This is a genomic window from Bacillus sp. FSL K6-2971, assembly GCF_038006405.1.
Lineage (GTDB): Bacteria > Bacillota > Bacilli > Bacillales > Bacillaceae > Bacillus > Bacillus pumilus.
In genome coordinates this window covers 2,007,904-2,238,589 of sequence record NZ_JBBOVD010000001.1, presented here as the reverse complement: position 1 = coordinate 2,238,589, position 230,686 = coordinate 2,007,904, and the positions used below count along the sequence as shown (strand labels likewise).

Annotated in this window: 252 protein-coding genes, 1 other RNA gene and 7 pseudogenes (2 of these 260 running past the window's edge); 198 read left to right on the top strand and 62 right to left on the bottom strand. The window is 40.8% G+C overall.

Features of this window, described 5'->3' with window-relative positions:
- The 28 genes and pseudogenes from MHI33_RS11710 to MHI33_RS11575 all read left to right on the top strand — a co-directional run.
- Positions 1-898: the 3' portion of a DNA polymerase gene (locus tag MHI33_RS11710; RefSeq protein WP_340911410.1), read on the top strand. 1,397 nt of this gene lie to the left of the window's left edge; only the last 898 of its 2,295 coding nucleotides appear in the window; its start codon lies beyond the left edge, outside the window; it ends in the stop codon at positions 896-898.
- 7 nt (positions 899-905) lie between these two features.
- Entirely contained in the window at positions 906-1,586 is a 681-nt protein-coding gene (locus MHI33_RS11705) for a 3D domain-containing protein (protein ID WP_340911407.1), read from the top strand.
- A 17-nt stretch (positions 1,587-1,603) separates the two neighbouring features.
- Complete coding sequence (locus tag MHI33_RS11700; RefSeq protein WP_161792794.1) at positions 1,604-1,759, top strand: hypothetical protein; 156 nt, start codon at positions 1,604-1,606, stop codon at positions 1,757-1,759.
- 4 nt (positions 1,760-1,763) lie between these two features.
- Entirely contained in the window at positions 1,764-1,925 is a 162-nt protein-coding gene (locus MHI33_RS11695; protein ID WP_340911403.1) for a hypothetical protein, read from the top strand.
- A complete protein-coding gene (locus MHI33_RS11690) occupies positions 1,922-2,428 on the top strand; it encodes a hypothetical protein (RefSeq protein WP_340911401.1) in 507 nt (168 codons plus the stop codon). Before MHI33_RS11695 ends, MHI33_RS11690 begins: the two co-directional genes overlap by 4 nt.
- Positions 2,425-2,946 (top strand): 5' nucleotidase, NT5C type, encoded by a 522-nt coding sequence (locus MHI33_RS11685; protein ID WP_340911400.1) that lies wholly within the window; start codon positions 2,425-2,427, stop codon positions 2,944-2,946. Before MHI33_RS11690 ends, MHI33_RS11685 begins: the two co-directional genes overlap by 4 nt.
- Positions 2,947-2,991: 45 nt before the next feature.
- Positions 2,992-3,789: a DNA-methyltransferase gene (locus MHI33_RS11680; RefSeq protein WP_340911398.1), complete on the top strand. Its 798-nt coding sequence runs from the start codon at positions 2,992-2,994 to the stop codon at positions 3,787-3,789.
- A 29-nt stretch (positions 3,790-3,818) separates the two neighbouring features.
- Positions 3,819-4,028: a hypothetical protein gene (locus MHI33_RS11675; RefSeq protein ID WP_340911396.1), complete on the top strand. Its 210-nt coding sequence runs from the start codon at positions 3,819-3,821 to the stop codon at positions 4,026-4,028.
- The gene (locus MHI33_RS11670) at positions 4,025-4,396 is read left to right on the top strand and encodes a hypothetical protein (protein ID WP_340911393.1); all 372 of its coding nucleotides are present in this window, start codon (positions 4,025-4,027) and stop codon (positions 4,394-4,396) included. Before MHI33_RS11675 ends, MHI33_RS11670 begins: the two co-directional genes overlap by 4 nt.
- 14 nt (positions 4,397-4,410) lie before the next feature.
- A complete protein-coding gene (locus tag MHI33_RS11665) occupies positions 4,411-4,728 on the top strand; it encodes a hypothetical protein (RefSeq protein ID WP_340911390.1) in 318 nt (105 codons plus the stop codon).
- Between the two features lie 712 nt (positions 4,729-5,440).
- Positions 5,441-5,668: a hypothetical protein gene (locus tag MHI33_RS11660; protein WP_340911387.1), complete on the top strand. Its 228-nt coding sequence runs from the start codon at positions 5,441-5,443 to the stop codon at positions 5,666-5,668.
- Between the two features lie 156 nt (positions 5,669-5,824).
- The gene (locus MHI33_RS11655; RefSeq protein ID WP_340911384.1) at positions 5,825-6,103 is read left to right on the top strand and encodes a hypothetical protein; all 279 of its coding nucleotides are present in this window, start codon (positions 5,825-5,827) and stop codon (positions 6,101-6,103) included.
- Between the two features lie 137 nt (positions 6,104-6,240).
- Positions 6,241-6,429: a hypothetical protein gene (locus MHI33_RS11650; RefSeq protein ID WP_340911382.1), complete on the top strand. Its 189-nt coding sequence runs from the start codon at positions 6,241-6,243 to the stop codon at positions 6,427-6,429.
- A 37-nt stretch (positions 6,430-6,466) separates the two neighbouring features.
- A complete protein-coding gene (locus tag MHI33_RS11645; RefSeq protein ID WP_340911380.1) occupies positions 6,467-6,802 on the top strand; it encodes a hypothetical protein in 336 nt (111 codons plus the stop codon).
- A gap of 41 nt (positions 6,803-6,843) precedes the next feature.
- Positions 6,844-7,035: a hypothetical protein gene (locus tag MHI33_RS11640; RefSeq protein ID WP_340911378.1), complete on the top strand. Its 192-nt coding sequence runs from the start codon at positions 6,844-6,846 to the stop codon at positions 7,033-7,035.
- 34 nt (positions 7,036-7,069) lie between these two features.
- Entirely contained in the window at positions 7,070-7,282 is a 213-nt protein-coding gene (locus MHI33_RS11635) for a DUF1653 domain-containing protein (protein WP_340911376.1), read from the top strand.
- Positions 7,275-7,409, top strand: coding sequence for a hypothetical protein (locus MHI33_RS11630; RefSeq protein ID WP_340911373.1), 135 nt, complete (start codon positions 7,275-7,277; stop codon positions 7,407-7,409). Before MHI33_RS11635 ends, MHI33_RS11630 begins: the two co-directional genes overlap by 8 nt.
- 336 nt (positions 7,410-7,745) lie before the next feature.
- Entirely contained in the window at positions 7,746-8,012 is a 267-nt protein-coding gene (locus MHI33_RS11625) for a hypothetical protein (protein WP_340911371.1), read from the top strand.
- A 39-nt stretch (positions 8,013-8,051) separates the two neighbouring features.
- Complete coding sequence (locus MHI33_RS11620) at positions 8,052-8,408, top strand: antitoxin endoai (protein WP_340911368.1); 357 nt, start codon at positions 8,052-8,054, stop codon at positions 8,406-8,408.
- On the top strand, positions 8,408-8,794 hold the full coding sequence (nrdI, locus tag MHI33_RS11615) for a class Ib ribonucleoside-diphosphate reductase assembly flavoprotein NrdI (protein ID WP_340911366.1): 387 nt from the start codon (positions 8,408-8,410) through the stop codon (positions 8,792-8,794). The genes MHI33_RS11620 and nrdI overlap by 1 nt, the downstream gene beginning before the upstream one ends.
- Positions 8,772-9,494 (top strand): annotated as a pseudogene (locus MHI33_RS11610) (ribonucleotide reductase N-terminal alpha domain-containing protein); the annotation flags it as partial. The gene nrdI and the pseudogene MHI33_RS11610, both read left to right, overlap by 23 nt.
- 101 nt (positions 9,495-9,595) lie before the next feature.
- Complete coding sequence (locus MHI33_RS11605; RefSeq protein ID WP_340911363.1) at positions 9,596-10,279, top strand: HNH endonuclease; 684 nt, start codon at positions 9,596-9,598, stop codon at positions 10,277-10,279.
- 154 nt (positions 10,280-10,433) lie between these two features.
- Positions 10,434-11,813 (top strand): annotated as a pseudogene (locus MHI33_RS11600) (ribonucleoside-diphosphate reductase subunit alpha); the annotation flags it as partial.
- Between the two features lie 217 nt (positions 11,814-12,030).
- Positions 12,031-12,213 carry a hypothetical protein gene (locus MHI33_RS11595; RefSeq protein ID WP_340911360.1) on the top strand — a complete coding sequence of 61 codons (183 nt, stop codon included), beginning with the start codon at positions 12,031-12,033 and terminating at the stop codon, positions 12,211-12,213.
- Between the two features lie 180 nt (positions 12,214-12,393).
- Entirely contained in the window at positions 12,394-13,371 is a 978-nt protein-coding gene (nrdF, locus tag MHI33_RS11590; RefSeq protein ID WP_340911358.1) for a class 1b ribonucleoside-diphosphate reductase subunit beta, read from the top strand.
- A gap of 88 nt (positions 13,372-13,459) precedes the next feature.
- Complete coding sequence (locus MHI33_RS11585; RefSeq protein ID WP_340911355.1) at positions 13,460-13,591, top strand: hypothetical protein; 132 nt, start codon at positions 13,460-13,462, stop codon at positions 13,589-13,591.
- A gap of 167 nt (positions 13,592-13,758) precedes the next feature.
- On the top strand, positions 13,759-14,181 hold the full coding sequence (locus MHI33_RS11580) for a hypothetical protein (RefSeq protein WP_340911352.1): 423 nt from the start codon (positions 13,759-13,761) through the stop codon (positions 14,179-14,181).
- A 33-nt stretch (positions 14,182-14,214) separates the two neighbouring features.
- A complete protein-coding gene (locus MHI33_RS11575; RefSeq protein WP_340911349.1) occupies positions 14,215-14,643 on the top strand; it encodes a dUTP diphosphatase in 429 nt (142 codons plus the stop codon).
- A gap of 76 nt (positions 14,644-14,719) precedes the next feature.
- Here the strand turns inward: MHI33_RS11575 and MHI33_RS11570 are convergent, their stop codons facing one another.
- Positions 14,720-15,166, bottom strand: a complete 447-nt coding sequence (locus tag MHI33_RS11570) for a hypothetical protein (RefSeq protein ID WP_340911347.1) — start codon at positions 15,164-15,166, stop codon at positions 14,720-14,722.
- A 136-nt stretch (positions 15,167-15,302) separates the two neighbouring features.
- Here MHI33_RS11570 and MHI33_RS11565 point away from each other — a divergent pair, with 136 nt between their 5' ends.
- The 3 genes from MHI33_RS11565 to MHI33_RS11555 are packed head-to-tail and all read left to right on the top strand — an operon-like array spanning position 15,303 to position 15,917.
- Positions 15,303-15,482, top strand: a complete 180-nt coding sequence (locus MHI33_RS11565; RefSeq protein WP_044141675.1) for a hypothetical protein — start codon at positions 15,303-15,305, stop codon at positions 15,480-15,482.
- Positions 15,482-15,694 (top strand): hypothetical protein, encoded by a 213-nt coding sequence (locus MHI33_RS11560; RefSeq protein ID WP_340911345.1) that lies wholly within the window; start codon positions 15,482-15,484, stop codon positions 15,692-15,694. Before MHI33_RS11565 ends, MHI33_RS11560 begins: the two co-directional genes overlap by 1 nt.
- The gene (locus MHI33_RS11555; RefSeq protein WP_340911342.1) at positions 15,681-15,917 is read left to right on the top strand and encodes a hypothetical protein; all 237 of its coding nucleotides are present in this window, start codon (positions 15,681-15,683) and stop codon (positions 15,915-15,917) included. Before MHI33_RS11560 ends, MHI33_RS11555 begins: the two co-directional genes overlap by 14 nt.
- Before the next feature lie 16 nt (positions 15,918-15,933).
- Here MHI33_RS11555 and MHI33_RS11550 read toward each other — a convergent pair whose 3' ends face one another.
- Positions 15,934-16,524 (bottom strand): DUF1643 domain-containing protein, encoded by a 591-nt coding sequence (locus MHI33_RS11550; RefSeq protein WP_335374477.1) that lies wholly within the window; start codon positions 16,522-16,524, stop codon positions 15,934-15,936.
- Positions 16,525-16,569: 45 nt separating this feature from the next.
- Here MHI33_RS11550 and MHI33_RS11545 point away from each other — a divergent pair, with 45 nt between their 5' ends.
- The 8 genes from MHI33_RS11545 to MHI33_RS11510 all read left to right on the top strand — a co-directional run bounded on the left by MHI33_RS11545 (position 16,570) and on the right by MHI33_RS11510 (position 20,773).
- Positions 16,570-17,382, top strand: a complete 813-nt coding sequence (locus tag MHI33_RS11545; protein ID WP_438498467.1) for a thymidylate synthase — start codon at positions 16,570-16,572, stop codon at positions 17,380-17,382.
- A 111-nt stretch (positions 17,383-17,493) separates the two neighbouring features.
- Positions 17,494-18,309, top strand: a complete 816-nt coding sequence (locus tag MHI33_RS11540) for a hypothetical protein (RefSeq protein WP_340911332.1) — start codon at positions 17,494-17,496, stop codon at positions 18,307-18,309.
- Positions 18,310-18,451: 142 nt separating this feature from the next.
- Positions 18,452-18,862 (top strand): YopX family protein, encoded by a 411-nt coding sequence (locus MHI33_RS11535; RefSeq protein ID WP_340911330.1) that lies wholly within the window; start codon positions 18,452-18,454, stop codon positions 18,860-18,862.
- A gap of 62 nt (positions 18,863-18,924) precedes the next feature.
- On the top strand, positions 18,925-19,110 hold the full coding sequence (locus MHI33_RS11530; protein WP_340911328.1) for a hypothetical protein: 186 nt from the start codon (positions 18,925-18,927) through the stop codon (positions 19,108-19,110).
- A 14-nt stretch (positions 19,111-19,124) separates the two neighbouring features.
- Positions 19,125-19,376 carry a hypothetical protein gene (locus MHI33_RS11525; RefSeq protein WP_340911325.1) on the top strand — a complete coding sequence of 84 codons (252 nt, stop codon included), beginning with the start codon at positions 19,125-19,127 and terminating at the stop codon, positions 19,374-19,376.
- Positions 19,377-19,672: 296 nt separating this feature from the next.
- Positions 19,673-19,987: a hypothetical protein gene (locus MHI33_RS11520; RefSeq protein WP_340911323.1), complete on the top strand. Its 315-nt coding sequence runs from the start codon at positions 19,673-19,675 to the stop codon at positions 19,985-19,987.
- A 62-nt stretch (positions 19,988-20,049) separates the two neighbouring features.
- On the top strand, positions 20,050-20,592 hold the full coding sequence (locus MHI33_RS11515) for a hypothetical protein (protein WP_340911321.1): 543 nt from the start codon (positions 20,050-20,052) through the stop codon (positions 20,590-20,592).
- Between the two features lie 40 nt (positions 20,593-20,632).
- The gene (locus tag MHI33_RS11510; RefSeq protein ID WP_340911319.1) at positions 20,633-20,773 is read left to right on the top strand and encodes a hypothetical protein; all 141 of its coding nucleotides are present in this window, start codon (positions 20,633-20,635) and stop codon (positions 20,771-20,773) included.
- Between the two features lie 55 nt (positions 20,774-20,828).
- Here MHI33_RS11510 and MHI33_RS11505 read toward each other — a convergent pair whose 3' ends face one another.
- Entirely contained in the window at positions 20,829-21,521 is a 693-nt protein-coding gene (locus tag MHI33_RS11505; protein WP_340911316.1) for a hypothetical protein, read from the bottom strand.
- 313 nt (positions 21,522-21,834) lie between these two features.
- Here MHI33_RS11505 and MHI33_RS11500 point away from each other — a divergent pair, with 313 nt between their 5' ends.
- Genes MHI33_RS11500 through MHI33_RS11435 form a run of 14 tightly spaced genes read left to right on the top strand, consistent with a single transcriptional unit; the run spans position 21,835 to position 26,795 of the window.
- Positions 21,835-22,158, top strand: a complete 324-nt coding sequence (locus tag MHI33_RS11500; protein ID WP_340911314.1) for a hypothetical protein — start codon at positions 21,835-21,837, stop codon at positions 22,156-22,158.
- On the top strand, positions 22,151-22,627 hold the full coding sequence (locus MHI33_RS11495) for a hypothetical protein (RefSeq protein WP_340911312.1): 477 nt from the start codon (positions 22,151-22,153) through the stop codon (positions 22,625-22,627). The genes MHI33_RS11500 and MHI33_RS11495 overlap by 8 nt, the downstream gene beginning before the upstream one ends.
- Positions 22,624-22,758: a hypothetical protein gene (locus tag MHI33_RS11490; protein ID WP_340911310.1), complete on the top strand. Its 135-nt coding sequence runs from the start codon at positions 22,624-22,626 to the stop codon at positions 22,756-22,758. Before MHI33_RS11495 ends, MHI33_RS11490 begins: the two co-directional genes overlap by 4 nt.
- A 27-nt stretch (positions 22,759-22,785) precedes the next feature.
- A complete protein-coding gene (locus MHI33_RS11485; RefSeq protein WP_340911308.1) occupies positions 22,786-23,088 on the top strand; it encodes a hypothetical protein in 303 nt (100 codons plus the stop codon).
- A gap of 33 nt (positions 23,089-23,121) precedes the next feature.
- The gene (locus tag MHI33_RS11480; protein ID WP_340911305.1) at positions 23,122-23,640 is read left to right on the top strand and encodes a hypothetical protein; all 519 of its coding nucleotides are present in this window, start codon (positions 23,122-23,124) and stop codon (positions 23,638-23,640) included.
- Positions 23,641-23,856, top strand: coding sequence for a hypothetical protein (locus tag MHI33_RS11475; protein ID WP_340911303.1), 216 nt, complete (start codon positions 23,641-23,643; stop codon positions 23,854-23,856).
- Positions 23,856-24,236 carry a hypothetical protein gene (locus MHI33_RS11470; RefSeq protein ID WP_340911301.1) on the top strand — a complete coding sequence of 127 codons (381 nt, stop codon included), beginning with the start codon at positions 23,856-23,858 and terminating at the stop codon, positions 24,234-24,236. Before MHI33_RS11475 ends, MHI33_RS11470 begins: the two co-directional genes overlap by 1 nt.
- 60 nt (positions 24,237-24,296) lie before the next feature.
- Complete coding sequence (locus MHI33_RS11465) at positions 24,297-24,467, top strand: hypothetical protein (protein ID WP_340911298.1); 171 nt, start codon at positions 24,297-24,299, stop codon at positions 24,465-24,467.
- 32 nt (positions 24,468-24,499) lie between these two features.
- The gene (locus tag MHI33_RS11460) at positions 24,500-24,976 is read left to right on the top strand and encodes a macro domain-containing protein (protein WP_340911296.1); all 477 of its coding nucleotides are present in this window, start codon (positions 24,500-24,502) and stop codon (positions 24,974-24,976) included.
- Positions 24,977-24,988: 12 nt separating this feature from the next.
- Positions 24,989-25,426: a group I intron-associated PD-(D/E)XK endonuclease gene (locus tag MHI33_RS11455; RefSeq protein WP_340911294.1), complete on the top strand. Its 438-nt coding sequence runs from the start codon at positions 24,989-24,991 to the stop codon at positions 25,424-25,426.
- Positions 25,427-25,479: 53 nt separating this feature from the next.
- The gene (locus tag MHI33_RS11450; RefSeq protein ID WP_340911292.1) at positions 25,480-25,656 is read left to right on the top strand and encodes a hypothetical protein; all 177 of its coding nucleotides are present in this window, start codon (positions 25,480-25,482) and stop codon (positions 25,654-25,656) included.
- On the top strand, positions 25,644-26,207 hold the full coding sequence (locus tag MHI33_RS11445) for a thymidine kinase (RefSeq protein ID WP_340913831.1): 564 nt from the start codon (positions 25,644-25,646) through the stop codon (positions 26,205-26,207). Before MHI33_RS11450 ends, MHI33_RS11445 begins: the two co-directional genes overlap by 13 nt.
- Before the next feature lie 14 nt (positions 26,208-26,221).
- Entirely contained in the window at positions 26,222-26,407 is a 186-nt protein-coding gene (locus tag MHI33_RS11440) for a hypothetical protein (protein ID WP_217012469.1), read from the top strand.
- Complete coding sequence (locus tag MHI33_RS11435; protein ID WP_340911288.1) at positions 26,400-26,795, top strand: hypothetical protein; 396 nt, start codon at positions 26,400-26,402, stop codon at positions 26,793-26,795. The genes MHI33_RS11440 and MHI33_RS11435 overlap by 8 nt, the downstream gene beginning before the upstream one ends.
- Before the next feature lie 27 nt (positions 26,796-26,822).
- Here the strand turns inward: MHI33_RS11435 and MHI33_RS11430 are convergent, their stop codons facing one another.
- Entirely contained in the window at positions 26,823-27,092 is a 270-nt protein-coding gene (locus MHI33_RS11430) for a hypothetical protein (protein ID WP_340911286.1), read from the bottom strand.
- A 76-nt stretch (positions 27,093-27,168) separates the two neighbouring features.
- Here MHI33_RS11430 and MHI33_RS11425 point away from each other — a divergent pair, with 76 nt between their 5' ends.
- The 3 genes and pseudogenes from MHI33_RS11425 to MHI33_RS11415 all read left to right on the top strand — a co-directional run.
- Positions 27,169-27,699 (top strand): Holliday junction resolvase RecU, encoded by a 531-nt coding sequence (locus MHI33_RS11425; RefSeq protein ID WP_445661778.1) that lies wholly within the window; start codon positions 27,169-27,171, stop codon positions 27,697-27,699.
- Between the two features lie 91 nt (positions 27,700-27,790).
- On the top strand, positions 27,791-29,278 hold the full coding sequence (locus MHI33_RS11420) for a recombinase family protein (protein ID WP_340911283.1): 1,488 nt from the start codon (positions 27,791-27,793) through the stop codon (positions 29,276-29,278).
- Positions 29,279-29,310: 32 nt separating this feature from the next.
- A pseudogene (locus MHI33_RS11415) lies at positions 29,311-30,243 on the top strand (nucleobase:cation symporter-2 family protein); the annotation flags it as partial.
- A 62-nt stretch (positions 30,244-30,305) separates the two neighbouring features.
- Here MHI33_RS11415 and MHI33_RS11410 read toward each other — a convergent pair.
- Positions 30,306-31,160 (bottom strand): polysaccharide deacetylase family protein, encoded by an 855-nt coding sequence (locus MHI33_RS11410; protein ID WP_065098225.1) that lies wholly within the window; start codon positions 31,158-31,160, stop codon positions 30,306-30,308.
- A gap of 352 nt (positions 31,161-31,512) precedes the next feature.
- Between MHI33_RS11410 and MHI33_RS11405 the strand changes: the two are divergent.
- The 7 genes and pseudogenes from MHI33_RS11405 to MHI33_RS11375 form a co-directional block, all read left to right on the top strand.
- A pseudogene (locus MHI33_RS11405) lies at positions 31,513-31,794 on the top strand (IS5/IS1182 family transposase); the annotation flags it as partial.
- Positions 31,795-32,108: 314 nt separating this feature from the next.
- A complete protein-coding gene (locus tag MHI33_RS11400) occupies positions 32,109-33,209 on the top strand; it encodes a type III polyketide synthase (protein WP_340911279.1) in 1,101 nt (366 codons plus the stop codon).
- Positions 33,206-33,715, top strand: coding sequence for an isoprenylcysteine carboxyl methyltransferase family protein (locus tag MHI33_RS11395; protein ID WP_065098222.1), 510 nt, complete (start codon positions 33,206-33,208; stop codon positions 33,713-33,715). The genes MHI33_RS11400 and MHI33_RS11395 overlap by 4 nt, the downstream gene beginning before the upstream one ends.
- Before the next feature lie 64 nt (positions 33,716-33,779).
- The gene (fbpC, locus tag MHI33_RS11390) at positions 33,780-33,887 is read left to right on the top strand and encodes a Fur-regulated basic protein FbpC (protein WP_306172627.1); all 108 of its coding nucleotides are present in this window, start codon (positions 33,780-33,782) and stop codon (positions 33,885-33,887) included.
- Between the two features lie 133 nt (positions 33,888-34,020).
- Positions 34,021-37,620: a dynamin family protein gene (locus tag MHI33_RS11385; RefSeq protein ID WP_340911276.1), complete on the top strand. Its 3,600-nt coding sequence runs from the start codon at positions 34,021-34,023 to the stop codon at positions 37,618-37,620.
- Positions 37,621-37,661: 41 nt separating this feature from the next.
- Positions 37,662-37,925 (top strand): YpbS family protein, encoded by a 264-nt coding sequence (locus MHI33_RS11380; RefSeq protein ID WP_106067081.1) that lies wholly within the window; start codon positions 37,662-37,664, stop codon positions 37,923-37,925.
- Positions 37,926-38,200: 275 nt separating this feature from the next.
- Complete coding sequence (locus MHI33_RS11375; RefSeq protein ID WP_044141154.1) at positions 38,201-39,088, top strand: 5'-3' exonuclease; 888 nt, start codon at positions 38,201-38,203, stop codon at positions 39,086-39,088.
- Between the two features lie 138 nt (positions 39,089-39,226).
- On the opposite strand, the gene MHI33_RS11370 is transcribed toward MHI33_RS11375, so the two are convergent.
- The 3 genes from MHI33_RS11370 to MHI33_RS11360 are packed head-to-tail and all read right to left on the bottom strand — an operon-like array spanning position 39,227 to position 40,483.
- Entirely contained in the window at positions 39,227-39,352 is a 126-nt protein-coding gene (locus MHI33_RS11370; protein WP_003215584.1) for a hypothetical protein, read from the bottom strand.
- A 44-nt stretch (positions 39,353-39,396) separates the two neighbouring features.
- On the bottom strand, positions 39,397-39,792 hold the full coding sequence (locus tag MHI33_RS11365) for a reverse transcriptase-like protein (RefSeq protein WP_044141157.1): 396 nt from the start codon (positions 39,790-39,792) through the stop codon (positions 39,397-39,399).
- A 1-nt stretch (position 39,793) separates the two neighbouring features.
- Positions 39,794-40,483 (bottom strand): queuosine precursor transporter, encoded by a 690-nt coding sequence (locus MHI33_RS11360; RefSeq protein WP_003215661.1) that lies wholly within the window; start codon positions 40,481-40,483, stop codon positions 39,794-39,796.
- A gap of 94 nt (positions 40,484-40,577) precedes the next feature.
- On the opposite strand from MHI33_RS11360, the gene MHI33_RS11355 reads away from it, so the two are divergent.
- The 3 genes from MHI33_RS11355 (at position 40,578) to MHI33_RS11345 (ending at position 41,785) form a co-directional block, all read left to right on the top strand.
- Positions 40,578-41,249, top strand: coding sequence for a ribonuclease H family protein (locus MHI33_RS11355; RefSeq protein WP_126741482.1), 672 nt, complete (start codon positions 40,578-40,580; stop codon positions 41,247-41,249).
- 1 nt (position 41,250) lies between these two features.
- The gene (locus MHI33_RS11350) at positions 41,251-41,433 is read left to right on the top strand and encodes a zinc-finger domain-containing protein (RefSeq protein ID WP_003215998.1); all 183 of its coding nucleotides are present in this window, start codon (positions 41,251-41,253) and stop codon (positions 41,431-41,433) included.
- 169 nt (positions 41,434-41,602) lie between these two features.
- Entirely contained in the window at positions 41,603-41,785 is a 183-nt protein-coding gene (locus MHI33_RS11345) for a hypothetical protein (RefSeq protein WP_003215507.1), read from the top strand.
- Positions 41,786-41,830: 45 nt separating this feature from the next.
- Here MHI33_RS11345 and cspD read toward each other — a convergent pair whose 3' ends face one another.
- Entirely contained in the window at positions 41,831-42,031 is a 201-nt protein-coding gene (gene cspD / locus MHI33_RS11340) for a cold-shock protein CspD (protein WP_003215784.1), read from the bottom strand.
- 259 nt (positions 42,032-42,290) lie between these two features.
- Here cspD and MHI33_RS11335 point away from each other — a divergent pair, with 259 nt between their 5' ends.
- Complete coding sequence (locus tag MHI33_RS11335; protein ID WP_044141159.1) at positions 42,291-42,992, top strand: AIM24 family protein; 702 nt, start codon at positions 42,291-42,293, stop codon at positions 42,990-42,992.
- Positions 42,993-43,026: 34 nt separating this feature from the next.
- Here MHI33_RS11335 and MHI33_RS11330 read toward each other — a convergent pair whose 3' ends face one another.
- Both MHI33_RS11330 and metA read right to left on the bottom strand, forming a co-directional pair.
- Entirely contained in the window at positions 43,027-44,178 is a 1,152-nt protein-coding gene (locus tag MHI33_RS11330) for a diglucosyl diacylglycerol synthase (RefSeq protein ID WP_044141160.1), read from the bottom strand.
- A gap of 228 nt (positions 44,179-44,406) precedes the next feature.
- Positions 44,407-45,315, bottom strand: a complete 909-nt coding sequence (gene metA, locus MHI33_RS11325; RefSeq protein ID WP_113768498.1) for a homoserine O-acetyltransferase MetA — start codon at positions 45,313-45,315, stop codon at positions 44,407-44,409.
- Between the two features lie 138 nt (positions 45,316-45,453).
- Here metA and MHI33_RS11320 point away from each other — a divergent pair, with 138 nt between their 5' ends.
- The 12 genes from MHI33_RS11320 to MHI33_RS11265 all read left to right on the top strand — a co-directional run bounded on the left by MHI33_RS11320 (position 45,454) and on the right by MHI33_RS11265 (position 56,265).
- Positions 45,454-47,136, top strand: a complete 1,683-nt coding sequence (locus MHI33_RS11320) for a formate--tetrahydrofolate ligase (protein ID WP_265208213.1) — start codon at positions 45,454-45,456, stop codon at positions 47,134-47,136.
- A gap of 74 nt (positions 47,137-47,210) precedes the next feature.
- Positions 47,211-47,693: a glutathione peroxidase gene (locus MHI33_RS11315; protein ID WP_003216059.1), complete on the top strand. Its 483-nt coding sequence runs from the start codon at positions 47,211-47,213 to the stop codon at positions 47,691-47,693.
- A 13-nt stretch (positions 47,694-47,706) separates the two neighbouring features.
- Entirely contained in the window at positions 47,707-48,318 is a 612-nt protein-coding gene (locus tag MHI33_RS11310) for an HD domain-containing protein (protein ID WP_283923781.1), read from the top strand.
- Positions 48,319-48,348: 30 nt separating this feature from the next.
- Positions 48,349-49,485, top strand: a complete 1,137-nt coding sequence (locus tag MHI33_RS11305; RefSeq protein WP_265208216.1) for a conserved virulence factor C family protein — start codon at positions 48,349-48,351, stop codon at positions 49,483-49,485.
- Between the two features lie 306 nt (positions 49,486-49,791).
- Entirely contained in the window at positions 49,792-51,468 is a 1,677-nt protein-coding gene (ilvD, locus tag MHI33_RS11300) for a dihydroxy-acid dehydratase (RefSeq protein WP_044141166.1), read from the top strand.
- Positions 51,469-51,550: 82 nt separating this feature from the next.
- Entirely contained in the window at positions 51,551-51,985 is a 435-nt protein-coding gene (locus MHI33_RS11295) for a BrxA/BrxB family bacilliredoxin (RefSeq protein WP_003215999.1), read from the top strand.
- A gap of 66 nt (positions 51,986-52,051) precedes the next feature.
- Positions 52,052-52,840, top strand: a complete 789-nt coding sequence (locus MHI33_RS11290) for a class I SAM-dependent methyltransferase (RefSeq protein ID WP_106065466.1) — start codon at positions 52,052-52,054, stop codon at positions 52,838-52,840.
- Positions 52,841-53,074: 234 nt separating this feature from the next.
- Entirely contained in the window at positions 53,075-53,692 is a 618-nt protein-coding gene (locus tag MHI33_RS11285; RefSeq protein WP_044141170.1) for a YpjP family protein, read from the top strand.
- Positions 53,693-53,710: 18 nt separating this feature from the next.
- The gene (locus MHI33_RS11280; protein ID WP_044141171.1) at positions 53,711-54,238 is read left to right on the top strand and encodes a phosphatidylglycerophosphatase A family protein; all 528 of its coding nucleotides are present in this window, start codon (positions 53,711-53,713) and stop codon (positions 54,236-54,238) included.
- Positions 54,239-54,345: 107 nt separating this feature from the next.
- Positions 54,346-55,140, top strand: coding sequence for a thymidylate synthase (locus MHI33_RS11275; RefSeq protein WP_340911262.1), 795 nt, complete (start codon positions 54,346-54,348; stop codon positions 55,138-55,140).
- A complete protein-coding gene (folA, locus tag MHI33_RS11270; protein ID WP_044141173.1) occupies positions 55,137-55,622 on the top strand; it encodes a type 3 dihydrofolate reductase in 486 nt (161 codons plus the stop codon). Before MHI33_RS11275 ends, folA begins: the two co-directional genes overlap by 4 nt.
- 19 nt (positions 55,623-55,641) lie before the next feature.
- On the top strand, positions 55,642-56,265 hold the full coding sequence (locus tag MHI33_RS11265; RefSeq protein WP_340911260.1) for a lysophospholipid acyltransferase family protein: 624 nt from the start codon (positions 55,642-55,644) through the stop codon (positions 56,263-56,265).
- A gap of 35 nt (positions 56,266-56,300) precedes the next feature.
- On the opposite strand, the gene trhA is transcribed toward MHI33_RS11265, so the two are convergent.
- Both trhA and MHI33_RS11255 read right to left on the bottom strand, forming a co-directional pair.
- Positions 56,301-56,939 carry a PAQR family membrane homeostasis protein TrhA gene (trhA, locus tag MHI33_RS11260; protein WP_044141175.1) on the bottom strand — a complete coding sequence of 213 codons (639 nt, stop codon included), beginning with the start codon at positions 56,937-56,939 and terminating at the stop codon, positions 56,301-56,303.
- Between the two features lie 14 nt (positions 56,940-56,953).
- Complete coding sequence (locus MHI33_RS11255) at positions 56,954-57,922, bottom strand: sigma 54-interacting transcriptional regulator (RefSeq protein ID WP_340911258.1); 969 nt, start codon at positions 57,920-57,922, stop codon at positions 56,954-56,956.
- Between the two features lie 181 nt (positions 57,923-58,103).
- On the opposite strand from MHI33_RS11255, the gene ilvA reads away from it, so the two are divergent.
- The 7 genes from ilvA (at position 58,104) to ypmT (ending at position 62,932) form a co-directional block, all read left to right on the top strand.
- The gene (gene ilvA / locus MHI33_RS11250) at positions 58,104-59,372 is read left to right on the top strand and encodes a threonine ammonia-lyase IlvA (RefSeq protein WP_065098427.1); all 1,269 of its coding nucleotides are present in this window, start codon (positions 58,104-58,106) and stop codon (positions 59,370-59,372) included.
- A gap of 36 nt (positions 59,373-59,408) precedes the next feature.
- Positions 59,409-59,660 carry a YpmP family protein gene (locus tag MHI33_RS11245; protein ID WP_003215729.1) on the top strand — a complete coding sequence of 84 codons (252 nt, stop codon included), beginning with the start codon at positions 59,409-59,411 and terminating at the stop codon, positions 59,658-59,660.
- 187 nt (positions 59,661-59,847) lie between these two features.
- Entirely contained in the window at positions 59,848-60,690 is an 843-nt protein-coding gene (locus MHI33_RS11240) for a DegV family protein (protein WP_003215944.1), read from the top strand.
- 24 nt (positions 60,691-60,714) lie between these two features.
- Entirely contained in the window at positions 60,715-61,305 is a 591-nt protein-coding gene (locus MHI33_RS11235; RefSeq protein WP_340911255.1) for an SCO family protein, read from the top strand.
- A 69-nt stretch (positions 61,306-61,374) separates the two neighbouring features.
- Positions 61,375-62,136: an SGNH/GDSL hydrolase family protein gene (locus tag MHI33_RS11230; RefSeq protein ID WP_340911252.1), complete on the top strand. Its 762-nt coding sequence runs from the start codon at positions 61,375-61,377 to the stop codon at positions 62,134-62,136.
- Between the two features lie 9 nt (positions 62,137-62,145).
- A complete protein-coding gene (locus MHI33_RS11225) occupies positions 62,146-62,712 on the top strand; it encodes a YpmS family protein (RefSeq protein ID WP_113768492.1) in 567 nt (188 codons plus the stop codon).
- A gap of 22 nt (positions 62,713-62,734) precedes the next feature.
- On the top strand, positions 62,735-62,932 hold the full coding sequence (gene ypmT / locus MHI33_RS11220; protein WP_044141182.1) for a protein YpmT: 198 nt from the start codon (positions 62,735-62,737) through the stop codon (positions 62,930-62,932).
- 31 nt (positions 62,933-62,963) lie between these two features.
- Here the strand turns inward: ypmT and MHI33_RS11215 are convergent, their stop codons facing one another.
- From MHI33_RS11215 to MHI33_RS11205, 3 genes are all read right to left on the bottom strand, one after another.
- Positions 62,964-63,629, bottom strand: coding sequence for a DUF4397 domain-containing protein (locus MHI33_RS11215; RefSeq protein ID WP_065098208.1), 666 nt, complete (start codon positions 63,627-63,629; stop codon positions 62,964-62,966).
- 119 nt (positions 63,630-63,748) lie between these two features.
- On the bottom strand, positions 63,749-64,009 hold the full coding sequence (locus tag MHI33_RS11210; protein WP_044141184.1) for a hypothetical protein: 261 nt from the start codon (positions 64,007-64,009) through the stop codon (positions 63,749-63,751).
- Between the two features lie 54 nt (positions 64,010-64,063).
- Entirely contained in the window at positions 64,064-64,477 is a 414-nt protein-coding gene (locus MHI33_RS11205) for a MarR family transcriptional regulator (protein ID WP_370339267.1), read from the bottom strand.
- Positions 64,478-64,632: 155 nt separating this feature from the next.
- Here MHI33_RS11205 and msrA point away from each other — a divergent pair, with 155 nt between their 5' ends.
- Together msrA and msrB are read left to right on the top strand one after the other, a co-directional pair.
- Positions 64,633-65,169 carry a peptide-methionine (S)-S-oxide reductase MsrA gene (gene msrA / locus MHI33_RS11200; protein WP_340911245.1) on the top strand — a complete coding sequence of 179 codons (537 nt, stop codon included), beginning with the start codon at positions 64,633-64,635 and terminating at the stop codon, positions 65,167-65,169.
- The gene (gene msrB, locus MHI33_RS11195) at positions 65,166-65,597 is read left to right on the top strand and encodes a peptide-methionine (R)-S-oxide reductase MsrB (protein ID WP_340911242.1); all 432 of its coding nucleotides are present in this window, start codon (positions 65,166-65,168) and stop codon (positions 65,595-65,597) included. The genes msrA and msrB overlap by 4 nt, the downstream gene beginning before the upstream one ends.
- A gap of 51 nt (positions 65,598-65,648) precedes the next feature.
- Here msrB and MHI33_RS11190 read toward each other — a convergent pair whose 3' ends face one another.
- Positions 65,649-66,677, bottom strand: coding sequence for an SDR family NAD(P)-dependent oxidoreductase (locus MHI33_RS11190; protein ID WP_113768491.1), 1,029 nt, complete (start codon positions 66,675-66,677; stop codon positions 65,649-65,651).
- Between the two features lie 243 nt (positions 66,678-66,920).
- On the opposite strand from MHI33_RS11190, the gene MHI33_RS11185 reads away from it, so the two are divergent.
- A complete protein-coding gene (locus tag MHI33_RS11185; RefSeq protein ID WP_113768490.1) occupies positions 66,921-67,643 on the top strand; it encodes an acylneuraminate cytidylyltransferase family protein in 723 nt (240 codons plus the stop codon).
- Between the two features lie 28 nt (positions 67,644-67,671).
- On the opposite strand, the gene MHI33_RS11180 is transcribed toward MHI33_RS11185, so the two are convergent.
- Positions 67,672-68,634, bottom strand: a complete 963-nt coding sequence (locus MHI33_RS11180) for a CgeB family protein (protein WP_340911236.1) — start codon at positions 68,632-68,634, stop codon at positions 67,672-67,674.
- Between the two features lie 15 nt (positions 68,635-68,649).
- Positions 68,650-69,051 carry a hypothetical protein gene (locus MHI33_RS11175; protein WP_065098203.1) on the bottom strand — a complete coding sequence of 134 codons (402 nt, stop codon included), beginning with the start codon at positions 69,049-69,051 and terminating at the stop codon, positions 68,650-68,652.
- Positions 69,052-69,258: 207 nt separating this feature from the next.
- Between MHI33_RS11175 and cgeC the strand changes: the two genes are divergently transcribed.
- The 7 genes from cgeC (at position 69,259) to MHI33_RS11140 (ending at position 75,358) form a co-directional block, all read left to right on the top strand.
- Positions 69,259-69,579: a spore maturation protein CgeC gene (cgeC, locus tag MHI33_RS11170; RefSeq protein WP_065098202.1), complete on the top strand. Its 321-nt coding sequence runs from the start codon at positions 69,259-69,261 to the stop codon at positions 69,577-69,579.
- Positions 69,580-69,596: 17 nt separating this feature from the next.
- Positions 69,597-70,892, top strand: a complete 1,296-nt coding sequence (locus MHI33_RS11165) for a glycosyltransferase family A protein (protein WP_340911233.1) — start codon at positions 69,597-69,599, stop codon at positions 70,890-70,892.
- Between the two features lie 158 nt (positions 70,893-71,050).
- Positions 71,051-72,427: a sigma-54 interaction domain-containing protein gene (locus tag MHI33_RS11160; RefSeq protein WP_340911230.1), complete on the top strand. Its 1,377-nt coding sequence runs from the start codon at positions 71,051-71,053 to the stop codon at positions 72,425-72,427.
- 117 nt (positions 72,428-72,544) lie between these two features.
- A complete protein-coding gene (ablA, locus tag MHI33_RS11155) occupies positions 72,545-73,945 on the top strand; it encodes a lysine 2,3-aminomutase (RefSeq protein WP_340911227.1) in 1,401 nt (466 codons plus the stop codon).
- A gap of 2 nt (positions 73,946-73,947) precedes the next feature.
- Entirely contained in the window at positions 73,948-74,229 is a 282-nt protein-coding gene (locus tag MHI33_RS11150; protein ID WP_340911224.1) for a YokU family protein, read from the top strand.
- 79 nt (positions 74,230-74,308) lie between these two features.
- Positions 74,309-74,533 (top strand): YozE family protein, encoded by a 225-nt coding sequence (locus MHI33_RS11145; RefSeq protein ID WP_044141194.1) that lies wholly within the window; start codon positions 74,309-74,311, stop codon positions 74,531-74,533.
- A 144-nt stretch (positions 74,534-74,677) separates the two neighbouring features.
- Positions 74,678-75,358, top strand: coding sequence for a hypothetical protein (locus tag MHI33_RS11140; RefSeq protein ID WP_012010279.1), 681 nt, complete (start codon positions 74,678-74,680; stop codon positions 75,356-75,358).
- Here MHI33_RS11140 and MHI33_RS11135 read toward each other — a convergent pair.
- A complete protein-coding gene (locus MHI33_RS11135; protein ID WP_272947504.1) occupies positions 75,355-75,489 on the bottom strand; it encodes a hypothetical protein in 135 nt (44 codons plus the stop codon). The two genes, MHI33_RS11140 and MHI33_RS11135, sit on opposite strands and share 4 nt — an antisense overlap.
- A 119-nt stretch (positions 75,490-75,608) precedes the next feature.
- On the opposite strand from MHI33_RS11135, the gene MHI33_RS11130 reads away from it, so the two are divergent.
- The 5 genes from MHI33_RS11130 (at position 75,609) to MHI33_RS11110 (ending at position 78,517) form a co-directional block, all read left to right on the top strand.
- A complete protein-coding gene (locus tag MHI33_RS11130; RefSeq protein ID WP_003216084.1) occupies positions 75,609-75,779 on the top strand; it encodes a YozD family protein in 171 nt (56 codons plus the stop codon).
- Positions 75,780-75,829: 50 nt separating this feature from the next.
- Entirely contained in the window at positions 75,830-76,438 is a 609-nt protein-coding gene (locus tag MHI33_RS11125; RefSeq protein WP_106065449.1) for a phosphatase PAP2 family protein, read from the top strand.
- Between the two features lie 54 nt (positions 76,439-76,492).
- Entirely contained in the window at positions 76,493-76,810 is a 318-nt protein-coding gene (locus MHI33_RS11120) for a YodL domain-containing protein (RefSeq protein ID WP_044141196.1), read from the top strand.
- A gap of 112 nt (positions 76,811-76,922) precedes the next feature.
- A complete protein-coding gene (gene deoD / locus MHI33_RS11115; protein ID WP_340911218.1) occupies positions 76,923-77,618 on the top strand; it encodes a purine-nucleoside phosphorylase in 696 nt (231 codons plus the stop codon).
- A 68-nt stretch (positions 77,619-77,686) separates the two neighbouring features.
- On the top strand, positions 77,687-78,517 hold the full coding sequence (locus MHI33_RS11110) for a M15 family metallopeptidase (protein ID WP_340911216.1): 831 nt from the start codon (positions 77,687-77,689) through the stop codon (positions 78,515-78,517).
- A 50-nt stretch (positions 78,518-78,567) separates the two neighbouring features.
- Here MHI33_RS11110 and MHI33_RS11105 read toward each other — a convergent pair whose 3' ends face one another.
- Together MHI33_RS11105 and MHI33_RS11100 are read right to left on the bottom strand one after the other, a co-directional pair.
- A complete protein-coding gene (locus MHI33_RS11105) occupies positions 78,568-78,819 on the bottom strand; it encodes a hypothetical protein (RefSeq protein WP_003216113.1) in 252 nt (83 codons plus the stop codon).
- Positions 78,820-78,911: 92 nt separating this feature from the next.
- Complete coding sequence (locus MHI33_RS11100; RefSeq protein WP_278175195.1) at positions 78,912-79,610, bottom strand: class I SAM-dependent methyltransferase; 699 nt, start codon at positions 79,608-79,610, stop codon at positions 78,912-78,914.
- A gap of 151 nt (positions 79,611-79,761) precedes the next feature.
- Here MHI33_RS11100 and MHI33_RS11095 point away from each other — a divergent pair, with 151 nt between their 5' ends.
- Positions 79,762-81,147, top strand: a complete 1,386-nt coding sequence (locus tag MHI33_RS11095; protein ID WP_340911210.1) for a S41 family peptidase — start codon at positions 79,762-79,764, stop codon at positions 81,145-81,147.
- Between the two features lie 40 nt (positions 81,148-81,187).
- On the opposite strand, the gene MHI33_RS11090 is transcribed toward MHI33_RS11095, so the two are convergent.
- The 3 genes from MHI33_RS11090 to MHI33_RS11080 all read right to left on the bottom strand — a co-directional run bounded on the left by MHI33_RS11090 (position 81,188) and on the right by MHI33_RS11080 (position 83,738).
- Positions 81,188-82,681, bottom strand: a complete 1,494-nt coding sequence (locus MHI33_RS11090; protein ID WP_340911208.1) for a sodium:solute symporter family protein — start codon at positions 82,679-82,681, stop codon at positions 81,188-81,190.
- Positions 82,681-82,884, bottom strand: coding sequence for a DUF3311 domain-containing protein (locus MHI33_RS11085; RefSeq protein ID WP_340911205.1), 204 nt, complete (start codon positions 82,882-82,884; stop codon positions 82,681-82,683). The genes MHI33_RS11090 and MHI33_RS11085 overlap by 1 nt, the downstream gene beginning before the upstream one ends.
- 236 nt (positions 82,885-83,120) lie before the next feature.
- Positions 83,121-83,738 carry a nitroreductase family protein gene (locus MHI33_RS11080; RefSeq protein WP_058014891.1) on the bottom strand — a complete coding sequence of 206 codons (618 nt, stop codon included), beginning with the start codon at positions 83,736-83,738 and terminating at the stop codon, positions 83,121-83,123.
- A gap of 139 nt (positions 83,739-83,877) precedes the next feature.
- On the opposite strand from MHI33_RS11080, the gene MHI33_RS11075 reads away from it, so the two are divergent.
- Together MHI33_RS11075 and MHI33_RS11070 are read left to right on the top strand one after the other, a co-directional pair.
- Complete coding sequence (locus tag MHI33_RS11075) at positions 83,878-84,210, top strand: winged helix-turn-helix transcriptional regulator (protein ID WP_044141203.1); 333 nt, start codon at positions 83,878-83,880, stop codon at positions 84,208-84,210.
- Between the two features lie 75 nt (positions 84,211-84,285).
- On the top strand, positions 84,286-84,504 hold the full coding sequence (locus tag MHI33_RS11070) for a hypothetical protein (protein ID WP_003215921.1): 219 nt from the start codon (positions 84,286-84,288) through the stop codon (positions 84,502-84,504).
- 40 nt (positions 84,505-84,544) lie between these two features.
- Here the strand turns inward: MHI33_RS11070 and MHI33_RS11065 are convergent, their stop codons facing one another.
- Complete coding sequence (locus MHI33_RS11065; RefSeq protein WP_003216069.1) at positions 84,545-85,018, bottom strand: Hsp20/alpha crystallin family protein; 474 nt, start codon at positions 85,016-85,018, stop codon at positions 84,545-84,547.
- Between the two features lie 95 nt (positions 85,019-85,113).
- On the opposite strand from MHI33_RS11065, the gene rarD reads away from it, so the two are divergent.
- The 4 genes from rarD to bshB2 all read left to right on the top strand — a co-directional run bounded on the left by rarD (position 85,114) and on the right by bshB2 (position 87,410).
- Positions 85,114-86,019: an EamA family transporter RarD gene (rarD, locus tag MHI33_RS11060; protein ID WP_080773006.1), complete on the top strand. Its 906-nt coding sequence runs from the start codon at positions 85,114-85,116 to the stop codon at positions 86,017-86,019.
- Between the two features lie 78 nt (positions 86,020-86,097).
- Positions 86,098-86,379: a hypothetical protein gene (locus MHI33_RS11055; RefSeq protein WP_003215525.1), complete on the top strand. Its 282-nt coding sequence runs from the start codon at positions 86,098-86,100 to the stop codon at positions 86,377-86,379.
- On the top strand, positions 86,376-86,726 hold the full coding sequence (locus MHI33_RS11050; protein WP_044141206.1) for a YojF family protein: 351 nt from the start codon (positions 86,376-86,378) through the stop codon (positions 86,724-86,726). Before MHI33_RS11055 ends, MHI33_RS11050 begins: the two co-directional genes overlap by 4 nt.
- An 18-nt stretch (positions 86,727-86,744) precedes the next feature.
- Positions 86,745-87,410, top strand: a complete 666-nt coding sequence (gene bshB2 / locus MHI33_RS11045) for a bacillithiol biosynthesis deacetylase BshB2 (RefSeq protein ID WP_012010261.1) — start codon at positions 86,745-86,747, stop codon at positions 87,408-87,410.
- A gap of 245 nt (positions 87,411-87,655) precedes the next feature.
- Here the strand turns inward: bshB2 and MHI33_RS11040 are convergent, their stop codons facing one another.
- A complete protein-coding gene (locus tag MHI33_RS11040) occupies positions 87,656-89,017 on the bottom strand; it encodes an MATE family efflux transporter (RefSeq protein WP_340911198.1) in 1,362 nt (453 codons plus the stop codon).
- Between the two features lie 58 nt (positions 89,018-89,075).
- Positions 89,076-89,201, bottom strand: coding sequence for a hypothetical protein (locus MHI33_RS11035; RefSeq protein WP_258395179.1), 126 nt, complete (start codon positions 89,199-89,201; stop codon positions 89,076-89,078).
- Between the two features lie 78 nt (positions 89,202-89,279).
- Here MHI33_RS11035 and cdaS point away from each other — a divergent pair, with 78 nt between their 5' ends.
- From cdaS to odhB, 7 genes are all read left to right on the top strand, one after another.
- Positions 89,280-89,906, top strand: coding sequence for a sporulation-specific diadenylate cyclase CdaS (gene cdaS, locus MHI33_RS11030; RefSeq protein ID WP_217013101.1), 627 nt, complete (start codon positions 89,280-89,282; stop codon positions 89,904-89,906).
- Between the two features lie 404 nt (positions 89,907-90,310).
- Positions 90,311-91,606 (top strand): C40 family peptidase, encoded by a 1,296-nt coding sequence (locus tag MHI33_RS11025; RefSeq protein WP_133254341.1) that lies wholly within the window; start codon positions 90,311-90,313, stop codon positions 91,604-91,606.
- A gap of 75 nt (positions 91,607-91,681) precedes the next feature.
- Positions 91,682-92,260 carry a superoxide dismutase family protein gene (locus MHI33_RS11020; RefSeq protein WP_217013100.1) on the top strand — a complete coding sequence of 193 codons (579 nt, stop codon included), beginning with the start codon at positions 91,682-91,684 and terminating at the stop codon, positions 92,258-92,260.
- A gap of 89 nt (positions 92,261-92,349) precedes the next feature.
- Complete coding sequence (locus MHI33_RS11015) at positions 92,350-93,228, top strand: ATP-binding protein (protein WP_003215912.1); 879 nt, start codon at positions 92,350-92,352, stop codon at positions 93,226-93,228.
- Positions 93,229-93,239: 11 nt separating this feature from the next.
- The gene (locus MHI33_RS11010) at positions 93,240-95,156 is read left to right on the top strand and encodes a vWA domain-containing protein (RefSeq protein WP_340911189.1); all 1,917 of its coding nucleotides are present in this window, start codon (positions 93,240-93,242) and stop codon (positions 95,154-95,156) included.
- A 224-nt stretch (positions 95,157-95,380) separates the two neighbouring features.
- Entirely contained in the window at positions 95,381-98,215 is a 2,835-nt protein-coding gene (gene sucA / locus MHI33_RS11005) for a 2-oxoglutarate dehydrogenase E1 component (protein ID WP_340911186.1), read from the top strand.
- A 14-nt stretch (positions 98,216-98,229) separates the two neighbouring features.
- Positions 98,230-99,486, top strand: a complete 1,257-nt coding sequence (odhB, locus tag MHI33_RS11000; protein ID WP_044141304.1) for a 2-oxoglutarate dehydrogenase complex dihydrolipoyllysine-residue succinyltransferase — start codon at positions 98,230-98,232, stop codon at positions 99,484-99,486.
- 34 nt (positions 99,487-99,520) lie between these two features.
- On the opposite strand, the gene MHI33_RS10995 is transcribed toward odhB, so the two are convergent.
- The 4 genes from MHI33_RS10995 to MHI33_RS10980 form a co-directional block, all read right to left on the bottom strand.
- Positions 99,521-100,471: a bile acid:sodium symporter family protein gene (locus tag MHI33_RS10995; protein ID WP_106067071.1), complete on the bottom strand. Its 951-nt coding sequence runs from the start codon at positions 100,469-100,471 to the stop codon at positions 99,521-99,523.
- A 146-nt stretch (positions 100,472-100,617) separates the two neighbouring features.
- Positions 100,618-101,439, bottom strand: a complete 822-nt coding sequence (locus tag MHI33_RS10990) for a superoxide dismutase (RefSeq protein WP_065098192.1) — start codon at positions 101,437-101,439, stop codon at positions 100,618-100,620.
- Positions 101,432-103,306, bottom strand: coding sequence for a terpene cyclase/mutase family protein (locus MHI33_RS10985; RefSeq protein WP_113768480.1), 1,875 nt, complete (start codon positions 103,304-103,306; stop codon positions 101,432-101,434). Before MHI33_RS10985 ends, MHI33_RS10990 begins: the two co-directional genes overlap by 8 nt.
- Positions 103,307-103,408: 102 nt before the next feature.
- Positions 103,409-104,893, bottom strand: a complete 1,485-nt coding sequence (locus MHI33_RS10980) for an aldehyde dehydrogenase family protein (RefSeq protein WP_340911178.1) — start codon at positions 104,891-104,893, stop codon at positions 103,409-103,411.
- A 213-nt stretch (positions 104,894-105,106) separates the two neighbouring features.
- Between MHI33_RS10980 and MHI33_RS10975 the strand changes: the two genes are divergently transcribed.
- The 8 genes from MHI33_RS10975 to MHI33_RS10940 all read left to right on the top strand — a co-directional run bounded on the left by MHI33_RS10975 (position 105,107) and on the right by MHI33_RS10940 (position 110,989).
- Entirely contained in the window at positions 105,107-105,319 is a 213-nt protein-coding gene (locus MHI33_RS10975) for a DUF6501 family protein (RefSeq protein ID WP_003215772.1), read from the top strand.
- A 49-nt stretch (positions 105,320-105,368) separates the two neighbouring features.
- Entirely contained in the window at positions 105,369-105,506 is a 138-nt protein-coding gene (locus MHI33_RS10970) for a DUF4025 domain-containing protein (protein ID WP_340911175.1), read from the top strand.
- A gap of 449 nt (positions 105,507-105,955) precedes the next feature.
- Entirely contained in the window at positions 105,956-106,294 is a 339-nt protein-coding gene (locus MHI33_RS10965) for a PH domain-containing protein (RefSeq protein WP_024422682.1), read from the top strand.
- Positions 106,295-106,468: 174 nt separating this feature from the next.
- Positions 106,469-107,116 carry an SDR family oxidoreductase gene (locus MHI33_RS10960; RefSeq protein ID WP_065098189.1) on the top strand — a complete coding sequence of 216 codons (648 nt, stop codon included), beginning with the start codon at positions 106,469-106,471 and terminating at the stop codon, positions 107,114-107,116.
- 91 nt (positions 107,117-107,207) lie between these two features.
- Entirely contained in the window at positions 107,208-107,708 is a 501-nt protein-coding gene (locus MHI33_RS10955; protein WP_065098188.1) for a TraR/DksA family transcriptional regulator, read from the top strand.
- Between the two features lie 132 nt (positions 107,709-107,840).
- Positions 107,841-108,026: non-coding RNA, 6S RNA (ssrS, locus tag MHI33_RS10950), on the top strand.
- 133 nt (positions 108,027-108,159) lie between these two features.
- Positions 108,160-109,941, top strand: coding sequence for a DNA helicase RecQ (gene recQ, locus MHI33_RS10945; protein WP_065098187.1), 1,782 nt, complete (start codon positions 108,160-108,162; stop codon positions 109,939-109,941).
- A gap of 256 nt (positions 109,942-110,197) precedes the next feature.
- Positions 110,198-110,989: a LysM peptidoglycan-binding and 3D domain-containing protein gene (locus tag MHI33_RS10940; RefSeq protein ID WP_003216022.1), complete on the top strand. Its 792-nt coding sequence runs from the start codon at positions 110,198-110,200 to the stop codon at positions 110,987-110,989.
- A 151-nt stretch (positions 110,990-111,140) separates the two neighbouring features.
- On the opposite strand, the gene MHI33_RS10935 is transcribed toward MHI33_RS10940, so the two are convergent.
- Entirely contained in the window at positions 111,141-111,647 is a 507-nt protein-coding gene (locus MHI33_RS10935; RefSeq protein WP_340911169.1) for a hypothetical protein, read from the bottom strand.
- 204 nt (positions 111,648-111,851) lie between these two features.
- On the opposite strand from MHI33_RS10935, the gene MHI33_RS10930 reads away from it, so the two are divergent.
- From MHI33_RS10930 to prpB, 4 genes are all read left to right on the top strand, one after another.
- Positions 111,852-112,391: a DUF420 domain-containing protein gene (locus tag MHI33_RS10930; protein ID WP_044141297.1), complete on the top strand. Its 540-nt coding sequence runs from the start codon at positions 111,852-111,854 to the stop codon at positions 112,389-112,391.
- A 168-nt stretch (positions 112,392-112,559) separates the two neighbouring features.
- Positions 112,560-113,702 carry a citrate synthase gene (mmgD, locus tag MHI33_RS10925; RefSeq protein WP_340911166.1) on the top strand — a complete coding sequence of 381 codons (1,143 nt, stop codon included), beginning with the start codon at positions 112,560-112,562 and terminating at the stop codon, positions 113,700-113,702.
- Between the two features lie 2 nt (positions 113,703-113,704).
- Positions 113,705-115,141 carry a bifunctional 2-methylcitrate dehydratase/aconitate hydratase gene (locus MHI33_RS10920; protein ID WP_044141295.1) on the top strand — a complete coding sequence of 479 codons (1,437 nt, stop codon included), beginning with the start codon at positions 113,705-113,707 and terminating at the stop codon, positions 115,139-115,141.
- Positions 115,142-115,153: 12 nt separating this feature from the next.
- Complete coding sequence (gene prpB / locus MHI33_RS10915) at positions 115,154-116,071, top strand: methylisocitrate lyase (RefSeq protein WP_185108868.1); 918 nt, start codon at positions 115,154-115,156, stop codon at positions 116,069-116,071.
- A 234-nt stretch (positions 116,072-116,305) separates the two neighbouring features.
- On the opposite strand, the gene MHI33_RS10910 is transcribed toward prpB, so the two are convergent.
- Together MHI33_RS10910 and MHI33_RS10905 are read right to left on the bottom strand one after the other, a co-directional pair.
- Positions 116,306-116,968, bottom strand: a complete 663-nt coding sequence (locus tag MHI33_RS10910) for a lysozyme family protein (protein ID WP_044141293.1) — start codon at positions 116,966-116,968, stop codon at positions 116,306-116,308.
- 97 nt (positions 116,969-117,065) lie between these two features.
- Positions 117,066-118,391 carry an APC family permease gene (locus MHI33_RS10905; RefSeq protein WP_044141292.1) on the bottom strand — a complete coding sequence of 442 codons (1,326 nt, stop codon included), beginning with the start codon at positions 118,389-118,391 and terminating at the stop codon, positions 117,066-117,068.
- A gap of 186 nt (positions 118,392-118,577) precedes the next feature.
- Here MHI33_RS10905 and czrA point away from each other — a divergent pair, with 186 nt between their 5' ends.
- Positions 118,578-118,907: a Zn(II)-responsive metalloregulatory transcriptional repressor CzrA gene (gene czrA, locus MHI33_RS10900; protein ID WP_007500691.1), complete on the top strand. Its 330-nt coding sequence runs from the start codon at positions 118,578-118,580 to the stop codon at positions 118,905-118,907.
- 34 nt (positions 118,908-118,941) lie between these two features.
- On the opposite strand, the gene MHI33_RS10895 is transcribed toward czrA, so the two are convergent.
- Positions 118,942-119,466 carry a mother cell-specific membrane sporulation protein gene (locus tag MHI33_RS10895; RefSeq protein WP_111912793.1) on the bottom strand — a complete coding sequence of 175 codons (525 nt, stop codon included), beginning with the start codon at positions 119,464-119,466 and terminating at the stop codon, positions 118,942-118,944.
- Positions 119,467-119,584: 118 nt separating this feature from the next.
- On the opposite strand from MHI33_RS10895, the gene MHI33_RS10890 reads away from it, so the two are divergent.
- The 7 genes from MHI33_RS10890 to MHI33_RS10860 all read left to right on the top strand — a co-directional run bounded on the left by MHI33_RS10890 (position 119,585) and on the right by MHI33_RS10860 (position 125,598).
- On the top strand, positions 119,585-120,517 hold the full coding sequence (locus tag MHI33_RS10890) for a helix-turn-helix transcriptional regulator (RefSeq protein ID WP_340911158.1): 933 nt from the start codon (positions 119,585-119,587) through the stop codon (positions 120,515-120,517).
- A 54-nt stretch (positions 120,518-120,571) separates the two neighbouring features.
- Complete coding sequence (locus MHI33_RS10885; RefSeq protein ID WP_050943935.1) at positions 120,572-121,045, top strand: GyrI-like domain-containing protein; 474 nt, start codon at positions 120,572-120,574, stop codon at positions 121,043-121,045.
- 37 nt (positions 121,046-121,082) lie between these two features.
- Positions 121,083-121,802 (top strand): MBL fold metallo-hydrolase, encoded by a 720-nt coding sequence (locus MHI33_RS10880; protein WP_044141288.1) that lies wholly within the window; start codon positions 121,083-121,085, stop codon positions 121,800-121,802.
- 3 nt (positions 121,803-121,805) lie between these two features.
- Complete coding sequence (locus MHI33_RS10875) at positions 121,806-122,378, top strand: TetR/AcrR family transcriptional regulator (RefSeq protein WP_340911155.1); 573 nt, start codon at positions 121,806-121,808, stop codon at positions 122,376-122,378.
- A gap of 146 nt (positions 122,379-122,524) precedes the next feature.
- Positions 122,525-123,406 (top strand): hypothetical protein, encoded by an 882-nt coding sequence (locus MHI33_RS10870; protein WP_340911151.1) that lies wholly within the window; start codon positions 122,525-122,527, stop codon positions 123,404-123,406.
- Positions 123,369-123,974: a DUF4166 domain-containing protein gene (locus tag MHI33_RS10865; protein WP_340911149.1), complete on the top strand. Its 606-nt coding sequence runs from the start codon at positions 123,369-123,371 to the stop codon at positions 123,972-123,974. The genes MHI33_RS10870 and MHI33_RS10865 overlap by 38 nt, the downstream gene beginning before the upstream one ends.
- Positions 123,967-125,598 carry a YndJ family protein gene (locus tag MHI33_RS10860; protein WP_340911146.1) on the top strand — a complete coding sequence of 544 codons (1,632 nt, stop codon included), beginning with the start codon at positions 123,967-123,969 and terminating at the stop codon, positions 125,596-125,598. The genes MHI33_RS10865 and MHI33_RS10860 overlap by 8 nt, the downstream gene beginning before the upstream one ends.
- On the opposite strand, the gene MHI33_RS10855 is transcribed toward MHI33_RS10860, so the two are convergent.
- Positions 125,588-126,067: a site-2 protease family protein gene (locus tag MHI33_RS10855; RefSeq protein WP_003216048.1), complete on the bottom strand. Its 480-nt coding sequence runs from the start codon at positions 126,065-126,067 to the stop codon at positions 125,588-125,590. The genes MHI33_RS10860 and MHI33_RS10855 overlap by 11 nt on opposite strands.
- A 231-nt stretch (positions 126,068-126,298) precedes the next feature.
- On the opposite strand from MHI33_RS10855, the gene csaA reads away from it, so the two are divergent.
- The 3 genes from csaA to MHI33_RS10840 all read left to right on the top strand — a co-directional run bounded on the left by csaA (position 126,299) and on the right by MHI33_RS10840 (position 130,167).
- Positions 126,299-126,631, top strand: coding sequence for a chaperone CsaA (gene csaA / locus MHI33_RS10850; RefSeq protein WP_340911142.1), 333 nt, complete (start codon positions 126,299-126,301; stop codon positions 126,629-126,631).
- A gap of 513 nt (positions 126,632-127,144) precedes the next feature.
- Positions 127,145-128,536: an MFS transporter gene (locus tag MHI33_RS10845; protein WP_340911139.1), complete on the top strand. Its 1,392-nt coding sequence runs from the start codon at positions 127,145-127,147 to the stop codon at positions 128,534-128,536.
- Between the two features lie 23 nt (positions 128,537-128,559).
- Positions 128,560-130,167, top strand: a complete 1,608-nt coding sequence (locus MHI33_RS10840) for a glycoside hydrolase family 43 protein (RefSeq protein ID WP_044141281.1) — start codon at positions 128,560-128,562, stop codon at positions 130,165-130,167.
- Between the two features lie 44 nt (positions 130,168-130,211).
- On the opposite strand, the gene xylR is transcribed toward MHI33_RS10840, so the two are convergent.
- Positions 130,212-131,372, bottom strand: coding sequence for a transcriptional repressor XylR (gene xylR / locus MHI33_RS10835; RefSeq protein WP_340911136.1), 1,161 nt, complete (start codon positions 131,370-131,372; stop codon positions 130,212-130,214).
- 213 nt (positions 131,373-131,585) lie between these two features.
- Between xylR and xylA the strand changes: the two genes are divergently transcribed.
- The 3 genes from xylA to MHI33_RS10820 all read left to right on the top strand — a co-directional run bounded on the left by xylA (position 131,586) and on the right by MHI33_RS10820 (position 135,235).
- Entirely contained in the window at positions 131,586-132,923 is a 1,338-nt protein-coding gene (xylA, locus tag MHI33_RS10830; protein WP_340911132.1) for a xylose isomerase, read from the top strand.
- 35 nt (positions 132,924-132,958) lie between these two features.
- A complete protein-coding gene (xylB, locus tag MHI33_RS10825) occupies positions 132,959-134,458 on the top strand; it encodes a xylulokinase (protein ID WP_340911130.1) in 1,500 nt (499 codons plus the stop codon).
- 90 nt (positions 134,459-134,548) lie between these two features.
- Positions 134,549-135,235, top strand: a complete 687-nt coding sequence (locus MHI33_RS10820; protein ID WP_126741847.1) for a glycoside hydrolase family 11 protein — start codon at positions 134,549-134,551, stop codon at positions 135,233-135,235.
- Positions 135,236-135,284: 49 nt separating this feature from the next.
- Here the strand turns inward: MHI33_RS10820 and MHI33_RS10815 are convergent, their stop codons facing one another.
- Positions 135,285-137,321, bottom strand: coding sequence for a molybdopterin oxidoreductase family protein (locus MHI33_RS10815; RefSeq protein WP_340911127.1), 2,037 nt, complete (start codon positions 137,319-137,321; stop codon positions 135,285-135,287).
- A 130-nt stretch (positions 137,322-137,451) separates the two neighbouring features.
- On the bottom strand, positions 137,452-138,648 hold the full coding sequence (locus MHI33_RS10810; protein WP_126741850.1) for a cytochrome P450: 1,197 nt from the start codon (positions 138,646-138,648) through the stop codon (positions 137,452-137,454).
- Positions 138,649-139,118: 470 nt separating this feature from the next.
- Here MHI33_RS10810 and proC point away from each other — a divergent pair, with 470 nt between their 5' ends.
- The 3 genes from proC to MHI33_RS10795 are packed head-to-tail and all read left to right on the top strand — an operon-like array spanning position 139,119 to position 142,349.
- Positions 139,119-139,916, top strand: coding sequence for a pyrroline-5-carboxylate reductase (proC, locus tag MHI33_RS10805; protein WP_419762306.1), 798 nt, complete (start codon positions 139,119-139,121; stop codon positions 139,914-139,916).
- Between the two features lie 27 nt (positions 139,917-139,943).
- Positions 139,944-141,062, top strand: coding sequence for a glutamate 5-kinase (gene proB / locus MHI33_RS10800; protein WP_044141275.1), 1,119 nt, complete (start codon positions 139,944-139,946; stop codon positions 141,060-141,062).
- An 18-nt stretch (positions 141,063-141,080) separates the two neighbouring features.
- Positions 141,081-142,349 carry a glutamate-5-semialdehyde dehydrogenase gene (locus tag MHI33_RS10795; protein ID WP_340911123.1) on the top strand — a complete coding sequence of 423 codons (1,269 nt, stop codon included), beginning with the start codon at positions 141,081-141,083 and terminating at the stop codon, positions 142,347-142,349.
- A gap of 58 nt (positions 142,350-142,407) precedes the next feature.
- Here the strand turns inward: MHI33_RS10795 and MHI33_RS10790 are convergent, their stop codons facing one another.
- Entirely contained in the window at positions 142,408-142,977 is a 570-nt protein-coding gene (locus MHI33_RS10790; protein WP_065098426.1) for a GNAT family N-acetyltransferase, read from the bottom strand.
- An 86-nt stretch (positions 142,978-143,063) separates the two neighbouring features.
- On the opposite strand from MHI33_RS10790, the gene MHI33_RS10785 reads away from it, so the two are divergent.
- On the top strand, positions 143,064-143,885 hold the full coding sequence (locus tag MHI33_RS10785; RefSeq protein WP_340911119.1) for a MerR family transcriptional regulator: 822 nt from the start codon (positions 143,064-143,066) through the stop codon (positions 143,883-143,885).
- A gap of 47 nt (positions 143,886-143,932) precedes the next feature.
- Here MHI33_RS10785 and MHI33_RS10780 read toward each other — a convergent pair whose 3' ends face one another.
- The 3 genes from MHI33_RS10780 to MHI33_RS10770 all read right to left on the bottom strand — a co-directional run bounded on the left by MHI33_RS10780 (position 143,933) and on the right by MHI33_RS10770 (position 148,489).
- The gene (locus tag MHI33_RS10780) at positions 143,933-145,762 is read right to left on the bottom strand and encodes an ABC transporter ATP-binding protein (RefSeq protein ID WP_065098167.1); all 1,830 of its coding nucleotides are present in this window, start codon (positions 145,760-145,762) and stop codon (positions 143,933-143,935) included.
- Positions 145,759-147,492, bottom strand: a complete 1,734-nt coding sequence (locus MHI33_RS10775) for an ABC transporter ATP-binding protein (protein WP_003215709.1) — start codon at positions 147,490-147,492, stop codon at positions 145,759-145,761. Before MHI33_RS10775 ends, MHI33_RS10780 begins: the two co-directional genes overlap by 4 nt.
- Positions 147,493-147,586: 94 nt before the next feature.
- On the bottom strand, positions 147,587-148,489 hold the full coding sequence (locus tag MHI33_RS10770) for a LysR family transcriptional regulator (protein ID WP_044141269.1): 903 nt from the start codon (positions 148,487-148,489) through the stop codon (positions 147,587-147,589).
- A 153-nt stretch (positions 148,490-148,642) separates the two neighbouring features.
- On the opposite strand from MHI33_RS10770, the gene gltB reads away from it, so the two are divergent.
- The 3 genes from gltB to MHI33_RS10755 all read left to right on the top strand — a co-directional run bounded on the left by gltB (position 148,643) and on the right by MHI33_RS10755 (position 155,759).
- On the top strand, positions 148,643-153,214 hold the full coding sequence (gene gltB / locus MHI33_RS10765; protein ID WP_044141268.1) for a glutamate synthase large subunit: 4,572 nt from the start codon (positions 148,643-148,645) through the stop codon (positions 153,212-153,214).
- Positions 153,215-153,230: 16 nt separating this feature from the next.
- The gene (gene gltD, locus MHI33_RS10760; protein ID WP_126741854.1) at positions 153,231-154,715 is read left to right on the top strand and encodes a glutamate synthase small subunit; all 1,485 of its coding nucleotides are present in this window, start codon (positions 153,231-153,233) and stop codon (positions 154,713-154,715) included.
- Positions 154,716-155,063: 348 nt separating this feature from the next.
- A complete protein-coding gene (locus MHI33_RS10755) occupies positions 155,064-155,759 on the top strand; it encodes a DUF421 domain-containing protein (protein WP_044141266.1) in 696 nt (231 codons plus the stop codon).
- 43 nt (positions 155,760-155,802) lie between these two features.
- Here the strand turns inward: MHI33_RS10755 and MHI33_RS10750 are convergent.
- Positions 155,803-156,953, bottom strand: a protein-coding gene (locus MHI33_RS10750) for an IS3 family transposase (protein WP_340909408.1) whose coding sequence is annotated in 2 segments (ribosomal slippage) — positions 155,803-156,680 and positions 156,680-156,953 — 1,152 coding nt in all. Because the reading frame shifts where the segments join, the coding sequence is not laid out codon by codon here.
- Positions 156,954-157,140: 187 nt separating this feature from the next.
- Here MHI33_RS10750 and MHI33_RS10745 point away from each other — a divergent pair.
- The 4 genes and pseudogenes from MHI33_RS10745 (at position 157,141) to MHI33_RS10730 (ending at position 161,747) form a co-directional block, all read left to right on the top strand.
- Positions 157,141-158,121, top strand: coding sequence for a pectinesterase family protein (locus tag MHI33_RS10745; RefSeq protein ID WP_113768460.1), 981 nt, complete (start codon positions 157,141-157,143; stop codon positions 158,119-158,121).
- 127 nt (positions 158,122-158,248) lie between these two features.
- On the top strand, positions 158,249-159,733 hold the full coding sequence (gene dacB, locus MHI33_RS10740) for a D-alanyl-D-alanine carboxypeptidase/D-alanyl-D-alanine endopeptidase (RefSeq protein WP_340911110.1): 1,485 nt from the start codon (positions 158,249-158,251) through the stop codon (positions 159,731-159,733).
- 19 nt (positions 159,734-159,752) lie between these two features.
- A complete protein-coding gene (locus MHI33_RS10735) occupies positions 159,753-161,120 on the top strand; it encodes an MATE family efflux transporter (protein WP_065098161.1) in 1,368 nt (455 codons plus the stop codon).
- 64 nt (positions 161,121-161,184) lie between these two features.
- Positions 161,185-161,747: pseudogene (locus MHI33_RS10730) on the top strand (CatB-related O-acetyltransferase).
- A gap of 171 nt (positions 161,748-161,918) precedes the next feature.
- Here the strand turns inward: MHI33_RS10730 and MHI33_RS22065 are convergent.
- The 3 genes and pseudogenes from MHI33_RS22065 to MHI33_RS22055 form a co-directional block, all read right to left on the bottom strand.
- Positions 161,919-162,311 (bottom strand): BclA C-terminal domain-containing protein, encoded by a 393-nt coding sequence (locus tag MHI33_RS22065; protein WP_278179452.1) that lies wholly within the window; start codon positions 162,309-162,311, stop codon positions 161,919-161,921.
- Between the two features lie 875 nt (positions 162,312-163,186).
- Positions 163,187-164,144: pseudogene (locus MHI33_RS22060) on the bottom strand (hypothetical protein); the annotation flags it as partial.
- Positions 164,145-164,404: 260 nt separating this feature from the next.
- Positions 164,405-166,882, bottom strand: a complete 2,478-nt coding sequence (locus MHI33_RS22055) for a beta strand repeat-containing protein (protein ID WP_445661777.1) — start codon at positions 166,880-166,882, stop codon at positions 164,405-164,407.
- A gap of 174 nt (positions 166,883-167,056) precedes the next feature.
- On the opposite strand from MHI33_RS22055, the gene MHI33_RS10720 reads away from it, so the two are divergent.
- Positions 167,057-168,076 carry an LLM class flavin-dependent oxidoreductase gene (locus MHI33_RS10720; RefSeq protein WP_340911106.1) on the top strand — a complete coding sequence of 340 codons (1,020 nt, stop codon included), beginning with the start codon at positions 167,057-167,059 and terminating at the stop codon, positions 168,074-168,076.
- A 38-nt stretch (positions 168,077-168,114) separates the two neighbouring features.
- Here MHI33_RS10720 and MHI33_RS10715 read toward each other — a convergent pair whose 3' ends face one another.
- The gene (locus MHI33_RS10715; protein WP_044141318.1) at positions 168,115-168,735 is read right to left on the bottom strand and encodes an acetate uptake transporter; all 621 of its coding nucleotides are present in this window, start codon (positions 168,733-168,735) and stop codon (positions 168,115-168,117) included.
- 143 nt (positions 168,736-168,878) lie between these two features.
- Between MHI33_RS10715 and MHI33_RS10710 the strand changes: the two genes are divergently transcribed.
- The gene (locus MHI33_RS10710; RefSeq protein ID WP_340911103.1) at positions 168,879-169,700 is read left to right on the top strand and encodes a uroporphyrinogen-III synthase; all 822 of its coding nucleotides are present in this window, start codon (positions 168,879-168,881) and stop codon (positions 169,698-169,700) included.
- A gap of 40 nt (positions 169,701-169,740) precedes the next feature.
- Here MHI33_RS10710 and MHI33_RS10705 read toward each other — a convergent pair whose 3' ends face one another.
- A complete protein-coding gene (locus MHI33_RS10705; RefSeq protein ID WP_003211157.1) occupies positions 169,741-170,343 on the bottom strand; it encodes a DedA family protein in 603 nt (200 codons plus the stop codon).
- 290 nt (positions 170,344-170,633) lie between these two features.
- Between MHI33_RS10705 and MHI33_RS10700 the strand changes: the two genes are divergently transcribed.
- The 3 genes from MHI33_RS10700 (at position 170,634) to MHI33_RS10690 (ending at position 171,873) form a co-directional block, all read left to right on the top strand.
- On the top strand, positions 170,634-170,864 hold the full coding sequence (locus MHI33_RS10700) for an excisionase family DNA-binding protein (RefSeq protein ID WP_003212354.1): 231 nt from the start codon (positions 170,634-170,636) through the stop codon (positions 170,862-170,864).
- Positions 170,865-170,884: 20 nt separating this feature from the next.
- Positions 170,885-171,187, top strand: coding sequence for a hypothetical protein (locus MHI33_RS10695; RefSeq protein WP_340911100.1), 303 nt, complete (start codon positions 170,885-170,887; stop codon positions 171,185-171,187).
- Between the two features lie 134 nt (positions 171,188-171,321).
- A complete protein-coding gene (locus MHI33_RS10690) occupies positions 171,322-171,873 on the top strand; it encodes a hypothetical protein (protein WP_340911097.1) in 552 nt (183 codons plus the stop codon).
- Positions 171,874-171,885: 12 nt separating this feature from the next.
- Here MHI33_RS10690 and MHI33_RS10685 read toward each other — a convergent pair whose 3' ends face one another.
- From MHI33_RS10685 to MHI33_RS10660, 6 genes are all read right to left on the bottom strand, one after another.
- Positions 171,886-172,986, bottom strand: a complete 1,101-nt coding sequence (locus MHI33_RS10685; protein ID WP_065098156.1) for a Ger(x)C family spore germination protein — start codon at positions 172,984-172,986, stop codon at positions 171,886-171,888.
- Positions 172,983-174,083 (bottom strand): GerAB/ArcD/ProY family transporter, encoded by a 1,101-nt coding sequence (locus MHI33_RS10680; RefSeq protein ID WP_065098155.1) that lies wholly within the window; start codon positions 174,081-174,083, stop codon positions 172,983-172,985. Before MHI33_RS10680 ends, MHI33_RS10685 begins: the two co-directional genes overlap by 4 nt.
- Positions 174,084-174,095: 12 nt before the next feature.
- Entirely contained in the window at positions 174,096-175,583 is a 1,488-nt protein-coding gene (locus tag MHI33_RS10675; protein ID WP_185108766.1) for a spore germination protein, read from the bottom strand.
- 74 nt (positions 175,584-175,657) lie between these two features.
- A complete protein-coding gene (locus MHI33_RS10670) occupies positions 175,658-177,001 on the bottom strand; it encodes a (Fe-S)-binding protein (protein ID WP_044141326.1) in 1,344 nt (447 codons plus the stop codon).
- Entirely contained in the window at positions 176,998-178,407 is a 1,410-nt protein-coding gene (gene glcD, locus MHI33_RS10665; RefSeq protein ID WP_340911091.1) for a glycolate oxidase subunit GlcD, read from the bottom strand. The genes MHI33_RS10670 and glcD overlap by 4 nt, the downstream gene beginning before the upstream one ends.
- A 77-nt stretch (positions 178,408-178,484) precedes the next feature.
- Complete coding sequence (locus MHI33_RS10660) at positions 178,485-179,618, bottom strand: CdaR family transcriptional regulator (protein ID WP_326848235.1); 1,134 nt, start codon at positions 179,616-179,618, stop codon at positions 178,485-178,487.
- Positions 179,619-179,743: 125 nt separating this feature from the next.
- On the opposite strand from MHI33_RS10660, the gene MHI33_RS10655 reads away from it, so the two are divergent.
- Positions 179,744-180,322 (top strand): branched-chain amino acid aminotransferase, encoded by a 579-nt coding sequence (locus MHI33_RS10655; protein WP_268454884.1) that lies wholly within the window; start codon positions 179,744-179,746, stop codon positions 180,320-180,322.
- 20 nt (positions 180,323-180,342) lie between these two features.
- On the opposite strand, the gene MHI33_RS10650 is transcribed toward MHI33_RS10655, so the two are convergent.
- Complete coding sequence (locus tag MHI33_RS10650) at positions 180,343-181,104, bottom strand: DeoR/GlpR family DNA-binding transcription regulator (RefSeq protein ID WP_268454883.1); 762 nt, start codon at positions 181,102-181,104, stop codon at positions 180,343-180,345.
- Between the two features lie 122 nt (positions 181,105-181,226).
- Between MHI33_RS10650 and MHI33_RS10645 the strand changes: the two genes are divergently transcribed.
- The 10 genes from MHI33_RS10645 (at position 181,227) to MHI33_RS10600 (ending at position 193,342) form a co-directional block, all read left to right on the top strand.
- Positions 181,227-182,033 carry a tyrosine-protein phosphatase gene (locus MHI33_RS10645; RefSeq protein WP_340911085.1) on the top strand — a complete coding sequence of 269 codons (807 nt, stop codon included), beginning with the start codon at positions 181,227-181,229 and terminating at the stop codon, positions 182,031-182,033.
- 24 nt (positions 182,034-182,057) lie between these two features.
- Positions 182,058-183,596 carry a glycoside hydrolase family 10 protein gene (locus MHI33_RS10640; RefSeq protein ID WP_268454880.1) on the top strand — a complete coding sequence of 513 codons (1,539 nt, stop codon included), beginning with the start codon at positions 182,058-182,060 and terminating at the stop codon, positions 183,594-183,596.
- Between the two features lie 143 nt (positions 183,597-183,739).
- On the top strand, positions 183,740-184,882 hold the full coding sequence (locus MHI33_RS10635; protein ID WP_044141333.1) for an acyl-CoA dehydrogenase family protein: 1,143 nt from the start codon (positions 183,740-183,742) through the stop codon (positions 184,880-184,882).
- 42 nt (positions 184,883-184,924) lie between these two features.
- On the top strand, positions 184,925-186,562 hold the full coding sequence (locus MHI33_RS10630) for an AMP-binding protein (RefSeq protein WP_340911078.1): 1,638 nt from the start codon (positions 184,925-184,927) through the stop codon (positions 186,560-186,562).
- Between the two features lie 8 nt (positions 186,563-186,570).
- Complete coding sequence (locus MHI33_RS10625) at positions 186,571-187,920, top strand: acetyl-CoA carboxylase biotin carboxylase subunit (RefSeq protein WP_340911075.1); 1,350 nt, start codon at positions 186,571-186,573, stop codon at positions 187,918-187,920.
- A complete protein-coding gene (locus MHI33_RS10620; protein ID WP_034322699.1) occupies positions 187,917-188,132 on the top strand; it encodes an acetyl-CoA carboxylase biotin carboxyl carrier protein subunit in 216 nt (71 codons plus the stop codon). Before MHI33_RS10625 ends, MHI33_RS10620 begins: the two co-directional genes overlap by 4 nt.
- An 11-nt stretch (positions 188,133-188,143) precedes the next feature.
- Complete coding sequence (locus MHI33_RS10615) at positions 188,144-189,052, top strand: hydroxymethylglutaryl-CoA lyase (RefSeq protein WP_106065391.1); 909 nt, start codon at positions 188,144-188,146, stop codon at positions 189,050-189,052.
- A 14-nt stretch (positions 189,053-189,066) separates the two neighbouring features.
- Positions 189,067-189,849 (top strand): enoyl-CoA hydratase, encoded by a 783-nt coding sequence (locus MHI33_RS10610; RefSeq protein ID WP_111913530.1) that lies wholly within the window; start codon positions 189,067-189,069, stop codon positions 189,847-189,849.
- Between the two features lie 18 nt (positions 189,850-189,867).
- Positions 189,868-191,391, top strand: coding sequence for an acyl-CoA carboxylase subunit beta (locus MHI33_RS10605; RefSeq protein ID WP_080773012.1), 1,524 nt, complete (start codon positions 189,868-189,870; stop codon positions 191,389-191,391).
- Between the two features lie 13 nt (positions 191,392-191,404).
- Complete coding sequence (locus tag MHI33_RS10600) at positions 191,405-193,342, top strand: AMP-binding protein (RefSeq protein ID WP_340911065.1); 1,938 nt, start codon at positions 191,405-191,407, stop codon at positions 193,340-193,342.
- A gap of 109 nt (positions 193,343-193,451) precedes the next feature.
- Here the strand turns inward: MHI33_RS10600 and cysI are convergent, their stop codons facing one another.
- Entirely contained in the window at positions 193,452-195,170 is a 1,719-nt protein-coding gene (gene cysI, locus MHI33_RS10595; RefSeq protein WP_340911062.1) for an assimilatory sulfite reductase (NADPH) hemoprotein subunit, read from the bottom strand.
- Between the two features lie 37 nt (positions 195,171-195,207).
- On the bottom strand, positions 195,208-197,028 hold the full coding sequence (locus MHI33_RS10590; protein WP_283923753.1) for an assimilatory sulfite reductase (NADPH) flavoprotein subunit: 1,821 nt from the start codon (positions 197,026-197,028) through the stop codon (positions 195,208-195,210).
- Between the two features lie 274 nt (positions 197,029-197,302).
- On the opposite strand from MHI33_RS10590, the gene MHI33_RS10585 reads away from it, so the two are divergent.
- The gene (locus MHI33_RS10585) at positions 197,303-197,710 is read left to right on the top strand and encodes a DUF3221 domain-containing protein (protein WP_223252893.1); all 408 of its coding nucleotides are present in this window, start codon (positions 197,303-197,305) and stop codon (positions 197,708-197,710) included.
- Between the two features lie 93 nt (positions 197,711-197,803).
- Here the strand turns inward: MHI33_RS10585 and MHI33_RS10580 are convergent, their stop codons facing one another.
- The gene (locus tag MHI33_RS10580; protein WP_283923752.1) at positions 197,804-199,231 is read right to left on the bottom strand and encodes an aldehyde dehydrogenase family protein; all 1,428 of its coding nucleotides are present in this window, start codon (positions 199,229-199,231) and stop codon (positions 197,804-197,806) included.
- 211 nt (positions 199,232-199,442) lie between these two features.
- Here MHI33_RS10580 and MHI33_RS10575 point away from each other — a divergent pair, with 211 nt between their 5' ends.
- From MHI33_RS10575 to MHI33_RS10565, 3 genes are read left to right on the top strand one after another with little or no spacing between them, the layout of a single operon-like run.
- Entirely contained in the window at positions 199,443-199,868 is a 426-nt protein-coding gene (locus MHI33_RS10575) for a DMT family transporter (protein WP_012010174.1), read from the top strand.
- A 13-nt stretch (positions 199,869-199,881) separates the two neighbouring features.
- Positions 199,882-200,562 carry a Crp/Fnr family transcriptional regulator gene (locus MHI33_RS10570; RefSeq protein WP_283923751.1) on the top strand — a complete coding sequence of 227 codons (681 nt, stop codon included), beginning with the start codon at positions 199,882-199,884 and terminating at the stop codon, positions 200,560-200,562.
- Positions 200,563-200,583: 21 nt separating this feature from the next.
- The gene (locus tag MHI33_RS10565) at positions 200,584-201,069 is read left to right on the top strand and encodes a DMT family transporter (RefSeq protein ID WP_044141344.1); all 486 of its coding nucleotides are present in this window, start codon (positions 200,584-200,586) and stop codon (positions 201,067-201,069) included.
- Between the two features lie 10 nt (positions 201,070-201,079).
- On the opposite strand, the gene MHI33_RS10560 is transcribed toward MHI33_RS10565, so the two are convergent.
- On the bottom strand, positions 201,080-202,486 hold the full coding sequence (locus tag MHI33_RS10560) for a phospholipase D-like domain-containing protein (protein WP_340911056.1): 1,407 nt from the start codon (positions 202,484-202,486) through the stop codon (positions 201,080-201,082).
- Positions 202,487-202,645: 159 nt separating this feature from the next.
- Here MHI33_RS10560 and MHI33_RS10555 point away from each other — a divergent pair, with 159 nt between their 5' ends.
- The 5 genes from MHI33_RS10555 to MHI33_RS10535 all read left to right on the top strand — a co-directional run bounded on the left by MHI33_RS10555 (position 202,646) and on the right by MHI33_RS10535 (position 207,244).
- Positions 202,646-203,422: a MurR/RpiR family transcriptional regulator gene (locus tag MHI33_RS10555; RefSeq protein WP_003211946.1), complete on the top strand. Its 777-nt coding sequence runs from the start codon at positions 202,646-202,648 to the stop codon at positions 203,420-203,422.
- 130 nt (positions 203,423-203,552) lie between these two features.
- On the top strand, positions 203,553-204,467 hold the full coding sequence (gene pfkB / locus MHI33_RS10550) for a 1-phosphofructokinase (protein WP_044141346.1): 915 nt from the start codon (positions 203,553-203,555) through the stop codon (positions 204,465-204,467).
- 12 nt (positions 204,468-204,479) lie between these two features.
- Positions 204,480-205,898 (top strand): PTS fructose transporter subunit IIC, encoded by a 1,419-nt coding sequence (locus MHI33_RS10545; protein ID WP_340911051.1) that lies wholly within the window; start codon positions 204,480-204,482, stop codon positions 205,896-205,898.
- Between the two features lie 15 nt (positions 205,899-205,913).
- A complete protein-coding gene (locus MHI33_RS10540; RefSeq protein WP_044141347.1) occupies positions 205,914-206,372 on the top strand; it encodes a PTS sugar transporter subunit IIA in 459 nt (152 codons plus the stop codon).
- Positions 206,373-206,374: 2 nt separating this feature from the next.
- Positions 206,375-207,244 carry a class II fructose-bisphosphate aldolase gene (locus tag MHI33_RS10535; protein ID WP_044141348.1) on the top strand — a complete coding sequence of 290 codons (870 nt, stop codon included), beginning with the start codon at positions 206,375-206,377 and terminating at the stop codon, positions 207,242-207,244.
- A gap of 39 nt (positions 207,245-207,283) precedes the next feature.
- Here MHI33_RS10535 and MHI33_RS10530 read toward each other — a convergent pair whose 3' ends face one another.
- Complete coding sequence (locus tag MHI33_RS10530; RefSeq protein ID WP_340911048.1) at positions 207,284-208,801, bottom strand: MDR family MFS transporter; 1,518 nt, start codon at positions 208,799-208,801, stop codon at positions 207,284-207,286.
- A gap of 169 nt (positions 208,802-208,970) precedes the next feature.
- Here MHI33_RS10530 and MHI33_RS10525 point away from each other — a divergent pair, with 169 nt between their 5' ends.
- The 21 genes and pseudogenes from MHI33_RS10525 to MHI33_RS10430 all read left to right on the top strand — a co-directional run.
- Entirely contained in the window at positions 208,971-209,390 is a 420-nt protein-coding gene (locus tag MHI33_RS10525; protein WP_255290864.1) for a MarR family winged helix-turn-helix transcriptional regulator, read from the top strand.
- A gap of 279 nt (positions 209,391-209,669) precedes the next feature.
- The gene (locus MHI33_RS10520) at positions 209,670-210,143 is read left to right on the top strand and encodes a GNAT family N-acetyltransferase (protein WP_044141350.1); all 474 of its coding nucleotides are present in this window, start codon (positions 209,670-209,672) and stop codon (positions 210,141-210,143) included.
- Between the two features lie 454 nt (positions 210,144-210,597).
- Positions 210,598-212,217, top strand: a complete 1,620-nt coding sequence (locus MHI33_RS10515) for a T7SS effector LXG polymorphic toxin (RefSeq protein WP_445661789.1) — start codon at positions 210,598-210,600, stop codon at positions 212,215-212,217.
- A gap of 15 nt (positions 212,218-212,232) precedes the next feature.
- Positions 212,233-212,688 carry a hypothetical protein gene (locus MHI33_RS10510; RefSeq protein WP_340911043.1) on the top strand — a complete coding sequence of 152 codons (456 nt, stop codon included), beginning with the start codon at positions 212,233-212,235 and terminating at the stop codon, positions 212,686-212,688.
- Between the two features lie 164 nt (positions 212,689-212,852).
- Complete coding sequence (locus MHI33_RS10505; RefSeq protein WP_340913822.1) at positions 212,853-213,152, top strand: contact-dependent growth inhibition system immunity protein; 300 nt, start codon at positions 212,853-212,855, stop codon at positions 213,150-213,152.
- 215 nt (positions 213,153-213,367) lie between these two features.
- Positions 213,368-213,997, top strand: a complete 630-nt coding sequence (locus MHI33_RS10500) for a hypothetical protein (RefSeq protein ID WP_340911040.1) — start codon at positions 213,368-213,370, stop codon at positions 213,995-213,997.
- Between the two features lie 42 nt (positions 213,998-214,039).
- Positions 214,040-214,936, top strand: coding sequence for a hypothetical protein (locus MHI33_RS10495; protein ID WP_340911037.1), 897 nt, complete (start codon positions 214,040-214,042; stop codon positions 214,934-214,936).
- A 97-nt stretch (positions 214,937-215,033) separates the two neighbouring features.
- Complete coding sequence (locus MHI33_RS22050) at positions 215,034-215,321, top strand: XkdF-like putative serine protease domain-containing protein (protein WP_445661776.1); 288 nt, start codon at positions 215,034-215,036, stop codon at positions 215,319-215,321.
- Positions 215,322-215,706: 385 nt separating this feature from the next.
- Positions 215,707-215,799 (top strand): annotated as a pseudogene (locus tag MHI33_RS22045) (hypothetical protein); the annotation flags it as partial.
- A gap of 309 nt (positions 215,800-216,108) precedes the next feature.
- Positions 216,109-217,463 (top strand): IS1182 family transposase gene (locus MHI33_RS10485; RefSeq protein WP_340911035.1). Its coding sequence is split into 2 segments (ribosomal slippage): positions 216,109-216,537 and positions 216,540-217,463, totalling 1,353 coding nucleotides; the frame shifts between segments, so codons are not numbered across the junction.
- Positions 217,464-217,700: 237 nt separating this feature from the next.
- Entirely contained in the window at positions 217,701-219,773 is a 2,073-nt protein-coding gene (locus tag MHI33_RS10480) for a BglG family transcription antiterminator (protein WP_340913819.1), read from the top strand.
- A gap of 15 nt (positions 219,774-219,788) precedes the next feature.
- Positions 219,789-220,055, top strand: a complete 267-nt coding sequence (locus MHI33_RS10475) for a PTS sugar transporter subunit IIB (protein WP_050944853.1) — start codon at positions 219,789-219,791, stop codon at positions 220,053-220,055.
- 25 nt (positions 220,056-220,080) lie between these two features.
- Positions 220,081-221,343 carry a PTS ascorbate transporter subunit IIC gene (locus tag MHI33_RS10470; RefSeq protein ID WP_065097404.1) on the top strand — a complete coding sequence of 421 codons (1,263 nt, stop codon included), beginning with the start codon at positions 220,081-220,083 and terminating at the stop codon, positions 221,341-221,343.
- Between the two features lie 17 nt (positions 221,344-221,360).
- Positions 221,361-222,053, top strand: a complete 693-nt coding sequence (gene alsE / locus MHI33_RS10465; protein ID WP_217012472.1) for a D-allulose 6-phosphate 3-epimerase — start codon at positions 221,361-221,363, stop codon at positions 222,051-222,053.
- Positions 222,054-222,234: 181 nt separating this feature from the next.
- The gene (locus MHI33_RS10460; RefSeq protein WP_044141354.1) at positions 222,235-223,275 is read left to right on the top strand and encodes a LacI family DNA-binding transcriptional regulator; all 1,041 of its coding nucleotides are present in this window, start codon (positions 222,235-222,237) and stop codon (positions 223,273-223,275) included.
- 217 nt (positions 223,276-223,492) lie between these two features.
- Positions 223,493-224,749, top strand: coding sequence for an ABC transporter substrate-binding protein (locus MHI33_RS10455; RefSeq protein WP_044141355.1), 1,257 nt, complete (start codon positions 223,493-223,495; stop codon positions 224,747-224,749).
- 30 nt (positions 224,750-224,779) lie between these two features.
- Positions 224,780-225,712: a carbohydrate ABC transporter permease gene (locus tag MHI33_RS10450; protein ID WP_044141356.1), complete on the top strand. Its 933-nt coding sequence runs from the start codon at positions 224,780-224,782 to the stop codon at positions 225,710-225,712.
- Entirely contained in the window at positions 225,712-226,542 is an 831-nt protein-coding gene (locus MHI33_RS10445) for a carbohydrate ABC transporter permease (RefSeq protein ID WP_044141357.1), read from the top strand. Before MHI33_RS10450 ends, MHI33_RS10445 begins: the two co-directional genes overlap by 1 nt.
- Positions 226,543-226,573: 31 nt before the next feature.
- On the top strand, positions 226,574-227,914 hold the full coding sequence (locus MHI33_RS10440) for an alpha-glucosidase/alpha-galactosidase (protein WP_340911025.1): 1,341 nt from the start codon (positions 226,574-226,576) through the stop codon (positions 227,912-227,914).
- 336 nt (positions 227,915-228,250) lie between these two features.
- Positions 228,251-229,711 (top strand): CoA-acylating methylmalonate-semialdehyde dehydrogenase, encoded by a 1,461-nt coding sequence (locus MHI33_RS10435; RefSeq protein WP_111911633.1) that lies wholly within the window; start codon positions 228,251-228,253, stop codon positions 229,709-229,711.
- Positions 229,712-229,932: 221 nt separating this feature from the next.
- Positions 229,933-230,686, top strand: the 5' end (the start) of a protein-coding gene (locus MHI33_RS10430) for a glycoside hydrolase family 43 protein (RefSeq protein ID WP_044141360.1). The gene runs 782 nt beyond the window's last position; the window shows 754 of its 1,536 coding nt (coding positions 1-754); the start codon lies at positions 229,933-229,935; its stop codon lies beyond the right edge, outside the window.

The following is a 230,686-nucleotide window of genomic DNA, read 5'->3' as shown; positions in this document are numbered from 1 at the left end:
AGGGGATTATGATCAAATTGCATACTTTGACTTATCGCAAATAGAATTACGAGCCCAAGCAAACTATACGGTTCTACTAAATAGACCTGATTTAAACCTTTGTAGAGCTTATATGCCTTTTAAATGCAGTCACTATTTAACAGGCGAAGAGTATAGTTTTACAAGAAAAGAGGACAGGATAAGATGGTCTGAAAAGAAAGAAGACGGTAGCTCTGTATGGCTTTTAGAGGACGGGGTAAGTTGGACTCCTACTGATGTTCATAGCGAGACATCTCACAATACGCTCATCGCATTAGCGTTTGAGTGCGTAGAGAAATATAAACAATACATACATAAGTCAGATTCTCCAGTTGATGAAAAATCATTTAAAAAGTTTTGGAGATACATAGGGAAAATGTTTAATTTTATGAGGAACTATGGCGGAGGAGCAGCCAAGGCTTCTGAAGCTCTGGAAGTTTCTATGGAAATTGCAAATGCGTTAGTATCAGGGTGGTCAAACACATTCCCTGAGGTATCTCATTACCAAAAGCAAGTTGCTAAAAAGGTACAGAAGGATAAGCATGCCACCAACATGTATGGACGTGTTTACTTTCTGAGTAATAGAGAAAAGGCATATAAGGTTGGAAACTATCTTGTGCAAGGTTCATGCGCTGATATGTTAAAAGCATATGTAATAAAGATAGGGGAATTTTTAAGAAAAAATAATTGCAAATCATTGCCACTAGCTAATATTCATGACGAATTACAATTTCTAATTTATAAAGGAGAGGAATGGATTTTCCCTCACATTAAGAGAATTATGGAAGATGTAGAATGGATGCAGGTACCTGTAGTTGTGGATCTAGAAATCACTAATACAACTTGGGCAGATAAGAAAGAAGTAGAATGTATTGCATAAAGGAGTGATGAGAATTATCAAAAAACTTGTAGACAAAACTACAAATAACATATATTATAAAGTTAACTCGAAGGTCTTGATAATTTTAACAGGGTGGCTACTAACATTCTCGTTTATTAAGATGGAAATGAGTTTAATTAGAGACAGACCGAATGAAAAGGTAAGCAGGACAAGGTTGGTTGAGGATTTGCCAATGAGGCATATCGAGCTTCATGCTCCCTTGCCTAAACAAGAAAGCAAAAAAGAAACAATTAAGAAGTTACAAAAGAAATATCTGAAGGTTAAAGTTGAACCAGTTCCAGAGAAAGTGAAAAATGTAAAAAAGAAGAAAGGAGATAAAAATGTCCAAGAAGCAAAGAATGCGGTGGAACAAAAGAGTCAAACACGCAAAATGGTTGTTACAGCTTACACCAATGGATACGAAAGCACAGGAAAGCATCCAGGGCAATCTGAATATGGTACAACTGCAAGCGGTGTAACTACAAGGCACGGTGTTACAATTGCTTGCCCACCATATATGGAATTTGGAACAAAACTATACATAGAAAATGTCGGCTTAAGAGTATGTCAGGATAGAGGTGGAGACATAAAAGGAAATAGATTGGATGTCTTCATTGAAAATCTTCAAAAGGCTAGAGAGTTTGGGAGAAAAACATTGATTGTCAAAGAAATCAAAAATAATACATAAAGAAGAGAGTGACTTGATTGAGCAAGCTTACTTTAGGACAAAGAGTTCTTACTTTATACGGGGAAGGCACAGTAGTGGAAGTACATAAGAACAATCAATATGGAGTTGCTGATGATGAATATAACTTGGTGGAGATTTACGACAGAGATGAATTAGCTCAATTAAGGGGGTGAAGTCATGTTTGAGGTAAAAGACATTGTTACAGTCAATCACAATAAAGAAGTTGCAAAAGTAGTGACAGTTAACGCAAGATATTCGCAAATCGAAGTTCAGTATAGTGACGGCTCATATGAAGTTATGGGGTTTCACAAAGTAACAAAACAGGAGGATGATAAATGATAATCATTTTAGAAGGATGTGATTGCTGCTACAAATCGACAGTGGCAAAGCAGTTGTCAAAAAAGTTAGATTACAAGGTACAACGGGGTTCATCATTTGAATTAGCAAATAGAAGTCAAGATAGCCTATTTGATTATTGCTTTGGGCTAACAGAACACGACAACTTGATCATTGATAGATACATATATTCCAACCTTGTTTATGCAACCAAATTCCCTGGTAATACAAAGCTCACACATGGGCAAGTAAGCAATATCGAGAACAAATTACTGAGTAAGGCCAAGTTAATCTATCTGTATGCAAGACCTGAAGTAATTAAAGAAAGGATTCTTAGCAGAGGAGATGATCAGGTTAACACGAAAGACATTGAACCAATTGTGGAACTCTATAATGAAGTGATACCAAAGTCAAAATTACATACATATTCGTTTGATACAGAGATTTATGACAGCGATGAAATTGTTGAGGACATTATCTACTTGGTCAGTGAGGAAGGCTCATGAAAAGAAAAGTAATTGCAATTGATATGGATGATGTACTAGCAGATTTCTTACCAGCTTGGGTAAAAGCAATAAACGAACATGATGATCCTACTTTAAAATGTGAAAACATAAAGTCTTGGAACATCCTAGATTATGTGAATACAAACAATGATGTGTTTAGGCATTTAACGTATGACTTTTTTAACGGTTTATCAGTTAAGAAAGACAGTCAGAGAGTTGTTAAGAATTTATGTGATTTCTACGAGGTGTTTGTTGTTACTACTGCAACAGCACATCCAGAATCATTAAAAGCTAAATTAGAATGGCTGCAGGAACACTTTCCATTTATATCATATGACCATGTTGTTCTATGTGGAAATAAAAAGATAATCAAAGCTGATTACATGATTGATGATGGAATACATAATTTAGAGACATTTGAAGGTGTGGGCATAGTGTTTGATGCTCCTCATAATGAAAATGATAACAGATTTGTCCGTGTTAAGAATTGGCCAGAAATTGGATTTAAATTGCTTTAAAATATCTCTTTTAAAGAGAATATTTGAAAAAGAGGGAGAGATTAAGTGAAAGTTAGTGAGCGGAACATTACTATACAGAAAAATAGAATTTATCAAATGGATTGCCTAGAGGGTATGAAGCTAATTCCTGACAAATCAATTGACATGATTTTATGTGACTTACCTTATGGGACAACTAAATGTAAATGGGGTGAAATTATTCCATTTAAGCCATTGTGGGATCAATATGAACGAATTATTAAAGATAATGGTGCAATTGTATTAACAGCAGCACAACCTTTTACAAGTTCTTTGGTATCAAGCAATTTGAAACTGTTCAGATATTCTTTGGTATGGGAAAAGAGTAAGAGCAGCGGATTTCTTAACGCTAAAAGAATGCCGTTGAGATCCCATGAAGAAATTCTAGTATTCTATAAAAAATTGCCTACATATAATCCCCAGAAAACAACTGGGCATAAACCAGCTAATACATATACAAAACATACAAACGATGGAACAAATTACGGTAAAACTAAGCAAGGAATTGCAGGTGGTGGCCAAACTGATAGATACCCAACCAGCGTTTGGAAGATTCCTGTAATGAATAATGATGATCCAAGAAAATTTCACCCAACACAAAAACCGATTGAGTTATATGAAAGAATTATCAAAACATTTTCAAACCAAAATCAACTAGTATTAGACAATTGCAGTGGAGCGGGTACTATTGCTATTGCTTGTATTAACACAGGTAGAAATTACATAGGTTTTGAGTGGAATGAAGAATGCCCAGAGCAATATTATAACCCCTCAGTACAGTGGATTAAGAACCACATTGATATGAATCGTAATACAATAACATAAATTACATACATTGGATAGGAAGGTGAAATATGAACAAATACGAACATATGATTTCAGAGTTTAAAAAAAGTATTGAAGATTATAGGAAAGCACTAGCTGAAGGGAAAAACGTTAATCCGAAAAAGTACATTGAGTTCTTGGCAAAAGAAATTGAAGCGATGAATTCGATGAGTAATACATATCAAGAAGGCATTAATTTAATTATTGAAGACATGAAAAAACTTGGTATAGGAAAATGAAGAGTATCCTAGAACAAGTCAATTCATTGAAGGTCATACATATTGATTTAAGAAACCATGCGATTTACGTTAAACAAAATGAGCAAGTTAACAAAATACTGCATACGTTGGTTAAGGAAATGACTGTAGAAGAATACATACATAGCTTTAGTAAAGATGATTTAATCGATCTAATACCTGCTGTAATTGGTACTGGTCTAGCAGATGGATATAAACAAGAGGAAGGCTTTGTATCTAAGACAAAACAGTTCTACATGCAGCAGTGTTACGAGTTGAACAATAGAATTGAACACCTTGAGAATATGATTGTGTCACTTGGCGGGCATCCTAAAATGCAAATTGTTGATAAGAATAATCTAATCCACTAGAGAGGAAGAAAGGAATGAAATTTAAAATTGGACAGAGTGTTCTGATTTCATCAAGAGGTGTTGTTGGTAAAGTTGTTAAGGCAACACGCCATGTATCAATTGAAAAAGGCAAAGAATTGTGGGTAATCAAATATAAGGTTGAAGTGAATGGGCTTATGTACGCCCAAGAGTTTGATGAATCATTACTTACATATGAAGATAAAGAATTTAGAAAGATTAAAACTGCTGAGGTAAATTCACTCATTGATCTAGCATTAGACACAACAGATCGAAAATGGTTTGGCGAATTAGTTCAACAAAGAAAAACTTTAGAAGAAGGGTTAGTGGAGTAGATAGAGAATTATTTTAGAGTATTATGGAACGGAACAAGAGTTCCAAAGAAGTTTGATACCAAAGTAAAAGCAGAAGTGTTTGTTAGACGCAGGAAAGGATTCACCTGTGAGATACAAGAACGTACATACGATAATAAGTTTATAGACAGTTGGACGTACCATATTCCATTGCATTAAGGCGGTGAAACAATTCTGAGAGAACGAGAAAAAGCGAGAATAGTAGATGAATTGGAGGTCGTACATAGCAATCTGGATTATATACATACGACTTTGGAAGAAGCAGCTTCAATTGACCATGAAACATGGAAATTAATTGAGCCTAGGATTACTAAGTCATGGGTATTATTAGAGGAAATAAAGAAGAACATAGGATCACAATAAATTAAAAATAACATACAAAAAGTATTGAACAAAATACAAATTACATATATAATCAATGTAACACCTAAGGAGAAACAATGGACTACATATGCGAGATTTGTAACGAAGGGGTTGAGAAATACCCCTTATGTTTAAGATTAACAGAAGAAAATGCAAAAAGCATGGAAGACAGAATTGAGTTCAATTGCTGCAGTAAATGCGCTGATGATTTGGGAAAGAGTATTCGTGAGAAATGTGAGGGGATGAATGTAAAGAAAACCTTAAAAGCACTTGGGATTGATCATATTAAGCCATATAAAGATTAAAACTAACGGAAAAGGGAGAGAGTTGAATGTCAAAAGTTAAATTTACAGGAAAAGTGGGAACTAAGAGAATGAATTTTATGAAAGAAGGTTGTAAGGAACTGCACTCTGCATACTACACAACTGTTGAAACCACCTGCGGGCAAAAACTTACCGTAAAGGATGCGGAAGCTCCTTTTGGATTAATGGAGGGCTCTACTCGTTCTGAAGCAATTAAAAAAGGAAAACAGTTTTTAGAACAAGTGGGTTTAACATAAAAACAAATTTTTAAAAAGCGTGCAAACTGTGAATTGGAATGTTTGTACTTGCTATCCTGGGAGAAGTATTTAAATAAAATTCAAGTTTTATAGAGAATGAAAGAGGTGAAAAACATGCCAGTTAAATTATATGGATTTGGACATGGAGCATGAAGAATGAAGTTTAATATTTTAGAAGAAGATAAGATGAGAAAACTTGGATTTACTGATCATGCCAAAACACGTTGGTATTTATGTAAACGACTGAAGGATAATATTACTTTCAATCTAATAATCTCAAAGAAGTCTTCACAGGGAGTTATTGATATCTTAGATGAACTTTGTCTTCAACCTTATCCATACGAGACAATGCAAAATGAAGCGTCTACGATTGTTAAGAAAGGTGTAGATGAAGTCATTGACAAGCTTAAAAAGGCAGGTGTGATAGTTGAGTAAGTTTGATAAGAAATTCTGGTTAACATTAATTAAATGGTCATTAGCTGCATTCTTAGCAGGATACCTGGTTGGTTTTCTGCTGCCTACTACAGTTTTATCAAAATAAAATACAAATTACATACATTTAGGGGGTTGGAATGAATAATAAATACTGGTTAATCAATATTGAAGACATGGATAAGTATACATCTGACGATCAAAAGCAGCAACTTGGTCAAATACTCCAAGATATTGTAGAGGGAAGAAAGAATGATGGTAAAAAAGACCGTTGTAACTTATGGGAGACCAAACAAACCTTATTTAAAGGTGGGGAATTATTTAATTAAAAGTTTTATTTTATACAACAAAGAAGGGACTAATTAGTTGGAGAAGAATACGATATTCATTTTGGACATATATAGTCAGGCATATCATTTAGTTAACGAGTACATGCTCAGTGACTTTTGTAGTAATTTCAATGCGCCTTTAGATAGTTACTTAGCTTTTCGCTTGAGGGACAGAATTGAATTTGATGACATGGAATTAAACGGTGAGCAAATATATTATGTATTTAAAATAGGGGATGATGGAATAAGTAACGCAGATGTTTTTCATAAAGAATTGCCCCAACAATATATTGCACAAATAAAAGAAAATAATTTAAAACTGATTGTCTTTCCAAAAATAATGACATTGGACTTGAAAAAATATACATCATGAAATAAAAGGATGATTTCAATGAGAAAAGGAGGAAATTCTAAATGGCCTATGACGAATATAAAGGAAAGCTAAGTAAACCCAAAGTAAGTGATGTAATTAAAGCGCTACAAGATCAACTTGATTTTTTCGGAGATACACCAGTTAGCTTTTGGATTGATGGGGAAGAAACAAGTGACGAGATTCAACTAGATCCATATAAAAATGCACTTGTGTTAAATATAGAGGAAGCATAAGGAGGAGAATCAAATAGAAACATTTGATCATATCATGTGTGACTTTAAACACTATAAGGGTGGAACCTATAAGCTCGTTGGAGAAGTCATTCATACAGAAACAGAAGAAGAGCTTGCTGTTTACCACGATATGGACGGTACTCTATGGGCAAGACCTAAAGAGATGTTCTTCGGAAAAGTAGTTGTTGATGGAAAAGAGATAGACAGGTTCACAAAAATAAAAAAAGAGGATGATGAAAATGAATAAAAAATTCGGGCTTTATTGTATGGGAACACTCGTTAATACTTATGATGACGCTCTTGAGGCTCACAATGATGCTGTATATGCTCAAGAAGAAAGTGGAGTTCCACATGAAGTGAGAGAAATTAAGTAACTGGTAAGGCGATATAAAGGTATGAAGATGACTTTAGTCATCTCCCAACCCAAATATCTCAAAACAGCTTTACTTTCTTTTAGCCTTTGCTTGAGAGAGAACTGATCCAGCTAAACTCTTAGCTGTCTTACTTGAAGATTTAGAATTAAGTACTTTAGAAGCTTTAGTTGCAAGCTTTGAAGATGAAACTCTTCTGCTGCTAGACTTTGCCAAGGAAATCACCGCCTATCGTGGGAAAGTATGTTCTATTTAACTAAATATAGTATACAGTAATCTTGATAGAATACAAGATGTTGATTTGATTTTAAATTTAATTATAAAAATGGAGGAATATATATGAAATTTTTTGAAGTGAGTAACCCTTATTATGCATTAATTAAAGCAAATACAAAAGAAAAGGCTATGGAACTTTATACAAAGGATTCTGCTGCTGATGAAGGGGATTTAGCTAATGAATTGACTGAAGTTGGTGCGCTTTATGCTGCTATGAGATATGGGAGAGCACCAGGAGAAGACAAAAATTTGGTGTCACTTAAAGAGGTGCTAGAAGATATGACTAACGATGAAGAAATGGTATTGCTTACTGATGGAGATTTACTATAAAATCACAGTTTCATATAAATAAAAATTGGGGGAAATACAATGGGAGCTGTAAAGAAATTAAAAAAGCCATATGTACATAGCAGACATCTGGTAGATCTTGAAGTAGTTGAAACAGCGTCAACTATTCATAATCCAGACGGTACATCGTACACCGTAGAACCTGGAGATGTCCTATCAGTTAATGAATTTGGGGAAAAGAATCTTGTGCCAGAAAATCATTTACCGTATTACTTTGAGGTGGAGAAGCTTGAGGATACCAGTTTCTATGATCGAATGGCTAGGGGCTATGAAGATATGGGGCAGATTAATCTAGAAGAAGCGAATGCGGGTCATAATGCAACTAACCGTGCAGAAATGTTAACAGCTCAATTGTTAGCAGGTAAAAATAATCTTTAATGTTAATCACATATGATACTTTGACAGGAAACGTTCAACGATTCGTTGATAAAATTACAAATAACAAGTATTTAAACGTCAAGGAAATAACTGAGGATACGATGATAACTGAACCATTCATACATATTACATACACAATCGGTTTTGGCGAGGTGCCCAAGTTGACTCAGATATTCATACATAATAACAAAGAAAAACTAAGAGGAATTTGTTCAAGTGGTAATAAGAATTGGGGCAATAATTTTGGACTAGCTGCAGATAAAATAGCAAACCAATACAGAGTTCCAATTTTGCTCAAGTTCGAATTAGCTGGCACAGATTCTGATGTAGCTAAGTTTTTACAGGAGGTTAAATTTATTGACAATCAGCGCAAACAATATTCCTAAGTGGATTCAATTAAATAACGAGATCATGATTCAGAAGGAAGGAAAGTTTCAATTTGAAAAAGACAAGGAAGCTGTAAAGAGCTACTTTATTGATTATGTGAATCAGAATATGGTTTTCTTTCATGATCTTGAGGAGAAATTGGATTATTTAAAGGAACATGATTATTACGAAGAAGAATTTTTAAGTCTATACAGCAAAGAGGATATCAAAAAGGTATTCAAGTTTGCTTACAGTTTTAAGTTTAGATTCCCATCATTCATGAGTGCGTTTAAGTTTTACAACGACTATGCACTTAAGACCAACGATAAAATGAAAATCTTAGAACGATATGAAGATCGTATCTCAATTGTTGCTTTGTTTTTGGCAAAGGGAAATACTGATAAAGCTCTAAGATATGTTGAATCCATGATTAAGCAAGAGTATCAGCCAGCCACTCCTACATTTATGAATGCTGGGAGAAAACGTAGAGGTGAAATGGTTAGCTGCTTCTTAATTGAAGTCGGAGATAGCTTGAATGACATCTCTAGAGCGATTGATATTTCCATGCAGCTTTCAAAATTAGGCGGTGGAGTAGCACTCAATTTAAGTAAGATTAGAGCTAAAGGAGAGTCAATTAAAGACATTGATAACTCTACTAAAGGTGTAGTAGGTGTTATGAAACTTTTAGATAATGCCTTCAGATATGCAGATCAGATGGGTTAAATTGGCCCCTTTCGTCAGTAATGGCGTTTGAAAAACCTCTTTAATTCATGGGAACTCCTTCTTGGCGATTGGGGTACAAAAGTCAAAGGAGGACAATCATGAGCGAAGCAAGACAACCGCATAACAAATTAGAAGTTGATGAAGATTTTATTCGCAAGCATTACCACTCTATGACTGCAAAAGAAATCGGCAATAGTCTGGGTGTATCTAGAGAGACAATTAATCACAGAGTAATAGCTATGGGCTTAAGGAAAACTCAGTTGCCGTATATTCCTGAGGAAGGAGAGATTTGCAAACCCCTTAAAGAATATGCAGGGTATGGAATTACTAATAAAAGTCGAGTGGTTAAACTAAAGAATAATACAGTTCTTAAGACTAAAATAGATTCAGATGGTTACGTCAAAGCAACAATGTTTGTAGATGGTATTCGTAAAGAAAAAAGAGTGCATAGGCTAGTGGCAGAATACTTCATTGATAACCCTAAGAATTTGCCCGTTGTAAACCATTTAGATGGTAATAAAGCTAATCCAGATATATCTAACTTGGAATGGGTAACTGTAAAGGGAAATGCTGAACATGCATCCAAGCACGGTTTGCTAAGAAAGGGAGAAGACAGCCCTAACGCAAAAATAACAAATGCACAAGCAAAAGAGATACTTCATCAATATAAACAGGGCATTACCATTAAAGAACTGAAAAAATTACATACATACGCTAGCGAATCAATCATTACAAAAATTTGTTATAGACACAGGTGGAAACACTTGGATCAAACGTCTTGAACGTGCAACGACTAGCCGAAAGGCGTAGGCTGCAAGCGATTGGCAGTCGAAACAGGAGGCATCCTTAATAGGATGAAGATATAGTCTAATCTTCGTGGTAACACGGAGCAGTCAATTGACGGGGTGTGAATAGCGAACATACCTGAATAGTCTGCAAAGACAAGGGAGCGGAGCAACATATTTAACAGTATTTCATCCTGATATTAATGATTTCTTAGATACGAAAAAAATATCAGCAGATGAAGATGTAAGAGCTAAAACGTTATCCATTGGAGTAGTTGTTCCAGATAAATTTATCGAGCTTGCTAGAGAAGATAAAGATTACTATATGTTCTATCCTCATACGGTCTATAAAGAATACGGGCAACATTTAGACGAGATGAATATCAATGAAATGTATGATGAGCTTGTAGAAAACCCAAATGTAAGAAAAACTAAGGGGAGTGCTCGAAAACTTCTTGAGAAACTGGCCATCCTTAGATACGAATCAGGTTATCCATATATTATGTTCCAAGATAATGTAAACAAGGTTCATGCGAATAACCATATTTCTCAGGTTAAATTTTCCAATCTTTGTAGCGAGGTGCTTGAGTCCTCTAAAGTATCAAAGTATACAGACTACGATCAAGAAGATGAAATTGGTTTGGATATTTCATGTAATCTAGGCTCAATGAACATCCTGAATGTCATGAATAATCAATCAATCGAGAAGACAGTTAGAACAGCAGTAGACGCTCTTACAAGGATCACTGATGCAACTAATATTGTTAATGCTCCAGCAGTTAATAAGGCAAACAAAACAATGAAATCAATTGGATTGGGACAGATGAATCTACATGGATATCTTGCTCAAAATGGTATCCCCTATGAATCAGAAGCAGCGATTGATTTTGCTAATACATATTTTATGATGGTCAATTTTTATTCTCTGAAGCGTTCAATGGAAATCGCTAAGGAAACTGGAGAAACATATTACATGTTTGAAGGATCTACGTATAAATCAGGAAGTTTTTTTGATAAGTATCTAAACATTGATTATTCACCGAAGCTTGAGAAGGTAGCGAAACTGTTTAAGGAGCAGCATATCCCTTCAATTGAAGATTGGAAACAATTAAAGAGTGATGTACAGACATATGGACTCTATCACAGTTACAGACAAGCTGTAGCACCTACTGGAAGCATCTCATATGTACAGTCATCTACCGCAGGTGTAATGCCTATCATGGAGAGAATTGAGGAAAGAACCTACGGAAACAGTAAGACTTATTATCCTATGCCTGGACTGTCTCCGAACAATTGGTTCTTATATAAAGAAGCTTATGACATGGATATGTTCAAGGTTATTGACTTAATTTCAACTATTCAAACCCATGTTGACCAAGGAATCTCATTTACATTATTCCTCAAAGACACTATGACAACACGAGATTTGAATAGAATTGATTTGTACGCACATCACAAAGGAATCAAGACTCTTTACTATGCAAGAACTAAGGATACAACACAAGAGGGTTGCCTTAGCTGCGTTGTTTAATTCTTCTTCTTAGTTTTTTGAAGAAATACTTTATTAATATCCTAAGAAGTTTTTCTAGTAGCCAACTGAATAAATCTTCAAACGGTAAATAGTTAGTCATTGCTTCGATTGAATTTAATAATAAATCTAGCATTTTTTATCACCTCATATTGTTTGTGTAATCAATATAAGGATCCAATTACTGGCTTTAACATTTATTCGTAAAAGGAGTAACAGAATGAGATATGCGTGCTTTCTAAACGGTGAGCTGTACGGAAGAGGCGACCTTGAATATATGAACGATCTTTTCCGTGATTGGGTCGTCTATTGCGAAATGTATGGAAAAGATGATGTAACTTTCAGAGTAACCACGGTTGAGAAGATGCGTGAAATAGTGGGGGAGGCAGATAAATGCGTCTAGTCCTTTTAAAGATTGTATTCATAGTATTTTGCATTCCACTTTGTGTTTTTAATCTTCTCTCTTATTGGGACGAAATGTCTAGGAATGGCATATCAGTTAGCAAAGGCGCTCTAAAACAAGAGTTTAGTGATTTTTGGATAGAACTTTGGGGATTTTTACGCAAATAAGGAGGACGATAAATTGACAAATTACACAGCTGCAGATTGGTCAAAACACGAAGACGATTTTACACAAATGTTTTACAACCAAAATGTGAAGCAGTTCTGGCTTCCTGAAGAGATCTCCTTACAAGGTGATTTGTTAGCGTGGAATATGCTTAAAGCTAATGAACAGGATACATATATGAAAGTTTTAGGTGGTTTAACATTACTTGATACTGAACAAGGAAACACAGGAATGCCTTCTATTTCAGAACATGTGAAAGGTCATCAAAGAAAAGCAGTTTTAAGTTTCATGGGCATGATGGAGAATGCAGTACACGCAAAGTCATACTCCAATATTTTCTTAACTTTAGCACCAACAGAAAAAATCAGAGAAGTGTTCGAATGGGTTAAAAATAATAAACATCTGCAAAAAAAGGCACTTATCATTGTCGACATCTACAACAATATTAAAAAGGATGATGACTTTTCCCTCTTTAAAGCAATGGTTGCTTCTGTATTTCTAGAGAGCTTCTTGTTCTATAGTGGATTCTATTACCCACTCTATTTTTATGGTCAAGGTAAACTTATGAACTCAGGAGAAATTATTAACCTCATTATTAGAGACGAAGCGATTCATGGTGCATACATCGGTATGCTTGCACAAGAAATTTACAACGAACAAGATGTGACAACACAGAAAGAATTCTATAATTTTGCAGTAGATTTATTGCAAGAATTATATGCCAATGAAGTTGAGTACACCTTTGATGTATATGATGCAGTAGGATTGACTGCAGATGTGAAAAAGTTTATTAGGTATAACGGAAATAAAGCATTAAACACTCTTGGATTTGATGGAATGTTTGACGTGGAAGAGATCAACCCAATTGTATTGAACGGACTCGATACAAAAACAAAGTCACATGACTTCTTTTCAGGTAAGGGGAATGGGTATAAGAAAGCAACAGTCGAATCACTTAAAGATGAGGATTTTGTCTTTGGAAATTTGAATTAATAAAAGAATCTAATTGGGGTCAAAAAAGCTGTATTCGATCTGTATGAAATGGTAATTTTATTGAAATATGAGAGGGGGTTGAAATGTTGTGGGAGGAGCTATTATCTTTCTACTTGGATGGTTTCTAGGAGGCGTTCAAGGAATTGCTACAGCTGTGAATGCAACGATGGAAAGAAAATCTAAAGAGAAGAATGAGCGTAAAAAGTATGAGGAGTTGTAAAAGAAGTATGAATCAGAAGAAAACTCATGAAGAACTAAAGAATCAACTCACAGCCATTGAAAAAGAAATAAGCAATCTAGGGACTATTAAGAATGAGATCAGAAAGCAATTAAACGCTGTATGTCCTCATGAAAATATATATTTGGTTGAGTCTTGGGGAAGTATGGATGACGAGATTAAATACAAGTGCCGCAATTGCTATGGATATATTACAAAAGAAGTCAGTAATGGATAGGTGGCTAATCGATGATTTAATCAATGAGAATATAGACTATCTAGCAGAAAACATGTTTTATACAGAGACAATAATGAACAGTCTGGGTATAGAGAGAGAAACTACATTTGAGAGATTATTTTATTTAGTTTCTCAATCTAAACTCGATGCTTTCTTAGTGTGGGAACAAAAAGACGGAAGCCAAGAAAAGCTAATTGCACTAAGTGAAGGCAGGAAATTCGATTTGAATGATTTTGGTGGAGAAGGACATCCACCATTGGATGAACTCTATGTAAAATTTAAAGTCAATAAAGAATATAAGGAATTCGGGGATGAGTGGAGAAAACGTAAAAAGATTCGAAATAAGAAAAGATAAATAACAAATATCACAAAGGAATGACACAGCATAATGCAAATTAAAATCAAATATCTAGACGAGACACTAACAAGAATCAGTAAAATCGAAAAAGGAGATTGGATTGATCTTCGTGCAGCAGAAGATGTTGTAATGGGAAAAGAAGAATTTAAACTTATTCCATTAGGAGTTGCGATGGAGCTACCAGAAGGATATGAAGCACACGTTGTCCCACGGGGAAGCACTTTTAAACACTTTGGGATCATTCAAACAAACTCCAAAGGAGTTATTGATGAATCATTCAAAGGAGACAATGATTTCTGGTTCTTCCCAGCTTACGCTCTACGAGACACAGAAATTAAGAAAGGTGAGCGTATCTGTCAATTTAGAATCATTGAGAAAATGCCAGAGGTTGAATTAATTGAAGTAGATCATCTAGGTAACGATGATCGTGGAGGACATGGATCAACGGGTACTAAATAAGAGTAACACTTGGCTGCGTGCATGGTGTGATTTCTGAAGATTTTATACTGTGGGGTATCACAGCCAAGTGATTTGTTTAGTTTGGTTCTACAACTGAATGAATATACGCAAAGTTGGGATGAAGTTCGTCTTTCGTGTATCCTGTGTAATCTTTATTTTGTAGGTCATAGGCTTGTATGCGTAACGGGTCACCGAAGTTATTTGTACCTGATCCTCCAAGGTCTCCAGCTTCAGTATAGATAATAATTTTTGCAGGCTCCTGCTTAGAAAAAAGAGAGATGAAATTTTGAGTGAATTTGTTTAATCCCTTGACCTCTCCTGTGATGATTTTGTCAATCTCAGCAACAATTTCATTAACTGAGTTTACGGCACTGGTACTAAAGTACGATCTATCATCGTATATATGAAGTATTTTCTTTTCTGGTTCATAGAGATAGTTAAAGTGACTTTTCTCGTCAAAACCTGCTTCGTAGATAGTACCTTCAATATTGTTCTTCTCAGTGATAACTCTTGCAACTTTCATCTGATCTACCGCCTTTTTATGAATAGTATTAATAATTTGATTATATCAAATGAACGAAATTAAAGGTAATGATATCCATCGGAACAACAGGATTTCCAATAAAAGAAGACTTTTATAATGAAAGGACATGTTATACATGATTGATAGAATCTCAAAAATTGAATCAATGGAAGCTGTAGGAACATGGACTCTGGCCACACGTGGAGAAAAACAAAGTAAGAAAAACTTTAAAAAAGATATAAAAAAGCGAAGACGTGTGATCGAAAAAAGAATGGCAGAATCGGTGATAAATGAATATAAAAAGGAAGAGTTTTAATGGCAAACAAACTAGAGGAACTAGTGAAATTAGAGAACAGAACAATATGTGTTTGTATTATAGTATCAGTGTTTTTTGCACTACTACCTTGTTTAAAGGTTGTTCACTATGCTTTGACAATCCCTTCTGCAATAATTTTGATGAGTTTTGCAGCAGAATTAAGTCTAAGGAAATATTTAAGGAAAAGAGTGAGGGAGCTTGATAAAAGTTGATGCGATATATAATTCATTAGCGAAAATCGAGAAACAGAAGCAATTATATGAACTCATGGATGATCCTGAGATGAAAATGAAAACATTAGATAACATGATTAAAGAATTTGATTCAATTGGGGATGGGGCATTAGAGGGTATTAAAAATGCTACCGCTTTGTTGAAGAAAATAGGTAGCGATGATGTTGCGGAGAGAATTGAGAAACTTACAGAAATAAACTAAGAGAGGAAGACCTCTCTTATATGAGTGTGTATCGTCTAAAATCATTGTAGTTGTAGAGTGGATGAGAAGGCATTCCAGTAATATTAGTTCTGTAGCAAAGTAGTATTTCTGAATAACTGCTAAGGATACTTTTTATAAACTCTAAGTTGCTACAATATATTCGCAAGTTGCTTTTATTTAGTTTGGTTGGACGATTCCCCCATCCGCAAATAACTTTGCCTCCGCTTTTCACGCTTGACTCGATTGACCTTTTAATTACTCTGAGGTTTTCCTCTGTAATTGTATTTAGTTGGGCTTCATTGATTTTAGACATAACTTTGCCCAGCTTTTTCGAATCTGTTTCATAAAAGGGAAAGATGTTTACAACATCAACTATACCAGCACCGTCATTGTGTGCATCTTTTATTACTTTATTTACTGTTCTGTCAGACTTGTCATATACGGCAGCACTAGGATTCATCAAAAGAAAAGTATACTTAATATCATTTGATTTATGTGTGCTTACGCTTAGAAGGTTCCTTTTCCATAGGTTGCTTTGAACTTGGACATTATCGCTAATAATTGTATGTTGATAAAATTGTTTATCAAAATTGACTTGAGCATACACTGCTAAATCGCCCCCTTTTACTTTAATTATACAATATGGAGGTTTATATTGGAAAAAGAATATTTGAAATTATTACAAAAAATCTATACATTTGGTCATGACTCAGGAGACAGAACGGAAACGGGCATGAGAAGCCTTTTCGGAGAGACAATGGAGTTTAATTTGTCTGAAGGGTTTCCATTGGTTACAACTAAGAAAATGTTTACTAGAGGTGTCTTTGGTGAGCTGCTATGGTTTTTAAGCGGTTCAACTTCAAATAAAGAATTAGAAGAGAAGTATGGGATCAAGTTTTGGAAGGAATGGGCGGATGAAGCTGGGCAGCTACCAAATATCTATGGTAAGCAGTGGACTAGGTGGGAAGATGGCCGAGGAAACATTTTTAATCAAATTAAGTATGTGATTGATCAGATTAAAAACAACCCAACAGGCAGACGTATTTTATTCACTGGATGGAACGCTCCAGAGATGCAATGGGAAGATACTGCCTTGCCATGTTGTCACAGTACCGTTGTTCAATTCTATGTAGAAGGTGATTATCTTCATATGTATCACTATCAACGTTCAGGAGACATGTTTCTAGGTGTGCCAGTTAACATCGCCTCATATGCAACACTATTGACCATGATTGCACAACAATGTGATCTAAAGCCAGGTATCATGAAACATACAATCGGTGTAGCTCATATTTATCACAATCATCTGGATCAAGTTAAAGAACAACTGGCCAGATCTCCATATCAGGCACCAAAGCTTAATGTTAAACGGAAGCCTGTATCAATTTTTGAGTATACTCTAGAAGACTTTGAAGTTGTTGATTATAATCATCATCCGTTAATCAAAGGGGATGTGGCAGTTTAATTAAAACCTGTTGCTAAATTTAAATTAAATATTGATATGCATAGTAAAAAAGTCTATAATGCTCTTGGTAACATTTAACTTTAGAGGCTTAAATTATGTGGAGGAATAGAAATGAATATTAAGAGCAAAAAGGCTATTATGTCAATGATCATTTTGATAGTTATTGTTTTTTTAACTGGATGTGGTACTGCAAGCAGCACAAAAGAGGAGCCTGAGGAAAGCAAGTCTAAACCAAAAGAAGAAAAAGTTAAGACTGTGTTAATGAGTGATATGCTGACCAAACATAAAGTATGGTTAAGAACTAGTTCAAATCCTGGAAGATCGAGTATCGTGGAAACTATCATTGTGATCAAGGGGGATAAATTAATAAGATACCTTCCAGACCAGCGACAGAATAATATTACAATAGAGCATTTAATAAATCTTACTGATGAAGAAATCATTAATTTATTTGAAAAAGCAGAAGGATTTAAATATGTTGGTAAATACAAATTGGGTATCATACTAGATCAATTGGGTCAAACAACTGAACGTTTGAAATTAACAGTTAATCAAAAAACAATGACTAGAACTGAGCATTTAAGTGCATTTGGTTATGGTAACCTGAATAGAGAAAAGCACATTAATGATGTTAAGTCGGGTAAGAAAAAGATTTTCACTGATGCTCAACTAGCTAATTCGGATATAATTAAACATGAAATTAAAGGAGATTACAGTGTAACAACCAACCCAGCAAATGATGAATATTCAATAAATATATTTGATTCTTTTATCAAACGAACAATCTTCGATACAACATTTATAGGAGTGACTGTAGGCACGAAAACAGTTTTAATAACACGTACAGATGAACCTGATACCAACTTGAACCTAGATACACCAGATAATAAAGGCAAAAAGGTAATAATTGAGGGGATTACAAAGTAGGGGAACGCGTCAAAGCGTTCTTTTTCTTATTATAAAAATACAAATAACATATAATTTATATTGACTAAAGAACAAATAACATATATATTAAGGATAAGCCTATGAGGTTTATCTTTTTTATTTAAAGGGAGGTAGTAAGAGAATGAGAGAAATCAAGTTTAGAGGTAGTCCGATTGAAGATTATGATGATCTCAATTGGTTTGAGGGAGGCATCTACATAAACCAAGATGACCGACTTGCGTATATTAACACTGATTATAGCGGAGTTGTACCAGTTCATTGGGATTCTGTGGGTCAATACACAGGATTGAAGGACTGTAACGGCGTTGAGATTTATGAGGGCGATATTACTCTTGATCCAATTAAGAATATCAAAGGAGTCATTTGCTATGACTGTCATCAAGCGAGATATAAGTTCGTTCCTTTAGATTTGTATCACGCTAACGCACGGAACGGCGGATGGACAGGGTTGGAACTAAACGTAAACAGAAGACTTCCAGAAGTCGTAGGCAACATCTACGAAGACCGAGAGTTGCTAACAGAAGAACAATGAAAATTGGCAAAACTAAACTATATAAAATCTGAATTTTAATGAGATTTCAAAGGAGGCATTGAATGAAAAATGCTGATGTAATTATCGATAGAGCAGAATTTCTTTTATTGCTAGATAAGTTCATTGAACGAGAAAATAGAATATTAGAACGAGCTATAAAGTGTCACAATGTTAATAGAGCAAATATCTTTGAGCATGGAAAAAACTTATTGGAAGAGTTAAAAGATATGATTGAAAACTTTAAGTGAAAGGAGAGTACATAATGACTTTTAAAGGAACATGTGATGTAGAAACCCATGATCAATACACTATTGAATTTGATGAGAGTGTATTAAATGAAGAATGGATGCAGCAATTTAGAGAAACGTTTTATGACTTCGCAACATTAACAGAACATGCAGAGCATATCGCTCAATTCAGAGCGAGAAACGGTTCAAAATTCATTGAGGGGTATGGAATTCCTTTAGAAAATGGTGAAGCTCCTAGGTGGGGCAGATATGAAAGATGTAAATAAGGCCATTAATATTATTGATGGGAATGCAAGCATGGATGTGTATTATTATTAAAAAGGAGGGGTTCGCCTTGTTTTGGTTCAAGAAAAAAGAAAAACAGGAGCGAAAGTGTTTCCATAGTTATTCTTTAGTCGATTACTATAGCTACTTTTCCGAATCTTTAGATCTTGAAAATGAGTACGAAATAAGATGCAAACACTGCTTTAATAAAAGAAATGTAGATGAGTACACTTTAAATAAACTAAAAGAGCTTAAGCTTATGGAGGTGTAGATTATAACGACTGAATCAAACGAAAATTTGATTGAATTAGAGAAAAGTAAATACAAACTTAAATTGGACATCCTAGAGAAAAAAAGAGACCTGCTGCATATTAAAACAAATCAAAATCCGTTAGCACTAGAGCGACTGTTTGAATTAAGTGAAGTGTTGCAGCTGACAGAGGAAGCTGAGTGGGTAATTTCATCAATGGCCATGAAGGCAGTAAGAATCAACAAAGAGTTTCTAAAGCTATTCGATTTCAAAGGCGATGCCAAAGCTTACATAAACAAAGAAGAGTTTAACAGGCTACATGAAGAGTTTGTCAGAATTAAATTCGAACAAAACAACATTTAGCTGTTAAATTTATATGAATCAACTCTATACTGGTTATGTAGCAATTTATGGAGGCTGATACTATGAATGGAAGAGAGCAAGCTGAAGAGAAGATTATTGAGTTTTTAAACTCTGAAGAAAGGGTTGCAATTGTCACTGGTACTCATATGCATCAAAAGATAGACCTAGTTATGAATGTGTTATGCGATCACTTGGTTTCTGAGAATATCCTTTTCAGAACTTACACACTAGAAAATGCTTCAAGATTTTTGAAGGCATCAAAAAAACTTAAAACAGGTGTAGCGTATCGTGGAGGTCTTAATAACATTTATATAGACACCTTGAAAGAAAGAACATGGGGTAAACATGGTGATCCAATTCATACTGCGGTTGTCTATCCACTTAAACCAATGAGTTCTGAAAAGTTAAGAACAGAAGCTTTATCTAACTTGCTTGATCGTGTGAAAGTTAAGAAACTCATATTGGTAAGTAATCAAGATGCATTGGATCTCACGTGGGCTGCATCAATTAATACTAAGATTGTTTATGACTCCCTAGAGGATGATCCAGAATATCATCAAAGAGTAATAGATGATATTGCTAGTAAAGGGTTTAAACGACTATAGGGGGCTTTTGCCCCTTAGTAAAATGCAAAGGAGATGAAATATGAGCTACATTAGGTATGAAGAATTCTTAAAAAATGTGGTTATGGAGTTAGTAAGCAACAGTCAAATTATTTTTAACGAAATTGATACAGAAGATGCGCTAAGAGTTGGTGAGCAATTTGAAAATGAATTAAAACGTTGATTTTAAAGAGAGCTCTAATCTAAGGCAGAAAAACAGCAAATGAGCTCTTAAAAACTCACTTACTGTTTGATATATCACGCATTTTAATCATTCTCAATAAGTCATTGTCACTTAAATTCATCATTTTTGAAACACCTAGTATTTGTATTTCTACATGAAGATCATAAAATGCTCTGTCAATGGAAGTAAAAAAGAAGTGTTTTGAATACTCAGGTGTTAGAACATATGCTTTGAAATTGCCAATCTTATTAATTTTCATCTGCGCTGTAAGTCGTTTATTACCATCAACACAGATGAAAGAAATTTTTTCTCCAAAAGTCCTTACAACAATAGGAAGACGTTTATCATTGATTTTATCTACATCAAACTCAGTTTTAGGATCAATGAAAACTTCATCAATGTTAAAGATTTCTTTTGCAACATTATTGTTTTCCACCAATCCCAGAAGCTTATCTACATCATATTGATAAATATAATCTCCAACAGGTGTTATAAAGGTAGATTGAAAAGTTTCCACATCCCTTTTTTCTGCAGCCTGTCTTTCTAGTAGTGGATTTTGAGGTGGATTTAAACGAGAAAGCTCTAAAAGTTCTTTGTCTTTAGTATCAAACTCATCACACCAATTTGATACCCATGATTTATAAAAAGATAAATCTCCTAATGTTGACTTAATTGCAGGGCTTTCAAGATATGCTTGAAAATCAAAATTATAATAGTTGGTTTTTCCATTTGTGAAATATGCAGGCATTGTTAATTCCTTTCAAGTTTTTCTAAATTATATCACAAATTCAAAAAAAAGGAGAGGTGTGCATATGATTGTTTACACCGTATTCGGACTGTATCCAATTCTTAGAAGAGAATTGAATAATCATTTTAAAAGGTTAGGATTCAAAGACTTAAAGGAAAAAAGATGGTTCTTATGCAAGGTTCTCGGATACTCGCCGTACTTTAGTGAAATGACAATCAATGAATTAAAAATAGTAATAGAAGAGCTTAATAAATATAAGGATATTTCAGATATTAAATTATAAATAACATATATATATGAGGGTGTTATTTTAATGGATAGAAAAGTTTTAGAAGCATTAATTCAAATATATCAAAATGATTTTATGAGCGGCTATCGTGGAGATGACAAAGATGAATTAAGAGTTGTTTTCCTTGAATTAATCGTACATACAACAAGATATGTTAATGATTTTCGTTATTGCAACAAAGAGAATTGTCCATGTAGCCCTGAACACGACCTTAAAAAATGGATCGACACCTACCACGAAGAAATCTTCTTGAAAATGATTGGAGATTTTGCACTTAGTGATTATCCATCGAAAAAGGTGAAACAGTTTTTACTTCAATTTAAAACAAAGGAGAATCTAAATGAATAAAGATGATGATCTTAAAATAAAGAGTTTCTTTGAGGAAAGAAAAAGAAGAGAGGAAATGGAAAAAGATTTCATCATTCATCAAGGTTGTGCTGCTTTTGAAGAAATCCTTAAAGAGGTTAAGGAAAGAGGATCTCTAAATGAAGCTGATATGTATTACGGAATTCCTACACCTCAACTAAGCTTCTCAGAGGTTGAATTAGGTTACATGCTAACTTCAATGATGGAATATGCGACAAATCATGTGGGGAATCCGGTTGATGAAGAAAGTAAATTCGAAAATAAACTGGCATTCTTTGAGCATAAAAAAGAGATACTTCAAATCTATGAAGTCCGTGGTCAGGGAACTGACAGCTGGTTTGAAGAACCTAATGAAGAGACAATTAATAAATTGAATAACACAGCTTATGGCGTTTACTTGATTCAGTTTGATGATTTTATTAACTATTATAAAAATAAGGTGATTAAATGAAAGGATTAGAAGTTGAAGGAACATTATTAAAAGAAGACGGCACGCAGTTTACATATGATGAGTTTATTAGATTGATTGAGGCAAATGGTATTGAGTTTAAAGGTAGTGCATCTATGCAGCTTAATAAATGATCAAAATACTAATAAGGATGGTGGGTTATGACTGTTATTTGCACAGATGGGACAAAATTCGTCGGCAGATTCAAACCAGGTCAAACGTGGATCAAGGGAAGATTCAAAAGAACGCTTGTCGATGTTTCTAATGACAGAGTTAGATATAGCTTAGTTAATAAAAAAGAACGTGAAACTTCTTTAGATCGCTTTGTGAACTGGGTTTTCAGTGGAGCTAAACTCGATGTAGGGAAAAGGATTATTTCTTGCTCTAATTGTGAAGGAGATTTAGAAATCAAGCAGCATATTAACAAATGTGAGTGTGGACAGAGAGTAAAAGTTCTTCATTAAAAGACGAATTACATATATAAAGGAGAATGAAAAATGACTAATTATTATTACAAAGTGGAACAAGCATCTAACTTACATAGAGATCTTGAATACACGTTCTTTATCAAAGGACAATTTATGCAAAATAGGAACGAGGAAATTTCAAGTTTAGTTGGGATCGAAGACTTAGCGAGTAAAGCAACATATGATTTTCATGGAGGTCTTTTAATAAATGAAGCATATGCTGATGAAATCGATGATAAGCATTTTATCAAAAAAGAACAAGAATTAGATGGGCGTATTTTCAAACAGTTTAAGAAAAGTTCAAGCTACTTTAAGAAGTGGGATGGATTTATTAAAGAAAATAACCTGACTCACGTTATTAGAATGCAAAGCTTAAATTTCTTAGTATTTGTATATGGCCTAACTGGTGCCATTGAGTTTATTACTCACAACGATACATTCTATTTAGAAGCAAAAACTGAGCAGGAAAACAAGTCTTTGATTCCTATTACTGAAAGAGAATTACTTGAAATGAAATTAGAGATGTCAAAGGGAAAGGAAGCGAGTTAATTGGATTTAAAACACTTTAAAAAACTTACATCAAATTTATCTGCATTTACGGCTGAAGAAGTAGATGATTTTAAATACATGACGAGTGATGAACTTAACAGTTATCAACATGAATTAGAAAATGATACAGGTAACTTATCTGGCTGGGATCACTTAAGAGCATTTTATACATTAAAAAGTATTATCGATGAAGTTAAAGCAGAGGAGAATAATTAATGACTGACCAAGAAAGAGTTATCAAAAATGTACTTGCTTTTACAGAAAGAAATGAAGAAGAACAAATGTTTAATAGCGTTAAATCCTACATCGATAAAATCAAGCGCCAACGTGACCGTTTAAGAATGGAGTTAAAAAAATATAAGTCCGATGAAAAGATCAAAGAACTTGAAAATGAAATTGAGGAGTTAAGAGCAAAGAGTGTATTTATTTTTAGTGAAAATGAAAAGAAAGAAGAAATTCAATTTAAGAAAGAGCATCATATATGCGACTCAAACATTTACTACTATTTTGATGGAACAGAGGTCGGGGTAGCTGTTGGATTAAAATGCAGTAAATGTGGTTTTGCTAAGGACATTACAGACTATTCTGCATGGTAAATCATACATAGTTTTCTAAATAAAATCGGTCTTTTAACTGAATTGAAAAGGGGTTAATCTGTGGAGGATTTAAATAAAAGACAGTCCATCAATTTCAAAAATGGAAGTAAATTGGTTATTCTGAGAACAGAGCAAAAAGATAAAGTTATAAGGGGACGGGGATATACATTTTCTCTATCAGCTGAGATTAAACAAAATGATTACACTGAGAAAGACTTTGACGTTACATAATTCAATCACAATGATTAAAGGAGAAATTTAAAATGATCAGGGTAATAGAAGGCAACATTTTAGATACAACAAAAGACATCGTCTGTCACCAAGTGAACTGTAAGGGTGTCATGGGAGCAGGATTGGCCAAACAGATCAAAAGCAAATACCCAAATGTGTACAAAGATTATAAGCGTTTGTGTGACGATGAAAAGATTAAAAGTAGAAAAAATGGATTACTAGGGGCTACTCAATTTATCGATGTAAGTAAGAGTAAAACAATCGCAAATTTGTTTGCACAAAAGAACTATGGTGTGAAATCAAGGCAAACAGATTATGAAGCTATGGAACTTTGTTTGAAAAGTTTAAAACATGTGGTCAGTGATGATTATAGTAAATACAAAGACTGTTCTATTGCAATACCGTATGGAATTGGCTGCGGTTTAGCGGGTGGAGATTGGGAAATTGTTAGTCGAATGATTGAAGATATTCTAGTTGATTGCGATGTAACTTTATACAAATTTAAATAAAGGGGAGAATTAATGACTAAATTAATTGATCAAAAAAGAAAAACAGGGGATTGCGGAGAGTTCTTGGTTTTGTATGATTTAACTAAGAAAGGGTTTGAATTATTTTCGCCTATGAACAATGGAAGCTTAATTGATCTTGTAGCAATCAAAGATGGGCGATCTTTTAAAATTCAAGTTAAAGCGTCCTGTAAGATTAACAACGAAAAATTAGAGTTTGATATTAGAAGGTCAAACAGTGTTTATTCTGAGGATAGTTTTGATGTATTGGCTTTAGTAGATACAGTAAATAATAAAGTTGCGTATATGAAATGGGCTGATATGTTTGATCGCAGCACTATTAAAATGAGGACGAATGGATACAATAAACCTGCGTGTGCACCAGGTAACTATTTTGATGATTATCTTAGTTTTCCATATGAAATACATAATGAATTAACCGTATTAAATTAATACATATACATAAGAAATATTTGAATATTAAACAATGAAAGGAGAAATTATATATGACCATTAGAATTCCATTTAAACAAGATGCATTAAAACAAGCATATCTATCTCAAGTTGGTGGGACAATTTCTTTTCAAAAGGGTAAGACTCCAGTATTTTCGTTTAATAGTGAAGAAGATTATAAGAGATATAGACAACTTATTCTTGGAGGAGGTGAGGAATCATATCAGTAGGATCATTAACAATTGATGTAGGAAGTATGTTCGCTGAGAAATCAACAGCACTGCAGCGACATGGCAAACGATATATGTTAGCTGGAAAGAAAGTAGTGTTTATGAAACCATCCATAGATAACAGATACTCAGAAGACTCAATCATTACTCACGATGGGAAGAAAGTTGATGCAGTGAATATACAAATTACAAACAAAGGCGAGATGGATATACCATTTTATTTATTAAATGAAGCTGATGTTGTTTGTATCGATGAAGTTCAATTTTTTCCAAGTCAAATGATTAATCACATTGAACGATTAATTGAACAAGGTAAGAAAGTGTTTGCTGCTGGATTAGACATGGATAGGTACGGTAAGCCATTTGGAATTGTACCGTACTTAATGGCCAAAGCAGATCATGTGACTAAACATCATGCAGTTTGTGCTTTCTGTGGCGAGGATGCATGGGTGTCCCTTGAAGTTTCTAATGACTCAGATACACAAGTTAAAGTTGGAAATGATTATAAGCCAGCATGTAGACAATGTGCATACGAAAGGGGAGTTAAATAATAGAAGAAAATAGTTTGATTAAACTGCACAACAAAATGAAAAAGCAAATGGATTCAATTGAAGAAGCGATACATAACAATGACTTTTCAAAGGTAAATCGATTAGGTATCAGTCTTAGCAATAATAATGAAGAATTAATGCAAGAAGCAAGAGACTTGTCTAACAATAAAAAAGGGAGATACGTAAATACATATGCTTAACTTACATAACTTAAAAGGCGCTTATCAATTAAAAAATCAAGGAGGTGATTTTGCTTATTTTTATAATGAGAAGTCAAACAATCTAATTGTAATTAATAATATTGATGATGAAGAAATTAGAGATGTTACAGACGGTACATCACAGGATGCTTACATGTACTTAACAAATAAGCTTAATATTGAAACGAATTTAACTGTCATTTGGTATAAAACTGAATTTGATTCAAGTGATTATATCCTTATTGAAGGGGTCAATGGTAAAGAGATGTGTCAGTTAGATTTGATTGAGTTGGAGAATACAGTTTTAGGAGATCAATATAAGTTTGATAAGAAGTATGTAAAACTTATTGAAGGAGAAGCAATCGAATTAAAATTTTTAGAATTTTAAACCCCTGTCTAATGACAAGGGTAATCATCAAGAAGCTTTAAAGTTTTTTATTAAAGTATTCACTTCTTCAACTATATCTGGGTATTGGTTGTTATCAACGAATGAGTATTCAACTTCATTAGTTTTAGCATTAGCTTTAAATACAAGTTCAACGCTTTTAGATTCGATTTCATTGTAAACAACATAATGCTTTTCGAATAAATGATTATTCGACATATCTACATGAAATTTAACTGTAAAGCCTTTTGATTTAAGATATTCAGTAAGTTCGTTGTGTTGGTTGATGAGCTCAGTCAATTGGAACACTCTCCTAGATATTGATAATCATAGAATACCCCATTTAGTTATTAAACACAAAGAAAGGATTGGTTTATTGAGCACAAACTTGGGAAAAGTTTTTGAAGCAAATATTCAACAATCAGCAAAAGATCAGGGTTTGTTTTTTTATCGAATTAAAGATGTAAATCCAATGGCTTTGAAACGAAATTTCGGAATATCGAAAAATAAATATGATTGTATTCTTTTCGCTAAGGGGCATTTGTTTCCACTAGAATTAAAGTCTACAAAAAGTAAGTCCGTATCCTTTTCAGAGAGTATGATCAAGTCACAGCAAATAAAACATCTTAAAGAAGCTGCAGAATGTGAAGGAGTTATACCTGGTTTCCTGTTTAACTTTAGAGAGCCTGAAAACCGAGTTTTCTTTGTACATATTAAAGACTTTCTTACATATAAGAATATCGCTGAAAAGCAATTAGAGCACACATACATAAGCAAGGTGAACAAGTCCAGCATACCTATTAGCATCTGTAAAGAGATTGGAACAGAGGTAAGTTGGATGAAGAAGAAAGTTAATTATACATACTACATAAATAAGATGTGCGAGAATTTAATTTCAAGGAGGTGATGCATATTATTGACAGGGATCAGGATAAGTCTCTGTCTTTATTTTTGTTATAATATTTACAACTAATAATAAAAATGTGTGGTGATTAAATATGAACATTGATGAAAATTCAAAAGTGGCAGTCTATTCAAGAAAATCAAGAGAAGACCCAGACACAGAAGATACTTTACTGAAACATAGGGATCAACTAAAAGCACTCTTAAATAGATACAGTTTTACAGATGTAGAGTGGTTCGAAGAAGTTGTCTCTTCTGATTCTATTGATAATAGGCCTATTTTTTCTAGATTGTTGCCTAGAATCAGATCAGGTGAATTTGATGTTGTATGTGTAATTGCGAACGATAGACTTTCCAGGGGATCACAGATAGATTCAGGACGTATCATGGAAGCCTTTAAAGAAAGCAACACTCTACTCATAACTCCTCAAAAAATATATAATATGTCCAATGAGAGTGATGAAATGCTCTCAGAGTTCGAATTGGTTATTGCTAGAAATGAATATAGAGCTATTAAGAGAAGGCTGTTAAATGGTCGAAAAGGTGCTGTCAAAGAGGGAAGACCGCATTCTGGATCTGTTCCATACGGGTTTAAATGGGACAAGAATGACAAGAAAGCAAAGGTTGATGAAGAAAAAATAAAAATTTATCGTATGATGATTGATTGGTTTCTTAATGAAGAAATGTCTTCCATGGCAATTGCAGATAGACTGAATCAATTGGAAATCCCGCCTCCTTCTAGTAGAGGGAAAATGTGGTATGGAGAAGTGGTAACCTATCTTTTGATAAATGATTTTCATAGAGGATTTGTCTGGTATGGAAAAGATGAACAGAACAAAGGTATTCATCAGCCAACCAAAACAGAGGAAGAGCATATAAAAATTGTAGAACGACTATCAAAACTAAGGACATATCCAGAGGCTGGAAGACGTTTGAACATGAACACTAACAGACTTTCAGGAATAGTTAGATGTCCTTATTGTTTGAAAGTTCAAAGTATAGATCAGCCAAAAGGAAGACAAAAACACGTAAGAAAGTGTCTCAGAAGATCGACAGCTCGTGAACCAATGTGTGATACAACAAAAGGGATAAATGAAGACATTTTATACCGAGCGATACTACAAGAAATGAAACAGTATAGCTCTGAATTATTCAAAAGGAATGAGAATACTAAAACTGACGAACAAGCTACTTTTTCGGGGCAGTTAATTGAATTAAAAGAAAAAGCGATTAAAAAACTGAGAGGAAGAATTGATCGGTTAAAAGAACTCTACTTAGACGGTGATTTAGACAAAAATGAGTACAAAGAAAAATTAGAAAAAGCACAAGAAAATTTAATAAAATCTGAAAAAGAGCTCGGTGAATTATACTCATCAATGGAGTATCAAAAAGTAAAGGCGTTAGAAAAAAGAACCTACCTTTGGCAAGAGACGGATGTTCAGACATTATTAGAATCAGATCAGGGAATGTCAGATTCAGAGATCAATAAAATACTCAAGAAACTTATTAGTCATATCTCGTATAAAGTGAAAGATGAGGATGGACAACAGCCTGAGTTGAGTGTAAGAGTCTTTTATAATTAAGGTGTATTTCCCGTTGTACTCAAGCTATGCCTGTCGTCACTATTATTGGCATTACCCTTATTCCAGTAGCGATGAACAATATGGCAGGAGGAGAAGGAAGTGCTGATTATGGTTCTTTTGAAAATCTAGGTCTCGCCTTCCTTGTGCTGTTTATCATTGTGCTGCTTTATCGATTCACAAAAGGCTTTATGAAGGCGATCGCCATTTTAATTGGTATTCTCCTTGGGACAGCCGTCGCTGCATTTATGGGGAAAGTGGAAACAGCTGAGGTGGCGAACGCACAAGTTTTCCGCATGATTGAACCATTTTATTTTGGCATGCCTACCTTTGAATTTGCGCCCATTATGACGATGACGTTAGTAGCAATTGTGTCACTAGTTGAATCAACAGGTGTTTATTTCGCACTAGGTGATTTAACAAACCGCTCATTAAAAGAGAAAGACTTAGCGAAAGGCTATCGGGCAGAAGGGATTGCTGTGTTATTAGGTGGTATCTTTAATGCTTTTCCTTACACAGCCTACTCGCAAAACGTTGGGTTGATCCAGTTGACAGGGGTCAAGAAAAATCAAGTCATCGTTGTGACAGGCGCATTGCTCATGTTATTTGGACTTTTTCCTAAAATTGCTGCATTTACGACGATTATTCCAAAGTCAGTTCTTGGCGGCGCAATGGTTGCCATGTTTGGGATGGTCATTGCCTACGGTATTAAAATGCTCTCGCGTGTGGATTTTGCCAAACAGGAAAACCTACTGATTGTTGCTTGCTCAGTTGGGATCGGCTTAGGTGTCACCGTGGTGCCGCAAATGTTTGAGCATCTGCCAGAATCAATCAAATTATTAACAAGTAATGGCATCGTGGCCGGCAGCTTTACCGCTATTTTCCTTCATATTATTTATCACATGATTCCTTTTAAAAAAGAAACCGGGCAGGACCTGATGGAAGAGCCTAAGAAATCTGTTGTGTAAATACTTCTCTTGGAGCTGAAAGCCCGCATCTTTTGGATACGGGCTTGTTGTGATTAGCGCTATTAATGTTGTACCGGCTGCATTGTTTCGGTTATGACTGCAAATGTATAGCCCCTTGCTTTTAGCTGTGTAATCAGGCTATCTAAATAGTTTGTGGTAGAGGGTTGATCATGCATTAAAATAACTTTTGGTTCCCATGGTTTATTTTTCTCAAACATTTGCAGTTGATTCAATACCTCTGGAACATATTGTGAGTTTTTATATCTCCAGTCAAGGCTATCAATCGTCCAATCCCAGTAAATAAAGCCATTTTGGTTTAAACGTACTTTTTGATGATATGTTAAATTTGGAACACTGCCATAGGGTGTTCTCACAAGACGGGTGTAAACGCCTGTAACAGAAGCAAGAATGCGCTGAGCTTCTCTCATTTCATTTGCGGGAGACTCACTGTTCTGATAAAAGCGGTTTATATCATGCGTCATGCCATGAAGCCCTAATTGATGTCCTTCTTGATAAAGTCTTTTCACAGCTGCTTGGTGTGCTTGGATTTGCGGTCCAAGCATGAAGAATGTCGCCTTCACGTGATGTGCTTTTAATACATTTAACAGCTGATTTGATGTAGCAGAAGGACCATCATCAAATGTTAAAAAGACCGTTTTATTCGTTGTCTGTTGGTTTGGATTGGTCTTAAAATGTGTATCCAATGTTCTTGTAGAATGATCTTTTGCTTTCAGACTGATGCTTGTGTCTCGGAAGTCACTGTTGGCAACAATTTTTGCTTGCCCATGTGTCGCCTGCAAATGGGGTTTAGACATATCCCAGATAAAAAAGAGAAACAGTGTAAGAAGCACTAAACCAATTATCTTCGAGAGAAGTATCGTGTTGTAGGGTGTCTGTTTTTTGGACACCTTTTTCATTACAATCACTCCAGTCAATTAAATTTTGTGCCGAATCATGTAGTAGATTCTATCTTTTTTCACTGTTTTTCATGGTGTTCATATTGATTAAGTATACAGGAAAAAAACGCCTTTTTATATATAATAATCAAATAAATTAACATTTTATGGTTATTGATTTGTATTGATCAGAAAAAAAGGTGATCCATTCATGTTTAAATGAAATAATTCCGAAACGTTGATATTTATACGCTAAGATAGCATCAGATTTAACCATTAATGCGAAGCGAAGGGAGATTCCGTATGAAAGTGTTGTATAATGACGATTTCATTGAAAAAAAAGATGCTCATGTGGATATTGGAGATAGAGGCTATCAATCGCGAAAAACATGGAGAAAAGCTCTTACCCTTACAAAATAAAGAAGAAACAAAAGAGATCAAAGTCAGTACAACTAAATCAGAGATTGGCTACTATGTAAAAGGTGAACGTGAAAAGTCATTTGCTTATTCCTTTCATACAGCTTGTGATTCAAAAGGATTTATTTTTGGATCACTGGTCACAGGTGGAAATGTTCATGATACTCGTATGTTAGATTCACTCGTAAAACAGGTGACAGAGAAAATCGGAAAACTAAATGTAGACACGGTAGATGCTGAATGTCCAGCGTACCCCTTTATAATTATGTGAAAACCCCACTTTTACTTGAAGTAAAGGTGGGGTTTGTCTACGGTCTGCACTTCTCTTTTAGAGGTGTTTTTTTGCATAAAAAAAGCAGGTTCGCTTGGCTTGGAACGAACCTGTGAAGGAGGAAAACTACATCATGTTTTCACCTATATTATCCAATATTTATCAATTGTCGTCAAGACAAAAAGTTAGCCGGAGGAAAATGTTTTGACTGAATTGTGACGATTTGGCATGTATATCCTTTTTTCGATAGGGGATATTAACCGAAAAAAGAGGTGAAGCCGATGGCGTATATTCTTTCAGTTGGAACGAGTCACCCGAAGCATCACGTGGATCAGAAAACCGCTGCCGAATTTGCAAGGTCTCAATTTAAACGATCGTTTAAAGATATTGACCGCCTGCTGAGAGCTTTTCAAAATGGAGAAATTGAGAGCAGACAATTTGTTCAGCCCATTGAATGGTATCAGACGCACCACTCTTTTGAAGAGAAAAACAATATCTATTTGGAAAAGGCATTGACTCATGCAAAGGAAGCGATCATACATTGTCTTCAAGAGCAGGCGTTTCTAAAAAAATCAGTCCCTTTTGAAGAGATTGATGCATTGTTTTTTATTTCAAGTACCGGCTTATCAACCCCAAGCCTTGATGCAAAGCTCATGAACGTCCTTCCTTTTTCTCCTTATACGAAACGAGTACCGATCTGGGGCTTAGGGTGTGGGGGCGGTGCGGCAGGGCTGTCTCGGGCTTATGAATACATAAGGGCATTTCCAGAAGCAAAGGTACTTGTCGTTGCCTGTGAGCTGTGCAGTTTAACTTTTCAGCCGCAAGATCAATCAAAAAGCAATTTAATTGGCACCTCCTTGTTTGGAGACGGGACGGCAGCGGTTCTTTTAGCTGGAGAAAAAGCTGCTCTTGAATATGCCCATTTAAAAACGGTCCCTAAAGTATTAAGCACGCAATCCGTCACGATGAAAGATTCTGAGGATGTGATGGGCTGGGACTTTACAAGTGACGGCTTTCGGGTTATTTTCTCCCGCGACATTCCGTCTATGATTTCCGGCTGGTTAAAAGAGCAGGTGGATCAATTTTTAGAGGAGCATGGATATTCAACTAAAGACTTGTCCGTTTTTCTAGCCCATCCTGGAGGAAAAAAAGTGATTGATGCCTATGTTGAGAGTCTATCTTTACGAGAGGATCAGCTGTTTTCTTCAAAAGAAGTACTCAAACAACACGGAAATATGTCCTCTGCCACAGTTTTGTATGTCATCAAGCATTTCCTAAAACATCAATCAGCTGAAGCGGGGGAGATGGGCCTTTGCGGTGCGCTTGGTCCGGGCTTTTCCTCAGAGCTGCTGCTTATGAAGTGGGAGGAGGTCTTGTCATGATCATTTGGCTTGTCATCGGTTTCTTCGTTTGTCAGAGGCTCATTGAAATGCTTGTGGCCAAAAGAAATGAAAAGAAAGTAAAAGCAATAGGTGCCATAGAATTTGGTGCTGGTCATTATCCCTATATGGTCGCTATGCATATGGCTTTTTTTCTTTCACTTATAGTTGAGATAAGGCTTTTACATAAAGGGCCATCCCAGTATTTTCTTGTACTGCTCCTTATCCTGATGGCTACACAGCTCATTCGGTACTGGGCATTGTGCTCCCTTGGGACGTACTGGAATACGAAAATTTTAGTCGTGCCAAACGCAACGATTGTAAAAAAAGGTCCGTATCGCTGGTTGAAACACCCTAACTATGTAGTCGTGGCGATTGAGCTTTTGCTGATCCCGCTATTGTTTGAAGCGTATGTGACTGCCATTTTGTTTACATGTTTAAATGCATGGATGATGACTGTAAGAATTCAAACAGAGGAGAAAGCATTAAATCAGTATTTGCTAAATTAATATTGAAAATCATTATCAATTGTGCTACACTTTCATTAATGATAAGCATTCTCAATCATGAAGAATGGACGGTGATCACATGACAATGATATTCTTACTCGGTACGGTGTGTGTATATAGCCTATTAATTGGCTTCGTATTAAAAGGTGTGTCCAAAAAATCTGCTTCCTGATTTCAGTCAATTGCGACTGATCGGGCAGCAGATTTTTTTTATTTCCTCAGATGAGAAGAAAATTCTCTTTATTTTGTGTAAAATGGTATCACATACATAACTGACTTTTCTAAAAACAAAGGGGTTTATCGTCATGAAAGACTTGTCTATTCGAGATTCGCTCGTTCAAACTACAGGAGCTTTATATCAAAGCTTTCTCAAAAGGGATGATCATGAGCGCGCTGCCAAACTTGCATCGATTATCAAAAAGGAAGCAGAAGAAGAAGTATATATCGCATTTACCGGTCACTATTCTGCTGGAAAGTCATCACTTGTGAATCATCTGCTTCATGATCACATTTTGCCAACGAGCCCAATCCCTACAAGTGCAAACTTGGTCGTCGTGAGGAAAGGCGAAAGTGAAGTGCAGCTTCACACCTCTGATGGCCGTTTTGCAAAAATGAACGGCTCTTATGATAAAGAAGCAGTACAGCGTTTCTGTAAGGATGGAGAACAGATTGAGATGGTGGAAATTAGCGGTGACTATAGAGGTCTTGAAGAAAAGGTGGCACTGATTGATACGCCAGGAATTGATTCAACGGATCATGCCCACTTTATGTCTGCTGCGTCTATTCTTCATCAAGCAGATGCTCTTTTTTATGTCGTTCACTACAACCATGTTCATTCTGAAGAAAACATTCGTTTCATTCGCTCCATTAAAGAAAAAGTGCCAAATCTTTATTTCATCGTGAATCAAGTGGACCGGCATGATGAGCATGAGACAGCATTTGAAGACTACAAAAATCAAGTGGTTGACATGCTCCTTAAAGAAGGCATTGAAGAAGATCATCTATACTTTACATCTGTAACCGATGAGACGCATCCAAGAAATGAAATGATTCGTTTAATCAAAAAACTGCAAGAATTACAGACGTTGCCGAAAGCATCACTTCGGGCTTATACGGAGCAGAAAATTGAGCATGTCTTAAAAGAACACATTGACTCGTTAAAAGAAGACCTGCAAGGTGAGGAGCTTGGGTCACAGCTCCAAGAAAAAAGAAAAGAAGTAAATGAATTGGAAGCGAAAAATCACTTCATTGAAAATGGAGCCAAACAGTTAGAAGAAGAAGTATCTACTGAAGTCGAGAGCATTTTGAAAAATGCCAACCTAACGCCATTTAAAATGAGAGAACTCGCAAGCGACTATATTGAATCAAAAGCATCTGGCTTTAAAGTGGGACTGCTTTTTGCTAAAAATAAAACTGAGCAGGAAAAAGAAAAACGTGCAACTGACTTCTTAACAGATGTCAAAGCGAGAATGAAGGCAGAAGTGGACTGGCATATTGCTGAGCTACTAAAAAAAGAAGTCAAGAAACATCAACTTGGTGAAGAGTTATTAAATCAAGTGATGGCGTTTGAAACACCTGTACAAGAATCACTTCTTGAAAGTGTGATTCATCATGGAGCAACGTTCTCCAATGAATACGTACTGCAATATGCAAAAGATGCTGGCGAAGCCTTGAGAAGACAGGCTAAGCAGCAAGCGATGCCACTGATTGAACAAATGGTGGAGTCGCTGAAAGCCAAGCTTATGGAAGATAAAGCAGAGCAGCAAGTCAAATGGGTTCAGTCTGCAAAAGAGCTCCAAACGCTCGAGCAATGCACCAGAAAAAATGAACAAATGAAGCGAGATATTCAGCATGTATGGGATATTTGGCAAAATGGAACGGATGAACAGATCGAAGAAGATTGGTTTTATGCGAAAAAGAGACAAATGCAGCATGACCAGCTAAAGCAGGATCAAGCGACCATTCATCCTGAAGAGAGCGACCAAGAAAAACCGAACAAGCAGATTGATCAACCTCAAATGCGTCAGTCACAGCATGTCTCGACGGCACAGTCGATTGACCAGTTTGAACAGCTTTCTCAGATTTTATTGCCATTAGATGCGCTCCAATCTCAAAGAAAGTCCTTTGAAAAACGAACAAAACGGCTGCAAGCGAAAGAATTCACACTCGCTTTATTTGGGGCTTTTAGTTCGGGGAAATCTTCCTTTGCAAATGCCCTCGTCGGGAGAAAGGTGCTGCCATCCTCTCCCACACCAACAACGGCAACCATTAACAAGCTGACGCGGCCGACGGAAGATCACCCGCATGAAAGTGTCAAAGTGGTATTCAAAACAGAACAGGATATATTAGAGGAGCTCAATCAGATTCTAGGATTTCCGATCTCAGAAGAAAAAGGGGAGACGTTTACATCCAAGCTCAAACGAACGCTCAAAAAAAGACAGCTTGAACAAGATCACCGCGTCATTGTAGAACATTTTTTACAAGCACATATCCGTTTCCTTGATCACATTACTAAGCAAACGCCGCTTCATGTCACCCTTCAAGAACTGAGGCCATATGTGGCGGTAGAAGCTGTTTCTTGTGTGGTGAAGGAAGTGACGGTTTATTTGAGTACACCTCTAACAGATAAAGGGCTGACTATTGTTGATACGCCAGGCGCTAGCAGTATGAATAAGCGTCATACAGAGATCGCTTTTCAATATATGAAGGACGCAGATGCGCTTCTTTATTTAACTTACTACCAGCACTCTTTTTCGAAGGCAGATCGGTCATTTTTACGTAAGCTTGGGCTTGTAAAAGATTCATTTAGCATGGATAAAATGTTCTTTATTATCAATGCAGCTGATCTCGCAAAGGATCAAGCAGAGCTAGACACCGTCTTTGACTATGTAAAAAATGAGCTCACAAAAGAAGGCATAAGAAACCCAAACCTTCATCATGTGTCCAGTAAGGAAGAGATCGAAGGAAAGGGAGAGACAGCTTATAATCAATACGCAAAGCTTAGAAAGCAGCTCGACTATTTTATAGAGGAAGAATTAACGAAAGATGCGATCGAGCTGTTGTATTTTGAAGCACGTACGTTATGTAGAACAGTCGACAAACTGCATGCGACGCTGCATCAGTCAGAAGATGAGAAGCAAGAGGAAAAGAAAAAGATAAACGCATCCTATGAAGAAATTCTTGATCAAATGAGTCATATTAAACAATCTAAGCTAGTGACAGAAAGCGTGAAAAAGGACTTACATGAACAGCTCTATCATATTGTGCAGCGCCTATCACTATTTGCGAATGATCTGTTAAAGACAGCCTTTTATCCTGGAATATCTCAAGGGAATTTCGGACAGCAATTGAAAAAAGCACTTGAGAAGGCACTAAAGGATTATGAATTTGAATTTGTACAGGAGTTAAAGGCACTTGATATCCGGATGGAATCGTTTATTCATCAATACTTCCAAGAGGAGTGGGAGAAAGGATTGCAGGCGGCATGTGCAGAAGACCATTACTTTTCTCTCTCTTTGTCGCCGCCAGAAGAGAAAAATGCTGAGCTGAAACAAATTGAAGTCGAAGCTGAACTAACGCCATTCGAACCGCTCTTAAAGAAACAAAAATCAGCGAAAGTTTTCTTTGAACAGAATGGAAAGGCTGCGTTTATTGAAGCGATTCGAGATATTCTTCATCAGTTAACCACGAAATGGGCTGATAAAGAAAAAGAAGAATTACTGAGCAGGTACGACATGATGGTGAAGACGTTTACGGAAAGATATGAAACAGAAGCGCTCGAGCAGCTAAGTGAACAAAAACAAACATTTATCACGAGCCTAACGACAGATGCCAAAGAGCAGGCGGTTATTGAACAAGTTTATGAACAAACAACCGAATGGAAGAACCAGTTGAAAACCATTTGATTCATGGTAGACTAAATAAAAAAGAAAGCAGTTGATAGAAAATGACGAGCGTACACGAAGAGATTTCAGCACACTCACAAAAGCAGCATGCTCATATTCAGTCCTTTCTTGAGCTTGAACAGAAAAGAGAACAAGCAATAGAGACGGCTGTCGTCAAATGTGAGCAAAACGAGCCATTTACAACAGACGAGATCAACGCCATTACGTCGAAGATGAATGAGCTTGCACGAGGCGGTATTGTTCCGCTGCGTAAGCTTGTGACGAATGATATGGTCAGGGAGTATGTAGAGCGGAAACAGAAGTAAAGAGTAACTTTCTCTTTTTTGGTCATCTTAATGAATGTACCGAGAAAGGGGAATGATCATGAAAAAAAAGCAACAGACAAAGCAGCAGGATGAGCGTGACCCTAAACAAAAAGACATGCCGTCCTATGCAGAAGCAGAGTCGAAAAAAATGCAATACGGTCAAAAGTAAATGGGCTGCCTCTTCTTTTCTAAAAGAAGAAGGCGCCTTTTTTATGTCTAGTTTTGCGTTCTGTGATAGAATAGGAGTATTGTTTTGAAAAAGGGAGTTTATAAGAATGAATAAACACGTACTGCTTGTAGATGGAATGGCGCTTTTGTTCAGATCGTTTTATGCAACGGCTGTCCATCGCAATTTTATGATAAATGACCACGGTGTGCCGACAAATGGAGTCAATGGCTATTTGAAGCACTTATTAACAGCTGTACAGACATTTGAGCCAACTCATATTGTGTGCTGCTGGGATATGGGAAGCCAAACCTATCGAAACGAATTGTTTCAAGATTATAAAGCGAATCGAGGAGAGGCGCCTGTCGAGCTCATTCCGCAATTCGATTTAGCAAAAGAGGCTACAGAAGAACTAGGAATTGTGAACATTGGTTTAAAGGGCTTTGAAGCAGACGATTGTATTGGTACACTTGCTGCGCTTTACGAAAAAGAAGCACGCGTGACTGTCCTAACTGGTGACAAAGATTTGCTGCAAATTTTGAATGAACAAGTGACTGTTGCCTTGATGCAAAAAGGAATTGGCAATTATAAGCATTATACAAAAGCCTTATTTGAAGAGGAAATGGGAATCTCGCCAAAGGCACTCATCGATATGAAAGCACTCATGGGAGATGCAAGTGATAATTATCCAGGTGTCAAAGGAATCGGAGAAAAAACTGCTTTAAAATTTATTCAAACATATAAAACGATTGACGGTTTGTTAGAAAATGTCCATGAACTAACGGCTGCACAGCAAAAAAAAATGCAAGCAGGATTAGAAGATTTGAAGCTTTCTCGTCTATTGGCAGAGATTAAATGTGATGTCCCGCTCAGCTGTCCAATGGATGAGACGAAAATGAACATTAATCAAGAACGTGCTGCTGCTATGCTGAGGCACCATCAAATCAAAGGAATCGAACCGATGATGAATCGTTTAAGTACAATAGAGATTAGCTAAAGCCGATCTCTTTAGCGTGTAGACAAACCCTCGCATTCGGTGTCAGGTCTGCGCTTCGGTGCTCACGAATGTTCAATTCGCTCCGCTCCGGTACTCGGCCTTCCTAGACTGCAAAGGTTTTCTATCACGCTGACAGGTTCATCTTTTTGTATTGCTTTTCTTCGCTCTATTTTCCAGCTGAGATAGTGGCTGTTTATCTTTTGTTTGCGCATCACCTTGTGGGGTTGTCCCATTTGTGACACGACCTTTATTTTCTTTATCCAATCAGTATCACCTCACACACATTAGCATAACCGAAAAAAAGCGATTCATCCTTTAGATAGGTGAATCGCTTTTCTAGCGAGCTGATCTGCTACTTGATTTTCCTTACTCGGAATCCATTTAATAAAAAATAAATCAAACTGGCTTTGAAGCTCGATCATCTCTTTGATAAAGTGCTGAAAGGCTGGATTTTTAGCAAATCCTGCATTCGCTGCCCGGTCAACTACTTGTGAATCTGTTCGAAATGAAACGGTACGCAATCCTTTTTCTACGCATATTTTCATCCCCTCGATCAGAGCAGAAAATTCTGCTTCGTGATTGCTCATGGGTTCAAGAGGAATGGAAAAGGTTTCAGCCTTTCCATCATATTTGATGAAAATGCCGATGCCAGAGGGACCTGGATTCCCTGCACTGGCACCGTCAATGTATATTTCTGCAGGCACATCATTTCACCCTTTCATCAAGCGGAACCATTTTTTTCGCTGCATACGCGTAAGGTGTTGCAATTGCAGCGACGATAAATTTAATGACATATGTCGTGATGAAGATTTCTATCCATACATGAAATGGATACGTGCCAAGAAAGGCAATGGTCGTGAAAATCAATGTATCAAGAAGCTGGCTAATCATCGTACTTCCGGCATTGCGAACCCAGAGCGCGCCATCGGAAGGAAATATCCGGCGAATAAACGAATATACATAAACATCTAGCATTTGACTGATGATATAAGCAGCGAGACTGCCAAGTGCAACCCTTGGCATAAAGCCAAATATGGTTTCCAGCGATGATTGTGAGATATCAGATGGAGCGGGATGGAAAAGCAATGCTTCCTGCATGACAACAGTTAGTGTTAAAAGGGTGGCAAAACCAATCCAGACAGCTTTTCTCGCTTCATTTTGTCCATATTTTTCATTCAATACGTCCGTTGCAAAGAACACACTGCCATATAAAATATTTCCAAGTGTTGCCGTTAAGCCGAATAATTCAACGGTTTTGACAACTTGTAAATTTGCGGCAACCGTCGCAAAGCCAATCCAGACAAAAAGGCCCATCTTGCCAAATCCTTTATAAAATAGAAGAACAATGATAAAATTAATGATCGCAAATAAGATCCAAATACCTTCATTAAACAAGTGACATGAACTTCCTTTCTCATTGTAAAATGTAACTTTTTGATTATAGCATAACGTATGTTTACCTTAAAAGCACGGGAAGGCGATGTGATCGATGAAATTAAGAGCACACTACACAATGAAAGTGAAATCAATTGGGTCCGTTGCTTTTTACCAAGAAGATTGGTTGGAGCTAAAAGAGGCCTTGAGGTTAGCAAAACATATCGACAAAAAAGAACCCCAGTCTCTTCTGTCATTTGAAGATGAAAAAGGGGCTATGTGGTCTATAAAAGAGCTTGAAAAGCTAAATGAAGAATTAAAGCTTGAACCGGATCAGCTTCAAGTCTATTTTGATGCAAGTTTTCACAAAGAAACAGGCGACTCTGGTCTTGGGATTGTCATCTACTATAAGCTAGGAAAAGACGCTTATCGATTGAGAAAAAATCAGTCTTTCCAAGGGAGCACCAATAATGAAGCAGAGTATGCGGCTTTATTTGAGGCAGTGAAAGCTTTAAAAGACCTGGGGGCAAGCAGAAATTCTGTCACGATTAGAGGAGATTCACTTGTTGTCATGAATCAGTTAAAAGGGGAGTGGCCTTGTTATGATGATGTACATAACAAATGGCTTGATCAAATTGAAGCGGCTTTAAAAGAGCTGAAGCTGACGCCAACCTATGAAGCCATCGATCGGAAACAAAATGCAGAAGCGGATCAGCTTGCAAGACAGATTCTTGCAGACGTCCCAATCGAAAGTACATTGAAATTAGAAGCAGACGGAGCTGAATAATGTGGATAAAAAAACAGCAGTACAAGAATTGACCGATCTTCAAGACACGTATTGTTCAGATTGTTTGATTAAGAAGCATTTTCGAAAAGAATTTGGCAAAAAATACGCCCATTCCTTTTGTATACAGCAATGCACCGTTGGAGAGAAGATAAAAGAATATGGTCAGACTCTGCTCAAAAAATAAACGGACGCACCGGTTTTCCCTGCTCAAACATTCGCTCTTGAAAAAAAACGGATAGAATGTGTAAAAAAAGAACATATTCCGAAAAATGAGCCGATATAACTATAGAAAGTTTTGGTTGAGTTACTTTTTGACTAAGTGGCGGATATTAGAGGAAAAGGGGAAGGCTGGTATGAATAATAAGGAGTTCGAAACGGTATTACATCGAACATTTCAAGAGGTGTACAGCGATCTAGAGCAACTTGTAGATGTAGCAAAGAAGGGAAGACCTTTTCTCGAAAAAGATATCTCTGAAATTGAACAACGACTGAAGCAAAATATTTTAGCAATTGAAATTCAGCTGAAAATCAAATAAGAGAGGCATAAGCCTCTCTTTATTTTGCATCATTGATTTGGTTGATTAGATTTTTGTTACGTTTGCAGCTTGAGGTCCACGATTACCTTCAACGATTTCAAAAGAAACTTCTTGTCCTTCTTCTAAAGACTTGTAACCGTCACCTTCGATAGCTGTGAAGTGAACGAATACATCGTCTCCGCCTTCAACTTCAATGAAGCCGAAACCTTTTTCATTATTGAACCATTTTACTTTACCGTTTTGCATATTGCTTTTTCCTCCTAGTACTGTAGCATACCTTTTGGCATACTAAAAAAAATTTTCATCACCTAACGACTTTGCAGTTGTTAAATGATGGTTCCACTATACACCATCAAAAGTAAAGCGTCAAGCGGGAGAGCCAAATTTTGAGCAGAATGTTTGATTTTTTTTGACAAATAACAATAATAGCTAAACCGTCCCCATTTTCTGAAACTTTATGCACAGTTTGTCCGTATATAAAAAAAATATAGAAAGAGGTGCTATCATGAATCGTTATACACTCGAAGAATTTGTTCAGAATACGCAGCAGGAAGATAAGGGAGAAGGGGTCTTCGAACTTGAAACACCAAGACTTTTAGAAATTAATTTGACTGATACCATTTGGGCAAAAACAGGTTCCATGGTTTCGTACCGAGGCAAAATCAAATTTGAACGTGAGGGCGTGTTTGAACATGGCGTCTCAAAGATGTTCAAAAAAATGCTGTCAGGAGAAGGCACTTCACTCATGAAGGCAACAGGTGATGGAAAATTATATGTGGCAGATCAAGGCAAAAAAATCTCAATTCTTCGTTTGGCTCAAGGCGAATCCATTTTTGTGAATGGGAATGATTTGCTCGCATTTGAGCCTTCAGTCCGCTGGGATATCAAATTGATGAAAAAAGTATCGGGGATGATTGCAGGCGGATTATTTAATGTCAAATTAGAAGGACCAGGCCTTGCTGCGATTACGAGTCATTATGAGCCGCTCACATTGATTGTTCAGCCGGGTGACTCTGTCTATACAGATCCAAATGCGACAGTTGCATGGTCAGGGGATTTAAAAACTGAATTTGTAACAGATGTTTCATTCAAAACCTTTATTGGCAGAGGAAGCGGAGAGTCTATTCAAATGAAATTTAGCGGAAGCGGATTTGTTGTCGTGCAGCCGTTTGAAGAAGTGTACACAACAAATGGAAATCAAGGATAAAGAAAAAAGGTGTCCGTCAATGACGGACACCTTTTTATGATAATGCGCGAGCATACGTTTTGTTATTCGTGATGAGATCTGATTGCTCAACGATATCTTCCAAAATGGTTTGAGAAGAATGCTTTGAGTGAAGATTTTTCATGTTTTGTTTCATGGTTTCTAACTTTTCTTCATCTTGAAGCAAGTTGGTCACAGATTCTAAAATGTCTTCATGTCTGTTGATGACGATGGCTGCACCATAATCTTCAAAGAAATGAGCATTTTCCTTTTCTTGTCCAGGGACAGGCTTGTAAAGAATGACTGGGACGCCGATTGCAGTTGCTTCTGTTAAAGTAATGCCACCTGGTTTTGTGATCATACAATCTGTTACTCTGAACAATTCATCAATTTGTTCCACATATCCAAGCGCCTTCAATTGATCTGGATGTGCTTGTTCAAGATCGCTTAGTGATTGTTTCAGCGCTGCGTTCTTTCCGCATACAACAACAATTTGTACTTCACTGTCTAGAAGCAACGCTTCACATAATTCCTTGACATTTTTCAGTACACCATGAGCACCGGCCATAATCAGAAGAACTTTTTTGTTTGATGATAATCCATATTTTTTATAAATCTTCGATTTTGGCACGTCTGCTTCAAATTGTGGTCTAATAGGAATGCCTGTCACTTTGACATCGCTTGGATGTGTGCCGATTTCCACTAATTTTTGTTTCACATAATCGGTTGCAACATAGTACCGGTCGATGTTTTCATGTACCCAAATCTTATGAAGACAGAAATCTGTCATGACATTAAATGTCGGGATGACTTTTCCTGTTTTGTTCCGGTATTCAGGAACAACAATCATCGGGAATGTAATAATAATGATATCCGGATTGTGTAATTGAATAAGTTCATCAAGACGCTTATTTCCCATTTTTAAATAAATGTTAAATTTGCGTTTATTGTAAATTTTATCTACACCGTAATAAAACAAGCGATAAAATTGTTTCCCAATGGAAAAGCTCTTCAAGTATAAATATTGAGTCACTTCCGACACAATGGGATTTGATTCTTGATACAAATTAGAAACTACAACATGCTCAAAGCCTTGAGATTTGCACTCATCATACAGTGTTTTAGCCACCTGCATATGTCCATTTCCATAATTTGCGGTCAAGATTAATATTTTTTTATTGGTATTCAAGAATATTCACCTCAAATGTAATCAACAACAACAAAACTTCGTACGAAAACTATTAATCTCATAGGTCTACATATACATAAAGATAACATATAAACAGCGAGAGCATATCATTCGTTACGAAAGAATTAAACTAATTTTAAAAAACAACAAGACTAAATTGATAATGGAAGACAGAGCCATTTGTATTTTAACACATTTTGGCCATTTATCATCAGACTACAGTCTATTTTATTCCCAAACGTATGGTGTTTCTTGATAAACATAATAATTGAGCCAATTCATAAACAGTAAAGTGGCATGGGCTTTCCATCGATTCACTGGGACTAATATGTCACCATCTTCTATAAAATAGTGGACAGGTTTTTGGACTGTATCATCCTTCAACAAATCTCTTTCATATTCCTGCTTCAATGTGTCCGTATCATATTCAGGGTGTCCAGTTAAAAATACTTGTTTATCATCATCTGAAACAATTAAACAAACACCCGCTTCTTCAGAGACACTCAATACTTTTAAATTCGGCGTGTTTTTTAATTGTTCTGTATTAATATCTGTATGCCTCGAATGTGGGACATAGTATACTTCATCGAAACCTCTGACTAATCTTTCTTTTTTCTCTTTCACAAGATGCTCAAATACACCAAATTTTTTCTCAGCAAGCTTGATTTTCTCAATACCATAATGGTGATATAGGCCTGCCTGTGCACCCCAGCAAATGTGAAGAGTAGACGTCACATTCGTTTTACTCCAGTCCAAGATGTCCTGCAGCTCTTTCCAATAGGAAACTTCTTCAAAAGCTAAATGCTCAATTGGTGCGCCGGTGATGATCATTCCATCAAATTTCTTATGGCGAATCGATTCAAAGGTCGTATAAAATTCATCTAGATGCTCTCTCGACGTATTCTTCGGTGTATGCGTACTTGGAATCAAAAACGTAAAGTACACTTGCAAAGGAGAATTTCCGAGCATTCTTAGCAGCTGCGTTTCAGTTTGTATTTTTTTTGGCATTAAATTTAAGATCACGATATTCAAAGGACGGATATCTTGCTTGAATGCCCTTGTCTCATCCATGACGAAAATGTTTTCGCTCTCTAGTATTTGTTTTGCCGGCAGATGAACTGGTATGTTAATAGGCAACTCGCCACCCCCTGAATCAAAGCTAATTTCACTTCATTATAGGAACTTTCTGGCGATATTTCAATGTTTCAATTATGTTACAATGAAAAACAGAGCAAAAACAAAGCTGTTTCTCGAAAAAAAGGAGGCCGTTTATTTATGATCACAAAGCATTTGTCAGATATTGACATCGCCCAAAAGGCAAAGCTGAGACCTATTCAAGACATCGCAGCAAAGCTGCAAATACATGACGAAGAATTAGAATGCTATGGTTTCACAAAAGCGAAAATATCTTTGACTATTTTTGACCGTTTAAAAGAACAAAAAGAAGGACATGTGATCCTTGTCACATCGATCAATCCAACGCCAGCAGGTGAAGGGAAGTCCACCGTCACAGTCGGGCTCGGTCAAGCCTTCGAAAAAATAGGGAAAAAAGCAATCATTGCAATGCGAGAGCCTTCATTAGGTCCTACAATGGGCATAAAAGGCGGTGCAGCAGGTGGAGGATATTCACAGGTGCTACCAATGGAAGAAATCAATCTTCATTTCACAGGAGATTTTCATGCCATTACTTCTGCTCATAATGCCTTATCTGCGTTCATTGATAACCATATCCATCACGGAAATGAACTTGGCATCGACGCGCGCCGCATTGTATGGAAGCGAGTGCTTGATTTAAACGATCGTGCTTTAAGACAGGTCGTTGTCGGACTTGGTGGACAGGTAAATGGGTATCCTAGAGAAGACGGGTTTGACATCACGGTTGCCTCCGAAATGATGGCCATCCTTTGTTTAGCAGAAGACTTAACCGACTTGAAAAAACGTCTTTCTTCTATTGTTGTTGCCTATAATCAAGATGGGGAGCCAGTCACTGTTGGTGCACTTGGATATGAAGGTGTTCTGACGTTACTTTTAAAAGACGCACTCAAACCGAATCTTGTACAAACGATTGAAGGAACTCCGGCCCTCGTTCATGGCGGTCCTTTTGCCAATATTGCGCATGGATGTAATAGTTTAATTGCAACTAAAATGGCGGCGAAATTAGCCGACTATGTCGTAACAGAAGCTGGATTTGGAGCAGATCTTGGAGCGGAAAAGTTCCTGCACATTAAAACAAGAGCTGGTGATTTCAAGCCTGGTGCAGTTGTCATTGTGGCGACTGTCAGAGCATTAAAGATGCATGGCGGAATGAAGAAAGCAGAACTCAAAGAAGAGAATGCACAAGCCGTATTAAAAGGTATACATAATTTAGAAAAGCATATTGAAACTGTGCAAGCCTTCGGTCTTCCGTACATTATCGCAATAAACAGGTTTATCACTGATACAAAAGAAGAGATTCAAGCGATAGAAGATTGGTGCCTTGCACATGACCATCCAGTCAAAGCTGTGAATGTATGGGAAGAAGGTGGCGAAGGCGGGACAGCACTTGCCGAAGAACTCGCAACACTTATTGAAAAGAAGAAGAACAGCTTTTCCTATTTGTATGAAGAGCATGATTCCATCGAAGAAAAATTATCTAAGGTTGCCAAAGTGGTTTACGGAGCAGACGGGGTCACACTCACTTCAAAAGCAAGAAAGCAGCTGGTAGCCATCGAGGAAAACGGCTGGGGGCATTTACCGGTGTGTATGGCAAAAACGCAATATTCACTTTCGGATGATCCAGCTTTAATTGGGAGACCAAAAGGTTTTACCATTACGATTCGTGAGTTAAAACCATCTGTAGGAGCAGGATTTATTGTTGCTTTAACCGGAAGCATTCTGACAATGCCAGGATTACCTAAAAAACCAGCGGCGCTCGAGATGGATTTATTAGAAGACGGCAGTGTGACAGGACTCTTTTAACCGGAAGCATAAAAAGCGATTTTATAAAAGAAGCATGTTACGATAGGGAAAAGTGAATCCTAGGAGGCTATGAGATGTCAATTTATGATATTCAGGTCAAGACCATTAACGGTCAAGAAAAATCAATGGCAGATTACAAAGGAAAAGTACTCATTATTGTCAATACAGCAAGCAAATGTGGACTAACTCCTCAATTTAAACAACTGCAGGAGCTATATGATCAATATCATGAAAAGGGCCTTGAAATTTTAGGATTTCCATGTAACCAATTTATGAACCAAGAACCAGAAGGAGAAGAAGCCATTCAAGAATTCTGTTCTTTGAATTATGGGGTGACCTTCCCTATGTTTGCGAAAGTAGATGTCAATGGTGACAACGCGCACCCGCTCTTTAAACATTTAACAAGTCATGCAAAAGGTGTACTTGGCACGAAAACAGTGAAATGGAATTTCACAAAATTTATCGTGGATCAAAACGGAGAAGTCACTGAGCGGTTCTCTCCGAAAACATCACCAAAAGAATTAGAAAGCTCCATCATCGCTCTTTTGGACAAATAAGGTGCTTACCGTCATGCAGAAAAAACAATTGGAGGCAGCTGCCTCCTTTGTTTCAGATCGGCTGAAATATGAACCGACTGGACACGATGCGGCTCATATTGATCGTGTGCGGCAGCTTGCCCGCCAGATTGCAAATCAAGAAGGCGGCTCTCTTTTTGTGATTGAAATGGCAGCGATTGTTCATGATATCATTGATGAAAAACTGTCGAGTGAATGGAAGCTTTCACCACAGCAGCTTGAGCATCAGCTCCTTTTTTGGGAAGTTAATACGCGAGATATTCGTTATATCATGGACATCATTACAACGATGTCTTTTCGTCATCGACATAAGCAGAATAGACCAATAACGTTAGAAGGGGCCATTGTTCAAGACGCAGATCGGCTCGATGCGATAGGAGCAACCGGTATTGCGAGGGTGTTTACTTATGCAGGCGCAAAAGGGGAACCCCACTATTCAAAGGACACGCAGCAGGGCTCCGTGCTAAAACATATGGAAGAAAAACTGCTCAAATTAAAAGACTTAATGAACACTCATGCAGGAAAGCAGCTTGCTGAGGATCGGCACGATTTGATGAGCCTATTTATCAAGACATGGAAAGAAGAATGCGGCCTTACAGATGAGTAGGGTCTTTATGTGTGTAAGGAGGATGTATAGATGAAAATAACAGCGATAGAACCGACGCCAAGTCCAAATACGATGAAGGTCATTTTGACAGAAGCACTTGCCGGCGGTAAAAGCAACAACTACAAAAAGGATCAAAAAGACGAAGCGCCAGAGATGATTAAGCGTATTTTGAACATTGAAGGTGTAAAAGGTGTTTATCATGTCGCAGACTTCTTAGCGGTTGAGCGTAATGCAAAGTTTGACTGGCAGGGCATCTTGCAGCAGGTCAGAGAAGCCTTTGGTCAAGAAACAGAAGGCCTTCAGGAAGGATCGCAGTCTGGCGGTGACACATTTGGCGAAGTCAAAGTGTTTGTCCAAATGTTTAATGGGATTCCGATGCAAGTCAAATTAACAGACGGTGAAAGAGAAGAGCGATTCGGCATGCCTGAACGCTTCCAAGCAGCCATTTTAAAGCTCAGAAGCAGTTCAGACAATGTCGTATTTGAACGTGTGTGGAAAGAACATGGCGTTCGTTTTGGCGACTTTGCAGATATCGGTCAGGAAGTGACAGAAGAGCTGCAGGCAGCCTATGATGATGAGCGTTTAGCTCGCTTAACAGAAGCGGTCAAAGAAGGGCAAGAAGCTGTAGATCGACAGGTGAACCGTAAGGCATATGACGTGACAGAAGAAATGCTGCGTGAGGAAGATTGGAAAAAGCGCTTTGCCCATCTAGAGCAAATGCAACCAGAGCAAAAGGATATACCTGTTTTAATGAAAGCAATGGAGGACCCTAAAACATCGATTCGCAGACAAGCCGTTGTGAATGCTGGAATGATTGAAGATCCTGCTATTCTGCCTATTTTATATAAAGGGCTTAAAGATAAAACAGTGACGGTCCGCAGAACCGCTGGAGACTGCATTTCAGACCTTGGTGACTCGAGCGCTATAGAAGCAATGATCGAATCATTAAAGGACCCAAGTAAACTTGTTCGCTGGCGTGCAGCGATGTTTCTTTACGAAGAAGGTGACGAAACAGCACTTGACGCATTAAAAGAAGCTGAGCAAGACCCAGAATTTGAAGTCAGCCTTCAAGTGAAAATGGCGATTGAGCGCATTGAGCACGGAGAAGAAGCGAAAGGCTCTGTATGGAAGCAAATGACAGAAAGTAGAAAAAATGCATCAGAATGATGAGACTTATGAACAAGCTGCCAATGATAGGCAGCTTGTTTTTCTAAAATCATAGACAGAAAAATTTTTTTAGAAAAATTATTTTGAATATTGTTGAAATATACGAAAAAACTCTATATAGTAGTACCAATATAGAATATTGGAGGTCAGATTTTATGACACGAACCTTGCTGAGCGCTAGATTCAGCAGCCATGTTGGTCATCGGTCATTCATCGGTGGCTAAATAAACAGAAAATTTGTAAAATAAAATCAACTCAAAATCATACAGTCAACAAGACTTGTAGTATAGGAGGCTTTTTAAACAGATGGCAGAACTTCGTAGTAATATGATTAAACAAGGAATTGACAGAGCACCTCACCGAAGCTTACTAAGAGCAGCGGGGGTAAAGGATGAGGACTTCGGCAAGCCATTTATTGCTGTATGTAATTCCTATATTGATATTGTCCCAGGTCATGTCCATCTTCAGGAATTCGGAAAGATTGTGAAAGAAGCCATTCGTGAAGCTGGCGGGGTCCCATTTGAATTTAATACGATTGGGGTCGATGATGGAATTGCAATGGGTCATATCGGGATGAGATATTCACTACCAAGCCGTGAAATCATTGCTGACTCTGTCGAAACCGTTGTATCTGCTCACTGGTTTGATGGAATGGTTTGTATTCCTAACTGCGATAAAATTACACCGGGGATGATGATGGCAGCAATGCGTGTCAATATTCCGACGGTCTTTGTCAGCGGTGGACCGATGGAAGCGGGTAGAACAAGTGATGGCAGAAAGATTTCTCTTTCTTCTGTATTTGAAGGCGTCGGTGCTTACCAGTCAGGTAAAATTAACGAAGAGGAATTAAATGAATTAGAACAGTTTGGCTGTCCGACCTGCGGATCTTGTTCAGGTATGTTTACAGCAAACTCAATGAACTGTTTAGCAGAGGCACTTGGAATTGCTCTTCCTGGAAATGGAACGATTTTGGCGACATCACCAGAGCGAAGAGAATTTGCGAAAAAGTCAGCAAAACAACTAATGGAGCTCATTAAAAAGGATATTAAACCACGTGATATTGTGACTGAAAAAGCAATTGATAACGCATTTGCATTAGATATGGCACTTGGTGGTTCAACGAATACAGTTCTTCACACACTGGCGATCGCAAATGAAGCAGGTGTTGAATATTCACTTGAACGTATCAATGAAGTAGCAGAGCGTGTGCCTCATTTATCAAAACTTGCTCCAGCTTCGGATGTTTATATTGAGGATTTACATGAAGCAGGCGGCGTCACAGCTGCGCTAAATGAATTGTCCAAAAAAGAAGGTGCACTTCATTTAGATACAATGACCGTCACAGCGAAAACACTTGGTGAGAACATTGCAGGTCATGAGGTCAAAGACTATAACGTCATTTATCCAATCGATAAGCCATTTACTGAAAAGGGCGGTTTAGCCGTTTTATTTGGAAACCTTGCGCCTGATGGAGCCATCATTAAAACGGGCGGGGTACAAGATGGGATCACACGTCACGAAGGACCTGCAATCGTATTTGAATCCCAAGAAGAAGCTCTTGAAGGAATCATTAATAGAAAAGTAGAAGCAGGACATGTTGTCATCATTCGCTATGAAGGACCTAAAGGCGGACCTGGTATGCCAGAAATGCTTGCTCCTACTTCACAAATTGTCGGGATGGGACTTGGACCAAAGGTTGCTTTAATTACGGACGGACGTTTTTCCGGCGCTTCTCGTGGCTTGTCTATCGGACACGTCTCTCCTGAAGCAGCTGAGGGCGGCCCGCTTGCCTTTGTTGAAAATGGTGACCATGTCGTCGTCGATATTGAGCAGCGCATTTTAAGCGTAGAGGTTCCAGAGGAAGAATGGGAAAAACGAAAAGCGAACTGGAAAGGCTTTGAGCCAAAAGTGAAAACGGGCTATCTTGCCAGATATTCAAAACTTGTGACCTCAGCCAATACAGGCGGAATCATGAAAATTTAATCTGAAATAGAACATTTGAAAATTGGCTCTCTCTATAGTATCCTTTATTCACAACATAAGGATTTTAGAGGGGGCTTTTTTTATGTCAATGGCATATGAAGAATATATGCGCCAGCTCGTTGTGCCAATGCGCCAAGAGTTGACAAGTGCAGGATTCCAAGAACTAACGACGGAAGAAGAAGTAGAACAAACGATGCAAGAAGCTGAAGGAACAACATTTGTTGTTGTTAATTCTGTATGCGGCTGTGCTGCCGGCTTAGCACGCCCAGCAGCGACTCAAGCTGTGATGAAGGCAGAAAAAGCGCCCGACAAAATCGTCACAGTATTTGCTGGGCAGGACCGGGAAGCAACAGCAAAAATGAGAGAATACTTCACTGGTGAAGAGCCATCATCTCCTTCTATGGCCCTTTTAAAAGGAAATGAACTCGTTCATTTTATCCCACGTGACGAAATTGAAGGTCATGAAATGGAAGATATCATGAAAAATGTCTTAACTGCATTTGAAAAACATTGCTAATACACGTGTTGAAATGCCCTGGAACTAGATCAGGGCATTTTTTCTTGATCATGATGGAGGAACGATATGCTCATTACAACAAGCTTTAGAGCAAATGAACAAACGATTGGAACAGCAAAGGCACTTGCAGAGGATTTACATGGTGAGTATGTAGAAAGACGCAAACAATCTGTCAAACAGCTTGCGATAAAACGAGGAGATGTCCTTGTTGTCGGGAAAGAAAGATTTGAATGGTATCAGCCAAATGGTGAAAAGTTCTTCTTTCATCCAAGCTCAGCGATGTTCAGGGTGAAGCGGCTCTTGCGCGAAGAAAAGGATCCCTTAATTGAAGCAGCACAGCTAAAGCCGGGCGATTCCTTTTTAGATTGCACACTGGGCTTAGGGTCTGATGCGATAACTGCAAGCTGTGCGATAGGCAGGAATGGAAGGGTCGTCGGTATTGAAAAGAATCCCATTACGGCATTACTTGTGCGAGAAGGACTGAATACATGGGAGACGGGGATAGAGGAAGCTGATGAAGCGATGAAACGGATTTCTGTTATTAGTGGAGACAGTATCGAGCAACTAAAGAAGTATCCTGACTGTTCATTTGATATCGTCTATTTTGATCCGATGTTTGAGGAAACGATTCAAGAATCTACAAGTATAGCGCCGCTGCGTCATGCGGCAGAGCACGACTTTGATCACGAAGCAGCCGTGCAAGAAGCATTAAGGGTGGCAAGAAAAAGAGTGGTGTTAAAAGATCATTGGAAAAGCACACGATTTACAGCGGACTGTTACCAATTTCATGTCATCAAACGAAAAACAGCCCAATTTCATTATGGATATATCGAGAAAGAAAAAAGCCCTCTCTAAGGGCTTTTAATCCGTAATCTCCATATAGACAAAATAAAACAGTGTCAGCAAGGAAGCTGTGACGAAAAAGCCTTCAAGCATACCTATTCCTCCCAAATTTTAGTTGCCTGTACTGTCATTGTAAACGTTTTATTATAAAAAAGAAAGTCTCAAATCAGTGACCAAATTGAATGACTGAAAATTCATTATATGCTAGAATAGCAGTATGATAACTTATGGAAGGAATTAGATATCATGAAGATGTGGATGAGAAAAACGCTTGTTGCGCTCTTTACAATTGCAACTTTTGGTTTGGTCTCTCCTCCGTCGGCTTTGATGACAGACAAGCCATCTGAACTTTCTTCACCTGATAAAACGCCTTATACAGCAGTTTATGATACATCAGATGAATTGCGCAGCTGGGAACGATCGCAAGAGGCAAGCAAAGAGCAGGTAGACCCCTTTGAGCAATATAAGGAAGAGGTTCTATCAAGTGCAGAAAATCAATCCTTTCTCAAATTCGGCCGTAAAATCACACCTGTCATTGAAGACGAGTACAGAGAAGAGATTCAACCGAAAATTGAACAAGTGTTAACCGATGTTTTAACAAATTTCAAAGATGACGAAAAATTTCAAGATGTTGTGTTAACTGATCAGCCTTCAAGCGGAAATGGCGAAAAAATCTTTCATATCTACAACCGGAAGACTGGAGAAGATTTGCTCCGTTTTCATGTGAGAAGAGATCAGCCGCCACACAGCGGATATTGGTTTAACTTTCACTATCATACAGCAGAAGATGGATTCCAGACGCATCATGAACTCGGTAATATTTACTGGGACAAAAACACCCCGCCGAGCTGGATGAGCCACTAGAAGGAGATGTCATGCCAATTGAAAAAGTATACAATGAACGAAATGGTGCAGATTACAAAACGAATGTTAAACGAACGCGGAGTGAAAATTGAAGATATTGCACACATTGTGCTAAAGCTTCAAGAAAAATATCATCCAAACCTTCCACTTAGTGTCTGTATTGAAAATGTTGAAAAAGTGTTGAATAAAAGGGAAATTGTCCATGCTGTTTTAACAGGACTTGCCCTTGATCAGCTGGCTGAAAAAAAGCTGTTGCCAGAACCTTTGCAGCACTTAGTTGAAACAGATGAGCCGCTATATGGAATTGATGAGATTATTCCGCTTTCCATTGTCAATGTATATGGATCAATCGGTTTGACCAACTTCGGTTATTTAGATAAAGAGAAATTTGGTATTATCAGGGAATTAGATGAAGGTCGTCCAGGTGAAGTGCATACCTTCCTTGATGATCTTGTCGCCGCGCTTGCCGCAGCAGCAGCTAGCCGTATTGCTCACTCACACCAAGATATTAAGGACGAAGAGCAGGATCGAGTGAATCAAGTATAAAAGAAAAACATGTCTGCTCATTATTATGCAGGCATGTTTTTTTGGTGTTTAAACAAAAGCAGAAATAAGGTAAACTACAACAAGAACATAAATAAAGGATGAAAAAAATGAAACAATACAAAGAGTTATGCCGTCATGTATTACAGCACGGGGATGAAAAAGGTGACAGAACGGGAACAGGCACAATCAGCACGTTCGGTTACCAGATGAGATTTGATTTGCAGGAAGGATTTCCGCTGTTAACAACAAAGAAATTGCACCTGAAATCAATTATTCATGAGTTACTGTGGTTTTTAAAAGGTGATACAAATGTCAAATATCTTCAGGAAAATGGTGTCCGTATTTGGAACGAATGGGCAGATGAAAATGGCGAACTGGGCCGTGTATACGGAGCGCAGTGGCGATCTTGGGCTAGCGGGGACGGTGAGACTGTGGATCAGATCACAAAGCTGATCCACGATATCGAGCATAATCCGAATTCAAGAAGACTGATCGTCAGCGCTTGGAACCCGGCTGAAATTGATCAAATGGCACTGCCACCATGTCATTGTCTGTTTCAATTTTACGTATCAAACGGGAAGCTTTCTTGCCAGCTTTATCAAAGATCGGCAGATATCTTTTTAGGCGTGCCATTTAATATTGCTTCATATGCTCTTCTCACGATGATGATTGCCAAAGTCACAAATCTTGAGCCAGGAGAGTTTGTTCATACGCTAGGAGATGCACATATTTATCAGAATCATCTTCCGCAGGTGAACATGCAGCTAGAGCGCGAGGAACGCACGCTTCCGCAGCTTCGCATCATAAGAGATGTGAAGAGCATCTTTGATTTCACGTTCGGTGATTTTGTACTTGAGAACTATGATCCGCATCCGCATATCAAAGGAGAAGTCAGTGTATGATTTCGATGATTGTGGCGACAGGAAAAGACAGAGTCATTGGTCAAGATAATCAAATGCCTTGGCATTTACCAGCTGATTTAGCGTATTTTAAGAAGGTCACAGGCGGTCATACGATTGTCATGGGCAGAAAAACGTTTGAATCAATTGGACGAGCGCTGCCTAACCGTCGAAATATCGTTTTGACAACAAGTTCTTCTTTTGAAGCAGAAGGATGCGAGGTTGTCCATTCCATTGCCGATATTTTGGCAATTGGGGAAAGCGAGACAGAGTTATTTATCATCGGCGGGTCTAAGCTGTATGAAGAAATGATGCCATATGCGGATCGTCTATATATCACGCATATTCACCATGCGTTTGAAGGAGACCGCTACTTTCCTGATTACAATGAAAACGAATGGACGGTTGTATCACGCGAAAAAGGCCATCGTGACGAAAAGAACCCCTACAATTATGAATTTGTCGTATATGACAAAAAAGGATAAATGAGTAGGAGGAGTACGGTTGTTTCGTTATTGGGTTTTAACGATTTATGTTGTTGTATCCTTTTGTAAAAGTTTGAGGCATTTGCATGCCCATGAATTAACTGATCCACGCATTTCCTATACGAAACGAATGCATCTCATTCATGAGCATGCAAAAAGGTTTGCCCGGGGATGTATTGACCAGTCAGGATCAGTCATGACCATTCACCAGCAAAAGAAGCTGCCAGATGGACCCGTTATTTATATCACACAGGCACTGAATCCAGTCACGACGACATTATTGATTGGTCACCTTGAGAAGCCATTTGCTTTCATGGCAAAGCCGAATCTTTTTCGATATCCGATTTTAAAACAATGGCTGAAGAAGATGGCGGTTATGCATCAGAATCAATCTGATGATGCCTTGTTAGAAGAAGCAAAGGAAAGAATCTTATCGGGGCAGAGTGTATTGCTTTCAGAAGCACATCGTCACATGGCAGAGGCACTTGCTGAAGATTGTGATTGTCCGCTTGTACCGATTGAAACAAGTGGAACGGATCGTCTATTAGCTGGAAAAGTCATGAAAAGGCTGCGGCCTGTTAACGTTGATATTCATATTAGAGGACCTGTCATGATGAGCGATTACGCCCAAAAGCGCGCATAAAAAAACCAGCATCCATTTTCGGATGCTGGTTTTTTTCATGCAGCAGGAATGTTCACACAATAGAAGAGAATGCAGAAGAATATCGACGCACTTCCGCCGAGCACAAAGCTGTGCCAAATCGCATGATGATAAGGGATTTTACGCCAAATATAAAAGATGGTTCCGACCGAATACAAAAGACCGCCTAATAGTAAGAGGCCAAATCCTGCGCCCGTTAATTGAATGTAAAGTGGTTTAATGGCAATGATAATCATCCAGCCCATTAATAAATAAACGAGGGTGGACACAATGATAAACCGTTTGACGAAAAAGATTTTAAAGACAATCCCGCCAGCAGCAAGAGCCCATACAATCGCAAGAAGCGTATAGCCGAGTGCGCCTTTTAATGGTCCTAGTAAAAAGGGCGTATAGGTACCAGCAATCAATACATAAATAGCCGAGTGGTCGAGGATTTCAAATACATCTTTTGTTTTTTTGTGCCGAATGCTATGAAGCAAGGTCGAGCTTAAATAAAGCAGCAACATGGACGCGCCAAATATCGAAAAGCTGATGATCTCTGTGACAGTGCCGTATTGAACAGCGAATAACACGAGAAAAACAATGGCTGGTATGGATAAAATAACGCCAATGCCATGTGTAATGGCGTTGGCAATTTCTTCTTTTACAGTAAACAATGGATGTCCTCCTTTTATTGAACCGGTATATAACCATCAAGTGACTTCAGGAATGAAAGACCTTCAAGTGTAATCTTCGTGCCGGCCCTGCCTTTTCCTTTCGTCACGTATGCTTTTTTCTCAAGATCATCTAATCGGCTCCTCACCTGCTGAGGGGTCAGCGGAATGTCGCCTTGTTTGCTTAATTCAGATAAGATGCGTCTGCTGGCTGCTTCACCTTTCTCATTGAGAGATTTAATGGCTTCTAGCAGGAAAACAAACTCTTGTTTTTCCATTAGTGTGAGCTGATGATCTTCCTTTTTTCCTTTTACCTCCGGCGAAAGAGGGGTTAACACAAAAGGCGGCAGGTGGTGTAAAAATACCGTTTGCCCCTCGAGAATGACTGCAGCATAATGAACGATATTTTTGAGTTCCTGTACGTTTCCTTCAAACGGATACTCCTGCAAGGTTTCCCAAACACTTGGATCAATATCAGGCGCCATGCTCAGCTCCTGAAAGAAAGCAGTTGTTAACACAGGAATGTCAGTTTTTCGATCTGCTAATGAAGGTAAAGGCAAATGGAAAACATTTAAGCGATAAAACAGCTCAGGTAAAAAGGTAGATGAAACCCTCAATGCCTCTATTGATAAAGACGAAGTGGTAATGATTTTTGTTGCAGGAGAGATTTCCAGAAAACGAATGACCTGATGCTGCATAGGAATACTTAATGCGGCGATTTCGTCTAAATAAAGGATTTGACGGGTCTTTTCCGTGAAGGCTTTCTGCAAGGTATCTTCATCTAAAATGGGGCAATATAGATGTTTCAGTGAAGCGTTTAGAGCCGATGCATGAGCAATTTCATGGGCAAATCGTGTTTTGCCTGTGCCAATGTCTCCTGTGATCAAGACCGGCTGCTCGTGCTTTGTGAATTGCTTTGCCAGGTGAATGGCACGCTTCATTTCTTGATGTTCTCCATATATAGACGTAAACGAATGTGTGGTCATCGGGTGGTTCCTTTCTTTATGGTTCTTATTGGTTCAATTGTAACACCCAATAAAACCAAATGTACAGAAAAACGAAAAAGTTTATGAAATTTATACTTGATCCATGATCTATCGGTTTATTTTTTGAATATTCATGTTATAATGACAAATTAAATAAGGTTAAAGAGAAAGGATCTTGTACATGAAACCGTTGCTCAAAGAAAACACGCTAATTCAAGTGAAAGATATTTTAAAGGCCCATCAAAATTTGAAGGATGTTGTCATTCATACACCTCTTCAAAAAAATGAGCGACTTTCTGAACGATATGAATGTAATGTCTACTTAAAAAGAGAGGATCTGCAAGTAGTTCGTTCCTTTAAATTAAGAGGCGCTTTTAATAAAATGAGTCAGCTTCCAAAAAATAAACTAGAAAACGGCATTGTCTGCGCAAGTGCAGGAAATCACGCACAAGGTGTTGCCTATTCTTGTAAATATCTAGGCATCCACGGGAAAATCTTTATGCCTGCTACGACACCAAGACAAAAAGTATCTCAAGTGGAGCTTTTCGGCAAAGAATATGTTGAAATTATCTTAACCGGAGATACGTTTGATGATTCATATCATGAAGCAGTTAAATGCGGAGATGAAGAGAAGCGCGAGTTTATCCATCCGTTTGATGATTTGGATGTGATGGCAGGACAAGGAACGACTGCTGTAGAAATATTAAATGATATCGAAGTGGAGCCTCACTTTTTATTTGCAAGTGTTGGAGGTGGAGGTCTGTTATCTGGAGTTGGTACATATATCAAAAATATCGCCCCAGAAACCGAAATCATTGCCGTCGAACCGCTTGGCGCAGCTTCACTCCATGCTTCCCATGAAAAGGGCAAGGTTGTGACACTTGATTCCATTGATAAGTTTGTAGACGGAGCAGCGGTTCAGCGGATTGGCGAAAAGACGTTTACATCGCTACAGTCTGTTGTCGATAAAATTAGTCTTGTACCTGAAGGAAAAGTATGTACAACCATTTTAGAGCTTTATAATCAATGTGCGATTGTAGCAGAGCCGGCAGGCGCACTTCCGATCGCTGCGCTGGATGCCCATCGCGAGGAGATTAAAGGGAAAAATGTTGTCTGTATTGTCAGTGGAGGAAATAATGATATTGGCAGAATGCAGGAAATCAAAGAACGGTCGATGATCTATGAAGGGCTTCAACATTATTTCATTGTCAATTTTCCGCAAAGAGCAGGTGCACTTCGAGAATTTTTAGATGAAGTATTAGGGCCAAATGATGATATCTCCCGCTTTGAATATACGAAAAAGAATAACCGAAGCAAAGGACCCGCGCTTGTTGGCATCGAATTGAAAGAAAGAGATGACTATGCGGCGCTCATTGAACGGATGAATAAAAAAGGATTCCATTATGTTGAAGTGAATAAAGATCAAGATTTATTCCACCTATTTATTTAGGCGTAACAGAACATTGGAAAAGAGGATTGATCGTTTGTGCTGCTCAAAACAATATGTTTTAGACGGATGGATGGAGCTCAGATCAAGGTAACAGAAGTTCCTGTACTAAAGGGAGATGAGCCGTATCGTTTCATGCTCACCTTTAGACTTGAAGCTTTCTTGAAAAAAGTCTATGTATCTAAAGGAAAGAGAGCTGTGTACTCTTTCAGAGAGGATGTGAAACGTAACGTCAAGTGGAGCACATATGAGCAGATCTATCAGGAGCCTACACTGAAACACAATGCGTAAAAAGGAATCTTTGTCAAAGGGAGTGAGCGGCTGTTTTAAAATGGCTGCTGCTCAGCTTGGCAAGGATTTTTTTCATGAAAAGAAGAAAATGTGACAATTTCCAAAACGTCATGACAGTTGTTTTCAAGTAAGCACGAAATAAGGTAATATCATAAGTAAAGACTAAGACAGCAAGGATGAGACGATAGTGAAACAAATTAAAATTGTAACAGATTCAACTGTGGACCTTCCGCAAGAAAAAATCAATGATCTTTCCATTCACGTGATTCCGCTCAATATCTCCATTTCTGGGGTTGATTATATTGACCGAGTAAATATACAGCCAGATGAATTTATTGAAAAAATGGAGGCTGCTGAGGAATTGCCGAAAACGTCTCAACCTGCGATCGGTCAATTCGTCGAATTATATGAAAGGCTGACGGCAGATGGAAGCGAAGTCATTAGTATCCATTTAACGGGTGGGATGAGTGGTACGGTTCAAACTGCTGAAAGCGCTTCGAAAATGGTAGACGGAAACATCACGGTGATTGATTCAAACTTTATTTCATATGGATTAGGGTTTCAAGTCACCAAAGCAGCTGAACTTGCACAAAATGGTGCAAGCCGTGAAGACATCATCAAAGAAATGGATAAAATCCGACTTGGAACAAAGCTATTTGTCACAATTGATACATTAGAAAATCTCGTGAAAGGTGGAAGAATTGGAAGAGGGAAGGCGCTGATCGGCTCACTTCTACACATCAAACCAATTGCCAGCTTAACAGACGGGGTATACACGCCAGAAGCGAATGTGCGAAGCTATTCTGCTCTTGTCCGCTATTTAACCAAACAGTATGTACAGGCGGTGAAAGGAAAAACAGTTCAAGCCATTGGGATAGCGCATGCAGATGCATTAGAACTCGCTGAAAAGCTTAAATCAGCGCTGCTTGATCATACACCTGAAGCACCTGTTGACATCGCCTACACAACACCGATTATTTCGTGTCACACTGGAAAAGGCGCAATAGGCTTTACTTTTTATACCGATTGACTTGAAAAAGGGGATGGACGTACCATGCTTAAAAAAAGGGGAGCCTCACTTGGTGCGCTTATTATCATAAGCGTGCTTCTTTTAGTCTCATGTTCAAATGGACAAATCAAAGATGCGTTAAATTATCAAATACAGCCGTTTGAATATGAAAATCAGGATGGACAAAAGGTGTCATTGGATGATTTGAAGGGGAAAGTATGGGTGGCAGATTTTATTTTCACAAGCTGTGAAACGATCTGTCCGCCGATGACTGCGCATATGACAGAGCTGCAAAAACGGTTAAAAGAAGAAAAATTGGATGCGCATATCATTTCCTTTAGCGTGGACCCGGAGGTAGATTCACCGAAAAAGCTAAAAGAATTTGCAAAAGCATATCCTTTATCCTTTAAAAATTGGGATTTCCTCACTGGCTATTCACAGTCTGCGATCGAAAAATTCGCAATGAAAAGCTTTAAAACCATTGTGAAGAAACCTGAAGATGAAGACCAAGTGATCCATCAGTCATTGTTTTTCCTAGTTGATCAAGAAGGGAAAGTGATGAAAAATTATGATGGTGTACAAAACACACCATATGATGACATCATCAAGGACATCAAAACGCTGATCCGAAGCTAGCATAAAGATGTTCAAATGAGCAAAAACATGATACACTTTTTTAATCAGAAAAAGGAGGGACATCATCGTTTGATGGCTCGTTTGATTTTGATTGTGATGTCTCTAGCTTTTGTTCTTTCTGCATGTTCCGCGCAAGAGGCTGGCATAAAGGATAAACTAGAAGACACACAAGACGTAAAAGAACATATTACCATCGCAGCGGTTGGAGATTCTTTAACAGAAGGAATCGGAGATCAACAAAAAAAAGGATATGCAGGCATGACTCGTGACAAGTTAGAAGCGGTGGACGGCGTGCAATCTGTCACATTAAAAAACTATGCCATTAAAGGCAGTAGAACGGTAGATTTATTAAAAAGATTAAAAGAAAAAAAGGTGCAAGACGGCCTGAAAGATGCTGACTATATTTTCTTTACGATCGGCGGCAATGACTTAATGCATGTCGTTCGTCAAAATGTGCTCAATTTGACGTTTGCTCCTTTTCAAAAAGAGCAGGGGCCTTTTGAGGAGCGCTTTAAAACCATTCTTGCTCAACTGAGAGAACATAATGACCATGCGAAGATCATGTATGTAAGCATGTATAATCCTTTTAAATTCAGTCTCACTGAGCTAAGAGATATTGATGAAGTCGTCAAAGACTGGAATGCCGTCGCCAAAAAAGAACTGAAAAAAGACGGCAACGCTGATATGATCAATGTGGCCGATTTATTTGAAGAAGATTCTGATGAAAAATTACTGGCAGATGATGATTTCCACCCAAACCAAAAGGGGTACTCTCTTATGGCAAATCGTTTATTCTCCAAAGTGAAAAAAGAAGGACTGCCGAAGGAATAGGGTGAACGTATGAAAAAGTGGAAAAGCTTATTTTTTATTTTACTTGCAATCAATCTATTGATTGTACTTGCCTGCGGTATTTTGATGTTGCTACCAGGCGGTCAATCCGCTTCAACTAAAGAATTGAAAAGCGAGTATTCTTTTGATATATCTAGCTCAAAGGAATCACTCACTAGCTTTATCAATGATTACTTGAAAAATCAAGGGTCTAGTGATATGCCAGACTTTCATGTGGCAATCGATCAAGATGTGAAAGTAACAGGCGCCATTAAAGCTTTCTCTTCGACGATTGATGCAAACGTCTCATTTACGCCAACTGTCGAAGATAATGGTGATGTGCTTTTGAAAGTGGATGGCCTTTCAATTGGACAATTGAGCATTCCGATTAGTTTTGTTCTAAGCTACATGGGTCAGTTCTATGAACTGCCAGAATTCGTTCATGTGAAACCGGATCAAAAAACGGTTGAAGTGCGCCTTTCAGAAATGCCGCTGACGAATGATATGTATGTAAAAGCAAACAAAATTGATCTACAGAACGATGAAATTGAGTTCTCATATTATCATCCAAAGCAATAGAAAGTGAGTCAGGAGTGAAATCATGAAGCGAGTCTATCAATATTTTAGTTTACTGTCGTTTTTATTTGCTGCGTATTTTGGCATGACAGCTGCCACTGATTTAAGAGCAGAAAATATCGATCAGTTTTACTTAAATATTGCCTATTGTGCATTATTTCTAGGTATCATGATTCTTGCTTTTGATTTTCAAAAGCAAGAAAAAGCTGAAGATGTCTCGTAAAGAGCCTTTCCTTTATGGAAAAGGCTCTTTTTTATATTTGCTGAGACAAGACCACCTTCGCCATAAGCTCTGGCTCTCCATTAGCAAATCCATGAAGCAGAATGAGGTATGCGCGATTGGCTTGCAGATGAACTTTTGGGATATCAAGCAGTATACTTTGAGTGCCGGCGGCTTTCAATTCAAAATGATATTTATTCGGGGAGAAATGATGAATGTGAGTGCTGTTTACATAGTGAAGCTCCTTAGCTAACACCCCTTGATCACGTTCATATATATCAATGGAAGGAAGGTCTGGAGAAAGGTGGACAAATGTAAGGGCTGACAGATCCTCATGTTGAATCAGAGGGTCTTGCCGCTCTGTCAGCAGCGCAAAACCTGCATGCGCACCTGTGATACATAGGGTATAAATCTCGTCACGTTTAATCATCATACGAGAATGAAGAACTCTTTGTTTTGTAGCTAGCTTGAACACTTCTATCTCATACATCCCCTCATCCCACTCCATATAAGCTGTTAACTGGCTGTAAGGCATTTTTTTCAAAACCTCATTCCGGTTCACATAAACAGCGAGCTCACTAAGATCTGGGGCAGCGTGAAAGAGCCGAACAAAGGCTTTGGATGAAGGGCTGCTTTGAGGGTGCTCGAAGCCCGCAGCGAGTGGACGGTATGGATGGTTATGATAAAAGAGCTGCTGCATGTATCAATCCCTACTTTCTTATGCGATGGTGTTTTTTGTAGCGTATGCATGAAAAAGACGATCTGTATAGGCAAAAGAAGCATAGAAAAAAGCCTGACGTTTTCCGTCAGGCCCGCATGTTAAGAAGGAGAAGAATATTGATGATATTCAGCTAGCTTAATGAACGTTTTTTCATCCTCAATGAGACCACAAACACCGCACTGGACCTTTATTTGAGGACCTTGATAGCTCATGTGAAAAGGAGAAAGCTGCTCTCCATCGTATCTTTCGACAACTTCTCCGGTCGCAGGGTCCAGCTTCACAGGTTCTGAAAGCTGCTCAATCAGATTAAAGCGCGTTCTGTTCGTTTTACAGTTTGGACAAAGATAAGGGCTTGTCATGGTTCATTCCACCTCTTTTTATCCGTAGCATGTCCAATGCGCTAAATTCTATGCTTAATCCTTTTGACTTTTATCCAGCTTTTTAAATAATTTAATCATTGTTTTTAGTTCCTCGTCGTCGAATGACTCAAATCGCTCCATAAAGTATTCTGTTTTCTTTTTCTCAAAATGCTCAGTAATTTCCTTACCCTTATCGGTTAAGTGGATTTTAATGATGCGGCGATCCTCTTTAGAACGGATACGGGTGATCCAGCCTTTTTCTACGAGTGTGTCGGTCACAGCTGTGATATGGCTTGCTGACACCCCTAGAATGGACGCAAATTCCGTTACTTTTTTTGCACCTTGCTCACGAAGCAGATTTAAAATAAGAAATTCATTCCGAGATAATTCGTTTTCGAGCAGGCTGTTAATCTCATAACGGATCTGCTTAAATACGGTTCTCAGTAAAGTATCCATTTCATACATCATTTTTTTTCTTTGTTCCAATCATCAAACCCCCATTATATTGTAAAATACGACAAAATGTTTTCTTATATTTTAGGTATACAAGTCGTATCATTTTCATTATTTTTCATCATGTTATAATATGATGATACCATTTTTTAAATGAAGGGGGCACTAATATGTCTGAAAAACAAGAATTAGCCACATTTGCAGGAGGCTGCTTCTGGTGTATGGTTAAACCTTTTGATGAACAGCCGGGCATTATCAAAGTTGAATCAGGGTATACTGGCGGACATACAGTGAATCCGACCTATGAAGAAGTATGTACAAATACAACGGGACATAGAGAAGCGGTTCAAATCACGTTTGATCCAGACGTTTTCCCGTATGAAAAGCTATTAGAACTGTATTGGCAGCAAATAGACCCAACAGATGATGGCGGGCAATTTGGTGATAGAGGAGAGTCCTACCGCACAGGTATTTATGTTCATCATGACGAGCAGAGAAAGCTTGCAGAGGCATCGAAAGAGAAACTGAACGAAAGCGGCACTTTCCAAAAGCCAATTGTGACAGAAATTTTAGATGTTGCTCCTTTTTATCCCGCAGAGGAATATCATCAGCATTATTATAAAAAGAACAAAATGCACTACGAACGATATCATGTCGGTTCTGGCAGAGCGGGTTTTATTGAGTCCCATTGGAGTGATAAATCATGACAAACGATAAAGAAAAACGACTAAAAGAATTAAACCGAATGCAGTACGAAGTCACACAAAATAATGGCACTGAGCCGCCATTTCAAAATGAATTCTGGGATCATAAAGAAGAAGGCATTTATGTAGATATCATTTCAGGCAAGCCGCTTTTTTCTTCTTTAGATAAGTTTGATGCCCATTGCGGCTGGCCGAGTTTTACAAAGCCGCTTGAAGATGAGGAAGTAGCGGAGAAGGTGGATAAGAGCCATGGGATGGTGCGGACAGAGGTGCGCAGCAAGACAGCAGATTCTCATCTAGGGCATGTCTTTCCTGATGGACCAGGAACAAATGGTCTTCGGTATTGTATTAACTCAGCCGCTTTGAAGTTTATCCCAAAAGATGATCTTGAAAAAGAAGGCTATGGGGATTTGAAACATCTATTTAATTGATCTATTGAAAAATCGTCACATGGAAAGCATCTGCTTCCGTGTGACGATTTTTTATTTTTTATGATGCGTGTGATGTAATTGTTCAATGATGCGGAATAGCTTTTCTTTTGTAATGAGAGGCGCTTCATTGGATGTGTAATTAGTTAAGTCGACTTTTTGAAAGTCAGCGTGCAGTTTTGGTCGTGGTAAAATGGCATAAAATTGTTCATGCTCAAATAGTGCATCTGCTTCGTGCGGAAATGTAAGCTCTTCGTGAAGCTTTTCTCCAGGTCTTTTCCCGACAACGAGAACTTCCGGAGATGTGACATTGATTTGAGTAGCATATTCATGAAACGCTTTTAAGAGATCAGCAAGCTGTAATGACTCCATCTTGAGAATGAACGTTTCGCCGCCTTTCATCATGATGGCTGCTTGAAGTGTGAGGGAGACAGCCTCTTCGATGGACATAAAAAAACGTGTCATATGAGGATCAGTTACGGTCAAAGGTTTTTCATTTAACAACTGCTGAAGCATGATGGGAATGACGGAACCTCTTGAGCCAAGCACATTGCCAAAACGCACAGAGCAAAACATTGTTTTTTGGTTCGCAATACTTTCGTTTGCTTGGAAAAATAGTTTTTCTGAAATCAATTTTGTTGCACCCATGGCATTTGTCGGAGAAACTGCTTTGTCAGTGGAGATGTTGACAACATGACTGACTTCATGTTCAATTGCGGCTTCAATGATGTGCTGCCCGCCGATAATATTTGTTTGTACGGCTTCAAACGGATTGTCTTCACAAGTGGGTACTTGTTTTAAGGCGGCTGCATGGAAGATGATATCAACGCCTTTGACGAGCTGTCTCACGCGGCTTGCATCTCGTACATCGCCTAAAGCGAAGGCAACTTCTGGGTGATCCCCATACTCATTTTTCATCATGTATTGTTTGCTGTCATCTTTGCTAAAGACGATAATCTTCTTTGGAGAGCATGATGTTAATTTTTTTACAATTTGACGGCCGATCGAACCTGTACCACCTGTGACTAATATCGTTTTGTCACGAAAAAAAGCCTTCAAACTCGTTTCTATTTTTTTGGACATATCTAATCCCCCAACTCTCATTTCTCTACTTTGCATCATATGTGAAAGAGTGGTATCCGTTTGAGGAAAAGAACCACTTTCTATCTAAATTAGGTGAACACATTATAACCATCTGCTTGACGTTTTAATAGAATATGGAGAGATAAGAGAATAAGTAGAAAAATGAGAGACCTGAACACTTCAGTACTGCGATCAGCTCGGAAGATAATGAAGAGAGCTGTGCGCGAGGGGAGAAGGGAATACATGTATAGGGGAAATCGTATTTTAGCCTTGATACCAGCTTTTAGAAGCAGGCGCGATCAGCATGATGAACACATTCGCGTATTGGCGGAGCGGCCGCTCATCTATTGGACCATTCAGCCGTTACTGCAAATGATTGAGTTAGACGAAATCATCGTCTCTACAGAGGATGTCAATACACAAATCATTTCTTCTCACTACGGGGCTCGTGTGATTGAACTGCCAGACAGTCATGTAACAGAACAAACATCATCACTCATAGCGGTGAAACACGCGCTTGCTTATTTAGAGCGTGAGGGGAAGACCTTTGATATTGTTCTATATTTGCATCCTTCGTCTCCTTTAAGAGAGCCGGAAGATATTGAGAAATGCTTGCAGCTTCTAGTAGAAGGGAGCTATGACTGCATGGCATCTTTTACAGAGGCGCTAGAAAACCCAAATGAAACATGGACACTGCATGAGAATAATGAAGCCACTTTATATAAGGACAATCATTACTTTTTCATGCCAAAGCATGAGCAGCCATATACGTATGGTCGTTTAAATGGAGCAGTGTATGCTTTTCATGTTCCATATGCAAAAGAATGCATTCATTCCTTTTTAGAGGGATCTGTTGGAGCGTATATCATGGATCCCGAAAAATCACTCGTGGTGAAACAGGAGGAAGACCTTGAGAAAGCGGAGAAAGTCTTATTGGCTCGCCGAGATGCGGAGGGTTATGTATAAGATGAATTTCAACGAGAAAAGCGCCCAGTCATAGGGCGCTTTTTACGATTTCATAAAGTCTGTGTGGAAATGACTCAAATGTATTCCAGGAAACGACTTGTTCGTAATTGTTTCGTGCGATTGCTTTTCTTTTCTCAGCATTTGATCCATAATATTCAACCTGTTCCAGCAAATCGTCCTCATCTTTATAAAAAGCGAAGCTTGAAAAAATTTGAGGTGGTTGTAGATCCGTCAATTGAAAGCTTCCAGCTGCAGCGATATCAAACGCTCTATTGTTCAGGCTTACATTTTGAATCATGGCTTTGTTTTTGTTATAGGCAAATTGAGCCGGTCTGTGCGGATTAAGAACAATCGCTGATTGCAGATAGATGTCCGCCATTTGTTGAGGGCTTAGCCAATTGGTCATTAATGTGAGATCTCGATCATGCCTTCGTGACTTATTTAAATGACGATGCCATTCCTTACCTGCAACGAGAATCCGCCATTTTTTCTGTTGTAAGAGTGTATCAATGGCTTTCATGCGATTGGGATAAGGGTAGCCAATGAGTGTAATGTCATAGCTGCACATCTCTTCAGGCGATTCGTTTTTTTGAAAAATACTTGTATTTGTCGGAATGGGAAAGTAGTAGGCGTCAACTATGCCCAATTGCTTGTAAAATGGCAAAGCTCCTTCATCAATTGTTAATATGAGCCGCGCATCACGCGTGCAAGCAGCTGACACATCTGTATAAAAAGGATCTTCTGTCATCCACAAAACGATCGGGATCTTTTCTTGTTTGAATTGATGAAGCACTTCGCTCGGAACATGATCACCGATCATCATCAAAACAAAATCCGGAGAAAATGTCCGGATTTTGTGCATGTGAGCGGGTAGAGTTTCTCGGTCGATCTTTACACATGAAAAGGGGGAATCAATGAAGCTCTCTTCTACCCATTGATCAAACATGTGATAGATTCCGCCGTAGCCAGAGCTGATATAAAGAAGCTTCATGATGACCCTCTCACATTAAGATGTGAACGTAACACTTTCAACTTTATCTACATCTAATAAAGTCGTTGCAGAGCCTGTTGGTGTAACTGAGCTTTCTTGTGTAACAAATACAACACCCGTTAAAGCATTGAATGCTACGAATTGAACTGGCCCGATTAAATCTCCTGAGTCAGTGACAATGCTAATGACGGTTCCTGGTGCAAGTCTTGCAAAAATCCATCTTGCTGGCTGAGATACATCGAGTGTTGTAGCAGAATCTGAAGGTGATGCCTCGGCTGCCACTTCACTTAATAAATCATTTAATTTTTCTTCCATTTGTACTCCTCCTTCTTCAAGATTAACTGTTAATGTACGAGTAAGCGGTTTGAAAAACACTTTCAATAGTTCTTTTTTTAATTCGGCACGCTTGTCGCTCATTTTTTTCCCATCCTTTCTTCATCAATTCAAACTCACCCCTATGTATATGCCGTTCATTTTTTTTGGTATAAGCAGAGCGCTGATTCCTTGTTCTTTTTATCATTTAATCACTTCACACATTTTTAAAAATGTTTTCAAATGCTGAGGCTAAATGAAGTGAATCTCATACTCTAGTAAAGATTAAATGCGAAGAGAGAGGGATTATGAATGGAATTTGATCAATTATTAAATGGTTGGAACGAAGAATTACTAGAAACAGAAGGAGTACTTGAAGTCATCTTGATTTTACTTCTTCTTCGTCTTTTAGAAGAAAGTGAGGAAGAGAGTGTGTCAGATATTAAAGAATTACTTCGTCCGTGGCTTGAACTTGGCATTCCAGTGCCACGCGTTCATTTAGTCAATGGAGATGTCCTTCAAAACGTAGTTGTTGTGCAGCTCTTTGATACAGTAGCGGTCTTTAAAAACGCGACAAATCAGCTGAGAGTGAATGTACCTTACGTGAACATCGTCAGCTGGGGGGCTTTTTAATCTAACTAAAAAGGATAATGATCATGAAAGTATCGGTGATTTTAACAAGCTACAATAAACCTGATTTCATTGATCGTGTGCTAAAGAGTATGGTGGAACAAACGTATTCGAATTGGGAGCTTCTGATTATGGATGATGGCTCAGAACAAGGCACCATCCAAAAGATCCAGCCCTATTTAGACGATGAGCGCATTCATCTGTATTCACGCACGGTTCATCCTGCAAAACGGCTGTTAACCGTACGGTATGCGACGCTTATTAATGAAGCGCTAACCCGTATAACAGGTGAGCTCATTTGTTATTTAACAGATGATACTGTGTATCATCAAGATCGTTTGCAGAAAATGGTGGATGTTTTTCAGTCGAAGCCTCATATCGATATCGTGTATTCCTCGCAGCGGGTCGTGCATGTTAATAAGCAATTAGTAGAGACGATGAGTTTTGTGCGTGAAGCAGACCAAATATTGGAGCATGCGTCCTTTCAAGTGGACCATTGTTCGGTCATGCACAGAAGGCGTTTGCTTCCGCTCATTCATGAAAAATACGAACAATATTGGGCTGATGAGCCTAAATACTGGCATCATGCAGATTCTGTTTTTTGGATGAGGCTAAATGATTTTGCTGCTTTTTTTCCATTAAGAGATGTACTTGATACAACGTATAAAACGCCTCATTCCTTTCATCATTTGTTTTCGAGTATGCCGTATGATCTCATTGACGGAACGGTGATTGAAAAGGAAGGGGGTTACTACCAAATCGCAGGCGGGAATCTTCATGAAATTGAAAGGTGCTGGGTGAACGAAAAAAACAGGCGTGCCATTCGGGTTCCGTCGTTATGTGCAATGAAATATGAGATGAAAGACATGCTGGTAGTACCTAATTATACAGTTGTCACGGCAGATCATGGGAAAACGTTTTATTATATTGAAGGTCAGAAAAAAAGGCGGTTTGCTTCAAAGCGTGACGTGCAATATTTTCAGTTTCATCCTAAGGATATCTATACGATTTCAAATGAACGGCTTCAGATGTATGAAGAGGGCGGCATGATTCAAGTGTCACCAGTATTTAATCCGCCAAACAGGCGGCTCTTTAAATGGAAACAAGATGTCTATTTACTGATGCATCATACTTTTTGCCGTATTGACCCTGGGGTTGTAAAGCGATTTGCTTTTTATCATCAGCCAATTAATTTATACCCTTCCCAATTTACGTTATTCGAGGAAGGAAAGTCGATCGTGCCGCTGTATATGGAATCGCTGCAAGAATTCGATATGTCTCTTTTTCAAACATCAGGGCGAAAGCACTCCTCATAAGAGGGGTGCTTTTTTGACGCTATTGACAAAAAAAGCAGGAAGTTGCAAGGAAAAAGCGAAACATGAAAGGACAGGAGAACGTGTGATGAAGATGATCAAGCCGCTGAAAATCCGGCAATAGATGCCGGTTTTTCGGCACTGAAAGTGAGGGGGAAAGAATGGGGAAGATTGTCGAAAGAGCGGACTGGTTTGAATTAATTTTAGAAGCCATTGATGAAGCCATCCATGTTGTAGATGATCAAGGAATGACGATCTTTTACAATCATAATGCCGCTAAGTTTGACTGTTTACAAAAAGAAGAGGTGATTGGCAAGTACATCCTTGATGTGTATCCCTCTTTAACAGAAAAAACAAGTACACTCATGCATGTTTTGAGAACAGGGAAGCCCATTTATCATTCACTGCAAACCTATTTGAATAAAAACGGCGAAAGAATTGAGACCGTCAACACGACATTGCCTATTATTGAAGAGAGCCAGTTAATAGGTGCGGTCGAAGTCGCAAAAGATGTATCGAAGCTGTCAGCCCTTTCAAATCGTTTAGATCAAAAAAAACGATTACACGATGCGGCTGGGGCTGAACAAATGCATGATTTTTCTTCATTTTTAACAAATGATCCACTCTTAAAAGAAATGCTTGAAAAGGCAAAAAAAGCTGCTGCCTATCCGTCATCAGTTGTTGTCTACGGGGAAACAGGGACAGGGAAAGAAGTGCTCGTTCAAGCCATCGTTCATGAATCTGACCGGAAAAATCAAGTGTTCATTCCGCAAAACTGTGCAGCACTCCCAGAATCGCTACTTGAGAGCCTATTATTCGGATCTGTCAAAGGGAGCTATACAGGCGCAATTGATCGCAAGGGGCTCTTTGAATTGGCTGATGGAGGCACGCTTTTTCTTGATGAACTGCAAGCGATGCCACTCACGCTGCAGACGAAATTATTACGTGTGTTAGAAGATGGCGTGGTGCGCCGCATTGGGGATGCAAAAGCGATTCAAGTAGATGTAAGACTCATTACTGCACTCAATATGGACCCATTTGAAGCGGTGAAAAAGCAAATTTTAAGAGAAGACTTATTTTATAGACTGCATGTATCATCTTTTCAAATCCCGCCGCTTCGTGAGAGAAAGCAAGACATCCCGCTGCTTTCCCGCCATTTCATTCAAACCTATCATCAGCAGTTTTCAAAAAACGTCAAACGCCTTTCTGAAGAAACAAAGCAATTGTTTATGGCTCACCACTGGCCAGGAAACGTTCGAGAATTAAAACATACCATTGAGCATGCCGTATTGATGATACCAAAGGAAGCGGAAGACATCACACCTTCATACCTTCCTGCTCATTTACGTACGCAGAATCTTGAGGAGGAAACACTCGATGCCTCCTTAAAAAGTCAGGTTTCTTCATTTGAACAAACACTTATTCAAGAAGCTTTAAACAAGCATCATGGCAATATTAAAAAAACCGCCGCCGCTTTAAAAATCCCTCGACAAACACTGCAATATAAACTGAAGAAATATGCAGATGCCGAAATATAGGCATCACCATCCATTGAATACCACGGGTAAAGCTCCTTTTATAAAGAATAGGGGCATTTTCCCATGTTGGCACATAACTTGCATAGTATAAGGTGAATGCTGATAGGGGGAATGGATATGAATCAAAAACTATATGAACCGGCGCGTCATTGGAAGGACATTGAGCTTTGGAAAGATGTACCTGAGGAAAAATGGAACGACTGGATTTGGCAGCTGACGCATACCGTGAAAACGCTTGAAGATTTAGAGAAAGTCGTAAACTTAACAGAAGAGGAAAGAGAAGGGGTGAAGATTTCCACCAAAACCATTCCACTCAACATTACACCCTACTATGCCTCATTGATGAATCCAGACGATCCAAGATGTCCAGTACGTATGCAATCTGTGCCAATTGCTGAGGAGCTTCATAAAACAAAATATGACCTGGAAGACCCGCTGCATGAAGATGAAGACTCACCTGTCCCGGGGTTAACGCATCGGTACCCAGATCGTGTGCTCTTTCTTGTAACAAATCAGTGCTCCATGTACTGTCGCTATTGTACGAGAAGACGTTTTTCCGGCCAGATCGGTATGGGCGTGCCAAAAAAGCAGTTAGATGCTGCCATTGGATATATTAGAGAAACACCTGAGGTGCGGGATGTGTTAATTTCCGGCGGAGATGGACTCTTAATCAATGATCAAGTGCTTGAATACATTTTGAAAAACTTACGAGACATTCCGCATGTTGAAATCATTCGCATAGGCACACGCGCGCCGGTCGTCTTTCCGCAGCGCATTACAGATGAGCTGTGCGAGATTTTGAAAAAATATCATCCGGTTTGGCTGAATACCCATTTCAATACAAGCATTGAAATTACGAAAGAAGCAAAAGAAGCGTGCGAACGACTTGTAAATGCCGGCGTTCCTGTTGGTAATCAGGCCGTCATCCTCGCAGGTATTAACGACAGTGTGCCGATTATGAAGAAGCTGATGCACGATCTCGTGATGATACGGGTCAGACCTTATTATATTTATCAGTGTGATTTATCTGAGGGAATTGGCCATTTTAGAACACCAGTATCAAAAGGTCTTGAAATCATTGAAGGCTTAAGAGGGCATACGAGCGGCTATGCCGTGCCAAGCTTTGTTGTGGATGCACCAGGAGGCGGAGGAAAGATCGCCCTGCAGCCCAATTATTTATTATCGCAAAGCCCTGACAAAGTCGTCCTTCGTAACTTTGAAGGTGTCATCACCTCTTACCCTGAACCAGAGCATTACGTCACAGGCCAGGCAGATGCGTATTTTAATGAAATTTATGAAGAGAAACAAGATCCCGCAATTGGTATTACCGCACTTTTTGAGGATGAAGCGAAATCGTTTACGCCAGAGAATTTAAGCCGGATGAAACGAAGAGAAGCATATGAGACAAATCCTGAGCATGACACACTCAAAAACAAACGTGAAAAACGAGATGAATTAAAAGAGAAAAAATATCAAGCGCAGCTCAAAAAAGATCAAACTGTAAAGGAGGAGAAATAACCTTGCTGACATGTGATTGGTGTGAGGAAAACAAAGCAAACGCAGAGCAGACAATCGTCTATTGGGAACTGATCACTGGCACACAATCCATTGAAATCATCGAAACACCGTCCATTTCCTGCACGCACTGCGGTATGACATATCAAAAGGATGAGACGGTCAAAGAGATAGAGGATCAATTAATTTTAGTGGATCAGACAAAACTTCCAGAAAAAATTTCATACGAAGAATTAATGAGCATGAAGCGGTTATTAAAGCGAAATTACTTTGACTTTTCATCATAAGTTGTACCTCCGCCTATACAAGTCATCAAATTGCTGTATAATATAACAACAAAATAGAGTGTCGCGGAGGGAAAAACAGGTGAAGTCGTTTTACCATTATTTAATGAAGTACAGACATCCAAAACCGAAAGATGAAATCAGCCATTTTGCAAATGCTGCTTATGAGGATCACAGCTTCCCGAAAGCGTCCACTGATTATCATGAGCTGTGTGCCTATTTAGAATTAAACGGCGATTATTTAAGCTCAATGACAACATTTGACGAAGCGTTTGAGCAATATGATGTAGAAGTCAAAAAAAAATAACACACAACCGCTTTTTCCAGATGGGAGAAGCGGTTTTTTGATGAGAAATAAAATGGCGTTTTGCATGGTGTGGTTGCCCATGCAGAATTCCTTGCGCCGGCATACGATACGTTAAGACCAAAAGTCGGGCAAGGGGGAGACAGAATGAAGGCGAAAGCACCAAAATATCAAGTAGGGGATATTGTCGTCGTTGTCATGTACGGCACAGTCGGAACGATTACAAAAGTCCATCAAATTGACCAGCACTATTTGTATGAGGTCAATCATAATGAGGTGCTTTATTTTGAAACATCACTTCAGCTTTACGATGAGTACGACGGGGTGATTGTGGATACAGAAAAGCTGGACATTGAATATGAGTTCCTCATTGGCGATGTTGTATATGTAAAAGATTACGGAAAAGAGCTATTTAAAATTATTGGCCATCGGACTGAAATATGGCGATACCTTGATGACGGCTGGGAAGATGTCATTTACGAACTCACAAGGCTAAAGGACGGAGAGTGGCTGGAAACAGAAGAGGAAGACTTAACGCTTGTCCTGAGGAAATATGAAATGGACCAGTTCGTGCATCAGCTTCTTTTTGTGCATTACGTCGGTGAAACCTCAAAAGAAATGGAAGAAGATATGGTGCAAACGGCTCTATTACAATTAGAAGAGAAACAAGAAAGCGAAGCATCACTAGAATTTCTCGCTGTATCTATAGTGGATGAGCTTCTTGATATTTATAATGACTATAAAATTCTCTACGAATTTTTCGAAGATCCAGAATACAAGGACATGATGGATTTTATATTGGAAAGTTTACACGAGCATTTTGGTTAAAGAAAGACTTGTCCTAACACGAATAAAAAATAAGGCACACAGAAAAAAACAATCACATAAAACCATCCCCTCAAGATACGGCCCATCACCTGATCAAACGTTTCTCCATCTAATATGCTGAACCATTTCATTGCCTCAAACCCCTTTTCTTTTTGTTTATTGCATTTATATGTATGGAATGAGCCATTATGACAAACTGTAATAAAAAACAGGCGTCGTTCATACATCATAAAAAAGGAGGCGGAATGTCATGAAAGAAGCAGATTTGGTGATCGATACAGAGGAAATTGCGGAATTCTTCTACATGGAGCTGGTCAAAAGAGGGTACATACCTGCTGAGCTGGAAACGTTTGAGCTGGCTGACATTACGTTTGAATATATGCTGAAAAAAACAATGATAGTTGAAGAAGAGGCGTGGTAGGCACTATACTTTGAAGAGATTCTGAAGAGAGAGGGAGGAGAATCTTTCACGTGTACATCCTATTTCTTTTGATTTTATTTGGCGCCATAGCTGCGCTCATGGTATCTGGAGCTGGTCAAGCATTGGACAACCAGATCATCTTATGGTTTGAGAGCATCAGACTCCCTTTTTTAAATGATGTCATGCTGACTTTGACGGACTTTGGCATTAGTGCGCTTCTCGTGCCCATCATGCTCATTTTTAGTGTCGTCCTATTCATGTATAAGCGCTATTACTCTATCATGATGCTTTTTCTATTATATCTCACAGAAAAAACCATCAATCATGAACTAAAGGGGCTGTTTGCTAGAGAACGCCCGGCCTTTGATCATCTTGTCAATGAAACGTATTACAGCTTTCCGAGCGGACATTCGATGAATGCAGCCACAATCTATCCATTTATAGCTTATCTATTCGTTGAACTGATTCCATGGCTGAAAGAAAGACAAAAAATCGTCTACTTGATCACAGGGATCTGTGTTCTTATGATTGGGATCAGCAGAATGTATATCGGCGTTCATTTTTTGACAGATGTTGCAGGCGGTTTTGCGATAGGACTTGCTTTATTTCTCATTTGTAAAAAGATTGACGGAAAATTGTCTGTCATTCGACAAAAATAGAAGAAGGAAATTGACAGATCCCAGCCAATTTTATATAAAAGGGGAGGGATTTGAATGCAATTGACGTTGAGATTTTTTCAAAAGAAACCTTCAGCATTTCACTTAACCATTTATCAGACACCTGAATATGGCGCTGCAAGCGGGCATCAGCCTGTGTACCGGACAAAGATTGGCGGCAGAACACACCTGGATGTTCTGGAAAAAGCATTCTCGACATTTAATGTACATGATACAGTCCCTAGTGATTACAATGCACGGTTTATGACAACAGGCGATATTGTTGTGATTGATGATAAGAAAAAAGGAAAGTGCTATTATCAGCTTTTTCCGGCAGGATGGAAACGCAGTGAGCGACTGTTGACGATGAGTTAAATAGAGATTTTCGATGCCAGCTTGAGCTTCAGCTGGTATTTTCTTTTTTGGGCTCAATCGTTTATACTAAATAGGACAAATCACATAGTAAACGTAAGTGGAGGCTAAAAAAATGAGTGTACATATTGGAGCAGAAAAAGGACAAATTGCAGAAACGGTATTGCTGCCAGGCGATCCGCTTCGTGCGAAATATATTGCAGATACATATTTAGAAGATGTCGAATGCTATAACGAAGTGCGCGGAATGTATGGTTATACTGGGACCTACAAAGGAAAGCGCGTTTCTGTACAAGGGACCGGAATGGGCGTACCTTCTATTTCGATTTATGTGAATGAACTCATTCAAAGCTATGATGTTCAAAACTTAATCCGCGTCGGATCTTGCGGGGCTATCAAAAGGGATGTCAACGTACGTGATGTCATTTTAGCTCAGACATCTTCAACAGATTCACAAATGAATCGTGTGACGTTTGGACCGATTGATTACGCACCTTGCGCTGATTTTGGACTGCTTAAGAAAGCATACGACACAGCAGAAGCAAAAAATGTCGCTGTACGTGTCGGTAATGTATTTACAGCAGACCAATTTTACAATGAAAAACCACTTGAGCTCATGGCTCAATACGGAATTCTAGCAATTGAAATGGAAACAACCGCTCTATATTCGCTTGCAGCAAAATTTGATCGAAAAGCGTTATCCATTCTGACAGTGAGTGATCATGTTCTCACAGGAGAAGAAACAACGGCTGAAGAGCGTCAAACGACATTTGACGAAATGATCTTAATTGCGCTAGACTCTGTTTTATAATAGTATAAAGGGTGTGCTACGATGTAGCGCATCTTTATTTTTTTAGAAGAGCAAAAGGAAGGTATGTCATGAAGAAAAGCTATAAAATACTCTCAATCGCATCGATTCTTGGTTTGACAGCCGCACTATCGAGCTGCCAGTTGCTGGATCAAAAAAGCGGTACATCTGAATCGAACAAAACAAACGAACAAAAGAGCGCAGCAAATTCATCTACCCAGCAAAACTCAAACAATACAGCAGATTCATCGGATCAAGAGCTGACGTTAAAGAGTGAATATTTCAATGACATCAAAGTGGTAAGCGGGCTGAAAACCATTCAAAATCCTGCAAACGTGCTAGCACTTGTCAATAAAGAATACGCATTACCAGGAACCTATAAACCTTCTGATCTCGTTGTACCAAAAGTAGAATTCTCTTTTTCAGAGGATATTGAAAAACGATATATTCGTAAAGAAGCAGCGGAAGCACTTGAGACATTATTCAAAGATGCGAAAAAGAAAAACTTCGAGCTGGCTGCCGTATCTGGCTATCGCTCCTATGACCGTCAAAAGGTCATTTTTGATAGTGAAGTCAAGTTAAAAGGCAAAGACAAAGCGCAAGAAGCAGTAGCTTTACCAGGCGAAAGTGAGCACCAAACAGGCCTTGCGATGGACATTTCCTCAAAAAGTGCCGGTTTTGACATCTCTGAAAAGTTTGGTGAAACACCTGATGGCAAATGGGTGGCTAAAAACGCCTATAAATATGGTTTTATCATTCGTTATCCAAAAGGAAAAGAAGACATTACAAAATATGAATATGAACCGTGGCATCTGCGCTATGTTGGAAAAGAAGCAGCAAAAGCGATGCATGATCACGATTTAACATTTGAAGAGTACATGAACAAAGTGAAGAAAATTTAATCAAAGTAAAAGGCCTCCCAGCTATTCGGGGGGCCTTCTTTATTCTTCTTTTAAAAAAAGAACAATCCTGCTAATGCGAAACCTGTAATGAAACCAAGCCCGATGCCATAAGCGGCACCCCAGCCGTAATACCCTCCGTAATAACCAAAGCCAAAGCCGCCGCGAGAACCGCCGACTGGACGAATATACACTTTGCGGTTTGTCACCCGCTCAATGCGTCCGACATGTACTCTGCCATTACGATCTGTGATTCTAGCGACTTTCCCCATATGCTGCTGACAAAGCTTTTGATAGCGCTCCATATTTTTCCTCCTTATGACAAACTCTATTCACTCTTATCCTATGCGAGAGACCTCATAGAGTTTGGACAAAACATATAGGAGATTCGCTCATTTTATACGGTACATTCAAATAGAATGTGGCTTAGCTGCTTTCGGTGCGCTTGAATCAGATCGTAGTGTGTTTGCATCGTTTCGTAAAGAGAAGGCGGGATATATTCAGATAATTCCATTTCCGTCGGCTCCTCTTGTACCATGTGTTCATCAAATGAGAGAATGCGAACGTCATGAAATCCTGCTGCTTTTAGCTGCTCCTTCCATTCTTCAAGTGAAAAGAGTGCGTGAAACCCATAAAAATCTCGAACGGCGGCAAGCTCCTTCTGTGTAAGGGGAGCTTTTAATACCGCTTCATTTGCAATCATTTGACTTCCAGGGGAAAGCACGCGTTTGATCTCAGCAAGTGCAACAGGAAGGTTGGTGAAGCTCAAAACAGATTCACTGATCAGAAGAGTGAACGCTTCATCTGGAAATGGCAGCTGTTCAATCGATGCTTGCAATGCGCGGATCGGCAGTTCTTCTCGCTCAAATCGCAAATTGGCCTTTTCAATCATCAAAGGGTGTGTATCAATCGCCTCTACCTGATAACCGATATTGCCTAAATATGCCGCCGTTTGTCCTGTCCCGCATCCCGCATCCAGTATGCGTGCATCCGGCGTCAATTTTATATGCTCAAGCATCGTTTTTGTTAGCTCAATTCCACCAGGATGGGCACTAGATACGCCAAAATAGGCAAGCATTTCTACATAATCACTCATAAAATCCCTTCTTTCCTTATCAAGTTCCTCTTTAAAGATTATGCAATGTAAGGTCAAATGGCTTATCTTTTCAAAGAGAACTTCGATCCTTTGGTTGACGGATGATGCATCGTCCTTGATAATAATGAAAGGAGATAAAGGTGGTGTTTTTTTGAAAAAACAATTTAAGATCGTCATCGCTATTTTGGTGACAGCGGCACTGTCCTCAGCGATTACATTTGTGATCACAAAACAAGGGACTGTCAATGTCTCAGGAGATGAGAAGTTTAGTAAACTCATGGCTGCGTATACGAAAGTAAAAGATGAGTATTACGAAAAAACGGATGATCAAAAACTAGTAGATGGTGCGATTCAAGGAATGATCGCATCACTTGATGATCCATACTCTACATATATGGATCAGGAGGAAGCCGAAGGATTTAACAACACCATTTCTTCATCATTTGAAGGAATTGGTGCACAAGTAGAAGAGAAGGATGGACAAATTTTAATTGTCGCACCGATAAAAGGCTCTCCTGCTGAAAAAGCCGGGTTGAAACCTCATGATCGTATTTTAAAGGTGGATGGAAAAAGCACAAAAGGCATGTCGGTCAATCAAGCAGTCTCTCTCATCAGAGGGAAAAAAGGAACGGATGTCAAGCTGCACCTTAACCGCCAAGGAGTGGGAAATGTTGATGTGACCATCACAAGAGACACCATTCCAGTTGAAACAGTGTATGCAAAACTCACAAAAGACAAAATAGGAGAAATCCAAATTACGTCCTTTGCTGAAACAACGTCAAAAGAGTTAGATAAAGCCATTGATGACCTCGAGAAAAAAGGGGCAAAAGGGTTTGTCATTGACCTGAGAGATAATCCAGGCGGCATCATGACAGAAGCGATTGAAATGAGTAATGACTTTATCGATAAAGGGAAAGTCATCATGCAAGTTGAAGAAAAAGGAAAAAAAGAAGAGTACAAGGCTGAAAAAGAACGTAAAGTTCATCAGCCGGCAGTTGTCCTTGTAAATGGCGGCTCAGCCAGCGCTGCAGAAATCATGGCGGCGGCTCTGCACCAATCTTCAGGTATTAAAATTATTGGTGAAAAGACATTTGGTAAAGGAACTGTTCAAAATGCGCAAAGCTATAATGATGGTTCTAGTGTCAAGTTAACCATTGCCAAGTGGCTAACGCCGAATGGTTCGTGGATTCATAAAAAAGGAATTGAACCACAGGTTAAAGCATCGCTCCCAAGTTATGCAAAGCTGCCATACTTAAGCCCGAAAAAAACGTATCAGTTGAATGACAATGGAGATGAAGTCAAAGCGGCTCAAAAAATGTTTCAAGCGCTTGACTACAAAGCAAAAGCAAATGGTGAGTACGATCAAGCCTTCCAGACGATCGTCAAAAGCTTCCAAACAGACAACGATCTGAAAGCAGACGGAATTCTGACGGGAGATACAACGACAGTACTGATGACAAAGATCCAAAATAAGCTAAAGAACAATGATACTCAAATGAAAAAAGCGATTGAAGTCTTGAAAAAAGAAATGAAATAAAGAAAGAGCAGCCCTCTTAGGGGGGCTGCTCTTTTTATATTTACGCGTTGTTTCCAATCGCTTCTTTTTTGTCTTGATCTTTTTCAAATAGATCATTCATGACAGAATTGGATGTGACCTTCTTTTGGAAGAATGGATTTAAGATTAGGATGACCACAACGTTTGCTAGTAAACCAAGAAAACCTTCATAAAGACCGAACGTGACTTGTGAGATATTGGCTGTAAAGGTGACGATGATGCCAACAACTAACCCCACAATCGTTGCTTCTCTCGATTGTTTTTTCCAGAACAAGCTGATCGCAATGGCAGGGAAAATTTGAACCATTCCTGAAACACCAATGAGCTGAAGTGTCACAAGTGCTGTTGGGAAGAGCATTCCGAATAGTAGAGCTAGCCCGATGACGATAAACACCATTGAACGAGTGATCATGGTCAATCTTTTAGGGGATACATTCGGATGAATTAAATCACGATATAAATTATTGGCAAATAAATTCGATGCACCAATGGCCATGATCGAGCATGGAATAAGGGAAGCGAGTGCAATCGTTGAATAAGCAAGCCCCTGCATCACACCGCCATATGACGTTTGAATTAAATGAAGAAGTGCAAATCTTGGATTCGTATCTTCAGGTAAAACTAAAAAGGCAATAAACCCAAGGAAGATGACCAAAATCAATACGATGTTATAAAGAGGCAAAAACATACTGTTTTTACGGATAGCATCTGCACTTTTGGCTGTGAAAACCCCTGTTGCCGCATGTGCCCACATAAACAAAGCAAGGGCAGAAACGCCTGAAGCGGTAATGAACCATAAAATGCCTTTAGGACCCCCGTCAGGAATTGTCAGAAGTTGTGGCGCTTCCTTAGCTAACGTATTCATCATCGGAGTCCAGCCGTTAAAATGAATGATTGGCAGTGAAACCACCATAAACAGCATGATGACCCAAACGAGAATATCCTTAATAATGGCTGTATATGTAGGGCCTTTAATCCCGCTGAAAAATGTATAAAGTGCAACTAAAATAAATGAAATAATAACAACTGCATTCACATTAATATAACTAGTTCCAGCGACAGTTAACGTATCTTGAATCCCGCTCAGTTGAAGACAAATATAAGGAATGAGCATAAGCACTCCAATAATTGCAATGAGACTGGATAACAGCTTGCTGTCAAAGCGCTCACGTGCATAATCAGCGAGCGTTGTGAGATTGTGATTTTTCGCCACCGTCCATAGCTTTGGTAAGAAGAAATAAGCAATAAAATACGCTAGAACTGAATATGGGATAGCGAAAAAAGCGACACTTCCAGCTGTATAGGCTGTACTAGTGAGCCCTAAAAAGGTATAAGCTGTATATAAATCTGCACCAACGAGGAACCAGACGAGCAGCCCGCCAAATTTTCTCCCGCCGACAGACCATTCCTCTACTGACTGTCTGGATGATTTATCACGGCCAGCGGCAAATCCAATGACCACGACGATGAAAATGATACTTGCTGTAATCAATAAAGCTGTCAAATTTCCTTGCATTAGTCAGTTCCTCCATTTGAATGTTGCATCCGGTAAATGATGAATGTACAGACTGGTGTGAGAACAATCCATAGTAAGAGCCAGAAGTGAAAAAAAGGCAGGCCTATCACAAATGGATGGATACGATTCGTAAAGGGCAGCAGTGCGAGCTGTCCGATGAATGGAATCGCTATAAGTAGTGCGAGTAACAATTTTTTATTCATGATTTCCTCCTGAGTTTTTTGTAATTTCATAATAATAGCAGTTGTCAGATTAGATCACAAGACCATTTTCAGAAAAAACAATCATTTTGGAAAATATCATACTAATATAACATTTCATTCTTAAAAAGGAGAAAAAGTGGAGATGGAAAGGGGTAAAGCGAAAAGAAAATATGCAGAAATAATATTTAAACCAAATAAAAAAAGCCCCAGCATGAAAGCTGAGGCCTTGCTATTTTTTAAAGAAAATCAGATACTTCTTCGATGTCGAAACGATTGCTTTTATGAGCTTCTTTCGCTGCTTTACCAACTGAAATCAGCATGACTGGCTCATAACGGCCGCTTACATTGAATTCTTTGATGAAGGCTTCTTTACTGAAACCACCCATTGCACATGTATCATAGCCCATTGCTTTTGCAGCAATCATTAATTGCATAGCAGCTAATGAAGCATTTGAATACGCAGCTTCACGTGCATACTGCTCGCTTTGGTATGCGCCATTGATTTGAGTCATCAATGTTTCTTTGATGTCCTCAGTAATGAACCCTTGTTCTGCCAGCTCACCATAGATTTTTTCTCCATTTTGATTGGCTTCAAGATCACCTAGTACAGCAATAACAGCTGATGCTTGTGAGATTTGCTTTTGGTTATAAGCGATTGGAAGTAACTTCGCTTTGGATTCAGCACTGTGGAAAACAGTAAAATGCCAATGCTGAAGGTTCCACGCAGATGGTGCTTTTGTTGTGATATCAAGTAGCTCTGTTAGCTCTTCTTTTGTCATTTCATGAGTTGTATCATACTCTTTTACTGAAGCTCTTTGTTTTAAAATGTCAATCGTTTTTTGATCAGTCGCCATATGGATATTTCCTCCCGTTTTTGCAAATAGTATGGTACAATAACTAAAAAAGTGAGAAACTTACTTATTGTAACTAGAGATATTTTAAATTGTATACCGTTAGTTTGTCAAACAATCATGAAAAGAAAGGCTGAAATTTATGGAATTTCAATTATGTCCACACATTCAGCAAGCTTTTTTACTGCTAGGCAAAAGGTGGAATGGTCTCATTATTCATGTATTGCTTGATGGTCCAAAGCGATTCAAAGACATGACGGACATTATCCCATCTATCAGTCAAAAAATGCTCGCAGAGCGTTTAAAGGAACTTGAGCAAGAAGGGATTATAAAGCGAACTGTATTGCCTGAAACGCCTGTTAAGGTCATTTATTGTTTAACTGAAAAAGGAAATGCGCTAAATGATGTGTTTCATGAGGTATCTAGGTGGGCAGGGGAATATACAGAATCTCATGAAAAAAAGGAACAAGCCTAGTTTCAGGTTTGCCCAAACGTTTTGACTCCTGATGAATATGCTGATCTTAGGCACATGACAAAGGAGGAGAAATGCATGTACCCTCATACTCCGTATTTCCGAGGCGGCGCCCCTGGCATTCCGCCATATGAATCCAGAGTCCCTTTGTTTTTTGGTTTTGGCGCTCCTTTAGTCGGCGGACTGCTTGGCGGATTTTTAGGAAGTGCGATTTTTAATTATCCCCGTCCCTATTACCCACCACCACCACCGCCTGTTCCACCACCTTATGGCGGAGGATATCCACCATACTATTAAGAAAAAAGAGTAAGCCTGCTTCTATATGAAAGCAGGCTTTTTATAATGGAATATCGATTTCAGAAATCCCCGGATCATCATGCTTTAAAAACATAATCTCCAAAATACCGTCCTGATACGAAGCCTTCGTTCCTTTTCTTTTGACAGCAGCAGGGAGGACGACTTTCTTCTGCGTGCCTTCCTCAGGAAAATGATCAATAAACAGCAGGTTGGCTGTATGTTTGATTTTTACTTTTTCTGTGCTCGGCCGAGCTAGCTCAATCTTAACGAACACGTGATCAGTGGTTTCGAACACTTCCACTTCGGGTTCTTTTTCTTTTTTGACGTCTGTTTCTCTCGTTTTTTGATGTTGAGAGAGTGGGTCCTGAAAAGGGAACTGAGCAGGATAATTGGATCCGAATACACTTTCCATCACTTGATTGACGTACTGCTCGACGTCTTTAGGGTCTGAATTCTTTAAGGCTTCTTTTGAAAATTGCTTTTGAAAAGGGAATAATCGGTTCCAGTCAAACATGCAAATCATCCTTTCTAAATGCCCTGAATTAGTATATGCCCATTCGCTTGAGTGCGTGCTATAATATACGATAGGTTTAGAAAGGAATGGTTAGATTGAACGAACAACAGCAATCAAAAGGTGTTCTCTACACGGCAGCATCTTTTACATTGTGGGGATTATTCCCGTTATATTGGAAACTGATGGAACATATTTCGTCAGGCGAAATTTTAGCGCACAGAATTTTATGGTCATTTGTTTTTATGTGCGGTATTCTTCTGTATTTAAAACAAGTCCGGCCGGCGATGCAGACAGTGAAGGGTCTCATGCTCGATGGTAAAGCACTTTTTTCATTACTACTATCTGCTATTTTAATATCGGTTAACTGGTATGTGTACATTTGGGCAGTCAACCATCATCTTATGCTAGAAGCTAGTTTAGGGTATTATATTAATCCGCTTGTCTCTGTTTTACTAGGGATCATTTTCTTGAAAGAGCGGCTCAATAAATTACAAACCGTTGCGATTCTAATTGCCGCCGCTGGGGTGATTCTTTCTACGATTCAGTATGGTTCATTTCCTGTCGTTGCAATATTACTTGCCTTTAGCTTCGGTTTTTATGGATTGATTAAAAAAAGAATGAGCTTCACGAGTGCCATTGGTTTGACAATTGAAACGCTGCTTCTAGCCCCGGCAGCTCTTGTGTACTTATTGTTCTTCTTAAAAGAACCTGTGGTGACAATGAATCCTAACAGCTTCGGATCGCTTGGTCTCTTATTCTTTGCAGGGGTCTTTACTGCGGTGCCGCTTCTTTTATTCTCTGAAGGGGCAAAAAGAATTCCTCTTTATCAAGTGGGCATTTTGCAATACATTGCACCAACAATTACGCTGTTTTTGGGGTTGTTTGTGTATCACGAGCATTTATCTTCAGCTAAAATCGTGACGTTTCTTTGTATCTGGGTGGCGATTTTATTGTTTACGACCTCTCAATTACGCATGAAAAAAACAGCGAATTCTCATTAAGTCCTACGAGCAGTTTGCTTTTTTTTGAAGGCGGATCATGTCATAATAAGTTGTTACCAAAACTGTAGAGGTGATTACATGTCATCAGCCAATGAGCTTACAGCTGCTTATCAATCTTTATGGAAAAATCGTCAGCTTGATGTCGATGATATGTCTTCTTTACACGAGGCAATATGTGATGATTTAAGCGATGCGCGCACTCATCCGAGGGCGAGAAAATCATTTCATCAAAAATATGTACTCGCTGTAGAGAGAATATTAGAAAGTGGGCTTCGGCATGATCATCAGCTGCAACTGATCAGCTTACATACAAAAAAGCTGCGCGAATTAATTCAAAATGAAGGAAGGAACCACTCATGAAACCAATTCAAACGGAAGATGTCACAGCACATCTTGAATCGTTTTTAAATCGTCCAGTCTTCGTTCATCTTGAAACGACCACTGGTTCTTATTCAGCTCATGTAAATGAACAAAATATGACGGTCGTTGCCTATATCCGCAATGCGAAAGTCGTCTATTCACAGGCGAAAATAAAAGGACAAGGTCCGTACCGTGTTGGAATGAAAACAGAAGATGGCTGGATTTATGCAGAAGGATTAACCGATTATGAGTTTGATGACCATGGCCGCCTGCTGTTAGCAGGGCACTTGCCAGACGGGAAACTAGCGATCTCATTACAAATTAGCGAAACACCATTTCAGGTGTAGAAGAAAGGGTGACGAGTCATGAATGAACATGTACTAGTGATGCTGCCTCACCCAGATGATGAATCGTTTGGGGTTGCAGGTCTCATTGCACAAAGCAGAAAACGCGGCATCCCAGTCACGTATGCATGCGGGACACTTGGGGAAATGGGCAGAAATATGGGTAGCCCAACATATGCTAACCGTGAAACACTTCCTGAGTTAAGAAAACAGGAATTAATCAATGCCTGCAAAGAAATGGATATCACAGACTTACGTATGCTTGGACTTCGTGATAAAACATTGGAATTTGAAGACGACGAGTATTTAGCTGATGTGATGGAAACCATCATTGATGAAGTCAAACCTACACTGATTGTGACGTTTTATCCTGGACACGGTGTACACCCTGATCATGATGCGACAGGGGAAGCAGTTATTCGCGCTCTTTACCGTAAGAAAAAAGAAGACCGTCCTGTCACATACTGCATGGCCATTACGAAAAATAGAGAAGAAGTGCTGGGTAATGCAGACATTACGATCGACATTACAGATGTAGCAGATATCAAATTAAATGCACTGAGAGCACATAGAACGCAAACAGAAGGCATGCTGAGAGAGCTTGAACAGAAGCTGAAAAACAAAGAACCTGTCGTCCAAAAATGGTTCGATGAAGAAATTTTCTGGACGTACCAATGGAATGACTAAATAAAAAAAGCAGCTGACATTGATCAGCTGCTCAAATTGTTGACAACGGGCTAAAATGATCTTGATTTTAGCCCTTTGTCTTCTTTTCAGCTTGATAGAAAACCTTTGAAGTCTAGGAAGGGCGAGCACCGGAACGGAGCGAATTTGACATTCGTGAGTACCGGCGCGCAGAGCTGACAACGAATGCGAAGGTTTGTCTACTCGCTGGGCAGCTGACATCGATCAGCTGTTTTTTTGTGTCGTATTTAGTGATTGGGCGCTTGTTGAAGCAATCGTTTTTCAATCAATCTGAGACGGATAAAGAGGACAATGGCACCAGCGGCAAGTCCGGCAATGAGACCAATCCAATACCCAAATGCCCCATACGAGGTATAGGTGCCAATCAGATAACCGGAAGGAAGGCCGATCACCCAGTATGAAACAAATGCGGCAATGAGCGTATAGTTGACATCTTTATAGCCGCGCAGCGCCCCTTGAATGGGTGCAGCAATGGCATCTGACAGCTGGAAAAAGATCGCATAAATCAAAAATTGCTGTGTCAACTGTAAAACAGCCGATTCAGCTGTGTATAAACCAGCAATCTCTGGTCTAAATAATAAAATGAGTGCTGCCGTACACAAGGAGAATAATACCGCCGTTCCAATTCCGATATAGCTATAGCTTTGCGCGTCTTTATAACGCTTGGCACCAGCTTCAAACCCAACGACAATCGTTAAAGCCATCGAGATACTGAGCGGTAAAATATATAAGATAGAAGCAAAGTTCATTGCAGCCTGGTGACTTGCAATCGTCACAGTATCAAAGTGACCCATTAATAGTGTGACTGCTGCAAAGATACTCGTTTCAAAAAAGATCGCAAACCCGATAGGAAGACCGATTTTCAGTATTTGTCCCATACGGGAGATATTGATTCGAGGCAGTTTTTGAAACAAACGAAATGAGGCAAATGGTTCTGCTTTCATGACAATACAAATACTCATGATGAAAATCGCCCAATATGTCATCGCAGAAGCAAGACCAGCTCCCGCGCCGCCAAGCTTTGGGAAGCCGAAATTCCCAAAAATAAATACATAGTTTAAAACAAAGTTAATAGGAAGTGCTGTTAACGTGATGAACATCGTTACACGTGTTTTCCCTAATGCATCAATAAATGACCTGAGCACCGAATAACCAAACAGCGGGATGATACCAAAAGCAAGAAAACTTAAGAAATGCCGCGCAATATCTTCTACGGATTGCTCAAGTCCAAGTCCCCCTAATACGTAAGGGATGCTAATTGTTCCAATAGCAATCACACAGATACTTAAAAGAAAGGATAAATAAAGCGCCTGAAAGACAGCCTTGGGAACATCCTTTTTATGCCCTGCGCCCATCAGTTGAGCGACAATTGGCGTAACGGCCATTAATATACCAGCAAGCCCTGTATAAACGGGTGTCCAAATACTTGAACCGATCGCAACACCCGCAAGGTCTTCTGCACTCACTTTTCCAGACATCACAGTGTCTAAAAACGTAATAAGCGAAAGACCCGCTTGAGTGATTAAAATCGGAATTAAAATGGTTAAAAATAGTGTCACCTTGGCTCGAATGCTATTTGTTTCTCTCATCATAAGTTCCTCTCTGAACAGAAATAACGAGAGGATTATATCATGCTATGTAAAAAAATCAATTCTCTGTCGGATTATTTTTCTTAGTTGGCTTCGTTTTTTTAAACATTTGGGCATAAATAAAGGAAAGACTGACAACACCTAAAATGCTGCAAGCATATTGAATCACTTTCTGAATGGTCATATTAAGTCACCTCCATAACAATAGAATGCGCATAACTTGTTATTTTATGACAACGAAAAGGAGGAGGGAAAAGGTCCAATGATCAATCGTACGAATGAAGAAGTCCAATTTAAAGTGGGCATGAGAACACACTTGATGAAAATCATGAAGGATGCAAGTGACATTATCGATTCCCTTGATGAGATTGAGCAATGTCTACTTTGTGATCTCGAATCATTACATGATGAGTTTAATGAAATGCATGCAGAGGCTTCCTCGTTTTATTTGCAATCGTATATGGAAGAATTCACACCTGGATTTGCGCAATTTTCGTTAGCCATTGAGAACTTATCAAAACAAAAGCACGGGGCACTGATTGTGATTCAAAGGCGGGATGAGGTCGAGGATTTTATTCAAAAAGGGACAAATCTTCATGCGAAAATTAGTGCTTCATTAATAGAAAGTATTTTCTACCCAGGAAATCCACTTCATGATGGTGCTCTTTTAGTCAAAGAAAATACACTTGTATCTGCGGCAAATGTGCTGCCGCTTACTTCAAAAAAAGTCAGTCCTTCTGTCGGGACAAGACACAGGGCTGCGATCGGACTCTCTGGTATGACCGATGCACTTGTTCTCGTCGTTTCAGAGGAAACGGGAAAAATGTCATTTGCGAAAGAAGGAATCCTTTATCCGCTCACTGTAAAAGAACCTGAAATAAGGAAATAAAAATGAATCGCTGCATTCTTCATTCGGAAGAATGCTTTTTTCATTCAAGGAGAAAAAACAGGCAATTGAGTAAAAAGTCATTTGATACAGAAAAATTTGTCATGTAGAATAGAACTATGAAACTAGCAGCGTGCTTGTTTTGACAAATTTCTAAACGTCAACTTAAAAATTCCTTAAAAAATGTTTATAAATAAAGCAAACTGCCGATAGAAACGATATGGCTTTGTTTTAGCATTTTGAGTTGACTGCTTTAGCCTATTTGTTATTGCCCAACGTCTACATGTCTAGTAATATAATAGAAATAAAGATAAAATAGTGCAAGAGAAGCAGAAACATTAAATGCCAAACTTAAAACTAGTACATAAGTCTTATTGAATGAAATCATGAAAGGCGGAGATTCATCTATGAAGAAAAAAGTAGTAACCGGCCTCACAGTTTCAGCGATCGCTGGCTCAGCTGTGTTTGCTGCACCGGCAGAAGCACAGACGATCAAGGTGAAAAGCGGTGACTCACTTTGGAAGATTGCCGAACAGTACAATACAAGTATTTCGGAGCTTCAATCTCTTAATCAACTAAAAACGACGATGATTTTTGCAGGACAAAGCTTGAAAATTCCTGGCGCAAAAAGCAAAAAATCTAGCTCGTCAACTGGATCAAAAGCAACGAAATCAAATGCTTCAACGACATCAAGCTACACTGTAAAGCTTGGAGATTCTTTATGGCTCATTGCAAAAAATCATAAAATGTCAGTCGCAAGTTTGAAAAGTCTAAACAGCTTAAACAGTGACTTAATTCGTCCTGGACAAAAGCTAAAGGTATCTGGAAGCACGAAGACAAGCGGGGGCCAGTCATCAAACTCCTCTTCAAATTCCAGCACAAACAATAAGACAACGAACTCAAATAGTTCATCATCAAGTACATACAAGGTCAAATTAGGGGATTCTCTCTGGAAAATTGCGAATTCGCTCAATATGTCGATTGGTGAAATCAAAACATTGAATGGGATAAAATCTGATATGATTTATCCAAATCAAGTATTGAAAGTAAAAGGGACGGCTGCATCAAAACCAAGTCAGCCGAAAGCACCTGCTAAACCAAGCAACCCGCCTTCAAACGGGAAAGCGACATCTTATACTGTAAAATCAGGCGATTCTTTATGGAAAATTGCGAATCAATTTAAAGTGCAGGTTCAATCCATCCGTACAGCTAACAGCTTAAAAAGTGATGTGCTTAGAATTGGACAAGTTCTCAAAATTAATGGTGCAGCTTCAGGGTCGAATGGTTCTACGTCTAACGGTTCGACAACGCCGGTCAATAATAACAAAAATGATGTGCCGATGAATGCAAAAATCACGACGATGATCCAAGAAGGGAAAAAGCTGACAGGCATTCCTTACAGATGGGGCGGCAATACACCATCTGGATTTGACTGCAGCGGCTTTGTTTATTACCTCATTAATAAAGTTTCGTCTGTATCCAGATTAAGCACAGCAGGCTACTGGAGTATGATGAAACCTGTGAGCACACCTCAAGTTGGCGATTTTGTTTATTTCACAACGTACAAAGCGGGTCCATCTCATATGGGGCTATACCTTGGCGGAGGAGATTTCCTTCATGCAAGTGACAGCGGTGTGGGGATCTCGAACTTAAGCAACTCATATTGGAAAAAAGCCTACTTAGGTGCAAAACGTTTCTTCTAAAAAAGCCGATTTTCGGCTTTTTTTGTTTGCCTATTGATCAGGTTGTCCATACTGATATCAAAAGGGGGCAGTCATATGAAAAAGTCAATGTGGTTGATCATGATGTGTCTGGTCTTTGTCGCAACAGCATGTCATGCACCGCCGAAAAAAGAAACGACAGAAGAAACCATTGAAGTTGCAGCACCTAAACAATCACCAGTTACCACGTCACTCATCAATGAAAACGGCCAAAAAATAGGAAGTATCGAAGTAAGACACTCCTCAGAAAACGGGCTGGATTTACATGTGAAAGCGAAAAATCTGCCGCCAGGTCCTCATGGCTTCCATATTCATGAAACAGGAAAATGTGAAGCGCCAGATTTTGAAACGGCAGGGGCTCACTTTAATCCAACACACCGGGAGCATGGCTTTGATAACCCAAAAGGCCACCATGCTGGAGATATGCCTAATTTAGAAGTTGGGGCAGATGGACAAATTGATGTTGTTGTGAATGTACCAGATGTGACGTTAAAGGGAGGATCGAACCAATTAATCGATCAAAATGGGCGTAGCTTTATCATTCATGCAGAAGCAGATGATTACTTAAGCAACCCTTCTGGAAACTCAGGGAAACGCATCGCATGCGGAGCGATCACAAAAGAAATGGTAAAATAACAGATGTCTAGCCTTTATGTATTGAGTGCATAAAGGTTTTTTTAGTATACTTGGTGAGGAAAATGATCGAAGAGAGGAATTAATCACACATGTTTAACGAACAATCACTCCCAGAAGAAATTCAAGCAATGATTGAAGCAAAAGCAAAAGGACTAGAAGAAGAATTCCGTCCGCTTATTGGAACAGGCGGCTATGAATCACAGGATACGTCTATCATACAAGATGCGATGATTGCACTAGCACTCGGCAAAAACGTTCTTTTAAAAGGGCCGACCGGTTCAGGTAAAACAAAACTAGCAGAAACTTTATCTGCTTTCTTTCAGCAGCCGATGCACAGTGTGAACTGCTCGGTTGATCTTGATGCAGAAAGCTTGATTGGCTATAAAACCATTCACAATGATGGTCAAGTTGCTTCTATTGAATTTATTGAAGGACCCGTAACGAAAGCAATGAAAAAAGGCCATCTTTTATATATTGATGAAATCAACATGGCAAAGCCAGAAACTCTGCCTATTTTAAACGGTGTACTCGACTACAGAAAAATGATGACAAATCCATTTACAGGAGAGGTCGTTCGAGCAGATGAAGGCTTTGGCGTGATAGCGGCAATCAACGAAGGCTATGTCGGCACAGTGCCTCTAAATGAAGCGTTAAAAAACCGTTTTGTTGTCATTGACGTTCCATATATCGGCGGCGGCATCTTAAAGGATGTACTGCAATCTCAATCTGTATTAAAGGATGAACGTTTAATCGATCAATTCGTGCAGCTCTCATCAGACCTCATTACACAGGCGCACAACGGGCAGGTAAGTGAAGAAGCAGCATCCATTCGCGCACTCCTAGACACATGTGATCTTGCGCAATACATCCCGCCACTCCGTGCAGTTGAACGAGGGATTGTTGAAAAACTAGAAGATGACCGGGAAAAAGCAGCGGTAAGAAATATTGCCCAAACATTATTCGAGTGAGGTTCTGAGTTTTGAAATTCATCAAATTTAATGACAGCAGAATCGATTCATTTTTATTTATGGAATTAACGGATTTAGCCAAAACGTTAGCAAAAAGTGATGATGTCGAGCTTGAATACGGGGTGCAGTCCTACTATGATCCTTTTGAAAAGAAAATTTTCATCAGTCATTTTTGGGATGACCGTAAACAAGAAGACATGACAGCCGGACTGAAAAGTGATGTATTCCTCCGTGCAGTAGGAACCGTTTATAGTGATCTGACTGTCTTTCAGGAAATCATTCGCTATGCTCATACAATGTCCATTCCTGGCCTGTGTAAACAATTGTTTATGCTCTTTGAAGATATCCGGATTGAAGAGCAGATTAAACGAGACCGCCCAGGAACAAAAAAGGTATTTAAACGAAGAAGAGAACTGTACCGGCGTCATTTTAAGACGCAATTAACGATTAACCAAGAGCGGAGCATTTTAACGGATGCACTCTATTGTGCAATGTATGTGAAGCTGACAGCGGATTCACCGCTAGAAGAAATTCCGCCTCTTCACGAGCGGATCAACCCAATGATTCCATTTATTGAATCAAGTCTTGAGCGTGTATATGAAGCGCGTTCAACCGGAGATATCGCGGTCATCGTCAAAGAATTAATGGAAGGCTTTGATGAGCTTCTTGATAAAGATATGCTGAATACGTACTTTTTCTTCCCAGAATTGGACTATGAAAAAGCGGCAAAAGAACCGCTGTTTCATGACTTAAAAAGAAAACCTAAATTAAGTGAAGACATCAAAGTCGACCGGGAAAAAGAGGGCGATGAAGACATCCACCAAGAGTATATGGAAGTGTGGCATCGAGAAACAGAAGCGCCGTCAAAAAGCTTCCTTCAATTTGATTTAGAGCACGGCGGGAAAAGTGATCTAGGGAAGGATGCAGCAAGAGAAGGCGATGACGGAGATCAAGCACTTGGCACTGTCCAAGGCTCTGCCAAGCAGACTCACCGAAAAGATTATTCAAAGCTTGAGGCGCTGGAAGAGGCTGAAGGCGAGGAAAGCGGAGCGGATGCTCATGAGAATGGAAAAGAGAACAAATATGCGTTTCCAGTCATGATGTCACCAGATCCTCCCGCGCCAGAACAAATCGATGTATACAAGCAGCACGCCAAGGAGATTGAGCCTTATCAGAAACGGTTAAAACAGATGATTCAAAAAACGCTCGAACATAAAAAAATATGGCCAAAAACGGATCTTCATGCAGGACGTCTGAGTAAAAAGCTCATTCGTTATTTTACAGAGTCGAATCCGCGTCTTTTCTATAAAAAACAGGCACCTTCTTCGGAGATTGATGCTGTTTTCACTTTATTAGTGGATTGTTCTGCCAGCATGTTTGACAAGATGGACGAGACGAAAAAAGGCATTGTTCTATTTCATGAAGCCTTAAAGTCCGTTCAAGTCCCACATCAAATTGTGGGGTTTTGGGAAGATACAAACGATGCATCAGAAACAAGTCAGCCGAACTATTTTAACACAGTCGTGTCGTTCAAAGATTCTTTATTTGATGCAGGTCCTTCCATTATGTCACTTGAACCAGAAGAGGATAACCGGGATGGCTATGCAATTCGCCAAATGACAAAAATGATATTAAAACGAAGAGAAGAGCAAAAGTTTCTCATTGTTTTTTCCGACGGAGAGCCAGCTGCATTCAGCTACGAACAAAATGGGATCGTCGATACACATGAAGCAGTTCTTGAGGCGAGGAAAAAAGGCATTGAAGTAATCAATGTGTTTTTATCCAATTCACCGATCGAAGAAGCACAGATGAAAACCATTCAAGATATGTATGGCAAGTTCAGCATTTTTGTACCAGATGTCGATACATTGCCAGATGTTTTATATCCGTTACTGAAGAAATTACTGCATAAAAGCATTGGGGCATAAGGTTTTGCCCCTTTCTTCAAAATATTTTTCGGAATGATTTAAATTTTTTGTTTTTCTGTGAATTTTTTATCTTTAATTGAACAAAGAATGTAGAAAGTAATCCGAAACAGTGGTAGAATATTATTGGAAGCGTTTTATTACATAAATTTGGTCATTGTGTTCTGGAAGTTATATCGAGATAGTGTTCAATCACTTGATGATCAAAGTTGGGGGTAGTGTTCAAAATGTTTCAAAATGATGTGAAACAACCGTTGAGTTGGGAAGAATTTCATGGTCCGAACCTCGGCTATGTGCTCGAGCTCTACGATCAGTATGTCCAGGATCCTACTAGTGTTGATGAAGATCTAAGAGGCATATTTGATGAACTTGGTGCACCACCGAGTGAAATGAAGGAGGAAATTGGGAAAAAAGAAAATAGCGTAGTTACTTCTGAACAAATCCAAAAGATAGCATCAGTCGTTAAACTGGCAGAAGACATCAGAACGTATGGCCATTTAAATGCTTCCGTCAATCCTCTTCGCAAAGAAAAGGAATTACAAGAGCTGTTTCCTTTAAAGGAATACGGTTTAACAGAAGAAGACGTCAAGAATATTCCAATATCTATTATTAGTCCTGACGCACCAAAACACATTTCAAACGGCATAGAAGCCATTAACCATTTGAGAAATACGTATAAGCGTACCATTTCATTTGAGTTTGATCACGTACATGATTTCGAAGAACGGAACTGGCTCTCAAAATCAATCGAGTCTGGTGAACTATTTAAGAAAAAACCAGCCGATAAACTAGTTTCTGTATTCAAGAGATTAACAGAAGTTGAGCAGTTCGAACAGTTTCTTCATAAAACATTTGTTGGGCAAAAGCGCTTCTCAATAGAAGGATTAGACGCACTTGTCCCAGTACTTGATGAAATTATTTCAGAGTCTGTTACACAAGGGACTTCAAATATTAACATTGGAATGGCACACAGAGGCCGTTTAAATGTATTAGCACATGTGTTAGGAAAACCATATGAGATTATTTTCTCAGAATTCCAGCATGCGCCAAATAAAGAGCTTGTTCCATCAGAAGGCTCTATTGGCATCAGCTACGGGTGGACAGGTGATGTAAAGTACCATCTTGGAGCAGATCGTCAAATTAAAGACGAAGATACAAAGAGTGCGAGAGTCACGCTTGCTAATAACCCAAGTCACTTGGAATTCATTGATCCAATCATTGAAGGAAGCACACGTGCTGCTCAGGAATTACGTACTCAAAAGGGCTATCCAGTACAAGACGTTGAAAAGGCATTAGCCATCTTAATTCATGGTGATGCGGCATTTCCTGGGGAAGGAATTGTGGCAGAAACATTAAATTTAAGTCAACTTGTAGGCTATCAAGTTGGTGGAACCATCCATATCATTGCAAACAATATGATCGGGTTCACAACGGAAAGCAATGAATCTCGTTCGACGAAATATGCAAGTGACCTTGCAAAAGGGTTTGAGATTCCAATTGTTCACGTCAATGCAGATGATCCGGAAGCATGTTTAGCGGCTGTTCAATTAGCTGTAGAATACCGCAAACGCTTTAAGAAGGATTTCTTAATTGACTTGATTGGTTACCGCAGATACGGTCATAACGAAATGGATGAGCCTTCTACAACTCAGCCAATGCTATATGATGCAGTCAGAAAGCATAAAACGGTCAAGAATATCTTTGCAGATAAACTTGTCACAGAAGGTCTTCTGACAAAAGAACAACGAGAAGAAATCGAGCAGGCTGTAGCGACAAGAATAGAAGAAGCCTATCAAAAGGTGCCTTCAAAGAAAGAGCATACGATTCAAGAAATTGAACTGCCAGAACCAGTATCAAATGGCTTCCCAGCAGTGGATACATCCGTAGAGTTTGATGTATTACGAAAGCTGAATGAAGAATTGATCAGCTGGCCGGACGATTTCCAAGTATTTGGTAAGCTTAAACGGATCCTTGAAAAACGTGCAAAAGTGTTTACAGATGACCGTAAAGTAGAATGGTCACTTGGGGAAGCACTTGCATTTGCATCTATATTAAAAGACGGTACGCCAATTCGAATGACTGGACAGGATTCAGAGCGCGGTACTTTTGCTCAAAGAAACCTTGTTCTTCACGACAGTCAAACTGGAGATGAATTTATTGCTCTTCATGAGCTGAGTGATGCAAACGCATCATTTACTGTTCATAATAGTCCACTGTCAGAGGGCTCAGTCATCGGGTTTGAATATGGTTATAATGTCTATTCTCCTGAAACGTTAGTCATTTGGGAGGCTCAATTTGGAGACTTCGCAAATGCGGCTCAAGTGTATTTCGATCAATTTATTTCAGCTGGACGCGCAAAATGGGGACAAAAATCAGGTCTAGTGATGCTCTTGCCTCATGGATATGAAGGACAAGGTCCTGAGCATTCAAGTGGCAGAACAGAGCGATTCCTGCAATCAGCTGCTGAGAATAACTGGACAGTGGCGAACTTGACTAGTGCAGCGCAATACTTCCACATTCTTAGAAGACAGGCGAAAATGCTGCTTCGTGAAGAGATTCGTCCGCTTGTCATCATGACACCGAAGAGTTTGCTTCGTAACCCGAACACATTGTCTGAAGTCCAGGAATTAACGGATGGACAGTTCCAACCAGTTCTTGAACAACCAGGCCTTGTGCATGATCACGAAAAAGTAACTCGACTCGTGCTATCTAGCGGGAAGGTATCAATCGATATTAGTGATCGTTTTACTCAAATGGAAGAGCCGAAAGATTGGCTTCACATTGCGAGAGTGGAACAACTATATCCATTCCCAGCCAAAGACATTAAAGCGATTTTATCAAAACTAACAAACTTAGAAGAAATCGTATGGGCGCAAGAAGAGCCACAAAATATGGGGGCTTGGGGATACATTGAGCCATATTTACGTGAAATTGCGCCTGAAAAAGTAAAAGTACGTTACATCGGCCGAAGAAGACGTTCAAGTACGGCTGAGGGTGATCCAACTGTGCATAAAAAAGAACAAGAACGAATTGTATCTGATAGCTTGACTCGCAAAAACTAAGGGGGAAATGAAAAATGGCGGAAATTAAAGTACCTGAATTAGCGGAATCGATCTCGGAAGGAACGATAGCTCAATGGCTAAAGCAGCCGGGCGATTATGTGGAGCAGGGAGAGTACCTGTTAGAACTTGAAACAGATAAAGTCAATGTCGAACTGACAGCAGAAGAATCTGGTGTACTCAAAGAAGTGCTGAAAGATTCTGGTGACACTGTACAAGTTGGAGAAGTCATCGGAACAATTGCAGCGGGTGAAGCTGGCGGAAGCGAGTCCGCAGCTCCAGCACCTGAGCAAGAGTCTGCACCAGCTCCGAAAGATGAATCGGCAGCTGCTCAAAAAGAAGAAGCAGTGAAAGAAGAGCCGAAATCTGGTAATGGCAGAACTATCGCTTCTCCTGCAGCTAGAAAACTAGCGAGAGAGAAGGGACTAGACTTATCTGAAATTCCAACCGTAGATCCGCTGGGCAGGGTACGAAAGCAGGATGTCGCTTCTTATCAAAAGAATGAAGCACCTGCAAGTGCACCAAAAGCCGCGCCAAAAGCAAATGCTGCGGTGCAAAATGAACAACCAGGAAAGCCAATTGAACGTGAGAGAATGTCGCGCCGCAGACAAACGATTGCAAAACGTTTAGTTGAGGTTCAGCAAACGGCTGCAATGCTGACGACATTTAATGAAGTAGATATGACGGCTGTGATGGACTTAAGAAAACGCCGTAAAGATGCCTTCCTTGAACAAAATGATGTAAAGCTTGGCTTCATGTCTTTCTTCACAAAAGCAGTTGTAGCAGCACTGAAGAAATATCCGCTGCTTAACGCAGAAATTCAAGGTGATGAGCTCGTCTTGAAGAAATTTTATGACATCGGCATCGCTGTTGCTGCTAACGAAGGACTTGTCGTACCGGTTGTCCGTGATGCAGACAGATTGTCGTTTGCAGGGATTGAAAAGGAAATTGGTCATCTTGCGAAAAAAGCACGAGATAATAAATTATCTCTAAATGAGCTGCAAGGTGGATCATTCACGATCACAAACGGCGGAACATTCGGTTCACTGCTTTCGACACCAATTTTAAACAGCCCTCAAGTTGGAATTTTAGGGATGCACAAAATTCAGCTTCGACCTGTGGCAATTGATGAAGAACGTTTTGAGAACCGACCGATGATGTATTTAGCTCTTTCTTACGACCACCGGATTGTCGATGGTAAAGAAGCAGTTGGATTCCTTGTCACGATTAAAAACTTACTTGAAGATCCAGAGCAGCTATTGCTTGAAGGATAATCTTCAATTTGAAAAGCTAGCACCCATTAAGGTGCTAGCTTTTTTTCTTTTCATTTTCAGCATTTCCTCTCTTTGACCAATACGTCGCAAGCCAGGAACCAGATAAATTATGCCACACACTAAAAATGGCACTTGGTACGGCTGCAAGTGGCGAGAAGTGTGCTGTCGCTAGAGCTGCACCAAGTCCAGAGTTTTGCATGCCTACTTCAATCGAGATGGCTCTTCGAGAAGGGATATCCATTTTGCACCACTTTGCAATAAGGTAACCAAATAAAAGACCAAGTCCATTATGTAAGATCACAACGGCCAATATCAGCAGCCCAGATTGAAGAATCTGCTCTTTATTTGCACTAACAACCGCTGCAATGATCACTACAATTCCGGCGACAGATACAAGCGGCAGTGCTTGAACCGCATAGGTCACTTGTTTTTTGAAAAACAATTTAACGATAACGCCTAAGATAATTGGGATCAACACAACTTGTACAATTGACAAAAATAGCGCTTCTGGCGATACAGGTAACCATGATCTTGCAAAGAGTAAAATAAAGACAGGTGTTAAAAATGGAGCAAGAAGGGTCGATAAGGTGGTGACGGCTACAGATAATGCCGTATTTCCTTTCGCCAAAAAGGTCATCACATTGGATGCTGTACCGCCTGGGCAGCAGCCCACAAGAATAACGCCTACTGCAATTTCAGAAGGAAGCTGTAATCCGTAAGCTAATAGAAAGGCGATAAGCGGCATGAGTGTGTATTGCGCTAGAACCCCAATCAGCACATAGAGAGGTTTTCGAAACAGCTCTTTAAAATCTTCAGCAGACAGGGTAAGCCCCATCCCAAACATAATAATACCGAGTAAAAAAGGAATATAAGGTCCAATCTTAGAAAATTCGGCAGGAAAGGCAAATCCAAGACACGCAAATAAAATGACCCAAATCGCAAAGGTTCTTCCTGCAAAGTGACTAATGGTTAATAAAATCTTCATTCATTGCTTCAGCTCTCTTTCCTCACATATCTTTCTTATTTTAAATGAATTTTCTGAAAAAACAACCCGTTCTTTTAGTTTTGATAATAATATTATGTAAACTATAAATACTCCATATAAGCAAATGCCTACATGGAGTAGCGTTTTTAAAAAGGGGCCCATTTCACTTGCTGAGCTTGCTTAAGACGTGCTTCTGGCTCACGCCAGTCAACGACATTCCACCAACGATCTACATATGTCGCTTTTTCATTAAGATATTGCAGATAGTAGGCGTGCTCCCATACGTCAAGAGTTAGAAGAGGGATTACATCCCATTGTGATAAAAATTGATGGCGTTCTGCTTGTAAAATCTCTAATCGCTGAGATCTTGGTGCCCATACGAGAATGGCCCATCCAACACCTTCAACTTGTTTGGCTGCAGCTGAAAATTGGGATTTGAATGCATCATAGCTTTCAAACGACTGTTCAATAAGACGAAGCATTTGCCCAGTGGGCTTTTGTTTCCCTGAAGGACTCATAGAAAACCAAAAAATGCAATGTAAATAGTGTCCCGCACCATTGAAGGCAAGCTCCCGTTCCCAATGCTTGATCATTTTAAAATCATTGGTTCTTCTTGCTCTTTTTAAGGCAAGCTCAGCTTGGTTCAGACCATCAACATATGATTGATGATGCTTCTGGTGATGCAAATACATAATCTCTTTTGAAATAAACGGTTCTAATGCATCATAGCGGTACGGGAGAGGGGGTAATTGATGGCCGCCAACTGCAACATCTCGCATTGCATCTTGTGGGATTATATCCTCTGCAATACTTTCAGCCAATTCGTACCACTCTTCTTCACTGGAATGTTCATCATTCATGATGAACGATAAATGTTCTGCTTTCTGACGGATGTTTTCATCTTGAACTGCACCTTGAATGGAGCTAAGCCAATCTTTAAGCTGCATGCGATATTCTTCCTTATTCATTTTTACGCCTCATTTCTTCTAAAAATGTGGAACAAGCCACCATTGGAAAGACAAATGGATAGCTATGATAGGTGATATAAAATTGCTTTGGAAGACCAATGCCTACTGGATAGTGCAAGGCTTCACTCGAGTGCTGATGTTGAATCAAAAATGAGATGGCTTTTAAAATCACTTTGTCATCTGGCTGCACATATTGTAAAAGTGCCTCAGCAGCCCAAGCCGTTTGAACTACTGTCCCAAATGGAAGCGGGACGTACCTTTTAACCTCTGCACTTTTACACGATTCTCCGAAGCTGCCATCTTCTAATTGAATTGTTTTTAAAAATCGACATGCTTTTTGAACAGCAGGATGCGATGAGGAGATGCCAGCAGCCTTTAGTCCTGTTAACGCAGCCCAAGTACCATAAATATAGCAAACGCCCCATCTGCCGAACCACGATCCGTTTTTCTCTTGATGATCAAGCAGCCATTTCACACAATGATCTTTTTGCCTTTGCATGAGTGGTGACTTGTTGTTCTCTTCAAGAGCGATAAGATGGAGCACACGACCTGTAATATCAGGAGTAGAAGGATCAATGGCCGCATCCTCAGCAGATTCGAGCGGGAGATGACGAAGCAAGAAGTGATTTTGATTTTTTTCAAAAGCTGAAAAGCCGCCATCCCGGTTTTGCATGGAAAGAAGCCAATCAAATCCTCGTTTCCACTGAACGGGAGCGTAAGTTTGAGGAATGGCTTTTAACACAATTTGCGTATCATCACAATCTGGGTTATTTGTGTTCAAATCTGAAAAACCAAAGCCTCCCGGAGCCGCATGCCGGTTATGGATCGCCCAATCTGCTTTCTTCATTTGCTGCCGGTTCAGTAAGTACGTAAAAGACTTTTTGATAACTGGATCATCTTGTGTTCTGCCTGCTCGCTGAGAAGCATAACTGACAAGCGCTGTATCCCAAACAGTGGATGTAGAATTCTCAGCATATTTCCTGCACCCACAGTCAGTGACTAGCTGTTTCATCCCTTTGACTGCTTTTAAAATGAGATGATGGCCCGGAGAGTATCCAAGACTCATGAGTGCATAGACCATAAAAATACTGGCACTTAAATAGCTGTACAGCGTGCCATCTTTTTCAAGGCGGTCAAACATATACCCCTTCGCTGCCTCATACCCGAAAAAGTCGAGCCGGCTGTCGAGTGCAGTATACGACCGCATGTATGCTAGAAAGTGGTGAGTGGAACGTTCTTCTCTTGCCATAAACCAGTCAAAAGGATTTTTAGACATGTTTGCATCAAGATGTGCTAAGTTTGGAAACTGTTCATGAGAGGTATATCGTTTGTTGAGTGCGATCATCATTGGGACAAAATGAATTCTTGCATATGCACTAAGATGATAGAAGTGAAGCGGGAAGTATGTAGGGATGAGTAAAAATGAAAGTGGTGCATAGAAGTATGGCCAAGGGTGCATGCCATTGACAGCAAGCATCCACTTTGTCATAAAATGAACGTTCTTCAAGCCGTCATTTGATCGAATAAAATGTGCTGCTTTTTCCATATGCGGCTCATCTTGTTGATACCTGCCTGACACGAGCATTCCACAATAGCCTTGCACAGTCGCGGTTACATGTCCCGCCTGATCATGATACAAAGAAAAAGAACCATCCTCATTTTGCTTTTCGCGTATAGCTTCTGCCAATTGATGAACGAGTGCCTGATCCGAATCGCCGACAGCCTTTAACAGCATAATCAAAAAAGCATTTGTCATCATTGGCCCTTCAAAGCAGAAGACAAAAGCACCATCTTCTCGTTGTCTGCTCTGCAGTTGCATGTGCAATTCATCAATATATTCGTTTACTTTTGTTTTAAAATCTTGCATATTCGGCCATGCTCCTTTCCTTTATTACTATATTCAGGAGCCTGCCTGTCACATGCAATCACAAAAAAGCCGATGACATAGTCACCGGCTTTATAGGCGTCATTAGTCTTGGAGATTAATCCACACACTTTTGACTTCTGTATAGTTGTTAAGAGCGTATGATCCCATTTCTCTGCCTAAACCTGATTGCTTATATCCTCCAAACGGGGAGGCAGCATCAAAGACGTTATAGCAGTTGACCCAAATCGTGCCTGCTTCAAGACGTGAAGCAATATCATGGGCATGCTTTAAGTTTTCTGTCCAAAGTCCTGCGGCTAATCCATAGTCAGACTGGTTGGCTCTTTCGACCACTTCATCAATGGAATCGTAAGGAATCGCAGATAGGACAGGTCCAAAGATTTCTTCTTTTGCGATGGTCATGTCATCTTCTACATCTTTAAAAACAGTAGGGGAGACAAAATAACCAGCCTCATAAGGGCAATCGCCACCGACAACGGCTGTTGCACCTTCTGATTTACCTTTTTCAATATAGCCTAACACGCGCTCGTGCTGTTCTTTACTTACGAGAGGTCCGATTTGCGTATCTTGATGAAGACCGGCTCCTTGTTTGAGGGATGTCGCATATTCAGCCATTTGATCGACAACCTCATCATATTGACTCCGGTGAACAAAGACCCTCGAACCTGCAGAGCATACCTGACCTTGGTTAAACATGACGCCGTTTAAAGCACCTGGAATGGCTTTCTTTAAATCTGCATCTGGTAAAATAATGTTTGGTGATTTTCCGCCAAGTTCTAATGTGACCCTCTTAATGGATTTGGCTGCTTTCTCCATGATGAGTTTCCCAACACTTGTTGACCCCGTGAAGGCAAGCTTATTCACATCAGGGTGATCGGTTAACGCATTCCCGGCTGTTTCGCCAAATCCAGGTACGATGTTAATCACACCTTCTGGGAAGCCGGCTTTATCCACTAATTCAGCTAAATAAAGCGCAGAGAGGGGTGTTTGTTCTGCTGGTTTTAACACGATGGTGCAGCCTGTCGCAAGTGCAGCACCCATTTTCCACATGGCCATAAGCAGCGGGAAGTTCCAAGGTATGATTTGTCCAACAACGCCAACAGGCTCATGACGGGTATAATTAAAGTATCCTTGGCTGACAGGAATGGTTTGCCCACTTATTTTGGTTGTCCAGCCCGCATAATAGCGCATATGCTCGATTGCGAGAGGGATATCTGCATTTGTTGTTTCATTAATTGGTTTTCCGTTATCTAAAGTTTCAAGCTGAGCGAGCTCTTCTAGGTTTTCTTCCATTAAATCAGCAAGCTTAAACATGAGGCGGGCGCGTTCGGCGGCAGACATGGAGCGCCAAGGACCATGAAAGGCTTTTTTGGCTGCTTTTACTGCCTCATCAATGTCTTTTGCACCTGCTTCATATACATCAATAAGGGTTTCACCTGTGGCTGGGTTAGGAGTTGAAAAGGTTTTGTTATCGTGACTTGTGACAAACTGACCATTAATGTAGAGTTTTTTCGTCCCTTGGAGAAAAGATTCGAGTTTTGAACTAATTTGAAGTGTTGTAGAGCTCATAAATAAACAAACCTCCTTAAAGATATGGATTGTTCTGCGAGTTCTAGGTGAAAAAGCGGACCTGAAGCAAATGATCTAGTATACGCACATGGATGTAAACGTATACATTCATCATATTACACCACATGTACGAAAGCAATCCATAACACTCATTGCATTTCATGAAAAATTGGCTACAATAAATGTATAGATGAAAAAAGGAGTTTTTAAATCATGATCCATCAAAACTGGCAAACGGCTCAAACGTTAAAACAAGTAAAATGTATACATACGAATGCGAAAAAATATATGGTCGACCGTGCACTAACGGTTGGAAGCACATATGAAGTGAAAAATGAAACAGAAGAATTCCTGTTTGTCGTTGATAATACAGGTAAAGTAGGCGGGTATTATAAAGAGTATTTCGAAGACTTTTCTGCTGAATGATTTTGGTGATCATCACTCATACTAAGAAAAACAGTAAAGGGTGATGATGATGAAAAAGCAGCAAACAGATGAGCAGAATCAACAAAATGCTTGGCATGATAACGAAGATGCTGATATGGCAATTACGCTTGAGCAGATTTCCGATGTATATGCCGAGGGAACCATTGAAACACCAAAAGACGAATAGTCCAGATTGTTGACAAAGTGCTAAAATGATTTTTATTTTAGCACTTTGTCTTTTTTTTCAGCGTGACATGAAAACCTTTGCAGCCCTAGGAAGGACGAGTACCGGCGCGGAGCGAATTTGACATTCGTGAGCACCGGCTCGCAGGACTGACAAAGAATGCGAGGGTTTGTCTACACGCTGACAGTGATTTGAAAAAATCACTGTTTTTTTATTGGTCACAATTCAACCATTTTTCTCAAAAAGAACTGAAACTTTTTTCCTGCTTTAACTGTCTAAATAAGTAGAGGAAAGAGCATCGAATCAAAAAGAAAAAGTTAAATGAAATTTAATCTATTCGTAATGGAATAACGACTATTTATAGCGTATTCTATAAGTGAGAACAAAACGTACCCACAGAGCGTGTGGCCGTTTTTTCATAAAGGAATTTGATGGAGGAAGAGGGGGTTTACGTGGGTATTTTTTCTGTCAGTAAACAAAATGATAAGAAATTCGAATCCTTACTAATTGAAGGGGAAAGAATTGAAGCTGTTTACAGACTGCGTCACGACCAAATTTGTTTCACCAATAAACGACTGATCTTTGGCGATAACCGCGTATTTTCTAAGAAGAAAGTCAGGGTCTCCTTGCCGTATCGATCAATTGAAAGTTTTGCCATTCAAGAAGCTGGCGTGTTTGATCAGGACACAGGTATGCTGCTTGTCACAAGCTCAAAAGTATTTGAACTCGATTTTTCAAAAGAGACGGATTTGAGTGATGTGCAAGCCATTTTGACAAAACATCTTTGCTGATCAACCTTGCGATTACATAGATCACATGCACTTTTCTCATTCTACTTTTTTTTATAGATCGCACATTGCCTGAGCCCTTCCCCATATTTGCTGGGAGGGGCTTTTTTTGTTTAGGTGTTTGAATGATAGCAAAAAAGGATAAAGATGAAACAGATACAGAAAGGAGAATGAACAATGAAAGTATTAGTTGCTGGAGCAAATGGACATACAGGCAGGCTCGTCATTCGTTATTTAAAAGAAAAAGGACATGAACCTTTTGCTCTCATTCGAGATGAAAAACAAGCGGATGCGCTAAAAGAACTTGGTGCAGCACCTGTCATCGGTGATCTTGAAAAGGATGTGACAGATGCTGTGAAACAAGCAGATGCTGTCATCTTTGCAGCTGGTTCAGGCTCAAAAACAGGTGCAGATAAGACGATTGCAGTGGATCAAGAAGGTGCAAAACGTCTTGTTGACACAGCGAAAAAAGAAAACATTCAGCATTTTGTGATGCTAAGTTCCTATAATGCCGATGATCCAAACCAGGGAAAAGGGCAAGGAAGTATGGAAATTTATTATGAAGCGAAAAGAAAAGCAGATGAACATTTAAAACAGTCTGGGCTTTCCTACACCATTGTCCGTCCAGGTGCTTTGCTGCATGAGGAAAAGACAGGAAAGATCGAAGCAGCGGAGCATATTCAAGATGATCAAAACATTGAGATTTCAAGAGAGGACGTAGCCGCTGTACTTGTGGAAAGCTTAACAGAATCCAATGTGAAAAATAAATCCTTTGACTTAATTAAAGGGGATAAACCAGTAGAAGAAGCACTTCGCACCCTGTAAGAGAAGAAAGCTGCTGCCAAAAAGGCGGCGGCTTTTTTGATGTTTTCATTTCGTTTGCAGCGGGAAGGTAATAAGAAAGGAGTGATTGACCGTGGGCTTAACGAAAGAACAAAAAGCTGATTTATACGAAAGATTGAATCAATTAAAGGAAGATGTAAAAGGGTCAAAAAAGAAAGAAGAATCTATGCTAAGTGAATCCAGCGAGATTTCAAATGGTGTTGGAAACCATATCGCTGATCATGGGAGCATCTATTTAGACCGCATGACCGAACAAACACTGGACCAAGTTGATGGCCAGCTTGAAGACGAAATTGATGCAGCACTGAAACGAATGGAAGACGGAACATATGGGGTTTGTGAGAAAACAGGGAAAGACATTCCATATGAACGTTTAAAAGCAGTCCCATATACACGTTATTCAATTGATGCGAAGAAAAATGAAGAAACCACTCAAGACCCAAACGAGTTTGACCGTAATTTCTCTGATCAAATGCGTGATTTAACAAATAGACAAACAATGGATCAGATGCATTCAGATACGTATGAACGATTAGAGGAAGAGCAGGATGTTGACATAGACGATGAAAAATAGGGAAATAAGTGTAAGTTACATTTTTTTAGAATAATTTTTTCTTATGTGTACAACGACAAAACTTTTGTATACACGAGTCTTTTATAGAAAAAAGATCTCTTGAAATTTAATAAACTTTCGTGTAATATAGTTTAAAGGCTGCGATGCGCGTAATGTTAATTAAGTTTTAACCTTTAAGCTGTAATAGGGAGTTTTATATTGAAGCCGGAATGTCATGCCTCTTTAGAGAGGAAGACAGGAACGTTTCTGCAAACACCCACTTTGAGGAGTGGTGGTTTAAAACTTTCTTACTTAGATTACGGCATCCGCAGCTTTTCCTAGGATGATTCAAGCCATTTTCCATTTCGGAAAATGGCTTTTTATTTTGTAAAAAGACGAAATTCAACTGATCGCCTGTAGAGACAAGAATCTATGTTAAAATGGACAAAACAAATGACAGAGAGGGAATTGGATGTTAGAACAAGCAGAAGCACTCCTGAAACAATATTATGGCTTTGATGCCTTTAGAAAAGGACAGAAACAAGCCATTGAAGCGATTGTAAATAAACAAAAGGATACCGTCTGCATTATGCCGACAGGCGGAGGGAAGTCAGTTTGCTATCAGATCCCTGCACTAATGATGGAAGGTACAACGATCGTGGTATCTCCGCTTATTTCTTTAATGAAGGATCAGGTTGATGCGTTAAATGAGATGGGCATCCGTTCTTCCTTTTTAAACAGCACTCTGTCCGCAGCTGAAATGAATGAAAGGCTGAAAAAATGCGAAAAAGGGGAATATGAACTGCTTTATATCACACCTGAACGCTTACAAAATGAACGTTTTTTTCAGCTGTTAGATCGGTTAACGATTCCTTTAATTGCGATTGATGAGGCGCACTGTATATCCGAGTGGGGACATGATTTTAGGCCAAGTTATCGCTTCATTCAAGAATGCTTGAACAAGCTGTCAAAAAGACCGGTGATTGTCGCATTAACAGCTACAGCGACGAAAAAGGTCCATCAAGATATATGTGAACAGCTTGGTATCAACGAAGAAGAAACCATCTTTACTGGGTTTGCTAGAGAAAATTTGTCCTTTCAAGTGATCAAAGGAGAAAACAGTGAACGTTTCATCACACAATATATGAAGAAAAACAGTCTTGAGTCTGGCATTATTTATACCGCCACTCGTAAAGAAGCGGATAACATTTATCATCGACTAAAAAAACAAAAGATCAAAGCTGGTGTTTATCATGGTGGATTGGATGATCATACGAGAGAAGAGCAGCAAAACCTCTTTTTAAATGATGATATCCAGGTGATGGTCGCCACATCAGCATTTGGCATGGGAATCAATAAGTCGAATGTACGTTTTGTGATCCATCATCAAATTCCAAGGGATATTGAAAGCTACTATCAAGAAGCTGGTCGTGCCGGCAGAGATGGGCTTGAAAGTGAATGCATCTTACTGTTTTCACCTCAAGGTGTAAGAGTGCAGCGCTTTCTCATTGAGCAGTCAATAGAAGATGAGACACGCTACCAGCATGAGCTGCTTAAATTAAGGCAAATGGTGGATTACTGTCATACTGAGCAATGTCTGCAGCAATTTGTGATGGATTATTTTGATCAAACAGCTAGTTCGCCTTGCGGTAAATGCAGCAACTGCCTTGATGAAAGAGAGCGTGAAGAGGTCACAAGAGAAGCACAGATGGTGTTATCTTGTACAGTGAGAATGAATGAGCGATTTGGTAAAATGATGATCGCCCAAGTATTGGCAGGCTCTAAAAATAAAAAAGTGCTAGAGCTAGGTTTCGATCGTCTCCCTACATATTCTTTAATGAAACAACATTCGGCTCAGCAAATCAGTGACTTCATTGAATTTTTAATTACAGAAGAGTATTTGCACATGTCTGAAGGTGCTTACCCAACACTTAAGGTGACCCATAAAGGGAAGAAAGTGTTAGTTGGACAAGAGACAGTGTATAAAAAGCAGGCGATCAAAGCAGAGGCCATTCAAGAAAATGATGCATTATTTGAGCGATTGAGAGCGTTGAGAATGAAGCTAGCTAGAGAGCAAGGTGTCCCGCCGTTTGTTGTTTTTTCTGATCAAACATTGAAGGAAATGTCAGCTGTAGAGCCTAAAACAGATGATGAATTACTCCAAATTAAGGGGATTGGCGCTCAAAAAAGAGAGAAATATGGAGATGTTTTTCTAGAAGAAATTCGTTTATTTATAGAAAAAGAGAAAAAATAAAGAGTTTGAAGAAGAAAAATAAATTTTTTTCGCTGTACTTGGACGCGTTTTCATCAGGTCATTTTCAATCCTTGTAAAACCTTGATATGGCGGGGAATCAAGCCGTTTTGTGGTCTGATTTACCAATGGAGAGAGATGTTTCATGTAAAGGAACTGTAATCTAAAACATATCGTTTTGTTATTGAATTGACATTTACATATGTTACGATAGCACTCGTTAGCCGCCATAAAAAGCTAACAAGGGAGGATTTACTTTATGAAGAAGACTATTATGTCCTTGGTTGCTGTTGCAGCAATCTCAACAACAGCATTTGGAGCGCAGCAAGCTTCTGCAAAGGAAATCACTGTACAGAAAGGTGATACACTTTGGGGAATCTCACAAAAAAATGATGTGTCTCTAAAGGACCTAAAGGGTTGGAACAATTTATCTACTGATATGATCTATGTAGGTGATAAATTGACAATCTCTTCAAAAGAGAAAACTCAGGAGCAGTATAAAGTCCAGAAGGGGGACAGCCTCTGGAAAATCGCTCAAAAATTCAATGTGTCAATTAGCGATATTAAGTCTTGGAATAACTTAAACTCAGATATAATTATGGTTGGTTCAACACTAAGTGTTGCTGGCCAAAGCTCGGCTCCGGTAAGCTCAGAACCTGTTCAAAAACAGGAACCTGTCCAAAAAGAGCAAACAACGAAAAAAGCTGCTCCTAAAAAGGAAACAGCTAAAGCAGAATCATCTTCTGCTAGTCAGAGTGTACAAAAAGAAATGACTGTTACGGCTACGGCTTATACAGCAAATGATGGTGGCATCTCAGGTATCACTGCAACAGGGGTAAACTTAAACAAAAACCCAAATGCAAAAGTAATTGCAGTAGATCCTAATGTCATTCCATTAGGAAGTAAGGTTTATGTTGAAGGCTACGGTGAAGCCATCGCAGCAGATACTGGCGGCGCAATTAAAGGTAACAAAATTGATGTACATGTACCAAGCAAATCCCAAGCGAAAAATTGGGGCGTAAAATCAGTCAAAGTAAAAGTACTTAACTAGTAAACAATTGTTTTTTGGAAGAAAGCATCAGGTGGCGGCCTGATGCTTTTATTATACCTTTTTTTGGTCAGAAATACACATATTTTTCTGAAAAATTTGCATTTTCGACAAAAAGCAGCGCATATCTTATGATACACGCTGGTTTTTGTCGTTAGCTGTCCACCCAATAAATTTCTCCGCTTTGTTCTTTCCAATTGATCTGGACATCAAATTGATGCTTTTCATAAAAATGAATCAAGCGATCCACGTGATCCCAGTCTCTTTTGACGAGGTCGCCAGTAATCACTGGGATGTTCTGATCTCTTGCGATTTCTTTTAAATGCTTCATGCAGATGGAGCCATACCCATTATCTGGCGGACCTTTAATATCGGCAATATGAATCTTTCCTTCTTCAGGATATTCCGCAATTAAGGAAAAATCAGATTGTCCGCGAAAAGCTTTTTCACAATCGCTGAGCATAATTTTACATGTATCTGCACTTTCAATGGCAGAGACGATCAGCCACTCATCTTCTTTCGCTTGATCGATGCCAATGATTTTTGCTTTTTTCGAAATATCTTTCATCTTTTCTTGCATTCGATACATTTGGAACTGCAATTGCTGTAATTCTTGCTCTAACGTCTTCACATCTTTGGCTGTTTCCTGTAAGATTGACAAGTCCATTACTCCTTTCCTATCAGCAATGATAAAAATCACATAAATTCCAATTTTAAAGGAAGTGGATGGATCTTTCAAGCCGTTAGAACGCCTGCAACCTGCAAGTTTGTCTAAAATTCGACGAAGACAGCGAATTCATTGACTTTATAGAGAAATTTAAATAACATACTCTTAGTCGGAACTAATAAAGAGAGGTTTTCAAACATGAACGAACAGAATCAGAAACCGAAAAATTTCACTGGTGTTGTGATCATTTTAACAATTGCCATCAACGGATTAATCGCTTTATTATTTTTAATGCCAAAATCAGATAAATTTAGCCATCTGGATATTACATTTTTGCCGTTACTTAATGCCGTGATGAACAGCTTTACGTTTATCTTTTTACTTTCAGCACTCATCATGATTAAACAAAAGAACATTAAAGCGCATCGACGATTTATCTTTGCTGCATTTTCAACGACACTTGTCTTTTTAATTTCGTATGTGACCTATCACTCAATGGCAGCTGATACCCATTTCGGAGGAGAAGGGATCATCCGTCCAATTTACTTCTTTATTTTAATCACACATATCGTCTTATCAGCTGTCATTGTACCGCTTGCCCTGATTACGCTGTTTAGAGGTGCACAGATGCAAGTCGAGCGTCACCGTAAAATTGCTCGCTGGACAATGCCGCTATGGCTTTATGTCAGTCTCACTGGCGTCATTGTGTATATGATGATTTCTCCATACTACAGCTAACGTATGTCCAACTGGACATACGTTCTTTTATTTACAAGATGCAGTGCTTTGGATAAAATGGGAATTGGGTATCCGACTTGCACGGTATCTTCCCATCTATAGACTCACATCATTTCTGGCCGTTTGCTCGTTTGGAGAACAACAATTGAACGAAACGGGGGTTATATGATGACTGAACAACTGCAGTATAAACCGGGGCTTGAAGACATTGTGGCAAGCGAAACGTCTATCTCATACTTAGATGTGCAGCAAGAAGAGATTGTAATTCGCGGGTATGACCTCATCGAGTTGGCACAAAAAAAGACCTATTTAGAAACAGCCTATCTGCTTATTTATGGAAGATTGCCAGATGCGATGGAATATCACCAATTTCAGCAAGACATTTCCTCACAAACTAACTTACATCCAACCATTCAAACCATTTTAACAAAGCTGCCAAAAACCACCCATCCGATGGATGCCATGAGAACATGCCTATCTGCTCTTAGTGGGTACGATGATGCATTACAAGATCGATCAGAAGCATGCCAGCAAAAGCGTGCTGTTCGATTACTCGGCCAGCTGCCGGCCATTGTCGCTGGAAGCTATCATATTCTCACAAAAGACGCCGCTATTTCTCCAGATCAGACCAAATCCTACACTGAAACCTTTTTAACCATGCTAACAGGACGTACGCCAACCCAAGACGAAATCACCGCTTTTGACCAAACACTCACATTATATAGTGAACATGAGCTGCCTAATTCAACGTTTGCCGCTAGAGTCATCGCATCCACACATTCTGATATGTATGGTGCTTTTACTGGAGCAATTTCTTCATTAAAAGGTGACTTGCACGGAGGAGCGAATGAAGCTGTCATGCATATGCTTCTCGAAGGGAAAACAACGGAAGGCTTCCTTGCGCTGATTGAGCGGAAATTAGCAGCAAAGGAAAAAATGATGGGCTTTGGCCATAGGGTATACATGAGAAAAATGGACCCAAGAGCCGCTCTTTTAAAACGATCATTGAAAACGCTTACGGAATCAAAGGGAGATACAGCGCTTTATGACATGTGTGTAGCAGGAGAGGCATACATGAAAGAGAAGAAAAACCTCTATCCGAACCTTGATTATTACGCCGCACCTATTTATTACGAGCTCGGGATTCCAATTTCACTTTATACACCGATTTTCTTTGCTGCAAGGGCAAGTGGATTAGCTGCTCATGTCATTGAACAGCATTTGCATAATCGCATTTTCAGACCGAGAGTCCGTTATTTAGGGCCAAGAGGATTAAAAGTTTCAGATGATGATGGAAAAATGGGGGAATGAACATGAATAAAACAGCAGTCGCCAATCAAACGGATCAGCTATTAGAAGAAATCGCAGCCTATGCAGTAGACGGGGAAATTACGAGTAAAGAAGCCATTGAAACGGCACGCTATGTGCTCATAGACACACTTGGCTGCGGAATGCTGGCGCTCAATTTTCCTGAATGTACGAAGCATCTTGGACCGATTGTACCTGGAACAGTTGTACCTAATGGAGCAAGAGTTCCAGGTACTTCCTTTGTGCTAGATCCTGTTCAAGCGGCTTTTGATATAGGCTGTATGATTCGCTGGTTAGATTATAATGACACGTGGCTTGCAGAGGAGTGGGGACATCCGTCAGATAACTTAGGCGGAATATTAGCTGTAAGTGATTACATCAGCAGAACACGGCTTGCAAACGGAGAAGAGCCGCTTTCGATGAATGACGTACTACATGCGATCGTCAAAGCACATGAAATTCAAGGCGTGCTGGCTTTAGAAAATTGTCTGAATCGCAATGGCTTGGATCATGTGCTATTTGTCAAAGTAGCAACAAGTGCTGTTGTATGTGCATTGCTTGGTGGAACAAAGGAAGACGTGCAGCATGTTTTATCGCAAGCGTTTGTTGATAATTCACCGCTTAGAACATACCGTCATGCCCCGAACACAGGATCAAGGAAATCATGGGCAGCGGGTGATGCAACAAGCCGCGGGGTGAGACTCGCAATGATGACACTCAAAGGGGAAATGGGCTATCAAACGCCGCTTAGTGCAGAGAAGTGGGGCTTTGAAGATGTTCTGATGAAAGGGAAATCTCTCACACTTGCTCAGCCGCTAGGATCATACGTCATCGAAAATGTGCTTTTCAAAATTGCTTATCCTGCTGAGTTTCATGCCCAAACGGCTGCAGAGGCTGCTATGATCCTGCATGACGCTGTAAAAGGTCGATTAGATGACATTGACCGAGTAGAGATTACAACACATGAATCAGCGATTCGGATTATCGATAAGAAGGGACCGCTGTATAATCCAGCAGACCGCGATCATTGCTTGCAATATATTACTGCGATTGGATTGATCTATGGTGAGCTCACAGCTGACCATTATGAAGAAGAAACAGCGCAAAATCCGGTCATTGATCGTCTCCGGGATCAAATGGTCATCAAAGAAGATAAACAATATACAGCGGATTATTTAGATCCGAAAAAGAGATCCATTGCAAACAGTGTGCAGATCTTCTTTAAAGACGGGACGATGACAGACCGAATCGAAATTGAATATCCACTTGGTCATCGCAGAAGAAGGCAGGAAGGGATTCCTCTGCTTGAAAAGAAATGGCTCTATCATTTGAAGACGAGATTTCCACAAAAACAAGTGGATCAAATTGTTTCACTCTGTCAAAATCCAAATCAATTAAAAACAACAACCGTACCAGCATTTATGGACCTATTCGTCATATAAGGGGGAACTAGTGTGTGGATCGTGAATGATGAATCAAGTCAAGCAGAATTAGCCTCAGCCTTTCAAGAACAAATGCACAAATCAGCTTTATTTCAAATTCCAGGCGTTCACGATGGAATGTCTGCGCTCTATGCAAAAAAAATGGGCTTCCAAGGGCTCTATTTATCCGGAGCCGCTTTTTGTGCCAGCAAAGGATTGCCTGATCTCGGCATGATCCATTCAACGGAAATGGCTGAAAAAGCGAAGGAAATCATTCGAGCTTCTCAGCTGCCGCTTTTGGTCGATATGGATACTGGCTATGGCGGTGTATTGAATGCTGCAAGGGCGGCAAAGGAAATGGTAGAAAGTAAGGTGGCAGCTGTTCAAATTGAAGATCAGCAAATGCCAAAAAAATGCGGACATTTAAACGGAAAATCGCTCGTTCCAGTAGAAGAAATGGTCGCAAAAATCAAAGCCATCAAACAAGCGGCACCAACGCTTTTGGTGATTGCGAGAACCGATGCAAGGTCCGTAAATGGGATGGAGGATGTCATCCGCAGGGCCAATCTTTACGTAGAAGCAGGAGCTGACGCTATTTTTCCTGAGGCACTCATCACAGCAGAGGACTTCACGCATGCGTCAAACAATATTAAAGGACCGCTTCTTGCAAATATGACGGAGTTTGGTAAGACGCCTTATTATCATGCAGACGAATTTTCTGTATTTGGCTTTCAAATGGTCATTTACCCTGTGTCATCACTCAGAGTCGCTGCAAAAGCGTATGAGCGTTTATTTACAGAAATCATGGAGAAGGGGACGCAGCAAGGAATGCTAAAGGACATGCAAACGAGACAAGAGCTGTATGAAACGATTCATTATGATGAATATGAGGAAATGGATCAGCATTTGGCGAAAACGATCCTGCCGGAAATCGGAAAAGAACAGCGATAAAATGAAAAGCACTTCCATTTAGGAAGTGCTTCAGCATGTAGACAAACCCTCGCATTCGTTGTCAGGTCTGCGCTCCGGTGCTCACGAATGTCAAATTCGCTCCGCTCCGGTACTCGTCCTTCCTAGACTTCAAAGGTTTTCAAGTCACGCTGAAAAGAAGACAAAGTGCTAAAATAAACATCATTTTAGCACTTTGTCAACAATCTAAGCACTTCCATTTAGGAAGTGCTTTTTTTACGATGATGGTGAGGATGACGAAGCCAATTTCATCTTTTCTTCAACTGTTTTCGTTTTTTCTTTAACTTTTTCAGCATATGTGAAGTCACCGAAGCAATATGGGTAGCGGAAGTTATCTTTGTTGCCTCCGCACGTATAGACTTCTGGGTTTCGTTTCACTTGCTTTTTAGAGTATTGCTTTGCCAATTTCTCGGAATGTTTTCCCCCGTTTTTTGCAACAAAATCAATATAGCCAATTCCCATATTATAGCTTTGGATAATGGTTTCCAAATCAACGCCTTTTTTCTTCCCATGCTTGTACATAGTAGAAAAATGATGGACTCCTTGTCTAATGCTTTTCTGAGGGTCATTGATTTCATTTCGTTTCAAACCAAGAGATTCAGAGGACTGCATTGGATCTCCGCCTCTGCCTTTTGATTCTTGATACATCATACCGAGGATTAACGCGGTATATTGATCTAAATCTTGATCTCTTAACTCTGTTTCTACAAGCGGTTTGAAATCATCCAATCTCGACAAAACAATTGATTCCGTATCAATCGGCAGCTTTTTTAACTCCTTTTGATTAAAGGACATGACAATGGCTACTAATACGAAAACAAACAGAAAAATCGTGAAGCAGCCTGAAATGGCAAAACATCCTGTTTTTTTCTTTTTCAAGGTCAGTTCACCCCTGTTTTGCCCCGCTTTTAAAAGGGAAGTACAGCCTTTTTATTATGCCATATCCTGCACAAGATACCAAGTGAAAACCTTTTAATCAATCGTACCCAAATGTAAATTCGGGTCTTGTTTTCAGTCTGTAGCAGAAATAAACAAAACCGATAATTAGCCAAAGCAAACCAATGATTAATGCATTTGTACTGATGCTCGTTAACAGCCATATACAAAAGGCCGTCCCGCACAGAGGAATCACTGCGTATCTCAATGTATTGAGTACACCTCTTTGTTTTTGTCTAATGAAATAGTACGCAAAAACAGATAAGTTCACTAATGTGAATCCAATCAACGCGCCGAAGCTGATAAAGGAATAAATGACTTCAAGTTCGCCAACGACTGCGGTTAAGGAGAAAGCGCCAATTAATAAAATATTAAAAACAGGGGTTTTTAATCTCGGATGAATATATCCGAAGAAACGCTTCGGTAACGACTCATCTCTACCCATTGCATATAATAGCCTTGCTGCACTTGCATGTGACGATAAGGAAGAAGAGATAACAGCGACCATTGTGCCAGCTAAAAAGAACGAGTGGAGAAAGGCACCGCCCACAAATTCCGCAATTTCAAGTGAGGCCGCATCGGGATGCTTGAACTGCTGAAAATTTGGAAATACTTGCTGCAAAAAATAAGACGTCAAGGTAAACAGTACGCCTCCAATGGCGACGGTTAAAAAGATGGCAAGTGGGATCGTCTTTTTTGGCTTAATGGTTTCCTCAGAAAGGGTCGAAATCGCATCAAATCCTAGAAACGAAAAACATAAAATGGTTGCTCCTGAAAAAATAAGCGCTGGATCTAAGCTCGCCGAATAAAAAGGCCGGGCGGACAATAATTCTCCGCTGCCTGCATTTTGCGTGAGCCCATACATAATAAACCCAACAAAAGTGACGGCGACAATGACCTGAAAGGTCACAAATAGTGCCGTGATGTTGGCTGTAAGCCGGATACCGATTACATTGACAGTCGTTATGGCGATAGCAAGTATGATGATCCAAATGTAATGAGGTACATCAGGAAAGGCTGCGGTTAAATAAGCACTTCCAATCGCAAAATTCACCATAGGCAAAAATAAATAATCCAGTAAAAGTGTCCAGCCTACAAGAAAGCCAACATGAGGATGTATACTTTTTTGCGCGTATGTATAAGCAGATCCTGCTTTTGGAAAAGCCTTCACCATATTCCCATAGCTAAGCGCTGTCAATAGTAATGCAAGTAACGTAAATATATAAGCTGTAGCAACGTGTCCTTTCGTCAGTTGAGCCACAATGCCGTATGAATCAAATACGACAAGTGGATCCATATAAGCAAGCCCGATCACAACAAGTGGAAAGACAGTCAGGCTGCGTTTTAGTCTTGGCTCTTCAGTCAATTTGCCTATCAGCTCCTCTAAAAAAATGAATAAATAATGCTCATTTTAAAAAGAATGCTACCAAGTGTCAATGCTATTTGAGTAAATCTTTTTTCTAAAGTGTGCTCTCTTTGCACGCCGGACGTTTTGGTATATGATGATACATAGAATAAGTCGTGATTTGACGGACAAGAAAGGTGAAGAAAAATGAAGGAAGAACTGAATACAAATCAAGAACAGGAAAGGATGGAGCTGGATGAAGAAAGTCTATTTCTTGTCTCCCAAACCTTTAAAGCTTTATCTGATCCGACACGTATTCGAATTCTGCACCTGCTGTCTCAAGGTGAACACTCGGTAAATGATATAGCAGAAACACTGAATCTCATGCAATCAACCGTTTCTCATCAGCTGCGCTTTTTAAAAAACCTTCGTCTCGTGAAATCTAGACGAGCAGGGACCTCGATTTTTTACAGCCCTGAAGATCAGCATGTGATGGAAGTGCTTGAACAGATGATTCACCATGCACAGCACGATTGATAAAAAACCTTCCTACTTTCATATAGGAAGGTTTTTATGCATGATGCACATGAGTTGATCTTTTATTTGCTTTCATCATGTGATAAGAAAAAACAATATAGTAAGCAGCTAGCAGAAAAAAGCTGAGCATGGTCAAGGCATCATCACTCACTATATGCTGATACAATTCAATGACATCGATCTTTGTCATTGAATGTTTTGTCAGTTCAACCAATTTAAAGGCAAATCTAGATAAAAACAAACATAAAATGAAGCTTTCAATCCATTTACTCGTTTTCATATACAGCCGGCCATTTTCTTCTTTCATGCGAATCGTCTGATAGGCATGAACAGCGAGGCTGCTTCCAAAAAGCATACCAATAGCGGCATAGATGATGATACTATGATTTTGCCATCCTTCTGATAGGAGAATAAGGGCAGAAAGTCCAAAGAGATACATTCTCAACAAAAGCCTGATAGGGCGTACAAGCTGATAGCGTCTCATTCGATTCATTCGAATGATCATGCAGATCAATATGATGATCCCAATCATGAACAACTGCCACACGTTATGTGTCATGATGCAACCTCCTCCTGCACGTGCAGGGATGTAAACGAATGCTGGCTGTTACTTATCTTTACCATTCTTTCTTTTTTTATCAAATCAAAACCTACATTTATGAAAAAGAGGAAAAGTCATGAAAATTGATCGCATTTTGTCTATTGTGATGCTGCTCATTAGCAAGAAGCAAGTTCAAGCGAAAGAGCTTGCTGAACTTCATGAAGTGAGCGTGAGAACCATTTATCGTGATATTGATACCATCAATCAAGCTGGGATTCCTGTTGTGACAACGCAAGGAGTAGGAGGGGGCATTTCACTTGTTGAGGACTATCGTTTAGAGAAAAAATTATTTACTGATGATGACATCGAGGTCATTTTAACAGCCCTCGAAAGCATGACGAGTGCCTATTCCTTTAAAGAAAGCGAACATGTACTGAAAAAAATCAAATCGCTTATTCCCACGCATACGTGTGAAAACGAAAAGCAGCATCATGTCTTCATTGATTTAAGCTCCTGGGGAAAAGACAGCCAGGCAGAAAAGAAGCTTCAGCTCATTCATACAGCTGCGTCAGCGCACCAATACATTCAGTTTACTTACCGCAATGCGAAAGGTGAAACACTTCCACGCAAAGTGGAGCCTTATACGCTCGTTTTAAAAGGGAGGCATTGGTATTTGTATGCGTTCTGTTGTGTAAAAAAAGCTTTTCGTCTGTTCAAGCTAACTAGAATGACGGGTCTTGTCACCATTTCAGGTTATTTTCAACCGAAAAGAATCAAAAACGAAGAAAAGCCTTGGAATGATTCTTGGCAAGAACAACCGTCGGTCAGCTCTGTCACGCTCAGGTTAACGGAAGCATCAGTGGGGAAAGTGAAGGAATGGGTAGATGAGAACGAATTGAATGTTTGTTCAGACGGCACTTACCTTGCCACCATTACCGTACCTCTTGATGATTGGTTAAATAGTTTCCTATTCCATTTAGGTCCAGATGTTGACATTCTTTCCCCGAAGCATGTCAAAGAAGCGTTTGACATTCAGTTGAAACAATTTCTCAAACGAATAGAAACTTGACACAATGTTGTCAGGTTTCTTTTTATATGATAGAAAAAAAGGAGATGAGAATGTATGTACGATATCGTGACATTAGAGAAACAATGGATGAAAGGGTTGTCTGTTCGAACAACAAACGAAATGGAGCAAACAAAAGAGCGGAAGATTGCTCCACTCTGGCAACAATTTTTTGCGCAGCAGCTTCACGGAGGGCAAGCGCCCGTCATAGGATTATATTCAGATTATGAAAAAGATGAGCATGGCTCTTATTTATTTACTGCTGGGCAATTCGTGGATCAGCAGGTAGAACATGTCATAGAGGTTCCTTCATCGACCTACGCAAAATTCCGAACGAGAAAGGGACCTATTGAAGAGGTTGTGTTGGAGACATGGCAGCAGATTTGGGCGTGGGATGAGCGCCATTACCGCACATATACAGGCGACTTTGAATGGTATGATGAAAGATCTATAGATCCAAAAGAAGCGCAAATTGATATTTATATTGCGGTTGATGAAGAAATGCTTGCTAAAACTAATATCATTAGTTAATATAAAACTAACAACATTAGTTTTAGGAGGACATATGATGAGATTGACAACTTTTGATCGCCTGCACCAGCTCACATTGATGCCGCGTCTATTTCCGGTAAATTGCTATGTATTTGAGGAAGAAAATGGACTGATATTAATTGATGCTGCTTTAAAAATGGCAGCAAGCTCGATCATTGAATTTGCGCACAAAAAAGACAAGCCAATCGACAAGATTATTCTCACTCATAGTCATATGGATCATATCGGTGCACTAGATGAAGTGAAAAAGGCTTTTCCAGAGGCAGTCGTTTATTTATCAAAACGCGATGCCCTCCTTTTTGAAGGTGATTTTTCCTTGCTTCCTGGTGAACCTCAGCAAAAAATTAAAGGCAGTTTTTCAAAAGACATTCACACAAAACCAGATGTGCTTGTCGAAGAAGGGGACGAGATTGGGTCACTTAAAGTCATCTCAACACCAGGACATACACCTGGAAGCATTTCTTTATACGATGAAAGGTCAGGGATTGTCATTGCAGGAGATGCACTTGTGACAAAAGGCGGTTTATTCGTAACGGGTGAGTTTCGCTTGACCTTCCCGTTCCCGGCTTTTGCCACTTGGGATGCAGAAACAGCACTCAAAAGTGCCGAAAAATTGCTGGCACTTCCCTTATCTTGTCTTGCAGTAGGACATGGTGATCTTATCATGGAACCTCATGCCAAGCTTCAAGCTGCCATAACAAAAAGGCAGCATCAGTTAAAGAAAGGGAGGCAGTAAACCGTGTCTCCAAGAATGGGTATCACGCAAGAAAAAATCATCGATACAGCAGCCGCATTTGTTGATGAAGAGGGCTTTTCTGCATTGACCATTGCTACATTGTCTAAAAAGCTGAACATCAGACCACCTTCTATTTATAATCATGTATCTGGTCTTCTTGAAATTCAGGCGGCACTCGCAGAAAAAGGGCTGTCCATGCTACGTGAAGAAGGTATACACGTAACAGAGGGATTGGATAAAGAAGAAACTGTGTTAGCCTTTGCCAAACAGTATGTTCAATTTGTCCGCGAACATCCAGGCCTTTATGAAGCGGCCTTTTCACATATGGAGGAGAAAAAAGTAAGAAGTGAGGCAGAGCGCCTTGTTGAATTTGTCCAATCCATCATGGCCCGTTTTGGTGTCAAAGAAGAAGAGATGACACATGTGGTCAGAGGACTAAGAAGCTTATTGCACGGCTTCGGTGATATTTCAAACAAAAATGGATTTCAACGAAAAGAACAGCTTGAAGACAGTGTGAGCTATGCGGTCAAGCTTTATATCTCAGGTGTGTTGCAAAAAGAAGATCTGTCTCATTGACAGGTCTTTTTTTGGTAGTGAACCGATATGTTAAAGAAGCGACCATCTTGAACCAATTTTTGACAAAAAAGAATAAAGATTTGACAGTTTTGTGAAACATGGTATGCTTGTTATGTGAAATAATTCACATAGAGGAGTAGAGGCAGATGAAAAGAAAGCCTGTTTATGTGGAAACAACCATTCATGCACCGATAGAGAAAGTATGGGAATATACGCAAAATCCAAAACTTCATGAACAATGGGATTTGCGCTTTTCAACCATTTCATTAAATGAACCTCAAAATGAACAGCCCCAATCCTTTTTGTATGAAAAGCATCTTGGGTTTGGTTTCAGTGTCACAGGGACAGGAGCTTATCGAACAAGAATGATGGATGAACGGAATGAGCGGGCATCCTCACTTCATTTCAAATCGTCACACCCATTGTCTTTTATCAAAGAAGGTAGTGGCTACTGGAAGTATATGAAAACAAGCGACCACATTGTGTTTCAAACTCAATTTGATTACAAAACGAAAGAAGGAAAAGGATGGACATGGGCAGACCGGATTCTTTTTCGCCCAATGATCGGGTTTATGACAGCCTTTAGTTTTGGTGCATTAAAGACGTGGCTTGAAAAGGGAACGCATCCTCGGTTATTACTAGAGAGAACACTTGCTCATTACGGGATTTGTTTGCTGTTTGCCATCGTCTGGCTATGTCAAGCGGTCATTCCTTTTTCACATTCGGCTTTTGATCATAGCATGAGTTTTCGATTGTTTTATGCGCTTTTAGGCATATCATGGCTAATTCCCATACTATCAAAGAAATATCTCTACATTTTACAAAGTATGTTTCTTCTCATTATGCTTTGTATAGGGATCCTATCCCCGCAAACGACGCTTCATGAGCCGCTTGTGATGAGTGCATTTTTCATTTTGTCGATTGCAGGTATGATCAACCTAAAAGATTGTGTAGATGTATTTTCTATCAAACGAAAAAGGGGAGGTAGACATGGTCGTTCATCGTCATCAAGTAAAGGATTACGATAAACTGCATCCAAAGCTAAAAGAGAGATACAACCGCGCGTTTTCTGCTGAAGGTACTATGGAGGAAATAGGCGGCGGGTCAAGACTCATTCGATTGATCTTCAGAATGGGTCCACTGTTTCGTTGTTTTTTCCCCGAGAGAGGGAAAAACATTCCTTTCCAAATTGTCAACGAGCCTTTTGTGACAAATAAGGGGGAGGAAGGGATGCACTGGTATCGAACGTTTTATTTCCCAAAGAAGGAGCGGCACTTTGATGCTGATATGATCATTGATCAGAAGAGTCATACAGTACTAGACTACTTTGGAAAGCCTAGATTTCTTGTGTCAGAGCTTCATTTTACAGTAACAAAGCATGGTTTCTTGCACATCCAATCCGGCCGGCAGAAGTTTTTGATGTTCGGCAAGGAATGTCCGCTGCCTTCATGGCTTTATGGTGTGTCAGATGTAACGGAAGGCTACGATGAGCATGCAGGTGAATATACCATTGATGTCCACGTGAAAAATCGACTGTTTGGTACTCTTTTTACATATAAAGGCCGTTTTACAGAAAGGGTGTCTCATGATGAATAAGTGGCATTTGATATCCAGTCTGATCTTCATGTCTTGTTTTATCGCCACCCGTTTAATGACAGGCCGGGTAGCAGAATTTTTTGTTCTCATGGCAATTCTATTTTTTCTTCCCGCTGCCTTACATTTTTTTGAGAAAGAAGGGAAGAAACACAAGCCAGAGAGGCTGATCGGCTTTTTAATGAAAGCCTTTCCACTAGCAGCTCTTTGTGCAACCGCTGCTTTTATCTATCATTCTGCTTGGTTTGCATCGGGATGGCTTTTATATACAATCTTATTAGCGTTATTTGGCTTTTGTCGTTTACTGAAAAGAGGAATCTTTCCGCTTCATGAGCTCATGATTGATGGCGCATGGATGTATCTCGCTTTAGGCGGTCTGTGGTTTTGGCTGTACACAGCAGATATACAGGTGATGACATTTTCGCCGATCATTGTTCTTTTGACCGCTATTCATTTTCATTACTCGGCTTTTTTTATCCCGCTTTTTTATGGATTATTAGGAAGGCAGCAAGCAAAAGAGACAGCTTTATACAAAGCGGTGGGCTGGGTGATTTTGCTGTCGCCTGTGATGATTGCTGTTGGGATTAGCTTTTCCCGTCTATTTGATACGTTCAGCGTCATTCTTTATGTGATGGCCCTCTACATATATGGCATCCTTTGTATGAAAACAAGATTTCGGTCGACTTTGGCAAAAGGACTTGTTGTGTTTTCTAGCTTAGTTTTAATGGGGACGATCGTGTTATCACTTCTTTATTCCGCTGGTATGCTGATGCGTGTGACCTACATCAGCATTGATCAGATGATTTGGTTTCATGGCAGTATCAATGCTTTTTTTGTGATTTTGCCGGGTTTGATTGGCTGGCTGATTGAAGGGCCGAAGGATCAATTAAAGCAGAAGAACTTTCCGATTTCAAAAGTGCATGGCCGGTTTCAAATGATCTCTTTTCAAGAGGAAAGCGTGCATAACCCTGAGAAGCTGGGTTTAGTCGATTCGCTTGATGAATTAAATGGAACGACGTTTTCAGCTGATAGGGTCTCACCTGTGATTCGCAGATTTTATGAAGACCCTATGGCTTTTACATTAAAAGCAGCCGTCAGCTTTCATTGGTGGGTAAGGCCGTTCGTCTTTTTACTTCAGCCACTGTTTAAGAAAATAGGTCAGCTATATTTGGGGTTATCTTGTCATCCATATGAGATGAAGGGACGTCTGACTAGATTTCAACATCCGAAGGAAGAAAGGGAAAATGTTCGGGCTTGGATACGTCACAATGTAAAAGGAGAGCAAGTCTTTTTTGCTCTTTATGCTCTTCATTACGATGCAGCTGCGGGTTATATGAATATTGCGCTGCCACTTCCGTATTCTCAGCTGACAGCTATTTTAAAGCCTTTTAATGAGAAAGAAGATTTTCTATTAAAAAGCACATGTCCAAAAGGCAGTAGCGGTGACGAAGGATTGTATTTGCATACGCCTTTTATCACCATGAAACTGCCAATGGAAGAAAGCTTTCATATGAAGCCGGAGACGGATCAAAGTCTCACAGCGGTACATCAAATGAAGCTGTTCAGTATTCCTTTTTTAACGATTCATTATCATATTGACAGTGAAAGTCATCATGTTAGTCAATGATGTCACATGGTTCACCGTGCCGAATGATGTTCACAATCGCTTGCCCATCACTCGGATGATGATCTGCATACTGGACTGGCAGCAGTGCAAAAAATACATAGTAGACTGAGAAATAAGCAAATTGATAGAAAAATTGGTGCTCTGGCAGGAAATCATTGGCGATCATTGTATTCAGTATGAGAACACTGAGCAGGTTGCATAATGAACCGCCTAAGTAGACAAGAATGTGCGACAATCGGTTATTTTTCCTCATTTCTTCATAGTGGCAAAATGCATCTAGAAAATAGATTCGTCTAATTTCAACGACGCCTACTTTCAACACTTTTTTCCCTCTGCCAAGCGCAAAGGAAACCTTTGCCCCAAACATCCACGCGACCACAATATGGCCAAGCTGATGCAGGATGGCAACAATAGGAAGAATGACAAAAAACGACCAGCAAAACGTCCACATATCTGATAGTGTAAACAAGTGTGAACCCTCCCCAATATATTTGGGAGGAAGCAGTAGGATTATTTGCCATTTTACTGAATTCATTTTCAGGATGCAAACATTTAATACATGACAATAAATTTATTATGTAAACTATAAAGGCGATTTTAGCGCTGTATAGGATTTTTGAACCTCCTCTATGACAAAATGAATGTGCTACAATGGATAATCAATAGATGACGTTACCTTTTACGAAGGGGAGAGAGTCAGATGGCAGATATTGAACAGTTTTTGGCGTTAGATATTCGCGTTGGGACGATCATAGAAGTAGAATTTTTTGCAGAGGCAAGAGTGCCTGCGTTGAAGCTCAAGATTGATTTTGGTGAAGAAATTGGTGTGAAGCAATCTAGTGCTCAGCTGACAAAGCGTTATACTGCGGAGAATCTTATCGGCAAACAAATCGTAGCGGTCGTTAATTTCCCGCCAAGAAGAATTGCTGGGTTCAAATCAGAAGTGCTTGTCTTAGGAGGCATGCCGTCAAAAGAAGATGTGGTGTTGTTAGCGACAGATGAACCGGTTGAGAATGGAATAAAAATAGGGTAAGAAAAAAGACATCTTCCTAAGAAGATGTCTTTTGCGTATTGAGGCGGAATAACCACACGCCACATTCGTGTGTGTCTCAAAGAGACATGTTACCCGACTTACACAATTCAGCTCATCGCTTGATTAATATAGCATGGGATGAGCTTGAATGCAACCTTTAAATGAATTCTTTCAGATTTTCTTATCATTTCAAAAGACGAATGACAAGAAATCGATTATTCGGATTATTTTTTCAAAATATATTGAAAAGTCAGATCAGATTTTATAAAATGAATTCATCTTAGTTTGTTTGGTCAATAAACTAAGATGAATTTCAAGTATTGATCCTTATATTGAAGGAGATGATTCTGTCATTCGACTGTTTTGCTGCGCATTTGGGCTAAGCTGAAAGGAAGAGATGTTCAGCTACATTTTTATAACAAATTGAAAGCGCTTTATATTCCCTGTATTGATTGCTGTTGCCCTCCGTCATCTGTTCGTTAGAAGAGGCTAAGTGAAGAAGGGAGAAAGCTCATGGTTAGTGAGAATTTAAAGAAGATTCGTATGTCTGAAAAAGTGGGATATGCTTCAGGGGATTTCGCATGTAATTTGATTTACGCAACTGTCTCTACGTATCTATTATTTTTCTATACAGATGTGTATGGTTTATCAGCGGCAGCAGCAGGGACGATGTTTTTGGTTGTTCGCGCCATCGATGCGCTTGCAGATCCATTTATTGGTGCAATGGTGGACCGGACGAACAGCCGTTTTGGTAGATTCAGACCTTATTTGTTATTCGGTGCGTTTCCTTTTGTCGTACTTGCCATTCTTTGCTTTACAACACCTGATTTTTCCGAAATGGGTAAACTCATTTATGCCTACATCACGTATGTTGGTTTATCGCTTACATACACATTCATCAACGTTCCTTATGGTGCTTTAACTTCTGCAATGACAAGAAATAACCAAGAAGTTGTCAGTATTACGTCCGTTCGTATGGTGTTTGCCAATCTAGGCGGTCTAGTTGTGGCTTTTTTTGTACCTTTTCTTGCGACCTTTTTAAGTGATACGACAGGAAATACAGCACTTGGCTGGCAGATGACGATGGCTTTTCTCGGCGTTCTTGGCGGCGCATTACTGATTTTCTGTTTTAAAAGCACGAATGAACGTGTCACGCTTCAAAAGCCAGAGGAAAAGATTAAATTCAGTGATATCTTTGTCCAGTTACGAGTGAATCGCCCGCTTGTTGTATTAAGCATTTTCTTTATTATTATTTTTGGTGTGAACTCAATCAGCAACTCTGTTGGGATCTATTATGTGACGTATAACCTTGGCAGAGAAGATTTAGTGAAATGGTACGGACTCATTGGCAGTCTGCCAGCTTTAATGGTGCTGCCGTTTATTCCGAAGCTGCACAAGCTGTTAGGAAAGAAAAAGCTGCTGAATTATTCTTTATCGCTGAATATCGTAGGTCTTCTTGCCTTACTTGTGATACCGCCGAGTCAAATCACTTTAATACTGATTTTCAGGCTTGTTGCTGCTGCGGGGAGTATTACAGCCGGTGCTTACATGTGGGCGCTCATTCCTGAGACTGTTGAATATGGCGAATATAAAACTGGAAAAAGGATGGGCGGACTGATCTACGCAGTCATTGGATTTTTCTTTAAATTTGGGATGGCATTAGGCGGGATTGTTCCGGGGCTTGTACTCGATCGATTTGGCTATGTTGCAAACCAAGTGCAGACGCCAGAAGCATTGCTTGGCATTTTAATCACGGTAACAGTGATTCCTGTATGCTTACTGATTTTAGCGATGATTGATATTAATTTTTATAACCTAGATGAAGAAGAGCACCAAAAAGTCGTGAGGGAGCTTGAGAATAGGGATCAAGTATATATCGATCATATGGACGATTTTAAAATGTAGGTCGTGAAAGAGGAGGAAGTTGAATGAAAATTACCAATCCAGTACTCAAAGGATTTAACCCAGATCCAAGTATTTGCCGTGTAGGAGAAGATTATTACATGGCGGTCTCTACATTTGAATGGTTTCCAGGGGTGCAAATTTATCATTCGAAGGATCTCGTCCATTGGCGGCTTGCTGCGCGTCCTTTGCAAAAAACGTCGCAGCTGGACATGAAAGGGAATCCTGATTCTGGCGGAGTATGGGCACCGTGCCTAAGCTATGCAGATGGTCAGTTTTGGCTCATTTATTCAGATATTAAAGTAGTGGATGGTCCATTTAAAGATGGTCATAATTATTTGGTTACGGCAAGTGAAGTTGACGGTGATTGGAGTGAACCGGTTAAGCTTAATAGCGCTGGCTTTGATCCCTCTTTATTTCATGACCAAAGCGGGAAGAAATACGTCTTAAATATGCTGTGGGACCATAGGGAAAAGCACCATTCCTTTGCGGGTATTGCTCTGCAGGAATATAGCGTGACGGAAAAGAAACTCATTGGTCAGCGGAAGGTCATTTTTAAAGGCACACCGATTAAATTGACAGAAGCACCGCATCTTTATCACATCGGTGATTACTATTATTTATTAACAGCAGAAGGAGGCACCAGGTACGAGCATGCGGCAACAATTGCCCGTTCCCCGCAGATTGAAGGGCCTTATGAGGTTCATCCTGATAACCCAATTTTAAGTGCTTTTCACACGCCTGAACATCCGCTTCAAAAATGTGGGCATGCTTCCATTGTTCAAACGCACACAAATGAGTGGTATCTCGCTCATCTGACTGGCCGCCCTATTCAATCAAGCAAGGAATCTATTTTTCAGCAAAGAGGGTGGTGTCCTTTAGGAAGAGAAACAGCGATTCAAAAGCTTGAATGGAAGGATGGCTGGCCGTATGTTGTGGGCGGAAAAGAAGGAACGCTGGAGGTTGAAGCGCCAGCGATCAACGAAAAGGTTTTTGCTCCTACCTACCATACAGTCGATGAGTTTAAAGAATCAACGTTAAATAGACACTTCCAAACATTAAGAATTCCTTTTACTGAACAGATCGGTTCATTAACGGAAAAACCTCAGCATTTAAGGTTATACGGTCAGGAATCTCTAACATCTAAGTTTACTCAAGCTTTCGTTGCAAGGCGCTGGCAAAGCTTTTATTTTGAAGCAGAGACAGCTGTGTTGTTCTTTCCAGAGAATTTTCAGCAAGCCGCTGGTCTTGTGAATTATTACAATACGGAAAATTGGACAGCGCTTCAGGTGACATATGACGAGGAACTTGGCCGCATTCTTGAATTATCTGCCTGTCAAAACCTTTCCTTTTCTCAGCCATTGACACAAAAAATCGTCATTCCAGAGGAGGTCACCTATGTGTATTTAAAAGTGACCGTTCAGAAAGAAACATATACCTATTCTTATTCTTTTGATCAAAAAGACTGGAAGGAAATTGATGTGATATTTGAATCTAGCCATCTATCTGATGACTTCATTCGAGGAGGAGGATTTTTTACAGGGGCATTTGTCGGCATGCAGTGCCAGGATACAAGTGGTGAGCGTCTTCCTGCTGATTTCAACTATTTCCGTTATGAGGAAACAGATAAATAAAAAAGACAACACGGTAAGAGCTGTCTTTTTTATCTATGAATCTGTCATGGAGAGAGGGTGGCATCTTGCAGAAAAGCTTCAATGACGAGAGATGTCATCCCTAATACCGGTGCGTTGTGTCCTAATGACGAAGGAAGCAGCTCGACATGTGAACTGAATAGAGTGTCTATCCTTGAGGATACCTCCTCTTGAATCACACGTAGAACCGTTGGCTGCGCTTCAATCACTTTGTTTCGTAAAATAATCGCTTGCGGGTTAAAGGTATGCAGGACGTTTGTGAGGCCGACTCCAAGATAAAAACCAAAGTTGCGCAAGGTATTGAGCGTTTTCATGTCATTTAACATTGCCAGCTGTTCCACATCTTGGTGAGAGATGGGTTGATCATTTGTTTGAAGGGACTGAAACAAGGCTTTCTCAGATGCATACAGCTCCCAACATCCACGGTTTCCGCAGCTGCAAGTTGGTCCATTAAAGTCGATGGTCATATGTCCCATTTCACCAGAAAATCCGTATGCACCTCTGTATAAATGATGATTGATAATGATCCCGATTCCAATGCCAGTGCCGATGCTGGCATAGATCAAATGATCATAAAGTTTAGCGGCACCAAAGATTTTTTCACCATATGCACCAGCATTTGCTTCATTTTCAATGAAAACGGGTACTTGGAATGCGTCTTGGAGCGTTGTTTTTAGGTCAACATTTTTCCATTTAGAATGCGGCGTAAACACGATTTGTTGATCGGCATCCACTAGCCCGGGTATACATAGGCCAATACCTATGAGCCCATATGGGGAAGAGGGGATTTGTGCCATCAACTGCTGGATTAATTCAGTTAATATGCGTATGGTCACATCAGGAGCGCTTGATGGGAGCCTGATCTGCTCTTCTTGAAGGATGGACCCTTCAAGGTCGGTTAAAATGCCATTGACATAATCAACGCCGACATCAATCCCGATGGAGCAGCCAGCACGTTTATTAAACATCAGTAAAACCGGTCTTCTCCCGCCGCTAGACTCACCTTGGCCGATCTCATAGACGAGTTGCTCTTTCATTAATGTACTCACTTGAGAGGAAACAGTCGATTTATTTAACCCAGTGCGTTCAGATAATTTGGCTCTAGAAATTGGCGCATGCTGGAGAATTTCTTTTAATAATAGCTTTTGATTTATTTTTTTCACAAAGTTCTGATCAGCGATATCCATGTTATCCACTCCATTTGTTTCGTCTTTAGATTAAGTGAAGAAAAAAGCTGTTTTTCTTCGCCTGTCATCTGTAAGAAGGATGATTTTAACTTTATTATAACGAAAATATTTCTAAAAAACTAAAAAATGTGGAAAATTCAAAGTGAATTGATCATCAATTGAACATTAGTTTGTTGAATCAACTTACAAAGATATTCATAGGAGGAATAAAAGATGGCCAACTCAAATATGAAAACGTTACACAGCTTAGAAGGGATCGGAAAAATACAATTTGAAGGAAAACAATCAAAAAACCCACTCGCTTTTAAACACTATGATCCAAGCGAAGTGATTGGCGGAAAAACTATGAAAGATCATTTGCGCTTCTCAGTCGCTTATTGGCATACATTGACTGCTGATGGAACAGACATGTTTGGAACTGGTACGATGCAGAGGGCCTGGGACTCCTATAGCGGGATGGATTTAGCAAAAGCTAGATTGGAAGTAGCCTTTCAACTGTTTGATCTATTGGATGTTCCGTATTTTTCCTTCCATGACCGTGACATTGCACCGGAGGGAGATACGCTTCAAGAGACCAATCAGCAATTAGACATCATTTTAGAAAGAATGAAAGAATACATGCGTGATAGCGGAGTCAAGCTGCTGTGGAATACGGCCAATATGTTCAAGCATCCTAGGTTTGTACACGGCGCAGCGACATCTTGTCATGCAGATGTCTTTGCTTATGCAGCCGCACAGGTGAAAAAAGGCATCGAAACAGCTAAAGAACTTGGCGCAGAAAATTACGTTTTCTGGGGAGGACGAGAAGGATACGATACTCTGCTGAATACTGATATGAAAAGAGAGCTTGACCACATGGCGTCATTCTTGCATATGGCTGTTGATTATGCAAAGGAGATTGGATACACTGGCCAATTTTTAATTGAGCCTAAGCCAAAGGAGCCAACCACTCATCAATACGATGCAGATGCAGCGACATCTATTGCCTTTTTAAAGCAATACGGACTAGATTCATATTTCAAATTGAATATCGAGGCCAATCATGCGACGCTTGCTGGTCATACGTTTGAGCATGAATTACGCGTCTCAAGGATACATGGATTGCTCGGTTCTGTGGATGCGAACCAAGGGAATACGCTGCTTGGCTGGGACACTGATGAATTTCCAACCGATTTATATGCCACAACTCTTGCCATGTATGAAATTTTGCAAAATGGCGGACTAGGAACTGGCGGTCTCAATTTTGATGCAAAAGTGAGAAGAGCTTCTTTTGAGCTTGAAGATATTTTGTATGCCCATATTGCGGGTATGGATGCATTCGCAAAAGGACTGAGGGTCGCTCATAGACTCATAGAAGATCGTGTGTTTGAAGATGTGATCAAGCACCGGTATCGCAGTTTTTCTGAAGGGATTGGCCGTGACATTTCAGAAGGAAAGGCAAACTTTCATACATTAGAAGAGTATGCGCTCAAACACCCTTTAATCAGAAACGAATCGGGAAGAGAGGAACAGTTGAAAGCCCGATTAAATCAATACTTGTTAGAAGATTGATTGAAGAAGCGGACCTGTTTTGAAGGAGTGAAGACATGAAGTATGTGATGGGAATTGATCTTGGAACGAGCGGAGTCAAAGCCATATTAGTCGATGAGGATGGAAAGGTGTGCGGCGAGACCACTAAGCCTTACCGCCTCATTCAAGATAAACCTGGATATTGTGAACAGAACCCAGAGGATTGGGTTAAGCAGACAGTGGCTGCGATGAAAGAACTGATGGCAAGACAGCCTGTCCTTTCAAAGAAAGTAGAGGGCATCAGCTTTTCTGGACAGATGCATGGTCTGGTTCTTTTAAATGAATCCCGCAAGGTGCTCCGCCCTGCGATTTTATGGAATGATACACGAACGACTGCGCAATGTACACGCATCACAAAAAAGCTGGGGAAACAGCTGCAAAAGATCACGAAAAATCAGGCGTTAGAAGGATTTACACTGCCAAAATTATTATGGGTAAAGGAACATGAACCAGAAATTGATCAACAAATCGACATGTTTTTACTCCCAAAAGATTATGTCAGATTTCGTTTAACAGGTACTGTTCATATCGATTATTCTGATGCGGCTGGCACATTGCTGTTAAATATTGGAGAGCAAGCGTGGAGTAAAGAAATTTGTCAGGCATTTGATATTCCTCCTCATATTTGTCCGCCGCTTATCTCATCAGAGGAAGAGGTTGGTACACTATTTCCGCACATTGCACGTGAGACGGGGATCGAAGAGGGGGCAAAAGTCTTTGCTGGCGGGGCAGACAATGCTTGCGGAGCAATTGGTGCTGGTATTTTATCCTCTGGCCGCACGTTATGCAGCATTGGTACATCTGGCGTCATTCTCTCTTACGAAGAGGATCATGAAAGAGAGCTTAAAGGAAACTTGCATTTGTTCCATCATGCAAAAAAAGACGCTTTCTACACAATGGGTGTCACCCTTTCAGCAGGATATAGCCTTAATTGGGTAAAACATTTACTGGCTCCAGAGGAATCGTTCCAATCACTTTTAGAGGGTGCAGTTGATGTCGCGCCAGGAGCGAATGGATTGCTCTTCACGCCATATTTAGTAGGGGAGAGAACACCTCATGCGGATTCTACCATTCGTGGAAGCTTGATTGGTTTAGACAGCCGACATGAAAGGGCGCATGTCGTCAGGGCTGTGCTAGAAGGGATTACCTTCTCGTTAAATGAATCTATTTCCTTATTCCGGCAAGCAGGAAAACACATAGATTCTATTGTGTCCATTGGGGGCGGTGCAAGAAGCCGGACATGGCTTCAAATGCAAGCAGACATTTTTCAGGCTGAGGTCATCCAGTTAGACAATGAACAAGGGCCTGCTTTAGGTGCAGCTATGCTGGCCGCCGTTGGTTGCGGCTGGTATCCATCGCTTGAGACATGTGCAGATCAGTTTATTCATCAAGCTGCTGTCTATGAACCAGAGCAGCAACATGCAAGTATATATGCTGATCTATTTCATCTGTATCAAAAGATCTATACACAAACAAGAGACATCCATGCCGGGTTAGAACAATACCGTTCCGTCTAGCAGAGAATGGTGACATGAAAGGAGGTGATGAGCTCGCTTCATCTTAGAGAAGGCAGAACAATTTTAATGAAAAAAGGAGAGGGATGGAAAATGAATTTGAAAAGATTGAGGCTATTGTTTGTGATGTGTATTGGATTTGTGCTGACACTGACTGCTGTACCAGCTTATGCGAAAACGATTTATAATAATGAAGTAGGTACACATAGCGGGTATGATTACGAATTATGGAAGGATCATGGAAACACCTCGATGACACTTAATAACGGCGGGGCATTTAGTGCAGGCTGGAACAATATTAATAATGCTTTATTTAGAAAAGGAAAGAAGTTTGATTCCACTAAAACTCATCATCAGCTTGGCAACATCTCTATCAATTACAACGCAAACTTTAACCCAGGTGGGAATTCCTACTTATGTGTCTATGGCTGGACACAATCTCCACTAGCAGAATACTACATTGTTGATTCATGGGGCACCTATCGCCCAACAGGAACGTATAAAGGATCATTTTATGCAGATGGGGGCACGTATGACATTTATGAGTCGACCCGTGTCAATCAGCCTTCTATTATTGGAATTGCGACCTTCAAGCAATATTGGAGTGTACGTCAATCGAAACGTACGAGTGGAACGGTATCTGTCAGTGCACATTTCAAAAAATGGGAAAGCTTAGGGATGCCAATGGGCAAAATGTATGAAACGGCATTTACTGTAGAAGGCTATCAAAGCAACGGAAGTGCGAATGTAACGACCAACCAGTTGTTTATTGGTCAATAGAAAGCATTAAAAAGCCAGCAGCTTTTGCTGGCTTTTCTTCTGTCTATGATCATTTTTCAACTTCCACTCTGCCAGAAAAGAACGTCGCACCGCCGCCCATATCTGCTAGCCGATCAGGTGTTAGTCCGTTGACTAGTTGTTTTTTGCCTTTTTGATCTGCCCATAATCCTTGACTGACCACAACACCAGGTAATACATTGTGACCGACTGACACGACAAGCTCGCATTCTCCTCGGTCATTCAGCACACGCACCATGTCACCATCTTCAATCTCTCTTGCCTTTGCATCAACTTCATTCATGTGAAGCTTAGGAAACTTCTCGAGCTTTTGATGCTTTTCATGAAGTGAGAAGGTCGAGTTAAGGAAATTATGATTCGGTCCCGGTATAAAGGTAAGCGGATATTCGCTTTCCTGATAAAGGAGCACGTAGGTTGGCAGTGCTGGATATCCGTCTTTTTTCATTTGTTCAGAATAAAGCTCAATTTTGCCGCTCGGGGTAGAGAGCTTTAAGTCTTGGAAAGGTCCTCGTTTTGCTTTGATCCATTTCTTTTCTTTTAATGCCTCGTATGAAATGTCCTCATAATGCGGATTTTCTGGATGATGAAGGGCTTGTTCCATGAGTTCCGCATCTGTCTCGCGGAAGGCTTCATCTTCAAAGCCCATCGCATGGGCTAACAAGCGGAACACTTCCGTATTGGATTTGCTTTCTCCATAGCGTTCAATCACTGGCTCTTGAATTTGAATATAATGGTGCCAGTATGATGTATAGAAATCCTCATTTTCAAAAGCGGATGTTGCCGGCAGGACAATGTCTGCATACTTAGCTGTCTCTGTCAGAAATAGATCATGAACGACTGTAAATAAGTCATCTCTCAGCAAACCTTCTCTTACTTTATTTGCTTCAGGCGCGACAACGGCTGGGTTAGACGAGTAAACAAAGAGTGAATCAATGGAAGGCGCTGCATTTGTCAGCACACTGCCCAGCTGATTCATATTAAATGATCTAGGCATGCGTTCTTTTAATAAATCCGGCCGCTGAAGAGCTGTTTCATTATAGCTGAGAAAAGAAGAGTTTGATTTCATCGCACCGCCGCCCTTGTGGAGCCACTGACCAGTTAGGGCAGGGAGGCAGGAAATGGTTCGAATACTCATTCCGCCATTATCATGGTGCTGCAAACCATTGCCAATACGAATAAGAGATGGCGATGTTTCTGCGTACATTCTTGCAAGTGTAAGGATATCCTCTTTAGAAACCCCCGTGATGCCCTCAACAGTGTCTGGATCATACTGCTTCACATGCTCACGCAGCTCCTTATGACCGGTTGTATAAGATTCTAAAAAGGCTTCATCTGTCAGTCCTTCTTTAAAAAGGACATACATGATGCCAAGGGCAAGTGCACTGTCAGTACCAGGTCGAAGCGGAATGAACCAATCTGCCATCCGTCCAGTTTGGTTCTTGTGAACATCAATCACGACAATCTTTGCTCCTTGCTTTCGCGCTTTTTGTGCAAGGGTGATTTGGTGCATATTGGTCGACACGGCATTGATGCCCCAAAAGATGAATAGTTTCGTATGAATGGTCTCTTCTGGATCTGTCCCAATGCTTGCACCCATTGTATATTTATAGCCAGTCGTTCCTGCTGACTGACAGATGGTCCTGTCTAATTGACTTGAACCAAGACGATAGAAAAAGCGGCGGTCCATGCCTTCTGCATTCAGATTGCCCATATTCCCATAAAAACTGTAAGGCAGAATACTTTCTGGACCTTTTTCTTCAATCAGTTTTGTCCATTTTTGCCGAATAGTTTCAATGGCTTCTTCCCACGTAATCTGGGCAAATTGTCCATCGCCTTTTCGACCAACACGCTTCAAAGGAGTGGTCAGTCGCTTTTCATCATATAAACGGGCTGTGACATTCCGCACTTTGTTACATATGTTGCCTTGGGTGACGGGGTGGTCTGGATCTCCCTGCACTTTTACGATCTTTCCATTTTCTTTATGTATCAAAAGACCGCACTGATCCGGGCAATCTAACGAACAAACTGATTTGAATATTCCGTCTTTCATTGCTGTATAATCGGTCATGAATTTTTGGCTCCTTTTCTGAAATCCGTTATCACTTTATATGGACTTTATTTTAGCATGTTCGGAGGTGGAAGGTAAGAAAGAGATGATGAATTGAAGAAAATGAAAAAAAGCCCCTCAAAAGGGACTTTTAAAAACGGGTGACCTGTACAGGAAATTCTTTTACCCCAAAAACAAATGTGCTTTGAATAGGTTTTAGCTGATCTGCCGCACAGGTGATGTCTTGAAACGTCTGGAGTAAAACCTCAAGGGCAATGTTGCTCTCAAGGCGGGCAAGCGGTGCACCGAGACAAAAATGAATGCCAAAGCCAAAGCTCATATGTGGGTTTGATTTCCGGTCAAGACGGAACGTATCTGGATCGTCAAATTTCTGTTCATCGCGATTTGCTGAAGCGACCCAACTAATGAGATAGTCTCCTTTTTTAATTTTTGAGCCTGCAATCTCAACATCCTCGGCCGCGATTCGCCCAATGGCTTGAACAGGCGGGTAATAGCGTAACGTTTCCTCGGTCAATTGAGGAATAAGAGAGGGGGCTTGCCGTACTGCTTCGGCAATATGCGGCTGCTCTGTTAGCAGTCTTACTGCATTTGTAATCAAATTGGTCGTTGTCTCATTACCAGCAACAAGTAATAGAATACAAAAACCAAGTAGTTCATTCTCGGTTAAATGCTCACCATCGATTTCTGCTTGAATAAGAAGTGAGATCAGGTCATCAGCAGGGGATTCTTTTCGTTTTTGGATCAAGTGAGCAAAATAAGTGGACAGCTCTTCCTCTGCGCGTTTCTGCATATCGACTACTGCTTGAATGGCTTCTTTTGATTCATCCTTTGCACCTGCTACTAGGGCATCAGAATGTTTCTTAATGAACGCTCTATCCTTTACCTCTGCGCCGAGAAGCTCAGCAATAATCATGACAGGCAGGGGAGCTGCTAGATCTTCCGCGATATCAAACGTACGCTGATCTTTGACTTGTTGCAGCAGGTCATGTGTCAGGTCTTTAATGTTATCTTCTAATTGTTTAATCGCTTTTGGCGTGAATGCTTTATTGACGAGTGCTCTCATTTTTGTATGCTTTGGTGGGTCCATCGTTAAAATACTCGTTTTTGTCGTGCTTCTTCCTCGCTGTGATGAGAACACTTTTGGCTGCTTCAGAACAGACTGGATATCCGCATATCGAAAGAGATCCCAGCACTTTCTTGTTTCATCATATCTAATATCACTCTGCGCACGTAGCTCATTGTAAATAGGGAACGGGAAAAGAAGGTCATCGGTCGAACGGATTTCTTTCATTGGAATGACATTGATATAGTTTTCTTTCACTTTCATTATGAACGCTCCTTTTTCACTTAGTTTCCCTTTCACGGTATCACCCGTAAAATATCATTTCAACGGACATGTTTTCTAAAATATGTCAATAGTCTAATCGGAAGATTCAAGCACATTCGTCATATAGGAAAATAGAAATCCATTAGAAATGATAGCGCTTTCTATAAAATAGAATTGAAGTCACCGAAACCAAAAATAAAATGGGGAATTCAGTCGAACGAAAGGGTACTATGATGCAAATACATATAGTTCTTTAGATCTAAATTTTGTTTTGCAAAAGCGCAGTCAGTATACATACAGCAAGCGGTTGAACGCGTATTCGGGACTTTTGAAAAGCGCTGGCTCTTTCTTGACACGATTTCTCATCATGTTACGATAACTTACGTGCGAAAAACACGAACAAAAAGCGAACAAGGGAGAGGATCAATATCATTGATCAAAAGAAAGTTGCTTTCATTGGAGCAGGTTCTATGGCGGAAGGAATGATTGCAGGGATTGTACGATCAGGACAAATGCCGCTAGGCCAAATTTACGCAACAAACAGACAAAATCAACTTCGATTGAATGAACTAACGACACGTTACGGAATACAAACAGCCACAATGGATTCTTTTCCTTTTGAAGAAATGGATATGTTGATCCTGGCCATGAAGCCAAAGGATGCTGAAACAGCACTTGAATCGTTAAAACCTCATATTCAGAGAGACCAGCTGATCATGTCTGTCCTTGCAGGCGTGAAGCAATCGTATATTGAAGATATGCTGCATGAAGGGCAGCCCGTGATGAGGGTCATGCCGAATACGTCAAGTACGATCGGGGCTTCAGCGACCGCTTTATGTGCTGGACGTTATGTGAAAGACGACCATATCAGCATGAGTCAGGCTCTTTTATCTGAAATGGGCGAAGTGTATACCATTCAGGAAGAGCAAATGGATATTTTTACTGGAATTGCCGGAAGCGGACCAGCCTATTTTTATTTCTTAATGGAAAGAATCGAAGAAGCAGGAGAAGAAGCAGGTTTATCTAAGGAATTGTCTCGCCAAATTGGCGCGCAGACACTTCTCGGCGCTGCGAAAATGCTGCAAGAAACAGAGGAAAACCCTTCTACTCTGAGAGAGAAAATTACGTCACCAAATGGAACAACAGCTGCAGGACTGAATGCATTAGATGATTTTGGCGGAGGAGAAGCAATCAAGCAGGCCGTCAAACATGCTACCAATCGATCAAAAGAGATCAGCAAACAGCAAAAACAAAAAGTATCTATATAAATAGAGCTCAGGTACAGGAGTGATAAGGTGTACGCAGATAAAGAGAGAAAACGAATTGTTGTAAAAATCGGAAGCAGCTCTCTTACTAGCTTTCAAGGAGAGATTAGTTTAAAAAAACTAGAAAACCTCGTCAATCAAATTGTGAAACTCAAAGATGAAGGGCACGAAGTCATTTTGGTTTCATCTGGTGCGGTTGCAGCTGGCTACCGAAAACTAGGATTTATCGATAGACCCAAAACACTGCCGGAAAAACAGGCATCTGCCTCAATCGGGCAAGGCCTTTTAATGGAATCATATTCTACTTTATTTTTATCACACGGTTATATTGCCTCACAGCTTTTAATCACAAGAAGTGATTTTTCAGATGAAACGCGCTATCAAAATGTGCGCAACACGATGAATGTGTTATTAGATCGAGGCATTATTCCGATTATCAATGAAAATGATACGGTGACGATTAACCGCTTGAAGTTCGGAGATAACGATACATTGTCTGCAAAAGTAGCTGGACTCATTGATGCGGATTTCCTTGCCATTTTATCTGATATTGATGGCTTGTATGAAGATAACCCGCATACAAACCCAAATGCGAAGCGAATTCTTGAAGTCACAGACATCACAGAAGACATCGAAGCAGCGGCTGGAGATGCAGGCAGCAGTGTGGGCACAGGCGGAATGAAATCAAAGCTCGATGCGTTTAAAATTTCAATGGCCGCTGGTATCAATGGCTTTTTAGGAAAAGCGGATACGCCTCACATTTTAGACAAAGCCATTAATGGAACAGAGGACGGCACTTATTTTACTGCTGATGAAAATTTAGCACCGCTGAATTACAAGAAGCAGTGGATTGCCTTTCATTCTGGACCAAAAGGCGAGATCGTCATTCGTGAGAAAACACAGGAACTCCTCATGCACCGTGAGAGGAGCCTCGATTCCGATGGCATTGTCAATGTGAAGGGTTCATTTAAAAAAAGGGATGTCGTCCGTATTTTAGATCAAGATGAAAGAGAAATCGGACTGGGCATTGTGAATTATTCGTCAGATGAACTCATCCAAAAGCGTGACTTCTTGCAGGATGAAGTAGTGCATGTCGTCGATCTTGAAGCATTTGTTTGTCATTTAGATCTATCGATACCAGTTTGCTAACCAAAAGGGAGGAATTCCATGACACTGACAGCTGAAGTTGTCACATCGGTCAAAGAAAAAGCAAAAAAAGCAAAGTACGTTTCAAAAAAACTAGGTTTACTTCATACAGAGGATAAAAACGAGGCACTGCTGAAACTAGCAGAAGCGTTAGTACAAAATAGCACGTTCATCTTGCAAGAGAATCAAAAGGATATAGATGCCGGGAAGGAAAAGGGCTTTTCAGAGGCACTCTTGGATCGTTTAATGTTAAATGAAGAAAGAATTCATGAGTTTGCCGAAAGCTTGCGGCTTGTGACGAGATTAACAGATCCTGTTGGAGAAATATTGGATGAATGGACTCTTGAAAATGGCTTGTATGTGAAAAGCCGAAGAGTACCGCTCGGCGTGATCGGGATGATCTATGAAGCGAGACCGAACGTCACTGTCGATGCAGCAGGGCTTGCCCTCAAGGCAGGCAACGCAGTGATTTTAAAAGGCGGTTCCTCCGCTATTTCTTCCAACAAAGCCATTGTGAGTGTGATTCATGAAGCATTGGATCAAACAAAGATCCCGCGTGATGCGGTGCAATTGATAGAACAAACAGACCGTTCATCGGTTCAAGCGATGCTTCATCTAAAAGAATGGATTGATGTCTTAATTCCGCGAGGCGGAGCTTCTTTAATTAAAACAGTGGTTGAACAATCTACCATTCCCGTCCTTGAAACAGGAACAGGAAACTGTCATGTCTTTATTGATCAAACAGCCAATGTGAAAAAAGCCATTGAGATTGTCATCAATGCAAAAACGAATCGTCCAGCTGTATGTAATGCACTTGAGACGCTAATCATCCATCGCGATTGGCTGAAAGAAAATGCGGCATCGCTGAATGAAGCCCTGCTAGAGCACCATGTCACCGTACATGGCGACGAGGCTGCACTGCCTCATTTTTCAAACGCCATTCCTGCTGTGGAAGTGGACTGGACAGATGAGTATTTAAGTCTTGATCTTGCCGTAAAGGTAGTCGATTCCATCGAGGAAGCGATCCACCATATTGAAAAGTACGGTACAAAACATTCAGAAGCCATCGTGACAGAGGATGAAGAGCAAGCACTCATGTTTTTAAACGAAGTCGATGCGGCGGCGGTTTATCATAACGCATCTACTCGGTTTACAGACGGCGGTGCACTTGGATACGGGGCTGAAATTGGTATCTCCACTCAAAAACTGCACGCCAGAGGTCCAATGGGGCTTCCAGCACTCACAACAACGAAGTTACTTCTGTCTGGAGACGGTCAGATTAGAAGCTAGATGAGATTCAAAAAACACTACCTTTTTTCATGGGGTAGTGTTTTTTTGATGCAGATATTTATTGGCTAGAGCAGGTTTTCTTCATCACTTTCTCAAACTTAAAAAATTCAAATTCCTCAGGTGCAGTATGCTGATTTTCTTGATCAGTTTCATGAGGTGCGTTCGGATCTGGATGTTTCATATGATAAAACTCCACAATTTGAAAGCCGCACTTATTGACATAGAAATGAATGTTGCGTTTTTCAAAATACGGAGTCACAACTTCCCAAACAATCGTTTCTGGATATTGCGCCTCGATGGCTTTCCATGCTGCCTGACCAATGCCTTTTCCGTGTGAGGATGAAGAGATGTATAATAAGTCAACTGAGTTGTGGTGGGTCTCGTGGTTGATTTTAATGACAACGCCGCCTGCTTTTTCGCCATTTAGCATAATATGATAAACAATGTGTTCATTCGAATGAAAAGATTCATCAATCACTTCACCTGGAGGAATCGGTCCATCATGCGCATCGCCAAATGCATCGATCACGCCAGCTGTAAAAGCTTTCTGCAGCTCTTTTTTCATTGAAGGGAAGTCCTCTTTTTTTGCCAGTTCTAATGTCACTTCATGTTGAGTGATGTTGTTCATGTTTTTATCCTTTCCAAGCGTAGTAGTGTTCTGCATGTTATCATAAAGGGTGGAGTAACTCCATAGTCAAGAGAGGAGCCTTAATGATGATGAATGATGTGCAAAAAACATTTTTCACTGGAGAATTTGCCAAGCTATTTGATGTAAAGAAAGATACCTTGTTTTATTACGATAAAATTGATTTATTTAAGCCAGCTCGTGTTCATGAAAATGGGTACCGTTACTATACACTTGAGCAATTTGATCATTTTATAGCGATTCAATCCCTTCGAGCTGTGCAATTTCCGATAAAAGAGTTAAAACAATATTTCACTGAGCCTTCCCGAGAAAGGCTCCAAAGCCTAGCAGCAGAACAAATAGACAAGGTCAAACAAGAGATTGAAAAACTTCAAGATATCCAGTCTTTTCTTATGCGGGTCATGGAGACGACGCATGAACTATCATCTGTAAAAATAGGGGAGGTGCTGTTTCAAGAGCTCCCAGAAGAACCAGTTGTATTAAGTGCATCGAACCCGATTGACATGAATACATCCGTAGAAGAAATATCTCGAATTGTTGGACATTTTCTAAAGGAAATTGGCATAAAAGGGGCTGCGGCAAATGGTGCTGTCTTAAAAAAGGAGCAGTTTCTTCAGCGCCACTATCATCAGTCAGATCAGCTGTTTTGCCGAATGGAAGCGCCGGGAGCAGTTAAAAAACCTGCGGGCCTTTATGCGGTGATGTATGATCAAGGATCATATGAAGAGATTGAATCTGCTTATTCGCGCTTGTTAGATGTAATCGAGAAAGAGGACATGATGCTGGATGGAGATGTCTTTGAGGAGTATTTGCTTCATTCACTCTTGTCTAAAAATGAAGCAGAGTATATAACGAAACTCAGTGTAAAAGTGAAAAAGCGTTTAGATTAACCAAAAAAGGATAGACCGCATGGATGCGTGTCTATCCTTTTTTATATTTAACCGACTTGATTCTCCGTAAATTGGCTCATATATAAGTCTGCATAGAAACCATTTTGTTTTAAGAGTTCTCTGTGCGTTCCTTTTTCAATGATGGTGCCATCTTTCATGACTAGAATAAGGTCGGCATCCTTAATCGTCGACAGTCTGTGTGCAATGACGAAGCTCGTTCGGCCTTTCATCAATTCATTCATCGCTTTTTGAATGTGCATCTCTGTCCGTGTATCCACACTGCTCGTCGCTTCATCTAATATTAAGATTTTTGGATCAGATAAAATCGCACGGGCGATGGTTAACAGCTGGCGCTGACCTTGGGATAGATTGCCGGCATCTTCTGTTAAGAGTGTGTCATATCCGTCTGGAAGCGTGCGGATGAAGTCATCAGCATAAGCATGTTTGGCGGCTTTGATGACATCCTCTTTTGAGACGTTCTGCCTGCCATAGGCAATATTATCATGAATCGTCCCTTCAAAAAGCCACGTATCCTGAAGAACCATTGCAAATAAGTCGCGTACTTGCTGACGGCTGAGATCAGTTGTTTTGACGCCGCCGATACGGATCGAGCCTTGATCTAATTCATAGAAACGCATTAAAAGATTGATGATGGTTGTTTTTCCAGCGCCTGTTGGCCCGACAATCGCAACCGTTTGACCTTCTTTGACATCTAAAGTCAAATCTTTAATAATTGGATGGTCTTTTTCATATCCGAATTGAACTTGTTCAAAGCTCACATCACCTGAAAGTGATTCAAGATCAATTGCTGCATCTTCCTCGGGACTTTCTTCTTTCTCATCCAGGATTTCAAACACCCTTTCAGCAGAAGCAATCGCTGATTGAACCAAGTTGGCGACGCTTGATGCTTGCACGAGCGGTTGAGACATTTGCTGCGTGTATTGGATAAACGCCTGCACATCTCCGACACGAATATTCCCGTTAATCACAAGAATACCGCCGGCTACACTGACTGCTACATAGCCAAGGTTCCCGATAAACGTCATCAATGGCATCATTAAACCGGATATGAACTGCGCTTTCCTCGATGATTCATACAGCTGTTCGTTTAATTGATCAAATGTATCGATCGCTTTCTTTTCGTAGCCATACGCACGAACCGTTTGATGCCCTGTGAACATTTCATTAATATGTCCATTGATCATCCCCAGCTCTTTTTGCTGCGCTTTAAAATGCTTTTGAGAAAATGACGTAATGCCGCGAATCGCAAACAGGCTGAGCGGCAGTGTTAAACAAACAAGCAAGGTCAACAGCGGACTAATCAATAGCATCATGACGACAATCCCAATGACCGTAATGACAGATGTAATCACTTGGGTGAGTGCCTGCTGAAGCGAAGTATTAATATTATCGATATCATTCATTACACGGCTCAGCGTGTCCCCGTGGGTTGTTTTATCAAAATACCGAAGGGGGAGACGTGTGAGCTTGTCATTTGCTTCTTGCCGTAATTCAGCAATGGTCTGTTGGGAGACACCCGCCATGACATATTGCTGTACGAATGAAAAGAGGGCAGCAACGACGTATAGCACGACAAGCAGCAATAAGATTCGTGAAATGACATCAAATTGTACAGCTGTTCCTTGTGTAAAGCTGTCAAACAGGGAAGAGGTGGCATCCCCTAGCAGCTTTGGACTAATGACGTTAAAGACGGTTGAACCGACTGCTGCAATGAAGACAATGATCAATTGAATCTTTCTTGGTTTTAAATAGCCAATCAAACGAAGCAGTGTTTTCTTAAATTCCTTTGGTTTTGCGACAGGTCCTCTAGGGTGGCCGCCTTTATGGCCCATGCCGGAAGACATTTTTTTACTCATCCTCGCTCCACCTCCTGACCTTCCTGTGATGCAACAATCTCTTGATAGACAAGGTTGTCCTTCAGTAATTGTTCATGTGTTCCGATACCTGCGATTTTCCCATCATCTAGTACGATGATTTTATCACTATGCTTCACTGTGCTGATTCTTTGCGCCACAATGATGAGGGCTGCATGCGCTTTTTCCGCTTCTAATGATGCCCGAAGCTTCGCATCTGTTTTGTAATCAAGTGCTGAGAAACTATCGTCAAACAGATAGAATGACGGCTTTCTCACTAGCGCTCTTGCAATAGAAAGACGCTGCTTTTGACCGCCAGATAGATTCGATCCGCCCTGGTCAATTTCCGCATTGATTCCGCCATCTTTTTGCAAAACAAATTCTTCTGCCTGCGCCGTGCGCAGCGCCTGCCAGACGTCTTCATCGCTTGCATTCTGCCTGCCGAAGCGTACATTATCGGCAATGGTTCCACTAAATAAAACCGCTTTTTGAGAAACGTAGCCCATCTGCCCTCTTAGTTTCTCCTGAGGCAGCTTTCTAATGTCTACACCATCTAGTGTAATCCGGCCTTCAGTTGCTTCATAGAAGCGCGTCATTAGCTGGAGAAGAGTGGTTTTCCCTGAACCTGTACTTCCGATAATAGCTGTCGTTTCGCCAGTTTTGGCTTCAAACGAAATGTTTTGAACTGCCGGCTTTTCAGCATTTGAGTAATAAAATGACACATCCTCAAAGCGAATGGATTGTGCGGGCGCGTGCAGGTCAGTAACCGTTCCTTTATTGTCTTGAATTTTCGGTTCCATGTTTAACACTTCATTCATCCGTTTAGCTGATGCTTGTGCTCTTGGGACCATAATAAAACTCATCGACAGCATAATCAGTGCCATTAAAATCATCATCGCATATTGGATAAAGGCAATAAGATTCCCTACTTCCATCTCTCCGGCATCAATTCGGTTTGCACCTAGCCAGACAATGCCGATATTTGTGAAGTTCATGATGATGAGCATAAATGGAAACAAGTAAGCCATTAAACGGTTGACTCTCAGACCAGTATCCTTGTAGGATGTGTTGGCTTCTTGAAAACGCTCCTTTTCATCATCTACACGGTTAAAAGCACGAATGACCCGGATGCCTGAAAGAGATTCTCGCATAATTAAATTCAGCCGATCTGTTTTTTTCTGAAGCTGACCGAATAAAGGAATGGCTTTTCTCGACACCAAGTAGATAAATCCGCCAAGAAGGGGAAGAGCAGCTAGAAAGATGAGAGACAGGACAGCATCTCGGGATACAGCCAAAATAATTCCGCCCACAAGCATGAGTGGTGCTCTCGTCATCATTTGTAAGATCATGATCGTGACATCTTGGACTTGTTTCACATCATTTGTTGATCTTGTAATAAAGGAAGACGTCCCGATCCTTTGAAATTCTTCTAGTGAAAATTGTTCGACATGCACAAACAGCTGTCTTCTCATATCACGCCCGAAGCCAAGTGCAGTCTTTGATGACAAGTAAGACTTCCAGATCGTGAGTAAGATGGCAAGTAAAGAACAAGCCACCATCCAGCCGCCAACCTTCCATATGTAAGCAATATCTCCTTGGACGATCCCGACATCGACGATATCTGCCGTAAGCGTCGGTAAATACAGCTGGAGCATACTGCTTAAAAAGGTGAGGATCACAATGGACACAACGGATAGCCGATACGGCTTTAAAAACGATAAAATTGATTTCATACGAATACCTTTCTTCCATATAGTGTGTTGTTCTGTAACCCATCATATACAAAGAGGGATTATTTCCACAAATGAAATGTCTTGTTTTAATGAATTATTTATATTGTTCAATTTTAGAAAAGAAATCCTTCACGAACACATAAAAATCATGAGCAGAAGGTGACATTTCTCGTGATTTAGAAGCAATAATTCCAACAGTTCTTCTCACTTGCGGAAAATCGATCGGAATCTTCGCTGTAAAGCGCGGTGTGGTTTCATAAAAGGCACTTTCGGGTAATAAGGTAACGCCCATACCCGCTGATACGAGACCTTTAATGGCGTCTAAATCTTCTCCTTCAGATGAAATGGTTGGCTCATAGCCTGCCTGCTTACAAGCATCAACCGCAATTTGTCTCAGCACATAACCTTCTGGAAATAACACGAAATGATCTTTTCTTAAATCACTTAAATGAATACTCCTTTGTCCGCTAAAGGGGTGACTGACAGGCAGCAAGGCATAAATGCTTTCTGAAAACAAAATATTTCCTTCTATTTGAGGATCGTTTGTCGGTACAGGTCCTAAAAAGGCGAGATCAATATCTCGATTTTTTACAGCTTCAATGAGAAATTTATAGGATCCTTGACGAAGTAAAAAATCGACCTCTGGGTATTCCTGCTTAAAGGCGGAAATAACAGAAGGTAGCACTTGGCTTGCTAGGCTAGTAGGAAAGCCGATATTGACGGTTCCTTTGTGCGGATCTAAATATTCATCAATTTGCTCTTTCGCATAATCAATGGCTTTTAGTGCCGTTCTGACATGATCTAAAAATTGTCTGCCGATCTTCGTTAATTTGATATTTCGTCCTTCTCGTTCGAATAAGGCCACTCCAAGTTCTTCTTCTAAATTCGCAATCTGCCGGCTGATCGCAGATTGGGCAACATGTAAGTTTTCAGCCGCTTCTGACACGTGTTCACGGTCTGCGACTTCTACAAAATAACGCAACTGACGAAGCTCCATTTTTACACTTCACACCCATCTATCTCAAAAAGAGATTGTTTTCATCTAAATTATATATTGTTTATATTAATTTGAAAACTTAAAATAAGTTACAGAGTTTGTGAGATTTTATAACTGTGAAAAAACGGATCTTTTAAACGGGGGAGAGAAACGATGACTTATAATCAACTACCACAACCACAAGGTCTCTACCGTCCTGAATTTGAACATGATGCATGTGGGATCGGACTGTACGCTCATTTAAAAGGGGAAGCGACACACAGCATCGTCAAAAAGGGATTACAAATGCTGTGCCAGCTTGATCACCGCGGCGGGCAAGGCAGTGATCCGTATACAGGTGATGGTGCCGGCTTAATGGTACAACTACCAGACGCTTTCTTTAGAAAAAGCTGCAAAGACTTTGCACTTCCTGAAAAGGGCCGTTACGGGGTAGGAATGGTCTTCTTTTCAAAAGAGGATGACGAGAAAACGCGCCAAGCCATCGAGCAAAAAATCAACGAGTTCATTAAACAAGAAGGTCAAACATTAATTGGCTGGAGAACAGTTCCTATTGATGCAGGGAAAATTGGTACTGTCGCAGCGAAGAGCTGTCCGGTTGTGAGGCAAGTCTTTATCGGGGCAAATGACAAGATCACAGATCGTTTGTCATTTGAAAGAAAATTATATGTCATTCGTAAACAGGCTGAGAACTGGGGGACAGCAGAGGAAAAACAATTTTACTTTGTCAGCCTGTCGAGTCAAACCATTGTATACAAGGGGCTTTTAACATCAGATCAAGTCGATGCTTTTTATCTTGATCTTCAGGATGAAACATTTGTTTCTGCATTTTCACTTGTTCATTCACGATTTAGTACAAATACATTTCCTACATGGGAAAGAGCCCATCCAAACCGCTATTTGATTCACAACGGTGAAATTAACACATTAAGAGGAAACATCAATTGGATGAGAGCAAGAGAACAACAATTCGTATCTGAAGCTTTCGGAGACGATTTAGACAAGATTTTGCCAGTGCTGAATGCAGACGGAAGTGATTCATCCATTCTAGACAATGCCTTTGAATTCTTTGTGCTTGCAGGCCGTACACCTGCTCATACAGCCATGATGCTGATTCCAGAGCCATGGACTGAAAACACGCACATGTCGAAAGAAAAACGGGCATTTTATGAATACCATAGTTCTCTCATGGAACCGTGGGATGGGCCAACAGCTATTTCCTTTACTGATGGTAAACAAATCGGAGCCATCTTAGACCGAAACGGATTAAGACCGGCAAGATACTATGTCACAAATGATGATCATATCATTTTCTCTTCTGAGGTCGGTGTGATCGACACAAATGAAGAGGATGTGAAGTATAAAGATCGTCTTGAGCCAGGTAAAATGCTCTTAATTGATTTAGAAGAAGGGCGAATTATTTCTGACGAAGAAGTGAAATCGACGATTGCCAATGAACTTCCTTATCAAAAATGGCTTGATGAAGAAATGGTGCACGTCAATCGCTCGGAAGAAAATTCAGAAAATTCTAGTATAATGGATGATTTATTGACGCGCCAGCGTGCCTTCCATTATACGTACGAGGACATTCAAAAGTATTTAATTCCTTTACTAGAAGAAGGCAAGGACCCAATCGGTTCAATGGGAAGCGACACTCCGCTTGCTGTGTTATCAGATCGTGCGCAGTCTCTGTTTTCTTACTTCAAGCAGCTGTTTGCACAAGTGACGAACCCGCCGATTGACGCCATTCGTGAGCAGCTTGTGACATCTACGATGACGTGGTTAGGTGCTGAAGGAGATATTTTACATCCGAATGAATATTCATGCCGACGAATTAAACTGTATACACCCGTCTTAACAAGCGGACAGTTTAACGGTTTGAGAACAATTGTTCATAATGCCTTTAAAAGCAAAACGATTCATACTCTTTTCACCGATGATTTAAAGCGCGGGCTGGATGCGATGTTTGAAGAGGCGGAAAAAGCGATCCGTGAAGGTGTATCTTTATTAATTCTTTCCGATCGTGAAATGACGGAAGAAAAAGTGCCGATTCCACCACTTCTGGCGCTAAGTGCACTGCATCAGCATCTTGTGCGTCAAGGCTTACGGACAAAGGTGAGTCTGATCGTTGAATCTGGAGAAGTCAGAGAGGTTCATCATTTTGCCGCACTGATTGGCTATGGAGCAGATGCGATCCATCCTTACCTTGTCTATGAAACGTACAAACAGTTGATTGCAGAAGAAGCGATCTCTTTCAGCTTTGATGAAGCAGTCACAAAGTTTGGTAAAAGCGTAACCGAAGGTGTCGTCAAAGTCATGTCTAAAGTGGGAATCTCCACTGTGCAAAGCTACAGAGGAGCGCAAATCTTTGAAGCCGTCGGCATTAGTGAAGACGTCATTCAGGCGTATTTCACGGGAACAGCTTCTCAGCTTGGCGGGATTGACCTTGAGACCATTGCACATGAAGCAAAACTTCGTCATGAAGCAGGGTATCAGGCAGCGACTGACCAAACACTCGAATCAGGAAGTGACTTCCAGTGGAGAAAAAATGGTGAGCACCATGCCTTTAATCCAAAAACGATCCATACGCTTCAGTGGGCATGCCGCAATGAAGATTACGATCTATTTAAGCAATATACAAAGGCAGCGGACGAAGAAAGAATCGGCTTCCTTCGAAATTTATTTGCTTTCCAGCCAAAACAAAAACCAGTTCGTTTGGAAGACGTTGAATCTGCTGAATCCATCGTGCGCCGATTCAAGACAGGCGCCATGTCATTTGGATCTTTAAGTAAAGAAGCGCACGAAGCACTTGCCATTGCCATGAACCGAATTGGCGGTAAAAGTAACAGCGGAGAAGGCGGAGAAGATCCTGCTCGCTTTACAGTTGATGAGCGCGGCGATGATCGCAGAAGTGCGATTAAACAAATTGCTTCTGGACGCTTTGGCGTAAAGAGTCATTATTTAGTCAATGCAGATGAACTGCAAATTAAAATGGCACAAGGGGCAAAGCCGGGAGAAGGCGGACAGCTGCCAGGAAATAAAGTATACCCTTGGGTCGCCGATGTACGCGGATCTACACCAGGCGTCGGATTGATTTCACCACCGCCGCATCATGATATTTATTCCATCGAGGATTTAGCGCAGCTGATCCATGATTTGAAAAACGCGAACCGTGATGCCCGCATCAGTGTCAAGCTTGTGTCTAAAGCAGGTGTTGGTACGATTGCAGCAGGTGTTGCAAAAGGGACGGCGGATGTCATTGTCATCAGTGGATACGACGGCGGTACAGGAGCTTCGCCGAAAACGAGTATTAAACACACAGGACTTCCTTGGGAACTCGGTTTGGCAGAGGCGCATCAAACCCTTGTGTTAAACGGCCTTCGCGAAAGAGTCGTTCTTGAAACGGACGGAAAGTTAATGACTGGCCGCGACGTGGTCATGGCTGCGATTTTAGGAGCAGAAGAATACGGCTTTGCGACAGCTCCACTTGTCGTATTGGGCTGTGTGATGATGAGAGCATGTCATTTAGATACTTGCCCAGTCGGCGTTGCTACACAGAATCCAGAGCTTCGCAAAAAATTCATGGGGAATCCTGACCACATTGTGAATTTCATGATGTTTATTGCTGAGGAAGTAAGAGAAATCTTAGCGGAACTTGGCTTTACATCAATGGATGAATTAATTGGACGCACGGATGTTCTAGGAGTTAGCGAACGAGCAAAAGCTCACTGGAAAGCAGGCCAGCTAGACCTTGAAACACTGCTTTATCAGCCAGAAGGAGCTCGTACATTCAGAACACCGCAAAATCATAAAATTGATGAATCACTGGATATGAATGAAATCCTCCCTTATGTACAGGAAGCGCTGAATCATCAAACGCCGGTTGATCTATCATTGAATATTCGCAATATCAACCGTGTGGCCGGAACCATTACTGGAAGTGAAGTGTCTAAGCGCTACGGGGAAGAAGGCTTGCCAGAGGATACGATCACACTAAGGTTCACTGGTTCCGCAGGACAAAGCTTCGGTGCTTTTGTGCCAAAGGGCATGTCTCTCTATTTAACAGGTGATTCAAATGACTATATCGGCAAAGGACTCTCTGGAGGCAAAATTGCAGTCAAAACATCTGATCACTTTGTACAAAATGGACATGAAAATGTGATTGTCGGAAACGTCGCATTCTACGGAGCGACAAGCGGAAAAGCCTTTATTAACGGGCGTGCAGGTGAGCGCTTTGCCGTTCGTAATTCAGGCGTGCAGGTGGTTGTTGAAGGAATCGGTGATCATGGATGTGAATATATGACTGGCGGACGTGTCGTCATTTTAGGAGACGTCGGGAAAAACTTTGGCGCAGGCATGTCTGGCGGCGTAGCTTATGTCCATACATCCGATGCGAAACAGTTCAAAAGAATGTGCAACATGGAAATGATCATGTTTGAAAAACTCACAGATCACGATGAAGAGCAAGAAGTGAAACAGCTGATTCAAGAGCACCTTCACTATACAAACAGCGCAAAAGCTTCGGCACTTTTAGAAAACTGGGCGCAAGAAAAGGATCAATTCATCAAGGTCATTCCGAGAAATTACAAAATGATGCTTCAAAGCATTGAAGAACAAAAACAAGCGGGCCTTAGTCATGAGGAAGCGGTCATGTATGCCTTTGAAGCAAACACGAAACCGAAAAATCAAGAAACGGCAAACGGGCAAAAAGCAGCCCTCGCTCATTAAGAAAGGGGAGAGGACAATGGGCAAAGCAACAGGTTTTATGGATTATAAAAGAGAAAAGCCAAATGAACGTGACCCTCTCACTCGTCAAAATGACTGGAAAGAATATTCAGCCCCTTATACAGATGACGTATTGAAGAAGCAGGGCGCTAGATGTATGGATTGCGGCACACCATTTTGTCAAATTGGGATGGAGATCAAAGGCGGCGTGTCAGGCTGCCCGATCTACAATTTAATTCCAGAATGGAACGACCTTGTGTATCGCGGGAGATGGAAAGAAGCGCTCGAAAGACTGCAAAAAACAAATAATTTCCCTGAATTTACTGGGAGAGTATGTCCAGCGCCTTGCGAAGGGTCATGTACAGTCGCCATCAATGATCCAGCTGTTTCAATTAAAAATATCGAACGCACGATCATTGATAAAGGCTTTGAAAATGGATGGATCACACCGAGAATTCCTTCAAGCCGTACAGGCAGGAAAATTGCCATTGTCGGCTCAGGACCAGCAGGACTTGCAAGTGCTGATCAATTAAACCAAGCAGGTCACGCCGTCACAGTGTTCGAACGGTCTGATCGCCTTGGCGGACTGCTAACATACGGCATTCCAAACATGAAACTGGACAAAGAAATAGTGGAGCGAAGAGTCAAACTGTTGAGACAAGAAGGCATTGATTTTGTAACGAACACAGAAATCGGCGTGGATGTCACTGCCGATGAACTGAAAGAACAGTTTGATGCGGTCATCCTGTGTACAGGTGCACAAAAGCAGCGTGACCTGTTGATTGAAGGCCGGGAAGCTAAAGGGATTCACCTTGCGATGGATTATTTAACCCTCGCAACAAAAAGCATGCTGGATTCAGGATTTAAAGACAAAAACTTTATTGATGCAAAAGGAAGAGACGTGATTGTCATTGGCGGAGGAGATACAGGTGCGGATTGCGTTGCAACTGCCCTTCGCCAAAAAGCAAAAAGTGTTGTTCAGTTCGGGAAGCATCCGAAGCTTCCGGATACACGTGTAGGGGATAACATGTGGCCTGAACAGCCTTACGTCTTCTCACTCGATTATGCTTATGAAGAAGCACAAGCTAAATTCGGGGAAGATCCGCGTCAATATTCCATTCAAACCACAAAAATTGTGGCAGATAAAAATGGAAAATTAAAAGAGCTTCATACGATTCAAATGGAAAAGGTGAAAAACGAACATGGGAAGTTTGAATTTCATGAGATTCCAGGGACAGAAAAAGTATGGCCGGCTCAGCTAGTCTTTATTGCAATTGGTTTTGAGGGAACTGAACAGCCACTCGTGAAACACTTTGGCGTGGACAGCAAAAACAATCGCATTGACGCAAAGTATGGGGAGTATACAACAAATGTAGAAGGCGTATTTGCAGCGGGAGATGCAAGACGCGGGCAAAGCTTGATTGTCTGGGCAATAAATGAAGGCAGACAAGTGGCGCACGAGGTAGACCGTTATTTAATGGGGAGTTCGGTTCTGCCAAAATAGGTCAAACAAAGGGTGTTTATGATATAGAAAAGCCATGATCCAATAGTGATCATGGCTTTTTATGATTCAGATATGGTTTGATTTACCATCACTTTTTTTCGCTCTAGTGGAGATGCAGCTAAAAGAACGAACTAAAGGCAGCTTGCTGGCTGAAGGAAGGGTGAGCTGATTGGAAAATCTATCTTTCATCAGGTAACGTTCAAGCACTAGATCACGGGTATGTCAAAACGTGTGACATATTGGTTAGGAAGACGACGTTTTGATTTTACTGCCTTTGTATAACCGGTTTAGATCCTTCCTTTCATGTACATGCTGTAGATAAATGCAGTAAGAAAGGAAGGTAAGCTTGTGCCGTTTTTTAACATTTTGATTGAACTGTTTATCGGGTTTTTCGCCTTATTTTCTATTACAAAATTATTAGGAAAAACACAATTCGCACAAATCACGCCATTTGATTTTATTTCTGCGCTGATTTTAGGGGAAATGGTCGGAAACGCCATTTTTGACCCAGAAGTCAAGATTCAGCATATTTTGTTTGCTGTTGCGGTATGGGGCATTCTCATCTATACAGTTGAATGGTTTTCACAGCGCTTTAAAGGTATTCGAGCCTTTTTAGAAGGAAGACCGACACTTGTCATTGATCAAGGGAAGATTCACTACAATCGCTTGAAGAAAAATATGCTTGATCTCAATCAACTGCAGACACTGATTCGTGCGAAGGGTCATTTTGCCTTGAATGAAATTGAATATGCCATTTTGGAAACAGATGGATCGGTGAGCGTTCTTCCGAAAATGAAATACGCAACAGCCACCGCAGAAGATGTGAACGTGAAGGGAAAAGAAGTCAAATTGCCTAGAACGTTTATTATTGATGGTGAAATTTTAAAAAAAGATTTACAAGAAGCTGGCTTCGATGAAACATGGCTGAGTGAGCAATTAAAAAAGCAGCACATTTCTTCTTATCGAGACGTTCTATTTTGTGAATGGATTGAAAATGAAGGGATTTATGCAATGAAATATGAAAAGTCTAAAAAACATCCATAACATGGGACTGACCCCCGTTTTTGAGACAGGGATCAAAACACCTTTATACAGCCAATTGCCGATAGTTTATCGGTGATTGGTTGTTTAGTTTCGTTTGAATACGAATGTTGTTATAATAATAAATGTATTCTTTGACAGTGCGTTCTACGATGCTGGTCGTAGTGCGGTCAATCCTGTTAAGATAGAACGTTTCAGACTTTAGTGAGGAATGAAACGATTCGATGGAGGCATTATCAGCGGGCGTCCCTTTACGGGACATGCTCATGGTAATGCCTTTTATATGAACAGCTTTCTGATACTCGTAAGATGTATACACAGAACCTTGATCGCTATGTAACACGCAATTCTCAGGCAGTGCTGGGAGCTGATTAAGTGTGTTTAAGATAAAGTCTGTGTCCTGCTTATCACCAATCGTAAAAGCAATCACTTCTCCATTATATAAATCCAATATACTGGAAAGGTACAATTGTTTCTGTCCATAAGGCAAATACGTGATGTCCGTTACTAGTTTTTCAAGAGGGCGATCAGACTGAAAGTTCCGATCCAGTATATTACTGGCCACGGCATAGGGCTGCCCATTCTTCTTACGCTTTTTCATTTTAACCCGGCATTGCCACTGGTTTTTCTGCATGATACGTTGAACAGTTTTATGGTTAATACGCATTCTCCTTTTTAGTATGGCTGTGATTTTTCGATAACCATATCGATATTTGTGCTTTCGGCACAACGTGCCGACCTGTTTCTCTAGTTGTCTTTTAGATTGATTCTGAGTCAGATCCTTTTTCCATCTATAATACGAAGTACGTAAGATGCCTAAATGGACACAGATGTCCTGTACCGTCATCGTTTTGCACAATTCTTCTACCAGTTTGATTGACGTTTCCTTATCAACTTCCTTTCCAATTCGTTGTACTTTTTTAAAACTTCATTCTGTTGACTCAAATAGCGATTTTCTGCCTGCAGTCTCTCTAATTCGGAAGAGTACTCGGGACCCTTTCCGTAGGTATATTGTTTTCCAACAGGCTGTTCGAACCGGTGTGTATCCCCAGCTTTATGCCACCTCACCCATGTCTGAACCTGCGTCTTATTCTTGATATTCAATTTCTGCATGATCTCTTTCATAGGTACGCCTGCCAATCTCATTTCTACAGCCTTCTGTTTGACTTCAACCGGATAACTCACTCTTGTCCCCATAGAAAAAACACCTCCATGTTTTATTTCGGATCACAACGATCCATTTTCAAACTTGAAGGTGTTTTTTATTTGTCTCATCTTATGGGGTCAGTTCCCATCTATAAGTGGGTGTTTTTTTGTGCGTATCATGAATAGGATCAAAAAGAATGTTTGAATGAAAACGTTCACAAAGAGGAGGAGATGTACGATGAAGTATGGAAAGGTATGGCTTGTAGTCGTCTTGTCTTTATTAATATTGAACTCAGCTTCACTTCAAGCAGCCGGACATCAGAATCAAACAAATCGCGTCCTTGTGGTCGATCAAAAGGGAAATGGCTCGTTTCGAACCGTTCAGTCTGCCATTGATAAGATTCCAGTGAACAATCAACAGCGCGTAACGATCTATATTAAAAATGGTGTGTATAAAGAAAAAATCCTGCTTCCGCAAAATAAACCTTACGTGTCCTTTATCGGGGAAGACCAACACAAGACGATTCTGACGTATAATGATACAAATGCAAGTACTGGTAGCACAACAAATAGCTCAAGCACAATGATTCGTGCGAACGACTTTTACGCAGAAAATATCACCTTTCAAAATACGGCCGGCAGACATGCTGGTCAGGCGGTTGCACTATACGTGTCCGGTGACCGGGCTGCGTTCAAACAAATACGGGTCTTAGGCTATCAAGATACGCTTTATGCTACAGGTACAGGCCGGCAATATTATGAAAACTGCTATATCGAAGGCACGGTCGATTTTATTTTTGGATCAGCTACAGCCGTGTTTAAAAGAGCTGAAATAAAAAGTCTTGGAAATGGGTATATTACTGCAGCATCCACAACAGAAGCTCAAAAGTATGGATATGTATTCATCGATTCTACGCTCAAAAAGGGGACGGCTGCTGTTCAATCAGTTTATTTAGGACGTCCGTGGCGGCCTCATTCTGCTGTGACATTCCTCTATACAAAAATGGATGATCATATAAAGGCAGATGGATGGCATAACTGGGATAACCGTGATAACGAAAGAACAGCTAGATATAAAGAATACGGATCGACAGGGGCAGGAAGCAATTCGACAAACCGCGTAAAATGGTCCAGCATTTTAACGAAAAACGAAGCAAGTCAAATCACAGTGCAAGCTGTTCTTAGCGGAACCGATGGCTGGAATCCAGAAAAAAGGTAAAGAGCTTGTCAGTTTTCGTCAAAGAAAGCTGACTTTTCTGTTTAAAAAACCTTTGAGAACAAACGTTCTTTTGTGTATAATGAACATATTCTTCTAAAATTAGCTGCGACAAAAAAGGAGGGATTGGGTGAAGCGTTTTTCACAGATCTTGTTTTTACAAATATGCATCCTGTCGATTTTATTTCTCCCTTTTTCGGCAAAAGATGATCAACTTACAGCTCGTGACGACTCACTGCCGTGGGTGACAGCTTTAGATGAATTTATACGAACAGTACCTGATTTAGAGGGCGCGATCTCCGGCATTAGCGTCCGCGATACTTCTGACTCCTCTCTTCTTTATGAACATCAAGCCGATATTCGTCTTACTCCTGCTTCTAATATGAAACTGCTCACATCAGCCATCGCTCTTGATATACTAGGAGAAACACACACATTCCCGACAGACATCTGGATAGATGGTTCTATTCAAAAGAAAACGTTACATGGCAACCTTTATCTTCGCGGCACTGGAGATCCGACTTTATTAGAAGAGGATTTTGCAAAACTTGCCAAACAAGTCAAAAAGGCTGGAATACATACAGTTCGCGGGCAGCTTGTGGCAGATGACACTTGGTTTGATGACACGAGATATTCCATTGATCTGCCGTGGAGTGATGAGGATCAATACTACGGCGCACAAATATCTGCTCTCACAGCTTCGCCGAATCAAGATTATGATGCAGGAACCGTGATTCTCGAAGTAAAGCCAGGCAAAAAAGCAGGGCAAAAAGCGACCTATGACATGATTCCGAAGACTTCTGTCCCTCAAGTTATCAATCAAGTAAAAACCGTGCCAGAAGGAGGGGAAAAGAAGATTTCTTTTAAGCGCTCTCACGGCACAAACAAGATTACATTGACTGGAACCATTCCACTTAAAGCAAGTTCATCTAGACAATGGGTAGCATTATGGGAGCCGACGACCTATGCTTTAGACTTAATGAAACGAGCGCTAAAAGCTGAAGGGATTCAGGTGAAAGGACCACTCAAAACAAAACACGTTCCTAAAAAGGCTAAGAAAATCGCTTCCCATTCATCTATGCCTTTATCAGAGCTGCTTGTTCCCATGATGAAATTAAGCAACAACACTCATGCAGAAATTCTGCTAAAGGAGCTTGGCAAGCAGGTGAAGAACAAAGGAAGTTTTGAAGATGGGCTGGACGTGATGAATGAACGACTTCCTGTTTTTGGCATGGATCCATCACTTACTGTGTTAAGAGATGGATCAGGCATATCACCTATTAATCTTGTCTCTGCAAACCAATTCACTTTATTTTTGACAAACATTCAACAGGAAAAATGGTTTAAGACCTATGAACATGCGCTTCCGTTAGCAGGGGCAAGTGACCGAATGGTCGGAGGGATGTTAAGGAACAGATTAAAAGAACCTGCTACACTAGAAAAAGTTCGTGCAAAAACAGGTTCATTAACTACGGTCAGTACACTTTCTGGATATATTGACACAAAGAGCGGAAAGACGGTCGCTTTTTCCATTTTATTAAATCATCTTGTTGATGACGAGAAAGGGAAAGAGATAGAAGACCACATTGTCAGCATTTTAGCTGAGAATCTTTAGATAGAGAAGGAGAACCATCATGACGTTAGATAACAATCAATCTTTAGTAAAAACCATGTCCATTTTTCTCGTCCCGCTTTTGCTTAGCAATATTTTGCAATCAATCGGACAACTTGTATCCATCGTCCTTGTCGGCAGATGGATTGGAGAGGATGCAGTAGCTGCCATTTCTGCATTCTTTCCGCTTTTCTTTTTACTCGTTTCTTTTTCCATCGGAATTGGATCGGGGAGTTCAATCCTTATTGGACAAGCGTATGGAGCAAAAAATGAACAAAGATTAAAAGAAATTATTGGCACAACACTTTCATTCACTTTTTTGATCGGACTTTCTTTAGCAATCATTGGAGGTTTTTTTGCAACAGATATCTTAAATCTCATGGGAACACCTGCGAATATCGTGGAGGAAAGTGCGGCTTATGCCAGAATTCTATTCATCTCAATGCCGATCTTATTTCTTTATTTTGTTTACACGACTTTCCTGCGAGGGACAGGGGATTCAAAAACGCCTTTTTATTTCTTAATGATTAGTACGGCAACGAATATTTTAATGCTGCCCATTTTATTATTTGGCTGGCTAGGGCTGCCGGCATTTGGTTTATACGGCGCTGCGTATGCTTCTGTGATATCAACAATTGTGACATTTATCATTCTACAAATCTACTTATATAAAACAAAACACCCGCTTCGCATCGATGCATCGGTTAGAAAGCATTTTTTAATGAAAGGGGATCTACTAAAAACGTTATTAAAGCTCAGCATTCCATCGAGCATTAATATGATCCTTATTTCTTTATCAGAAATTGCTGTTATTTCCTTTGTCAATGATTATGGATCACAGGCGACTGCTGCCTATGGTGTTGTCAATCAAGTTGTGAGCTATGTGCAGATGCCGGCAGTAAGTCTTGGCATCGCGGTCTCTATCTTTGCAGCACAATTCATCGGCGCAGGGAATATCAACCGATTGAAAGATGTAATAAAAATCGGGTTAGGGCTCAATTTTGCCATAGGCGGATTCATTATTATCATTGTTTATCTCTTCGCACCGCAGATTTTATCTATCTTTTTAACAGATTCTAAGACGATCGACATTGCCTATAGTTTAGTCGTCATTACATTATGGAGCTATCTTATTTTTGGAACAGCCCAAATTGTTGCAGCCACGATGAGAGCAAGCGGAACAGTTTTATGGCCAACAATCTTTAGTATTTGCTCGATTTGGCTTGTAGAAGTGCCAGTCGCTTATGTGCTATCGCACTACACAACCCTTGGCATCAAGGGCATCTGGATTGGCTATCCTGCGGCTTTCTTTGTGAACTTACTCCTTCAATACGGCTACTATCAGCTCGTATGGAAGAAAAAACAGATTGTAGCGCTAGTGCAATCATAATGTAAAAGTGTGAAGCAGCATATACATACGAAGATCTATCACTTTTAAGGAGGTATGATTTTCTATGTATTTGAATCAAAGAAATGAACTGAGCTTGTACAATATCGGTGATTTTTCTTATGCCGGACCAGATTTCCAAGTGCTAACGTGGGGGGAAGGAACGACATTAAACATCGGAAAGTTTTGTTCCATCGCAAACGAAGTCAAAATTTTCCTTGGCGGTGAACACCGTACAGATTGGGTCACAACGTATCCGTTTAATCAAATTTTCAAGGAAGCTTCTCACATTAAAGGACATCCCAAATCAAAGGGAGATGTTCACATAGGGCACGACGTATGGATTGGGTATGGCGCGACGATTATGTCAGGAGTATGTATAGGAAATGGGGCAGTGATTGGTGTGCAAATAGTGTCATCACAAAAGATGTGCCGCCATATGCAATTGCCGCAGGAAACCCTCAGAAGCTAATGAAATATCGTTTTTCTTCTAACACAATTGAAAAACTCCAATCATTGGAATGGTGGAATCTAGAGTTTTCAAGCATACAGTCCATTTTTCAGCTCTTACAATCAAATGATATCGAAACCTGTATAAACGCAATAGAAGAAATAAAAATGAAAGGCTAAAGTAGCTTTTCCAGATTGTTGACAAAGGGCTGAAATGATCTTTATTTTAGCCCTTTGTCTTCTTTTCAATGTAATAGAAAACTAAGAAGGACGAGCACCGAAGCGCAAGACTGACAGCGAATGCGAGAGGTAGTATACGTCCTGAAAAAGCCCGAGATGGGCTTTTTGTATTTATTCCAATCGTATGATGGTTAATGCCGCTCCTACCGATCCTCCGCCAAGTAATACAACTGCTGCGATCAATCCGAATATTTGGAGAGAAAGTTGGTTACCTGCTACAAGTGTTGTGATGAGAGATACGTTGTAGCTAGACGCAGATAAAGCGGGCGTTAAAATAGATCCAGGAATGGCAGAACCGTTGTTAATCACCCTTGTTCCAGCAAGAAGTCCTGCACTTGCATTGACTTGATACGTGATGAAATACCGACCTGAGACAGGTACAGTAAACACCGTATTTCCACCACCTACTGTAAATCCATCTAAACTTTGATTATTGGGTAAAGAAACTGACGTTCCACCTAATACAACTAGTACTGTACTTCCCGATGTATTGGACGCGTACATCGAATTAGCAGTTAAACTGGTACCTGTTGCACCCGTAGGGCCAGTTGCACCAGTGATACCCGTTGCGCCAGTAATACCTGTAGCTCCAGTAATACCCGTTGCGCCAGTAATACCAGTTGCACCAGTAGTACCCGTTGCGCCAGTAATACCTGTGGCTCCAGTAATACCTGTTGCGCCAGTAATACCTGTAGCTCCAGTAATACCCGTTGCGCCAGTGATACCTGTTGCGCCAGTAATACCTGTAGCTCCAGTGACACCCGTGGCTCCAGTAGGTCCGGTTTCTCCAGTAATACCCGTTGCGCCAGTAATACCTGTCGCACCAGTAATACCCGTTGCGCCAGTAATACCAGTTGCACCAGTGATACCTGTTGCGCCAGTGATACCCGTGGTTCCAGTAATACCTGTAGCTCCAGTGACACCCGTTGCGCCAGTAGGTCCGGTTTCTCCAGTAATACCCGTTGCGCCAGTAATACCTGTGGCTCCAGTAGGTCCGGTTTCTCCAGTAATACCCGTTGCGCCAGTAATACCTGTGGCTCCAGTAATACCTGTAGCTCCAGTGATACCGGTTGCGCCAGTAATACCCGTTGCGCCAGTGATACCTGTGGCTCCAGTAGGTCCGGTTTCTCCAGTAATACCCGTTGCACCAGTGATACCTGTAGCTCCAGTGACACCCGTGGCTCCAGTAGGTCCGGTTTCTCCAGTAATACCCGTTGCGCCAGTGATACCCGTTGTACCAGTGATACCCGTTGCACCAGTAATACCTGTGGCTCCAGTAATAGGTCCGGTTTCTCCAGTGGTACCCGTTGCACCAGTAATACCCGTTGCGCCAGTAATAGTTGCACCAGCGATATAGCTCCAGTGACACCCGTGGCTCCAGTAAGGCCGGTTTCTCCAGTAATACCCGTTGCGCCAGTGACACCCGTGGCTCCAGTAAGGCCGGTTTCTCCAGTAATACCCGTTGCGCCAGTAATACCTGTGGCTCCAGTAATACCTGTCGGTCCAGTAGGTCCGGTTTCTCCAGTGGTACCCGTTGCACCAGTAATACCCGTTGCGCCAGTAATACCTGTTGCTCCAGTAATACCAGTCCGGTTTCTCCAGTGGTACCCGTTGCGCCAGTGATACCAGTTGCGCCAGTGATACCGGTTGCGCCAGTAATACCCGTTGCACCAGTGATACCGGTTGCGCCAGTAATACCAGTTGCACCAGTAATACCCGTTGCGCCAGTAATACCAGTTGCACCAGTAGGTCCGGTTGCGCCAGTGATACCCGTGGTTCCAGTAATACCTGTAGCTCCAGTAATACCGGTTGCGCCAGTAATACCTGTAGCTCCAGTGATACCCGTCGAACCAGTAGGACCTGTTGGTCCCGTGCTGCCTGTAGCACCAGTAATACCAGTTGCGCCAGTGATACCCGTGGTTCCAGTAATACCTGTAGCTCCAGTGACACCCGTTGCTCCAGTAGGTCCGGTTTCTCCAGTAATACCCGTTGCGCCAGTAATACCTGTCGCACCAGTGATACCCGTTGCGCCAGTAATACCAGTTGCACCAGTAATACCTGTGGCTCCAGTAGGTCCGGTTGCGCCAGTAATACCTGTCGCACCAGTGATACCCGTTGCGCCAGTAATACCTGTCGCACCAGTAATACCAGTTGCACCAGTAATACCTGTGGCTCCAGTAGGTCCGGTTTCTCCAGTAATACCCGTTGCACCAGTAATACCTGTGGCTCCATACCTGTAGCTCCAGTGATACCGGTTGCGCCAGTAATACCCGTTGCGCCAGTGATACCTGTGGCTCCAGTAGGTCCGGTTTCTCCAGTAATACCCGTTGCAGTGATACCAGTGCTCCATACCCGTGGCTCCAGTGTTTCTCCAGTAATACCCGTTGCGCCAGTGATCCGTTGTGATACGTTGCCCAGTAATACCTGTGGCTCCAGTAATACCTGTCTCCAGTAGGTCCGGTTTCTCCAGTAATACCCGTTGCGCCAGTGATACCCGTTGGCTCCAGTACCAGTGATACCCGTTGCACCAGTAATACCTGTGGCTCCAGTAATACCGGTTTCTCCAGTAATACCCGTTGCGCCGCCGGTAATACCAGTTACCGGCTCCAGTAATACCGTTGCGCCAGTAATACCCGTTGCGCCAGTGATATACCTGTCGGCTCCAGTAGGTCCGGTTTCTCCAGTAATACCCGTTGCACCAGTGATACCTGTAGCTCCAGTCCGTGGCTCCAGTAAGGCCGGTTTCTGCAGTAATACCCGTTGCGCCAGTGACACCCGTGGCCAGTAAGGCCGGTTTCTCCAGTAATACCCGTTGCACCAGTAATACCTGTGGCTCCAGTAGGTCCGGTTTCTCCAGTAATACCCGTTGCGCCAGTAATACCTGTGGCTCCAGTAATACCTGTAGCTCCAGTGATACCGGTTGCGCCAGTGATACCTGTGGCTCCAGTAGGTCCGGTTTCTCCAGTAATACCCGTTGCACCAGTGATACCTGTAGCTCCAGTGACACCCGTGGCTCCAGTAGGTCCGGTTTCTCCAGTAATACCCGTTGCGCCAGTGATACCCGTTGTACCAGTGATACCCGTTGCACCAGTAATACCTGTGGCTCCAGTAATACCTGTCGGTCCAGTAGGTCCGGTTTCTCCAGTGGTACCCGTTGCACCAGTAATACCCGTTGCGCCAGTAATACCCGTTGCACCAGCGATACCTGTAGCTCCAGTGACACCCGTGGCTCCAGTAAGGCCGGTTGCGCCAGTAATACCCGTTGCGCCAGTGACACCCGTGGCTCCAGTAAGGCCGGTTTCTCCAGTAATACCCGTTGCGCCAGTAATACCTGTGGCTCCAGTAATACCTGTCGGTCCAGTAGGTCCGGTTTCTCCAGTGGTACCCGTTGCACCAGTAATACCCGTTGCACCAGCGATACCTGTAGCTCCAGTGATACCCGTTGCGCCAGTAATACCAGTTGCACCAGTAGTACCCGTTGCGCCAGTAATACCTGTGGCTCCAGTAATACCTGTCGGTCCAGTAGGTCCGGTTTCTCCAGTGGTACCCGTTGCGCCAGTAATACCCGTTGCACCAGCGATACCTGTAGCTCCAGTGACACCCGTGGCTCCAGTAAGGCCGGTTTCTCCAGTAATACCCGTTGCGCCAGTGACACCCGTGGCTCCAGTAAGGCCGGTTTCTCCAGTAATACCCGTTGCACCAGTAATACCTGTGGCTCCAGTAGGTCCGGTTTCTCCAGTAATACCCGTTGCGCCAGTAATACCTGTGGCTCCAGTAATACCTGTAGCTCCAGTGATACCGGTTGCGCCAGTAATACCCGTTGCGCCAGTGATACCTGTGGCTCCAGTAGGTCCGGTTTCTCCAGTAATACCCGTTGCACCAGTGATACCTGTAGCTCCAGTGACACCCGTGGCTCCAGTAGGTCCGGTTTCTCCAGTAATACCCGTTGCGCCAGTGATACCCGTTGTACCAGTGATACCCGTTGTACCAGTGATACCCGTTGCACCAGTAATACCTGTGGCTCCAGTAATACCTGTCGGTCCAGTAGGTCCGGTTTCTCCAGTGGTACCCGTTGCACCAGTAATACCCGTTGCGCCAGTAATACCCGTTGCACCAGCGATACCTGTAGCTCCAGTGACACCCGTGGCTCCAGTAAGGCCGGTTTCTCCAGTAATACCCGTTGCGCCAGTGACACCCGTGGCTCCAGTAAGGCCGGTTTCTCCAGTAATACCCGTTGCGCCAGTAATACCTGTGGCTCCAGTAATACCTGTCGGTCCAGTAGGTCCGGTTTCTCCAGTGGTACCCGTTGCGCCAGTAATACCAGTTGCACCAGTAGTACCCGTTGCGCCAGTAATACCTGTGGCTCCAGTAATACCTGTCGGTCCAGTAGGTCCGGTTTCTCCAGTGGTACCCGTTGCGCCAGTGATACCAGTTGCGCCAGTGATACCGGTTGCGCCAGTAATACCCGTTGCACCAGTGATACCGGTTGCGCCAGTAATACCCGTTGCACCAGTAATACCCGTTGCACCAGTAATACCCGTTGCGCCAGTAATACCAGTTGCACCAGTAGGTCCGGTTGCGCCAGTGATACCCGTGGTTCCAGTAATACCTGTAGCTCCAGTGACACCCGTTGCTCCAGTAGGTCCGGTTTCTCCAGTAATACCCGTTGCGCCAGTAATACCTGTCGCACCAGTGATACCCGTTGCGCCAGTAATACCAGTTGCACCAGTAATACCTGTGGCTCCAGTAGGTCCGGTTTCTCCAGTGGTACCTGTAGTTCCAGTAGGACCTGTTGGTCCCGTGCTGCCTGTCGCACCAGTGGCACCCGTAGGACCAGATGGGCCTGCTGGACCTCTTCTTCCAATCGTATGCCTTGGCCTTGGGTCATTTTCTCCTTTTGCAATGTGACAAGGGTGATTAACTTGAGGAACGCTTTGTTTTGGGTGTTTTTGTTTAACAAATGGACAGTCTCTTTTTTGAGGACGGTCATGACGTGATCTTTTGTAATGAGGCTGTTCATGATATTTACCGCAAAAGGGACATTTGTGATCGAATTGATTGTACAAATTGCCCATCTCCTAAAATTGATATTTCATTCTATGAGCAAATTTTTAAATTGGAAGTAAAACCTAGAAAATCATCATTTCGAAAATCATCGAATCAAATCATTTAAATGTTTGATGATTTTATGTTATGGTGTTGAAAGTATGGAACTAGTATGATTTTTGACAGAAATGGGGACATCATTTATGAGTCAATCAGTTTTACAGCGCACAGCTTATTCCGTTTTAAATTTATCCTCTGTAACAGAAGGCGGCACCATTAAGGAATCTTTTGAACATAGTATGGATTTAGCAAAAAAGGCGGAGAAGTGGGGTTATCATAGATACTGGCTGGCAGAACACCATAATATGGAAGGTGTTGCGAGTTCTGCAACGTCCGTTTTAATTGGGTATATTGCTGGCGGAACCGAAAAAATTCGAGTAGGATCTGGCGGAATTATGCTGCCAAACCACTCTTCACTTGTCATTGCTGAACAATTTGGGACACTTGAGACATTATATCCGGGGAGAATTGATTTAGGTCTTGGCAGAGCACCAGGGACAGATCAGTTAACGGCAAGGGCGCTTAGACGTAATCTTCATAATGGAGAAGATTTCCCTGAGCAGCTAGAAGAACTTCGGCAATATTTTAAACCAACCGGACAAGTCAAAAAACATGTAAGAGCCGTTCCGGGAGAGGGTCTAAACATCCCGATTTGGCTGCTTGGTTCAAGCGGTTTTAGCGCAAGACTTGCAGGAGAACTTGGATTGCCATTTGCCTTTGCGGCACATTTTTCACCTAAAAATACAATTCCTGCTTTAGAGTTGTATAGACAGTCATTTAGACCTTCTGATGTGTTAAAAGAGCCTTATGCCATGGTGGGGGTGACAGCTTTTGCTGCAGATCAAACAGAGCGGGCTGAATATTTGGCAACCTCTCATTATCAGCGGTTTTTGAGTCTCATTCGAAATACTCCAGGAAAACTCAAAGCGCCTGTCGACAGTATGGACGGCCTTTGGAGTCCATATGAAAAAGCGATGGTGGATGAACAATTAAGTTCGACAATGATCGGGGATAAAGAAAAGGTGAAAAAAGAATTGGAAGCCTTTATTGAAACCACTCAAGCAGACGAAGTGATGATTAATTCGGATATGTTTGACCATCAAGAAAGAATGCGTTCATATGAAATCATCGGCGAGATCTTCCAAGAAGCACAAGAAAAATAAACATAAAAAAGAACTGCACAAAGCAGTTCTTTTTTTACTTATGCTTTTGTAAAAATACGAAATGGTTGTCCAATTGGCAGTACAGTACGGCCAAAATGAGTATTGAGCACAACTGCTGCTGAACCATAAAATGAAAGTAGGGAAATGATCAATTCTGCAATGCCGGCAATGGTATGAGTCACGTCGTACATCACACCAAATGAGCTTAGGGAAAGACCAAGGAATAAGAAATCAATAAAGACGAAAATCAAAAATAATACTTTATGTGTTTCCATTGCACCAATCGTCATAAACAAGCTGAAAATTAAATACCCGATAAACGCAAAACCTAGTTGTTTTGGATCTGCTGCTCCCGCAAGCGTTTTCCCAAAAACGCCCGCTTGAATGAGCCAAGTCGTTCCAACGCCCATCCAAAAAAGACCGAATGCGCCAAAGGCAGTGGCTCCAAAAATATTGTGGTGCTTTGAATCTTGTATGGACGCGATCAGCTGCGCGATGCCTCCAAGGAAGATAGCCCAAGGTAAAATAAGGGAAGTGCCATCTGTAATTCCTAGTTTTTGTGAGGACGCAACGAGCGTCACCATTGCTAAACCAAACAAACCAAGTGGTGTTGGGTCTGCAATTGATAATCGATAAGCTTGAACATTCTGTTTTTCCATAATGACCTCCTACAATTTGCACTTACAAAAGATACTCGAATTAGACCGAAACGTCAAGCTCTTTTTTAGTAGACACTTGCAACGTCTTCCAAATAAATCTATATTTAATACATATCAAATGTGATAGAAAAAGAGGGATAAAATTGAGTAAAGGCTTAGCTGGAAAAACGATTGCCATTTGTGGAACGAGAAAAACAGAAGAAATGCGTACACTTGTCGAAAAACAAGGGGGACAAGCCGTTATTCGTTCTCTTCAAGGAACCGTATTTTTAGCCAAAGAGGAGTTAAAGCCAGGCATTGAAACCTTTGTGAAAAAAGGCGCCGATTGGGTGATTTTAACAACGGGTATCGGGACTGATACATTAATTGAGAGTGCAGAAGAGCTTCATTTAGGGGAAGCATTTATGCACATTCTATCAAATGCACAGATTGCTTCAAGAGGATACAAAACCTATGCTGCACTCAAAAAACGCGGAATTCAGCCAGACGTGTCTGATGAAGATGGAACGGTGCGTGACCTAATCTCAAAGCTTGAAGGCAAAGAGTTTCAAGACAAACGTGTCATGGTGCAGCTGCACGGAGAAAACGCTCCGGCTCTCATGAAGTTTTTACATGACAAAGGGGCAGATGTATTGCAGCTTTTACCTTATCAGCACACACCACCTGAACCAGAAGCTGCAGAAACATTACTTCAAGAAATGAAAGATGGAAAAGTCCACGCCGTCTGTTTTACAACCGCTGTTCAGGTGCACGCCTTTTTCACACTAGCGGCAAAATGGGGAAAAAAAGAAGAACTCCAAGCGCTATTTGAGCATCACGTACTGGCAGTAGCTGTTGGAAAAGTCACAGCTGAAGCTTTAAAAGAAGAGGGAATTGACCGGATTCTTGCCCCGTCACTTGAGAGAATGGGTGCAATGATTATGGAATTATCCCAATATATGAAAAAACAATCCTTACACTCATAGAAAAAACGCCTTTCACTAGATCAGTGGAAGGCGTGTTTCATTAGATTGTCCTTTTTCGGTTCGTACGAATTTTTTTAAAGACGAAATAGAGAACGATCAGGCCGATCGCAATGGCCATAATAGGGGTTGTATAAGCGTGAGCAACACTTTGAATGTGATCCCATTTTGTCCCGAGCTGCATGCCGAGATAAATAAACAAGATAGACCAAGGGATGGCAGCTAATCCCGTCAAGAGAACAAATTTCAAAAAAGGCATTTTGGCAATACCCGCTGGAATGGAGATGGCATGGCGCACAACAGGAATAAAGCGTGCTGTAAACACTACACCGGTGCCATATCGATCAAACCAGCGCTCTGCAGTGGCGATATGATGCTCATGGATGAATAAGTATTTTCCGTACTTTGTTAAAAAAGGTCTTCCGCCATAAAGACCGATCCAGTATATAAAACACTGTGCGAGCGTACCTCCGATGACGCCAGCGATAACAGCTCCAACAAAACCGATTGTTCCTGTCGACACCATATATCCGCCATAAGCAAGAACAATTTCACTCGGAATGATTTCAATCATCAGACCTAGTGCTACACCTACATAACCAAGGCTTGTCAGCCAAGTTAAAATTTCATTAAACAAGGTTCCCATTCATTTCACTCTGCCTTTAAATACGAATTTTCTTCAAGCATCCTTATAAAAGCCTATGCTTGTTTTGCTTTTCTCATGAGTCTGCTTTCCGCTTACCTCTCTGAAGGTCAAACCGAAAAACGCCCATCAAGCAAACTTTATCATACCATATTTGCTCGCACCTAGACGATCTACTTGCTGAACACTTGTTATCATGATATCAGGAAAGAAAATATGAACAGGCGGCTTCCGTTTTTTTCAACAGATCATGATATAATTTGTTAGATGAAACGAACGGGTGGTGCATAAACATGTATTTAACAATCGAAGAAACAGCTGAATACTTAGAAGTATCAGAGGCGTATATTGAGAAATTAATTCAGCAAAAAAAGATCCGCTTTGTATTTGACGGAGAATCATATCTCATTTATCAAGGACAGTTTCAAACGCATATGAAGCAGCTTGAACAATACAAGGAGCTCGTCCAAGAGATTTTAAATGAACCGATTCCTGAAGATATAGATGTAAAGGACGAAGATTAGATTCAAAGGAAGTGAATGGAGTGGAAAAAGTCGTCTTATGTGAAGCCTGTCAAAAAAACGCAATGGATGTGGTAGAAGATACTGATGAACCGAAACAACCTTATCAATTATGTCAGCCGTGTCACAAGAGACTACTCAACAATTCTTTACGACCGATTGAATGGTATAACTTAGCCGTTCTCCATTCTCCTAAACAATTTTTACTGCATGATGACTTTTATGGAGAGGATGGACAGGCTTTCCAATCAGAGGATGATGTCATCGTCACCAAAGAAGATAAAGCCCCCACATTACAAGACGTGCGGCAAGATTTGGCTCTTTAATAAACTTCTCAATTACTAGGTGGTTTCTTGAGGATGATGTCATTGATGCGCTGAAACAGCATGATCAGCAAAGGACCTTAGACTCTGTTCAAAGCCAGTTTGATGAGACTCAGCATATCGAAGTGAAATCACGCATGTTAGAAATTGTGGCTGATGTTTTAGGTACATCTGCCGCTGGGTGGGTAAGGGAACTGGTGAATCAGGCTGACGAAGAATTTCTTTATCCACTTTCATGGGCAGCGGCCAGCAGTTTGCCAGAAGATGAAGGTTTACAACATGTAATAGAAAAATTGAAATCGATCAGTGAAAAAGAATTACCGACAGCTGCTTTTATCTGTCTGTACCGTTTCCACTCTAACAAAGTATTAAATTGGATGGAGGTCACTTGCACTCATTTTCACGTTCATTGGGGAAGGCTGGCAGCCTTAAGCTGTCCAACCTGGGATAGAATGAAAACATGGCTAGACAAAGGAAGACCTTTCAGTTTAATTGCCCTTGAAACAATGACACACTGTGCTAAAGGGAATAGACCGGTCCTTGTGGAACAATGTTCACCTAAGATCCTTCACACAGATAAAAGTGAAGTAGAGAACACTTTAAATGACTATCTTCAAAAAGATGGCGTTCCAAGAGTCAAAACGAACGTGTCTACCATATTGAACAATAAAGAAGATATTTTTGAATAATTTTCAATTCCTTTATTGACTGACACCAGTTTGCACAATTTTCATATGGCATTTAACTTGTACATCCGCATCAGGATAGATTTCCTGCCATTTTTCTGGTGTCATGGATTTGTCTTTTGATCGATACCTTAAGCCTAGCCCAAGCGGATCAATATGTTGCTTTTTAAAGGACTGAACAAGGTCTTGTCCTTGCTGAACGACACGTTTTTCTACTTCTTTTTCGACTTGGTCCAATATATTCGGTTTATCAATTTTCTTGGACTTCATGAATTCTTTTAATTCGCCCTTCAGCTTGATATCAATCGTGATATGAGGCTTTTTTGTTAGGTTATTCGTTGGTTTGACCTGGTAGGACACATGTGATTTGATATTTTCAATGACGACATGGGTCTTTTCTTGATCAGCCAATTGAAACTCGTAGATACCATTTTTATGATTTTCAATCATCGCTTTAAATGTGAACGTGTCTTCTCCAGGGATATGACCGACCATTTTTTCCTGATCAAACAGAGCAACTCCTGTGACTTTAATGGCATTGCTCGTTTTCTTGATGTAAGGCAGGTAAGCATCGACTCCTTTTGCCAGCATCTGATTCATGAAAATATGCTGATTAGTGACAGGTTGATTGCCATTTCGCATATTTTGGGACAACAGATCAGAGAGATACACACCTATATTTAAGTTCGTTTGATTCATTTTTGTATATAATAAGTCTTCAACTTCTCCGCCTACAATCGCAAACACTTGGCGTGAACCAATGATAGGATCACGATAAATGTAATTCATTAAATCGATCATTCCGACTTCCTTTGCTAATTTTTCACTCACTAAAATAACCAGCACTTGACCCATGACGACTGGAAAAGGTGATTTTTCTGATACGAGAAACTGAATATTACTAATGGTATTTGACCTTGCGCTTAATATTTGATAACTTCCTTGTTCCTCACTTTTAAAGACAGGAAAGACAAAGAAGCCCTTCATTTCTCCATCTTCGATTAAATCAAATCCTGCCGCCTGAGAGATATTTAATTCATCTAAAAGGCGAGGCTGTGCACAGCTAGTTAAGAATAGACTAAACAACATGAGACCCGTGAGTATATAACGTTTCATGCTCGTTTTTTCACCCACCTTTTTTTCAGCATCAGTCCAATAACCATACAGACAATCAAGCCATATACAAGAAAGTATCCGCTATATTCCACCCATTGGTTAAAGGTTTCAAAAGAAGTTGCCCCCGTAAAAAATGAAAACATGACCAGAATGAGGATGCTGAGCCCGATGAACGTGACGCGCTGGCTTGTATGAAGCACTTGTTTTGCCATTCGGCTCGCAGCCCATAGTGGAATCGCGATATTCGGAATGATTAAAAGCAGCCAAAGAGACACTTCGATAAATTCAAAGCGCTGGATAAACGGGAGCTTCACAATACTTGTTAACGTTAACGTCGGCCATTTTGTTAATTTAAGCTGAGCACTTGAGTAATACGCAATGGAGACGAGAAAGACGAGTAAATTTAAGCATGTCGTAAATAATGCCCCCATGTGAGCAAATTTTTGAGACGTCTGCGCATGTTTAATAAAGGGATAATAGACAAGCAGTGTGCCAAAACCAAACATGGATAATGAAGCATCTTTGACTCCCATCAACAGCTGCGAAAAAGTATGATCAAACATCGGGAACATGAAACGAATGTGACTATATTTCATGGCATAAAAACAAATAAACGTCATCCAATACGTCAGTACAATACTAAAAAATGCCCATCCAGCAATCGTTCTAAACCCGCCGGTATGAATGTAATACACGAGCAGCAGAAGTACAGACGCAAACAATAGACCAGGAATTTCTTTAAACAGCCATACATGGATCACATCCATATAGTGGACGAGAACGGTCAACGACAAAGAAGCAAAATATAAGATATAGAGAATGTTGAATAATTGCCCAACCCACTTGCCAAATACATATTGCGTGATATCACCAAATTCATCCGAAGGGGCCTTTTTAAACATCATGTACATAAGAAAGATCATGACATTGACACTGAAGCCAGAAATCAGAATGGCGATCCATCCATCATTATTCATAGAACGAACAAGGTTTGTTTGAAAGTTTAAAATGCCGACACCAACTTGATTGGCATTAACGAGAAAAAACACAAAAAAAGGGGAAACTTGAAATTTCTCTTTTACAGAAGAAGAACTCATGCTTTCACTTCCTTATTCATAAAAATCATTTTTCCCCTTACGGCCTTGCTTAGGCTTTTGTCGATGGATGGTTTCATTTTCCGGGCGTAAATTTTCCGGTCTTTTATTCAAAAATCGAAGCTGAGGACGAATCAAGCTGCCTTTTAAATCAGCTAGACGCAATGGGAAAATAGGCTCTAGATACGGACGTCCAATAGACGTTAATTTCATTAAATGGGTGAGAAGGAATGATCCCATCACTGCAATACCTAATGCGCCCCACACCTGTGCCGCAAGTAGAAATGGAAATCGCAGCAGCCGAATGGCACTGCCCATTTTGTATATAGGGGTGACAAATGAGGCAAGAGCAGAAAGGGCAACAATAATGAGTAAAATATTACTTGTTAATCCTGCTGCCACAGCAGCCTGTCCAATGACAATCCCTCCAACAATCCCGAGCGTTTGACCGACTTTAGCTGGAAGCCTTGAACCTGCTTCTCTTAGTAATTCAATCGAAACCTCTAAAAACAGAGCCTCAATGATTGGAGGAAATGGAACAAGATAGCGGGAGGACACAATGGTTTCTAATAAGTCTTTTGGAATTAGCTCATAATGAAACGTTAAAACGGCTACATATAAAGGTGTCGCAAAAATGGAAAATATCACAGCAAATATGCGTAACAGTCTAAAGCAAGAAGCCGCAATCCACGACATATTGTAGTCTTCCATAGTGGAAAAATACTCAAGTAAAATCGTCGGGGCAAGTAAGACATGAGGCGAGCCATCCACTAATATGGCAATTTTCCCTTCTGATAAACCTGAAGAGACGCGGTCGGGTCTTTCTGTATTTAAAAACAACGGAAAGATCGTATTGGACACATCATAAAGCATCTGTGCAAGGTAATTTGCATCTAAAATTTGATCAAAATCAATGTCTTCAATACGCTGGAGAACGGTTTCAATGTTTGCCGGATTAGCAATCTCTTCAATATATAACACCGCTACTTTTGTTTGCGAAAGCGTGCCAACCATCTTTTCTGACACTTTCAGGTTCGGTGTCGGCAGCCGCCGTCTGACCAAATTTAAATTGGTATCCAAAACCTCCACAAATGCTTCCTGTGCACTAATAATGCCAAATTCTATCTCGGGCGGACCTACTTGTCTGCCTTTCTTTTCTTCAATCGGGATCAGAAGCGCTTTACCCCAGTCCGTTTCAAGACGAATGGCCATATTCCCTTGATGAAGCGCTTTTTCCACTTCCTGAAGATCGGTCGTGATGACAGACTGTTCAATGGGAATTCGTTCTTTCAGCTCCTCAAGAGTGGGGGTGAGATGTAATTCTTTCATGCAGGGCAAAATTTGTTCATGGAGTAGATGCCCATTAATTAAAGAACGAAAAAAAGAAATTCGATAAAAAAAACCTTCACTTCGTGACAACTCGTTTGTAAAATCAGAGGAACGTGACAATGCCTCAAATACTGAATTTGGGTCCTTTTGATGTTGGTTGTTTTTCTTCAGCACTTGAACCATCTCCTTCCGCAATTTGCCTCTATTATCCAACCAATTGCCGGAAGATATGCATGAAAAAAAAGCGTTCAGCTTGATGTGCTGGACGCTTCTTTTCCATATTGAACCGCTTCTAATAATAAATCTACGAGATGAACAGCACGCATGCTGTTCGATTGTCCTGAACGTTTGATACCTGCTGCCATTTGCAGCTGGCAGCCTGGATTGGACGTGACAATAGCAGCCGCAGCTGTTTGACTAGCTTCTGTCATTTTATGATCTAAAATTTGCATCGACATTTGTGGCTGCAAGATATTATAAATTCCGGCGGATCCGCAGCAGCGGTCGGCATCCTTCATTTCTTTAAATGATACCCCTTGAATTGCTTTCATGAGCACCCTTGGCGCTTGCTGTACACCCATTCCGTTCCGCAAATGACAGGAATCTTGATAGGTGATGACTTGCTCTGGCAAAGCAAGCGGCGTACGGCCGTGAAATTCCAGCTCCACGAGAATGTCTGATATATCCGTGATTTTCTGTGAGAAGGCTTCACCTCGCTTTTGAAAAGACGGATCATTCTTTAGTAAATGATCATAATCACTTAAAAAGGCACCACATCCGCCCGCATTCATGACAATGGCATCTGCCTCAATCTCCTCAAATGCTTCAATATTCCGCCTTGCTAGCTCTTTCGCTTGCTCTTTTTCTCCACTATGACCATGAAGTGCACCGCAGCACGTCTGAACAGGAGGGACGACAACGTCACAGCCGGCCAGTTGCAAAAGCTGGATGGTCGCTTCGTTTGTGCTGGAAAAAACGGTATCCATTAAACAGCCAGTAAAAAAGGCGACACGTTTTCTTGCTGTGCCAATGGCTTTGTATTCTAACGCACGGCTTTTTTGTTGACGCGGCACCTTTGGAAGAGCCTCTTCCATCAGCTGTAAATGCGGCGGAAGTACCTTTAGCATGCCAGACTTGCGGGCGGCCGTTTGCAGACCAGAGGTTTGATAAAATCGCAGTAGTCCAGCCGCTTGACGCATCCGGCTTTGGGAAGGAAAGAGTCCTTTAAACACAACACGTCTCACAAATTTGACAGGAAGGGATTGTTTTTTGTGCTGCTGAATGATGTCTCTTGCATCCTCAAGTAAACGTCCATATTTGACGCCTGAGGGGCAGACCGGTTCACATGCACGGCAGCCAAGACAAAGGTTCAATGAATGTTCGACATCTTCATCAGGCTCAATCACGCCGTCTCTTACAGCCTTCATTAAAGCAATTCGGCCGCGGGGCGAGTGTGTTTCTTGTTGACCCGATTCAATATAAGTAGGGCAGGAAGGAAGGCAAAAGCCGCAGCGCATGCAATTGAGCAGCTCCTTTTCATCCATTTGCTGTTGAAATGTTTGCTGAATCTTTGTTTGTTTAGAGGAATTCATGAGATCACCACTCGCTTCCTTGCTGCTTTTCCAAACACCTTATCAGGATTCATGATATTTGCCGGATCTAGCGCTTGTTTGATCGCTTTCATTGCAGCGATTCCTTCTTTTTTGACCTTTAGCTCCAAATAGGGGGCTTTCATTAGACCCACACCATGCTCACCCGTAATGGTGCCGCCGAGGGAGACTGCTTTTTCAAAAATGGCCTGAAAGGCTTCTTCAACCCGCTTCATTTCTTCTTCATTTCTTGCATCAGTTGCACAAGTAGGATGCAGATTTCCGTCACCTGCATGACCAAATGTACAGATTTTCACGTCGTACTCTCTCGCAATGTCTTCGATCGCGCGCACCATGTTCGCAATTTCAGATCGGGGAACTGTGGCATCTTCTAAAATCGTCGTAGGGCTTAAACGGGCGAGGGCAGATAAAGCGGCTCGCCTCGCTGTTAAAAGGGCACTTGCTTCTTCTTCAGAGTGTGCGATATTCACTTCTTTTGCACCGTGCTGCTGACAAACCTTTGCAATGCTTTGCATATCACGGGAAACAGCCTCAGGATTGCCGTCCTGTTCAATTAATAGCACCGCTTGAACGTCAGTCGGCAGGCCGATTTTGGCGAAGTCTTCGACGACTTCTAGTGTCGGCTGATCCATAAATTCTAATGTGGCGGGGATGATCCGCTCTGCAATAATCGCCGAAACTGATGCAGCTGCTTCCTCAAGGCTTTCATATAAGCAAAGCATCGTTTGTTTGGTTTCTGGAAGCGGTAAAAGCTTCAGCGTCGCTTCTGTAACAATGCCGAGTGTTCCTTCTGATCCAACGAATAAGCGGGTCATATCATACCCTGCCACGTCCTTTGCGAGCTTACCGCCCGTTTTGATGATGTCACCGTTTGGAAGAACCACTTCAAGTCCAAGTACATAATCACTCGTCACACCATATTTTAACCCCCGGAGCCCACCTGAATTTTCATTAATATTGCCGCCTAACGTCGAAATTTTCATCGAGCTTGGATCTGGTGGATAGAAAAGGCCTCTTGCCTCTACTTGGTGAATGAGTTCCTGTGTGATCAAACCAGGCTGGACCGTTGCGGTCAGGTTTTCTTCGTCTATTTCGATGAATTGGTTCATTCTTGTAAACAACATCACAAGTCCCCCTTGTGTAGGACAGGTTCCTGCACAAAGGTTCGTTCCGGATCCTCTTGGCACAATTGGCACCTTATATGAGGCGCAGAGCCGAACAATTTGCTGGATCTCCTCAGCCGTCCGCGGGCTTACGATAACATCTGGCATATGCTGAAAATTAGGCGTTGCATCATAAGAGTAGGCAAGCCGATCGGCTTTACTGCCCTGTACATGAGACGCACCGACAATCTTTTTTAATTGACTAAAAAATTCAGAATTTAACATACGCATTCACTCCTACTGATTAGACATACCGTTTCTTTCAGTATAAAAAAAGAATCGCCTCATGCCTATGGACGATTCTACAAAATATTGGGCTTCTCGCCTCGTTTATTTGGATGATGATCTAATAGCATCAAGGCTAAATAAAAGAGCATCGCATCTTGCATGCGTTTCGGATCAAGTGTTGTTAAATCTTGGATACGTTTTAGCCTGTAATGCAGTGTATTGATATGTACGTGCATCGCTTCCGCAGTATATTTCAATGAGCAATCTGACGTCATGAGTACACGCAATGTTTTCACTAGCTCAGGGTAGGGGAGAAGCGGGACAATCGTTCGATCAAGGAACACTTCTTTTGTTTCCTGACTCACTTCTTCTATAAAAAGTTCAAGTGTTAAATCTTCATCAAACACAATCGGTGTATCTGCATTCGCCATTTTTAAGGCACGAAAGGCTTGATGAAATGATTGCTTCATCATCTGTCCAGCTGCAGGTTTTCCCGCACCTATCAAAACCTTTGACTTAGGACGTGCGGTGAGCGCAGCATGGATGTGAAAAAGACGCTGCCGCAAAGTATCACGATCATTTGCCGAAGTTTGCAGCATGAGCAAAAAGCGGGCATGTCCCCAGCGGACGATCATTTCCTGATTGGTGAGATGCAGCATTTCCTTCACTTTTTTATATTGATCCTGCTTCACAAATGATTCATCGTGACAATCAATGAGGACGACCACACGCTGCTTATTGACATCAAGCTGAAGCCGCGCTGCTTTTTCAGTGAGATCGATGGCTGTCTCTGGCAGGTGAAGCCAGTCGAACACAAACGCTTCAAGCTGCCGTTCATCGGTTTCCGTTTCTAGAAAAAATTCATGTTCTTGAATGAGCAATTCGGTCATTTTTCGTAATATTTCGCCAAATGGAGAGACATGGACGGGATTTCCTGTCATCCCAATCACACCAATGACCTCTTGCTTAAAATAAATAGGCAGATTGATGCCAGCTTTGACCCCTTTCATTCGTTGCTCATCATCCTTTGTGAGGATTCGTTTTTGTCCTTCAAAGGATGTCAAATATGCCCCTTCATGAAATTGACCAATGCGCGCTGGATCTGTTGCCGCTATGATGGTGCCGTTTGTTTGTGTAATGATGATTTCCTCAGTCAGCACCTTTTTGACCTCGTCTACGATTTTTTCTGCCAATGTCATTGTGAGCAAAACGTACCCCTCCGAGATGTATCTTTTGACACTATCATACCATCATATGCTGAGTCATATCTTTCTTTTCATGAGTTATGCTAAAATAATACACGCACGTGAAGGAGAAGAAAGGAGACATAGCCATGTCGCTACAAAATCGCTTACAAGATCTATTGAAAGAAGGACAAGCGCTGACAGACTTTGAATATGACGAAGCGGCGCGCTACAATTGGCCTTTAGAGGGTGCAAGAATAAAGGAAGAGGCACGCTTTATCGATGTATATTTAGAGCGTGTAGACAAAGAATCCGAGGACATGATTCAATCAGAGGGCGCCTCATTTCTAAACACACCGCTTACATATGTAAAACAACATCAAAAAGAATTCATTTATATCGAATCAAAGTGGTTTGATGTGGTGAGAGTCGATGGATTAGCCATTGAATGGGACGAAGTATTTCAAACGTATACCGTGTTATTCGGCTTCAAACGTCCTAAAAAAGACACTGGCATTCTAAAGGACATGCTGGCTTCATTAAATGGTGCGCAGCTTCAATTTAATGGGCAAGACGGCTTATTCGATGTGAATTTACAGCTTCTTGAGCTTGAGGACATCTATGAAGATATGCCTTTCATTGAAGTCGTCTTAGCCGTGTACCGCTTTTTATTCCGCTTGATCATGCAGCTTGAAATGAATGAATCAAAAAACGGCTCAAATTCCTGAGCCGTTTTTTTGTGATCCATCTATTTTGATGAAGGCGTGACAAACTGTACATCATGCTCTTTTCCATATTGAAGATAGTCTTCACTTGGCTGTTTATTCGTCACGACGACATCAAGATCTTGCAAATGACAAAATGTGGTCAAAGCGTAATGATTAAATTTACTATCATCCACTAATAAAAACGTTTTGGCACTTTTTTCAACAACCGTCTTTTTAATATCCGTTTCAAGCGGGGACGAATTCGTGACGCCGTGATCAATGGATAAACCAGTTGATGCGATAAAGGCTTTATTGACATTGTAAGCTTTCAAACGCTCTACACTTTGATAGCCAACGAAAGAATTCGTTTTTCTCTCAAGCATCCCGCCGGTGGAAAAGATAGTGAGATTCTCATAAGGCATCGCCTGTGTAATAAAATCTACATTATTGGTCACAACAGTCACCTGTTTCTCAGTCAAATAGGGAAGCATCTCAAGTGTTGTTGTACCAGAATCAACAAAAATCATATCCCCATTCTCCACAAAAGCAGCAGCCGTTTGACCAATCAATTGCTTTTTATTCAGCTGACGGGTCTTTCGCTCCTGATATACTACTAATGTTGAATGATTCACAGCCACTCCGCCATATACTTTTTTGAGCTCGCCGGACTCGACCAAAGCTTGTACATCTCGGCGTATCGTGTTTTTTGAAACGCCAAAATGCGCCACAAGCTCATCCAGTGAGGCAGATTCCCGGTCAAACACATACTCTTTGATTTGCTGAATCCGTTTTGTTTTGATCATGCTACATATCTCCAATCCAACCGTATGTCCTTTTTCCATTATACCAAATGGCTTTTCTTTTCCCCATCTCGATAAAAGCGTATGATAGAGAAAAGAACGTAACGGAAAGGACTTTCACTTCTATGAATCAATCAAACAACCCATTTTCAAAGCTTGCGAATTTTAGAGAAGTAGGGGGACTTCACACAACAGATGAAATGGTGATCAGGGAGGGGATGATTTATCGATCCGCAGATTTGTCTCGCCTGACAAAACAAGATATCGAGACATTTTCAACCCTTGGCGTTCAAACCGTTTGCGATCTCCGTACAGCCTCAGAACGCAAATCACATCCGCCAAAAATCAAGGAACCTGACAAAATCGTCCATATCCCCATGCATCCTGACAGTAAGATGCCAAGTAAATGGACCATGTTTCGTATGCTGGTAGCAGAAGGGAAATCTTTCACTTTCACACCGATTATGAAAGATTTATATCAAAGCATGCTCACAGAGCGTAAAGAAGAAATTCAGCAGCTGTTCACTCTGCTTTCAGATAAAAGCAATTACCCGCTGATGCTTCACTGCACAAGCGGTAAGGACCGGACAGGCTTTTTATCTGCCCTCATTCAATTAGCAGCAGGTGTACCGGTATCTGCCGTTTTAAGTGAATACATGCGCTCTAACGAAGGGGTGAAAATGCTTGTCAGAAGGCAGCAGCGATTTGTCCGCTTGATGAGTTTATACCGGGTGTCAAAAAAGCAAATTCAGCCGCTTCTCGGTGTGCAGCAAGATTATCTGGAAGATGTGCTAAACGAGATGATGGAGACATACGGGAGTGCACAGCGGTATTTAATCGAGGCTTGCGACATACCTGAAGCCCAGCTCAAGGAAATGAAAAACATCTTGCTGACACCATCTGCTGGCATTCGATCTCAAAAAGCGGAATAAACTGATGATGAGGTGATGCAAAAAATGGTGAAAAAGATCAGTATGACGTGTCTAACAATAATTTTGATGTTTGTATTCTTATTGATTCCTTCTAGCAGTCTAGCTCGTCCAATGCCAAAAGGGAAGCTTGAAAGCACAAGAGAGATGCGCGCGGTATGGATCGCATCGGTTTATAATTTAGATTGGCCTTCAAAGAAAGGACTGCCTGTCAAAGAGCAGAAAGAAGAGTTTATTCATTTGTTAGATGAGATCAAAGCGATGAATATGAATGCCGTGATCATGCAAATTAAACCGACAGCAGATGCCTTTTATCCTTCGGCATACGGTCCGTGGTCCGAATATTTAACCGGCACGCAAGGGAAAGATCCTGGGTATGACCCGCTTGAGTTCATGATCGAAGAAGCTCATAAACGCGGCCTCGAATTTCACGCTTGGTTTAACCCGTATCGTATCACAATGAATCATACAGACCTCAGCCGTTTATCAGCCGATCACCCAGCAAAAAAGCATCCTGATTGGACCATTGCATACGGAAATCAGCTTTATTACAATCCAGGCATTCCTAAAGCTCAGGAGTTCATTGTCGGCGGTATAGAAGAAGTCGTGAAAAACTACGATATTGATGCAGTGCATATGGATGATTATTTTTACCCGAATAAAATAGCTGGTGTGCCGTTCCCAGATCAAGAAACGTATGAAACATATGGAAAAAAGGCATTTACGCATATAGAGGATTGGCGAAGAGATAATGTGAACCAATTGGTCAAGCAAATCAACGACACCGTGAAGAAAGTAAAGCCGTATGTGAAATTTGGTATTAGCCCATTTGGAGTATGGCGCAACATCCAGGATGACCCAACTGGTTCAAACACGACCGCAGGGATGACCAATTACGATGATTTGTATGCTGATACAAGAGAGTGGATTCAGCAGCACGATATCGATTATGTTACCCCGCAAATTTACTGGAGCATCGGTTTTCAGGCAGCCGCCTATGATGTGCTCACGAAATGGTGGTCAAATGAAGTGAAGGGAGAGCCTGTTCACCTGTACATTGGTCAGGCAACGTATAAAATCAATCAAAACAGTGATCCTGCTTGGTCTGATCCTGAAGAATACTTTCGGCAGATCCAGCTGAACAGACAGTCGCCTCTTGTGCAGGGAAGCATGCACTTTAGCCTAAAAGATATCAACCGTAACCCTTTGAATGTCAAAAATCGATTGATAGAAGACGCCTACCGTAAACCGGCTCTCATTCCAGAAATGCCTTGGCTTCATCAGAAAGCGCCAAAAAAACCAATCATTCAATCTATTAAAAAAACAGCAGATGGTGCGGCTTTACAGATCAAAAATGATCCGCACTCTACCGCATCCTATTATGCGGTCTATCGCTTGACGACGAAAGGAACATATGAATTGCTTCAAACTGTTAGAAAAGAAACCGGCACGCTGACATCTGTCAAAGATCTTTCAGTTCATCAGAATAAGAGTGATACTTACAAAGTAACGGCTCTCAATCGACTACATCACGAAAGCAAGCCTTCTACAAAAAGAGTGAGATAACGAAAAAGCATGAATGAGGATTTTCTTCGTTCATGCTTTTTTTCTATTATTTTTGTTTTAATTTTCTGAATTCACCCAAGCTTGGCATGAAGCAGCCACTTGATTAATAAATATGATAGAAAAGAGCCAAAGGGGGAAATATGATGGATTTTGAATTAACGAAAGAACAGCAAATGATCCGCCAGATGGTCAAAGAATTCGCCAAGGAAGAAATTGCACCACTCGCTCAAACCATTGATGAACAAGCTGTATTCCCAGCCCAAACTTTTCAAAAAATGGGGGAGCTCGGCTTGATGGGCATTCCTTTTCCAGAGAAATACGGAGGCTCAGGAGGAGATACAATCTCATATGCGCTCGCTGTAGAAGAAATCGGAAAACAGTGTGCCAGTACAGGTCTTAGCTATGCCGCGGCCGTTTCCTTAGGCGCAAGCCCGCTTTATTACTTCGGTACAGAGGAACAAAAAATGGATCACCTCGTCCCGCTGGCATCTGGAACAGCACTCGGTTCTTTTGGATTAACGGAGCCAAATGCAGGATCAGATGCTAAAGGGACGAAAACAAAAGCGGTCAAAGACGGACAAGAATATGTGATTAGCGGGGAGAAATGCTGGATCACAAATGCCAATTTTGCCAGAACCATTATCGTCACAGCGGTCACGGATCATGATGAGCACGGCCAGCCGATCATCTCCGCCTTCATTGTAGAAAAAGGGCAAAAAGGACTGACCATTACAAATCCATACGACAAAATGGGGGTGCGCGGTTCAGATACAGCTGAAATCATTTTAGACAACGTACGTGTACCAGCGCATCATATATTAGGAGACCCAGCCAAAGGCTTCAAGCAATTTTTATATACATTAGACGGGGGACGCATATCCATTGCTGCCTTATCAGTTGGCATCGCGCAGGCTGCACTTGATGCCTCACTATCCTATGCTAAGGAAAGGAAGCAATTTGGGCAGACTCTTTCTTCCTTTCAAGCCATTCAGTTTAAGCTGGCAGATATGGCGATGCAAATAGAACTCGCTAGACAAATGGTGTGGAAAGCGGCCTGGCTGAAAGATCATGGCAAGCCATTTACAAAAGAAGCTGCCTACGCCAAGCTTTTCGCTTCAGAAATGGCGACAAAAGCAAGTCTTGATGCTGTCCAAATTCACGGAGGAACAGGCTATATGAAAGAGTGCGGGGTAGAACGGCTTGTGAGAGATGCCAAGCTCATGGAAATCGGAGAAGGCACCTCTGAAATTCAGCGTTTAGTCATCGCAAGACAATTGTTAGCTTAAACCTGTTATGAAAACGCTTACTAATGATGGAGGAGGAAAATCATGATGTCGATTCATCCGCAAACGATTGGCTCCCTATTAAAAGAGAAAAAGGAGCAGCACCCAGCACATGAAGCCATTGTGTATCCAGAACGTTCATTACGTTATTCATACGAAGCGTTTTTTAGCGAGGTCAAAGAAACAGGAAAAGGTCTTATGGCATTAGGCGTTCAAAAAGGAGATCATATCGCCATCATGGCACCCAATGTACCTGAATGGCTCATGCTGCAATTCGCCTGCGCCTCCATTGGAGCCGTTCTTGTCACCGTGAATACGAACTTTCAATCACAAGAACTCGCATACTTACTAAAGCACTCTGATAGCAGCATGCTGTTTATCGTTGATGGGTTTAAAGAGACATCATATGTCAGGATGCTTGAAGACCTCATCCCAGAGCTTCAAACTGCTCATCAGGGCGAAATCACTTCAACAGCATTTCCATATTTAAAAAGTGTCGTCTATATTGGCGAGCGCACGCCAAAGGGCATGCGCAGCTGGGACAGTATTCAAGCTGCTGCCAAAAGAACGGAGGATGATGAATGGGAGAAACGAATGGAGAAGCTGACGCCTGATGACGTCATTAATATGCAATATACGTCAGGGACTACCGGCTACCCAAAAGGCGTCATGCTCAGCCATACAAACATCGTCTGCAATGCCAGTCAAATCGCAGATTGCATGAAGCTCACCCGTGAAGACCGCATGTGTATCCCCGTTCCGTTTTTTCATTGCTTTGGGTCTGTTCTTGGCGTACTTGCTTGTCTCACAAAAGGTGGCACGATCATTCCAATTGAATCTTTCCACCCAGAGCGAGTCCTTCAAACAGTGGAAAAAGAGAAGTGCACGGTTCTTCACGGCGTCCCGACAATGTTCATTGCAGAGCTTGATCATCCGAATTTCCACAAGTACAATCTGTCTTCATTACGCACCGGCATTATGGCAGGATCTCTCTGCCCATCCCATGTGATGAAAGCCGTCATTGAACAAATGGGTCTGAAGGAGCTCACGATTGCCTATGGCCAGACCGAAAGCTCACCTGTCATTACCCAAACGAGAACGGATGATTCATTTGAAAGGCGGGTTCAAACAGTCGGCCAGGCGCTTCCTCACATCGAAGTGAAAATCACCGCCCCAGGTACCCCATATGAAGTACCAAGAGGAGAACAAGGCGAGCTGTGCACGAGAGGCTATCACGTGATGAAAGGCTACTATAAAAATGAAGAAGCCACAAATGAAGTCATTGATGAGGACGGGTGGCTTCATACAGGAGATTTAGCGGAGATGGATGAGGATGGCTATGTGAAAATCACAGGACGGCTGAAAGATATGATCATTAGAGGCGGAGAAAATGTTTATCCAAAAGAGATTGAAGACGTTCTTTACACGCATCCAGCCATTCTTGATGCACAGGTCGTCGGTATTCCTGACGAGACTTACGGAGAAGAAGCCGCCGCATTCATTCGGCTCAAACAAGGTTGCGCGGTGACGATTGAGACATTAACCAGCTACTGTCAGTCACAAATGGCACGCTACAAAATTCCGAAATATTTTTTCATCACAGACGAGTATCCGATGACCGCCTCAGGGAAGATTCAAAAATTTCGTCTGAAAAAACAGGCGCTTGATCTAATAAAGGAGTGAGGGCAGCGATGTTCAAAAAAGTATTGATTGCCAATCGAGGCGAAATTGCTCGTCGAATTATTCGGACTTGTAAAAGGCTCGGGATCAACACCGTGGCTGTTTATTCAGAGGCAGATCAGCATGCGCTTCATGTACAAGAAGCAGACAGCGCCTATCTGATTGGAGGTGCAAAAGTATCTGAAAGCTATTTAAACATGGAAGTGATCATTGAGGTAGCCAAGCAGACAAATACAGACGCCATCCACCCTGGGTATGGCCTTTTATCAGAAAATGCCGCCTTTGCTGAACGGTGCCGCAGCGAAGGAATCGCTTTTATTGGTCCATCTGCACAGGTCATTCAGCGCATGGGGAATAAAATTGAAGCGAGAAAAACGATAGATCATACGGGAATCCCCATTGTACCTGGCGTTTCAGCACCTCTCCATGACGCAGAAGAAGGAGTCAGTAAAGCGCAGTCACTCGGTTATCCGATCATGCTCAAGGCATCCAGCGGAGGCGGAGGTATCGGCATGCAGCTTGTCCGAAATGATGAGGAGCTGCGTAAAGCTTTTGAGGGAAATCAAAAAAGAGCGCAAAGTTTTTTTAACGACGGGACGCTTTATATGGAAAAGGTCATTGAAGACGCGCGGCACATTGAAATCCAGGTCCTCTTTGATTCATTCGGCCACGGGGTTCACTTATTTGAGCGCGACTGTTCACTCCAGAGAAGACACCAGAAAATCATCGAAGAAGCACCAGCTGCCTGTCTCGATGAATCCGTAAGACAAGAGATGGGACGGGTGGCGGTGAAAGCAGCCAAAGCCATCGGTTATGAAAATGCAGGGACAATTGAATGTTTAGTCGATCAAAATCAACAATTTTACTTTCTAGAGATGAACACGAGATTACAAGTAGAGCACCCTGTCACAGAAGAAATTACAGGTATTGATCTTGTCGAGGAGCAACTGAAAATCGCTGCATCAGAGCCGCTTTCCTTCAATCAGGAGGACATTCATCAAATCGGGCATGCCATCGAGGTCAGAATCTATGCGGAGGATCCCGTCACCTTTTATCCGTCACCAGGAACAATCACTCGGCTGTCTATACCAGAAGCTCCCTATATACGCCATGAATCAAGTGTGACAAACGGGAGCGTCATTACCCCATATTACGATCCAATGATTGCGAAGATGGTCGTTTACGGTGATACACGAAAACTTGCAATAGAACGATTAAACGCTGCGTTACAAGCATATGAAATAGAAGGGGTCAAAACCAACTTACCGCTTTTGAGGGAAATGGCTGGATCATCTGCTTTCTTACGTGGCAGCATCACAACCGATTTTCTCATGAAAAAAAGGGAGGGGAACCGTTCATGAAAACGGTCACGATACAAATGGCGGGAAACTTATGGAAGCTTCTTGTGAAACAAGGCGATGAAGTGCAAAAAGGGCAGGAGGTCGCTATCTTGGAATCAATGAAAATGGAGATTCCAATAGTGGCAGAAGAGGCAGGTGTCATCAGCAAAGTGTATAAAGCAGAGGGAGAATTTGTCGATGAAGGGGAGGTTCTTTTAGAGCTGACAGAATAGGAGGGAGCGAGATGGCATTACCAAAACGTGTACTTATTAGGGAGGTCGGCCCGCGGGACGGATTGCAAAATGAATCCACTTGGCTGGACACAAGTGAGAAGCAAAGATGGATTGAACTGCTCACAGCAGCCCGGCTCCCTTATATTGAAGTCACCTCATTTGTTCATCCTAAATGGGTCCCAGCCTTAAAAGATGCCAAAGAATTAGCCCAATCCTTACACAAAAAAGGCGACATCACCTATGCAGCACTCATTCCTAACGAAAAAGGCTTAGCTCACTTTTTTGAAGCAAATCTTGACACAGGCGCTATGTTTATCTCTTCGAGTGAAACGCATAACAAAAAGAATATGAATCAATCCATCCACGAAACACTTCCTGTCATCAAACAAATGACAGCTGATTTAAAAGCAGCCGGAAAACACACACGCGCATATATTTCCACCGTGTTTGGCTGCCCTTATGAACATCAAGTGCCAATGGATCAAGTATTGCGGTTAACGGATATACTGCTCTCTTATGGCATTGATGAAATATCACTCGGCGACACCATTGGAGAAGCCCATCCGCTTCAAGTAGAAAGGCGCTTAGACATTTTACTTGAACGTTTTCCTGCTGATAAAATCGCTCTTCATTTTCATGATACGAAAGGGATGGGTCTTGCCAATATTTATACGGCATTAAAAGCGGGAATCACCACATTTGACGCCTCTAGCGGCGGGCTAGGCGGCTGTCCATATGCGCCTGGCTCTAGCGGAAATGTCGCGACAGAAGATGTAGTGCATATGCTTCAAAAACTAGGAATCGAAACCAATATCGATTTTCCAGCATTGATAAAAGCGGCAGAATGGATCGAAACAAAAGTAAATCGAACCCTGCCTAGTCATTGTTTACGTGCTTTTCACTCTCATACTACTTCATAAAGGATGAATGTGACATGACATCATTGGTCAATTTTACGATACAAGATGAACAGATTGGGATCATGACCTTAAACAGACCAGAACAAGCAAATTCCCTATCTGCTGCGATGCTTGAGGAGATCAATCAACTCATTCAAGAAATCAAACATGATGAAAGCATCCGCTGCCTGCTCATGACAGGAGCTGGTTCTAACGTTTTTTGCGCAGGTGCTGATTTAAAAGAGCGACGATTGATGACAGAAGAAGAAGCAAAAGCGGCAGTTCTGTCAATTCAGCAAACCTTTACAGAAATTGAATCCCTTCCTGTACCTGTTATTGCCGTCATGAATGGACACGCACTTGGCGGAGGACTTGAGCTCGCGCTAGCTTGTGATATTCGCATCGCACGAGCCGGAGCAAGACTCGGTCTGCCAGAAACAGGACTAGCTATCATACCAGGGGCAGGAGGGACGCAGCGGCTTCCGCGTGTCGTCGGACTTGGTAAAGCAAAAGAACTGATTTTTACAGGTGCTTCATTACAAGCTGAAGAAGCCATTCAAATTGGACTAATTGAGCACCTCTCTTTAGCAGATTCCCTTATGAATGACGCCATTTCCCTCGCAAAACAAATCGCCAAAAACGGCCCAATTGCTTTAAAAGAAGCGAAACGAGCGATTCAAATGAGTCTTGATCACGATCTGCGTACAGGTTTGATGAAGGAATACGAAGCCTATGTACGGCTCATTGATACAGAAGATCGAATGGAGGGCCTTCAAGCTTTCCAAGAAAAACGAACGCCTCAATACAGAGGCAACTAGCAAGAAAGGGGAATGGGCATGATTGAAGAATACGAAGTGAAAAAACAGCGGATTGTCAAAGGAGGAGCGGAACGATACCATCAAAAAAACAAAGAAAAAGGAAAATTGTTCGTCCGTGACCGGCTCCAGTTGCTATTAGATCAGGATTCGTTCATTGAGGATGCGATGTTTGCCGAGTGTAAAGATGAGCATTTACCAGCAGATGGTGTTGTCACAGGGACAGGGCGGATGAATGGGCAAACCGTATGCGTTATGGCAAATGATTCTACTGTCAAAGCTGGATCATGGGGCGTCAAAACGGTAGAAAAAATCATTAGAATCCAAGAAACAGCGGAAAAGCTCAACTGCCCGATGCTGTATTTAGTCGACTCTGCGGGTGCAAGAATCACCGATCAAATTGCAATGTTTCCAGGCAGAAGGGGAGCGGGACGCATTTTTTATAACCAGGTGAAGCTGTCTGGACGTATCCCGCAAGTTTGTTTACTATTTGGTCCTTCTGCGGCAGGAGGTGCTTACATTCCTGCTTTTTGTGACATCGTTGTGATGGTCGAAGGGAATGCCTCGATGTATTTAGGCTCTCCGAGAATGGCCGAAATGGTGATTGGAGAAAAAGTAACACTTGAAGAAATGGGCGGAGCAAACATGCACTGCAGCATATCAGGATGTGGTGATATTTTAGCCAAAACCGAGGAAGAAGCGATTCAAATCGCTCGCGACTATTTAACCTACATGCCTGCCAACTATACAGAGAAACCAAAACCGGCAGCCGCAAAAGCACCTAAAGCATCTGAGATGACCATCCAAGGCCTTATTCCTAAAGGGCAAAATACCCCTTTTGATATGTATCAGCTCATTGATTTACTCATTGATGAAGGATCATTTTTTGAAATCAAAAAACTGTTTGCCGCAGAGCTCATCACAGGCTTTGGCCGAATGAACGGGCAGCCTGTCGGTCTTATTGCTAACCAGCCGAGGGTAAAAGGCGGGGTGCTGTTCCATGACTCAGCTGATAAAGCCGCTAAGTTTATTCAGCTATGTGACGCCTTTCATATCCCGCTCCTTTTCCTTGCGGATATACCGGGATTTATGATCGGAACAAAAGTGGAACAAGCTGGTATTATCAGACACGGGGCGAAAATGATCTCCGCTATGTCAGAGGCAACCGTTCCGAAAATATCAGTCATTGTGCGTAAAGCATACGGTGCAGGTTTATATGCAATGGCAGGACCAGCGTTTGAACCAGACTGCTGTCTCGCTCTTCCATCGGCACAAATTGCTGTCATGGGGCCAGAAGCGGCTGTAAATGCTGTCTATGCAAATAAGATTACTGAATTGCCTGTTGAAGAGAGAGCTGCATTTATCCATGAGAAACGCAAGGAATATCAAGAAGATATGAATATATATGAGCTTGCTTCTGAAATGATTGTCGACGGCGTCATCCCGTTCGACCACTTGCGAGACGAGCTTTGTCATCGCTTCCAAGCCTATTCCTCAAAAGAGATGACATTTACAAGACGAAAACATCCGGTCTATCCGGTCTAAAGGGGGCATCCTCATGATGAACCTGAAACCAGCATGGATACCGGAAGAGCAAATGATCAAACAGACACGTCTTTACAAATGGATGCACTCACTTGGTTTTTCTACTTATGATGCATTCTATAAAGCTAGTATCGAGCGTACCGATTGGTTTTGGAGAGAAGCTGAAAAGGCGGTCGGTATCAAGTGGAAGATGCCGTACGAAGCCGCATTAGGTCAAGATTCACTCATGTGGCCGAACTGGTATAAAGGCGGTCAACTCAACATAACCGAAACGGCCGTGGACAAATGGGCAGAGAACGAAGAAGCGCAGCATCAGCCAGCCGTGATTTGGAAAAACGAGATGGGCGAAGAGAGGAAATGGACGTATCTCGATCTTCAGGAAAAGGTGAATCGCCTCGCTGCTGGCTTTTTGAAGAATGGGCTTCAAAAAGGAGATGTGGCAGTCATTTATATGCCGATGCTTCCTGAAACGGTCGCTGTCATGCTAGCCTTTGCGAAAATTGGCGTTATCTTTAGCCCCGTCTTCTCCGGGTATGGAAGCGAGCCTCTTGCCGTACGTATTCGTGCGTCAGGTGCAGCCATTGTCGTCACAGGCTCAGGCATGACGCGCCGCGGGAAGAAGATCAATATGCGGGAATGTGCAGCAGAAGCCATAGGCAAAACCACGACCGTCAAAACCGTCATTGTACACACCTCCTCTGATACTGAATATGAAGGAGATATCAGGCTAAATGATTTGTTAAAAGAAGAGCCGATAAGTGAAACGACCTATCTCTCAAATGAAGAGCCTCTCATGATCTTATACACTTCTGGAACGACTGGTACGCCAAAAGGAGCAGTCCATACACACGCAGGATTCCCTGTAAAAGCCGCTTTTGATGCCGGTCTTTGTATGGACGTCGCAAAAGGAGACCGCTTGTTTTGGCTCACAGACATGGGCTGGATGATGGGGCCATTTCTCGTCTTTGGGGGCTTGATCAATGGAGCTGCGATTGTTTTATATGACGGCGCACCCGATTATCCAGATGAACAGCACCTCTGGTCATTCATTCACGAGCAAAAGGTCACCCACTTTGGGCTTTCTCCTACGTTTGTTCGATCTGCGATGCAGCAAAATCTTGCAGGTATAAAGTTGCCGCATGTCAAAGCCATCATTTCTACAGGTGAGCCGTGGAATGAAGCACCATGGCAATGGCTTTTTGACAAAATTGGTCATAAGCATATTCCAATTCTAAACTATTCGGGAGGAACAGAAGTCTCAGGCGGAATTGTAGGAAGTACGCTGCTTCGCCCAATTAAGCCAGTCCTTTTTAATGCGGCGATTTTAGGAATGGCAGCTGATGTATATAATGAAGCAGGTCAGAGCGTCATAAATGAAGTAGGAGAGCTCGTTGTGAAAAAGCCATGGGTTGGCATGACATGTGGGTTTTGGAAAGATCCTAAGCGTTATGAAGATACGTATTTCAAACGATTTGATGGGGTATGGACACATGGGGATTGGGTGGTGCAATCAGAGAATGGCACGTTTCATATCACTGGCAGATCAGATGATGTCATTAATACAGCAGGAAAACGAGTCGGTCCAGCAGAAATTGAATCCATTCTTGTCGGACACCCAGCTGTACACGAGGCAGCAGTGATTGGGGTAAAGGATGAGGTGAAGGGGGAGGCACTCGTGTGCTTCATCGTGACCAGCCCGCAGTCTTGTGACGAAACAAAACTGATTCAAGAGCTCAAATCACATGTTGGTTCACATGCAGGAAAAGCGCTCACGCCAAAGGAAATTCATCTTATTTCAGCTTTACCGAAAACAAGAAACGGAAAAATCGTCCGGCGTTTATTAAAAGGAGCTTATGAACAGCAGCCTTCACCAGATCTTTCTTCTTTAGACAATCCTCATGTGTACAAAAGCATTTGCGAGTACTTGAAACGGAAACAGAACAGCATGTAAACAAGCCCTTGCATCGGTGTTCAGGTCTGCGTGCCGGTACTCGTTCTTCCTAGGGCTGCAAAGATTTTCTATCACACTGAAAAAAGACAGGAGAGTGTCCTGTCTTTTTCTATTGCACATGAAAATTCGTGCCATCTGTTGTTTCTTTGACAATCCCTGCCCGAACGACAAAATCACCGAAATGTTCTTGGTCTTCTCGTTCTTTTGCATAGCGGGGGAGAAGAGAGCCAAGCTCGTTTAAAATCTCTTCCTCACCAACATTTTCACGGTACAGCTTACTTAATCTGCTGCCATCAAACGCAGCGCCAAGATACATGTTGTATTTGCCAGGTGATTTCCCGATAAAGCCAATTTCACCTAGAGCATGACGGGCACATCCATTTGGACAACCAGTCATACGAATCGTGATTTCTTTATCACTTAAGCCGTTTTCTTCGACAATCTCTTCAATTTTGTCAATCAAGCGTGGGAGGTAGCGTTCTGCTTCTGCCATCGCTAAGCCGCATGTTGGAAGAGAAACACAGGCCATTGAACTGCGGCGGAGTGCAGAGTGCTGCTGACCATCTGATAAGCCGAACTCCTGAATGAGCTGCTCGATTTGTTTCTTTTTATGAGAAGTGACATTTCCAATGATCAAATTTTGATTCGCTGTTAAGCGGAAGTCACCTGAATGAATCTTTGCGATTTCACGAATACCTGTCATCAGCTGATAATCATCATAATCTATGATGCGTCCGCCTTCTACAAACATCGTATAATGCCATCTGCCATTGATGCCTTTTACCCAGCCATAGCGGTCACCGTTATGATCAAAGTGATAACCTCTTGCGTCTAAAAGGGCAAACCCGAGGCGGCGTTCCAGCTCTTCTTTTACATTCTCAAGACCAAGGCGGTCCACTGTATATTTAAAACGGGCATTTTTTCGCACCGAACGGTTTCCATAGTCACGCTGAATGGTAATCACTTGTTTCGCAATCTCTACAACTTGTTCCGGTGTACAAAAGCCAATCACTTTTGCAAGCTGAGGATAGGTCGCTGTATCACCATGAGTCATGCCCATTCCGCCGCCAATTGCGACATTAAAGCCGATCAATTGCTCATTTTCGATGATCGCAATGAAGCCTAAATCCTGCGAAAAGACATCAATATCATTAGCAGGAGGGACCGCCACACCAATTTTGAATTTCCTTGGTAAATAAAGCGGGCCATACATCGGTTCAACTTCCGTATCTGGCGTTGCTGCAACCTTTTCCTCATCAAGCCAAATTTCGTGATACGCCCTTGTTTGCGGGAGCAGGTCATCACTTAATTTTTTCGCCAGCTCGTAGACATCATGGTGCACTTCTGATTGATAGGGGTTTGATGTACACATGACATTCCGGTTCACGTCGCCGCAAGCAGCAATTGTATCAAGCATAGTAGAATGAATGTCTTGTATGGTTTTTTTCATGTTCCATTTTAAAATACCGTGAAGCTGAAAAGTTTCACGAGTAGTCAGCTTTAACGTACCGTTTCCGTATGTGTGAGCAAGCTCATCCATCACAAGCCACTGCTTAGATGTGGCGATTCCGCCAGGCAGGCGTACGCGCAGCATAAATTGATAGGCTGGCTCAAGTTTTTGTTTCTGCCGTTCATTTCTGAGGTCTCGATCATCCTGTAAATAGCTGCCGTGATGCTTCATCAGGCGATTGTCATCATCAGGAATTCCCGCTGAAATCGGATCAAGCATTACTTCTTTTAACGTACCCCGTAAATAATCACTTTTTTCTTTGATTTCTTCTACGTCGCTCGGAGGTCCATCCGGCGCTGTTAATGCTGTCTTCACCATGTAAGTAAAAGCTCCTTTCTTTCAAGCATCAAGTCCATTAATATACGTCGCGCTGATAGCGTTTTTGCTGCTGCAAGTTAGCTAGATAGCTTTCTGCTTTCTCTTTGCTCATCGCTCCTTCTTCTTGGATAATCGATAGAAGGGTATGATGAACATCATGCGCCATATGCTTTTCATCTCCGCAAACATATACATAGGCACCTTGCTCCAGCCATTCGAATAATTCTTTACTTTGCTTCTTCATTTGATGCTGAACATATACTTTTTCCTCTGAATCTCTTGAAAAGGCCACATCCATTTTCGTTAAGACGCCATCTTTTAACCACTTTTGCCATTCGGTTTGATATAAGAAGTCCGTCACAAAGTGCTGATCGCCGAAGAATAACCACGATTTTCCGCTTGCACCGATTTCTTCTCGTTCCTGCATAAACGAACGGAAAGGGGCGATACCTGTACCTGGTCCCACCATAATGATCGGTGCATCAGGGTTTTCAGGAAGCTTAAAGTTTTGATTGTGCTGAATATAAACAGGCAGCGTATCACCTGGTTCTAAGCGCTCTGCGCATAGAATGGAGCAGACACCTTGACGTTCTCTCCCGTGCGCATCATATCTCACAGCACCGATCGTCAAGTGAACTTCTTCTTCATTCGCTTTCAGACTGCTTGCAATCGAATAAAGGCGGGCAGGAATTTTTCTTAAAATCGCAGTAAAGTCTGCGGCTGTTCCTTCAAAAGGACCGAAGTCGCGTGCAGCATCGACTAAATCTCTTCCTGCTAAATACGCTTTTAACTTTTCTTCATTTCCTTCTTCAAAAAGGGCATGGAGTGCTTCATTTTTCGTCAAGTCCGCCAACTTTTGAAGAAGGGGTTTTGTTAATACTGTAATCTCAAAATGTGAGGTAAGTGCTTCTTTTAAAGGAAGAGTGTCACCGTTTTTATGAACAGTTACGGCTTCTTCCACGCTCCATCCACATGTCGTGATCAGTTCATCAACAAGCGCAGGATCATTTGTTGGATAAATTCCAAGGCTGTCACCTGGTTCATAAACAAGTCCTGATCCTTCTAGTGAAAGCTCCAAATGGCGGGTCTCTTTGTTAGAGCCGCGGCCATTTAGATTGATATTTTCAAGAACTTCCGCATAAAAAGGATTCGTTCTTGAGTATTCAGAAGCTGCTGTTTGGCTGTATGCTCCTGCTGAATCTTGCGGGAATGCTGCGGCTTCTCCTTCGCTAAGTGACGATGCCACCCCTTGAAGCCATTCAGAAAACGGCTCATCATAATCAAGGTCACAATCCACTCGATCTGTCAGGCGCGTTCCGCCAAGTTCTTTGAAGCGCTCATCAAATTCTTTTCCAGTCTGACAGAAGAATTCGTAGGAGCTGTCGCCTAGCGAAAGAACAGAAAAGTTTAAATGATCAAGCTTTGGCGCACGTCTACCATGGACATATTCATGGAAAGAAAGGGCATTATCAGGCGGATCTCCCTCGCCATGTGTGCTGACGATCATCAGTAAATTGTGTATTTTTTTCAGATTATTTGGTTTAAAATCTGACATAGAAGAGAGCGTCACTTGAAAACCTTTCTCCTCAAGATGCTGCGCTGTCTTTTTCGCTAATCCTTCAGAATTGCCTGTTTGTGAGCCATAAAGGACGGTCACATCTTTACTGACAGGCTGCGCAGGTGCTGCGGCAGAAGGAGAAGGGGCTAGAGTAGCTGTTTCTGATCCGGCTAGAGCTGCTTGTGCTGATAAATAACCGGTAAGCCAAATTTTTTGTTGATCTGTTAAAGTCGGAAGCAGCTGATTGAGCAAGTCTGCCTGCTGCTGACTAAACGGACTGTTTAATACATGAAGTTGCAACGATATCCACCTCACAAGGAATATAAACATAGATTAATTCGATAGGAATTATATATATAGGTTCAATTTGAACTTTACCGAAAGTTTGCCATTAAGTAAAATATATAATATTGATTGTCATGATTAAGATTTCTAATACCTTTACAAGATGAATGAGCTTGAGGGTAAATTATCTTAAATGTATAAAGTATCTTAAGAAAATGCGCTGTAATATAAGCCGCTTTGATCTAAGAATGCTAGACTTGAAGAAGCATTGAAGGGGCGTATAAAGTTGATGCAATTTAAATTTAAAAAAATAATAAGTGTTCGATTTGTCATCGTGATTTTTTTCATTTTATTAGGAGGGTGCCACTCTACAACAAAGGACAATATAAAGAATCCACACAATCAAAATAAAATAGCAACGCCTTTTTCAAAAAAAGGCATAGTGCTATATAAAGGGGAGACTGGTTTACTTCTTATTAACAATAAAACTCCTATAAAACGCGATTATTCATTAGATACTCCTCTTCTTGTCGATAAATATAAACACGATCTCATCATAATGGATTTAACGAAAGTTGATACTAAAGAGCTGTCACAGGGGCAAACGATTGAGATTTGGTTTGATGAGTTACAAGAATCGTTTCCTCCAAAAGCAACAGTCGAAAAATACAACATCCTTATGGATAAGAATAAATAAGGGAGTAGTAAGCAGTTCTTAAAATTCGAAATGGGTTCTTATTAATTAAATAAAAAGGGGAGAAAAACCCTAGAGTTTTTCTCCCTTCTCAATTTATGCCGTTGGAAGTCCCATCACAGCTTTCACTTCTAAATATTCCTCGATGCCGAAGTCTCCCCATTCTCTTCCGATACCTGATTGCTTAAAACCGCCAAATGGGGCAAAGTAATCTGTTTCGGCATTGTTAATGGTGATTTGGCCAGCGCGAATATGTTCAGCGACATATTTTAATGTTTTTTCATCTTTTCCAACAACATACCCGGCAAGACCATACACTGTATCATTGGCGATCTCAAGGGCATGATCGAGATTCTGATACGTGATGACACTCATGACTGGTCCAAAGATTTCTTCTTGTGCAATGGTCATGTCATTTTTCACATTGGTGAAAATGGTATGCTTGGCGAAATATCCTTTATCGATTCCGTCTGGCTTTCCAGTTCCCCCAGCAAGAAGGGTAGCACCTTCTTCGATTCCTTTTTCAATATAAGATTGCACGGTATCCCATTGTTTTTTAGATACAAGCGGGCCTGTAGCATGATCTTCTCTTGGATCACCAACTGTAAACTTCGGCAGGGCATTCAGCAGCGCTTTTTCAAACTTGTCTTTCATTGATTCTGGAACAAGCACACGCGTAGCTGCAGAACACACTTGCCCTGTATTCATCGCAATATGCTGAATGGCAGTTTCAGCAGCCACATCCACATCTGCATCATCTAAGACGATAAGAGGGGATTTCCCGCCAAGCTCAAGAGCCACTTTCTTCACATTGTCCGCTGCGTTTTCCATAATTTTAGAGCCAACAGCACCTGATCCAGTAAATGAAACAAAGTCAATATCAGGATGTGAGCTAATGCCGTCACCAATCACGTCACCCGTTCCGTTTACTAAGTTGAAGACTCCTTTTGGTACACCAGCTTCATCAATAATTTCTGCAAGAATCATCGCAGCAAAAGGTGTAATTTCCGCTGGCTTTAAGACAACTGGTGAGCCTGCCGCAATAGCACCTGCGATTTTAAGAGATGTTTGATTCGTCGGGAAGTTCCACGGTGTAATCAATCCACTGACACCTATCGCTTCTTTTATAATGGTATGTCCGCCGCGGTCCTCGGTAAATGTATAAGATTTAAGTGCTTCCGCTGCTTTAGAAAAATGTTCATAGCCCATTTTGTAATGAACTTCTTCTGATACTTTTAGCGGTGCACCGAGCTCTTGTGTCATCACTTCTACAAGTTCATCCTTGCGTTTTTCGTAGCCGCGCACAATGTTTTCCAGCATCTTCACTCGTTCATTTCGAGATGTTTTTGAGAAAGAAGGGAAGGCGGCACGAGCTGCTTTCACTGCCTTATCTAAATCTTCTTTTGTTCCTAAGCTAATGGTGCCAATGACTTCCTCTGTCGCAGGGTTGATGACCTCCGTCGTTTCGTTTCCTGTTGATGCAACCCATTCACCGTTAATAAAATGTTTCTCTTGATTTCTCATTCTGACATGTCTCCTTTTTGTATGTGATTCATTCAATATTCTGTTTTCAGCTGATATAAAACTGTACCCACTGTGAAAAATCTAAAACGAACAAACTGCAAAAGAAAAAGATTCTGATATAATACGCAAAGTGGGACATATGTCCTTTTCAACCGGCAGGCATGTATCATTTAATGAAACTAGACTGAAAAAAGAAGGAGCTTTTGAACGAATGAAAGGTGTTATTTTCGCTTTATTAGGAGGCGCTTGTATTACACTACAAGGCGTAGCCAACGCAAGAATTAGCCAGGATATCGGTACATGGCAGGCAGCCACCATCACGCAGCTGACCGGCTTTATCATCTCGCTCGTCATTTTACTCATCGTACGAGACGGACACTTCAGGGAATATCGAAAGGTGCAGCCACTTTATTTAATAGGCGGCGCATTTGCAGCGATTATTATTTTTAATGAAGTCACCGCGATTCAAATCATCGGTGTGACACTCACTATCGCAGCGTTACTCATTGCACAGCTTGCTTTTACCTTTGCAATTGATGCAAAAGGATGGTTTGGTGTACAGAAGAAGAAAATGAAATGGCCACATTACGCAGGAATTTTATTGATGGTCACAGGTGTGATCATTTTAAAACTATAAAGGAGGGCGTCAGATGGAGGAGCTTCAAGATGAATCTCTTTTTGCCTCATATATGAAAGCACATCAATTAGAAAGTGTCTTTCATCAAAAGCTCATATCACACGTAAGTTTGTGGCGCTATGAGCAAGGGGAGCTCGTTTGTTCAAAAGGGGATAAGAGGGAGTACCTGTACTTGTTAGTGAAAGGAAAATTAAAGATTTTCACGACAACAAAAGAAGGGAAAACCTTTATTCTTAGCTTTAAACATCCCCTTGAAGCGATTGGAGATATTGAATACGTTCAGCAGACTGACATGGTCAATACAGTCGAAGCTGTCACAGAAGTACATATGTTAAGAGTTTCTCATCAAGCGCTCATACGCCATGCGAAGGATGACCCACACGTGTTAACCTTTCTGCTAAAAGGCATCACAAACAAATTTTATACAAAATCAAACGATTTGAGTTTCCACCTGTTATATCCTGTGGAGGTCAGGCTTGCAAGCTACCTATTGTCTGTTATCACAGATGACGACAGCGCGAGCGCCCTTCGTCTCACTGATGCGGCAAGCTTAATCGGTACGAGCTACCGTCATATTAACCGAGTCATTCAGCAATTCAGTGAAAAAGGATTGATAGAAAGGCAGAGAGGAAAGATTACGATTTGTGACCGCAAAGGGCTCCTAGAAATAGCAGAGCACAACATTTATGAATAGAAGAAATGAAGGGATTTATATATGATCATAGGAATAGTATTAGCCATCACGGCTGGCGCACTCGTCAGCTTACAAACCATTTTTAACAGTAAGGTCAATGAGCAGACAGGCTCTTGGTCAACGACAACCCTCGTTCTTGGAATGGGCTTTATTGCTTCTCTCCTGATGGGGCTCTTACTAGAGGGGACTGGCATGTTTCGATTAAGACATATGGAAGCCTGGTACTGGATCAGCGGGGCCATTGGGGTAGGAGTGGTCATTTGTCTTGTTCAGAGTATCAAACGTCTTGGACCGACTTATGGCATCTCGATTGTCCTCACGTCACAGCTGGGCTGCGCGCTTTTGTTTGATTCGCTTGGCTGGCTTGGGTTAGAAAAAGTAGAATTCTCTTTGACAAAACTATTAGGTGTTATTGTGATTGTAGCTGGGATCTTGGTGTTTAAATTGACCAAATTGGAGTCGGCAGAAACAGATCAATCGCAAGAAAAAGGGCTGCCACAAGAGTAGCTGCCCTACTTTATATCAATCGCCGCCATAAAACCGTTATCGCGGATAATCCATTTAAAAGGAGCCTTTTCATCAAAGGCTTTTTTTTCTGTCCATAAGCGCTCGCATGAAGGACTGTTCGATCTTTAGCTACGAGATAACTGTAGGCGATTTTTCGTTCAATTGCCTGTGTAAGTGATAACGCAAACGGGGCACTGTCAATAACCAAAATTGACTCTGTGTTTAAAAAACTAGACCTCGCATCTAAGTTATATGTCCCAATAATACTCAAGTAATCATCAATCACCATTGATTTCGCATGAATGGAATACGGGCCTTCATATTCATACAAGTGAACGCCTGTTTTCATCAGTTCCTTTTTTGTGCTTAAATACCCTGCAAAGGCCAACGGATTTGGCGTCGCTGTAAGAGAATTCGTAACAACTGTCGTCTGGATCTCACTAGGTAAGGGAGTGAGTCCGGCTTTCATTGGGCGTGTTGGGATGACATATGGCGTCTGTATGAGCACAGAACGCTTTGCCCGGTGCGCAAGATCGTTCAGCTTTTTCAACACAAGCGGCCGCTTATTAAAGCGTTCCACAGGATTTGTGAAAAAGGCAATCTGTTTCACAGAAATGGTATCTGCTGCCCAGTTAAAGGATGACATCACAAAAGGTTCTTTCGTGCGCATGGCTTCTTGATAGGATCTGAGCAGCTGTTTTCTTAGCTTTAACCCTTTTTTCGCTTTTGCCTTGGAAAACACAGCTTTTGTTCTTTTCGTAAAATCATGATTCCATAAATAAACGAAATATTGCTCCATTTCATCTAACACTTTTCCCTTTTTCGCGTTATATAGCAGCACATCACGGTCAAAAGCAAAGTCTTTGGGCGGCTGGTCTGCAAAGTATTTATCACCGATATTTCTTCCGCCCATTACAGCCACTCGGCCATCTGCTAGTAGCAGCTTATCGTGTAGCCGATTATGCCACGTCCATGGCTTAAACAAACGAAAGGGCTCATAAAAACGAATCGACATGTTCGGATGATTTGCTACCGCATACCGCAAATGCTTCAGCGGCCCGCGCAAACTGTGGCAGATGCCATCTAACAACAGCTGCACTTTCACACCTCGATCAGCTGCTTCAATTAAAGCACCTAGTATCCATTCGGCTGTTTTTCCCTTTTGAATGGAGTAGTAACTGAGGCGGATCATCTTCTTTGCCTCACGAATCATTTGGAGCCTCACCTGACCAGATTCAAACCCGTCGTCAAGAAGCATCACTTGATTTGTCCCCTGATCGCCTCCTGAGATAGAAGAGGCTTTATAAATGCAATGTTCTTTGCATGTTTTTCGAACCGGTAAATAAAACAAGACAAATGCGGTCAAAAATACATAGACGACATAAAGAAGGATGAAATAAAACAAAAGATGAAGCATCATGATCAGCTCCTTTCACACAGACACAACTTTTCCTTAGTGTATGTCAAAAATGAAATTTCAGTCATTTTGGCTTACCAACAAAATACATGACAAAAGAATCATCTTGTTTTTATTGGGCATTTAATTATAGTATGAAATGAGTAAGGGGGAATCAAATTGAATGAACCACTATTTAACATTCCAAGCGAAGTGTATCAAACGCTAAGTGAAACAGAACGTTATTTACTCCATTATATTCACCAGCATTTAGAGGATATCTCCACCTTATCCATCGTCACATTGAGTGAAAGAGCCAATGTGTCGACAGCCACAATTGTCAGACTGATGAAAAAAATTGGCTACAACGGCTATACATCCTTTAAATATCGATTGAAACAAGAAAAGAAAATGACTGATGCAAGCGATCAGCTTAAAAACATTGATGAAGACATTAAACTAGCGATTCGGAAAAATGAAGAAGAGGTTTTAAAGACGATCCAGCTGCAAAGTATTGGGCAAATTGAAGATGCCGTTCAAAAAATACATAATGCCGACAAAATTTATATTTTCGGTAGAGGTTTCTCAGAAATGATTGCCAAAGAAATGACCATTAAATTACAGCTCATCGGAAAAACATGCGAAGTACATGACGATCCGAATATCATTCGGCTGAAATCGAGAGACATCAGTAAAAACGAACTTGCGATCTTTGTTTCATTAAATGGCGAAACAGCAGAGCTCGTTGAAGCGTGTCAAAATCTTAGCATGAAGCAAGTCACGACCATTACCGTCACAACGAGAATAGATTCTACATTAAGCAAAATATCAGATATGACTCTAGTCGGATATAAAGGCGAACAATCTTTCTTCCCAGATTATGAGGTCAGATCGCGTTTGTCTCTTCATGTCATTGCCCGCATTTTACTAGATGCCTACGTGATTCGAATGAAATAATCAATAAAGAAGCCTTCGAGACTTTGATCTAGAAGGCTTTTTGTCATGAAAACCTTTACACAATCTGAAAACATTTTCACTCCAGCGTATGAGATACTTTCTTTAGAGAAAAGAAAGAAGGTGAAACCAATTGATTTATACCTGCACCTTAAATCCTGCTATTGACCTATATATTGCATTAAAAGAAATGAAGGCAAATGCAGTCAACCGCACCGAAGATGAAGATTATCAGCCGAATGGCAAGGGAGTCAATGTCTCCATTATGCTAAAGAAATATGGATTCACCAGCACTGCATTAGGATTTATTGCTGGGTTTTCAGGCTCTTATATTGAACAATCCTTAAAGGACCTTTCCATTCAAACCGATTTTATCTCAGTTGAAGGAATTACACGCATTAATGTTTTTATTAATACGACAGAAGAATACAAGCTCGTGAACCAAGGACCTGCGATTGAAGAAAAAGCACTTCACGCCTTTCGTGAAAAAATAGCGGCCATCCCGCAGGGGGACATCCTGATCATGTCAGGCAGCCTGCCAAAAGGCGTACCAGCCAGCATTTTTTCAGAAGTAGCAGCTATTTGTCATCAGAACAACGTCAAGTTTATTTTAGACACAAGCTCCGCAGCAGTTCTTGAGACGCTTCAATACAAGCCGTATTTATTAAAACCGAATGAAGAAGAAATCGCTGCTTTTTTCGGCAAAACACAGCCTATGTCAGAAAAAGAACTCATTGAATCAGGAAAAAAGCTCATTGAGATGGGTGCAGAGCAAGTGCTTATTTCCCGCGGGGGAGAAGGGGCTTTGTTCATTACGAAAGACGCCGTCTTAAAAGGAAACGCACCGACAGGCATTGTAGTAAATACAGCTTGCTCTGGAGATGCGATGCTCGCAGCCTTTCTTAGTAAACAGCTTGAAGGTCATTCATCTGAAGAGTGCTTACGTTACGGCATTGCAACTGGCGCATCTACTGCATTTTCTAAAGGCTTAAGTGATTTACATGATATTCATTCATTAATTGATCAAGTACACATTGACAAGATATAAGGGGGAATAGACATGAGCCGCAAAAAAATTGTCGCTGCAACTGGCTGTCCAACAGGCATTGCACACACATTTATGGCAGCTGAGGCATTAAAAATAGCTGCTGAGCAACTAGGGGTCGACATCAAAGTCGAAACGCATGGTCAAGTAGGGATTGAAAACGCTTTAACCGATCAAGACATTCTGGAGGCCGATGGGGTCATTGTCGCAGCTGACAAAGATGTAAATACAGATCGTTTTCACGGCAAACCACTGATTGAAGTGCCTGTAGCGAAAGGTATCCGCACGCCAAATGAACTGATCCAAGGCATTATCAATGGAGAAGCTCCCGTTCATCAAGTGAAAGGAAGAGCTACTGGAAAAGAAAAAACATCTGCTTCTTCTTCACCAGCTCAACAAAAGTCGGCGAATAAGTGGATACACACCATCTACAAACATTTAATGAACGGTGTATCACACATGCTTCCATTTGTTGTTGGAGGCGGGGTCTTAATTGCTTTATCTTTTCTGTTCGGTATTTACTCAGCTGATCCTCAGCATGAAACGTATCATCCGTTTGCTGCCTATTTGAAAAGCATTGGTGGACTCGGCTTTAGCTTAATGGTGCCTATTTTAGCAGCATTTATCGCTGATTCAATCGCCAGACGCCCAGGGATGGTTGTCGGATTTATCGGCGGCCTGCTTGCAAACGATGGAGGCGCTGGATTCTTAGGTGGTATTATCGCAGGTTTCGCAGCAGGGTATATCATCGTACTCCTTCAATTCCTGCTTCAAAAATTACCTGCATCACTTGACGGATTAAAATCAATCTTCATCTATCCTGTCTTCGGTATTTTCTTAATTGGGGCTGTGATGACACATCTATTAGTTCCAATCACGGGGCTAAATAATTCATTAATGGATTTTCTCTCAGCTGTTCAATCCACGAATCCGCTGCTCTTAGGTTTAATTGTTGGAGCGATGTGTGGATTTGACATGGGAGGACCTTTTAACAAAGCAGCCTATGTCACAGGAACGGCTTTACTTGCAGAAGGTAACCTTTACTTCATGGCAGGTGTGTCAGCAGCATGTATCACACCACCGCTTATCATTGCGATTGCCACAACGATTTTCCGAAAACATTTCACACCGCAGGAACGAAATGCAGGAGCAATCAACTATATTCTAGGAGCGACACATATAACAGAAGGGGCCATCCCATTTGCGGCAAAGAACCCGATCGTTGTCCTGCCAATTATCATGTTTGGTTCCGCCATCTCTGCTATATTGACGTATCTCTTTGGCGTACAGGTTCCAGCTCCACATGGCGGGTTCCTTGTCCTTCCAGTCGTCACAGGTGCATTCCAGTGGGTACTATCCATACTGATCGGATCACTTGTAGGTGCCATTCTATACGGACTTTATCGTAAAAAAATAGACAAACCCGCAGTTTAATAGGGAGGAAGAGAAATGATGGAACATATTTATATGAATCTTCATGAAACCGCGTCGTCACAAGCTGGCGTTTTCGCAGCCATTGCTGACATTGCCTACAAAGCAGGTATTTGCACATCACCAGAAGATGTTAAAAAAGGCTTAGCTGAAAGAGAAGCACTGAGCACAACTGGATTTCAAGATGGATTTGCTATTCCGCATACACAAACAGACGCCATCACGAAACCAGCACTCGTGATCGTCCGCACTGAAACAGGCATTGAATGGGACGCTTTTGATGAGAAGCCTTGCTTTTTCTTCTTATCCTTACTGATCCCCAAAAATGAAGCAGGGACCACTCATCTAAAGGCCCTTTCTGCCCTTTCACGAGGATTAATGGATGAAGCGAAACGACAAAAGCTGCTTGAAACAAGAACAAATGAAGACATGCTGACTGTTTTAGAAACAGATATTTTAACGAGAGAGGATGTTTGATCATGCCTTTACTATCAACAACACCGATGCTTGAGACTGCGAAAAAAGAAAAATACGGAATAGTTGCATTCAATGTACATTCCTTTGACAGTATTTATTGGGTGCTCGAAACGGCCGCAGAATTAAAATCACCTGTCATTTTGCAAACAACGGTTGGAACAGTTCAATCTCTTGGAGCAAAAGCGATTGCAGATACAGTCAAAGCGGCGGCTGATCAATATCAAATCCCAATCGGTCTGCACCTCGATCACTGTACGGACTTTGATGTGATTCTCACCTGTATTCGCGCGGGATATACATCCGTCATGATCGATGCATCGATGCATTCATATGAAGAAAATGTTCGCCGCACAAAAGAAGTTGTGGACCTCGCATTAAAAATAGGGGTGAACGTTGAAGCAGAATTAGGCAAGGTAGGCGGCGTAGAGGACGATATCGTCGTCGATGAAAAGGATGCTGAAAAAGCCATTCCATCAGAATGCCGTCAATTTGTAGAAGAAACTGGGGTACCAACTTTAGCGCCTGCAATTGGTACCGCACATGGCATTTATAAAGGGGTTCCGGATATTGACTTTGACCGCATTGAACAAATTGCATCACTGGTCAATGTTCCCCTTGTGCTGCACGGCGGTTCCGCTGTACCGGATGAAGACGTCAGACGATGTGTGGCACTTGGTATGGCAAAGGTCAATGTCTCAACTGAATTAAAAAATGCGTACTCTGAAGCCATCCGCGATCATTTTTCAAACGAACCGGAAAGCTTAGATCCACGTATGTATTTACAAAAAGCAAAACAAGCAGCAAAAGATATGGTCACATCGAAAATACGGATCGTTGGCAGTGAGGGCAAAGCCCTTCCTCTATATCAGTGAAACAAAAAAGCAGAGCCGCTTAAGCTCTGCTTTTTCACATTATTCGTTTTCTTTCATTTCATTTGATGTGTGTACCCGTGCATTTCCCATAAACAGGACCGTAATCGCTGCAAGGGCAATAGGAAACAATGCAATCAAAAATACGTACGTAATACTTTGTGACATCGCATCGATGACTTTATTTAAAATATCAGGCGGAATTTGTGAGCGAGCACCTTCTTGAAAAATGGCTTGTGGATCGCCAATTTGAGAAGGGGCGCCTTTCATTCCGCTAAAGGCATCTGCTAAGCGATTCGATAGGACATTGGTTTGAATCGTCCCAAAAATCGTGACACCAAGTGTCATCCCAAGCGATCTCATAAATGAATTGGTCGAGTTTGCACTGCCTCGGTAACGAGGAGACAGATCATTCATTGAAGCTGACGGCAGAAGGGAGAAACTGAAGCCGACACCAAATCCTGATATCATCATAAAGATTGTGAGCCACAGTCTAGCTGTATCTGGTGACATATTGGCAAGGAGCAGCATTCCCGCGAAAAATGAAATAACAGAGATCGCCATAAGACGTCTAAAAGGCACTTTCGTCTGCATCGTTCCGCCAATCATACTGCCAATGACAGACCCAATCATCATCGGTGTTAAAATGAATCCTGCACTAGTGGCAGATTCACCGTACACCGCTTGAACGAAAATAGGAATGAAGACGGCAAGAATAATAAATGTTGCACCATATAAAAACGCCAAAATTTGAGATGTCGCAAATAAACGATTTTTAAACATCCAAAATGAAATAATCGGTTCCTCCGCTTTACGCTCAACAATAAAGAAGATGGTACTAAACACAAGAAACACGGCAAAAAGTGTGAGGATTTGCACTGAATCCCACGCATAAGATTTACCAAGCTCAAGAGCGAACATCAAGCTCACAACCGCCACGACAAGTGTGATAGCACCTGACCAGTCAATTTTCTGCTTGCGATGTTCTAGCGATTCCCGGTAGTATCTGGCAATCAAGACCACACTAACAATACCAATTGGCACGTTAATATAGAAAACCCAATGCCAGCCGATTGAATCTGTGATAATAGCTCCTAATAGTGGTCCTAGTACACTCGATAAACCAAACACTGCACCAAACATACCGGACATTTTTCCGCGTTTTTCAGGTGGGAAGATATCAAAGATGATCGTAAACGCGATTGGAAGAAGGGCACCGCCTCCAAGCCCTTGAATGGCTCGGTAAATAATGAGCTGATCCATCGTTTGTGCGATACCGCACAGCGCAGATCCAATTAAAAAGAAAATAAGTCCAAACAGAAAAAAACGCTTTCGACCATACATATCAGAAAGCTTTCCGTAAATCGGCATTCCAGCCATTACTGCCACCATATAAGAAGCCGTCACCCAAGCAAATTTATCAAAACTGCCCAAATCTGCTACGATGCTTCCCATTGCTGTTGCAACAATGGTATTGTCCATCGCCGCCATAAAAATTCCTAACAGCAAACCGATGACAACTAAGCGAGTGGATGCCTTGCCTTTATCCACATGATTCATTCATTTACCTCCTGCTTACGTTCTCTCCTTATTTTTGCTAGAATCAACTTAAATATAAAGGAAGAGAACATTTATCTTGATGATCAAGATAAATTGATTTTAAAGGGAGGAGAACAAGTTGTCAATAAAGAACGACGCAGAAGACAGAGCAGACCTGATCATCCATACAATGAGGCGCCTCGCCACACGAACGGTTTTATTCCACCAAGCGGCCGCACAATCGCTTGGTCTTTTCCCAACAGACCTCAAATCAGCCGATTTATTAAACGAACTCGGGCCGCTCACAGCAGGAGAATTAAGTGAAAAAACAGGTCTTAGCTCAGGTGCAGTCACAGCTCTGATTGACCGCCTTGAAAAAGCAGGCTACGTCAAAAGAGAAAAGGACCCAAAGGACAAACGAAGAGTCATCATCGTTCCATTAACGGCAGGGAAATCACAAGTAAAAGAACTCTTCCAATCCTTATCGGCATCAACAAAGCAGCTCACAAACGAATACAAACGAGAAGAATTAGATTTAATCATCCAATTCATTTCAGAAGCAGCTGAAATAATGGAGCAAGAACTGCAATTGCTTAAGTCTAAATCGTAAGAAAACACACTGATGCGTTACTAAACTAATAAGAGGATACTATGTTCAATATATGAGCATATATCCTCTTTTCTTATGCATATGATATTCGTTCATTAGATGTTGAAAGATTGTATAATATGTATACAACACATTGGAACAAAAGTTTGTATTTGGGGAGGACGTAGCCCACAGCAGGAGGCGTAGTGAGGTCTTTAGACCGAGCGTTAATATCTTTTAGGATAGATGTGTTATGACAATATAGGATGCTTATCCTAATAAGGGGAGGTATAACAGAAAGTGGAGATTATAAAGTTTAAGGAAACTGATACAAAAGAGATTATTTCATTGTTTTATGAAACAGTTCATTCCGTAAATTCAAAAGATTATTCCCAAGTACAATTGGATGCTTGGGCACCAAGAGATGAAAAAGAATCTAAAATTAATTCTTGGAAGGAATCATTGGGTCAAAATATAACATTTGTTGCTAAAGTGAATGATCAAGTTGTTGGTTTTAGCGATTTAACGCATACCGGGTACTTAGATAGACTATTCGTTCATAAAGATTATCAAGGACAAGGTATAGCCACAGCTTTAGTTGATATGCTCGAATCTGAGGCAAAGAAACTAAATCTTCTAGAAATTGATACCGAAGCAAGTATTACAGCTAAGCCATTTTTTGAACATCTAGGTTACAAAATTGTTTGTTCACAAACTGTGGAAAAAAAGGGGGTTACGTTGGCTAATTTTAAGATGCTAAAAAAAATAAAATAATCATTTTCTTGTTATGCTAACAGGTGCGTTAGTTTAAGAAGAAAGGGTATAACATATTAGTCATATAAAATATGTTATATCTTCTAATTTATTTAACTTTTTTCAATTTAGGTCTTGATAATTTTTAGTTGGAATATGTTGATTTTAAAATAACAAGAAGCTTAGGTGGCGCTTTCCGTTGCACGACTCAGCCATTACTGCGTAAATAAATACATCCTGAATAAGAACTTCTTTTTTATGTGGATCATCGTATAATAGACAAGAAAAACGAACCGAATATTTTTTCCAGAAAGAAGAACCTGCGGACGCTGATCATTGAGTATTTTAAATGCCTTGATTGGTGTCCGTTTTTTTAAAAAAAGAAACGCACCTTTCTCTGATCAAATAGAAGCTGTTTTTGTATCTTTATTCCTATTTAATGACAAATTTTGTGTTGGTAAAATTGACCTTGTCAATGAATAGGAAGGAGAGAATTCTGCTGGGCAAGATACTTGATGCAAAAGTACTAACAAGTGCAATGGACACAAGGGCAAAACACTATCAGGAACTCCGTGAACAAATGGTAGATTTAAAAAAGGCATTACAAGGTGTTGCCAACCTCGGTGATGATTTTACTGGGAAAGGTGCCGATAACATAAAAAGCTTTTATAAAGAACTAGCGGGTAATGTTGACATGTTTATCAATTTCATTGATAAGCAAAAAGCCTTTCATGAAGGTGTTTCTGGGACACTTGATGATACGAGCTTTGGCGGCGATACCTTTGTAGAAGAACACTTTTTAGACAACGCAGTACATATGGGCATCAAAAACGCCAAAAGCATTGTAAAGGATCAAAAAAAGGCACTCAAAACGATTTTTCAAGACATTGATGACCTCATTTCCCTAGAGGTATTTGATAGCCAAAACTTTGACGAAAAAATAGAAGAAGCGGAAGATGAACGAAAAAAGACGGTCAAAGAACTGAGAGAGCTTGATCAAAATTTAAAAGATGAATATGCTTTGTCAGAGACGGAGCAGCAAGCTACAATGGCATTGTACGCTGAAATGATGAATGCGACAAATGACGGAAAAGCGATTTCGCCTATGAATTTTGACAAGAAAGCGTATCAAAATAGCGAAATCTACAAGGCAAAAAGCGATATTGAAAAGCAAACTTCTGAATATCTGAAAATCAAAAAAGAACAAGAAGAAGCCCGAAAGATTGCGAAGGAACAAGAAGCCCTCGCCAACCGTCCTTGGTATGAAAAAGCGCTCGATTACGGTGGAAATATCGTCAATGAACTGACTGGTGTGAACGATGCAAAACGTGCCGCAACAGGTGTTGATCCAATCACGGGTGAGGAACTCACCGCAGGCCAGCGAGTCGCGGCAGGCGGCATGGCAGCAGCGGGTTATATCCCAATTGTCGGATGGGCAGGACGCATTTTCAAAGGTGGAAAAGCCGTCTACAAAACCACCCAAGCCACATCAGCCGCAGTGAGAGCAGTCGACATTTACAAGACATCGCAAAAATCCTTTGACGCCTTAAAAACATCTCAAAAAGGCTTATATGGCCTTACCGCCACCAACGGCTTCAGCGAAGCGATTTCAGGCCGAGACATGTTTGGGAATAAGATCTCGAAAGAACAGCAGGAAGCGAGTATGAATGCGGCACTTGGAATGCTTTTGCCGTTTGGGGCGAAAGGGTTTCAAGGGAAGATGGGGTTAAACGCTCAAAGTCAAGAAGGACTTAATCGAAAAAGGGCTTTGCGGCACGCTAAGGATTTAGGGGGAATACCTAGATCACAACAGCCTACTCGTCAATGGCAAGTAGGAGATAATGTTTTTAAGAAGGGACAAGAACATCGTAATTATGAGTACAGTTCTAACCAAACTCATCATGGGCGGTACTATGAATTTGATACCCCAAAAGGAAAAAGAGTTATAGTACAACATACTAATGACGGAAAATTACACACTCACGCAGGGAAACCGAAAGAGGGTGCCGACCCATTTAATTATGATTTTAAAAAAGAAAGGTATTCAAATATTTATGGACCAAATGGTGATCACCATATCTATTACAATGAATAATGAGGAATGAAAAATATGGTATATCAAAATGAAAAAATACAAAAGAAAATAGCTTTTATGAATGCTAAAAAGAAAATACAACAATTAGCTTATATTGAGGTAATTGATTTTGAAAGTGATGCTTCTCAATGGCTAAAATTATGTGAAGCAGTATTAAAACAATTTCGTCAAATAGACTCTACACCGTCTGATATTTTAACAATTACAGACAATGTATCTGTTATGGCTTGGTTAAAAAATTCACTAGATTTTCTGAAAGAGAAAAGAGAATGGTTTATTTTAGTTGTAAATGACCCTTTTCCTGTTTGGGCAAATGTAAAAGCTCTAGATTTCGATAAGGCAATTGAAGAGATTTGGCTATCCTCAGAGAATCACAACATCATTGTAGCAGATAAAGCAACTGGTAAAATCGCTCAGATATTTTCAGAAGAAAAACATTTTGAACTGCATATTGGAAACTGCGCGATTTAATTATAATCCAGGTTAATTGATTAAGTAGCAGCCACAATCTGAAAACCCGCATTTAACAATGATTTGAATAACCATCACCACTACTTTGATTTTAATGGAATCAAGGTTTCACTTGTCTAATATAATTGATGATTTTAATTATAATACATTGTAGAGGTGATTCAATAAATGAGAGCCACAGTTATTTAGAGGAGTTAGAAGATTTTTCAGGTGTGACATTTCATCAGGGTATCGATTCACCTGAAGAAGCGTTACAGGAGTTTATTCATGAAGCTACTAAAGTATGTCTGCTCTCTACGATAAAGGATTGTCAGGATTTTTTGAATAGTACTTTAACATTTCAAGAAAAAGAAAGCTTTATCGAAAATAATGCAGAAATATACTTTCCGGCGATCTCATTAAAACCTATACAGTGGTTTAATAAAATAATAGAGGAAATGAAAGAAGCAGTGAAAATAAAGTAACACAAAAACCTTGATTGACTAATGCCTTTCAAGGTTTTTGTGTTTATTTTGCTTCATAGTATTTTTGCAAAAAGGGGAATCGGATGAAGTCGATGAACTCAAAGCGGCGGTGGCTGATTTTCCTGTACTGAAGGATGTTCCCTCTTGGTGGAAGAGTATGAAAAACCACCGCTTTAAATGCTCTGAATGGTTTTATATCCAAGTATGATTCGGAGATGTTAGAATCAATTCTAGCGTTTTTTAATAATGATTTATTCACTTCAGATGAGTTTGCAGAGCTATTCGGAAAAGAAACGGCTGTCTTTCTAACACTCACCGTCACCCAGCTGGCCGAGAAAATCATGAATTCCATCGATGCAGATATTCCATTCAAGGTTTTATCGGAAAGAACTGCTGAGTGGATTGAATCATGGTCACAGGAGTTGGCGCAGCTGATGCAGCTGAATACTCATACAGCCATTGAGCAAACGCTGAAAAAAGGTATAAAAGAAGGCCGTTCTATCCAGGAGATTGAACTGGAGCTGAAGGACTTTCCTGAATTCAGCCGGAAGCGTGCACGTGTAACAGCTGGAACGGGGAAGAAGTGGAAGCACAGCGGAGGGAAAAAGAATCAGTCGAGGGATAGTCATGTGCAGCTGTATGGCACAATTATTCCTCTCGATGATGAATTTGAGATACCATGCAGCGGAGAGCGGTGTATGTTTCCGAGAGATACACAGCTCACGCCAAAAGAGCGAGTAAATTGTCATTGTGCGGTTGGTCCTGTGGTTGAACCTGTTATTCTTGGGTTATCAGCTGAGGAAAAAGAAGAGATTAGAAGAAATACCTTACAAAACATGGAATGAAATAGTATAATATCCTCATTATTTAAAGAATGGGGTTATTTGATGAACTCAGAATTGTGGGAGTTAGTTAAAGAAAATATAGCAGTAATAGCAGCTGGATTATCTTTAATTACTGCTGTTTTATCAGCCACTATTGCTTATTTTTACAACATTAAACACAAAGATTTAGATAGGTTTTATAAAAATGCTCAGGAAACTATGGAAACATTAATTGAGCCTATGTATTTTAAGTTGAAAGAGATTGAACCAGTTGTAGATAAGGAACACAAAATTGAACTTCTTAAGGAATTTTTTGCTGCTTATAATTACAATAAAATTAATATTTCTAGGCTAGGAAATCGAAAGCTTATTGATAACTTTTTAAAGGCTGAATTCGCTTTTAAAGAACTTTTTATAGACAATAATGAATCTTTATATCAAGAGCTGCTATTGAATATTAATCAATTGAAAGAGGTTGTCGATAAAGATTATTGGAAATTGTTTGAGGTGATTTATAAAGACTACAATTGGTATAAACAAACAGCCGATATGAATTATATATTAAGGTTCATATTAAGAGTCGGATTCTTTTTGGAGAATACTTTTTATGGAGTTATATTTATATCCTATGTTCTTATGATTACCTTTATAATTTATTCAATTGGTACAGCCTCGTTTAATGGCATATTGTTTAGGATTTTATTAGCAATTTTCTTAGGGTCAACTTTCTTGTATTTATTCTTAAGTGTTTATACTACAGCTGCAGAAGATACAAAGCAGAAAAAGACTACTGGGGACATTATAAGGGAAAACTATTTTTCCTTTCAAAGCAAAATAATCAGGACCTCTTGTTTCCCCGTAGTATTAATCTGGAAAGTGTTAAAATACATTTTTAAATTACTCAAGAAGTTCATTGTATATATAATACCTTTCTTTAAAAACGATCAGAGATATTCTTGAAAGGGGGTGAACAGATGCAAAAAGAGAATTAAAAAACGCAAAAATCACGCACGTTTCATACGTAGACAAGGCTGCTAATCAAAAGCAGTTCTTTTTTATGAAATCAGAAAAACAGCCAGACTTTCAAAAAGAGATCAAGGTCATTGCGAAGGCTGATGATGCACAGCGTCTTGTGTACGGTATTGTATACGAACCCAACGTAGCTAATGCACATGGTGATTACATGACGCCGGAAGAAATTGAGAAAGCCGCTCACGGCTTCCTAAAGGATGCACGTGAGATCGATAAGCAACATGATTTTCAAGGCGGTGTCGGAGAAGTCGTTGAATCTTACATTGCTCCCTCTGACTTTGAAATGGGCGATGAGATTATCAAGAAAGGATAGTGGGTCCTTGTTGACGAAGGCTTCCTAAGATATTTGGAGCCAGATTCAAAAGGGCGAGATCACCGGATATTCAATGGCCGGAACAGCGGATATAGGAAAACAAGAGCGAGAGCCAGCTTCTGAAGAGAAGGGGCTTTTTTCTTTGCTCAAAAACTTCTTTCTTAAAGGAGAAGTAAAGAACCGATACGACGAAGGCCGCATGCGTCGGGAGTTTTGGGCGGCACAAGATGCCTTGAATTCTGTTTTATTTAAATGGGATTCTTACGACGATGAAGACTTGGAGACTGATCCTGACAAGGTTAGGTCAGCACTGCAAGATTTTGTGGAAATCACACAAGAGATTTTGCTTACTGATGACTTAGCGGGGATCCAAACTGAACCACTTGAAGAAGTTGCAAAAGCTGGCCGGAAGTTTTCAGCTGCTAACTTAACTGAATTGAAAAATGCCAGAGCCGCTATCGACAATCTATTGAGTCAAGAGGCGGTTGAAATTGCTCAATGAGGCATTCGGAAGCTGATCACATAGCAAGGCAATATTGGGTATTTCTTATTCTTAAATCTTAAAAAGGTCATTCAAAATTCCCAGTACATCCATGACCTCATTACAATCGTTTTCTATCATATAAAAGCAGAAAAAGGGTTCTTTTTGTACAAGTCTCAAAGCACACTCAAACGAGTGTGCTCAGGCTGTCGAGAAAATCTCGACAGCTTTATTTTTTTCCTTAAATTTTTTCCATTCCCCCGTTTTATAATAGAGAAAAGCATACTAAAGGAATTTGTTTTTCTCATGTTCCACACTAGAAATTCTTCTCAGCACGAAGCCGAATTTGTATTGCTAGATCAACTGGTCGAAGAGGATCACCTGCTTCGTAAAATTGATCAGTACATTGACTTTTCATTTATCGTAGATAAAGTAAAACCGTATTATAGCGAGAATAAAGGTCGTCCTTCTCTTGATCCACTTATTTTATTCAAAATGATGTTTATCGGATACCTGTACGGTATCCGTTCTGAAAGACAACTTGAAAAAGAAATTTACTATAACATGGCGTATAGATTGTTTTTAGGTTTGAACATCAATGACCCCGTTCCCCACCACTCGACCATTAGCTGGAATCGTCGTACTCAATTCAAAGATACAACGATTTTTCAAGACATTTTTGATGAAATTGTGCTTCAAGCCATCAATCATGATATGGTAGGAGGCCGCGTTCTTTTTTTACTGATTCGACTCATCTTAAAGCCAATGCCAATAAACATAAATATACGAGAAAAACGATTGAACAAGATACCCAGAACTATATAAATGATTTAGAAGAAGCGATCCAAGAAGATCGGGTGGCACACGGAAAAAAGCCCTTAAAGGTAAAAGAGGAGGTGAAAACGGAAAAAGACATTCGTCAAAGTACGACTGACCCTGAAAGTGGCTATATTTATCGTGAAAATAAACCAGAAGGCTTTTTCTACCTAGACCACCGTACAACGGATATGAAGTACAATATCATCACGGATGCCCATGTCACGCCCGGCAATATCCATGACTCTGTTCCGTATCTTGATCGATTGGATCACCAAATCGCCCGATTTGGTTTTCAAGTAGAAGCTGTTGCCCTTGATTCTGGTTATTTGACAACCCCAATCTGTAAAGGTTTATCCGATCGCCGTATTTTTGGTGTCATCGCACATAGACGCTTTCATCCAACAAGAGGATTATTTGAGAAGTGGAAATTTCAGTATGACTCTGAACATGATCACTACATATGCCCAAATGGTGAGAAGCTATTATATACAACAACTGATCGAAAAGGTTATCGGTTCTACAAATCAGACCCTAAAAAATGCGTATCGTGTCCTTTCCTAGAGAGCTGTACAAGGTCGAAAAATCATCAAAAAGTGATCTCAAGACATGTATGGGAGGAACACAAAGAAAAGATCAGACAAAATCGTCTATCTGCCTCTGGAAAAGAGCTATATCAAAAAAGAAAAGAAAAAATAGAGCGAAGCTTTGCAGATTCAAAACAACTGCATGGGCTTCGCTACTGCCGGTTGAGGGGAAAACAAAATGTGAGTGAGCAAGTGCTTCTCACAGCTGCCTGTCAGAACATGAAGAAGATTGCCACACACCTAGCGAAGCTAGGCTAGGTGTGTGGGAGGCCTTTTTCATTAAATCTCATCCATCATCATTACGATGAAAATAAAAAAGATTGTAGAAAAACATGAGTTTCTCTACAATCTGAGCACACTCAAGCGAGTGTGCTTTTTCTTATAACAAAAGAACACCCAAAAAGCTGCACAGCATTTGCTGAAGACATTTGGGCTTCTTTGATGCATGTGAGTTGATTAGACTTATAACCAAAGGGAAGAAGGGAGGAATTCGAACTGTATTTAACCAAAAGGGGCACGACTTTATTATCGATGCTGCTTCACACAACCTCTTATCTATCAATTGAAGATTTACAGAATCGACTGAATGTCTCTACTCGAACCGTCTACTCTGAAATCAAACGAATGAATAGCTGGCTGAAAACTCATGAGCTTAGTGGCGTTCAGCGAAAAGATCAACTTGGCTACTACTTACACACACATGAAAAAGAAGTCATTATTCAAAAAGCTGACACCATTCTTGTCGGTCACGATTATGAACCATGTGTAAAGGAAAGAAGGGCGATCCTGCTCTTATCCATTGCATGCAATGAGAAATATCTAAAAATAGATGATTTGATGAAGCTCACCAAAGTGAGCAGAAATACATTGCTTGAAGATATGAAACAGCTAAAAGAAGCACTTTCAAAGCAGCTGCTCACGCTTCACTATCAGGCAGCCTGCGGCTATTTGATTTCAGGAGAAGAAAGAGCGATTCGATTGGCGTTGAAACCTTATATTCATTCCATTCGCACCATGATAAAAAATGAAAAAGCGTTTCCATCTTTTTGGTTAAAGGGGCCAATTTCATATAACAGGTTAAAGCATCTCCTCGAGCAGTCAGAACAAGAGCTTAAGCTCGAGTTTGCAGATGAAATGCTGGATCAGCTGTCTTTGGATCTCTTTTTCTACTTTAAGCGGATGAAGCTAGGGCGTGCTGTACACCTTTCAAACGAAGAAAAGCGTACATTGCAGGAAACAGATGAATGCTTGGCGGCTATTCGTTTCATGGCACGAATTCAAAGAGAAACCGGCCTTCAAGTTCATGATGATGAAATCTATTTTCTTAGCACTCTATGGCTCAGCGCCAAGAAACAAAAGCTTCCATCAAGTCAAAAGCCAGAAGAGCATCTCATTCGCACCATTGCCAGACAAATGATTTTTGATTTTCAGCGGTATGCTTGTATCTCCTTTCAAGAGTACGAAGCCTTGGAGCAAAACTTAACCATGCATCTCATCCCAGCCTATTACAGACTCATCTATCACATTGATATCAGCAATGAATTAACAGAATCTATTAAAAAAACACAGCCAGAGGTGTTTGACATCACTCAAAAGGTCGTATGCCATATAGAAAAGGCGACCTGCTCAAAGATAAGTGATCATGAAATTGCTTACGTGGCGATGCATTTTGGTGGTTGGATGAGAAGAGAAGGAATTTCGCCAATTGTGCGGCGTTCTGTATACATTGTTTGCGGCGAAGGAATTGGCACAAGTCATATGCTAAAAACACAGCTTATCGAATTAATCGGTTATATCGAAGTTCGTGATCTATTATCAAAGCGATCATATGAAGAAATGTCATCCATTGATGTCGACTTTGTTGTGTCAACAGCACCTATTTCGTTTAAAGGAAAGCCCGTTCATCTTGTTCATCCCATCCTTACTGCCTATGAGAAAAAAACCTTACTTCAATATGCAGAAGGTGCAGAAACCATGTTTGATGAGAAAAATGTGAACGTTTTATTCAAGATCATTCAACAGCACACCATCGTACAAAATGAAAAAGCACTGCTTCGTGATCTTAAAGAGCTACTTCATCCCGCATGTGTACCCCATCAGAAAGGGTGGAAACCAGTGTTAAACGATTTATTAACAGAAAAAACCATTTATCTCCAACAAACAGCAGAAACGTGGCAAGAGGCCATCACAAAAGCAGCACAGCCTTTACTCGATCAAAATGCCATTCAGAAAGGTTATGTGGAGGCCATGATTCAGTCCGTTGATCAAAATGGACCTTATATTGTGATTGCACCACAAGTAGCCATTCCACATGCCAGACCAGAGGACGGCGTGAACGAATTAAGCATGTCACTCATGTCATTCGAACGGCCCGTCTTTTTCTCTAAGGATGAAAAAAAACAGGTTCGTCTCATCATCGTGCTAGCAGCCATTGACAGTATGACCCACCTGAAAGCACTCAAACAGCTGACCATGCTGTTAAGTGATGAAAAACGGATGAAACAACTGGTTGAAGCAAAGGAATTAGTAACGGTGCAAAAACTAATTGATCAATTTTCACAACGATAAAGGAGGAAAAAGAGAATGAAAAAAATTCTTGTTGTGTGCGGAAACGGATTAGGAAGCAGCTTTATCGTAGAAATGAATGTCAAAAAAGCATTAGAAGAGCTAGGGCTTGTAGCTGAAGTGGACCATACCGATCTCAGCACAAGTAAAAATGAACTGGCTGATCTATATATCGGAGCAACAGACATTATCGATCAGCTGGATGACGGCACAAGAAAAGTCGCTGGATTAAATAACTTGTTAGATCAGGAAGCCATTAAAGACGTCCTTCGTAAACACATTTAAGCCACGAAAAAGGGGGATTCACATCATGATAGAACTGATCATGAACGATATATTGGGCACACCAGCCATTCTCATCGGTTTGTTTGCACTAGCTGGTTTACTTTTGCAGAAAAAGTCAGCTGCCGATACTGTATCAGGCACCTTAAAAACAACGATGGGTTTTTTAATATTAGGAGCGGGCGCCACAGTCGTATCTGATTCACTTGGAGTTTTTCGAAAAATGTTTGAAGCAGCATTTCACATTCAAGGGGTTGTCCCAAATACAGATGCCATGGCGGCCATTGCTCAAAAGGAATTCGGGACACAGACGGCTCTCATTATGATTTTTGGCATGCTGGTCAATTTATTATTGGCAAAATTCACGCCCTTTAAATACGTCTTTTTAACAGGACACCATACCTTGTATATGGCTGCAATGCTCGCAGTCGTTCTCTCGACAGCTGGAATGCAAGGAGCGTTTCTTGTCACCACCGGTTCGATTATATTAGGGACAGCTATGGTCATTGCACCCGCTATTCTTCAGCCATTCACAAGGAAAGTCACTGGAAGCGATGATCTCGCGCTTGGACACTTCAGTACCTTCGGTTATTTTACAGCGGGAATGATCGGAAAATGGATCGGTCGTCCGGAGAGATCAACAGAAACCATTCAAGTACCTAAATCACTCGGCTTTCTACGAGATACATCTGTGGCCATTTCAATCACGATGGCTTTGCTGTTCTTTGCGATTGCACCATTTGCTGGGATTCCCTTTATAGAACAAATGAGCGGGGGCACGAACTTCGCTGTCTTCATTCTTATTCAGGCTATAACCTTTGCTGCTGGTGTGTACATTATTTTAGCCGGGGTGCGGATGGCAATCGGTGAAATTGTGCCTGCTTTTAAAGGAATTGCTGATCGATTTGTGAAGGGGGCAAAGCCGGCACTCGACGCGCCAACCGTTTTTCCATTTGCTCCAAATGCAGTCATTATCGGTTTTTTATGCAGCTTTGCAGGAGGCATCGTATCCATTTTTCTTTTACCTTTGTTTGGTTTAACTGTCATTGTTCCTGGTCTTGTCCCTCACTTTTTTTGCGGCGCTACAGCAGGAGTGTATGGCAATGCAACAGGAGGCGTGAGAGGGGCTGTCGCTGGGGCATTTGCAAATGGGTTGCTTCTTTCTTTTTTACCTGCTTGTTTATTACCTGTGTTAGGAACCCTTGGTTTTGAAGGAACAACTTTTGGAGATACAGACTTTGGTATCATCGGAATCTTGATTGGATTGATCAAGCTTTTATTTCAACTGTAAAAAGGAGGAACCTGGGAATGACAGCCATTTTTTCACCTTCACTGATGTGCATGGATTTAACGCATTTCCGCGAACATATTCATATTCTCAACACGAGAGCAGATCGATATCATGTCGACGTCATGGATGGTCATTACGTGAAAAATATCACCTTATCACCCTTTTTCATAGAACAGCTTCGAAAACTGACAGATAGACCAATTGATGTGCATCTTATGGCAGAATACCCCCAAGAATTTTTAATCGATGCCTGCATTGATGCAGGCGCAAGCATGATCTGCTTACACCCAGAGGTCGTGCAAAGAGACGTTTTTAGAATCATTCGGCATATCCATCAAAGAAACTGCGAGGTCGGCTTTGTCTTAAACCCCGCCACACCAATTGCAGCGTTAGATTCCTATCTACATTTAATAGACCGAGTGACGATCATGACGATTGATCCAGGCTTTGCAGGTCAGCCTTTTATTAAAGAAATGCTTCAGAAAATGAAACAGGTGAAAGATGTTAAAGAGAAGGGAGGCTACTCGTTTTCAATTGAAGTAGACGGCTCTTGTAATGAGAGCACGTTCCGGCTGCTTGCTGAGGCTGGAAACGAGATCTATATTATCGGCAACTCAGGTTTATTTGGACTTCACCATCAACTTGATACAGCTTGGGAGACAATGAAGCAATTGTTTTCAAAAGAAACAGCCTCAATTGAATCACGTTAGTAAAAGAGGATGAAACCCATCCTCTTTTTTACGCAACTTTACTAAAACCTCACATCTAACCAAAACATACTCAAAAACAAAATAAAGAATCACGAATTCACACTTGAAAGCGCTTTATCAACATGTTATCCTTCAAATATCTTTAGTAAATATTTAGTCAAAAACCAAGAGGAGTTTGCCTATGACCACACTCAAAGATATTGCTCATGATGCAAAAGTGTCCGTTTCTACTGTATCCCGTGTGTTAAATGGCGATCAAACCCTTGCCGTTTCGCACGCAACAAGACAAAACATCCTCGACATTGCAAAGAAGTTAAACTATACCCCAGTGAGAGCAAGAAAAGCCGATCAAGCAGAGGAAAAAAGCCCATCTGAATCCCCAGTCATCGGTATCGTTGTCGCTCAATCCATTGACGAAGAATTAAATGACCCCTTTTTTTCATCGATCCGAAAAGGAATTGAAAAAGAATATGCCAAACAAGGGCTCTCCACCCTCCATACCTTTCGCCTGAGAAGCATGGATAAAGGGGCGATGCTAAAGGATATTGACGGTTTGATCGTCATTGGACGAATTAGCCCTGATACGGTGGAAAAAATGACAAATCGAATGGAACACATTGTTTTTATCAATCATTATGCGGATGAGGATTTATATGATTGTGTACATGTCGATTTTGTCAGAGCGGCAGATCGAGCGATTCGCCATCTGCAATCGCTTGGCTATACACATCTAGGCTATCTTGGCGGAAAGGAGCGAGAGCATTATTTCGAAGGTAATGCTGTGATTGAGGACGAAAGACAAACGACGTTTATGAAAAGAATGCAAGAGGCAGGTGGTCTTCATCTGGATGACATCCATATTGGAGAATACTCCATGCAAGAAGGCTATACGCTCATGCAGAAGGCCATTAAAAAAGGAAACCTGCCACAAGCCTTTTTTATCGGAAGTGATTCAATGGCGATCGGTGCAATGCGCGCGCTCAACGAAGCCGGTCTAAGTGTTCCTTCAGATGTATCTATTGTTGGGTTTAATGACATTGAAGCTGCTTCATTTTCAAGCCCGCCGCTTACAACCGTCAAAGTATATACAGAAGAAATGGGGGAAGTCGGTTTGAAGCTTTTGCTTGAGAGAATAAACGGCAGAAAGCTTCCTCTAAAAGTTGTCATGCCAACAAAACTCATCGAAAGAGGCAGCACATGCCTCATCCATGAAAGGGGGTGAACCGCGTTTTCAGCAAACAAAAAAGAGACAAAAAAGCAGAAAGCAAGCTGCTTCGCATGATGGCCAGATCATGCGAAGAACAAGGCAGCCTACCGGTATGCTCTCTTATCTCTTTGAAAAGAATAGAATTCCAGTATAATGGACTTCTTTTGTTTCCGCAACTGCATGAATTCTACTGATTATCGTCTGAATTTTCAGTGATTAAAAGGAGGAAACCATGAATAAAAAAATCATGCTACTCACTGCGGCATTTATCTTGACCATTCTTTTGTCTGCTTGTAGCAATAGCGGAACGTCCGAAGCAAACGGAAAGGTCACCCTAACTCTCTTTTCGACGATGAGCAACAGCGGGGAAAGAAAAGCGTTTGAAGAAGTGATTCGTAAGTTTGAAAAAGAGCATCCACATCTTCGAATCGATGCCAACTTCCCAGGCAACAGCTATGAAGATACGATCCGTGTCAAAATGGGGGCAAATGATATGCCGGATCTGTTTGACACACACGGCTGGGCCAAACTGCGCTACAGCGAGTATGTCGCTGATCTAAAAGAAATGGATTGGGTGAAACAGCTTGATCCTTCACTCGATCAAATTTTAAAGGACCAAGATGGAAAAGTATACGCGTATCCGCTGAATCAAGCAAAAGACGGGCTTAGCTTTAATGCCAATCTATTAAAGGACTATGACATTGAGGTTCCTAGAACACTTGATGAATTCAAATCGGCTTTGCTGACCGTTAAGGAAAAGAGCAAAGGAGAGGTTGTGCCGCTCTGGATACCAGGAGGAGACAACTCAAATATCGCCCAAGTTTTTGATGAACTCGCCACACCTTTATTGATCACCAGTCCAAACCATCGATACGGAAAAGACCTTGAAAACGGATCATTTGATTGGTCTCTCTATACACCGCTTGCACAGTTCATGAAGGATCTGAAGGATCAAGATCTTTTAAACAAAGATGTCCTAACAGCAAAACTATCTCAAGCACCTGAACTGATGGCACAAAACAAAATAGCTTTCACCTTTGTCGGAGGGTCTTTAGGACCTGAGGCGACAGAACTCAATCCATCGATCAAAGTAGGCGCGATGCCAGTTCCTTCCATTCATGAAGGAGATAAGCAAAGCTGGATTGGAGGAGAACGGTTTACGGTCGCTGCATGGAAGGACTCCAAACATCTAAAAGAAGCAAAACAATTCATCGATTTTCTCGCAAAGCCTGAAAATGCGAAAAAAATCGCAGAAGGCACCTCATCTGAAGCAGCCTTAAAGCAAGTTAAAGCGAAAAACTATTACTCTATGTTTTACGATCAATACGAAGAGGTGAAGATTGAACCGTATTTCGATCGAAAATACTTACCAAGCGGCATGTGGGCTGTCATGGCAACAACGGGTCAAGAATTATTAGCAGGCTCCATCACACCAGAACAATTATCGAAGAAGATGGAAGAGGAATATAAGCGTCTGAAAAAACAATAGCAGGCTCATGCTGAAACAGGAGTGAATCCAATGAATGACATCACAAAAGCACAGCAGCCAGCCGCATTCACCTCTTTACCAAAGCAGAAAATGAAAAAAAGCCAGAATTCATCCCTTTGGTGGATGTACTTACCAGCTGTTCTCATTGTCAGTACCTTTATCATTTATCCTTTTTTGAACGGAATTCAGCTATCTTTTACGAATTGGAATGGGTTCTCACAAACTTATGAATGGATTGGGCTTGATCAATATAGGCGTCTGCTTCAGGACCCAACCACATGGCTTGTTGTTAAAAATACGCTTCTATACGGAATCGGTAGCACAATCTTACAAAATATCATCGGACTTGGATATGCTCTTTTATTAAATCAAAGCTTAAAGATGAGAGCCATTACAAGAACAGTCATCTATTTACCTGTCATGATTAGTCCGATTGCGATGGGCTATATTTGGTATTTCGTGTTTGCTTACCAAGGCGGTGCCTTAAACGATGTGGTGACGCTTTTTGGATTTGATCAAATGAATGCGCTTGGCAATCCCCAATTAAACACATGGATCATTGTGCTCGTCAACACCTATCAATTCGTTGGGATTGCGATGATCATTTATTTAGCAGGACTGCAAAGTATTCCTAAGGATTATTATGAAGCGGCACAATTAGACGGTGCATCCAGCCTCCAGCAATTCAGGCGAATCACATTGCCGCTCCTTATACCGTCTATCACCATTAATGTTGTGCTGAATGTCATTGGCGGGCTCAAGCTCTTTGATGTCATTGTGGCGCTTACTGGCGGCGGACCGGGAGATTCCTCACAATCGATGTCGACCTTTATGTATGATCTGTATTTCAAACGTCAGGATGCAGGCTATGCAGCAACTCAAGGGGTCTTCATGGCGGTCATCATCCTTGTCATTAGTGTCGCAGCGTTGATGTATTTCAAACGAAAGGAGACCGAGGTGTGATGGAAAATGCCTTTAAACGTAAGAAGAGATGGTACACCTTCCTCGCCCTTTTGGTGACATTGCTTCATCTCATTCCATTTTATATCTTGGTAACGACATCATTAAAGGGGATAGGAGATTTCAGTTCAAAATGGCTGTTTCCAAAAGCGCTTCATCTTGAAAACTTTCGCACGGCATGGACAGAGGCTCAGCTTGGCCAATCCTTTTTGAATACCGTGATCATTACGTTCAGCTCTGCTGTATGCCTCATCTTTCTTGGCTCTCTTGCAGCCTATCCGCTCGCAAGAAGAAGCACAAAGCTAAATAAAGCAGTTTATGTTTTATTCATCGCCATTATGATCATTCCACCACTCACAGCCCTTGTCCCGCTCTATAAATTGGTCGTTCAAATTGGGATGATGAACACCTATCAAATCGCTATTTTAAATAATGTCGCTGCTTTTTTGCCGCTAACGATTTTCTTATACGCAGGCTTTATCCGGTCAACCATTCCAAAGGAGCTTGAAGAAGCAGCCCGTATTGATGGAGCTGGGACACTTAGAGTTTTTTTCACCGTCGTTTTTCCGCTTCTGAAACCCATTACCGCTTCTGTTTTAATCATTGCCTGTGTGTATATTTGGAATGACTATCAATTTGCCATCTTCTTTTTACAAGATAAAGAGATGCATACACTCACAGTCGCCCTATCCCATTTTTTTGGTCAAAATCAACATCAGCTTCAGCTCGTTGGTGCTGCTGCGCTCATTGCAATGCTGCCGATGGTGACGATGTTTTTACTGTTGCAAAAATATTTTATCGCAGGGCTTTCACAAGGCTCTGTCAAAGGATAGTTCAATATGGATGCGAAAAGGAGAGTCGTCTATGTCTAAAATTACATTTATCGGTGCAGGGAGTACCGTGTTTGCTAAAAATATATTAGGAGATTGTTTGTTCGTCCCTGCACTAAGCGGTTTTGAATTCGCTTTATATGATATCGACCACAACCGGCTGAAAGAATCAGAAACGATGCTCCGCCATTTAAAAGAGAACTACGCTGCACATGTGACCATTACGTCCTATCACAACCGAAAAGAAGCCTTAAAGGATGCAAAATATGTGATCAATGCCATACAGGTTGGAGGCTACCGGCCAAGCACGGTGATTGATTTTGAGATTCCGAAAAAATATGGGTTAAGACAAACGATTGCGGATACAGTTGGCATCGGCGGCATCTTCCGCTTCCTTCGAACATTTCCTGTGATGCTTGATTTTGCAAAGGAGATGGAAGAGGTTTGCCCAAATGCTTTATTGTTAAATTACACAAATCCAATGGCCACACTGACAGGTGCGATGCTGCGCTATACACCGGTTCAAACGGTGGGTCTTTGTCATAGCGTGCAGGTGTGTACAAAGGATCTATTTGAATCACTTGAAATGGATCATGAAGGAATTGAAGAAAAAATTGCTGGCATCAATCACATGGCGTGGTTATTAGAAGTGAAACGAGACGGAAAAGATTTGTACCCTGACATCAAAAGAAGAGCGAAAGAAAAGCAGAAATCACGGCATCATGATATGGTACGTTTTGAGCTGATGGATAAATTCGGCTACTATGTCACAGAATCCTCAGAACATAATGCCGAATATCATCCTTATTTCATTAAATCACGCTATCCAGAACTGATCGGTCAATTTAACATTCCGCTCGATGAATATCCGAGACGCTGCGAGGAACAAATCAACAACTGGAATACCATGAAGCATGACCTTGTGGGCAATACACAGATCACACATACTCGCTCAAAAGAATATGGTTCTCGTATCATTGAAGCGATCGAAACGAACGTTCCCTTTAAATTTGCCGGGAATGTGCTGAATACAGGAGGCCTCATTCACAACCTGCCTGAAAAAGCGTGTGTCGAAGTGCCGTGTGTTGCAGATCGGAGCGGTATCATGCCTTGCTATGTCGGAGAGATCCCTGAACAATTGGCTGGACTGAACCGGACCAATATCAGCTCACAGCTCATGACAATCGAAGCAGCAATCAGCGGCAAAAAAGAGCACATTTATCAAGCGGCATTACTTGATCCACACACAAGCGCTGAACTATCGATTGATGACATCATCAAATTATGCGATGAACTCATTGAAGCACATGGTGAGATGCTCCCGCATTTTAAAGAACCGAATCAATATGCCGCATCAACCAACTTACAGAAATAAACCAGCCTCTACCTGATGCCACGCGCATCAGGTTTTTTTATGCTGCAAAAAGAGGATTGACTGAAAGCGTTTTTAATATTATGATTTTTCTAAAGTTAACCAACAGTTAATCAAAAATACACCATGAATGAATCACATTCCGGAATCATTTCTCACAAACAAATGGACGGTTGGCAACCTTTCACACGTTAGAGCAAGCTTTTATCACAACGTAAACCAAAACGACAATAATATTTGACAAAGAGTGTATACAGATGGGCGCCCATTAGATGAGACAATGACAACCATACACATCCTATAATCATGACATTTTTTCATAAAAAGGAGAGAGGGAACATGACCAAAACAGATGTACAAATGTTGAAAAATTATATTGGCGGACAATGGATTGAGGCAGAAACTAGTCAAACAGAGGCAGTATATAACCCAGCTACTGGCGAGATCATCGCAGAAGTGCCGCTTTCAACAAAAAAAGATGTCGAACGTGCGGTACAGGCAGCACAACAAGCATTTACCACTTGGTCGAAAACCCCCGTTCCCCGCCGTGCACGCATTTTATTTAAATACCAGCAGTTACTCGTTGAAAAATGGGATGAGCTGGCTGAACTCGTCACGATTGAAAATGGAAAAAGCATCACAGAAGCAAAAGGAGAAGTGCAGCGCGGGATTGAATGTGTCGAATTTGCCGCTGGTGCACCAACCTTAATGATGGGAAAACAATTACCAGATATCGCATCTGGACTCGAATCTGGCATGTACCGCTATCCAATTGGCGTCATTGGAGGGATTACTCCATTTAACTTTCCGATGATGGTCCCTTGCTGGATGTTCCCACTTGCCATTGCCTGTGGAAATACGTTTGTTTTAAAACCTTCAGAGCGCACGCCGATTCTTGCCGCACGTTTAGCCGAGCTATTTGAAGAAGCAGGTCTTCCAAAAGGTGTTCTCAACATTGTCAATGGGGCTCACGATGTCGTCAACGGTCTGCTTGAACACCAAAAGGTCAAAGCCATTTCATTTGTCGGCTCTCAGCCAGTCGCAGAATACGTCTATAAAAAAGGCACAGAGCATGGCAAACGTGTCCAAGCACTTGCAGGAGCAAAAAATCACTCCATTGTCCTCAAAGATGCAGATTTAGATGCGGCAACGAAACAAATCATTGGTGCTGCCTTTGGATCAGCAGGAGAGCGCTGCATGGCCGCGGCCGTTGTCGCAGTGGAAGAAGAAGTGGCAGATGAACTCATTCAAAAATTAGTTGATGAATCGAACGAGCTCGTCATTGGAAATGGAATAAATGAAGAGGTCTTTCTTGGTCCAGTCATTCGAAAGGAACATAAGGAGCGAACGCTTCAATACATTCAGTCAGGGATTGAAGAAGGCGCAAGTCTCATTCGAGATGGTAGGAAAGATCATGAAACAAATGGAAATGGGTATTTCGTTGGACCAACGATCTTTGACCATGTTACAAATCAAATGAAAATTTGGCAGGACGAGATTTTCGCCCCAGTCTTATCAATTGTTCGTGTCTCTTCACTAACAGAAGCAATCGACCTGTCCAATCAATCAAAATTTGCGAACGGTGCCTGCCTGTACACAGACAGTGCATCAAGCATCAGAGAATTTCGCGAAAACATCGACGCAGGGATGCTCGGCGTCAATATCGGTGTTCCCGCACCAATGGCATTTTTCCCGTTTTCCGGCTGGAAGGATTCTTTCTACGGGGATTTGCACGCCAATGGAACAGACGGAGTGGAGTTTTACACAAGAAAGAAAATGGTAACCGCTCGTTATATGTGATCAACAGTCATGAATAAGCTAAGAAAATGCAGTTCCAAAAGGGGAACTGCGTTTTTTTGTTGTCTCCTAGTCAAAAAGTAAGGGTTTACATGGTTGTGTTTGCAGCGATCCCTCAAGAAATCATCCTTTGTATTCATTCTTCATCAGCGTCTATCAACATAATTTGAAATTGGGCGTAAACCCCAAGATTAGGAAGATGAAAACAGGAGGAAAATGACACGATGAGAAAGAGGATGAAGTGCGGTGTAGGTTTTTTGATTCTAGCTTTGGTACTAAGCTGTATACCCGTTTATGATGCGAGTGCAGCAAGTACCCCCATTGCAAAACGAGTAGGAAATGCAAATCCGCTCATAGACCATCACCTGGGGGCAGATCCGTTTGCGCTCACCTATAACGGCAGAGTGTACATTTATATGTCGAGTGATGACTATGAATATCACAGCAATGGAACGATTAAGGACAATTCTTTTGCAAATTTGAATAGGGTCTTTGTCATCTCTTCGGCGGATATGGTGAACTGGACAGATCACGGAGCGATTCCAGTAGCTGGCGCAAATGGGGCCAATGGCGGAAAAGGGATTGCAAAATGGGCAGGCGCTTCTTGGGCTCCAGCCGCTGCGGTGAAAAAGATCAATGGGAAGGATAAATTTTTCCTTTATTTTGCTAATAGCGGCGGAGGGATTGGCGTCTTGACAGCGGACAGCCCGATTGGTCCTTGGAAAGATCCTATCGGAAAAGCGCTCGTCACGCCAAATACACCAGGGATGTCCGGTGTTGTATGGCTGTTTGATCCAGCCGTATTTGTAGATGATGACGGGACCGGTTATCTATATGCCGGCGGAGGCGTTCCAGGCGGTTCAAATCCAACGCAGGGACAATGGGCCAACCCTAAAACAGCAAGAGTTCTGAAGCTAGGGCCTGACATGACAAGTGTGGTCGGCAGTGCATCAACCATTGATGCTCCTTTTATGTTCG

Bases quoted from the DNA above. Each gene is read 5' to 3' on its own strand.
- MHI33_RS11705 (WP_340911407.1), top strand. From the start codon at position 906: ATGAGAATTATCAAAAAACTTGTAGACAAAACTACAAATAACATATAT.
- MHI33_RS11695 (WP_340911403.1), top strand. From the start codon at position 1,764: ATGTTTGAGGTAAAAGACATTGTTACAGTCAATCACAATAAAGAAGTT.
- MHI33_RS11690 (WP_340911401.1), top strand. From the start codon at position 1,922: ATGATAATCATTTTAGAAGGATGTGATTGCTGCTACAAATCGACAGTG.
- MHI33_RS11685 (WP_340911400.1), top strand. From the start codon at position 2,425: ATGAAAAGAAAAGTAATTGCAATTGATATGGATGATGTACTAGCAGAT.
- MHI33_RS11675 (WP_340911396.1), top strand. From the start codon at position 3,819: ATGAACAAATACGAACATATGATTTCAGAGTTTAAAAAAAGTATTGAA.
- MHI33_RS11670 (WP_340911393.1), top strand. From the start codon at position 4,025: ATGAAGAGTATCCTAGAACAAGTCAATTCATTGAAGGTCATACATATT.
- MHI33_RS11665 (WP_340911390.1), top strand. From the start codon at position 4,411: ATGAAATTTAAAATTGGACAGAGTGTTCTGATTTCATCAAGAGGTGTT.
- MHI33_RS11660 (WP_340911387.1), top strand. From the start codon at position 5,441: ATGTCAAAAGTTAAATTTACAGGAAAAGTGGGAACTAAGAGAATGAAT.
- MHI33_RS11655 (WP_340911384.1), top strand. From the start codon at position 5,825: ATGAAGTTTAATATTTTAGAAGAAGATAAGATGAGAAAACTTGGATTT.
- MHI33_RS11650 (WP_340911382.1), top strand. From the start codon at position 6,241: ATGAATAATAAATACTGGTTAATCAATATTGAAGACATGGATAAGTAT.
- MHI33_RS11640 (WP_340911378.1), top strand. From the start codon at position 6,844: ATGGCCTATGACGAATATAAAGGAAAGCTAAGTAAACCCAAAGTAAGT.
- MHI33_RS11635 (WP_340911376.1), top strand. From the start codon at position 7,070: ATGTGTGACTTTAAACACTATAAGGGTGGAACCTATAAGCTCGTTGGA.
- MHI33_RS11630 (WP_340911373.1), top strand. From the start codon at position 7,275: ATGAATAAAAAATTCGGGCTTTATTGTATGGGAACACTCGTTAATACT.
- MHI33_RS11625 (WP_340911371.1), top strand. From the start codon at position 7,746: ATGAAATTTTTTGAAGTGAGTAACCCTTATTATGCATTAATTAAAGCA.
- MHI33_RS11620 (WP_340911368.1), top strand. From the start codon at position 8,052: ATGGGAGCTGTAAAGAAATTAAAAAAGCCATATGTACATAGCAGACAT.
- nrdI (WP_340911366.1), top strand. From the start codon at position 8,408: ATGTTAATCACATATGATACTTTGACAGGAAACGTTCAACGATTCGTT.
- MHI33_RS11605 (WP_340911363.1), top strand. From the start codon at position 9,596: ATGAGCGAAGCAAGACAACCGCATAACAAATTAGAAGTTGATGAAGAT.
- MHI33_RS11595 (WP_340911360.1), top strand. From the start codon at position 12,031: ATGAGATATGCGTGCTTTCTAAACGGTGAGCTGTACGGAAGAGGCGAC.
- MHI33_RS11580 (WP_340911352.1), top strand. From the start codon at position 13,759: ATGACGAGATTAAATACAAGTGCCGCAATTGCTATGGATATATTACAA.
- MHI33_RS11575 (WP_340911349.1), top strand. From the start codon at position 14,215: ATGCAAATTAAAATCAAATATCTAGACGAGACACTAACAAGAATCAGT.
- MHI33_RS11570 (WP_340911347.1), bottom strand. From the start codon at position 15,166: ATGAAAGTTGCAAGAGTTATCACTGAGAAGAACAATATTGAAGGTACT.
- MHI33_RS11565 (WP_044141675.1), top strand. From the start codon at position 15,303: ATGATTGATAGAATCTCAAAAATTGAATCAATGGAAGCTGTAGGAACA.
- MHI33_RS11560 (WP_340911345.1), top strand. From the start codon at position 15,482: ATGGCAAACAAACTAGAGGAACTAGTGAAATTAGAGAACAGAACAATA.
- MHI33_RS11540 (WP_340911332.1), top strand. From the start codon at position 17,494: ATGAATATTAAGAGCAAAAAGGCTATTATGTCAATGATCATTTTGATA.
- MHI33_RS11535 (WP_340911330.1), top strand. From the start codon at position 18,452: ATGAGAGAAATCAAGTTTAGAGGTAGTCCGATTGAAGATTATGATGAT.
- MHI33_RS11530 (WP_340911328.1), top strand. From the start codon at position 18,925: ATGAAAAATGCTGATGTAATTATCGATAGAGCAGAATTTCTTTTATTG.
- MHI33_RS11525 (WP_340911325.1), top strand. From the start codon at position 19,125: ATGACTTTTAAAGGAACATGTGATGTAGAAACCCATGATCAATACACT.
- MHI33_RS11515 (WP_340911321.1), top strand. From the start codon at position 20,050: ATGAATGGAAGAGAGCAAGCTGAAGAGAAGATTATTGAGTTTTTAAAC.
- MHI33_RS11510 (WP_340911319.1), top strand. From the start codon at position 20,633: ATGAGCTACATTAGGTATGAAGAATTCTTAAAAAATGTGGTTATGGAG.
- MHI33_RS11505 (WP_340911316.1), bottom strand. From the start codon at position 21,521: ATGCCTGCATATTTCACAAATGGAAAAACCAACTATTATAATTTTGAT.
- MHI33_RS11500 (WP_340911314.1), top strand. From the start codon at position 21,835: ATGGATAGAAAAGTTTTAGAAGCATTAATTCAAATATATCAAAATGAT.
- MHI33_RS11495 (WP_340911312.1), top strand. From the start codon at position 22,151: ATGAATAAAGATGATGATCTTAAAATAAAGAGTTTCTTTGAGGAAAGA.
- MHI33_RS11490 (WP_340911310.1), top strand. From the start codon at position 22,624: ATGAAAGGATTAGAAGTTGAAGGAACATTATTAAAAGAAGACGGCACG.
- MHI33_RS11485 (WP_340911308.1), top strand. From the start codon at position 22,786: ATGACTGTTATTTGCACAGATGGGACAAAATTCGTCGGCAGATTCAAA.
- MHI33_RS11480 (WP_340911305.1), top strand. From the start codon at position 23,122: ATGACTAATTATTATTACAAAGTGGAACAAGCATCTAACTTACATAGA.
- MHI33_RS11470 (WP_340911301.1), top strand. From the start codon at position 23,856: ATGACTGACCAAGAAAGAGTTATCAAAAATGTACTTGCTTTTACAGAA.
- MHI33_RS11460 (WP_340911296.1), top strand. From the start codon at position 24,500: ATGATCAGGGTAATAGAAGGCAACATTTTAGATACAACAAAAGACATC.
- MHI33_RS11455 (WP_340911294.1), top strand. From the start codon at position 24,989: ATGACTAAATTAATTGATCAAAAAAGAAAAACAGGGGATTGCGGAGAG.
- MHI33_RS11450 (WP_340911292.1), top strand. From the start codon at position 25,480: ATGACCATTAGAATTCCATTTAAACAAGATGCATTAAAACAAGCATAT.
- MHI33_RS11435 (WP_340911288.1), top strand. From the start codon at position 26,400: ATGCTTAACTTACATAACTTAAAAGGCGCTTATCAATTAAAAAATCAA.
- MHI33_RS11420 (WP_340911283.1), top strand. From the start codon at position 27,791: ATGAACATTGATGAAAATTCAAAAGTGGCAGTCTATTCAAGAAAATCA.
- MHI33_RS11410 (WP_065098225.1), bottom strand. From the start codon at position 31,160: ATGAAAAAGGTGTCCAAAAAACAGACACCCTACAACACGATACTTCTC.
- MHI33_RS11400 (WP_340911279.1), top strand. From the start codon at position 32,109: ATGGCGTATATTCTTTCAGTTGGAACGAGTCACCCGAAGCATCACGTG.
- MHI33_RS11395 (WP_065098222.1), top strand. From the start codon at position 33,206: ATGATCATTTGGCTTGTCATCGGTTTCTTCGTTTGTCAGAGGCTCATT.
- fbpC (WP_306172627.1), top strand. From the start codon at position 33,780: ATGGACGGTGATCACATGACAATGATATTCTTACTCGGTACGGTGTGT.
- MHI33_RS11385 (WP_340911276.1), top strand. From the start codon at position 34,021: ATGAAAGACTTGTCTATTCGAGATTCGCTCGTTCAAACTACAGGAGCT.
- MHI33_RS11380 (WP_106067081.1), top strand. From the start codon at position 37,662: ATGACGAGCGTACACGAAGAGATTTCAGCACACTCACAAAAGCAGCAT.
- MHI33_RS11375 (WP_044141154.1), top strand. From the start codon at position 38,201: ATGAATAAACACGTACTGCTTGTAGATGGAATGGCGCTTTTGTTCAGA.
- MHI33_RS11355 (WP_126741482.1), top strand. From the start codon at position 40,578: ATGAAATTAAGAGCACACTACACAATGAAAGTGAAATCAATTGGGTCC.
- MHI33_RS11345 (WP_003215507.1), top strand. From the start codon at position 41,603: ATGAATAATAAGGAGTTCGAAACGGTATTACATCGAACATTTCAAGAG.
- cspD (WP_003215784.1), bottom strand. From the start codon at position 42,031: ATGCAAAACGGTAAAGTAAAATGGTTCAATAATGAAAAAGGTTTCGGC.
- MHI33_RS11335 (WP_044141159.1), top strand. From the start codon at position 42,291: ATGAATCGTTATACACTCGAAGAATTTGTTCAGAATACGCAGCAGGAA.
- MHI33_RS11320 (WP_265208213.1), top strand. From the start codon at position 45,454: ATGATCACAAAGCATTTGTCAGATATTGACATCGCCCAAAAGGCAAAG.
- MHI33_RS11315 (WP_003216059.1), top strand. From the start codon at position 47,211: ATGTCAATTTATGATATTCAGGTCAAGACCATTAACGGTCAAGAAAAA.
- MHI33_RS11310 (WP_283923781.1), top strand. From the start codon at position 47,707: ATGCAGAAAAAACAATTGGAGGCAGCTGCCTCCTTTGTTTCAGATCGG.
- MHI33_RS11305 (WP_265208216.1), top strand. From the start codon at position 48,349: ATGAAAATAACAGCGATAGAACCGACGCCAAGTCCAAATACGATGAAG.
- ilvD (WP_044141166.1), top strand. From the start codon at position 49,792: ATGGCAGAACTTCGTAGTAATATGATTAAACAAGGAATTGACAGAGCA.
- MHI33_RS11295 (WP_003215999.1), top strand. From the start codon at position 51,551: ATGTCAATGGCATATGAAGAATATATGCGCCAGCTCGTTGTGCCAATG.
- MHI33_RS11290 (WP_106065466.1), top strand. From the start codon at position 52,052: ATGCTCATTACAACAAGCTTTAGAGCAAATGAACAAACGATTGGAACA.
- MHI33_RS11285 (WP_044141170.1), top strand. From the start codon at position 53,075: ATGAAGATGTGGATGAGAAAAACGCTTGTTGCGCTCTTTACAATTGCA.
- MHI33_RS11275 (WP_340911262.1), top strand. From the start codon at position 54,346: ATGAAACAATACAAAGAGTTATGCCGTCATGTATTACAGCACGGGGAT.
- folA (WP_044141173.1), top strand. From the start codon at position 55,137: ATGATTTCGATGATTGTGGCGACAGGAAAAGACAGAGTCATTGGTCAA.
- MHI33_RS11255 (WP_340911258.1), bottom strand. From the start codon at position 57,922: ATGACCACACATTCGTTTACGTCTATATATGGAGAACATCAAGAAATG.
- ilvA (WP_065098427.1), top strand. From the start codon at position 58,104: ATGAAACCGTTGCTCAAAGAAAACACGCTAATTCAAGTGAAAGATATT.
- MHI33_RS11235 (WP_340911255.1), top strand. From the start codon at position 60,715: ATGCTTAAAAAAAGGGGAGCCTCACTTGGTGCGCTTATTATCATAAGC.
- MHI33_RS11225 (WP_113768492.1), top strand. From the start codon at position 62,146: ATGAAAAAGTGGAAAAGCTTATTTTTTATTTTACTTGCAATCAATCTA.
- ypmT (WP_044141182.1), top strand. From the start codon at position 62,735: ATGAAGCGAGTCTATCAATATTTTAGTTTACTGTCGTTTTTATTTGCT.
- MHI33_RS11215 (WP_065098208.1), bottom strand. From the start codon at position 63,629: ATGCAGCAGCTCTTTTATCATAACCATCCATACCGTCCACTCGCTGCG.
- MHI33_RS11210 (WP_044141184.1), bottom strand. From the start codon at position 64,009: ATGACAAGCCCTTATCTTTGTCCAAACTGTAAAACGAACAGAACGCGC.
- MHI33_RS11205 (WP_370339267.1), bottom strand. From the start codon at position 64,477: ATGATGTATGAAATGGATACTTTACTGAGAACCGTATTTAAGCAGATC.
- msrA (WP_340911245.1), top strand. From the start codon at position 64,633: ATGTCTGAAAAACAAGAATTAGCCACATTTGCAGGAGGCTGCTTCTGG.
- msrB (WP_340911242.1), top strand. From the start codon at position 65,166: ATGACAAACGATAAAGAAAAACGACTAAAAGAATTAAACCGAATGCAG.
- MHI33_RS11190 (WP_113768491.1), bottom strand. From the start codon at position 66,677: ATGTCCAAAAAAATAGAAACGAGTTTGAAGGCTTTTTTTCGTGACAAA.
- MHI33_RS11185 (WP_113768490.1), top strand. From the start codon at position 66,921: ATGTATAGGGGAAATCGTATTTTAGCCTTGATACCAGCTTTTAGAAGC.
- MHI33_RS11180 (WP_340911236.1), bottom strand. From the start codon at position 68,634: ATGAAGCTTCTTTATATCAGCTCTGGCTACGGCGGAATCTATCACATG.
- MHI33_RS11175 (WP_065098203.1), bottom strand. From the start codon at position 69,051: ATGAGCGACAAGCGTGCCGAATTAAAAAAAGAACTATTGAAAGTGTTT.
- cgeC (WP_065098202.1), top strand. From the start codon at position 69,259: ATGGAATTTGATCAATTATTAAATGGTTGGAACGAAGAATTACTAGAA.
- MHI33_RS11165 (WP_340911233.1), top strand. From the start codon at position 69,597: ATGATCATGAAAGTATCGGTGATTTTAACAAGCTACAATAAACCTGAT.
- MHI33_RS11160 (WP_340911230.1), top strand. From the start codon at position 71,051: ATGGGGAAGATTGTCGAAAGAGCGGACTGGTTTGAATTAATTTTAGAA.
- ablA (WP_340911227.1), top strand. From the start codon at position 72,545: ATGAATCAAAAACTATATGAACCGGCGCGTCATTGGAAGGACATTGAG.
- MHI33_RS11140 (WP_012010279.1), top strand. From the start codon at position 74,678: ATGAAGGCGAAAGCACCAAAATATCAAGTAGGGGATATTGTCGTCGTT.
- MHI33_RS11135 (WP_272947504.1), bottom strand. From the start codon at position 75,489: ATGAAATGGTTCAGCATATTAGATGGAGAAACGTTTGATCAGGTGATG.
- MHI33_RS11130 (WP_003216084.1), top strand. From the start codon at position 75,609: ATGAAAGAAGCAGATTTGGTGATCGATACAGAGGAAATTGCGGAATTC.
- MHI33_RS11120 (WP_044141196.1), top strand. From the start codon at position 76,493: ATGCAATTGACGTTGAGATTTTTTCAAAAGAAACCTTCAGCATTTCAC.
- deoD (WP_340911218.1), top strand. From the start codon at position 76,923: ATGAGTGTACATATTGGAGCAGAAAAAGGACAAATTGCAGAAACGGTA.
- MHI33_RS11110 (WP_340911216.1), top strand. From the start codon at position 77,687: ATGAAGAAAAGCTATAAAATACTCTCAATCGCATCGATTCTTGGTTTG.
- MHI33_RS11105 (WP_003216113.1), bottom strand. From the start codon at position 78,819: ATGGAGCGCTATCAAAAGCTTTGTCAGCAGCATATGGGGAAAGTCGCT.
- MHI33_RS11100 (WP_278175195.1), bottom strand. From the start codon at position 79,610: ATGAGTGATTATGTAGAAATGCTTGCCTATTTTGGCGTATCTAGTGCC.
- MHI33_RS11090 (WP_340911208.1), bottom strand. From the start codon at position 82,681: ATGCAAGGAAATTTGACAGCTTTATTGATTACAGCAAGTATCATTTTC.
- MHI33_RS11085 (WP_340911205.1), bottom strand. From the start codon at position 82,884: ATGAATAAAAAATTGTTACTCGCACTACTTATAGCGATTCCATTCATC.
- MHI33_RS11080 (WP_058014891.1), bottom strand. From the start codon at position 83,738: ATGGCGACTGATCAAAAAACGATTGACATTTTAAAACAAAGAGCTTCA.
- MHI33_RS11075 (WP_044141203.1), top strand. From the start codon at position 83,878: ATGGAATTTCAATTATGTCCACACATTCAGCAAGCTTTTTTACTGCTA.
- MHI33_RS11070 (WP_003215921.1), top strand. From the start codon at position 84,286: ATGTACCCTCATACTCCGTATTTCCGAGGCGGCGCCCCTGGCATTCCG.
- MHI33_RS11065 (WP_003216069.1), bottom strand. From the start codon at position 85,018: ATGTTTGACTGGAACCGATTATTCCCTTTTCAAAAGCAATTTTCAAAA.
- MHI33_RS11055 (WP_003215525.1), top strand. From the start codon at position 86,098: ATGTCATCAGCCAATGAGCTTACAGCTGCTTATCAATCTTTATGGAAA.
- MHI33_RS11050 (WP_044141206.1), top strand. From the start codon at position 86,376: ATGAAACCAATTCAAACGGAAGATGTCACAGCACATCTTGAATCGTTT.
- bshB2 (WP_012010261.1), top strand. From the start codon at position 86,745: ATGAATGAACATGTACTAGTGATGCTGCCTCACCCAGATGATGAATCG.
- MHI33_RS11040 (WP_340911198.1), bottom strand. From the start codon at position 89,017: ATGAGAGAAACAAATAGCATTCGAGCCAAGGTGACACTATTTTTAACC.
- MHI33_RS11035 (WP_258395179.1), bottom strand. From the start codon at position 89,201: ATGACCATTCAGAAAGTGATTCAATATGCTTGCAGCATTTTAGGTGTT.
- cdaS (WP_217013101.1), top strand. From the start codon at position 89,280: ATGATCAATCGTACGAATGAAGAAGTCCAATTTAAAGTGGGCATGAGA.
- MHI33_RS11025 (WP_133254341.1), top strand. From the start codon at position 90,311: ATGAAGAAAAAAGTAGTAACCGGCCTCACAGTTTCAGCGATCGCTGGC.
- MHI33_RS11020 (WP_217013100.1), top strand. From the start codon at position 91,682: ATGAAAAAGTCAATGTGGTTGATCATGATGTGTCTGGTCTTTGTCGCA.
- MHI33_RS11015 (WP_003215912.1), top strand. From the start codon at position 92,350: ATGTTTAACGAACAATCACTCCCAGAAGAAATTCAAGCAATGATTGAA.
- sucA (WP_340911186.1), top strand. From the start codon at position 95,381: ATGTTTCAAAATGATGTGAAACAACCGTTGAGTTGGGAAGAATTTCAT.
- odhB (WP_044141304.1), top strand. From the start codon at position 98,230: ATGGCGGAAATTAAAGTACCTGAATTAGCGGAATCGATCTCGGAAGGA.
- MHI33_RS10995 (WP_106067071.1), bottom strand. From the start codon at position 100,471: ATGAAGATTTTATTAACCATTAGTCACTTTGCAGGAAGAACCTTTGCG.
- MHI33_RS10990 (WP_065098192.1), bottom strand. From the start codon at position 101,439: ATGAATAAGGAAGAATATCGCATGCAGCTTAAAGATTGGCTTAGCTCC.
- MHI33_RS10985 (WP_113768480.1), bottom strand. From the start codon at position 103,306: ATGCAAGATTTTAAAACAAAAGTAAACGAATATATTGATGAATTGCAC.
- MHI33_RS10980 (WP_340911178.1), bottom strand. From the start codon at position 104,893: ATGAGCTCTACAACACTTCAAATTAGTTCAAAACTCGAATCTTTTCTC.
- MHI33_RS10975 (WP_003215772.1), top strand. From the start codon at position 105,107: ATGATCCATCAAAACTGGCAAACGGCTCAAACGTTAAAACAAGTAAAA.
- MHI33_RS10970 (WP_340911175.1), top strand. From the start codon at position 105,369: ATGAAAAAGCAGCAAACAGATGAGCAGAATCAACAAAATGCTTGGCAT.
- MHI33_RS10960 (WP_065098189.1), top strand. From the start codon at position 106,469: ATGAAAGTATTAGTTGCTGGAGCAAATGGACATACAGGCAGGCTCGTC.
- recQ (WP_065098187.1), top strand. From the start codon at position 108,160: ATGTTAGAACAAGCAGAAGCACTCCTGAAACAATATTATGGCTTTGAT.
- MHI33_RS10940 (WP_003216022.1), top strand. From the start codon at position 110,198: ATGAAGAAGACTATTATGTCCTTGGTTGCTGTTGCAGCAATCTCAACA.
- MHI33_RS10930 (WP_044141297.1), top strand. From the start codon at position 111,852: ATGAACGAACAGAATCAGAAACCGAAAAATTTCACTGGTGTTGTGATC.
- mmgD (WP_340911166.1), top strand. From the start codon at position 112,560: ATGACTGAACAACTGCAGTATAAACCGGGGCTTGAAGACATTGTGGCA.
- MHI33_RS10920 (WP_044141295.1), top strand. From the start codon at position 113,705: ATGAATAAAACAGCAGTCGCCAATCAAACGGATCAGCTATTAGAAGAA.
- czrA (WP_007500691.1), top strand. From the start codon at position 118,578: ATGAAGGAAGAACTGAATACAAATCAAGAACAGGAAAGGATGGAGCTG.
- MHI33_RS10895 (WP_111912793.1), bottom strand. From the start codon at position 119,466: ATGACACATAACGTGTGGCAGTTGTTCATGATTGGGATCATCATATTG.
- MHI33_RS10890 (WP_340911158.1), top strand. From the start codon at position 119,585: ATGAAAATTGATCGCATTTTGTCTATTGTGATGCTGCTCATTAGCAAG.
- MHI33_RS10885 (WP_050943935.1), top strand. From the start codon at position 120,572: ATGTACGATATCGTGACATTAGAGAAACAATGGATGAAAGGGTTGTCT.
- MHI33_RS10880 (WP_044141288.1), top strand. From the start codon at position 121,083: ATGAGATTGACAACTTTTGATCGCCTGCACCAGCTCACATTGATGCCG.
- MHI33_RS10870 (WP_340911151.1), top strand. From the start codon at position 122,525: ATGAAAAGAAAGCCTGTTTATGTGGAAACAACCATTCATGCACCGATA.
- MHI33_RS10865 (WP_340911149.1), top strand. From the start codon at position 123,369: ATGGTCGTTCATCGTCATCAAGTAAAGGATTACGATAAACTGCATCCA.
- MHI33_RS10860 (WP_340911146.1), top strand. From the start codon at position 123,967: ATGAATAAGTGGCATTTGATATCCAGTCTGATCTTCATGTCTTGTTTT.
- csaA (WP_340911142.1), top strand. From the start codon at position 126,299: ATGGCAGATATTGAACAGTTTTTGGCGTTAGATATTCGCGTTGGGACG.
- MHI33_RS10845 (WP_340911139.1), top strand. From the start codon at position 127,145: ATGGTTAGTGAGAATTTAAAGAAGATTCGTATGTCTGAAAAAGTGGGA.
- MHI33_RS10840 (WP_044141281.1), top strand. From the start codon at position 128,560: ATGAAAATTACCAATCCAGTACTCAAAGGATTTAACCCAGATCCAAGT.
- xylR (WP_340911136.1), bottom strand. From the start codon at position 131,372: ATGGATATCGCTGATCAGAACTTTGTGAAAAAAATAAATCAAAAGCTA.
- xylA (WP_340911132.1), top strand. From the start codon at position 131,586: ATGGCCAACTCAAATATGAAAACGTTACACAGCTTAGAAGGGATCGGA.
- xylB (WP_340911130.1), top strand. From the start codon at position 132,959: ATGAAGTATGTGATGGGAATTGATCTTGGAACGAGCGGAGTCAAAGCC.
- MHI33_RS10820 (WP_126741847.1), top strand. From the start codon at position 134,549: ATGAATTTGAAAAGATTGAGGCTATTGTTTGTGATGTGTATTGGATTT.
- MHI33_RS10815 (WP_340911127.1), bottom strand. From the start codon at position 137,321: ATGACCGATTATACAGCAATGAAAGACGGAATATTCAAATCAGTTTGT.
- MHI33_RS10810 (WP_126741850.1), bottom strand. From the start codon at position 138,648: ATGAAAGTGAAAGAAAACTATATCAATGTCATTCCAATGAAAGAAATC.
- proC (WP_419762306.1), top strand. From the start codon at position 139,119: ATGGCGGAAGGAATGATTGCAGGGATTGTACGATCAGGACAAATGCCG.
- MHI33_RS10795 (WP_340911123.1), top strand. From the start codon at position 141,081: ATGACACTGACAGCTGAAGTTGTCACATCGGTCAAAGAAAAAGCAAAA.
- MHI33_RS10790 (WP_065098426.1), bottom strand. From the start codon at position 142,977: ATGAACAACATCACTCAACATGAAGTGACATTAGAACTGGCAAAAAAA.
- MHI33_RS10785 (WP_340911119.1), top strand. From the start codon at position 143,064: ATGATGAATGATGTGCAAAAAACATTTTTCACTGGAGAATTTGCCAAG.
- MHI33_RS10780 (WP_065098167.1), bottom strand. From the start codon at position 145,762: ATGAGTAAAAAAATGTCTTCCGGCATGGGCCATAAAGGCGGCCACCCT.
- MHI33_RS10775 (WP_003215709.1), bottom strand. From the start codon at position 147,492: ATGAAATCAATTTTATCGTTTTTAAAGCCGTATCGGCTATCCGTTGTG.
- MHI33_RS10770 (WP_044141269.1), bottom strand. From the start codon at position 148,489: ATGGAGCTTCGTCAGTTGCGTTATTTTGTAGAAGTCGCAGACCGTGAA.
- gltB (WP_044141268.1), top strand. From the start codon at position 148,643: ATGACTTATAATCAACTACCACAACCACAAGGTCTCTACCGTCCTGAA.
- gltD (WP_126741854.1), top strand. From the start codon at position 153,231: ATGGGCAAAGCAACAGGTTTTATGGATTATAAAAGAGAAAAGCCAAAT.
- MHI33_RS10745 (WP_113768460.1), top strand. From the start codon at position 157,141: ATGAAGTATGGAAAGGTATGGCTTGTAGTCGTCTTGTCTTTATTAATA.
- MHI33_RS10735 (WP_065098161.1), top strand. From the start codon at position 159,753: ATGACGTTAGATAACAATCAATCTTTAGTAAAAACCATGTCCATTTTT.
- MHI33_RS22065 (WP_278179452.1), bottom strand. From the start codon at position 162,311: ATGTACGCGTCCAATACATCGGGAAGTACAGTACTAGTTGTATTAGGT.
- MHI33_RS22055 (WP_445661777.1), bottom strand. From the start codon at position 166,882: ATGGGCAATTTGTACAATCAATTCGATCACAAATGTCCCTTTTGCGGT.
- MHI33_RS10720 (WP_340911106.1), top strand. From the start codon at position 167,057: ATGAGTCAATCAGTTTTACAGCGCACAGCTTATTCCGTTTTAAATTTA.
- MHI33_RS10715 (WP_044141318.1), bottom strand. From the start codon at position 168,735: ATGGAAAAACAGAATGTTCAAGCTTATCGATTATCAATTGCAGACCCA.
- MHI33_RS10705 (WP_003211157.1), bottom strand. From the start codon at position 170,343: ATGGGAACCTTGTTTAATGAAATTTTAACTTGGCTGACAAGCCTTGGT.
- MHI33_RS10700 (WP_003212354.1), top strand. From the start codon at position 170,634: ATGTATTTAACAATCGAAGAAACAGCTGAATACTTAGAAGTATCAGAG.
- MHI33_RS10690 (WP_340911097.1), top strand. From the start codon at position 171,322: ATGTTAGAAATTGTGGCTGATGTTTTAGGTACATCTGCCGCTGGGTGG.
- MHI33_RS10685 (WP_065098156.1), bottom strand. From the start codon at position 172,986: ATGAAACGTTATATACTCACGGGTCTCATGTTGTTTAGTCTATTCTTA.
- MHI33_RS10680 (WP_065098155.1), bottom strand. From the start codon at position 174,083: ATGAGTTCTTCTTCTGTAAAAGAGAAATTTCAAGTTTCCCCTTTTTTT.
- MHI33_RS10670 (WP_044141326.1), bottom strand. From the start codon at position 177,001: ATGAATTCCTCTAAACAAACAAAGATTCAGCAAACATTTCAACAGCAA.
- glcD (WP_340911091.1), bottom strand. From the start codon at position 178,407: ATGTTAAATTCTGAATTTTTTAGTCAATTAAAAAAGATTGTCGGTGCG.
- MHI33_RS10655 (WP_268454884.1), top strand. From the start codon at position 179,744: ATGTCGCTACAAAATCGCTTACAAGATCTATTGAAAGAAGGACAAGCG.
- MHI33_RS10650 (WP_268454883.1), bottom strand. From the start codon at position 181,104: ATGATCAAAACAAAACGGATTCAGCAAATCAAAGAGTATGTGTTTGAC.
- MHI33_RS10645 (WP_340911085.1), top strand. From the start codon at position 181,227: ATGAATCAATCAAACAACCCATTTTCAAAGCTTGCGAATTTTAGAGAA.
- MHI33_RS10640 (WP_268454880.1), top strand. From the start codon at position 182,058: ATGGTGAAAAAGATCAGTATGACGTGTCTAACAATAATTTTGATGTTT.
- MHI33_RS10635 (WP_044141333.1), top strand. From the start codon at position 183,740: ATGGATTTTGAATTAACGAAAGAACAGCAAATGATCCGCCAGATGGTC.
- MHI33_RS10630 (WP_340911078.1), top strand. From the start codon at position 184,925: ATGATGTCGATTCATCCGCAAACGATTGGCTCCCTATTAAAAGAGAAA.
- MHI33_RS10625 (WP_340911075.1), top strand. From the start codon at position 186,571: ATGTTCAAAAAAGTATTGATTGCCAATCGAGGCGAAATTGCTCGTCGA.
- MHI33_RS10620 (WP_034322699.1), top strand. From the start codon at position 187,917: ATGAAAACGGTCACGATACAAATGGCGGGAAACTTATGGAAGCTTCTT.
- MHI33_RS10615 (WP_106065391.1), top strand. From the start codon at position 188,144: ATGGCATTACCAAAACGTGTACTTATTAGGGAGGTCGGCCCGCGGGAC.
- MHI33_RS10610 (WP_111913530.1), top strand. From the start codon at position 189,067: ATGACATCATTGGTCAATTTTACGATACAAGATGAACAGATTGGGATC.
- MHI33_RS10605 (WP_080773012.1), top strand. From the start codon at position 189,868: ATGATTGAAGAATACGAAGTGAAAAAACAGCGGATTGTCAAAGGAGGA.
- MHI33_RS10600 (WP_340911065.1), top strand. From the start codon at position 191,405: ATGATGAACCTGAAACCAGCATGGATACCGGAAGAGCAAATGATCAAA.
- cysI (WP_340911062.1), bottom strand. From the start codon at position 195,170: ATGGTGAAGACAGCATTAACAGCGCCGGATGGACCTCCGAGCGACGTA.
- MHI33_RS10585 (WP_223252893.1), top strand. From the start codon at position 197,303: ATGCAATTTAAATTTAAAAAAATAATAAGTGTTCGATTTGTCATCGTG.
- MHI33_RS10580 (WP_283923752.1), bottom strand. From the start codon at position 199,231: ATGAGAAATCAAGAGAAACATTTTATTAACGGTGAATGGGTTGCATCA.
- MHI33_RS10575 (WP_012010174.1), top strand. From the start codon at position 199,443: ATGAAAGGTGTTATTTTCGCTTTATTAGGAGGCGCTTGTATTACACTA.
- MHI33_RS10570 (WP_283923751.1), top strand. From the start codon at position 199,882: ATGGAGGAGCTTCAAGATGAATCTCTTTTTGCCTCATATATGAAAGCA.
- MHI33_RS10565 (WP_044141344.1), top strand. From the start codon at position 200,584: ATGATCATAGGAATAGTATTAGCCATCACGGCTGGCGCACTCGTCAGC.
- MHI33_RS10560 (WP_340911056.1), bottom strand. From the start codon at position 202,486: ATGCTTCATCTTTTGTTTTATTTCATCCTTCTTTATGTCGTCTATGTA.
- MHI33_RS10545 (WP_340911051.1), top strand. From the start codon at position 204,480: ATGAGCCGCAAAAAAATTGTCGCTGCAACTGGCTGTCCAACAGGCATT.
- MHI33_RS10540 (WP_044141347.1), top strand. From the start codon at position 205,914: ATGATGGAACATATTTATATGAATCTTCATGAAACCGCGTCGTCACAA.
- MHI33_RS10535 (WP_044141348.1), top strand. From the start codon at position 206,375: ATGCCTTTACTATCAACAACACCGATGCTTGAGACTGCGAAAAAAGAA.
- MHI33_RS10530 (WP_340911048.1), bottom strand. From the start codon at position 208,801: ATGAATCATGTGGATAAAGGCAAGGCATCCACTCGCTTAGTTGTCATC.
- MHI33_RS10525 (WP_255290864.1), top strand. From the start codon at position 208,971: ATGAGGCGCCTCGCCACACGAACGGTTTTATTCCACCAAGCGGCCGCA.
- MHI33_RS10515 (WP_445661789.1), top strand. From the start codon at position 210,598: ATGAATAGGAAGGAGAGAATTCTGCTGGGCAAGATACTTGATGCAAAA.
- MHI33_RS10510 (WP_340911043.1), top strand. From the start codon at position 212,233: ATGGTATATCAAAATGAAAAAATACAAAAGAAAATAGCTTTTATGAAT.
- MHI33_RS10500 (WP_340911040.1), top strand. From the start codon at position 213,368: ATGTTAGAATCAATTCTAGCGTTTTTTAATAATGATTTATTCACTTCA.
- MHI33_RS10495 (WP_340911037.1), top strand. From the start codon at position 214,040: ATGAACTCAGAATTGTGGGAGTTAGTTAAAGAAAATATAGCAGTAATA.
- MHI33_RS22050 (WP_445661776.1), top strand. From the start codon at position 215,034: ATGAAATCAGAAAAACAGCCAGACTTTCAAAAAGAGATCAAGGTCATT.
- MHI33_RS10475 (WP_050944853.1), top strand. From the start codon at position 219,789: ATGAAAAAAATTCTTGTTGTGTGCGGAAACGGATTAGGAAGCAGCTTT.
- MHI33_RS10470 (WP_065097404.1), top strand. From the start codon at position 220,081: ATGATAGAACTGATCATGAACGATATATTGGGCACACCAGCCATTCTC.
- alsE (WP_217012472.1), top strand. From the start codon at position 221,361: ATGACAGCCATTTTTTCACCTTCACTGATGTGCATGGATTTAACGCAT.
- MHI33_RS10460 (WP_044141354.1), top strand. From the start codon at position 222,235: ATGACCACACTCAAAGATATTGCTCATGATGCAAAAGTGTCCGTTTCT.
- MHI33_RS10455 (WP_044141355.1), top strand. From the start codon at position 223,493: ATGAATAAAAAAATCATGCTACTCACTGCGGCATTTATCTTGACCATT.
- MHI33_RS10450 (WP_044141356.1), top strand. From the start codon at position 224,780: ATGAATGACATCACAAAAGCACAGCAGCCAGCCGCATTCACCTCTTTA.
- MHI33_RS10445 (WP_044141357.1), top strand. From the start codon at position 225,712: ATGGAAAATGCCTTTAAACGTAAGAAGAGATGGTACACCTTCCTCGCC.
- MHI33_RS10440 (WP_340911025.1), top strand. From the start codon at position 226,574: ATGTCTAAAATTACATTTATCGGTGCAGGGAGTACCGTGTTTGCTAAA.
- MHI33_RS10435 (WP_111911633.1), top strand. From the start codon at position 228,251: ATGACCAAAACAGATGTACAAATGTTGAAAAATTATATTGGCGGACAA.